The following is a 230,686-nucleotide window of genomic DNA, read 5'->3' on the forward strand; positions in this document are numbered from 1 at the left end:
CTGCTTGACGGTCGATGTCAGTTCTTCCATCGACGATGCCGTCTCTTCCAGCGAGCTCGCCTGGGACTCGGTACGCGACGAGAGGTCGGCATTGCCGGCGGCGATTTCCCGAGAAGCGACGCCGATGTTTTCCGTACCGTTGCGCACATTACCGACAATCTCGGCGAGGCTGTGGTTCATCTCACGCAATGCCCCAAACAGCTGGCCGATCTCGTCGCGGTTACTTTCGTCGATGCGCGATGTGAGGTCGCCGGTCGCAACACGACTCGCGACCTCAACAGCGTCATTCAAGGGGCGCGTAATGCTGCGGGTAATCACAAAGGCGAGCAGGCTGCCAGCCGCCACCGCGACCGTACCGAGCGCGAACAGCAGAACAAGCAGCTTATTATCGTCCGCGACCGAACCCGAGAGGACTTCGTTGGCAGCCTTCTGCTGCAATGCAACGAGTTTATCCATTTCAACCACGGCTTGCTGGTTGAGCGGGTCAATGCGTCCCGAGATGATTTTGGATGCGCCCTCGGAGTTGAATGCCAATGCCTGGCCAATCGCTTCCTTGAACGGTGCGGCGATCTCCTGGTCGAGACGCGTAATCTCACCGACGATCTTCTTTTCCTCATCGGTCAGGCCCAGTGCGCTCAGTTTGTCACGCGCTTCCGCATAATGTTTGTTTTGCGCCTTGACGCGTGTTTCTTCTTTTTGCATTGCGCTCACATCGGACTGCAGGCCGATATTGCGCATGGCGACGCCGCCTTCCAGCAGCGCGCTTTTCATGGCTGCCGCCAACTGTCCTTTATTGTTGGCCCGCTCGAGCCCTTCGATCAGTGTTTTCTTGTTGTTTGTCGTGAGTACATTGCCGACCGCGATACTCAGGACGAGAATGGCCAGAATGACGCCAAATCCCACTCCCAAACGCGCGCCAATACGCAAGCTACGCAGATTCATGATTCATCCCCTGACAGAAGGTGTTGTATTCGCTAGGCAGCAAAAACAGATCAAAACCGAACGTTATGACCTCGCGAATATATTACCTTGAAGAAATGGTCCGATCCATCACAAACGCCAAAAAAGCCTGTTTTGTACAAATATTGGACACACCTCGCCACAAACCTGCGACTGAACGAACGTACTATTTCTACGAACCTGCAAGGCCCGTACTGATTCAATAACAAAATCAGTCAAAGCGCATACTGATTCGGAATGTAAAAGACGACCGGGAGAATGCCTTCGATGCGTGCTGCTTCCTAGAGCGGATTTCATCGTGGTGTACGGAGAATTGGGTCGACCTGGCGTGCAGGACAAGGCGCGCGAAGTGCCGGAAGTGCCGTGTGGCGGGCCACACAAGCGACAAGCAACGCCGTCCTGCGCGTCAAGGCGGACCGAGGCGACAGTACACACGATGAAATCCGCTCTAGCCAGCGAAGCATGCACTGCGGATCGCTCGGATGCCGAGGCCACCTATGTCCGACGTCAGCTGAAACGCACGCGGCCTGCAGATTCATGAACAAATCTGCAGGCCGCGTTTGTCATCCGGGAATGGAACGACTTGTTGCGCTATTCAGCGCTTCGGTGAGTCAGAACTCTTCCCAGTCCTCGCCGCTGCCGGCCGGGGCTTGTGGCCTGGCGCGCACAATCGGTTGTTGCGAAGTACGAGCTTGCAATGCCTTGCCAGATGCGGTGCGCGTAGCCGGGACCGCAAGCGGCTTTGCTGGCTTTGCTGGCATTGAAGGCGCCGCCACTGTGGAGGGAACTGGAACTGCTACTGCGGGCAGATACGCCGACTGCTCGCTGGCATTCAGCTTGAAGACCGCCACTGCCTGCGCAAGTGTCGATGCCTGCGTCTGCATGCTATCGGCGGCAGCTGCCGCCTGTTCGACCAGAGCGGCGTTCTGCTGCGTCATTTCATCCATCTGCGTGATGGCCTGGTTGACCTGCTCTATGCCTGCGCTTTGTTCGTCGCTGGCTGCAGTGATCTCGTTCATGATGTCGGCAACGTGCTTGACCGACGTGACGATTTCATCCATCGTCTTGCCGGCCTGACCTGCGCTTTGTTCGTCGCTGGCTGCAGTGATCTCGTTCATGATGTCGGCAACGTGCTTGACCGACGTGACGATTTCATCCATCGTCTTGCCGGCCTGATCRACCAGCTTGCTGCCCACATCGACCTTCTCSACCGAGTCGCTGATCAATGCCTTGATTTCCTTGGCCGCACCCGCMGARCGCTGTGCAAGATTRCGYACTTCCGCAGCCACCACCGCGAAGCCCCTGCCCTGCTCGCCGGCACGCGCTGCTTCGACTGCCGCATTCAATGCCAGAATGTTGGTCTGGAATGCAATCCCGTCGATCACACCAATGATGTCGACGATCTTGCGCGAGCTTTCCTTGATCGAGCCCATGGTCTCGACCACTTGTCCGACGACCGAACCGCCGCGCATGGCGACGTCGGATGCCGAGACGACCAGCTGGTTRGCCTGACGTGCATTCTCTGCATTCTGCTTGACGGTCGATGTCAGTTCTTCCATCGACGATGCCGTCTCTTCCAGCGAGCTCGCCTGGGACTCGGTACGCGACGAGAGGTCGGCATTGCCGGGGATGCCGAGACGACCAGCTGGTTGGCCTGACGTGCATTCTCTGCATTCTGCTTGACGGTCGATGTCAGTTCTTCCATCGACGATGCCGTCTCTTCCAGCGAGCTCGCCTGGGACTCGGTACGCGACGAGAGGTCGGCATTGCCGGAAGCAATTTCCCGAGAAGCGACACCGATGGTATCCGTGCCGATACGTACCTGGCCAACGGTATGTGAAAGGCTATCGATCATCAGCTTGAGGGCCGCCAGCAACTGGCCCGTTTCGTCATTGGATTTGATATCGATGTTCTGCGAAAGATCGCCGGCAGAGACGCTGCGTGCAATGCGAACTGCTTCATTGAGCGGATTGGAGATCGCCCGAATCAACCACAGGCCGATCAAGGCAGCCAGCCCGACACCGAACAGCATGGCGGCGATGGAGACGTTGCGCACCATAATATAGAGCGCCTGGGTTTTTTCGAACTCGCTCTTTGCGACGTTTTCCTGCATCTTGATCAAGCCGTCGATGTGCTCCTGGAACACCGCATAGTGCTGGCTCATTGGCCCTTGCATCAACTCCATCGCCTGCTGCACGTTGGCGGCCCGCAGCGCGTCGACCGTCGGCTTCAGGCCTTCCGCCGTATATTTTTTGCGACTCTCCAGCGACTTGGCAGCGAGCACCTTTTCGCCGTCGCTCATATTGGACGCCATGAAAACGGTCCATAGCTTTTCGACCTCGGCCGTTTTCCGATCGACTTCATCCATGCGCTTGACGACCACCGCCGGGTCGCCGTTCATCGATTCAGCGACCGCCATCCGATTTTCGGATGCCATTCGTACGATATGGTTCAACTGGCCAATCGGCACCATCCTGTCGTCATAGATCGTCTTCAGTGAATTGTTCGCCGAATTCAGGCTCGTTATGCCGACGAATCCGCTGCCCACCAGCAGCAACGAAAGAAAGCTGATCACGAATACGAGTCGTGACTTGATTGTGAGGTTACTAAGCATTGTCTCTACCTTATTGTTTGTCTGGGCGCAGCGGTACGTTGCCGTTGCGCCTGCATAGTCTCGCTGGATGAATATTTCCGGCCGTCTTCGCGGCCTTCTATTTTTTATTGCTGAGCGTGTATCTTAGGCGGCGATCTTGTCGATCAGGCCCATTTCTGCGCTGGACATCAGTTTGTCGATATCCACCAGGATCAGCATGCGCTGGTCAATTGTGCCCAGACCGATCAGATAATCGGTATTGAGTGCGGTACCCATTTCCGGTGCCGGCTTGATCTGCTCCGGCGACAGGGTGATGACGTCCGATACACTGTCGACCACCATACCGACGACGCGTCCGCCGATATTCAGGATGATGACAACGGTGAACTGGTCATACGTCGGTTCGCCCAGATGGAACTTGATACGCATGTCGACGATCGGCACGATAATGCCGCGCAGGTTCACCACGCCTTTGATGAAGTCGGGTGCGTTAGCGATACGGGTAACGGTTTCATAACCGCGGATTTCCTGAACCTTGAGAATATCGATGCCGTACTCTTCCTTGCCCAGGGTAAAGGCGAGGTATTCCTGGCCGGCGATATCGTGGTCGGATTTTTCTCCGAGGTTCGGCGTATTCATTTGAACTGCTTGTGTCATGGCTGTGTCCTTCTCAGGAAAAAATAGATTCGTCAGTGAGCTGACGGCTTGATCGAAGCAAGGCTGCGACGTCGATAATCAATGAGACGCCGCCATCACCCAGGATGGTGGCGCCCGAGATGCCGGCAACCTTGCGATAGTTGGATTCGAGATTCTTTACGACTACCTGCTGCTGACCGACCAGTTCGTCAATAAACAGCGCCGCCTTCTTTCCTTCGGATTCAAGGATGACGACGATGCCTTGCGATGGGTCGGTAAAGCGCGGCTCAATGCCAAACATCTGGTAAAGCGGAATCAGCGGCAAATAATCCCCACGCACCTTGACGACGCGTCCCTGACCGCTGATCTCCTTCACATCGACCGGTGCGGGCTGCAGGGACTCGACGACATAACCGAGCGGAAGGATGTAAATTTCTTCGCCCACCCGGATCGACATGCCGTCCAGAATGGCAAGCGTGAGCGGCAAGGAAATTGAAATGGTAGTGCCGAATCCTTTTGCCGAACGGATATCCACTACCCCACCCATGGCAGTGATGTTGCGCTTGACGACATCCATGCCGACGCCACGCCCCGACACATCGGTTACTGCCTCAGCCGTGGAAAAACCGGGCGCAAAGATAAGTTGCCAGACATCCGAGTCGGACATGTTGTCTGACATTGGCAATCCCTGCGAGACTGCCTTGGCAAGGATTTTTTCGCGGTTGAGGCCACCGCCGTCGTCGGTCACCTCGATGACGATATTGCCCCCTTGGTGGCCCGCCGAAAGCGACAATCTTCCGGTCTCGCTCTTGCCGGCCCCCCTGCGGATGTCCGGCATCTCGATCCCATGATCGATACTATTACGCACCAGGTGGGTCAGCGGATCGACAATGCGCTCGATCAAACCCTTGTCCAGCTCGGTGGCGGCACCGTGCGTGACGAAGTCAATGCGCTTGCCCAGCTTGCTGGCGAGGTCGCGCACCATGCGCGGGAAACGGGAAAATACGTAATCCATCGGCATCATGCGGATGGACATCACGGCTTCCTGCAAGTCGCGGGTATTGCGCGTGAGCTGACTGACGCTGTTGAGCAGGCGCTCATGCTGCATGGGGTCGAGCGAACCGGTGCGCTGCTCGATCATTGCTTGCGTGATCACGAGTTCGCCGACGAGATTGATGAGCTGGTCAACCTTTTCGATGCCGACACGGATAGAGGATGTTTCAGCGTTGTGCGCTGCCTTGTCCGCTTCGCGCCTGGATGCGGTTTTCTTATCAGCCGTTGCCTGATTATCCTGATGCGTCGTCGTTACGGTGACGGAAGGTGTCGCAACGGTCTGCTTCAACGCCTCTGCGGCTTCCCTGGCGGCAGGCGGCTCGAAGGGCTCGAAAAAACCATAACCCTGCTTTGCTTCCTGCGCAGCCTTGGCAGCGGCGGCCTGTGCGGAAAAATTTTCGATCGGCTCAAAGAAACCGTAACCCTGCGCATCCTCCTGCGCTGCCTGAGCGGCCCTGGCTTCGGCCTCGGTCATTGCGCGCGGTACCGCCTCCTCGGAAATCTTCAGGTCGTCCGGATCGAGGATAAACGAACAGATTGCAATGATATCGTCGGCGGAACCATTGCCGACCAGCGTAAATACGGTGCGGTTGCCGTCGAGATTCTCGCGGCTGATGTGGCCTAGCAAGCCAAGTTCTGCGAAAAGCGCTTCAACGTCGCGCGTCGCGATTTCGGGTAGCTCGATGCGGAAACGGCGGGCCGAGTCATCAGCCGGCATCGGTATGTCGATGGGTCTCGCCGCGACATCGAGCGATGCGCTCGGTAACGCTTCAGGCATATCACTTTCCGACAGAGATTCGAGCAGCATGCGCGCGTCCGCCACAGCCTCCTGGTCGACCGGCGTATGCAGGCGATGGCCGTCGAGTTGCATCTTGAGCACATCCTTGGCGATCAGAAAAGCATCGACATGTTCGGCTGACAAGGCCATTTCCCCCTTGCGGATCTTGTCGAGCAGGGATTCGAGAACATGCGTCACATCCGTCAGGTCGGTCAGGCCGAACGTACCCGCGCCGCCCTTGATCGAATGGGCGGCACGAAAGATGGCGTTCAGATCTTCTTCGTCCGGAGAGGAGACATCGATCGCCAGGAGCAGCTTTTCCATCTCTGCGAGAAGCTCTTCGGTCTCGTCAAAGAACACCTGGAAGAACTGGCTCATATCAATGGTCATTTTGGAACTCCATCATCTACGCTTTTCTCGATTGCTTATACTGCCTGCCACGACGGCGATGCCTATAGCAGGGCTGCTCGCGCTTAGCCGACCACCCGCTCACCCAATCACTTTTTTCACGACTTCGGTCAGGCGTTGCGGATCGAAAGGTTTGACCAGCCAGCCATTGGCACCCGCTGCACGACCCTTGGATTTCATTTCGTCGCTGGACTCGGTTGTCAGCATGAGGATGGGTACCTTCTGATACGTCGGCAAGCCCCGCAGCGAACGGATCAGGCTGAGGCCGTCCATGCGCGGCATGTTCTGGTCGGTCAGCACGAGGTCGAACACCTGTCCTTTCGCCTTGTCCAGACCATCCTGTCCGTCAATCGCCTCGGTGACCTGATAGCCGGCGGCACGCAGGCTGAAAACAACCATCTGTCGCAAAGAGCCTGAATCATCCACTGCCAAAATCGTTTTTGCCATCTTTGTAACTCCTGCAATTTTCATGTCCGGGAGTACCCGGGGTTCTTCACTTGGTATCGCTTCATTGCTGACGGCGAAGGCACATGCTCTCAAGGCCGATGCGTATCGCGCAGTGTCAAATTATCTTCAAAACAGTTCGATGTCGCCGCTTTCCATGTGCGTCTGGCAGACCGCCTTCCACAGCGCACTTTCGAGCTTCAGGCTCTGTTCCTCCAGGACCTGATTGATGGTGTTCAGGGTCTGGATGATTTCTTCGGCATTGCTCTGGGAAATGGTGGCACTACTCGGTCCGAGTCCGCCGAGTACCTCACGCAATCCGGTGACGCGCTGCACGGTACGACCGAGCAGTTGTCCGGTCATATCCTGGAATTGCAAACCGGTCACGGCAGCGTTGACATGACTGCCGATCTCGGCGTGCCGCGCCTTCAGGTTTTCCGCGATTTCGTGTGTCAGTGTCGAGCCGGAGAGCAACAGGTCGATGGTCTGCTGTTGCGAGGTGATGGCTTCATGGATGGCCATGAAACTCGCACCGAGCTTTTCGATGGCTTCGCCGAGAAGAATGCTGGTTTGCACCAGGTCGGTCTCGACCTCTGTCAGATGCTGCGTGCCGTGATCCGATAAATTGGATAACAGATGCTGTACCTGAGAGCCCAACAATTTTTCTTTAGTCATGAAAACGTCCCGTCCCCAACAGCATTCTTCTGCTTACTCGCGCCGAACATTCTTACTTGACCGGTTCTGGCTTGGTTGCCGCGTTCGTTAAATCCTGCTTGACCGCCACGTCCTGCTTCACCGGAACGTCCTGCTTCACCGGAACGTCCTGCCTGATTTCCGCTGCACCGGTCACTTCGACCGTGCCGCCATCCTTCGACGCATTCTCTTCCGCCTTCTTATTCATCACGATAATGCTGATACGCCTGTTGATAGGGTTGAATGCGTCATCCTTGTCAAACAATACCGCAGAGGACAAGCCCACCACGCGCAAGACCTTGGTCTCGTCCATGCCACCGGCAATCAGCGCGCGACGCGATGCATTGGCCCGGTCTGCGGATAACTCCCAGTTGCTGTAACCCTTTTCGCCGCTGGCATAAGGCGTCGCGTCAGTATGCCCGGAAAGGCTTATTCTGTTGGGCATATCATTCAATGCCCGACCAATTTCATACAGAATGTCTTTTGTATAAGGCTGCAGCTCAGCCTTCGCCAGGGCGAACATCGGCCGGTTCTTTTCGTCGACGATCTGGATACGCAGGCCTTCGGTGGTGATGTCGATGAGCAGCTGGCTCTTGAACTGCTTGAGGCTGGGACGTGCCTCGATCGCGTCTTCAATGCGTGCCTTCAGAGCACGCAGCCTTGCCAGTTCGGCACGCTCGAGTTGTGCTTCCGCTTCTTTCAGATGTGCGGCCTGGAGATTGTAGGTCTTGCGCATCTCCGGGTCGTCGCCTTTCTTGACCTGGCCGTCCTTGCGCGTGAGGTCTTTACCACCGCCCTGCACGATGCTGGAGCTGTCGCCGGAGCCTGATCCGCCCGACATGGCAACCTTGAGCGGCGTCTTAAAGTATTCGGCGATACCCTGCAGGTCGCCCTTTGCGGTCGAACCGAGCAGCCACATCAGCAGGAAGAAAGCCATCATGGCCGTGACGAAGTCGGCGTACGCAATTTTCCATGCGCCGCCATGGTGGCCGCCGCCACCTTTTTTCACCCGCTTTACGATAATCGGGCGTAAGCCTTCGTCGGCCATTTCCTGTTCTGCCTATTCTGTTGTTACTTCGACTTGGACGACTTAATGTGTTCTTCCAGCTCGCTGAAGGAAGGACGCTCGGTCGAGAAGAGCACCTTGCGGCCGAACTCCACTGCCAGGGCCGGCGCATAACCATTCAGGCTCGCCAGCAGCGTGACTTTCACGCACTGGAACATCTTTGACGATTCGTGCAGCTTCTGCTCGAGCAGCGCCGACAACGGGCCGACGAAACCGTAGGCGAGCAGAATGCCGAGGAAGGTACCGACCAGCGCGTGTGCGATCAGCATACCGAGTTCGGATGGTGGAAGACCGACCGATTCCATGGTATGCACGACGCCCATCACCGCGGCGACGATACCGAATGCGGGCAGGCCGTCGCCGAGTTTTGCCACGCAATGGACCGGCACTTCTCCTTCCGCATGATGGGTCTCGATTTCGTTGTCCATCAGGTTTTCGATCTGGAACGCATCCATATTCCCGGATACCATCAGTCGAAGGTAATCCGTCATGAATTCGACGATGTGATGATCGGCCAGGATGCCGGGATACTTGCTGAAAATCGGGCTCTGCTCAGGATTCTCGATGTCACCTTCGATCGACATCAGACCTTCCTTGCGCACCTTGCTGAGGATTTCGAAGAGCAAGGTCATCAGTTCCATGTACAGCGCCTTGGTGTACCTGGAACCCTTGAGCACCGTCGGCAGCGCCTTGAGCGTCGCCTTGATCGCCTTGCCGTTGTTACCCACAAAGAATGCACCCACGGCCGCGCCGCCGATCATCAGGAGTTCAAGCGGCTGGAACAGGGCCGCAAGGTGACCGCCCGCCATGGCGAAGCCGCCGAACACGGATGCGCAAACGATGAGATAACCAACGATAACTAACAAAGGCGGGCTCCGGGTCCTGGGCGACCTGACGACCGGAGCGACATCTTCCCGTGACGGCAATGTCGGATCTGGCTCAGACGCTCCTGATTAAATGTATTTCTCTATGCCAACCATTTTGCCAATTCGACGAGCGCTTCACAACCAGTATGTGTAAAGGTGTGGTCAAACTGGTGCTTGATGACGGCGTTCATAGGGTTTTACGACCTAAAAGCCGCAAACTTGAATCCATAAGCCTGAATCGCAGCGGCGAGCGGAGCGCTTAGCGCAAGTTCGAGCAGATTCGCGCAGATCAGCGGTACCAGCCATATAAGGCGGGCCCGCTGCCGCCCGGATGCAGAATGAGGTCTGGCTTGACGCCCACGACCGGGAATTCCAGACTGAGCAGCAGTGTGCCCTGCCGCATTTCGGCACGCGCCTTTTGCCAGAGCGAGGGCATGGCCGCCGGCGACAGGTAGGCGAAAACGACATCGTAGTCACTTAACGCGAGTCGACCGTAATCTTTACGGATGAAGCAAGCACTGCTGCCGCGAAGGCGTGCACGCAAGACGCTGGCCAGCCATGGAAGAGGCGCCAGCTCAACGCCTTCGATGATTCCATCTGGACGATGTTGGGCAAGATGCATCACGAGTCCGCCAAAACCGCTGCCGATATCGACAACCCGAACACCCGGCTTATGGGGAATGAGGCTTTCCACGGCACGCCAGGTATCAAGGCCCGAGGGGTAATACGGCACTTGTGTGCGGAAAGTGGTCCAGTACAAGGGCAGGAGCAGGAGAAAAGCGCTCAGGAAAATCCAGGACGGAAGGTGAAACGCGAGCAGAACCACCAGCGCAACGGGAAACAGGAACTGGATGGCCAGCCACCATGACGCCATCCGCCGCCAGCGCGACAAGGCGGTCGCCAGGACACCCTGCATGATTGCCGCACTGATGACATTGACTTGTATAGCGGTCATCCGGCCAATCGCCACTGAGCCGGCGACCACGACGACGAAGGAAAGAATCTGGAGCAGCAGCGCCTGGACGGCAGGTGTGTGCAGGAGGGATTTGTGCGGCGAGGCACCGTGGGGCGGGTGCCCGTTTGGCATGATACGAAAAGACGACTGACGCGATTAAGGATTTACCACCGCATCAGGCCTGGAATGCCGCGGAGTCAGCGGCACCGGCCACACCTGCCACATTTGCCGCACCGGCCACATTTGCCGCACCGGCCGCAGCCTCTTCCTTCAGTTTCTTGGTTTTGCCGGCGCGCGACGGCATATGGCACAGGCCGCAGGTGTAATGACTGTTGAGATCGAGCCGGTGTACGACGAAATCACCACCGCATTTGCTGCAGGTCGCGGTTTCCAGCATCTTGCTTTCGAAGAAACGCACCAGTGTCCACGCGCGCGTGAGCGACAGCACCGGGTCACCGGATGCATCCGGTTCGACTTGTTCGAGATAGAGCTTGTACGCCTTCATTACGGCTTCGATGCCGGAAATCTGCGCATGCTCGACCAGGTATTTGTGGATGTTGATGAACAGCGAAGAATGGATATTCGGCTGCCAGGTGATGAACCAGTCGGTCGAAAAAGGCAGCATGCCTTTCGGCGGCGATACCCCCTTGAGCTCTTTGTACAGCTTGAGCAGGCGCTCGCGGGACAGTGTCGTTTCCGACTCCAGCAATTGCAGTCGGGCGCCAAGGTTGATGAGCTCGATAGCGAGCTGAATCTCTTGCGCTTCCGTCACCACGCTTTTCTTTGCCATGTTCGTCCTTGTACCTGCGCCTTTGAACTTGCTACTTTACTTGCTTCTGCCTGAGCCGCGACCGCCGGTCAGGACATTTCTTCGATCTTCTGCCCCGCCATCAGGATGGCCGCATGCGAATGCGCCAGCCCACGATCCTTATGGTAGTTGGTCAGCATGCCAAGAATGGCCCCGTCGTCAAACCGGAAGCGCGCCAACATCATGTTGTTGCTTGCCAGCTTCAGGATCTGTGCGTTGTTCAGGCCTTCCAGAAGGTCGGCGATTTCGCCGCTGATTCCGAGCCGGAAAACTGCGGCGGCTTTGTCGGAACGGATCATTTGCTGCGCCAGCATCAAATAGCTCAGGTTGGCATCGCGAATCTCGGCCAGCATGTCGTTTATGTTCATCATGATCCCCTATCCTTGGAAACTGTTGCCTTGTGGCATGTCAGTGAGATGGATTCTGAACCTGGTGGTTCATGGGGAAAATCGGAGTACGCCCATATTTCATGTCAGACGCAAGGCGACATGATGTGTAGGCGTTTGTCCTACAACGCCCACCAATGGGGAATGCCGCGCTTCTCAAGAAGCCCGGGAGATGGCGTGGCTGCTGGGTTTGCGGCAAAAATAACAACGCTGCGACCTGAGCCTTCACCAAGGGAATTTTTAAAAAACCTAGTGTTACTACGCGTAACCGATATTGTGTTTGAACAAATTCTTTGGCTTTTCTTGAACAAAACCGTCCTGCTCTGTTGTTTAACGGCAGCAAAATCGCGAACTTTAGGGTCTGCACAAAAAAAGTTGGTTTTTCTTCCGGTTATTTTTGTTATCGGCATCACGCGCACTGAATTTAGGGCGTCGCCAGTTTTTTAACCCTCTGCTATGCCCGCACGTAATGAAGTGCCATTGCAAATCATGCAATATGGAAAATATTTCGTGTCTCCTCGGGCACTTTCAAATTTTCCGTAAGTCTGCAGCATGACGTGTGGTGCACCTAGGCATATGCACATGACTGAAGCCCACCACAGGCAGTGATTTTTTTGACAACGCATGCAAGCGGCCCTGAGCGAGTACGGCCTGAACAGTCCGCTGCACCTTCCGGAGGAGACAAGCATGAGCGCAGTTCTTCAACCACATTACGATCAATTCGATCCCGCCGACATCCTGCGCGGCTTGTACGGCGACGGCATTATCGGCCTCAAGGGCGCATTCACCCGACGCTGGGTGCAAGATCTGCGCGAAGACATTGACATGCTGTTCGAAGAGGCCAAAAAGCGGCCAGGCGGCGCTCTGGGACGTGGTCCGAATCGCTTCTATGTGGAAGTTCACCCCGAGCGCATCCGCGGCTTCCGTGACCTTATTTCGCACCCTTGGGTGGTCGCCGTGTGTGAATCAGTCCTCGGCCCGGACTATCGCATCGTCGAAGCCGGCTTCGACGTGCCTGGGCCTGGTGCTGCCAACCAGCCATGGCATCGCGACTTCACGATGCCGGAAGCAACACGCACGGGACGCCGCCTTAACTCACTGGCATTCAACATCACCACGGTCGATGTGGAAGAAGATATGGGACCGTTTGAAATCGCTCCCGGAACACAGTGGGACGAGTTCAGCGGATGTGAAAAAGGCATGTTCCCTCCCCCCTCGCTCTACCACCGCTACGAAGCGCGGGCACAACGCAAATATCCGAAGATGGGCGACATGTCGGCAAGGTCGGCATTGACCATACATCGCGGCACCGCCAACCGCTCCAACAAGTCGCGTCCGGTATTTGTGCTCGGTGTCGATGCGCCGGATGCAACCAATTCACAGCATCATGATTTTCAGGTAACGCGCCAATATTATGAATCGCTCGCTGTGGACCTGCGTTCACATCTGACATGCCGCGTGGTGGATCAGCTTGAGAACATCACGCAGGCACATACTATTGAGGGACTGATCAAGGGCATTGAATAACACCTGCCCTGGTCGTATTTTGGCGGCGGGCGATTGCCGCCGTAAAGGAATGCCGCTGGAATGTGCGGTGCTGAAAGTAAAAAAGCCCCTATCCGGGGCTTTTTTACTTTCAGCATCACAATATCCCCGCAGTATCCGTCAGCAGATCAACGTCAGGAATATTGGCCGTCACCATGCGTGAAACTTGTGTCTGGAAGCAAGTTATTCCAACGATCCGCACAAAAGGAAAAAGCCCTTCAAAAGGGCTTTTTCATATTCTGGCGGAGACGGAGGGATTCGAACCCTCGATACAGGTTTAAGCCCATATGCTTCCTTAGCAGGGAAGTGCCTTCGACCACTCGGCCACGTCTCCACACATCAAGCGGTGTTGCCACACGCTTTAGTGAAGTCCCGCATGATAGCTGCTCACGGGGACTTGGTCAATGGAACAATGCAATCAATGGAGATTGATCAAGCTTTTTCCAGGTCAAATGCCTTGTGCAGGGCACGCACCGCGAGCTCCATGTATTTCTCGTCGATCAGCACGGAAATCTTGATTTCGGAGGTGGAGATCATCTGGATATTGATGCCCTCTTCCGACAGCGTGCGGAACATCTGGGATGCGATACCAACGTGGCTGCGCATGCCGACGCCGACCACCGATACCTTGGACACTTTGGTGTCGCCATTGATGCTGGCAGCAGCGATGTGCTCCTTCACGCTCTTGTTGAGCACGTCCATCGCTTTGGCGTATTCGCCGCGCGGCACTGTGAACGTGAAGTCAGTTTTGCCTTCGACCGACTGATTCTGGATAATCATGTCGACTTCGATATTGGCATCGGCAATCGGACCGAGGATCTGGTAAGCGATGCCCGGCTTGTCGGGTACGCCCAATACGGTGATCTTCGCTTCATCGCGATTGAACGCGATACCGGAAATGACGGCTTGTTCCATGTGTGTATCTTCCTCAAACGAAATCAGGGTGCCGGAGTTGGCTTCTTCTTCCAGCGACATGAGCGGATCGGTCAGCGACGACAGCACGCGCGTCGGGACCCTGTAATTGCCGGCGAATTCCACCGAGCGGATCTGCAGAACCTTGGAGCCCAGCGATGCCAGTTCGAGCATTTCTTCAAATGTCACGGTCTTCAGGCGACGGGCCTCGGAAACCACGCGCGGGTCGGTGGTGTACACGCCATCGACGTCGGTGTAGATCAGGCATTCCTGCGCCTTCAGTGCTGCTGCCACGGCCACGGCCGAGGTATCGGAGCCGCCACGGCCGAGCGTCGTGATGTTGCCGGCATCGTCCATACCCTGGAAGCCGGTGATGATGACCACCTTCCCTGCGTCGAGATCCTTGCGCACGCGCACGTCGTCGATCGACTGGATACGTGCCTTGGTGAATGCAGAGTCGGTCTTGATCGGCACTTGCCAGCCGGCGTACGAGACTGCCTGCTTGCCGATGGACTGCAGTGCCATGGACAACAGAGCAACCGAGACCTGTTCGCCGGTAGATGCAAGCATGTCAAGCTCGCGCGGATCAGGCTGCGGCATGATTTCCTTGGCAAGACCGATCAGGCGGTTGGTTTCGCCGGACATGGCCGATGGCACGACGACGATTTGATGACCAGCGTCATGCCATTTGGCGACGCGCTTGGCGACATTCTTGATGCGCTCGGTCGAGCCCATGGAAGTGCCGCCATATTTGTGGACGATTAAAGCCATAAGGTGGGAAAGGTACGCTGAGAAAAGGAGAAATTTTGATAAAAATCAACCCTTTACTTTACCCGCTAAGAGCTTCAAAGGCAAGAGTACACCGCTGGAATTTCGACGATCCATCGGCATAACAATGCAAATTCCGGTGAAAATTCAGGTGTGGTCGTGTTCCCAGCGCAAGCGTATTGCCTGACCGGCATGAGAAGAATTTGCTTCGACCGATACGTCGCTAATCCAGTGCATGCCAATGCCTGCCGCAAAGACAAGATGCGTGTCCGTTGTCACTACTGGCAGACGCAGCCTTTGCCAATGCGGGATATCCAGTGCCTGGTAGTGATACTTCAGGCTGCGTGTTGAGCGATTGGCCGCAGGCTTGAGCCGTTCGCCACCGCTACGCAGGCGCAATTCCAACGCCTGGGCACGGAGCCATTCGGCATCGACGCCTTCTTCCGCATACTCGAAATGGAGCGTGCCGCGAAACTGCGGAAACCGGATTGCCGCTTCGTTATTCCAACGAAATGGCGCAGGCGGAACATCAAGATCGGTGTCGTCCTGTCGCGGCGTGAGGAATACGCGATCCCTGTGACGCCGGATTTCACAATCGGCATGCGTGACGCGGATCCTGGCGTCTTCCTTGGCGCCGAACAGTTGCTCCCGCATCTCGCTCAGCCACGCTGTCGCCGGCATGCGCACACCGCGCAACGCAAACCAGTACCGCAGCACATTGTCGATACGATCATCGGTCAGTTGGCCCAATTGACTTAGACGAATATTTGCCCCTTCAGCGCAGGCAGCGAGATCCTGCGCCGCGAGTTCATTGAGCAGACGCTGCGCCGATTGCGCGTGCTGCGCCGACCGCGCAAATCGCTGCTGGAAACCGGGAAAATGCGCCTCCAGCACCGGCATTACCTTGTGTCGCAAGGCGTTGCGCGCATACCGTGGATCGCTGTTGGATTCATCGTCGACATGGGCGATGCCGTAATGGGCTGCATAGCCTTCCAGGGCTTGACGCGATATGTCCAGCAGCGGCCTGCCGATCAGCAGCGCATCATCACCCACAAGGCTGGGGGCGGTATTCACCATTTCCATGCCGGACAACCCAGCCACACCGGATCCGCGCAGGAGCTGCAGCAGCACGGTCTCAGCTTGATCATCACGATGATGAGCCGTGAGCAAAACGGGAATCGCCTGCTCTCTACACAACTCACCCAGCGCGGCGTACCTGCTGATACGGGCGGCCTGCTCGGTACCCTGCTTGTGGCGATCGGTAAGTTCAACCCGGCGGACGCTGAAATGTACGCCCGCGCTGGCACACTGTTTTTCGCAGTGAGCGCTCCAGGCGTCGGCATTCGGGCTCAATCCGTGATGGATATGGAAGGCATACAGCACGAGCCCATGGGATTGGGCGTAACCGTGCGCGAGCTGAAGCAGGACGGCGGAATCGAGGCCGCCGCTATAGGCGACTGCGATCGTCCTGCGGTTTGTCAGCGCCGTGTCTTGTTGCGCGCCGTCCGTTGAAACGACAACGCGCGCCAGGATGGCTCCCAGCGCGCGCTCAAACACGTCCTGCAGGCCCGGAGCCCCGGAGGCTGTCCCGGTGTCTGCATTCATTGTCTTATTCCGGCGAATTGATTTCCTTGAATTTGCCGTAACTCAGCAGCTTCTCATGGCGAGCGGCGATCAGATCCTTGGTCTTGACACCCTGGAACTGGCGCAGCGAATCGGCAAGTGCGCGCTTGAGCAGCACGGCCATCTGCTTGGGATCGCGATGCGCGCCGCCCAGCGGTTCGCTGACGATCTTGTCGATCAGGTTCATGGCCTTCAGGCGGTGTGCAGTCAGGCCCAGCGCGTCGGCTGCATCGGAGGCGCGCTCGGACGTCTTCCACAGAATCGAGGCGCAGCCTTCCGGCGAAATCACGGAATACGTTGCGTACTGCAGCATCAGCACGGCGTCGCCTACCGCGATGGCCAGCGCGCCGCCCGAACCACCTTCACCGATGATGGTAGCGATCAACGGCACCTTGAGTTCAGCCATCACATAGAGGTTATGACCGATGGCTTCAGACTGCCCGCGTTCTTCCGCATCGATGCCAGGGAAGGCGCCAGGCGTATCGACAAAAGTAAAGATCGGCAGGCCGAATTTTTCAGCGACTTTCATAAGGCGCATTGCCTTGCGATAGCCTTCCGGCTTGGGCATACCGAAGTTGCGCAAGGCGCGCTCCTTCGTGTCACGGCCCTTCTGGTGACCGATGACCATGCATGATTGCCCGTTGAAGCGCGCCAGGCCACCGACGATCGACAGATCGTCCGCATAGCTGCGGTCGCCATGAAGCTCGTGGAAATCGGTGAAGATTTCATTCACGTAGTCCATTGTGTATGGGCGCTGGGGATGACGTGCAATCTGCGACACCTGCCATGGTGTCAGTTTGGCGTAGATATCCTTGGTGAGCTGCTGGCTCTTCTTGGACAAGCGGTCAATCTCTTCCGAGATGTCGACAGCCGAATCATCCTGCACGAAACGCAGTTCTTCGATTTTTCCTTCAAGTTCGGCAATCGGTTGCTCAAATCCGAGAAAAGTTGTTTTGCTCATCGTGCTTCCTTCTATCAATCAACACGAGGTGGTTGGGTTGTCCGCTTCGCTGTCTTATGCTTATTACGTCACCAGGTCACTAGTGCTTAGATCGCTGGGTTACTTAATTGCTGCCTATTTACCAAGCACCATTTATTCAAATCAGTACACCACCGGCGCAGCATCAAGGCTGCGCCATAAATACCAGGTTGCCACTGTACGCCATGGTTCCCAATTTGCGGCAACTTCCCGCGCGTCGCTGCGCGATACCGGCTCGTTAGAAAAATAGTTGACGCTGATACCTTTCAGCAAGCCAACATCGTCCAACGGCAACACATTTGGCCGAAGCAGATTAAATATCAAAAACATCTCGGCTGTCCAGCGTCCGATTCCACGGATCTGGATCAGTTCCGAGATGACTTCTTCGTCTTCCATCTCTGTCCATTTGTCGGCGTGGACCCGCTTGGCCTTGAAATGGTCGGCGAGATCGATGACGTATTCAGCTTTCCTTTTCGACAAGCCGCAGGATGCGAGCTTTTCCGGGCCGGCTTTCAACACCTGGGCCGGCGTACATTTCGGACAGGATTCGAGGAAGCGCTGCCAGACGGCGTCGGCCGCCTTGACCGAAATCTGCTGGCCGACGATGGAACGCGCGAGCGTCGTGAAGGGTTCTCCACGGCCGATCAGATGCATGTCGCCAAATTGGGGAATGAGCTTGCGCATGATGCGGTCGCGCTTCATCAGCTCTTCCTTTGCATCCTGCCAGTACGCGGGCACACCAATGCCCCCGATGGGCTGTCGGGTTTCGGTCATGCTGCTCAGGCCCTTCGCCACTCGGTCACGCCACCGGGTTTGTCTTCAAGGATGATGCCTGCCGCAAGCAGCTCTGCACGAATACGGTCCGCGTCGGCGAAATTCCTGGCTTTCTTTGCTTCGGCACGTGCCGCAATCTGCGCCGCAATCTGGTCTTCACTCAGGCTGTCGCCCGCCGCATCGGCGGGGCCAGCCTGCAGAAATTCCTGCGGTGTGCGTTGCAGTAGCCCGATAACACCGGCGAGCGCTTTCAGTTGGCGCGCCAGTTCAGGTGACTTGGTCTTGTTGACTTCATTGGCGAGATCGAACAGGACCGAGATAGCAATCGGCGTATTGAAATCATCATTCATCGCCTCGGTGAATCGCACCGCATGAGGCTCGCTCAGGTCGAGCGCATGGCCGTCCGGCTGCACGTCCTTCAATGCGGTGTAGAGGCGCGTCAGTGCGTGGCGCGCATCATCCAGATGCGCATCGGAATAATTGAGCGGACTACGGTAATGCGCGCGCAGGATGAAGAAGCGAACGACCTCCGCGTCATACTTCTTGAGCACATCGCGGATCGTGAAGAAGTTGCCCAGTGACTTGGACATCTTTTCATTGTCGACGCGGATAAAGCCGTTGTGCATCCAGTAATTGACGAAGGTGTGCTGATGCGCACCTTCAGACTGGGCGATCTCGTTTTCGTGATGCGGGAATTGCAGGTCTTCGCCGCCGCCGTGAATATCGAATTGTTCGCCGAGCAGTTCATTGCTCATGGCCGAGCATTCGATATGCCAGCCAGGGCGGCCCTTGCCCCACTTTGAATCCCATTTCACTTCATCGGGCTCGGATTCCTTCGACGCCTTCCAGAGGACGAAATCGAGCGGATCACGCTTGCCGGTATTGAGTTCGACGCGTTCGCCGGCGCGCAAGTCATCGAGCGACTTGCCGGACAGTTTTCCGTAAGTGGGAAAATCGCGCACCGAGTAATTGACGTCGCCATCGCTCGCCTTGTAAGCAAGGCCATGCTGCTCGAGTTTTTCGATCAGGCCGAGCATTTGCGGCACATATTGTGTTGCGCGCGGTTCGTGGTCGGGTTTCTGCACGCCGAGAGCGCCGGCGTCTTCGTCCATCGCCTCGATAAAGCGTTGCGTCAACTGAGAGATGGATTCCTTGTTTTCGACCGCACGCTTGATGATCTTGTCGTCAATATCCGTGATGTTACGGACATAGGTCACATCCAGACCGGACGCGCGCAACCAGCGCTGGACCATGTCGAAGACCACCATGACGCGGGCATGGCCGAGGTGACAATAATCGTATACGGTCATGCCGCATACATACATGCGTACCTTACCGGCTTGCATCGGCACGAAAGCCTGCTTGTCACGCGCCAGCGTGTTATAGATCTTGAGAGCAGTCATGGGCGGTTTTCTGTTTCGGCTATGGACTTGTCACGACTTGTCACGCGATTGGCCTGCTCCTGCACAGCGACATCCGAGGTGTCGGATGACGGAATGCAACAGCGGCGCCGAAACCCTTTTGTCATGCTTATTTTGATAAAATGCACGGTTTCGCCGCAGTATAACATCGAAGCCCCTGCTCGCGATGCGGGTACTGCACTACGGCAAGGGCCATGGAAGATACACAATCGGAAATTCCCTGTAAAGAGAAAAGGAAGCACGCATGTCATCTTCACGTCGACATTTCATCCGGCTGATTGCCGCTCTGTCAATGACGGCCGCCGTCCATGGCGTCCAGGCAGCCGACAATCCGCAGGTTGCACTCAAGACTAACATGGGCAATATCGTTCTTGAGCTGTATCCGGAGAAGGCGCCGAAATCGGTCGCCAACTTCCTGGATTATGTCAGGAAAGGCCACTACAGCGGCACCGTGTTCCATCGCGTCATCAACGGCTTCATGATCCAGGGCGGCGGCTTTGACAAGGACATGAAGCAAAAGCCGACTAACGATCCCGTAGAGAACGAAGCGAAGAACGGTTTGAAGAACGAGCCTTACACCGTTGCCATGGCGCGCACTTCGGACCCGCATTCGGCATCCGCACAGTTCTTCATCAATGTAAAAAGCAACAGCTTCCTCGACTACCCTGGCCAGGACGGCTGGGGCTATGCAGTGTTCGGCAAGGTCGTCAAAGGCACCGACGTCGTCGACAAGATCAAGGCGGTGGAAACAAGCAACAGCGGCATGTTCCAGAATGTTCCGGTCAAACCCGTGATCATCGAATCCGCCAACATCGTCAAGTAAAACCAACTTTCATAAGGGACCATCATCATGGCTGTCATCCTCACCACCAATCACGGCAACATCAAGATCGAACTCGACGCGGAAAAGGCGCCGAAGACCGTAGAAAACTTTCTCGCCTATGTACGCGCCGGTCACTATGACGGCACCATTTTCCATCGCGTGATCGACGGCTTCATGATCCAGGGTGGCGGCTTTGAACCCGGCATGAAGCAGAAGCCGACTAACGAGCCCGTAGAGAACGAAGCAAAGAACGGTTTGAAGAACGAGCCTTACACCTTGGCCATGGCACGCACCTCGGATCCGCATTCGGCATCGGCGCAGTTCTTCATCAACGTAAAGAACAACAGCTTTCTGGACTATCCGGGGCAGGATGGCTGGGGCTATTGCGTGTTCGGCAAGGTTGTCGAAGGCACCGACGTCGTCGACAAGATCAAGTCGGTCAAGACAACCCGCACCGGCATGTTCTCCGACGTACCGGTAGAGAACGTCGTGATCGAAAAAGCGGAAGTGGTCTAAAACTGTTGTCCTTTACTGATCCCGCAATTCGATGACCAAACCATCGCACAAAGCGCAACCTTATCCGGTTGCGCTTTTTGTTTCGGACGTGCATTTGCAGCCGTCACTGCCACGCACGGCCGAGGCTTTCCTGAATTTTCTGCGCCAGCATGCAGTTCACGCCGAGCAACTTTATCTGCTTGGCGACCTTTTTGAATACTGGGCGGGCGATGATGATCTCGACGTGCCCTTTCACCGGCAAATCGTCGACGCTCTGCGAAGCGTGCGTAACGCTGGCGCATCGATCTGCTGGATAGGCGGTAACCGTGACTTCCTGCTGGGATCCGGCTTCGCCGAGGCCGCAGGTCTGACTCTGCTGGATGAGCCATTTACCGCCGAGATCGCCGGACTGCGGCTAGTCTTGCTGCATGGCGATGCGGAATGCACCGATGACCTGCCCTACATGGAATTTCGTCGTATGGTGCGGCAAGCCGAATGGCAGCAGCAGTTTCTTGCGATGCCGCTTGCCCAGCGCAAGGCGATCATCGATGGCATGCGATCCGGCAGCCGCAATGCGCAGAAAAACAAGTCGTACGACATCATGGACGTCAACACTGCCGCGATCGATGCGGTATTTGAGCAGACCCAGGCAACGCATATGATCCACGGACACACGCACCGTCCCGCGGCGCACAAACATGTGGTCAGCGGCCTTCCCAGATGGCGCTACGTGTTACCGGATTGGGATTGTGATGACGAGCCGATGCGCGGAGGCTGGATCGGCATTTATCGGGATGCTTCGGTCAAGCGATTTGGGATCGACGGGAGTGTCGTCGATGAGCGGGCTGATTAAAAAATCTGCGGATACATGTCAGAAGATGCACCAGGCGAGTATAGGCGGCACTTGAAATACCTTGCACTTCACCTTGCTTGCGGGATTTCTGCATCCTAACCCGCGTCCTTGCTCTGCGCCTGATTCAGTTTATTCGAATTGCTTCCGAAATTCTTCAAACTGCGCCTTCAACACATCTATCTCGCCACGCATTTTCAGCACTTCCGCTTCGAGTTGCGCGATCCGGTCCTGTCGCGGTGTTTCAACGCCGGTTGAAAAACTTGCCGCCACTTCCTGACGTTCCAGCACTTCAACACCGGACAACAAATGCGCATAGCGCGTCTCTTTGGTACCTGGTGCCCGTGCAAGCCTGGCAACCACCGGCGGATATTTATCGATCAGGAACTGCAGCGCGGTTTCCACTTCGCCAACCGTCGAAAAATCATGAACCCGTCCGCTGCGTGAGCGAATTTCACCGGCGGTCTGTATCCCTCGAAGCATCAGGATTACCAGCACGGCAAGCTTGTCCTGCTCAAGCGACCACTTCATCCGCATACGGTGTTCATACTTGGCGACACGCGCACCGGCTTGCCGCACCTCGGAGACCAGTTTCTTCTGCACCAGGCGCTCAAGGACATCCTGCACCGTATCCTCGGAAATAGACATCACCGGATCGCGACTGGATAACTGGTTGCAGCCGTTAGTCAGCGCATTGAGAGACAAGGGATAGTTATCAGGTGTCAGCGCTTCTTTCTCGGCCAGGACGGCGAGTACGCGCACTTCAAAGGGATCGAGCACTTCAAGCCCGTCACGACGGGGCTCTGCGGTTTCAGCTGTATCAGTCGTTTCACTCACGACGGTTCTTTCATTCAACGAGCTTGTTGAGTTGGTCGGGGTTGAGACGCGGTGCATCCGGCATCGCTTCGCACCCGACTCCGGCATTCTTTAACGCGGCAAGAATTTTCTGCATTTGCTCATCCTGCGCAGCGGCATGGTCGATGAGTTTATGGAGAGCGGTCGACAGCGGATCTTCGCCACTGCTGAGGGTAACACCGTAAGCGGCAAACACGCGCGCGGTTGCTTCCTCACGTTGCTTGCCCACATCCTTTTGCATGATGTGCGCGGGGTTGCCCACCGCTGTCGCGCCGGGCGGAACTTCCTTGACGACCACGGCGTTGGATCCGACCTTGGCACCCTCGCCTACCGTGAAGCCGCCAAGGACCTTGGCACCTGCGCCGATGATTACCCCGCGTGCAAGGGTAGGATGTCGTTTGGAACCCTTGCTGAGCGAAGTGCCCCCAAGCGTGACCCCCTGATAAATCGTGCAGTCGTCGCCTACTTCCGCCGTCTCGCCAATGACCACCCCAAAACCATGATCGATGAATACCCTGCGTCCGATGGTTGCACCCGGGTGGATTTCAACTGCCGTCAGCCAGCGCGCAATCTGCGATATAAACCGTCCGAGCCACTTGAACCCATGCAGCCAGCACCAGTGCGCCCAGCGATGCATGATGATCGCGTGCAGGCCGGGATAGCAGGTCAACACCTCCCAGCCGGTGCGCGCGGCGGGATCGCGTTCAATAATGCTGGCAATGTCTTCGCGGATGCGGCTGAACATGTGAGCTCGAAATCAAATTGAAATCGTCCTGGCAAGGCGCACGGACCAAAGCGCCCGGCATACCTGCCCTGTCAGGGCGCTGCAAGTCAGGACGCTGCAATACGCTGGCGCCGTGCCTCGTACAGGCAAACGCCTGACGCTACCGAGACATTCAGACTTTCCACCGCCCCATGCATGGGAATACTGACAAGGATATCGCAGTTTTCGCGGGTCAGGCGACGCATGCCCTCGCCTTCGGAGCCCATTACCAAAGCAACCGGACCGGAGAAGTCCCCTTCATACAAATCCTTTTCCGCATCATCGGTCGTGCCGATCAGCCAGATATCGCGCTCCTTGAGCTCTCTCATCGTACGGGCAAGGTTGGTCACCGTGATATACGGTACCGTGTCGGCTGCACCGCTGGCCACCTTGGCGGCAGTCGCGTTCAGGCCCACAGCGCGATCCTTGGGAGCGATTACGGCATGCGCGCCGGCACCATCGGCAACCCGCAGGCAGGCACCGAGATTGTGCGGATCGGTAACGCCGTCCAGAATCAGCAACAGCGGCGGTCCTTCAATGCCATCGAGCAGTTCATCAAGATTGCGTGCCAGGGACAGTTCGCCGGCTTTTGCTACAACGCCCTGATGGCGACGTGTACCCACCATGCCGTCGAGACGCTGATCGTCAGCATGGATGATCCTGACCTTGGCGCCTTCGGCAGCTTTCAGCAGTTCCTGCATGCGCCGGTCGTGACGACTCGCATCAACATAGATTTCTTCAACCGAAGATGCATCATGGCGCAGTCGTGCGGTTACGGCATGGAAACCGAAAATCATTTTACTTTTCATTGCTATCTTTTCTTCTTTCCGGTTTTTGCGCTGGTCTTGGATGTGCGCGAAGACTTGCTTGCCGTGCCGCCCGAACGTGCGCCCTTGGCTTTAGCCGGTGCTGCGGCTTTGCTTTTCTTTGCAGCGGGTTTGGCCTTGGCCTGGTTTTTCTTTTCGCGCGATTGCTGCTCCGCGTCGGCGCGACGCGCCTCGTTCTTGAGTGTCGTACGAATATCCGTTTGGGTAACGAGCCGCAGATCGATCTTGCGCGCGTCGAGGTCAACCCGGCTTACCTGCACTGTGACGCGGTCGGTCAGCTGATAACGGATACCAGTGCGCTCGCCACGTAATTCGTGACGCACTTCGTCGTACTGGAAATAGTCTGCACCGAGTTCGGTCACATGCACCAAGCCTTCGATAAACAGCGCGTCGAGCTGAACGAAGATCCCAAAGGGCGCCACACCCGAAATTGTGCCTGTGAATTCCTCACCCAGCTTGTCGCGTACAAAGTAGCACTTCAGCCAGGCTTCGACGTCACGTGAAGCTTCGTCGGCGCGACGTTCATTGGCGGAACAATGGATACCGAGCGATTCCCAAACGGCAAGATCGCCCTCTTTTTTGGCCTTGCCATTGGCTCTGTCCTCTGCCGCCATGCGGCGCGCCGCGGGCGACAGCATGGTGTTCAGTTCGCTGGTCTCGACACCCTTGGGCTCATACCGTTTGCCTTGCAGGATAGCCTTGATGGCACGATGCGTCAGCAGGTCCGGATAACGGCGGATCGGACTGGTGAAATGTGCATAGGCCTCATAGGCCAGACCGAAGTGCCCCAGGTTGTCGGGGCTGTAAACCGCTTGCTGCATTGAGCGCAGCAGCATTGTCTGCAGCAATACTGCATCGGGACGCAGTTTGATCTTCGGGATCAGTTCTGCATAGTCAGAGGCGGCCGGCGTATCGCCGCCGCCAAGATGCAGGCCCATCTGCTTGAGAAAGGTACGTACCTGAGTGAGCTTTTCCTTGGTTGGCCCCGCATGCACCCGGTACAGGCCGGGATGCTTGTGACGTGCCAGCAGGTCGGCCGCGCAAACGTTTGCAGCCAGCATGCATTCTTCGATCAGGCGGTGCGCATCGTTGCGCGTGCGCGGCAGAATCTTTTCAATTTTGCCGGCAGCATTACAGACGATGTAGGTCTCGGTCGTCTCGAAATCGATTGCGCCGCGCGCTTGCCGTGCTTGCAGCAGAGCATGAAAGACTTCATTGAGGTGCAGCAAATGCGGCACCAGAATCTGGCGCTTTGCTGCTTCCGGCCCTTTGGTATTGGTCAGTATCGCAGCGACCTCGGTATAGGTCAGACGCGCGGCTGAGTGGATGACGGCTGGATAGAACTGATACGCCTTGATATCGCCCTTGGCAGTAATAACCGCGTCACAGACAAGCGTGAGACGGTCAACTGCCGGATTCAGGGAGCACAAGCCATTCGACAGTTTTTCCGGCAGCATCGGAATTACGCGACGGGGAAAATACACCGACGTACTGCGTTCCAGCGCATCCTTGTCAAGCGCGTCATTCGGCTTTACATAGTGGCTGACGTCAGCGATTGCCACGATCAGTCGATAGCCACTGCTGCGGCCGATTTTAACAGGCTCGCAATAGACGGCGTCGTCAAAATCGCGGGCATCCTCACCGTCGATGGTCACGAGTGGCACATCGCGCAAGTCCACGCGATCGGCAAGATCCGCATCGCGCACTTCGCCCGGCAGCTTGGCCGCCATCTTCTTCGCGGCGTCGGAAAATTCATGCGGCACACCATATTTGCGTACGGCGATTTCGATTTCCATGCCGGGGTCGTCGATATCACCCAGCACTTCGACGATCTTGCCGACAGGCTGCGTGTACCGTGAGGGCTGCTCCATCAGTTCTACGCTGACCACCTGTCCGGCCTTCGCTTGTCCTGGTGCGCCGTGCAGCAGGATATCCTGACCAATGCGTTTGTCTTCGGGCGCCACCACCCAGACACCGTTCTCATTGAGCAGGCGTCCTATGACGTAGCGGTTTGCGCGCTCGATGACTTCAACAATGGTGCCTTCCGGACGCCCGCGGCGATCAGTGCCCACGATACGAATTTGTACGCGGTCACCATGCAGCACTTTCTGCATCTCCTTCTCGGGAAGGAAGATGTCCGCGCTGCCGTCTTCCGGTGCGAGAAAGCCGTAACCTTCGCGATGGCCGATGACGCGACCCTCGATAAAATTCGGTTGATGAGCAAGCTGATAATGGCCGTTGCGCCCGGGTTTGATCTGACCGTCGCGTTCCATGGCATTGAGGCGCCGCGTCAGGCCGTCCATTTCATCGGGTTTGACGTTCAGTGCCGTAGCGAGGGATTGCACATCCTGCGGACCAGCCGCGGTGCGCAATATGCCGAGGATTTCCTCCCGGCTGGGAATTGTGTAAGTAAATTGGCTCAACTGGGTGTTTCAGTTCATTGTTAATTTATTTAGGGGTTAGTGTAACGGACTACCGTTGTATTTACCTAACGCCGCGCTTGTGTTCCTGCTTTTCTGTCTTTTCACATGGAATTGACACGATCTGTTTTTCCGCTATAATGTTGGTCTTTCGCAGCCCAGATGGCGGAATTGGTAGACGCACTAGGTTCAGGTCCTAGCGGTGGCAACACTGTGGAGGTTCGAGTCCTCTTCTGGGCACCAGGTTGTTAGAAAAGGTCCGCTTCGGCGGACCTTTTCTTTTGCCCAAACGCTTTTTATCTACCGACCGCTTTATGGCGCGGTCTTCACCGACTCCCATCATTACTCCATTTCCGTAGCAAGTCATTGCTCTACCCACCGTTGGCAAGACATGTTCGTTCAGGCATTACAAATCATCAGCGCCGTTCGCAGCCAAATCGGGCCGCACGTCTGCCTCGTGCGGCGTAGTGGGACGGCCCTAAGGCGAATACTTACAATGCAAAAAGCCCGTTGACGAATCCAACGGGCTTTTTGCATTCCATGCCATTCTGATTCACCGGACTGTTATTCAACAGTTTTTTGAGTATGAAACAGTTGGCAAGTTCAGGCCATGATCCACTTCAGGAAGGCTCGCCTTTTTTGAGCCATGCTGAAAGCTGATGCGGCCTTAGGCTGTCATACTCCTCAAAAGGCTGATGAATCCAGGGATTGTTCGACAAGTACTGCAAATAATAATCCGGACGTACCGCGGAACAAGCCTTGCACCAGATGACGGCTGACTTCACTTCGGTGATTCCAGGGAAGTTTTCCTTCAAATGCGTTTGCACCTTTTCCAGCGTGACGCCCGAATCGACGAGATCATCGATGAGCAACACTTTGCCGGAAAGGCTGCCACGTGTCATGGTGATGTGCTTTGCAATATCAAGTGAGCCTTGCACCGTCCCGACTTCTTCCCGGTAAGAACTGGTCGACAGAATCGCTAGGGGCACATCGAAGATACGCGAAAACACATCGCCAGGGCGCAGACCGCCACGAGCGAGACATAACACCTGATCGAACTGCCAGTTGGACTCGTGAACCATGCGCGCAAGGTCCACGATCGCGTGGTTGTATTCGTCCCAGGAAACCCAAAGATCCTTATCGTTCGACATGACGATTTCGCTTTCTGTAGTTTTTATTTAGTTCATGCAATCATGCAAACGGATGGCGCAAAACGATAGTTTCTTCACGATCCGGTCCGGTCGACACCATGTCGATCGGAACGCCAACCAACTCCTCGATGCGCTTGACATAAGCACGTGCATTTGCCGGCAGCGCCGCCAGAGATTTGGCGCCAACGGTGGACTCGCTCCAGCCCGGCATTTCTTCGTAGATCGGTTCGCACCGTGACGCATCTTCGGCACCAACTGGAAAGATATCAACTTCCCTGCCGTCAAGCTTGTAGCCCGTACACAGCTTGAGCGACTCAAGGCCGTCGAGTACATCCAGTTTGGTCAGGCACATACCGGAAACACCATTGATCTGCACCGAGCGGCGCAGCAAGGCGGCATCAAACCAGCCGCAACGGCGGGCACGGCCAGTGACGGTACCGAACTCGTGGCCAACGCTGGCGAGGTGCTTGCCGATTCCCTGGTCGGTCGGCAATTCCGACGGAAATGGCCCGGAGCCGACACGCGTGGTGTACGCTTTGGTGATGCCAAGGATGTAATGCAGCATGTTGGGGCCAACGCCGGAACCCGCTGCCGCATTGCCTGCGACGCAGTTGCTCGATGTAACGAATGGATAAGTGCCATGGTCGACGTCGAGCAGGCTGCCCTGAGCGCCTTCGAATAGCAGGTGACCACCCGCCTTATACGCCGCATACAACGCGCTGGAGACATCGGTCACCATTGGCGCGAGGCGTGGCACGGTCGCCAGCGCGTCGTCAAGCGTCTTCTGGAAATCGACGGGTTCCGCCTTCAGATACTGCGTAAGAACGAAGTTATGATAATCAAGGTTTTCCTTGAGCTTCTCGGCGAAACGCCCTTCGTTAAGCAGATCGGCAACGCGGATTGCGCGACGGGCGACCTTGTCTTCGTAGGCCGGCCCAATACCCTTACCGGTAGTACCAATCTTTGCCGCGCCGCGCGCCATTTCACGTGCCGCATCGAGAGCGGTGTGATACGGCAGAATGATGGGGCAAGCTTCCGACACTTTGAGGCGCGAGACGACTTCAACACCGCTTGCCTGCAACTTGTCGATTTCACGAAGCAGATCAGGTACCGACAGGACAACACCATTGCCGATATAGCAGGCGACGCCCGGGCGCATGATGCCGGAGGGAATCAGCTGCAGTGCGGTTTTCTGACCACCAATCACCAGGGTATGCCCGGCGTTATGTCCGCCTTGAAAGCGCACAACACCTTGTGCGTGATCGGTCAGCCAGTCAACGATCTTCCCTTTACCTTCATCGCCCCATTGGGTGCCGATGACAACGACATTCTTTGCCATGCTTTTAACCTAGTGTTTTAAGAATCCAGTTTCCGTTTTCAAAAACGACCGCACGGTTGCAGTCGAATTCGTCCTGCTCGTTTTCGTGGCCAGGCAAGGTCTGGATGACGACCTCGCCGGCCTGACGCAATTCTTCAATTTTTTGGCGCAACGCCGGCTCCGTACCCCAGGGCGCACGAATCGCCTGCTTGCGTTCCGCTCCAGGCATCAGGCGTGCAAGTTCACGCAAGTCCATGGAAAAACCCGTGGCCGGGCGTGCCCGCCCGAATGCTTCCCCTACGTGATCATAGCGGCCACCTCGCGCCACTGCGTTCGGCAAACCAGGCACATAGGCCGCAAACATGGCTCCGCTATGGTAGTGGTAGCCACGCAGGTCTGCCAGGTCCACCGTCACGCTAGCATCGCCTGCCTGTTTGACCAGGAGTGCGAGCTCGTCCAGGGCACGTGTAATACCCGCCAGTTTAGGTAGCACTTCGCGAGCGCGCTCAATCACGGTAGCGTCGCCGTACAATCCTGGCAATGCAAGCAATGCTTCGCGGGTCTGGACACTGAAGTCACGCGACAAGGTCATCAGCCCCGGAACATCCTTGGATTCCAGCAGCGCAAATAGTGCCGCGTCCTGATTTCTCGCACTGTCGTCGTCCGCAATAATTGCACGCAGGACACCAACGTGGCAGAGATCGAGGCGAACTTGCGATATACCCGCCAGCGCCAGTGACGCCAGGACGAGCTCCTGGATTTCCGCATCGGCTTCAAGGCCGGCGTGTCCATAGATTTCCGCACCGATCTGTAATGGTTCACGTGTCGCATGCAGGCCGGAGGGGCGCGTATGAAGTACGCTTCCGGCATAACAGAGGCGCGTCACCGAACGTCGGTTCAGCAAATGCGCATCGATACGGGCGACCTGCGTTGTCATGTCAGCCCGCACCCCCATCGTGCGACCGGAAAGCTGGTCGACGAGCTTGAAAATACGCAGATCCATATCCTGACCAGTACCGGTCAACAGGGATTCGAGGTATTCCAGCATCGGCGGCATCACCAGCTCATAACCGTAGGAACGGAAATTATCAAGGAGCTTACGGCGCAAGTCTTCGATCTTGCGTGCTTCAGACGGTAGTACGTCAGCAATATTTTCTGGAAGTAGCCAGTTCGGCATGACAGGAAAGGAACAGCGGTAAGGTAAATTCGGATTGCTTCAGCACTGCAAGCATGTACTCATAAAAAACATGCCTGTCCAATTGACAGGCGAAGCTGCATTCGACGGTTTGGACTCTGTCCAGTAATGATCAAGGGAATGACACCTTTCTTCGAGGCATCATTCCCGTTGGGAGAAACAAAGTGTAGCGCGGATCAGCTTTTATTTCTTGGCTGGCGCCGCTGTCGCTCCTGGACCTGTGTTTTTGAAGTACTTGAAAAATTCGGAATTCGGATCAAGCACCATGATGTCGCTGCGATTTTTAAAGCTCGACCGATAGGCCTCAAGACTGCGATAAAACTTAAAAAACTCAGGATTCTGGCCAAACGCCTGTCCATAGATTTGCGTTGCCTTGGCGTCACCATCGCCTCTGATCCCTTCAGCCTCACGGTAGGCTTCGGCAAGAATCACTGTGCGCTGGCGGTCTGCATCAGCCCGGATTTTTTCAGACTCGGCTGCACCAGTCGAACGTAATTCATTGGCGACGCGGACACGTTCAGCTTTCATTCGGTCGTATACCGAGTTGTTGATCTGCTCAACGTAATCGACGCGCTTGAGCCGCACGTCGACAATCGCGACCCCGATCTGCTTGGCTTCTGCAGCGACCTTTTCCTGAATCGCAGCCATTACCTTGCCACGTTCGCCGGAAATGACTTCACGCACGGTGCGTTTGGTGATTTCCTCGTTCAGTGCAGCCTTGACGATTTGTGACATGCGATCCTGAGCACGGCGCTCATCGCCGGTAAAACTGACGAAGTAAAGACGCGGCTCGATAATGCGCCATTTTATGTAGGCATCGACCAAAATGTTTTTCTTTTCAGCCGTGATAAAACGATCGGCCTCGGGCGTATCCAGAGTCAAAATACGCTTATCAAGGAACAGGACATTCTGGAATGGCGGTGGCAGTTTGAAGTGCAGGCCAGGCTCGTTGATCACTTTTTTGACTTCGCCAAGAGCGAAAACGATTGCATACTGGCGCTGGTCGACCACGAACAAAGTCGACATTAATACCGACAGCAGGATCAGCGCGGCAATTGTATAAGAGACGATGCGATTCATTATCGGGTCTCCCGTTCACGCGAATCACGCCCGTCACGGCTACGTGATTCTCTCTGCCTTTGTGTTTCCATTGATTGCAACGGCTCGGTTGCCGCCGAAGTTCCAGAAGACTGTTGTCCGACTGCCGGAGCGCCGGGCTTGGGGAGTCCGGCATCAGTCGCCGATTGCGAGATCAGCTTGTCCAGTGGCAGGTAAAGGAGATTGTTTCCAGTGCGGCTATCAACCATCACTTTGGTGGTGTTGGTAAAGATTTGCTGCATGGTCTCGATATAGAGGCGATCCCGGGTGACGGCTGGCGCCTTCTGGTATTCACCGAGCACCTGCCTGAAGCGTTCTGAATCACCTTGGGCATTTGCAACGACACGGGAGCGATATGCTTCCGCTTCCTGCAGCAGACGCGATGCCGCACCGCGTGCGCGCGGAATAACATCGTTCGCGTATGCCTGGCCTTCATTCTTTTGGCGCTCACGGTCCTGACCGGCCTTGACCGCGTCGTCAAATGCGGCCTGTACCTGCTCGGGAGGCTGCACGCCCTGCATGGTGACATTGGTGATCTGGACACCGGCATTATAGCGGTCGGTGATTTGCTGCATTACCTGGCTGACATCAAAGGCGACTTTTTCACGTCCTTCATAGAGGACGAAGTCCATCTTGCTGCGGCCCACGATTTCGCGAATCGCCGTCTCGGCAACGTGGCGCACCATCTCTTCCTGGTCGCGATTGTTGAATACCCAGTCCGCAGCACTCTTGAGTTTGTACTGAACCGCGAACTGAATATCAATAATGTTTTCATCATCCGTCAGCATCAGCGATTCTTTTGCCTGCTTGTTACGGACGCTGGAACGATATCCCACCTCAACCGTGCGCACCTGCGAGACGTTGACGATTTCATGACTTTGAATCGGCGTTGGCCAACGCCAGTTAAAGCCGGCAGGAGTCATGTGGCTATACTTGCCAAAGGTCATGACCACGGCGGTTTGACCTTCCTGAACGATGAAGAACCCGCTTACCAGCCAGAGAAACGCCACGATCGCCGCAATGAGACCAAAGCCTATGCCGGCGCCCTTCATATCAGGATTAAATCCACCATCACCGCGACCTCCTCCCCGATTACCAAAAAGACGATTGAGACGCTGGTTAAATTCCCGCCACAATTGGTCGAGGTCGGGCGGGCCGTCATTTGGCCGCTTGCCGTCCTGGTTTTGATTATTGTTTTGACCATTGTCCTGGGAACCACGTCCCCAGCGCGGGTCATTTAAAGAAAACTTGAGGCCGATTTTTTTAATTAGAGGAACAGGCATTCTCTCGCTATCCGGCTTATGTTAATAATTTGCAATGATCGAGGTGAAATTCAGTTTGCACGATTATCGCTTGCTTTACGCGATCTTACGCAAGGCGTAACTTCCCATTTCCGCCTTTTCGCTGTATGGACGTGCGCTTACCGTCTACCTGTCATGCGGTCCAGATACGTGAGAGCCACTTACATAGGAAAGTGGCCCCGCTTCGTCGCGCTGGTCCGGTACGGGAAGACGGTCAACTTGCGATACAGCGTTTTCTTTCGCAAACTCGGTTATTGCCTCTCGCAGAAGATCAAGGCCGGCCCCAGTCTGGGCGCTGATGAAAACACGGCGGATTTTATCATATTCATCACGCTCCAAAGCAGGTTCAAGTCCGGCAGCGTCAATCTTGTTCCAGACAAGTATCTGCGGAATATGATCGGCGCCAATTTCAGTGAGAACGTTGTTGACCTCTTCGATCTGCTCCATCCGTACTGGGCTAGCGGCATCAACCACATGCAGAAGCAAATCTGCATGAACAGTTTCCTCAAGCGTCGCGCGAAATGATGCAACCAGTTGGTGAGGCAGTTCGCGGATAAAACCAACTGTATCGGAGATGACCACGTTACCCGCTTCACCCAGATAAATACGGCGTGATGTGGTGTCGAGAGTCGCGAACAACTGGTTCGCTGCATAGGCCTGGGCCTTCGTCAGCGAGTTGAACAGCGTCGACTTGCCGGCATTGGTATATCCCACGAGTGATACTGAGAAAGTATTGTTGCGGCCGCGGGCACGTCGCTGGGTTTCACGTTGGCGGTGCAGTTTATCAAGACGGACGCGCAAGGCTTTCACACGGTCGCCCAGCAAGCGGCGGTCGGTTTCGAGCTGCGTTTCACCAGGCCCCCGCAAGCCAATACCACCCTTCTGTCGTTCAAGGTGAGTCCACCCACGAATCAGGCGCGTGGCCAAATGTTGCAACTGAGCGAGCTCGACCTGCACCTTGCCTTCATGACTTTGTGCACGCTGAGCAAAGATATCGAGAATGAGGCTGGTACGGTCGATAACGCGCACCTTGAGATGACGCTCCAGATTACGCTGCTGTGCCGGCGAGAGCGCGTGATTGAAAATCACAAGGTCCAGCTTTTCACGTGCAGCTGCATCGCTGATTTCATCAGCCTTGCCTGATCCGACGAATAGTGCGGCGTCAGGACTGGAGCGTTTTCCGGTGATTGTAACAACGGGTTCGGCTCCTGCTGATTTTGACAACAGCGAGAGCTCTTCCAGGCTTGCGGCAAAGTCACCCTTGCCGAAATCGACGCCGACTAATGCGGCGCGAATGAGGTGTGTGGACGAAGTAGCGATCTCTTATTCCGCGTCAGATTCAACGTTGATATTCACTGCACGCGCCGGTACCACAGTGGAAATGGCGTGTTTGTACACCATTTGCGTCACGGTATTGCGGAGCAGTACGACGTACTGGTCAAACGATTCGATATGACCTTGAAGCTTGATGCCATTTACGAGGTAGATAGAGACGGGGACGTGCTCTTTGCGTAAGGCGTTGAGGAAGGGGTCTTGTAACAGTTGCCCTTTATTGCTCATGACAGCTCCGTTGTGTTGTTGTGATATGGAGTTGGAGACAACCTGACGATTTTCAAGTGCCTCTCTGATAATGTTTCTACGACTGTAATCGATTTAGGCGCAGTTTGCCAAGTATGATCCAAGCGCAAATCTTACTTTTCATCCCTGGCAAAAGGATTTTTGCTTGAACGTAGCTCGATACGTAATGGAGTGCCTACCAATGAAAAAGTTTCGCGGAAGTGTTTCTCCAGATAACGCTTGTAACTGTCGTCAATCGCGTCCAGCGCATTACCGTGGATAACAACAATCGGCGGGTTCTGTCCACCCTGGTGCGCATAGCGAAGCTTCGGCCGAATCGATCCTTTGCGACGTGGTTGCTGGTGCTCGACCGCTTCGATCAACGCACGTGTGAGTCGTGGTGTAGACAGCTTGGCCATGGCGGCTGCGTAGGCTGAATCGATGGACTTCATGAGCGGGCCAATACCGCTGCCCTTCAATGCGGAAATGAAGTGGAATTTGGCGAAGAACAGAAAGCTGAGCTTGCGTTCCATGTCCATCTTGATTTCATCGCGTTTGTCGGAAGTCAGCCCATCCCATTTATTGACACCGACAACCAGTGCCCTGCCCGACTCGAGCACAAATCCGGCAATGTGGGCGTCCTGCTCGGAGATATCTTGCTGCGCGTCAAGTAAAAGCAGCACGACATTGGCTTCTGAGATGGACTGCAGGGTTTTGACAACGGAGAATTTCTCGATTGCCTCGAAAACCTTGCCGCGCCGCCGGATACCCGCAGTGTCGATCAGGGTGTACTGCTTCCCTTCGCGCTCGAACGGAATTTCGATGGAGTCGCGGGTGGTACCCGGCATATCGAAAGCAATGACGCGGTCTTCCCCGAGCAGGGTATTGACGAGCGTCGACTTGCCAACATTTGGCCGGCCCACGATCGCGATCTTGATGCCTCGCGCCGTCGGTGATTCCGCTTCCGATTCCGGTGGACGCTGTGCGAAAGCGATATCCAGTGATTCATTGACAAGGTCCACCACGCCGTCGCCGTGCGCAGCGGAAATGACATAGGGATCGCCAAGGCCAAGCTCATAGAAGTCAGCCGCGACCGAGGTGTATTTCATTCCCTCTGACTTGTTCACGACCAGCATGACGGACCTGCCGGACTTGCGCAGGAAGTCGGTGATGGTCTTGTCGTGCGGAGTCAAGCCCTGACGGCCATCCACGATGAAGACCACGACGTCGGCTTCGGCAACCGCCTGCTTCGTCTGTTTGGCCATTTCGTGCATGATGCCTTCCTTGGCCACCGGCTCGAAACCACCGGTGTCAATGACAAGGAATGGACGTTCGCCGACCCGACCTTCGCCGTAATGGCGATCGCGTGTCAATCCAGGGAGGTCCGCGACCAAGGCATCGCGCGACCGGGTCAGCCGGTTGAACAATGTGGATTTGCCGACGTTGGGTCGGCCTACTAATGCAATTACCGGCTTCATTGATTCTTACTCGGCTGCCAGGGCAACCACTGTTCCTGCTTTGGTTTGAAAAATCGCACGCGTCGAGGTCACAGGCACTGCAGCCGTGACCTGACTGCCGTCGGTGCTTATGCGTGCAAGCATTGCACCGTCTTCGCGCGACAGAAAATGGATGTAGCCTTGATTATCGCCCACGGCAACTGCGCGTCCCAGGACGACCGGGGCGGACAGTCCGCGGTTGGCCAGCTTGGCGGTACGCCATGCGCCCGATCCGGAATCGCGAGAGAAAGCCGTGACGGTACCGCGTTCGTCCGCGGCAAAGACATAACGCTCATCCAGCCCGAGACCGACATCGCTCGACAATTCCTTGCCCCAGCGCGGAGCCCCAGTGACTGCATTGAAGCAGGCAACACGCCCCTGATAAGCGACGGCACAGACATCCTGGCCAGCAACGACCGGGGATCCCGATAAATCGGCGATACGTTCAAGTTCAGTCGTGCCACGTGGGTCGCCGACGGCGGCTTCCCAGCGCGGACCGCCATTGGTCAGCGCCAGCGCCAGCAAACGACCACCCGGCATGGCAACATAGGCATTTGATCCGTCGATGGTGATGCCGGGTGCCGTGCGTAATGTCAGAGGTGGCGTGGGGCGTTGCGCAATCCAGCGGCGGCTTCCGCTCTCCGCGTCGAAGGCTGCAATGCGGTTGTCAACACTGCGAACGATAACAAGGTTCTGACCCACCGCTGGCGCCGACAGAATCTCGCTTGAAACCTGCGCTTTCCAGCGCAACTTGCCATCGGCGTTGAACGCCAACAGCACGCCCTTTTCGGCGCCGACTGCGATGGTGGTCCCGTCGCTGCCTACACCGGCGGTAAGCGGTGCGCCGGCATTGATGCGCCAGTCGGTACGTCCGCTGGCCGCATCAATCCGGGCGAGCGTGCCATCTGCTGCAGCGACAAAGGCGCTACCGGAAACGACGGCGGGCGTAAACACGAAATTGGCAGCGCTGCCTACCGATGTCGACCACGCCGTCTGCACGGCCATGGTTTGCTGAAACTGCTCGAGAGCTGCGGGCGGATTGCGCGGTGCCGGCTTGCTGGCGAACGGATTCAGCGACGAACAGCCAGCCAGGACGGCGAGCATTCCCACGGAGGTAAGCTTTACGGCAATACGCATTGTTTCCCCTTGTTCTTGATTTTTGATTTTAGGCTGCCGCTTTGGCTGCGCCGCCGATCGCGTCCAGTTTCAGCTGGATCAACTGGCGTGCCGGGTTTTGCTCATTTGTCTTGTCGAGAGCTGTCTTGTAGGCGGCCCTTGCCTCGTCGATCTTGGATTGTGCGACGAGAATATCTCCCTTGCGGTCGGCGACCGCACCGGCGAACTGCTCAGGGAAGTCTCCGGACAGCAGTTTAAGTCCGTCATCGTAGGCCTTTTCGTCGAGCAGCACGCCGGCGAGGCGGATTTTTGCGATGGCTTTGTACTCGTCGCTGCCGTTATCGATGACCCATTGCAGGTGTGTTTTGGCCGCTTTCAGATCACCTGCTTCGAAGGCGCTTTTGGCGGCAGCAAATGCGCCCATTTGCGCATAGGCGGTTTTGCCGAAGCGAGAAGTGATGTCACCGGCTGCGCGTTGCACTTTTTGATTGTCCTTTGCGGTGACACCCTTTTGCAGTTCTTCGTAAAGTTGCGCGGCTTGCGTAGCCTGATTGCGCTGGTAGGTATTCCAGCCGGTCCATGCGGCATAAGCGGCAAGTGCGATGATGAGCAGCCAGGTGACGAGATTACCGTACTGACTCCACCACGACTTCAGTGACGCCAGCTGTTCTTGTTCTTCGAGATCGTATGCCATGATATTTCTGCTCAGTGATGATGGTGGTGAGTCGGATCGTCGCATCCGTCACCGCAGACGATCTGGTCGAGCACGTGGGCGGCGACCGATTCGAGCGGGACGGTGACTTGATTGTTGTCGGCTTCTTCGGCGCGCAGATTCTTGACCGCGGCAACTCCCTGGGCGACTTCGTCGTCGCCGATGATGACCGCATAGCCAGCGCCGCTGGCGTCGGCACGTTTCATCTGGGATTTGAAGCTGCTTCCGCCGGAGGACGAGGCGCAGTTGAGAATCACATCAAGGCCGGCATCGCGCAAACGCTCCGCTACCACGAAGGCCTGAAGCTGTGCAGCTTCGCCCTGATGCACAACGTAGACGTCGCACTGGTTGGGTACGTATTGCTCGCCATTGGCTTTCAGCAGTTCAAGCAGACGTTCGACACCAATCGCGAAGCCACACGCCGGCGTGGGCTTGCCACCAAACATTTCGATCAGCGGGTCATAGCGTCCGCCGCCGCAAACTGTTCCCTGCGATCCAAGCTGGTCGGTAACCCACTCGAACACGGTACGGTTGTAGTAGTCCATGCCGCGTACAAGGCGCGGATTGATGGTGAACGGAATGTTGTTGTGGCGCAGGATTTTTTGCACACCTTCAAAGTGGGCGCGCGATTCCTCGCCGAGATAATCGAGCAGCTTTGGCGCCGCATTGACCATTTGCTGCATCGTCGGATTCTTGGTATCGAGGATGCGCAGCGGATTGGATTGCAGGCGACGCTGGGCATCGGTATCCAGCAGTTCCTTGTGCTGTTCGAAGTAGGCGACGAGGTCGGCGCGATGACGGCTGCGTTCGTCGGCATTGCCGATGGAATTCAGCTCGAGCCGGATATCTTGCAGGCCGAGATCATCCCACAGGCGCTGACACAGCATGATCAATTCGGCATCGACGTCAGGACCGGTAAATCCGAGCGCTTCGGCTCCTACCTGATGGAACTGGCGATAGCGGCCACGCTGCGGTTTTTCGTGGCGGAACATCGGCCCCATGTACCATAGACGTTTTGGTCCGTCATAGGTCAGGTTGTGTTCGAGCGCGGCACGCACCACGCCGGCGGTACTTTCCGGGCGCAGGGTCAGGTGATCACCATTCATGGAATCGACGAAAGAGTACATCTCTTTCTCAACGATGTCCGTGACGGCGCCCAGGCCGCGTGCGAACAAGGCGGTCGGTTCGACGATAGGCGTACGGATCTGCTGGAAGCCATAGCTCTTGAGGACCGATTGCACGGTATTCTCGAACAGTTCCCACAGCGCTGCATCGCTCGGCAGGATATCGTTCATCCCTTTTACGCCGACGATTTTTTCTGCTTTTTTATTTTCTGACATTCTGTTTCAGTGAACGCTCTCTACGCGGCGCCTCAGGCGGCAGCCGCTTCTTTACCATAACGTGTCTTCACATAGTCCAGGACGATAGCCTGGAATTCTTCGGCGATATGATCGCCGCGCAGTGTGACTTTCTTTTCGCCGTCGACGAATACGGGGGCCGCGGGCGATTCACCGGTACCGGGCAAGCTGATACCAATGTTGGCATGCTTGGATTCGCCTGGACCGTTGACGATGCAACCCATCACGGCGACATTCATGTTCTCGACACCGGGATATTCTTTTTTCCACAGCGGCATCTGATCCCTGAGGTAAGTCTGGATCCGGTCGGCCAACTCCTGGAACACCGTGGAGGTCGTACGTCCGCAGCCAGGGCAGGCAATGACCATGGGTGTAAATTTACGCAGCCCCATGGTCTGGAGGATTTCCTGGCCGACCACGACTTCCCTGGTGCGGTCGCCACCCGGTTCGGGCGTCAGCGAGATGCGGATCGTATCGCCTATGCCCTCCTGCAGGAGGACGGACAAAGCGGCTGTCGAGGCGACGATACCCTTGCTGCCCATGCCGGCTTCGGTCAATCCGAGATGTAGCGGGTAATCGCAGCGGCGTGCGAGTTCGCGATATACGGCAATCAGATCCTGCACGCCGGATACCTTGCACGAAAGGATGATCTTGTCGCCTGCGAGGCCGATCTCTTCGGCGCGCTGCGCATTTTCAATGGCCGAAGTAACCAGCGCTTCGTACATGACAGCTTGTGCCGACCACGGCTCAGCACGCTGAGCATTTTCATCCATGATACGCGCCAGCAGCGACTGGTCAAGGCTGCCCCAGTTGACGCCGATGCGAACTGGCTTGTCGTATTTGCATGCCACTTCGATCATTTGCGCAAACTGCGTATCGCGCTTTGCGCCCTGCCCTACATTACCCGGATTGATGCGGTACTTGGACAATGCCTGTGCACACTCGGGAAAATCGGTAAGCAGCTTATGGCCGTTGTAATGGAAGTCGCCAACCAGAGGCACGTCGATGCCCATCTTGTCGAGCTGCTCGCGAATGGCAATAACCGCGGCGGCGGCTTCGGGATTATTGACCGTGATCCTTACCAGTTCCGAGCCGGCGCGTGCCAGGTCCTTGACCTGAATGGCCGTGCCGATCGCGTCGGCGGTATCGGTATTGGTCATGGATTGCACGACCACCGGTGCATTGCCGCCGACCAGCACTTCCCGAGCGCCATAGCGAATTGCGACGCCACGCCTGACACGCCGCGCAAGCGGACCGGAGGTAATAGGAGAATTGACTATCGACATACGGTTCTTATTTCAGCTTTAGACGGGCGACGTTGCCACTGCCCGGAGCCTTAAGCTCGATTGCAGAGCCACGCAGGGTTGCATCGACCCCCGCGGCATTGCCGATCACAACGGAAACGGGTCCTGTAACTTCGAATGTCTCCGATTCGCCGGCTTTCAGGAGACGCGACACCGCAGGCTTGGCAGCGCCCTCGGGCTTGATTTCAAGCCAGGAATCCTGTCTGGCCTTGATTAACAGTACGTCTTTGCCAGGAGACGCCACGGTTGCACCTGCGGCAGGCATTGATGACTGCACGGCGCCCGACTGACCAGCCTGGCCGGTTGGTGTTGTAGCGGAAGAGCCAGTGATCGCGGGCTGACTTGGTGTAATGGCGTTGCGGTCGGATTGCGCTGTCGCGGGAGCCGCCGCATCGGTCTGCGCATTCTCTGGCGCTACATCGCGTGCCGGTTCTGCAACCGGGTTGCCTGCATCGACCGACGCAGCAGGGGCGGCAGGTTCACTCGTCACTGGCGCCGAAGCTGTGCCCGTGGACTGATGGGCCCCGCCCTGCGACGTCATCTGTGCTATGCCACTCTTGACTTGTGACGTTGCAGCGTCAGACATGTCTGCAAGGTTTTGGTCCTTGAGCAGCGCCCATGCGGCCGCACCGGCCACGACCAGCAGCAAGGCGCCAAGCAGCCAGCGCGACGACGCGCCGTGGCGCTCTGTCATCGACGGCAATCTCGCCTCCGAGAACGGTGTCGACAATGACTGACGAGGCCGGATCGATTCATGCGCCAATACGGTTTCGCCGCCCAGAGATGCCAGCAGCGGTGTAGCGTCAACCTGCAGCAGCTTGGCGTACTGGCGGACGAAACCGCGCACAATGGCCATGCCGGGAAGGGCTGGGTAGTCATCCGCCTCGATTGCCGCCACCTGACGTGGCGCCAGGTTCAGCTGGCTGGCAACCTGTTCGATGGTCCACCCGCGCTCCTGCCGGTAAGCGGCAAGCTGCGCGCCGGGTGAAACAGGGGCAGTATGATCAGTGGGCATATGTTCAGGCATCGCCGGATCATTGACTCCTGGCTCACTCATTGAATGCTCCACGTTGATAAGCCGCGTATTCGGCGGATCCGGCGTGACGACGACGCAATTGGGTAGCCAGGCTTGCTTCCGCTGCGCGGTCGCCGAGTCTGTGTTCGATCTTGATCGCCAGCCACAGTACGTCCGGAGACATGACATCTGCCTTCATCACCCGTCCGATATAGAAGCGGGCGCGCTCATAGTCCTGACGCTCATAATACAGCTGGGCAAGATTGACGTTGGTCGACGGATTGCCCGGGTCGTATTGAAAGGCTTGGGAAAAATAGCGCTCGGCTGCAACCTTGTCTTTCAGCTTCATGCTGCACATACCGGCATTGTTCAATGCCTTGTTCGGCGATTGGTACGACCGATTCTTCAGTGCTGTGTCGAAAAAGCTGATGGATTGCTGCTCACGCCCGGTCTGACAAAGGAACCAGCCGTAATTGTTATTGAAGTCCGGCGAGTTCGGAGCAAGGCGGAGCGCGTGCCGAAAGTTATCTTCTGCCAGCTTGTTCTCGCTCATGTCCATGTAAATCAAACCGCGCATGCTATAGGCATCGGCAAAATCCGGATCGGCCGCAAGAGCTTGCTTGAGCTCGTCCAATGCAACCGCAGGCTGGCGCTGCTCATAATAGCCAACCGCAAGTTGCAGGCGGATACGCGCCCGTTTCTGGTTATCCGTCTGGTCTGAACTTGTAAGCAACTCACCCTGCCCGCTTCCAGCACCGGGCGTGGCGGCACAGCCGCTCAACAGGACCAGGGCGGCGGCTGTCGCTGCATACCACCTTCGCATCGGGATGCGCCTCACCGCGGCACCTCGACGATACGTCCAAAATCCTTACCAAATTTTTTCTGGTACTCAGCCATTTTTTGCATACGCTCCTGCACGCGGGTACGATCCTGCACTTCGCCGGCAAGCTGGCCGCAGGCCGCGTCGATGTCATCGCCGCGTGTCTTGCGAATCGTGGTGACGATGCCGGCATCCATCAGGATTTGCGCAAACGCCTTGATTCGCGGATTGTTCGATCGCTTCAGGCCCGATTCGGGGAAGGGATTGAAAGGAATCAGATTGAACTTGCACGGCACCGGCTCTGCACCATCCTGGACCAGCGCGACGAGTTCACGCGCATGCTGGTCGGTGTCGTTGACGCCGTCGAGCATGCAATATTCAAAGGTAACAAAATCGCGCGGCGCAAATTCCAGGTAGCGGCGGCAAGCCGCCATCAGGTCGGACAGCGGATATTTCTTGTTCAGCGGCACTAGTCCATCGCGCAGCGCATCATTGGACGCGTGCAGCGAGACAGCCAGTGCGACCGGGCATTCCTGTGAGAGCTTGTCCATCATCGGGACCACGCCGCTGGTGGACACGGTCACGCGACGGCGCGACAAGCCATAAGCGTTATCGTCAAGCATCAGCTTGAGCGCTGTCACGGTCGGCTCGAAATTGAGCAGAGGCTCACCCATGCCCATCATCACCACATTGGTGATCTGGCGTTCGCCTTTGGGCCCGGGCTCGATACCCTTGGTGCGACGCAATTCAAATTCGGCCATCCACAACTGGCCGATAATTTCCCCGACTGTCAGATTGCGGTTAAAGCCTTGCTTGCCGGTTGAACAGAAGCGGCAATTGACGGCACAGCCCGCTTGCGTCGAGATGCACAGCGTGCCGCGGTTTTCTTCGGGAATGAATACGGTTTCGACCGCGTTGCCCTGCCCCACATCAAGCAGCCACTTGCGGGTGCCGTCAGCAGAGGTATGATCACTGATAATTGCGGGGGCAGAAATCGTCGCGCGTGTTTTGAGCTTGTCGCGCAAGGACTTCGCGAGGTCGGTCATTGCATCGAAATCGCTGGCGCCGAACTGGTGAATCCAGCGCTGCAATTGCTTGGCGCGAAACGGTTTCTCACCCAACTCGCCGCAGTAGGCAACGAGTTGCGCGGGATCGAGATCCAGCAGGTTGGTGAGGTCCGTCATGGCAAGTCTTCATCATGTTGTTTGCCCCGATCATGAAAGGCGGTCAGGGCAAACGGGGGTTTCAATTAGCGGGAATAAACGTTCAGTGCCGGGAAGAAATACGAGATTTCGACTTTGGCGGTTTCGTCAGCATCGGAGCCGTGCACGGCGTTGGCATCGATGGAGTCGGCGAAGTCAGCTCGGATCGTGCCTTTGTCTGCTTTCTTCGGGTCGGTTGCGCCCATCAGTTCGCGGTTCTTGGCAATCGCGTTTTCGCCTTCGAGTACCTGAATCATGACCGGGCCGGAAACCATGAAGTCGACCAGATCCTTGAAGAAGGGGCGCTCGCGGTGCACTGCATAGAAGCCTTCCGCTTCAGCACGGGACAGTTGCGCCATGCGTGCGGCGATGACCTTCAGGCCAGCGTTCTCAAAACGGGTGTAAATCTGACCGATCACGTTTTTTGCGACTGCGTCCGGTTTGATGATCGACAGGGTGCGCTCGATTGCCATCTGTAAAAACTCCAATAAAATGAAAGGGTTAAGGTTAATAATTGAGAAATCAACTAACCTTCTATTTTAGCACGAAAGCCCTTTCACAAGGGGTTTCCTCAAAGCCAGAGCGGTTTGAGGGGCCGAACTTCGCTTGGTTCCACGTATCCTAGAATTTTGTATTTACCCGCATGCTATGCTGTCAATACTGTTAATATTTTCAGTACTCGTGAATACTCATCAGGACTGTGATTGTTCGGTAACGTAGCAAGTAACTTCACCGGAGGCAATATGGAACGAAACATTCAACACAGCCAACACAGCTATGGCGCAACGACCGACGTACTGGCCGTACGCAACCGTGTGCTGCGCAATACCTACTGGCTGCTTGCCATTTCCATGATCCCCACCGTGATCGGGGCGTGGGTGGGCGTGCAGTTCAGTTTTTCGCTCTTCTCCGGAAGCCCGATGATCGGCTTCGTTGCCTTTCTGGCAATTGCCTTCGGCTTCTTCTATGCAATCGAAAAAACCAAGGATTCAGGGCTGGGGGTTGCCATTCTGCTTGGGTTTACCTTCTTCATGGGGTTGATGCTTTCGCGCCTCATCAGCTATACCCTGGGCTTTTCGAATGGGTCGCAACTGATCATGACTGCGTTCGGCGGCACGGCGGCAATCTTTGCCGGCATGGCGACGATCGCCACTGTCTCCAAGCGCGACTTTTCGGGGCTTGGCAAATGGCTGTTTGCCGGCGTATTGGTGATCCTGGTTGCGGCACTGGCTAATATTTTCCTGCAAATGCCGGCCCTGTACCTGGCAATTTCGGTACTCGCCATTGCCATCTTCTCGGCCTACATCCTTTACGATGTGCAGCAGGTCATTAATGGCGGCGAAACCAATTACATCACTGCGACCCTGGCGATTTATCTCGACGTCTATAACATCTTCACCAACCTGCTGGCTTTGCTGGGCATTGCGGGCGGTAGTCGCGACTAACATTCCCGCTGTCCACAAATAAAAAAGCCGATCATCTGATCGGCTTTTTTATTGCTTCCTGTCCGGTCCAGCCGGTCCGGTCAGACAGACTCTTCCGGCAAATCGAATACGGCAATCGACTCCACGTGGGCCGTGTGCGGGAACATGTTGACGACTCCAGCCTGTGTTAATCGATATCCTCCCTGATGCACCAGGTAGCCAGCGTCCCGTGCGAGTGTCGAAGGACTGCATGACACATAGACAATGCGCTTTGGGCGCATGTCGGCGTGTGACTCGGCCAATCCGACAATTGCCTGACATACATCCATCGCACCTTCGCGCGGCGGATCGATCAGCATACGGTCGAATTTGCCAAGAGCAATAAAGTCTTCAGTCTTTGCTTCAAATAAGTTTCGGCAATGGAAACTGGTTTTCTTGTCGAGACTATTGGTTCTTGCATTGCCGAGCGCACGCTCGGTCAACGCCGTACTGCCTTCAATACCAACCACCTCGCGGGCCTGCGTTGCCAATGGCAAGGTGAAGTTGCCAAGACCGCAAAACAGGTCGGCAACACGGTCTTCAGGCTGTACATCGAGCAGGCGCAATGCGCGAGCCACCAGTACACGGTTGATGTGATGATTGACCTGGGTGAAATCGGTTGGCTTGAACGGCATCTTTACACCGAATTCCGGCAACACGTAGTTCAACTCGATGTCGGTCGGATAGAACGGATAGGCTGTATCCGGCCCCTTTGGCTGCAGCCACCACTGTATCTTGTACTCATCGGCAAAAGAACGCAGCAATGCTTCGTCCTGCACCGTCAGCGGTGCCATGATGCGCAATACCAGAGCGGTGACGCTTTCGCCGACAGCCAATTCAATCTGCGGCATCTGGTCAAAGATCGATAGCGACTGCACCAAATGACGTAATGGCACGAGCATGGCCGATACATGCGGCGGCAGGATTTCACAGGTCTTCATGTCTGCAATAAATGATGACTTGCGCTCATGAAAGCCGACCAGCACGCCACCTTTTTTCTGTACATTGCGAACCGAAAGGCGTGCGCGATAGCGGTATCCCCAGGTCGGCCCATAAATGGGGCGCAACATCCGTTCCGCACGGACCTTGCCAATATGCCAAAGATTATCTTCCAGGACACGCTGCTTCATCGCCACCTGTGCGGAGGGCTCCAGATGCTGCATGGCGCAGCCGCCGCAGGTGCCGAAATACACGCACTTCGGCGTGACCCTCAGCGAGGATTCATTGTGCAACTCGGTCAGTGTGGCAGCTTCCCATTTCGGCTTCTTGCGAAATGACTGAAAGCTCACACGCTCCCCGGGCAATGCTCCTTCGACAAAAATAACCTTGCCAGGCGTGCCATCCTCGTTCTGCAAATGACCGACTCCGCGGCCTTCCATATCGAGGGATTCAATAACAATCGTGCTGTGCTGCATAGAAAAATTTGAAATGCCGGACGGATGCGCCCGACATAAAAGAGAAGATTGAGAAATGTGCGCAGGCGCACAGGTTACCACGCGGCCAGGTATTCCTTCCAGTGAGGCCCATCCAAGTTGGCCAACGAATCGCGCACCAGCGCCATTTCTTCTTCGTAGCTTTCCTTGGTCATGGCACCGCGCATCAGCAGGAAACGGCAATATACCAGGTAGGTATTGACCACGTCGGTTTCGCAATAGTCGCGGATTTCCTTCAGGCGGCCTTCGGCAAACAGTGCCCAGACTTGGGAACCATCCACACCAAGCTTGCCGGGAAAACCGCATAGTTTGGCCAAGTCATCAAGCGGCGCATTCGCGCGGCCGGTGTACAGGGCGAGCAGGTCCATCAGGTCGAGATGACGGGTATGGTAACGGCTCAGGTAGTTGTTCCACTTGAAGTCGCGGTCTTCCTCACCCATTTCCCAATAGCGCGAAGCAGTCACGCCACTGATCATGGCCCGATAGTGCAGGACCGGCATATCAAAACCTGAGCCGTTCCAGGAAATCAGCTGCGGCGTGTACTTGTCGATGATGCGAAAAAAGTCATTCACCAGCTTGGGTTCGGTGTCTTCCAGCGTCCCGAGCGATCGGACGCGAAAACCGTCGTCATCGCGAAAGACGCAGGAGATGGCGGCGACACGATGCAGGTGATGCGGCAGAAAATCGGATTTGGTCTTTTCGCGGCGCGCGGCGAAGGCGGCTTCGGCGACTTCCTCATCCGTCATGGATGACGCATGCCCATGCAAGGTGCGCAAGCCCTCCACATCGGGAATCGTCTCGATGTCAAACACCAAAACCGGAATCACAACAAGGCGTCCTTGCCGACACCGCGGGCGGTCAGCGCGCGCTTGAGTTTGACCAGCGCTTCCTGCTGGATTTGCCGCACACGTTCGCGGGTAACGCTCATTTCGGACGCAAGTTCTTCCAGCGTTGCCGGATCGTCGTTATCGAGGCCAAAGCGACGCACGATGACGATGCGTTGCTTGTCCGGGAGTTTCTTGAGCCAGTCACGCACCAGGACCATCATCTCATGATGCTCCGCACGAGAATCCGGCCCGTCGTCTGCATCGCCTGGCAACATATCCATCAGGCTGGCCTGCGGATCGTTATCGAGCGGCGCATCGAGGGATGTGGCGTGTTCGGACAGTGCCAGGATGTCCTGCACATCTTCGACCGGACGGTCGACCAAATGGGCAATATCCTCGGCAGTGGCATCCTTGCCGTCATGATGCTGCGCTTCAAGGTGATACTTGGCGCGCAGGATCTGGTTGAGTTCGCGCACCATATGCACCGGCAAACGCACGGTACGTGCCTGATTCATGATTGCACGCTCGATGCTCTGGCGGATCCACCACGTCGCATAGGTGGAAAAGCGAAAGCCGCGTTCGGGCTCGAACTTGTCGATGGCGCGCATCAGGCCGAGATTACCCTCTTCAATGAGGTCTAGCAGCACGACGCCGCGATTGATGTAATGCTTTGCAATCGAGACAACCAGGCGCAGGTTGTGTTCGATCATTTTTTGCCGGGCCTCGAAATTACCCTGCTTGGCCAGCGTAGCGTAATGCACTTCCTCTTCCACCTTGAGCAGCGGACGTGCGCCGATCTGGTTCAGATAGTGCTGTGTCGTGTCGGTGGAGAGCTCGGCGGCGAGGACTGTCTTGAGCTCATCGACCGGGTCCGCCACCGGGACGACCACCCCTTCCCCCTGCTCCGCATCCACGTCGTCGATCAGCGGCCCATCACCGTCGCTGCCTCCATGCAGAGACATGCCTTCGGACATGTCATCCGGCGATGCATCATCATCCAGCGGATCGTGAGGGTTGCGGTTCATTTAGCGGCTTGGCAAAAATTTTGAGGGATCTACCGGTTTACCTTGCTGACGTATTTCAAAATGCAGTTTCACCTCATCGGTGTCGGAATTACCCATTTCTGCAATTTTCTGACCTTTGCTGACATTTTGATCTTCTTTAACGAAGATGGTTTTGTTGTGGGCATACGCGGACAAGAGATTGTTGGAGTGTTTCACAATCACCAGATTTCCGTAGCCGCGAATTCCACTGCCAGCATACAGCACTTTACCCGCGCCCGCCGCTACAACAGGCTGCCCCATCTTGCCGGCAATATCAATACCGCGCCTGCCCTCGCTGAAGCCGGAAATGACCCGCCCTTCCGCCGGCCAGATCCATGCAATGTTGTCTTCTTCAGTCCCCTGTGCATGCGGTACTTCCGGCGTTTTCTCCGTCGTTTTTGGCACCTCGGGTTTCGGGATGGCGGCCGTTGCCGGTGCACTTGGGGTGGTGGCGGATTCCGGCTTTTGCATCTCCGCGAGCGCGGCATCGGAATACGGCCGCTTTTCCCCGCGAGGACCCGTCTTGTGGACCGCTGATCCGGCCGTTGCGCCGGGCAGCGGACGCACCTCGGTGCCCGGGCTCACAGTGGCATTGGCCGGCGGTTGAGAACCATCCGGCGGCAGGACGCGCAATTGCTGGTCAACCTTGATGTCGTTCGGATTGGCAAGATTGTTCCAGGTGACCAGATCGCGATAATTCTGACCGAAATCAAGCGCAATCTGCAGCAGCGTATCCCCTTTGCGTACCGTGTAGTAGCCCCGGTTTTCAGTTCTTTGCCCTGTCGCAGCGGCGGGCGGGACGACTGCCGGAGCAGGCGGTTTCGGCGCCTCGGCACCCCGTGGGGCCACCGGCCGGTCATAGACGGGCGCAGGTCCGCGCGCCGTCGTACAGGCGGCTAACAACACGGGCAAGGCAGCGATAAACAGCAAACGTATTTTTCTCATTCTCATACTATTAACATTTTGCGACAGCAGTCGCACTCCAACTGGCGCCAGGTTCACATGACACCCGGGCGCAAGGGGACGAAATGGCAGTCTTCGAGTGTCGTATTGATCCACTCGAATTTGCTGACGCGTTCGATGAGTTGCAGGACCTGATGGCGTGCGCCGACCGGTGCAACCAGCCTGCCGCCGATACTCATCTGGTCCAGTAAAGCCTGTGGCACCTCCATCCCTGCGGCGGCCAGGATGATGCCGTCGAAAGGTGCCGCTTGCGGAAGCCCAAGCATACCATCTCCATACTGCAACCGGATATTAGCAATCCTCAACGGCCGCAGGTTGGATTTGGCAAGTTCATGCAAGGGTTTGATGCGCTCAATGGAATAAACTTCCTTCGCCACCAGGGACAGGACCGCGGCCTGATAGCCGCAGCCGGTGCCGATTTCCAGCACCTTGCCCAGTACGCCGCCATTGCCGTTGGCACGCATGACTTCAATCATGCGTGCGACGATATACGGTTGTGAAATGGTCTGATGATGACCGATGGGCAAGGATGCATCAATGTAAGCCTGACTCCACAGCCCGGGCTCGACGAACATGTGGCGCGGCACGGCGTCCAGCGCGGCGAGTACCTTGCTATCCTTGACACCCTGCCTGGCAACACGCGTCACCATGGCGGTGCGCACGGCGTCGGACACCAGTGCGTTTGCCCTGTTCGACGGGATTGCCTGCGGCGCAGCACGTGGCGGCGCGGCAGGCGGCAGCGCGGAGGACACCGGTGCGCGCTGCATATTGCGGGCGGCATTCTGGGTTGCCGTTTGCGGTGTCGCGACCTTGGCTGATGCGGGGGTCGCTTGCGCGGCCTTGCGGGATTTTTCCACTACGGATGACAGCGGCAAGGGAAAGCGCTTGTCCTTGTCAGTCATGACAATCCTCGCCTGAGCAATTCCAGTTGGGCGCCATGCGTCAGGTCGATCTGGAGCGGCGTTACCGAGACAAATCCGTTGGCGACCGCATGAAAGTCGGTGCCCTCGCCCGCATCCTTTGCCTTGCCGGCAGGCCCGATCCAGAATATTTCGCGGCCGTGCGGATCCTGTGTCTTGATCACAGGTTCGGATTCATGTCGCTTGCCAAGACGCGTGGCCGCAAGTCCCTTGATCTCTTCATAAGGCAGGTTCGGAATGTTCACGTTCAACAGATACGGACCGGCCAGCACACCCGAACGCTGCTCCACGAACTCCCGTGCAATGCGCGCCGCCGAATCCAGATGCGCCCACCCTGGGTTGGCCTGTGAAAATGCTATCGCCGGAATGCCGAACAGGAAGCCTTCGGTGGCAGCAGCGACCGTTCCTGAGTACAGCGTATCATCGCCCATGTTCTGCCCCTGATTGATGCCTGAGACGATCAGGTCCGGCTTGAAGGCAAGCCCGCCTGTGAGCGCAACGTGCACGCAGTCGGAAGGCGTACCATTGACAAAATAGAAGCCATTCTCCGCGCGCTGCACGGAAAGCGGCCGATTCAGCGTCAATGAATTGGAACTGCCTGAACGGTTGCTGTCGGGTGCGACAACGACAATTTCCGCGATCCGGCTCAGTGCTTCGACCAGGGCCACGATACCTGGCGCAAGATATCCGTCGTCGTTACTAACAAGAATTTTCATACGGGAATTTTACCTGATGGATCGCTGCGCTCCGCATCGTAAACAGCCGTGATGTTGACATTTTGCGGCATAAGCCTAGAATAAAACGATCGTTCTTTTTTGAACCATTGACAATGACTGACAATAAGGAGACACAATGAAAGCGATCCTCTGCAAAACATGGGGACTTCCCGATACTTTGGTTGTAGAGGAACTGCCCGATGTGGTTCCCGGCCCGGGGCAGGTGGCCATCGACGTGCAGGCAGCGGGCGTTAATTTTCCTGACGTACTGATCATCCAGAACAAGTACCAATTCAAGCCGGAACTGCCTTTCACCCCGGGAAGCGAACTGGCCGGCGTCATTCGCGCCGTCGGTGACGGCGTCACGAACGTGAAGGTTGGCGACAAGGTGCTGGCCTTTGTCAGCCAGGGCGCATTTGCGCAGCAGATCGCCGTCCCCGCGCAACTCGTCATGCCCATGCCGCCCGGATTGGATTTTGATACCGCCGCTGCGGTCACACTGACTTATGGCACTTCGCATCACGCCGTCGTGGACCGCGCGCAGTTGAAAGCGGGCGAAACCATGCTGGTTCTGGGTGCTGCAGGCGGTGTCGGACTTGCGGCAATCGAAATCGGCAAGGCACTCGGCGCACGCGTCATTGCAGCGGCTTCCACCGATGAGAAACTGGCGGTGTGCAAAGACCACGGTGCGGATGCGACAATCAATTACTCCACACAGGATTTGCGCGAAGCCATCAAGGCGGCGACAGACGGCAAAGGTCCGGACGTGATCTATGATCCGGTCGGCGGCATCTATGCGGAGCCGGCATTCCGTTCGATCGGATGGCGCGGCCGCTACCTCGTGGTCGGATTTGCCAATGGTGAAATTCCGAAGTTGCCACTGAACCTGTCCCTGCTCAAAGGCGCATCGATTGTTGGCGTATTCTGGGGCGAATTTGCGCGCCGCGAGCCGAAGGCGAATCTTGCCGCGATGCGTGAACTGATGACCTGGATGGCGGAAGGAAAAATCCGGCCGCATATCTCCGGCCGATATGCATTGGCGGACACCGCGCAAGCACTCAACGATATGGCGGCACGCAAGGTGACTGGCAAGGTTGTGATTCAGCCGCAGAGGTAAGGCAGTCCGGTTCGGGACAGATGGCGTCCTGGACCGGTGCCCAGAGCCGCTCCGGCCACCCGTGCCGGAGACTTTCCTTTCAATCCCCTTCCGCGAGGGTCTGATGAACAAAGGCCGACAGAATCAGTCGGTCGTGGATGGACACATCCACAAATTCAAAGCCGTGCTTGAAACCTTCACCGTTTTCCGACGGCGCCACTGAACGCAAGACCATCTTGAGGTTCAGGAATTCATCCTGCCCAGCGGCGCGCACCTTGAATTTAATCTGGCCCTCATCGCCTTTCGACCCGATCATTTGCTTGATCGTTGCGGAAGCGCCTCCCATGCTGAGGTCCGTGATGATGGCTGCGCAGGATCGCTCCGGAGACCCAAGTGATACGGCCGCGATAATGTCGACTTCCGCCCTGACGCCCTTGCGAACCACGGTGCAGCGTACTTCCTTCGGATAAGCGAGATGCAGGTACGGATGCGGAGAATGCACCGACTTCACTGCCGCCGTGACAAAGGCATACGCTTTTTTGCCGGAAAAAGCCCTCACGACGAAGGTCTGTCCATCCCGTACAAATTCAAATTTTCCGTCCGTGACCGGCGCCGTAACAAACACAGTCTTGTTCTTCACGAAGCCGATCATGCGCACCGTGTATCGCACGGCCGAATTGTCGATCAGCTGAAGATAGAGGGTCTCGCCGACATACCAGCGCACATCGTCCATGGCGACAACGACTTCCTTGCCGGCGTTGTTTTCTTCTTTCGGCGGCTCGGCCACGACGGGTTTCTTCGACTGTGCCATTGGCATTGATGGGCGCGGTGCCGTCGGGATCACATCCCAGGCTGAATCCTTGATGAATCCGTTATCGATCAGCTCGTCGACCTGCGCCTGATTTTCGAGCACGTATCCCGCAGCAAGCAACATATTGCCATGCCAGTCATAGATGGTTTCACGCAACGGCTTGCCGACAACCAGATCAGCGGAACGCACCGGCATCAGGGAAACGACGGGATCGGACATGAACTCTCTTCAGGCAGACTAACTAACGGGACGTGTGACGTTGTCAGTATAGCGAGGTTTGGTGCCGGTTTACGTATGTTTGCGCATGTTTGCAACCGACTGTATGGCTCACTTCAGGATCCACACGCTTGTCACTCCTGCAGCGCCGGCTCGGCGTCCACCGCCTGCTTGTCGAAGAAAGCCTTTGCCACCTCGGGATCGCGTGTGCGCGTGAACGGCGGCAGGCTTTGCCAGATGCGGCGACCATAAGGCTTGGAGATCAGGCGCGGATCGCAGATCATCAGCACGCCACGATCGCGTTCATCCCGTATCAGGCGACCGGCGCCCTGCTTCAGGTTGATGATCGCCTCGGGCAACTGGTGGTGGACGAATCCGTTCAGGCCCTTCTTTTCCATGGCGTCGATGCGCGCCGCCAGCACCGGGTCATCCGGCGGCGAGAATGGCAGTTTGTCGATAATGACGAGCGACAGCGCCTCACCGCGCACGTCGACACCCTCCCAGAAACTCTGGCTTCCTATCAGGACGGCATTACCGGCGGCGCGGAATCGATCGAGCAATTCAGTACGTCCCGATTCTCCTTGCACCATGAGCGGGAAAGGCAGCTTGCGTTTGTCAAACTCTTCGCGCAGGCGTTCCGCCGCGCGATTGACCGCGCGTATCGTCGTGCACAGCAGGAAGGTCCGCCCACCGGCCGCTTCAATCATTGGCAAGGCGGCGTCAATAACCGCATCGGTGTACTCGTAGGAATTGGGCTGTGGAAGGTTGTCCGGCACATACAGCAAGCCCTGGTTGCCATAGTCGAAAGGACTTGGCCACGACTGCGCAGGTTCGTTCCAGAGGCCCATCTGGGACGTGTAATGATGGAAGTCATTCTTGACCGCCAGGGTCGCGGACGTAAATATCCAGGCTCGCGGCGATCCTTCGCGTTGCTTGTTGAAGATGGGGGCGATCGATAACGGCGTCTGGTGCAACTGCAGGGACGAAGAAAAAGCTTCGACCCAGAGTACCTTGTCGTGCGGATGATCACCGCCGGCTGCAGCGCTTTGCGCGCTATTCCATGCGGCCAGCTTGTTGCCGATCTCGATGGCGCGCGAACGGCACTGTTCTATCGTCTCCGCACGCTCTGCCTGCGTCTCGAGCACATCGGTCATGCCCTGCAATTCCTCGCGCAGCTTGTCCAACGCAGGGAAGAAGGCGCTCGACGGCGCAATCTGGTTAACCGCAAACCTGACGATATCCTGTGGAAAGGCCAACCGCAGATCGCGTGCGGCGCGCTCGACCGTCGCAACTACCTTGGCCCAATCCGCACCATCGCGCGCATGCGCCAAGCCTTCTGCCAGCACATCGCGGCAGAGCTCCAGCACCTGCGAAGTCGAGACTGTCTCGCCAAAGAACAGCGTGGCGGTTTCCGGCAACTGGTGGGCTTCGTCAAAGATGATCGTATTTGCCGACGGCAGCAATTCAGCGACGCCATTGTCCTTCAGCGCGACATCGGCAAAGAACAGATGATGATTGACGACCACCACATCAGCCTGCTGCGCTTCCTTGCGCGCCTTCATGACAAAGCAGTCCTGATAATACTGGCACTCCGCACCCATGCATGTGTCGCGCGTCGAGGTAACAAGGTTCCAGACCGGTGCGGTTTCGGGCACGCGTGACAGCTCAGCCTTATCTCCGGAACTGGTGGTCTTCATGAAGCGCGATATCTCACGCAGGTACCCAACATCGTCGCGCGACGTCAGCCGGCCGTTTTGCAGCGTGCGCTCGAGATGAAAATGGCAAACGTAGTTGGCGCGCCCCTTCAGCAGGGCGACCGACACCGGCGCATTCAAGGCCTTGCGCACAGTCGGAATGTCGCGCAGGTAAAGTTGGTCCTGCAGATTTTTGGTGCCGGTCGACAATATGACCTTGCCGCCCCAGAGAAGGGCCGGCACGAGATAGGCGAAAGTCTTTCCAGTCCCTGTTCCAGCCTCTGCGATCAGCGTCTGGCGACCGGCGATGGCGGCGGCAATTGCCTTGGCCATTTCGGTCTGCGACTGGCGCGGACGAAAACCACCGACAGTCTGGCTGAGCGGGCCAGTAGCGTCGAACAGCCGGGCAATATCAGCGTCGTGGTTTTCCGAGGGCGGATGGGAAGCAGGCGAAGCGGACTGGGAGATCTGGTCGGTCAAAGCGGTCAATCTGGAGAAATTTCTGAGCGTATTTATGCAGGCACGTCAGGAATTAGTTGCATTTTCAACAATGTTATATGATCCTTCAGCTGAAGCTTGCGCTTTTTCAGGCGGCGCACCTGAAGTTCGTCGTGCAGCACGTCACGCGTGAGCAAATCGATCACTGCATCGAGGTCGCGATGCTCAACTTCTAACTCGATTATGCGACGCTGTATGTCTTCAGTTGGAATCATGGCCGATTGGTGGAATGCGATAACCCGTTATTTTAAGAGGGAAAAGGCACAAAGCCTAGCAGTGAAAAGATATGCCCGACAATAAATGAAACGAAGATGCAGTAATGAAACAATCCTGATTGACCACCTGTCTATTCGCTTCCATCGTGACAAGGAGTTGCTATTTGCATAAACAGATGTAACAAAACCCTACAAAGCCATGGACAGCTTTTTATGCATGCAATAATTTTTCCTAAGAAAGTCTAATCTACGTTTCCGTATGAGCCAATACAAGATTGAAGCAGGAACTGCGCAACATATCGGTGACCGCCACGAGCAGCAGGACCGTATCGGCCTGTTTACTGCGCCCAAGGCGCCCGGATACCTGATGGCCGTCGTGGCGGATGGTATGGGCGGTCTCAGTGGCGGAGCTCTCGCCGCAGAACAGGTTCTCCGTACCGCGAAACAGACTTTTGACCTGTTTTCTCCGCAAACGGATGATGTCCCCGGCATGCTTGCCACGATTGCACGGGACGCTCACACGATTATCAAGCTGTCAGCCATTTCCTCCGAAAAGAAACCGCACAGCACTCTGGTAGTTCTTGTCATCACACCGGAGCGCAGTGCGGTATGGGCGCATGTCGGCGATTCGCGGCTCTACCGCTTCGACGGTCCGAACTGCGCCGAACGCACTACCGATCACTCCTATGTCGAAAGCCTGGTCAGGGAGGGCAAGATTTCGAAGGCGGAGGCACGCGATCATCATTTGTCAAATGTACTGCTCAGCGCGCTCGGCTCGCATGACAGTGAGCCGGAAGTGACCGTGCGCCGCTACGACGGCCTGAAACCCGGTGACTCTTTCCTGCTTTGCACGGATGGCCTCTGGCACTATTTCAGCGATGCCGAACTCGGGGCTGCTGTCGCAGTGAATACACCAAGGCAGGCATCGGAACTGCTGATCAACAAGGCACGTGAACGTGCGGCGGGGCAATCCGCCGACAACTGCACACTCGCGATCGTGAAATTTGGAGAGCCGCAGAAAGAGGAGCGCAGTTATACCGTCAGCAAAATGCGCCGGGCGGTTTGAGCAGGTTGCAGCCATGGATGCCGCTGCAATTGCCTGCTTACTGTGCGCTTACTGTGCTTTTCCTGGGGCAGGGGTTGGTGTCGTCGCTGGCGTTGCTGGCGCGGCCGGCGCATTCGGGGCAGTCGGCGATGACGTTGCGGACGGCGATCCAGGCGGCTGAATGGCACCATCCTTCAACTTGCGCTTTTCTTCGATCTTTTGATACTTCTCCGCCTTGCGCCGCGCGATTTCCTGTTGGCGGGCTTCGGCTGCCTTTACCTTCTTTTCATAGTCGACGACATTCTTCGCACGCATGGCCTCTTCCGCACGTTCTTCTTCCGGCGTTCGTGTAACACGTTCTTCATGACGGGCAGCCCGATCGACACCTGCCTTCTTCGGCGGCTTGCGGCCCGCTCGGGCATCGGCGTCAGTCGGCGGCACTGCTTCTGCGCCGAAGGGTGCCGGCGTTGACGACGCGTCACGGTCGATGCCTGCGTCCGCATCCTTCTGCCGACGCTTCTCCAGCGCTTCATCGCGTGACTTGACCCGGGCCGTGCGTTTGAAGGTGTTGGCTTCAATTTCAACGGGGCGAAGCTTGAGCAAGGCATGACGCCGGCGTTCTTTCGCCTCATCGACACAGGAACTTGCAAAAAATTTGGGCATGCATGCCTGCTTTTCCTGCGTGAAACGCGCTTCAATGGCCGAACGTTCTTTCTCGGCGTCGGCCAATGCTATGTCTGCGCTCTCGACAGACTGAATCGAGCCCGGCGGAAAGCGACCGATGACACTATTGGTATCGCCGGCGGTGGTTGCCTCGCTTGCCCGGACTGCGCCCGCTTCGCCCGTAGCCTGTTGCGCCATCGCGACGTGCCCCGCGCACGCAATCAGGCTGGCTACGAGATAAGTGAAAGTAAATCGAATCGCGTTCATTTTGGATACAGCCCTTGGAAAATCAGGTCATGCAATGGAACCGGCCACATCGCGGCGATCGCTTTGCATGTATTCCGACGATTGCATTTCGATAATCCGCGAAACAGTGCGATGGAATTCATTGGCAAGCATGCCCTCAGTGTATAACTGATCTGGCTCCACTTCCGCCGACATCAGCAACTTGACTTTGTGATCGTACAGGACGTCGATCAGCCAGGTAAAGCGCCGCGCTTCCGACGACATGGCAGCCGACATCTGCGGGACGCTCGACAAGATGACAGTATGAAAGCGGCTGGCGATTTCCAGATAATCATTCTGGGAACGCGGCCCGCCGCACAAAGTGGCAAAATCAAACCAGACGACGCTGCCGGCGCGCCTGAGAGCCTTGATCTCACGCGCTTCGATATGAATGCGCGGATCATCGTCGATGGTCTCGGCAATCTCGGCAAAAGCCTTGCGCAGCGCTTCGTCGGCTGCTGCGCCTAGGGGTGTATGATAGGCCTCGACCTGCTCCAGCGCGCGTTTGCGATAATCATTTCCGGCATCCACGTTGAGCACATCCAATCTTTCCTTCAGCAATGCAATGGCGGGCAGGATGCGGTCACGGTGCAAGCCATCCGGATACAAGGCGTCAGGCACGTAGTTAGAAGTCATGATGAAGGAAACACCATGATCAAACAGTGCCTTCAACAAGTTATAGAGAATCATCGCATCGGCGATGTCGGAAACATGAAATTCGTCGAAGCAAATAAGACGATATTTCTTGGCAATACGGCGCGCGACCTCATCGAGAGGATCTGCGACGCCTTTCAGATCGTCCAACTGATGATGCACGCCGCGCATGAATTCATGGAAATGCAAGCGGGTCTTGCGCACCACGGGCACGACTGAATAAAAGCTATCCATCAGGAAGGATTTGCCGCGCCCTACTCCACCCCACATATACACGCCACGCGGCACTTCCGGCCGGTTGATCAGCCGGCGAAAAGTGCTCGAGCGATGGTTCTTGTACGCGACCCACTCATCGTAGGCCTGCTGCAAGCGGTTCACCGCACGCAGTTGGGCCTCATCCGACTTGTAGCCACGCTCCGCCAGCGCGTGCTCGTAAAACTCCCTGACATTCATATCGTTCTTCACTCTTGAACATATTGCGCGCAACACGCACGCTATGCCGCTTACTTTGTACACATCATGAAAATGGGCGAGTCTTGCTCGCCCACTTCACATGCTTTCCGATGATCAGCCCACATAGGACCTGCAGCCGTTTGCAATCTTCGCTGCCTTCGGGTGACCGGCACTGCGCAGATAATGCATAGGCATTGCCCGCCAACGTCCGTCCCCGAATCTACGGCTCACCACTATTGCGGGTTCATGTCGACCGTAACGTGGGATGGATAACTTCCACCGCCGAGGCGAATGGGGAAGCTGAGGCCAACGCCGACACCGACATTTCCGCCGCCGCCACCTGCACCAAGGCCCACGCTGGAGCCCAGGGGATTGGAAGGCTTATAGATGATTTCGGAGGTACGGTAGCCAGGCCTGTTGCAGACCACGCGCAGGTCGCCACTGGGACTGCCTACGCTTAGCGTTGCCGGCGTGACGACATTCCAGCTGCCGGCATTGGTGCTCACCATGCAGTTCGCCCCAGGCAGGCTCTGACCGCCGGCGGCGGTAGCGATCGCGATGCCGCCGCTTCCGCCCGATCCCGTTGAGGCGCATGCAGCAAGTGCAATCGGCAGCAACAAGATCAGGTGGCGCATGTCGGTCGGGTCCTAGAAATTAAGCGAACGTTTGTCGACCGCGAGAGCGGCTTCCTTGGTTGCCTCGGACAAGGACGGATGCGCATGGCAGATACGGGCAATGTCTTCCGACGATGCACGGAATTCCATCGCCACGACAGCTTCGGAAATCAGTTCGGAAGCCATCGGGCCGACGATGTGCACGCCCAGGATTTCATCGCTCTTGGCATCGGCCAGGAATTTCACCATGCCCGAGGTATCTCCCAGTGCGCGGGCGCGACCATTGGCCATGAAGGGGAAAGTGCCCGCCTTGTAAGCGACGCCTTCGGCCTTCAACTGCTGCTCGGTCTTGCCAACCCATGCAATTTCCGGGGATGTATATATGACCCAGGGAATTGTATTGAAGTTCACATGACCATGCTGTCCGGCAATACGCTCGGCGACAGCGACACCCTCTTCTTCCGCTTTGTGAGCAAGCATCGGGCCGCGCACTACGTCACCAACCGCCCAGACATTCGGCAGGTTGGTCTTGCAGTCGGCATCGACGGCAACGAAGCCGCGCTCATCGAGTTGCAGGCCAACGCCTTCGGCATTCAGACCGATGGTGTTCGGTACACGGCCAATCGACACGATCAGCTTGTCGAATACCGCCTTTTGCGGTGCGCCCTTGTCGTCGGTGTACTCGACCGTGACGTCTTTCTTGCCTGACGTAATCGAACCGATCTTCACTCCCAGGCTGATGGATAAGCCTTGCTTGACGAACAGCTTGTGCGCTTCCTTGGCGATCTGTTCATCGACCGCACCGAGGAAAGTTGGCAAGGCTTCGAGCACGCTGACTTCCGCGCCGAGGCGGCGCCAGACGCTACCCATTTCGAGACCGATCACGCCGGCACCGATGACGCCCAGCTTCTTCGGCACGGCATCAATGGACAACGCACCGGAGTTGGAGAGAATGAGTTTTTCATCAAAAGGCGCGTTGCCCAGTGCGCGCGGGTTGGAACCGGTGGCGACGACGATGTGCTTGCCGGTAATGCTTTCTTCCGTAGCGCCTGCCACCTTGATTTCGTAACCGTCCGCACCAGCCTTCACGAAGGAGCCGCGACCGTGGAAGAAGGTAACCTTGTTCTTCTTGAACAGGTAGAGAATGCCGTCGTTGTTCTGCTTGACGACAGTGTCCTTGCGCCCAAGCATACGCTCGAGGTTAAGGCCAAGACCTTTGACTTCAATACCGTGGTCTGCAAATGCATGACCGGCGTGTTCGAAGTGCTCGGACGATTGCAGCAGTGCCTTGGAGGGAATGCAGCCGACGTTGGTGCAAGTGCCGCCGGGCGCAGGGCCGTTCTTGGCATTTTTCCATTCGTCGATACAGGCTGTGCTGAAGCCGAGTTGTGCAGCACGAATTGCAGCGATATAGCCGCCAGGACCGCCGCCGATGACGATCACATCAAAATTTTTTGACATATACCTAACCTATTTTTCCGCAGGATGGACATGCGCGCATGGTGCCGGCAACACTGCCGCGCCATGCGCGCATCGCACTCGTTCTTACAGGTCCAGCAGCAGGCGTGCCGGATCTTCCAGCGCTTCCTTCATCGCGACCAGGCCGAGTACCGCTTCGCGCCCGTCGATGATGCGGTGGTCGTAAGACATGGCGAGGAAGTTGATCGGACGGATCACGATCTGGCCATTCTCGACAACCGGACGTTCCTTGGTTGCATGAACGCCAAGGATTGCGGACTGCGGCGGATTGATGATCGGTGTCGACAGCATCGAACCGAACACGCCGCCATTGGAGATGGAGAACGTACCGCCGGTGAGGTCGTCGAGAGTCAGCTTGCCGTCCTTGGCCTTGGTACCGAACTCGGCGATCTTCTTTTCGATGTCGGCGATGGTCATCTGATCTGCGTTACGCAGGATAGGCACGACCAGGCCGCGCGGCGAACCGACGGCGATACCGATGTCGAAATAGCCGTGGTACACGATGTCATTACCGTCAACCGACGCGTTGATGACCGGGTACTTCTTCAGTGCGGCGACTGCAGCCTTGACGAAGAAGGACATGAAGCCCAGCTTGACGCCGTGCTCTTTTTCAAACTTGTCCTTGTACTTGTTGCGCAGGTCCATGACCGGCTGCATGTTCACCTCATTGAACGTGGTCAGGATCGCATTGGTCGCTTGCGATTGCAGCAGACGCTCGGCGATACGCGCACGCAGACGGCTCATCGGCACGCGCTCTTCCGGACGGTTGCCGAGGTTCGGCGCGACCGGCGGCGCGACTTGCTGCAGGGCCGGCTTGGCCGCTGCGGGCGCTGCTGGTGCAGTCGCAGCAGGCTTCTTGTCGAGCGCGTTAATCACGTCGCCCTTGGTGACGCGGCCATCACGGCCGGTACCGGCAACCTGTGCCGTGTTCGTGTTGTTATCAGCCAGCATCTTGGCGGCTGCAGGCATGGCAACGCCGGCAGCTGCATTCGATGCGAGTGCGGAAATAGCGGCGGTAACAGGATCGCCGGCCGGAGCAGGCGCCGGTGCTGCAGCAGGAGCAGGGGCAGCAGCGGGCGCAGCAACTGCGCCAGCCTTGGCTTCGGTATCCAGGCGCGCGATGACTTCACCGGCCACGACTGTACTGCCGTCAGCCTTCAGGACTTCAACGATCACGCCGCCATCCGGCGCTGGCAATTCAAGCACCACCTTGTCGGTTTCGATATCGATGAGGTTTTCATCGCGGGCGACGGCTTCGCCGACTTTTTTGTGCCAGGCCAGCAGAGTCGCTTCCGCGACGGATTCCGACAGTTGCGGAACTTTGACTTCAATAATTGCCATGTAACTCTCCGTTTCGGTGTGTTCATTCGACGCGCCAGTTTCTAGCGCGTCGACGGGTCTTTATTTTGTAAGGACGAAGCCCTTCAGCTTCGAGAAGGCGGTGTCGATCAATGCCTTCTGCTGCGCATAGTGCTTGTCGTAATAACCGACAGCAGGCGATGCGCTGGCCGGGCGACCGGCATAGGCCAGCTTCTGGCCATCTTCCAGGTTCTCGAAGATGTTGTGCTGGATCTGGAACCACGGTCCCTGGTTCTGCGGCTCATCCTGCGCCCAGACCAGCTCGTTGAAGTTCGGGAACTTCTTGAGCTCGGCTGAGAAGGCCTTGTGCGGGAATGGATAAAGCTGCTCGACACGGACGATGGCCACGTCAGATACGCCACGCTCCTTGCGTGCGTTGACAAGGTCGTAATACACCTTGCCCGAGCAGGCGATGACGCGCTTGACCTTCTTCGGATCGATTTTCTCGTCGACTTCGCCGATGACGGTCTGGAACGTACCCTTGGCCAGGTCGGACAACGGCGAGCCGGCGTCCTTGTTACGCAGCAGCGATTTCGGCGTAGCGATGATCAGGGGCTTGCGGAACAGGCGAATCATCTGACGACGCAGCAGATGGAAAATCTGTGCGGACGTGGTCGGCTGCACAACCTGCATGTTGTTGTCTGCGCACAGCTGCAGATAACGTTCGATACGTGCGGACGAGTGCTCAGGACCCTGCCCTTCGTAACCGTGCGGCAGCATCATGACGAGGCCGGAGGCACGACCCCATTTCACTTCGCCGGAGCTGATGAACTGGTCGATGACAACCTGGGCGCCATTGGCAAAGTCACCGAACTGCGCTTCCCAGATGGTCAGCGTATTGGGTTCCGCAGTCGAGTAACCGTATTCAAAACCGAGAACAGCTTCTTCCGACAGCACGGAGTCGATAACGGTAAACGGAGCCTGCGTCTCGGCGACGTTCTGCAGCGGAATGTAAGTCCCTGCATCCCAACGCTCGCGCTTCTGGTCGTGCAAGACCGCATGACGGTGTACGAAGGTACCACGGCCGGCATCCTGACCGGTCAGGCGCACTGCGTAACCCGAAGCAACCAGGGAAGCGTATGCGAGGTGTTCGCCCATACCCCAGTCGAGGTTGAGTTCACCGTGCCCCATGGATGCGCGATCGGCAAGGACCTTCTCGACCAGCGGGTGCACCTTGAAGTCTTCAGGAACCTTGGTGATACGCTCTGCCAGACGCTTCAGTTCAGCCAGCGGTACTGCGGTATCCGCTGCGTCGGTCCACTTGCGGTTGAGGAAAGGCATCCAGTCAACTGCATACTTGCTCTTGAAGTTGGAGATGACCGGGTCAACCGTATGCTTGCCGGCATCCATCGCATCGCGATAAGCCTTGACCATGGCGTCACCCGCATCGGCGGGGATGGTGCCCTGGGTAATCAGTTTGTCGGCGTATACTTTGCGCGTGCCCGGATGCTGGCCAATCTTCTTGTACATCAGCGGCTGGGTCAGTGCCGGAGTGTCCTGCTCGTTGTGGCCGAGTTTGCGGAAGCAGATGATATCGACAACGATGTCCTTCTTGAACTCAAGGCGGTAATCGAGAGCGATCTGGGTCGCAAATACGACTGCTTCGGGATCATCACCGTTCACGTGCAGCACTGGTGCTTCGATCATCTTCACGACGTCGGAGCAGTACAAGGTCGAGCGCGAGTCGCGCGGGTCGGACGTGGTGAAGCCAATCTGGTTGTTGATGACGATATGGACGGTACCGCCTGTACCATAGCCGCGCGTCTGCGCGAGGTTCAGGGTTTCCATCACAACGCCCTGGCCTGCAAACGCGGCGTCGCCGTGCACCAGGATAGGCATGACCTGCGAGCCGTCCTTGTCGCCACGGCGCTCCATACGTGCCTTGACCGAACCTTCGACGACGGGGTTCACGATTTCCAGGTGGGACGGATTGAAGGCCAGAGACAGGTGGACCGGGCCGCCAGGTGTAGAGATATCGGACGAGAAGCCCTGGTGATACTTGACGTCGCCTGCCGGCAAGTCGTCGGCATGTTTGCCTTCGAATTCTGCGAACAGGTCTTGTGGCATCTTGCCCAACGTGTTGACGAGCACGTTCAGACGACCGCGGTGAGCCATGCCGATCACGATTTCCTGCACGCCCTTTTCGCCCGCGCGCTGGATGGTCTCATCCAGTGAGGCGATGAAGCTTTCGCCGCCTTCGAGCGAGAAGCGCTTCTGACCGACGTAACGGGTATGCAGATAACGCTCGAGGCCTTCCGCTGCGGTCAGGCGGTCGAGGATGTGTTTCTTTTTCTCTGCCGAGAAATTCGGGGTCGAACGGACGGATTCAAGGCGCTCCTGCAGCCAGCGCTTCTGCGCGGGATCGCTGATGTACATGAATTCGGCGCCGATCGAACGGCAATACGTGTCACGCAATGCCTGGAGCAAGTCGCGCAGCGAAGCGGTTTCCGGACCAAAGTAGGTATTGCTGATATTGAACACGATGTCCATATCCGCATCGGTGAAACCGTAGAAACTTGGATCCAGCTCCGGAATGCCAGGGCGTTCCTGACGCTGCAGGGGATCGAGGTTCGCCCAGCGGTTGCCGAGGAAGCGGTAAGCGGCGATCAGTTGCGTCGCGGCGACACGCTTGCGGCCCATTTCGACGTCTTGCGACGCAACCACGGTGCGAATCGGACCCTGCTTGGCACGTTCGGCGAATGAGGCGATGACCGGGGCATGTGCCACGTCGGGCTTGGTCGAGCCATCGACTGCGGGGACATGCTGCATCGCATCAAAATAAGCGCGCCAGTTGTCGGGCACGGAGCCGGGATTGTTGAGGTACGCTTCGTACAATTCTTCGACGTACGGTGCGTTGCCTCCAAACAGGTAGGAGTTGGAGAAGTACTGCTGCATCATCTTGCTCACCTTTCTTCGCGTTTCGCGAGATTAGCGGGTTTATATAACCTTCCGCGACACGGCCTGACCGGTTAGCGGATCGCACATCAAGTTGTGGGGAAGGGCTACGTGACGACCTGAGGTGGTACCAGTATTTTTGGAAACGCTAGCATAGCATAGAACTCTTTCCCCCAAATCGACGAAATGCTCTGCCTCCAAAAGGTGCGGCATTTTGTTCCCACCTGCCCGCTCTGTGCCCTGCCCTGTCTGGTCTGATTGTCATCCATAGCGCTGCGAAAGCGCAGTCCGCTGAACCGCAAAACATTGCGTATTATTCTTTTCCATAAAAAAAAGCGAGTCCGAAGACTCGCTTTTTTTATGTTATCGACTTGCTACCAGGGCCAAACGGCCCATGACAGGATAGGCGATTAACCGCGCTGTGCCATGGTGGGCACGTCGCGACGTGGCGCACCAATGTACAACTGACGCGGACGACCGATCTTTTGCTCGGGATCGGAAATCATTTCGTTCCATTGGGCGATCCAGCCGACGGTACGTGCCATCGCGAAGATACCGGTGAACAGCGAAACCGGGATGCCGAGCGCGGACTGAACGATGCCGGAGTAGAAGTCGACGTTCGGATAGAGTTTGCGGCTGACGAAGTATTCGTCTTCCAGCGCGACCTTCTCCAGAGCCATCGCCAGCTTGAACAGCGGGTCGTCCTGCAGGCCGAGTTCGTTCAGCACTTCGTGGCAGGTTTCGCGCATCAGCTTGGCACGCGGATCGTAGTTCTTGTAGACACGGTGACCAAAGCCCATCAGCTTGACGCCGGAATTCTTATCCTTGACCTGCTTGACGAACTCGCCGATCTTGTCGACCGAACCGATCTCGCGCAGCATGGTCAGCGCAGCTTCATTTGCGCCGCCGTGAGCCGGGCCCCACAGGCATGCGATACCGGCAGCGATACAGGCAAACGGGTTTGCACCCGACGAGCCGGCCAGGCGAACGGTCGATGTCGATGCATTCTGCTCGTGATCCGCGTGCAGAATGAGGATGCGGTCCAGCGCGCGCACCAGCACGTCATTGACCTTATATTCTTCGCATGGGTTCGAGAACATCATGCGCATGAAATTGGCGGAGTACGACAGGTCATTGCGGGGGTACACGAAAGGCTGGCCAACCGAGTACTTGTAAGCCATCGCCACCAGGGTCGGCAGCTTGGCGATCAGACGGATCGCCGACACTTCGCGATGATGCGGGTCATTGATGTCGAGCGAATCGTGATAGAACGAAGACAACGCGCCGACGGTACCGACGAGGACCGACATGGGGTGCGCATCACGGCGGAAACCGCGGAAGAAGAATTGCATCTGCTCGTGGACCATCGTGTGATTGGTCACGGTGGTAACGAATTTTTCTTTTTCAGCTGCGGTTGGCAACTCACCATTCATCAGCAGGTAGCAAGTTTCGAGGAAGTCGCAATTGACTGCGAGCTGCTCAATCGGATAGCCACGATACAGCAGCTCACCCTTGTCACCGTCGATGTACGTAATCGACGAATTACAGGCCGCGGTGGACATGAATCCCGGGTCGTACGTAAACTTGCCGGTAGCGCCATACAGCTTGCGGATGTCGACGACATCCGGACCGATCGTGCCTTTATAGATCGGCAGGTCCAGCGACGAGGAGCCGTCCGAGAACGACAGGGTTGCTTTGGTATCAGAGTTTGTCATGTCTCTTCCTTCTAGTGAGGAGGGGTGAGTCGATTGTAAAAAAAACCGGATAACGGCACCTGTTTTCAGCCTGTGGCCGACTGTTCTCAGGCAGCGCGCAGTCTCGCCAGTAACGCATGGACATGCGGAAGATCCACTTCGCCCATGGGTTCCTTGCGCGCTAAAAGCAAGTCCATCAAATCGTTGTCCGACAACTCCATCAGGCGCGAGAACGCATCGACCTCTTCATCGGTCAAGTTCGCCTCGTGCGCATCAAGAAACCGCGTCACGATCAGGTCGTTTTCAAGCAATCCACGGCGGGCACGCCAGCGCAGGCGGGCACGTTTGATGGGATCGGCTTGATGGTTGCTGGACATAATTTCTCGTTCACTCTATTTCATGAGCTCACTGTCGTAATTGCGCATTTGCGCATACTGGAACAATGAAACATTGCACGCAAACATTGACTCATACTAATTAACGCGCACAGACAGCTCATGAAATAAGGCGGAAGCCTTGTAGCCTCCGCCTTCGACATGCAGTTTATACGGCGCGACGAACCAGCAGATCCTTGATCTTGCCGATGGCGCGCGCAGGGTTCAGACCCTTCGGGCACACGTCGACGCAGTTCATGATCGTATGGCAGCGGAACAGGCGATACGGATCTTCGAGATTGTCGAGACGATCGTTGGTGGCTTCATCGCGGCTGTCGGCAATGAAACGGTAAGCCTGCAGCAGGCCTGCCGGACCAACGAACTTGTCCGGATTCCACCAGAACGACGGGCAGGAGGTCGAGCAGCAGGCGCACAGGATGCACTCGTACAGGCCATCGAGCTCTTCACGCTCTTCCGGCGTCTGCAGACGCTCCTTCTCAGGGGGAATCGTGTCGTTGATCAGGTAAGGCTTGATCGAATTGTACTGCTTGAAGAACTGGGTCATGTCGACGATCAGGTCGCGAATGACCGGCAGGCCGGGCAGCGGACGCAGCACGATCGGCTCGGTCAGTTCGTTCAGGTTGGTCGTGCATGCCAGGCCATTCTTGCCGTTGATGTTCATCGCGTCCGAACCGCAGACACCTTCGCGGCAGGAGCGGCGCAGCGCCAGCGAGTCATCCACGTCGGCCTTGATGCGCTGCAATGCATCGAGCAGCATTTTGTCAGTGTCCTGCAGCGTGACTGTCAGGTCCTGCATGTAAGGCTTCGCATCCTTATCCGGATCGTAGCGATAGATTTGAAATTTCAGGGTACGTGCCATGTTCTTACCTTAAAAAGTACGTGCTTTTGGCTTGAAGGTTTCAACGGTCAGCGGCTTGGTGTTCACCGGCTTGTAATCAAGACGGTTGCCTTCCGAGAAGAACAGGGTGTGCTTCATCCAGTTCTCGTCGTCACGCTTCTCGTAATCGCGATGCGCATGGGCGCCACGTGATTCCTTGCGGGCTGCTGCCGAAGTGATGGTGGCCTTCGCCGTTTCAATGAGGTTATCCAGCTCGAGCGCTTCCACGCGGGCGGTATTGAAGACCTTGGACTTGTCCTTGAACGACACATGCTTGCGGCGCTCGTCGAGTTCCATGATCTCCTTGAGTCCGGTCTGCAGCAGTTCATCGGTACGGAACACACCGCAGTATTGTTGCATGGTGGAGCGGATCGCGTTGGCGACGTCCTGCACGCGCTCGGAACCAGTGCTGGTTTCCAGGCGGGCCAGACGCGACAGCGCGAGATCAGCCGCGCCCGCAGGCAACGGCTTGTGATTTTTGGCCTTGAGGTTGCTGGCGACGATGTGATTACCAGCGGCGCGGCCGAAGACCACGAGGTCAAGCAGCGAATTGGTGCCAAGACGGTTCGCGCCATGCACGGAAACGCAGGCACATTCGCCAATCGCGTACAGACCGTTGACGACGTCGTTCGGAATACCGTTCTTTGGAACGACAACCTGACCATGGATATTGGTCGGAATACCGCCCATCTGGTAGTGGATCGTCGGAACAACAGGAATCGGTTCCTTGGTCGCGTCGACGTTGGCAAACTTGTGACCGATTTCCAGGATCGATGGCAGACGCTTCTTGATGGTGTCGGCGCCGATGTGACGCAGATCCAGCAACACGTGATCCTTGTTCGGACCGCAGCCGCGGCCTTCCTTGATTTCCTGGTCCATCGAGCGGGACACGAAGTCGCGCGGCGCGAGGTCCTTCAGGGTCGGCGCATAACGCTCCATGAAGCGCTCGCCATTGGAGTTGATCAGGATACCGCCTTCGCCACGCACACCTTCGGTGATCAGTACGCCCGCGCCGGATACGCCGGTCGGGTGGAATTGCCAGAACTCCATGTCCTGCAGCGGCAGGCCGGCGCGTGCCGCCATGCCCATGCCGTCGCCGGTGTTGATGAACGCATTGGTCGATGCGGCGAAGATACGCCCTGCTCCACCGGTTGCGAACATCGTGGTCTTGGCTTCCAGAATCATCACTTCGCCAGTTTCCATCTCGAGGGCGACGACGCCGAGCACGTCACCGTCCTCGTCACGGACCAGGTCGATTGCCATCCACTCGACGAAAAAGTGTGTCTTGGCGCGCACGTTACGCTGATACAGCGTGTGCAGCAGCGCATGACCGGTACGGTCGGCCGCTGCGCATGCACGCTGGACCGGCTTTTCACCGAAATTGGCGGTGTGGCCACCGAACGGGCGCTGATAAATCGTGCCGTCGGGGTTGCGGTCGAAAGGCATGCCGAAGTGTTCAAGTTCGTACACGACCTTCGGTGCTTCGCGGCACATGAATTCGATGGCGTCCTGGTCACCCAGGTAGTCCGAGCCCTTGACGGTGTCGAACATGTGCCAGTACCAGTTATCCTCGGACATGTTGCCGAGCGATGCACCGATACCACCCTGCGCAGCAACAGTGTGCGAACGGGTCGGGAATACTTTGGACAATACTGCAACGTTCAGGCCGGCCTCGGCCAGTTGCAGGGAGGCTCGCATGCCGGAACCGCCGGCGCCGACGATCACCGCGTCAAAGCGGCGGGTAGGAATGGATTGTTTGATTGCTGCCACGATTAAGCTCTCCAGATGATCTGCGCCGCCCAGCCGGCACAACCGATCAGCCACACAATTGTGGCCATTTGAAACACGAGTCGCAACGCGACGGATCCTGTGACATAGTCCATCCAGACATCGCGCATGCCGACCCAGGCGTGGTAGAACAGAGAGACAAAAGTGACAAACGTAGCAATCTTGAACCACTGATGGGAAAACAGGCCAGCCCATCCTTCATAGCTGAAGTTGTTGCCAGTGAGGAAAACAACCAGCAGGATGACAGTGTAAATCGCCATGATGATCGCTGTCAGGCGTTGCGCCATCCAGTCACGCAAACCGTAATGCGCGCCGACGACCAGGCGCTTGGAACCGATATTGTTATTTGCCATTTCAGAATGCTCCGAACAGTTTCAGCGCAACAAGTGCAGTCAGTGCAAGGCTGACCACGAGGACCGCGATCGACGTCTTGCGTCCGCTTTCCTTGGTAAGACCATAGTGAAAATCGAGGAACAAGTGACGCACTCCGGCGAAGAAATGGTGCAGATAAGCCCAGACCAGCGCGAGAATAACGAGCTTGACGAACCAGCCGGATGTAAAGCCCTTGAAGTATTCGAAAGAAATTTCCGATAACAGGCTTTGATCAAGCAAGTACAAGATAAAAGGAAGCAGAAAGAAAATCAGCGCGCCGCTGATACGATGCAGGATCGAAACTATCGCCGAGGGCGGTAGTCGGTAATGGACGGTCTGAGCAAAGCTCATCACGCCATATGGTTTCCTCTTCTTCATGGCTTCAGCCATATAAAACACCTCCCTGAGCTTAATAATCCCGTAATTTTCGCCGATTTTTGTGCGGCACACCAATAGGTATCTTCACCTAAGACAATTTTCCGTTCTGCAAGCGACCAAATCTGACCACATCACAAGCTAATTCCATGAGCGTCAACTCACTCTTAACTCAGGTCGTTCTGATAATGGTGACTATCGGTTCGGTATAGTCCGCGCCGAACCTCCACCGGTTTGTCCCCATAGGTATATGAGACCCGCTCGACGCTTAACAAAGGCGTATTGTGCGCGACATTAAGCAATCCTGCAGTGGACTCATCCGCCGCAACGGCACGGATACGCTCGGAAGCGCGAATCATGCGCGTGCCAAACTCGGTTTCGAACAAGCCGTACATAGGGCCTTTGTACTCAACCAGGCGTTCCGCCGTCAGGCCCTTGAAGATCGCACCGGGCAACCACAACTCTTCGACAATGGTGGGCGCGCCGTCGAACGACTGCACGCGCTTGATGAAAATTACGGAATCGCCCGACTTGATATCCAGTTGGCGCGCCACTTCAGCGGGCGCGCGCAGTCTCTTGACTTCAAGGATATTGTTATCGGCGGAGTGCGGCTCGCCGGCATCCGGCATCAACCGCAAGAATCGGAATTGCGCACGCGCTTCATGATGCGTTGCAACGAAGGTGCCCTTGCCCTGTCGGCGCATAACCAGGTTTTCGGCGGATAACTCGTCGATAGCCTTGCGCACCGTACCCTGGCTGACCTTGAAGCGGTTGGCCAGTTCGACCTCGCTGGGGATGAGTTCACCCGGCTTCCACTCACCTGACTGCAGGCTCTGCAGGATGAGGGACTTGATCTGCTGGTAAAGCGGGCTGAAGGTCGGAGATGTTCCGGGAGCAGCGACTCCCGCACCTGTTGCAGGCGCGCCGGGATTGATCGTATTGGACGTGGCGGAACTCATAGCAGGATTTCACCATAAAACCTGCCTTGCAGTCTAGCAAAACATGCTGAGACATATGTCTTATATAAGATATATGATGCTCATTGACAGACCGCAAACAGAAGCCTACACTCGCGGGCAATATTTGCAGGACGCAAGCCGCACAGGAAGCCTGATTGCAGCCTACGCGAATCCGGTGGAGAACCGACGGTCGGCTGTGGTCGATAGCGTTGAAATGCTTTCTTTCGACGGTATTGTATTATTACAGGCTTGCAGAAATTTTTCGGAAATTTTCGCCCGTTTTCATTCCCACTTTGGAGATTCATCATGGCTAAAGCCCCAATGCGCGTTGCCGTTACCGGCGCCGCCGGTCAAATCGGCTACTCCCTGCTTTTCCGCATCGCCAACGGCGACATGCTGGGCAAAGACCAGCCAGTTATTCTGCAGTTGCTCGAGATTCCGGATGAGAAGGCCCAGAAGGCGCTCAAAGGCGTGATGATGGAAATCGACGACTGCGCATTCCCGCTGCTGGCCGGCATGACTGCACACAGCGATCCGATGACCGCATTCAAGGATATCGATGTCGCCCTGCTGGTCGGCGCACGTCCCCGCGGCCCGGGCATGGAGCGCAAGGACCTGCTCGAAGCCAATGCAAAAATCTTCACCGTCCAAGGCAAGGCACTCGACGCTGTTGCATCGCGCAATGTCAAAGTGCTGGTCGTCGGCAACCCTGCCAACACCAACGCCTACATCGCCATGAAGTCGGCACCGAACCTGCCTTCCAAGAACTTCACCGCGATGCTGCGCCTGGACCACAACCGCGCACTCTCGCAACTGGCCGCCAAGGTTGGCAAGCCGATCACATCGATCGAAAAGCTGTGCGTATGGGGCAACCACTCCCCGACCATGTACGCTGACTTCACCCACGCAACCGTCGACGGTCAACCGGCGAAGGCACTGGTGAATGACGAAGCCTGGACCAAGGACGTCTACCTGCCGACAGTCGGCAAGCGCGGCGCAGCGATCATCGAAGCACGCGGCCTGTCCTCGGCAGCGTCCGCAGCCAACGCGGCAATCGACCACGTACGTGACTGGGTCCTCGGCACCAACGGCAAATGGACTACCATGGGTATTCCTTCCGACGGTTCCTACGGCATTCCGGAAGGCACAATGTTCGGCTATCCTGTCACTACCGAAAACGGCGAGTACAAGATCGTCCAGGGTCTGGAAATCGACGCGTTCTCGCAAGAGCGCATCAATCTGACCCTGAAGGAACTGCTCGAAGAGCGCGAGGGCGTCAAGCACCTGGTCGGCTAAGCCCTCCGGCGACGGGACAAGTGATGCGCGCAGGCGCATCCGGCAGCGTCACTTGTCCCTCCGCCCCTTTGACCGTTTGCCGATTTGCCGATTTGCCCTTCGTTCATCGCACAACAACCGACGTCAGCCACGCTGCACATGCACCCTTCCGAGGTCTTATTCCAGGGCACACACCTGCCGGTCTCCATTCCGGTCTGCGATCACTATGCCGGCTCCGAAAAGCTGATGCTCAAGTCGATTGCCCTGCAACAAGAACTTGGACCTGTTTTTGATATCACCTTCGACTGCGAAGACGGCGCCAGCGCCGGCAATGAGGAAGCGCACGCGCGCCTCGTCGCCTCCCTGATCGCCAGCGACGCCAATCGCTTCAACCGCATCGGCGCCCGCGTCCACGACACTACCCATCCCTGCTTCGAACAAGACGTCGAGATCATTTGCCAGGGTGCGGCACCGCGCCTGGCATATCTGGTTCTGCCCAAGGTCAACAGCGCTGCCGAAGTCAAACGCGCCATCACCGTGATCAGGCGTCATGCCAAAAAGGCGGGGCGCGACAAGCTGCCGGTCCATGTTCTGATCGAGACACATGGCGCACTTGCCGAGGCGCATGCCATTGCCGCCCTGCCCGAAGTCGAATGCCTGTCCTTCGGCATCATGGACTTTGTGTCCTCGCATTACGGCGCGATCCCCGGCAGCGCAATGCGCTCGCCCGGCCAGTTTACGCATCCGCTGGTGGTGCGTGCCAAGCTGGAAATGGCGGCGGCCTGCCATGCGCACGGCAAGGTGCCGTCCCACAACGTGACGACAGAGATCAAGGACACGGCCATCGTGGCCAATGATGCAACCCGCGCCGCCGGAGAATTCGGCTATATGCGCATGTGGAGCATCCATCCGGACCAGATTAAGCCCATACTGAAAGCCTTGTCGCCGCGAAGCTCCGAAATCAGCGAAGCAGTCAATATCCTGACCGACGCGCAGGCAGCACAATGGGGCCCTATACAATACAACGGCAAGCTGCACGACCGCGCAAGCTATCGTTACTACTGGACGATATTGCAACGTGCGAAAGCGGGTGGCATGCCGATGCCCGAAGCAGCGGGAAATCTGTTATAGCAAAAAGCACATGCGATGCTTCATAACCACTCGATCAACCTTGGCGCGCTCTAAAGGAAACACCGTCATGAAAACCGTATCAGCAATCGCCCTGCTCATCAGCAGCTTAGGCGTCGCCCTGCCCTCCATGGCAGAAGAAGCCAAGACCAAACCAAACACCAAGACAGTCAAGAAGACCCCGGCAAAGAAGTCCGCCAAGGAAGCGGCTGCCGCAGCCGACGACGAGAAGGAACCGGACGTCGCGGGCCTGACCGGCACGCCCTACGACTGTGAGCTAGGGAACAAGCTGACCATTTACCAACTCTCCGATAAGGACGAGATCGCACTGCACTGGAACAAACGCCTGCACCACATGGCGCGCGTGTCGACCACGACCGGCGCCAATCGCTTTGAGAATTTGAAGAAGGGCCTGGTCTGGATCGGCATCCCTGCCAAGGGCATGCTGCTCGATTCCAAGAAAGGTCAGCAGCTCGCCAACGAGTGCAAGTCCCTGGAGCAGTCGGCACCGAAGGCAGCCAGCAACGGGTGATGCCGGGAAGAATGCAGCAAGCGCAACAGGGCCGGCGATCCGGTCCTGTTGCGTGAATACGGTTTACAGTTCAACTTAATAAGAGCTCCTATCAAAATGACGATGGCAAGGCGCGCCGACGAAGACCGTACAGGCCAGTACAGGCGTACGGCCAGGAGACCTCGGCGGCCCGGGCAACGCGGCAAGCGGCATTTTGATAGGTGCTCTAAATAAACAGTTCAGTACTAACAACTAAGGAGAGGTTATGTCCCGCAATACTCTGAACACGCTGAAGGAATTCAAGATCTCGGATTCCAAGAAAGGCAAGTTCTACTCGCTACCCGCGCTGGAGAAGAAGCTTGGCGTGAACATTTCGCGCCTGCCGGTTTCGATCCGCATCGTGCTCGAATCCGTATTGCGCAACTGCGACGGCAAGAAAGTGACCGAAGAGCACGTTCGCGAACTGGCGAACTGGGCTCCCGCGGCTCCTCGTGTCGACGAAATTCCGTTCGTTGTCGCGCGCGTCGTATTGCAGGACTTCACCGGCGTTCCGCTGCTGGCCGACCTGGCCGCGATGCGTAACGTCGCCTCCAAGCTGGGCAAGAAGCCGAAGAACATCGAGCCGCTGGTGCCGGTTGACCTGGTTGTTGACCACTCCGTGCAGATCGACCACTTCCGCGAAAAGAAAGCGCTCGACCTCAACATGAAACTGGAATTCCAGCGCAACAACGAGCGCTATCAGTTCATGAAGTGGGGCATGCAGGCATTTGACACGTTCGGCGTCGTGCCGCCGGGCTTCGGCATCGTGCACCAGGTTAACCTCGAATACCTGGCTCGCGGTGTTCACAAGAAACAAGACGTTTACTATCCGGACACACTGGTCGGTACCGATTCCCACACCACCATGATCAACGGCATCGGCGTGGTCGGCTGGGGCGTGGGCGGTATCGAAGCCGAAGCCGGCATGCTTGGCCAGCCGGTCTACTTCCTGACTCCAGACGTAGTCGGTGTCAACCTGACTGGCGCGCTGCGGGAAGGCGTCACAGCGACTGACCTGGTCCTGACCATCACCGAATTGCTGCGCAAGCACAAGGTCGTCGGCAAGTTCGTGGAATTTTTCGGCGAAGGCACAGAGTCGCTGACACTGACAGACCGCGCCACCATCGGCAACATGGCACCGGAATACGGCGCCACCATGGGCTTCTTCCCGGTTGACGATGCCACCATTGATTACTTCCGCGGTACCGGCCGCACCAAGGCCGAAATCGACGCCTTCGAAGCCTACTTCAAGGCCCAGAACCTGTTCGGTATTCCGAAAGTCGGCGAAATCGACTACTCCACCGTGGTCGAACTCGACCTCGGCACTGTCGCTCCATCGCTGGCTGGTCCGAAGCGTCCGCAAGACCGTATCGAAATCGGCAACGTCAAGGCGACTTTTGCCGACCTGTTCTCCAAGCCAGTGTCCGAAAACGGCTTCAACAAGAAGCCGGAAGACCTCGAAGCGCAGTACGAGACCACCAACGGCGTCAAGGTCAAGAACGGCGACGTGCTGATTGCTGCGATCACGTCCTGTACCAACACCTCCAACCCGAGCGTGCTGCTGGCCGCCGGCCTGCTGTCCAAGAAAGCTGTTGAAGCCGGCCTGAAGGTCGCTCCGCACATCAAGACTTCGCTCGCGCCCGGATCGCGCGTCGTCACCAAGTACCTGGAAGATGCCGGCCTGCTCCCTTACATGGAAAAACTGGGCTTCGGCGTCACCGCCTACGGCTGCACCACCTGTATCGGTAACGCTGGCGACCTGACCCCTGAACTCAACGAAGCGATCATCAAGAACGACATCGTGGCGTCCGCCGTGCTGTCGGGCAACCGTAACTTCGAAGCACGTATCCACCCGAACATCCGTTCCAACTTCCTGGCTTCGCCGCCACTGGTTGTTGCTTACGCGATTGCCGGCAATGTCACCCGCGACCTGATGACCGAGCCGGTCGGCAAGGGCAAAGGCGGCAAGGACATCTATCTGGGCGACATCTGGCCGACTTCGGAAGAGATCAACAAGCTGCTGAAATACGCGCTCAACGGCAAGACCTTCAAGGAAAACTACGCCGACGTCAAAGGCGCACCCGGCAAGCTGTGGGAGCAGATCAAGGGCGTCGCCAAGGGCGAAGTCTACAACTGGCCGGCGTCGACCTATATTGCCGAACCACCGTTCTTCAACGACTTTGAAATGCAGCCGAAAGCCGCTGCAACCGGCATTTCCGGCGCACGTGCACTGGGCGTCTTCGGCGACTCGATCACCACCGACCACATCTCCCCGGCAGGCTCGATCAAGGAAACCAGCCCGGCCGGCAAGTGGCTGCTCGAAAACGGCGTTCTGAAGGCTGACTTCAATTCCTACGGCTCGCGCCGTGGCAACCATGAAGTCATGATGCGCGGCACCTTCGCCAACGTGCGCATCAAGAACCTGATGATCCCGCCGAAGGAAGACGGCTCCCGCGTTGAAGGCGGCCTGACCGTGCACCAGCCGAGCGGCGAACAAATGTCGATCTATGACGCAGCGATGAAATACGTCGCCGACGGCGTACCGACCATGGTGTTTGCAGGCGAAGAATACGGTACAGGTTCGTCACGCGACTGGGCTGCCAAGGGCACGCAGTTGCTGGGCGTCAAGGCTGTGATTGCACGTTCCTTCGAGCGTATCCACCGTTCCAACCTGGTCGGCATGGGTGTCCTGCCGCTGCAATTCCTGGGCGACGATAGCGTGCAGTCGCTGAACATCACCGGCGAAGAGTCCTACGACCTGAAAGGCATCGAAAACGACATCAAGCCACAGCAGACTGTGACCCTGGTGATCAACCGCGCCGACGGCAGCCAGCAGGAAGTCCCTGTCCTGCTGCGTATCGATACGCCGATCGAAGTCGACTACTACAAGCATGGCGGCATTCTGCCATTCGTGTTGCGTCAGTTGCTGGCTGCGTAAAGAAGCGTAACGCAGCGTAAGGAAGTGGTATGGCGGGCCAGGCTGTCACCGGCGTGGCTCCGTCCGTCTCGCTACTCTTTATGTTAAGACGCGGCGGACGACGGCCGCCCGGCTTGCAAGCCACGTGTAAGAATGCACTGCTATTCTTTAGCCAAAGAAAAACGCCGGAGTTTTCCGGCGTTTTGTTTGTAAAGCTTACGTTTCACCTTTATTACTTTTAAGAACTGTTCTGGAGACTGATCATGTGGAAAATCTTCGTTGCCTTTATCGCCTTCGCCCTGCTTGCCTTATTCGTGATCATGAAAGGCGGCGACAAGATCGATATGCAAGGCGAAGCCGCAGGACATAATCCGACCGAAGTGCCATCTTCGTCCACGCATAGTTCTACTCCTGCGACACCAGCTGCTCCGGCCGCTCCTGCTACCCCTGCTGCTCCGGCAGCATCCGGAACTGAAGCATCCAAGTAAGCACTCCGCTTATCGCCCTAGCCGACACATAAAGCGGCAAAGGCCGCACGTACAACGTAATACGCAAAACGCCGCATATACCTCATGCGGCGTTTTGTTTTCTTGATCGTCGTCCTCCCGCCCGCCGTCTTTTGGTGGCATCCTGTTGAATCAACTACAATACGTTTCCTCTTCGCCTATCCTATCCACCATGCGTCGTCTATCCAAAAGTTCTGCAAATAAGTTGTCAGCGGACAGCCAGCGTCTGGTTTCTCTCGCGCAAGGCGTGGCGCAGTCAGCCAGCCGTCTGGAAGAGCGGAATTGGGAGCATTCACTGGATGCCCTGCTGCACAAAATCCTGAAGGCCAACCATCAGGAACACGTCGATGCAGCCCTCGAACACCTGTTCAAGGCCGACCTGCCCGCGTACGACACCCTGATGGAAGCCGTCGAAGCAGGCAGCGAGTCCTGCTTCATCGAACACGAAGGCGTGCACTACGAGGCCCTGCTGATCGCCATTCCGGTCCTCGCCTGGACGCGCTTCTCGATTGCGTCCGGCCCGGTACCGGACGAGGTCCGCAACGCACTGTGCGCGCATCTGCACGGTCATCTGCTCGCGCCGGATGCCCACGTTGCCATGGCGCCAACCCTGTTTTCCATCGATCAGTTGCCCCGCACCCATGCGGAGACTTTTGCGCTGACACAGCGCATGGCACAGGCAGCTGTCAAGGCGGCAAGCTTGAAGGCGCAAGCCAATGCGCCTGAGACAGCGCCATTCCTTGCCGATACCCGCTATCTGCTCGCCGCCGTGGCGGTCCGCATGGGTTCGCCCATGTTTGCCTGGCAGGCCAGCGCGCACCCCGCCGACCGTGAGAAAGCCCTGGAGCAATGGCGACGCCAGGCCACACCAAACATCGCCCCCCTGCTCCCCGGTTGCGGCATTGAACTCCTGATGCCCGAAGCCTATTACGTCGCATGCCGCGAAGCCGACCGCCAGATCCGTCCCGCGTCGATACGCGCCGCCGTACATTTTCTGACCCATACCCTGGGCGTAGAAACCACCGCCTTGCGCGCCATCATCGGCAGCTTCAGCGAAGAACCCGGCAGCGGACGCGTCGATGAGTACCGTGTCGCCTTCACCCTGCGACAAAGCCCGGAAGTGGTGTACGGGGTGGTCTGGCCGCTCTACGGCGCCGAAGACGAGGACGAATCCGCCGTGACGACATTCGAATCAATCACATCACCGGAAATCCTCGATACCGAAGTGCGTACCCCCGTCGAGCAAATCATCGCTCTGCTACGCGCCTGTGGCGTCACGCATATCAAGCGGCATTCTGAGGAGTTCCCGATGGACTTCTGCGATGACTGTGGCGCACCGCTTTATCCGGATGCGGAAGCGGAGTTGGTACACGCGGAGCTGCCGGACGACGCACCGGCAAGCAACGGCCATCTGCATTGAGGCTGGCAGCGTACGGCGCAAGCAGCTGATCAGTCCGGAAGCAAGCAAGACACAACACCACCAAGCCGCACGCTACAGCGCAGCAGGAAAATCCCTCCGCAACCCACAACCCCTGCTAGCCACACCCTCCGTAAAACCCCTTCCCCCTCGTAGGGGGAAGGTTGGGATGGGGGTGCGGCGGTCGCCCAACGACAATATTTATTAAGCGCTCCACCAAAGCTCAAGCAAACCGCAGCACTCCCAATGTCCTCACCAACTCGAATACGGCCGCCGAATCAAATTCGAATTGAAATACCGTGCATCATCCGTAACCTCATCCCCCACCCACTCCGGCTTCACAAACACCTGATCCTCCGTCAAGAGCTCAATCTCCGCCACTACCAACCCCGCGTTATCCCCCATAAACTCATCTACCTCCCAGGTCATCCCCTCAAACTCAATCCGATAACGCGTCTTCTCAATAATCGGCCGCTCGCATAGCCCGTCCAGAATCTCCTGTGCATCCGCCACCGGAATCGCATACTCCCACTCCCCACGCGTCGCCCCCACCGAACGCCCCTTGATCGTCAGCACCGCCCCATCGCCCTCGATGCGTACCCGGACAACCCGCTCCGGATTCGACGACAAATACCCCTGACGCAGCAATACCCCCTGCCCCAACGCCTTCCAGGCATCGCCCCGCACGAGAAACTTGCGCTCAATCTCGACACTCATGCCTTCATCCTCTCGATGGCATCCAGCATTGGCTGCAACGCCGCCGCACCAAGCCGCGCACTGCGTGCACCATTCCACCCTACCTGCGGATCAGGCAGATCGGCATTGTCCTTGAACGGCATCTCCAGCGTCAGTGAAATGCATTTGAACGAATGCCCGACATACTTGGATGCCAGCTGCAGCATCTCTTCGCGATACTTGCTCGCCTCATAGCCAACCTTGGTCTGGAAATCCGGACTCGCCTTCACGAAGCTATCAATGAACCCTTGCTGCTCCTGCTGCTGACGCTCGGTAAAGCCATCCAGCATTTCGCAACCGGCCACAAAGTTGTACGGCAGGGTCTCGTCCCCATGCACATCCAGAAACAGATCACAGCCAGTCTCATGCATCTTGTTTTTCACAAGATAGACTTCGGGACTGCGCTCCATCGACGGGTTCACCCATTCGCGATTCAAATTGGCTCCCGCCGCATTGGTGCGCAGATTCCCGCGCACCGAGCCATCCGGATTCATGTTCGGCACCACGTAAAAAACCGCCTGCTGCAACAAACGGCGCGCCAGCGGATTCGATCGATCGGCCAACGCATCGAGCATCCCTTCAACAAACCATTCAGACATGGTCTCGCCCGGATGCTGCCGCGCGATCACCCAGATCTTTTTGTCGGCATCCGGATTGCCGAGCACCGCCACATTAAAGTCCCGTCCGTCGAGCGTCGACCCCAGGTCCAGCACACGACCGCCCTCGATGTTTTCAACCTGCGCCAGCAAGCGCAAATGCCGCTCCCAGGAATACGGCTCGAAATACGCGTAGTACACGCTATCTCGCTCAGGGGTATGCGAGATCGTCAGTACCTTGCCGTCATACGAAGTCGGCACGCGAAACCACGTCTCGCGGTCATAGCTGGCAACAGCCTGGTAATTGACCCAGCCGCCCGGAAATGCCGCCTGCGACGCGTTCAGCAGACGCATCGTGCAAGCCTGCCCGCGCGCGCCCTGAACACGAAAATAAAACCACTGAAGGACATCCGCATGCGAATCCTTGCGGAGGTGAAGATCGATAGCGTCCGGAGAGTCCGCACGGACCACCTCGATGGCGCCTGCGTCAAAGTGTTGGCTGATTTTGATTGTCATGCATGAAAGAGAGATAAGTAGTCGACGAATGCCTGCAACGTTTGCAATTCCTGCGCATCCTGATACCTGATAGCCAGCGGTGCAACGATTCCTGCCTCAGCGCTAAGCACGAGACATGGCCGCATCGGGGCTGATACCATTCAGCGGTTTCATTCTATGCCACAAACACGACAATGATCTTTTGCAAGATTCTGGCGCTCCTGGGACTGGCCGCCGCCGCGCTGTCCGCCCATGCCGACAACTGGCCTTCACGCCCCATCCGCTTTGTCGTCGCCGCACCCGGCGGCTCATCGCTGGACATCATTGCCCGCACGCTCGGCGACAAGCTCAAGGACCGTCTCGGCCAACCCATCGTCATCGACAACGTCCCCGGCGCATCAGGCACCATCGCCACCGGCAATGTCGCCCGCGCCGCACCGGACGGCCACACCTGGCTGATTTCTTACAACGGCCCACTCGCCTATACCCAGTTCCTCACGCGCCTGCCCTACGACCCGCAAAAGGACCTGGTGCCCATCATCCAGACGAGCTCCCAGCCCAATGTCCTCGCCGTCAGCGCCGACCTGCCCGTGAAGAATGTCCGCGAGCTGATCGCCTACGCACGCGCCCGTCCCGGCAAGCTGAACTACGCCTCGGTAGGCAATGGCTCGTCGTCGCATTTGACCATGGAATTATTCAAGTCCATGACCGGCAGCTACGTCGTGCACATTCCGTACAACGGCGCACCGCCTGCGGCATTGTCACTGGTATCAGGAGAAACACAGATGCTGTTTTCCGTACCATCGGTAGTGATGCCCCAGGTCAAGAGCGGTAAGGTAAAAGCCCTTGCCGTCAGCAGCGCCAGCCGCTTCCCTCTGTTGTCTGATCTACCCACAGTCGCCGAATCCGGTCTGCCGGATTTTGAGTCGATCACATGGAACGGTGTCCTGGTCCCGAAAGGCACGCCGGTAGAAATCACCCAGCGCCTGAACCGCGAAATGGATTCCATCCTGAAAATGGCGGATGTCCGGCAGCGACTGAATAATGCTGGCCTGGAGCCGATTGGCGGTACTGCGGAGGCCTTTCAGTCATTAATCGCCGCAGAAGCGGCAAAATGGGAACCGATCGTCCGCAAGACCGGTGCCAAGCTTGACTAAGCTCGAATGCCCTGCAGATGCGTGGCGGAAATCATAACGGCTCTGCTATAATGCGTGCTTCGTCGGGGCGTAGCGCAGCCTGGTAGCGTACTTGCATGGGGTGCAAGGGGTCGGAGGTTCGAATCCTCTCGCCCCGACCAATAGATTCAAAGACTTACGAAAAGCCGCCTTGTGCGGCTTTTTTGTTGCCTGGAATTTAGCAAGAAATTTTACAGAGGAGCGTGCTCTTCAGCTGCGTTCGTTATGTTCCACTAGGCACTTGCTGTGAATTAATAAAATACATTGTGCTGCTCCGGCAATCTGTACATTCACGGTAGAACTGCAGCCCATCTTTCCGCAACCGCTCTTTGTGCCCTTCTTTACCGCAATTAAGCTTGATTGGTGTATTCCCGTTGCAGGTGCCACATTTGAAGTAGTATCCAAATTTACCGTACTGGATTGAAATATCTGTGCCGTGGCATTTGCGGCAGTAATGTTCTTGTAGGGGTTGCGTTGACTTTACATGCGCCGCGTCTGGCGTCGAAGAAGCTGAGCGGCCAAATTGTATTGGCATATCGGCGGTTTTGGCAGATGGTGGTACGGGAGTAATTGGTAAAGATGTTACCGGATTCGCAGGTTGGCCGAATTGCGTAGCTCCGGGCGAGCTCGCGTGCGTATGCGAAAGGTCGACCATACCAAATTTAGCAGCATAATCAACGGTAATTGGCCGATGCAGTTGGATAAGCTTATTCGCAAGGTTGCTAATCGAATCAGAAAACGTCGTTTTTGCAAAACCGCCTAGCAGGCCAAGAAAACTAGCATTGTCTAAGTTCTTTTGCATCGCAGTCAAAAATTGATCGGCTTTGACAACCATGTCACTGTTAAACCGCTTCGAGCGATCAATCCTCGCCTGCGGGGAAACCAAAATCATAGACGCGATCTTCGTTTCTCCCATGCCGAGTTTGCTCAGTAGGATGCGCAGCACTGCGGCGTGACGCTCGTTCTGTTCGATCGGCGAAGCCATTCCTTCATAAGTCTTCTTCCAGTCGTTCCAACGTAGGAATTCGCCCTCGTCCGTAATCTTGACACCATGAGAAAAGTGTTTGGTTTCCAGAATATAGAACCGAAGGGTCCGATGGATCAATAAATGGTCAATTTGTGCGACACGACCATCTTCAAGTTGGAGGCGCAGGTCATGGATAACGGCAGTGTTTTGGCTGTCTTTGAGTTGAAAATCAATAAGATAAGCGGCCTCCTGCTCTCCTTTTATACCGGCACGCAACATCCGCAGTTCGCGTTCAACCAATGATTTCTTGTCCGCGGAAGCCTTCACGTGTAGGCGCTCCAATATTGCAATGGCCTCAGCCTTGCTGTCCGCATCTTTGCAAATCACCCTATTACCCTCCAATATCAACCTGCACGTCTTTAACCACAATGTTTCCTTATTGTAACAATGAATACTATGGATAAGATATGATTTGGAGCAGTGCATTAAGCCTAGAGCATAGGGCTTAATGCGCGATTCCTCACGCAAGCACGAATAGAATCAAACAGGTGGCCAAAATTTAGACTGACCATTTTGTCTGCATCTCCAGCATTCTTGAAGATCACCTGTCCAAATCACGACAACGACATTGATACCAACAATCTTAAAGCTATTCGCTTAAATGCTCAGCTAACCAGTTTGAATCATTAAACCGGCGGCACAAGCAGTCAGAATTTTCTGCAGCACAATATTTCCATGTCGCAATAAATACTTAAATTCCTGGCAAAATGATTAGCCTTAATACGCAACCATTAGCTAACGATGGATCGGTCTTATTACAGTGCTTTAGCAAGCGACTTTGCGAATGCTGACGGCAACGCAATACTGGGCATACTTACTTCGAGAACGCCGAAGCTTGAAGAAAATCAACGTGGGGCCTGGGTATTCCAGATTAAGCACCTACGCGACCTTGCGCTGCAAATTCCGAAGGCACATATTTTTTTAGAGTTCACGATTCCTCGAATGGGTCGTCGTGCAGACACAGTTATTGTTTACTGCGGGCTCGTCTTCGTTTTGGAATATAAAGTCGGCAAGCATCAGTACATCCACGAAGATATCAATCAAACTTTAGGATACGCGTTAGATTTAAAAAACTTTCACGAAACTAGCCATCACCGACGCATTATTCCTATTCTTATTGCGACCGAGGCAGTTGACGTTCCAATTTGCGCTGTGTTTTCGCATGACGGTGTATCCGCACCGATATTAGCCAACGCAGCCGGCTTACATAATGTGATTGACGTCTTTGTTAAACGTTATGGCAGCGACAACATCGACGCGATGCATTGGGAAAAAGGGCGCTATAAACCGACGCCTACAATAGTTGAAGCAGCCCAAGCGCTTTATCGTGGCCACAATGTAGAGGAAATATCGCGTAGCGAATCTGGTGCAAAAAACCTTACGACAACAAGTGCATACATTAACAGCGTAATTGAGCTCTCGAAAAGTCAAAATCAAAAAACGATCTGCTTTATCACTGGTGTACCAGGATCAGGAAAAACGCTGGCCGGCTTAAATATTGCCCAATCACGAATGAAAGCACACGCGGACGAGCATGCGGTCTTCTTATCGGGGAACGGCCCTCTTGTCGATGTACTGCGCGATGCTCTTACTATTGATAGGCTGGATCAACTACGATGCGCCGGAGAGCATCGACCATCTCGGAGGGAAGAATATACAAAAGCATGCGCCTTCATACAAAATATTCACCACTTTCGAGACGAAAATTTGCAGTCGGCATTCCCGCCTGTTGAGAAGGTTGTGGTTTTTGATGAGGCCCAGCGCGCGTGGGACGTTGAGCAAACAAGCCGATTCATGCGAGAAAAACGTGAACTCGTTGGCTTCTCAATGTCGGAGCCCGAGTTTCTCCTTTCTGTAATGGACCGTCATCCAGATTGGTGTACCGTGGTTTGCCTTATTGGTGGAGGACAGGAGATCAATACCGGCGAGGCCGGAATTACAGAGTGGCTTCAAGCCCTAAAAAAGAAATTTCCGCATTGGAGAGTTCATATTTCAGACCAGCTAAACGGCCCGAATTATCTACCCATTCAAGAAATGACAGAGTTTTTTTCGGGTGATGCCATATCAATAGCTCCGGCCTTACATCTCGCCGTATCATTGCGTTCCTTCAGGGCTGAACGACTTTCTGAGTTTATCGGTGCTTTAATTGACGGGGACATCTCCCGGGCGAGAGAACTATTTGCGACGCTAAGTGACTATCCAATCCGCGTCACTAGAAATCTTAGTAATGCACGGAGCTGGCTGCGATTAAATCGCCGCGGAATGGAACGAGCGGGATTGGTAGCCTCGTCGAACGCGCTACGGCTCAAACCCGAGGGAATTTTCATGAAGGCCAAGATTGAACCGTCTATGTGGTTCCTTGCCCCTCACTTAGATATTCGGTCCTCGGACGCTTTGGAAGACGCTGGTTCGGAATTCGATGTTCAAGGTCTTGAACTTGATTGGATATGCGTTTGCTGGGATGCCAACTTACGTTGGAAAGAAACCGCATGGAGCATGCATAGATTTCAAGGTACGAAATGGCAAAAGTTAAACGATGTAGCGAAGAGCCGGTACCTACTAAATTCGTATCGCGTGCTGTTGACGCGCGCCCGGCAAGGAATGGTAATTTTTGTCCCTGAAGGGAACAGTGAAGACTCCACTCGTCTGCCGGAATATTACGATCCAATTTATAAGTTCTTAAAATCGATCGGAATTGAAACTGTGTAAAACACACTGTCATTGTCCAACTCGTTTCCGTGATCACCTGTAGTAAGTATCGCGGTCGACATACCTATTGTTTTGAGAAGTGACTTTGACAGGACAATCATGCCAATACGTACAGTAAACAGCTCCGCATCGACACCAACCTAAAAGGTCCTTAAAAGAACCGCGCCTCACTTCCAGACACCCCAACATAAACATGGGATGCTAAGCATTCCTCTTACATGATAAATTGCATTTTTTATAATTCCCTAAGAAGTGCCAATGCCAGATCGATATATTCGAGAGTGGTTTACGCCGCGTGTTCCAAGCTGCGCAAGATCGACCCTAACTCTACGCTTTGATGGACAAGCGCTTCGTGCGCATGGCTCTAGCCAGCTCCATGCCTTCCCCGCCGTTTTGGGACGTCAAAATGGTGGAACGTTCGTTTACTCTGTAGGCCAACAACAGATTCCGGACCAGGGACCTATCCCTGCTGGCGATTATTGGATTCAGCCGTCTGAACTCCAAGAAAACTCCTGGTACAGATTACGCAATCCGCGACCAGCTTGGGGGGATTACTGGATTACGATTCATCCTTATCCAAACACAGTGACATATAAGCGTGGCGGTTTCTTCATACACGGCGGTAGGACACTGGGGAGTGCTGGATGTATTGACCTGTCTGTTTATATGAATCAGTTTGTCGATTCGCTCAAACGTGAACTCAAGGGCCACGTTGATTGCTTCATCCCGCTGACAGTGCGATATGCATCATGAAAAAACATCTTCCGTATGTCAGTCTCTTCCTTTGCGCACTGCTTATCTTGTTTGTGGCGTACGTTAATCTTGATGCGATTACAGGTGCCTTTGGTGAGGGGTCACCGTACTTCGGTCGAACCACAAATATGGACAAATGGGAGAACCCTGTACCAATGCTTGTCGTTGTGGATGTCTTTACGATCGTGCTCAGCGTGGTAGTCGGACGGTGGGCTGTCAAGCAATTCAGGCAGAGCCAATAACTCTTCCCTAAAACCAATGGGTAATGAATTGTGGCATTACGGTTAGGAAATCCCTGATACTTTTATAGTTGTCTCGTAGTCCTCCTCATGACAAATTGAACATTGCCGATATACCCATATCAAACCCGATTTGGAGGACGATATGACAGGACCAACACCAGCAAATAAATCACCGGCAGATAACGCGGGACCGAAACCGGTTCGCACGACTGAAGATGTGATTGCTACGGAAGATATTGGCTTGCCGAGTGGCATTCAGCCTGATGAAGTTTCGAAACTTGATGAAGTGAAACCGGACGAGGGGAAGGTTGAGAAGAAGCATTGAGGTTGATGCTTTTCTTATGCTTGCTTCGGATTGAAGTTAATGAGTGGTGGCTATTTCGAGCGATTGCGTTGGCTTGACCGCACTACCCCCATCCCAACCTTCCCCCTGCAAGGGGGAAGGAGCCGGACCGCTCTTCGTGTTTGAGCCGGGCTGCTCTTCGCGTTTGACATTGGTGCGTTGCTTACGCTATTGGCCGGTGATCCGCAAAACCCCTCCCAAACGCCCTCCCCTAAAAAATGCTACTGTCATTGCTTCGGACAAAAACACCCGTCGGCACCGCAGCTACCAACCACGAGACAACGCGCTGACGTCGACCATAACGACAACACCCGGTAGATTTCAATGCAGGCCAGCAAACCGCGTCACAACGAGACCGTTGATTCACCTTCTATCGTAGTTCCCATCCTGACCGGCATGTTGGTTACTCTCGTCACCGTGGCGCTCGCCCGGCTGGCGTTCGGGTTGATCTTGCCGTTCATGCGTGCCGACCTTGGCATGACGTATCAGCAGGCGGGCAACCTCGGCACGGTTGCTGCGCTGGGCTATCTGTTTCTGGTGATGGTTGCCGGGATGTTTGCGTCAAAGCATGGTGGACGCGCGGCGGTCGTTCTGGGACTGAGCCTGACGACAGTGGGCTTTATCGTGCTGAGCATCAGCTCGCAGCAGAGCATGCTGCTGTTTTCCATGCTGCTGCTCGGCTGCGGCACGGCGTTCGCATACACACCGGTGATTTCCCTTCTTGCAGGCTGCTTTCCCGGTCGTCGCGGGGCGGTGATTGGCATGACCAATAGCGGAATTGGGGTCGGCGTGTTGGGGGCGAGCTTTATGGTGCCCTACCTGAACGAGACCTTGGGTCGTTCGGCATGGCGTTGGTCCTGGGTCGTCTTTGCGGTGTCGAGCGCGTTGGCACTGGTGGCGAGCATTGCGTATCTGCCGCGTACGAAGCAGGTCGCAGGTTCAATGAAATCGGCACCGGCCGTGCCGATGTACCGTAACAGCCGGATCAACATCGTCGCCCTGTTGTATGGCGTGGTTGGCACGACTTACATTGCGCAGACGACTTTCATGTATAGCTTCGCGCTGGATTCCGGCATGTCTCCTGTGATTGCGGGACGCATGTCGGCGCTGCTGGGAATTCTTTCCGTTTTCGCTGCGCCGACCTGGGGGTATATCTCGGATCGGTTCGGGCGGTCGCCGACGCTGATGATTGCCGTTGCACTGAATGCGGTTGGCACAGTGATTCCTGTGGTGTGGCCGACGACCGCCGGTTTTACCATGCATTACATCATGCTTGGTTGCACGGTCTCGGGGATGTTCACGTCGATTCTGACGATTGCCGCAGAATCCGTTGAACCGGCCTTTGCACCACGCGCAACCAGTTACGTGACGCTGTTTTATGCAACCGGGCAGTTTATCGGACCCGCGCTTGCAGGTCTGTTGATCGAGTATGCGGGCGGGTTCAAAACAGCGTTTACGGCGAGCACGATCGTGCTTGTGCTTGGCTTTTTCCTGAGCTGCCGGCTTGCGGTGGTGTCGCGTCGGCATGTAGAGGTTGCTGCAGACGCTTGACCGCATTGATGCTTTTGCCGGCTGTGTCGCGAGACGTGGCCGGGTTTGCGCAGAATCGGCTCGTGTACAATCTCCCCGCCTGTTTGCAGCGTGCAATATCGCTCAGGCATACCTTCCCCAGCGATCGGCAGATTAACCATGAATAGCACCGGCAATGCGCGCCTGAACAATTTTGATTTCCTGCGAATCGGCGCCGCCCTGCTGGTATTGATCAGCCATCAATATGCGTTGAACGGCCTGCCGGAACCAGACTTCCTCAATAGCATGAGCCTCGGTACGCTCGGGGTGTTGATCTTTTTTTCGATCAGCGGATTCCTTGTTTCCCAAAGCTGGCGGCAAGATCCGCATATCGTGCGATTCCTTGCCAAGAGATTTTTGCGTATCTGGCCAGGCCTTGCAGCAGTGACATTGATCGCAGCCTTTGTGCTTGGCCCGCTGGTATCTACCCTGCCGTGGAAAGCCTATTTCGCCCATCCGGAGCTGCCGGATTTTCTGCGCAACCTGAAGGTAGTGACGATCCGGTATTTTCTGCCTGGCGTGTTCGAGCAGAATATCTACCCGCGTGCGGTCAACGGTTCGTTGTGGACGATTCCTCTCGAGGTGCGGTGTTACTTCGGTTTGCTTGTTGGCGGTGTGCTGGGACTCTTGAAGCTGCCCGTACTGGCATTGGCGGGCACGATTGCATTTGCCGGATATTACTTCATCGTCGCGCCTGATCCGAATAACTATCAGTATTACTTTGGACTGTTCTTCTTCGCAGGCGTATGCCTCGACCTGTTCCGCGATCGATGGGCGACACGGCCGGAGTACCTGCTGGGTGGGCTAGGATTGCTGGCAGTTGGCTGTTACTTTGCGGGCATGGGACGAGCGGGGTTTCTTCTGCTGATTCCTGCGGTGACGATTTATATTGGTCGCTTGTCAACGTCGGTTATCCGGCGTGCCGGTCGATTCGGGGACATTTCCTACGGCATTTATATCTATGCGTTTCCGGTGCAGCAAACCGTGTTGTGGGCATGGGGGAAAAATTTGCCGTTCCTGCCGGGCTTGTTGGTGACGGTTGCTATCACTGCGTTATGTGCGTTAGTGTCGTGGCACCTGGTGGAACGACCAGCCCTGTCGCTCAAGAACAGGCTGGGTCGTCGAAAGACGGGAATCATTCAGGTTGCAACAAACCAAGGTTAAGCTACATGCGCTGATGCATCCAGGAACATCCCGGTCCGGAGTTCCTGCCTCTGGAGGAGGAAGTCGTGGGTCACTGTAGCCGATACCTTACCCCGGACAACGTGGAATGGACGCGCTCAGCCTGAACCACCGACCGATCATGCGCGCCCTTCCCTTCGCTCCTTCATTCCTTCACTGGCTACACAAGCTACACGATGCGATCGTTGCTTTCATGAATTCAACTGCGGCCGATCCGGCTCTGATGGATTGGAGATTTCCCCCAGTGTCCGGTCGACCTGCGCCGAATGCTTGGTTGCCATATCGCCCAGGGACACGATACCAATAAGTGCGTCGGAATCGTGATCCAGCACCGGGATGCGACGGATCTGACTATCGGCCATTTGTTCCATCACATCATCGACCGTCTGGTCCTCGTAGCACCAGCGCACCTGGGCTGACATGACGTCTTGGACGTGCGTGCTATCGGGGGACTGTCCGGCTGCCGTTGCACGGACGGTAATGTCACGATCGGTCACCATACCGATCAGCTTGGTGCCATCGCATACTGGCAAGGATCCGACGTTCATTTCATCCATTAACTGGGCGGCACGCCTGATGCTTTCTTGCGGCGATACGCTGCGGACATCGCGGGTCATGATATCGGCGATTGTTTGCATGGCTATTCCTTTCATTGAAGGCAGGCGAGTCAGGTATAAGCAAAGTGAACGACCTGCCGACCTGCCGATTGGCGCTAACGAAATCCAGTGTAGTCCAAACGATTTCAGATTGATGGGTGATATCTGGCAGATGCGCGGATGTTTGGCCGGTATCCAAAAATGGTGCGGAGAGCATGCTTGTTACGGAACTATCGCACTCGTACGAGGCCGAATTGCTTGTTACTGCAGGGGTGTACCATGTCTGATCGTTCAATCATTGAAGCGCTTCAGCGCGAAGCGATTCCCTTGGAGCGGACTGACAGCATTGATCGCATCGTTGCTGACATTGGCGATGCTTCCATCGTGCTGCTCGGGGAAGCCACACACGGCACGCAAGAGTTCTATCGTATCCGGGCGGAAATCACCAAAAAGCTGATCACCGAGAAACGTTTCGATGCGATTGCCGTCGAAGCCGACTGGCCGGACGCCTTGCGCGTCAGCCGTTACCTACGCGACTCAGGAGCGTCACCGTCCGTCGCTGCCGTTCAGAACAAACAGGCGAGCACGACCGCGCAGCAAGCCTTGCAGGGCTTTGAACGATTTCCGCAATGGATGTGGCGCAATACCGAGATCGTTGAGCTGATCAACTGGTTGCGTCAGGAAAATCGGCATCGCAGCGAGCGCGATGGCCGCGTTGGTTTCTATGGCATGGATCTGTACAGTTTGCGCAGCTCGATGCAAGCGGTGGTGCACTACCTGTCGCAGGTCGATCCCGAAGCGGCAAAGCAGGCGCGTGCGCGCTACGGCTGCTTCGACCATCTTGCGGAGAACCCGCAACGCTATGGGTATGCGGCGACCTTCGGCATGAAAAAAGACTGCGAAGAAGAAGTCGTGCGGCAGCTGGTGGCGATGACGACCGAGGCTAGTCATCTGGTTGCCGGCAATAGCCCGGCGGATGTCGACGAACTTTTTTACGCGCAGCAAAACGCAAGGGTGGCACGGAATGCCGAAGCATATTACCGGACCATGTTTCTTGGGCATGATGAATCCTGGAACCTGCGCGACACGCATATGGCCGACACTTTGGATGCCTTGCGTGAACACCTGCAAAACAGCAACAAGCGCGAAGCGAAGGTCGTAGTCTGGGCGCATAATTCCCACCTCGGCGATGCAAGCGCAACGGAAATGGGTGAGCATGGCCAGCATAATCTCGGTCAGCTGATGCGGCAGCGTCTCGGGCGCGACAAGATATTCCTGCTTGGCTTTACGACGCACGACGGTACTGTCACGGCGGCGTCCGAATGGGATGGTCCGGCCGAGAAAAAATCGGTGCGCCCTTCGCATGCGGAAAGTTATGAACGGATCTTGCACGACACGGGCATTGGGAATTTCTACCTTCCTCTGCGCGGTCGTCGTTATGTCTCCGAGCTATTGGAAGTGCGTCGCCTTGAACGTGCCATCGGCGTGCTTTACCTGCCAGCCAGCGAAAGAATGAGTCATTATTTTTATGCTTGTCTGCCGAAGCAGTTTGATGCGGTGATCCATGTGGACACGACTACGGCCTTGCGTCCACTTGAAGCGGTGGTCGAAACGCATCATGATGAAGCACCGGAAACTTATCCGACCGGGATATGACATCGGTAATCCGTTGAAGGTTATTCACATGGCAAAGAAAAAAAGGGTCACGCATGCGTGACCCTTAAAACTGCTGGGGACAAAACAACTACAACCACTACTAAAATCTTCGCTTAAATTGCACAATACCGCGTACCGATCGGCTCAACGCAGCAAGCGTCCATCCTTGCCGATCACCGTAATCTCGACAAACCTTGACCCGATACGGTTGTTCGGCGAGAAACGCACCGTAAAACCGCCGGTGTCAAACGGGTTCAAGGTCTCCAGTGCGCGAATCACTTTCTCGCGACTGGCGCCGGGGCCGGCTCGTTTCAAACCTTCCACCAGTACCTTGGCGCCGACAAATTCTTCAAAGCTGGTGTACGACAGCTCAGTACCGGCGGGCGCATATTTCTTCATGGCCTGCTGGTACTCCTTGACGATGCCGACCGTTGCCGAATACGGGTAAGGCATCACCTGCGCCACACCGATACCACGCGCGCTTTCAGGGCCGATCAGGCGGCTGATTTCCTTCGGATTGACCACAGAAATGTTCACCAGCTGCGCCACGGTAGACGCCGCGCGAATCTGTTTGCTGAACGCTGCCGTGCTCTTGTTCACAGAAATCATGACGACCGCCTGCGGATTCGCTTTTGCGATCTCCTGAACGGCATGGGTCACGTTGTCCGTATTCTTTTCGTAGGGACCCGTGCCGACAATCTCAAGACCGCGCTTTTTAAGTGCGGCCTCGACACCGACCAGTCCCGCTTTGCCGAAGGGATCATCCTGGTACATCACGCCGATGCGCTTCATATTCAGCATGATGAGCTGGTCGACGATGCCTTCCGCTTCATCGGCATAACCGGCCCGAATATGGAAGATGTAGGGATTGAACGGCGTCCGCAGCACCTCGCCGCCGGTGTACGGCGCCACCAGTGCAATATTGGCTTCTTCCAGAACCTTTTGCTTGAGCAGTTCGCCGACGTTTCCGGTACCGGCAAAACCGATCAGCGCCAGTGCGCCGTCCTTGCTGATGACTTCACGCGTGAGCCTGACGGTTTCATCCACCTTGTAGCCGTCATCCTTGACCACGTGCCGGATGCGCTTGCCGTGGACCCCGCCCTGCTCGTTGATATAGTCGAAATAGACCTTTGCTCCCAACACCATGTCTTTCCCGGTGTCGGCCAATACGCCGCTCAATGGAGCCACCTGCCCGATGACGATGTCATCCGCGCCCGAAGCGCTGATTGCAAACATTGCTGCACTAGCTGCTGCTGCCAACCGTACCCAGCGAAGTGGCCCCATGACGTCATCCCTCCATTGTGTTAACCACTGTTGTATGCAGGCGAGCCTGCGATGGTTTGCGTTTCTTCGCAAACTCGACGAGTTCGCCAACGATGCCACGACGGAAAGCCAGCACGCAGACGATGAAGATGAAGCCGGTGACGATGGTTACCGATTCGCCGATCGACCGGAACCATTCGATACCCGACACGCCAGCCAGGAAATTGCCAAGGTCGCCGAGTTTGTTCTCGAGTGCAATGATGACAATGGCGCCGACGATGGGACCGGTCAGCGTGCCGAGGCCGCCGACGAGGGTCATCAGCACGACCAGGCCGGACATCGACCAGTGCACGTCAGTCAGTGTTTCAAAGCCCAGCACGACGGTTTTGGTTGCGCCGGCAAGACCCGCCAACGCACCGGACAGAACAAAGGCCAGCAGCTTGTATTTGTCGACGTCATAGCCGAGTGAAATGGCGCGCGGCTCGTTCTCCTTGATGGCTTTGAGCACCTGGCCGAACGGCGAATGCACGGTACGCACGATCAGCGCATAGCCAGCAATCGCAATGGCCAGTACAACAAAATACATGGTCATGTCGCTGGACAGATCGATAATACCGAGGAGGTGGCCACGTGGCACGCCCTGTAATCCATCTTCGCCACCCGTGAACGGTGCCTGCAGGCAGACGAAGTACAGCATCTGCGCCAGTGCCAGCGTGATCATTGTGAAATAGATGCCCTGGCGGCGAATCGCCAGGCCACCCATGAGCAAACCGATCAGTGCGGCGACAACCACGCCGGCGATCAGGCCGAGTTCGAAGGGCAAACCCATGACCTTCAGCGCATGGCCCGCCACATAGCCTGCCATGCCGAAGAAGGCGGCGTGACCAAAGGACAGCAGGCCGGTAAAACCGATCAGGAGGTTGAAGGCGCAGGCAAACAGCGCAAAGCACAGGACCTTCATCAGGAATACCGGGTAGACGACGAAGGGAGCTGCTACCGCCACCGCCAGCGCAATCGCATATCCGAGTTTCTTGTTCATAGTTACGACCTTTTCAAACCTGTCATTCCGAACAGCACACTATTGCTACGCTTTATTCGCATCGAGGCCGGTTGCCTGTGCGCGCTGCGTTCGGGAAGACAGCGCGTGGCAACCGGATGCGAGAGCTTTACTTTTCCTTGCCGAACAGGCCGGCCGGACGAATCATCAGGACGATCGCCATGATGATGAAGACGACGGTCGCCGACAGTTCGGGATAGAACACGCGGGTCAGGCCTTCGATAATGCCGAGGCCAAGGCCGGTAAGGATGGAGCCCATGATGGAACCCATGCCGCCGATCACGACCACCGCGAACACGACGATGATCAGGTTCGAACCCATCAGCGGCGATACCTGGATCACCGGTGCGGCCAGCACGCCGGCAAATGCGGCGAGTGCAACGCCGAAGCCATAGGTGGCTGTCACCATCAGCGGGACGTTGATACCAAAGGCTTCGACCAGCTTGGGGTTTTCAGTGCCTGCACGCAGATACGCGCCGAGCTTGGTTTTTTCGATCACGAACCAGGTTGCAAAACACACGATGATGGAAGCCGCCACGACCCATGCACGGTAATTCGGCAGGATCATGAAGCCGAGATTGGTCGCACCCATCAGGACGTCCGGTACCGAATACGGCTGGCCGGATACGCCATAGAACGAGCGGAAAATACCTTCCAGCATCAGCGTGATGCCGAAGGTCAGCAGCAGGCCATATAAATGGTCCAGCTTATAAAGCCAGCGCAGCATGGTCTTTTCAATGACGATGCCGAACAGGCCGACCAGGATTGGGGCGGCGATCAGCATCACCCAGTAGTTAAGGCCGAGATAGGTCAAGCCCATCCAGGCAAGGAATGCGCCCATCATGTACAGCGCGCCGTGTGCAAAATTGATCACATTGAGCAAGCCGAAAATGACGGCGAGGCCAAGCGACAACATCGCGTAAAACGAACCGTTGACCAGGCCGAGCAAAAGCTGACTCAACATTGCTTGCAGGGGGATGCCGAAGATTTCCATAGTCGATAAGAAAATTAGCCGAGGCAGAAGATGTCGGGTTTCCTCCTGGTGCAGGGGACGGCTGGTATGGCGAACAAGGCGTCCATACAATCGGCTCAGGAAGGTTCGGCTACCCCGCCCGGCACACCAGCCTCCCCCGCGAGAGGAAACGGACCAACACGACTACATCGAGCGTGATACAGGACCCGGACTTCGCCAGGGTTCGCTAAAAACTGACTAAGCGATCCGCAGGCGATGACCGGGCAACAACGTCAGGGTCTTACTTCCAGAGCGAGCACTTGGATTCCGCCTTGGTGGCGTAGGCCTGGTCGCCAGGAATCGTTTGTACGACCTTGTAGTAATCCCATGGATACTTGGACTCGGACTGCTTCTTGACTTCCATCAGGTACATGTCGTGGACCATGCGGCCGTCCGGACGGATTACGCCGTTCTTGGCGAACACGTCGTTGATCTTGGTGCTCTTCAGCTTTGCCATGACCTTGTCGCTGTCGTCAGTACCAGTGGCCTTGACTGCAGCCAGGTATTGGGAAGTGACCGAGTAGTCGGCGGCGTGCAGCATGGTCGGCATGCGCTTGATCTTGTCGAAGAACTTCTTGGACCATGCGCGGGTGTCGGCATTCTGGTCCCAGTACCAGCCGTCTGTCAGGTACATGCCCTGAGTCAGGTTGAGGCCGAGCGAATGGACGTCGGTGATGAACATCAGCAGGCCAGCCAGCTTGGTGTTCTTGGTCACGCCAAATTCGTTGGCAGCCTTGATGGCGTTGATGGTATCGCCACCGGCATTGGCCAGGCCCAGGATCTGTGCCTTGGATGCTTGCGCCTGCAGCAGGAAGGACGAGAAGTCCGATGCTGACAACGGGTGCTTGACGGCTCCGAGTACCTTGCCGCCCGACGACTTGACGACGTCAGCGGTATCTTTTTCCAGCGAAGCGCCGAAAGCGTAGTCGGCTGTCAGGAAGTACCAGTCCTTGCCGCCCTGCTTGACGAGCGCGCTGCCAGTGCCGCGTGCCAGTGCAATGGTGTCGTACGCGTAATGCACGGTGTAAGGTGTACAGTCTTCATTGGTCAGACGGGCTGTGCCTGCGCCGACGGAGAAGAATACCTTTTTCTTTTCTGCTGCGATCTTGGCCATGGCCAGGTTGGCGCCGGAGTTGGTACCGCCGATCAGCATGTCAACGCCTTGCTGGTCGAACCATTCGCGTGCCTTCGATGCAGCGATGTCAGCCTTGTTTTGGTGGTCGGCAACGACGAACTCAATCTTCTTGCCGTTGATGTTGCCGCCAGCGTCGGCGATGGCCATCTTGACGGCTTCCGCACCTGCCGGGCCGTCGACGTCGGCGTAGACGCCAGACATGTCGGTCAGCAGGCCGATCTTGATGACGTCGCCAGATACCTGCGCGGAAGCGGCGCCGCCGAAGCCGGCGGTGAATGCGGTTGCGACTGCGAGAGTCATCACTTTTGCTTTGAGTTTCATTACTTCTCCTGTGTTGTAGGTAGTGTTGCTACAGCGTTGTTGAGTCTGTGATCAGACGCCCAGCAGCTCATTGAGCACGGACGTCTTCGACTCCAGTTCGGATGCGGCAAAGGACTCGACGATGTGTCCATGCTCCATCACGTAAAACCGGTCCGCCAGCGGCGCAGCGAAGCGGAAATTCTGTTCCACCATCACGATGGTGTAGCCCTTGGCCTTGAGCATGGTGATCATGCGTGCCAGCGCCTGCACGATGACAGGGGCGAGACCTTCGGATATTTCATCGAGCAGCAAGAGCTTGGCGCCGGTACGCAGGATGCGCGCAACGGCCAGCATCTGTTGTTCACCGCCCGACAGGCGTGTGCCCTGGCTAGAACGGCGCTCTTCCAGGTTGGGGAAAATCTCGTAGATTTCCTTGACCGACATGCCCTTCGATGACTTGGTCACCATCGGCGGCAGCAGGAGGTTTTCCTCGGCGGACAGCGACGAAAAAATGCCGCGCTCTTCCGGGCAATAACCAACGCCGAGGTGCGCCACCTTGTGCGTCGCCAGTCCGATCGATTCTTCGCCGTTGATCTTGATCGAACCCTTGCGCGTGCCGGTCAGTCCCATGATCGCGCGCAGCGTCGTGGTGCGGCCTGCGCCGTTACGGCCAAGCAGCGTGACAACCTCGCCCGGTTTCACCTCCAGGTTGACGTCGTGCAGGATGTGCGACTCGCCGTACCATGCTTTCAGGTTGCGGATTTCCAGTGCTGCGGTCGCCATTAGTGCGCTCCTTCCAGTTCGCCCGACGTGGTGCCCATGTAGGCTTCCATCACTTGCGGATTGCTCGATACTTCCTGATATGTGCCTTCCGCCAGCAAGGAACCGCGCTGCAAGACGGAGATCTTGTCGCAGATGCCTGATACCACGCTCATGTTGTGTTCCACCATGAGGATGGTGCGGCCTGCGGATACCTTTTTGATCAGCTCGGTGACACGATGCACGTCTTCATGGCCCATGCCCTGTGTCGGTTCGTCGAGCAGCATCAGTTCCGGCTCCATGGCAAGCGTGGTCGCAATCTCGAGTGCGCGCTTGCGGCCGTATGGCAGGTCGACTGTCATGGTGCTGGCAAATCCTTCCAGGTCGACTTCGGCGAGCAATTGCATCGCACGGTCATTGAGGCGACTCAGCGTCTGCTCGCTCTTCCAGAAATGGAAGGAAGTACCGAGTGCGCGCTGCAGGCCGATACGCACGTTTTCCAGCACGGTCAGGTGTGGGAAAACCGCAGAGATCTGGAATGAGCGGATCACACCGCGATGCGCGATCTGCTCCGGCGCCAGCGACGTGATGTCGTCGCCGTTATACAGGATGGACCCTGCGGTCGGCGTCAGAAATTTTGTCAACAGGTTGAAGAAGGTGGTCTTCCCTGCACCGTTTGGTCCGATCAATGCGTGGATAGAGCCGCGCTTGACCTTGAAATTGACGTCGTTCACCGCGATAAATCCCTTGAACCCCTTGGTCAGGTTTCGCGTTTCGAGTATGACTTCGCTTGCCATCCATTTTCTCCACTGTTGCTGCCGAATTCGTTGTCCCTTAGTCCGCGTTTCGCGGTCCGATGCGGGATCTGCATCAGGATGGCCCCGGCGTGATGCCGGGGCGGTATTGCTGGTATTGCTGGTGCTGCTGATACCGCTGCTTCGATCTATTGAGAGTTCAATAGATACTTGACACACTCAACCCCCATCCCAACCTTCCCCCTGCCAGGGGGAAGGAGCCGGCCCCTGCTCCGGGCAGGGACATCCGGCGTGGATGCGTTCCACTTAGTCCGGCTTATTCCGGAATGGTCGTGGTGTTGTTGGCGAAGGTGATCTGGTTCGCAGCAATCGGCGCAGCCTGGATAGGCGGCACGTTGGCCGCGGTGATCGCCGGCGCCGCACCTGCTGTACCTCCGCGTGGCACGGTACGCACAACCTGGCTAGGCGGCAGTGCAGCACCGGCCTTCAGATGGGCGTACATCATGTTCATCGCCTGGATGTGATATCGGTGGATCGGGATCAAACGTGTGTCGTAACCCGGGAAGCCGAGGAAGGCGTCGAAGTGGTTCGCATTGGTGATCTCGATGTACGACAACTTGCTGGCCGCGCCTTCAGCCGCCTTGTTGGCGGTGAAGTAAGCACGCGAGTTGTGATTCACCGGGATCAGCGCATCGTTGCGGCCATGAACGATAATGGCTGGCTTGCCACGCAGGTTGCCATTGCGCAGAACTTCGGCCATGCCGGCACGAACACGCTGCGAGTTGATCAGCGCCTGACCGGTCAATGGCTGGCCGGTAGTGACATCGGTACCGGTTGCCAGGTTGCGCAGGCAGATTGCGCCATCGATGTTGTAGTCGGCGACATTGGTTGACGGCGACACCGAGAACGAATCAGCGATCGGACCACCGACCGAGTTATTGTTGACCAGGCCAAGCCCACCGCTCGGCGTACCGTTGGCTGTCGCAAACAACTGGGCTTCCTGTGTCGCGGTCAGCGTGGTCAGGGCACCGGTTGCGGTTACAGGCGCAAAGCTGTAGCCGCAGAGGTTGTCCTTGACGCTGAACTTGCCGTACATGTTGGCGTAGAACGGCGCCAGGATCTGGTATGTGCCAAAGTGGCTGGCGTGCAGCAGATCGGCCTCGCTTTCAAAACCGGCTTCACGCAGCTTCTGCAGCGATTCATCGGCCTGTGCCGCGAGTGTCGTGGAAGTCAGCAGGTTCTTGGCCTTGAGCGCTGCGCAGCGGTTGGCAGCCAGGGTCGGGCTGACAGCAGCCAGCAGCGGCGAGGCAGTCAGCGAGGACGACAGCGCCGCGCACGGCTGATACAGGTTGCCGATGGTGATGGTGTCATACAGTCCCAGGCCTGCACGGCTGACTGTGGTGTTGCCACGCTTGATTGTCAACGCTGGGCTCAGTGCCACTTCAGTGACCGGTTCGGATACCGCAACGCCATCGATCAGGCCTTTGGTGTCCTGCTCCGCCGCGAGGATTGCCGCGCCGCCGCCATTCGATGCGCTCGATGCAATGACGAGTGTCTTGGCTGGCGTGATGGTATTGAGCCGGCTCGTGCCGTTGCGTGCAACGTCGCCGAATTTGTCGTTCAGTGCATAGAATGCAAACTCGACCGCCTGCAATGTGTACTTACCCCAATCCTTTTCCGAATTCTGCTGCGAGTGCGCCTGTTTGATCGCAAAGCGGTTCGGCGTTGCGGCGTTGAATGCAGTGAGTTCCGCTGCGGTCAGGTTGGCGGTGAAGCTGGAATTCTTGCCGGCGGCGACAGCATTCGCGCGCTCGCCGTTCAGCATGTTGACGGTGTTGGACTGCAGGTTATGGAAACCCATGCCGCTGCCCTTGTCGCTGTAGGCAACTGCGCAATTCTGCTTGAGACCCCAGTCGCCTGCCGTGCCGATCGCACCATACACGCCGCGCGAACCTGAGGAGGTCGCGGTGACAATACACGGATTGGCCTTGTCGAAGCCGGCCGGGATCTGGACCATTAGCGTGACATTCACCTGTCCTGTGCCGTCATCGGCATAGGCGATGTATTCATCGCCGGCGATCTTGCCTTCGCCGAGCGTGGCGTTGCCGGCATTGTCGATGTTGGGACCGTACAGCGTGCCAAAGCCGCCGTTGGTGCTCGGGTCGATCAGCGCGCGATAGTTCGAATGGATAGCATTGCGACGCAACTCGGCAATCGTCGGATTGGCCGGATCGGCAAACGCCGGCGCTGCGGCCTGCAGACCGGTCCTGCCCAAGCCCGCGGTAAGCAAGTCGTTGCTGACGCCGTCGTAGGTGGCTTTCTGAATAGTGCCGAGATAGCTCGGCTTGAGATTAAGATCCTCGGGAGGATCATCCGAACCGCCGCATCCGGCAAGAAGGCCGGCCGCAATGACTGAGGTTAAACCGAGTGTAGTGCGTGTTGCCATGTGTCTCGCTCCTGGTAGTTATCCGTCCATCTTTGGATGGAAATCATTGTTTTTAGCTGGAACAATCTGCTGCACATCCGCTACTGCTGTTACTGCCATTACTGTTATTACTACTGCTGCTACAAAAATGTTCGGCATTGCTGCCGGTCCTGTTGTGTGTCTTGCGTTTAGTTTTGCCGTCCCGCCTTTTATAAAGTCATGCCGCCGCAGACTTCAATGACCGCGCCATTGATGTAACTGGCTTCATCGGATGCGAGAAAGGCGAAGGTGTTGGCGATCTCTTCCGGCTTGCCGAGACGACCCAGCGGAACGCGTTCTTCCAATGCGCGAATCACCTTCTCCGGCATGGCTTTGAGAATCGTCGTTTCGATAAAGCCGGGGCATACGGCATTGACACGAATGTTGTGCTTGCCCAGTTCGCGGGCCCATGTCTTGGCCATGCCGATCACACCGAACTTGCTTGCCGCATAGTTGGTCTGGCCGAAGTTGCCGTAAATACCGACGATGGACGAGGCATTCAGGACCACGCCGCCCTTACGCTCGATCATCGCGTCGACCACGGCCTTGGTGCAGTTGTAAGTGCCCTTCAGATTGACGTCGATGACCTTGTCGAACTGATCGTCGGTCATCTTCTTGAGTTGAGCGTCGGCGACGATACCGGCATTGTTGACCAGTACATCAATCTGCCCGTAGGTCGTCAGCGCGCCGCTGACCATTGCTTCGATGCTTTCGGCCTTGGTGACGTCGACAGTGAATCCGATTGCCGAGCCGCCCTGCAAACGGATCTGGGCGACGGTTTCAGCGACAGCATCGTCCAGGTCGCAAACCACGACCTTTGCGCCCTCTTTTGCAAACTTCAGGGCAGTCGCTTTGCCGATGCCCCTGCTTGCGCCTGTAATCAGGGCTACCTTATTTATGAGTCGCACTGTGCCTCCATAGCAGCGTCAAAAACAGTGAAGCGATGCTTGTTTTTATTGGCCGCTTCACCGGCGTACAAAGGCATATGGCAATTGTCATGCCATGCGTACTAAGTCATTGATTGTTAATGATATTGTTGAAACCTGGCTTACTCTGGAGGGCGGGATGGCGTTTGCCGGAAGGGAAATGTGTATGAATAACATGCACATTTTTGTTATATCTTGTTATGTCATTGAATTATAAAGGTTTTAAAATGTGTCCACTTCCTGGACAGGTGTCTATTAATCAGACAGCAATTGATAATCCTCAATCTTTTGATACAGCGTGGCGCGTGAAATGCCTAGCATCCGTGCGGCCAAGGCCTTGTTTCCATTGGTATTGGCAAGGGCTGCCTTAATCAGGCTGCGCTCCACCTCTGCCACGGTTTCGGCGAGCGGCCGGATTTCGACTGGAGCTGGAGTTGAAGTTGGAGCCGGCGTCGCTTCTTTTTCAGCTTGCATCGGATGCGTGTCGTCGATCGTCAGAATGGTCGAGAAATCTTCTGCCGACAAGGTGATGCTATCGGTAAGCATGCCGGCTTGCTCAAGAGCGTTACGTAGCTCGCGCACGTTCCCTGGCCAGCGGTAGGACGCGAGGAAAGCGCGCGCATCTGGCGTCAGTTCGCGCTGTGGCATGCCGGTACGGCTGGCAATCTGCTCCAGCAGGTGTTCACACAAGGCGTCGAGATCGGCGACCCGCTCACGTAGCGGGGGCAACACGATGGGTAACACATTGAGACGATAGAACAGGTCGGACCGGAACTTGCCGTCGGCGACCAGTTGTTTCAGGTCGTGACTGGTGGCGGCGATCACGCGCACGTCGACCTTGGTAATGGTGTTGGAGCCGAGCGGTTCGATTTCCTGCTCCTGCAGAACCCTCAGCAGCTTCGCTTGCACCTGCAGCGGCATGTCGCCGACTTCATCGAGGAACAGCGTGCCCCCGTCAGCAATCTTGAATTTGCCTTCGCGTCCTTTCCGGTCAGCGCCCGTGTAGGCTCCCGGCGCCACGCCAAAGAATTCGGCTTCCAGCAGCGATTCGGGGACTGCGGCGATATTGATGCCGACAAAGGGCTTTCCCGCCCTGCCTGAAGCGGCATGGATACCGTGCGCCAGTAACTCCTTGCCGGTGCCGGTCTCTCCCAGCAGCAGAACGGTGGTATCGAGTTGCGCAGCGCGGCGTGCGCGATGCTTGAGCTCCAGCGATACCGGACTGACACCGACAAAGCTGGATATCGAATACTTGGTATGGCGCAGTTGCGCGAGTTCTTTCTGGGTATTGGCCAGTGCCCACTGCAATTCGGCGAACTTGGATACAAGCGGCTTGAGTCGCTGCAGGCGGTCATAGAGCGCAAAGCCAAGCGCGCCGACAATCTTGCCCGAATCGTCCTTCAGGGGAATACGCATCACGACCAGGGGCTGGTCGCGAATCATCATGATGTCGAGCAGGATGGGCTTGCCGGTCGTGACGACCTCGCGCATCCGACTGTTGGGAATCACTTCTTCGACCGGTTTGCCGAGGGCGGATTCGGGAGTTTTCAGGCCGAGGAAGGCAGCGTACTTGTCGTTAATCCACGCGATACGTCCGTGGTCGTCGACTGCCATCGTACCTTCGCAGGAATCATCGAACAAGTCGAGCAGCGACTCCATGCCCACACGCAGGATACTGTCAACGTCCCAGGAAGCGGCAACAGACGTTTTCATTTAATCTCCATCCATGATCCATGAGGTCAACGGCTTGCCAATCCGGGTTTCGGATACGTGACATACCGTCGATTGTCGTGCACTACGCTGGTACACGTACGTACCTGATTATAGAGACATCATGGCTTATTGAGAGTACGCAGTTTTACTAGGTAGAGGTAGATTTGTAACGCGTCGTGCACGCTTTTAATGGCAATAAAAATTTGATTGATGGTGCGGTTTTAAACGTCGTCAAACGAGTTATGCCGCGATTGCCGCTTGAGTACTCCGGCTTAAATTAAACAGACTGTTTAGTTCATCGCTGGCAGGATGTTTAAGCGTTTGGGAAGCCTGACGTGCACCGACGTGAAGTGGAAGTGACAAAAAAGGAGCCGCAATTGCGGCTCCTTAATCAATTCTGACTTGGCTTGGCTTAACTTGAATCGGCAATAGCCAAAACCTAGCGTTTCAACAAAGCAAGAATTTCCGATAATTCGTGGCGTAAACTCACGGTATTCATTTCAAGCGGCGGCAAGCCGGTAGTCAAATCTTCCTCGCCCGCTCCGTTACCACCAACGCTGGCATTCGCCATACGCGTATCGAGCTTGTTACGCGCGCCGCTGATAGTAAAACCCTGCTCATACAACAGCTCACGAATACGCCGGATCAGCAGCACTTCATGATGCTGATAATAACGGCGATTTCCGCGCCGCTTGACCGGCTTGAGCTGCGTAAATTCCTGCTCCCAGTAACGCAGCACATGCGGCTTCACGCCGCATAGGTCGCTGACCTCGCCGATGGTGAAGTAACGCTTTGCCGGAATCGGCGGCAGTACTATGGCATCGGACTTATTCGCACGCTCGTTCATGGGTCAGGAAGCTTGTGTCAGGCTACGCGTGCGAGTGGCTTATGGCTGGCGTCATCCACCATACCTTTAAGCTTCTGACTCGCGTGGAAGGTGACGACCCGTCGTGCCGTGATAGGAATCTCTTCACCGGTCTTCGGGTTGCGCCCCGGGCGTTGCGGTTTGTCCCGCAACTGGAAATTGCCGAAGCCCGACAGCTTGACGGCTTCGCCACGTTCCAGCGCATTGCGAATTTCATCGAAAAAGGTTTCGACCATGTCCTTCGCTTCGCGCTTGTTCAAGCCGACTTGTTCAAACAGCAGTTCGGCAAGCTCGGCCTTGGTCAGCGTCGGCAACTCTTTTTCAGCCTGGGTACGCGCCTTCGCCTCTTGCATAGCGCGATTGAGGTCGGCGGCCAAGACGGATTGAAATTCGGCTGAGTTCACGTCATTCATAATGGTTGTCGTCCCTGCCCTGCTAAGTTCGAACCCGTTCATGTGCGCAATCGTGCGCCATGCATCTTTTCCACAGCGGTGATGAAAGCAGTCATCGCGGCGTCAACTTTGTCGTCCTGCAGGGTAGTTTGAGTATCTTGCAAGGTGAACCGGAAAGCAAGACTTTTTTCGTCATTTTCCAGACCCTTTCCTCGATATTCATCAAATAAAACAATGGCTTGCATGATAGCACATGCAGGGTTGGATTTCTGCTCGGCAATGAAAGTGTCGAGCAGCGCCTGTGCTGGAACCGACTGTTTTACAACGACGGCGATGTCTCGCGTCACCGCCGGGAACCTGGAAATTTCCTCGTATGCCGGGATATCGCGGGTCTGCAATGCAGACGCGTCCACTTCAAAAACGACCGGAGCCAGCGGCAAGTCGTACTTTTGTTGCCAGCGTGGATGCAGTTCACCGATGAAACCAATCACCACACCTTCAAGCAGCACTTGCGCGGAGCGCCCCGGATGCAACGCTGGATGTTCGACTTTCGCAAAGGTCAGCTTTTTGGGCGCAAACAGGGTTTCAAGATCACCCTTGATATCGAAGTAATCGACATTGCGGCCTGGCAGGCCCCACTGCTCTTCAGCCACCTGCCCATAGGCCATCGCAGCGACCCGCTTGGGCTGATCGTAGCCGGCAACAGTCAAGGAGCCGTCCTGTGTGGCGGCGTTGCGCAGGTAGACCGCACCGATCTCGAATACACGAACACGGTTGAGCTTGCGGTTCAGGTTATAGCGGACATTGGCGACCAGGCTGCCTACCAGCGAGGAGCGCATGACGCTCATCTGGCTTGCGATGGGGTTCAGCAGCTTGATTGGATTGGTATTCGCCGCAAAGTCCGCTTCCCAGCTTTCCTCGACAAAGCTGAAGTTGACGACTTCCTGATAGTCCGCATCGGCGAGCTGACGGCGGATCGCAAACAGCGAACGGCGATTTTCCGGCGTGATGCGCATGGTGTTGGCCGCAACCGGCGCCAGTGCAGGAATGTTTTCAAAGCCGTAGACACGTGCGATTTCTTCAATCAGGTCCTCTTCGATTTCGATATCGAAGCGGTATGACGGCGGCGTCACGGTGAACGCACCTGATTCCTGCGTAAACTGCAAATTGAGGCGCGTGAAAATATCGGCGATCTGCTCGTCATTCAGCGGCACGCCGATCACTTTTACCGCACGTGCGGTACGTACGGTTACCGGCTTGCGCTGCGGCAGATTGACGACGTGGTCATCAACCGGGCCGACAACGGTATCCTTGCCACCGCAGATTTCCACGATCAGCGCGGTAATCCGTTCGATGTCTTCCACCGTGGTGGCATAGTCGACGCCGCGTTCGAATCGATGTGCGGCATCGGTGGAAAAGTTGTAGCGGCGTGCACGGCCCTGTATCGCCTGGGGCCACCAGAATGCGGCTTCAAGATAGATATTCCGGGTGTCGAGCGAAACAGCAGTCGAATCGCCGCCCATGATGCCGGCCAGCGATTCGATTTCCTTATCATCGGCAATCACACCGACCCAGCTGTCGACTTCAACGGTATTGCCGTTCAACAGCTTGAGCGATTCACCAGGCTTGCCCCAGCGAACATCGAGGCCACCATGGATCTTGTCGAGGTCGAACACGTGGCTGGGTCGTCCCAGTTCCAGCATGACGTAATTGGAAATGTCGACCAGTGCGGAAATGGGCCGCTGTCCGCTACGTTCCAGGCGGCGCTTCATCCAGTCCGGTGTCTGCGCGCGTGCATTCAGGCCGCGGATGATGCGTCCGCTGAAACGACCACACAGGTCCGGTGCGGAAATCTTGACGGGAAGCTTCTCGTCCGTGTTCGGTTCAACCGCCTTGTAGGTCGGCGCGCGCAGCGGTGCGCCGGTCAGGGCTGACACTTCGCGTGCGACACCGAGCACAGACAGGCAGTCCGCCTTGTTAGGCGTGAGCTTGATGGTGAACTTCAGATCATTGAGCTGATAGTAGTCACGGAAATTCTGGCCTACCGGCGCGTCGTCCGGCAGTTCGAGCAAGCCGGCATTTTCTTCCGAAAGCTTGAGTTCACGCGCCGAGCACAGCATGCCCTGCGACTCGACACCACGCAGCTGTCCAACCTTGATTTCGAAGGACTTGCCATCATCGCCAGGCGGCAGTTTGGCACCCGCCATCGCACAGGCAACCTTCAGCCCGGCGCGCACATTCGGTGCGCCGCAGACAATGTTGAGTAGCGTGCCGGTGCCGGCATCTACCTGACAGACGTTGAGACGGTCGGCATTCGGGTGTTTGGCTACTTCCACGACACGAGCGACAACGACATTGGAAAACGGTGGTGCTACGGGCTCGACCTCTTCCACTTCGAGGCCGGACATGGTCAGCATGTGTGACAACGCGTCCGATGTCATCTGTGGATCAACCAGGGTACGGAGCCAGCTTTCGGAGAATTGCATAGTAAGCCTTCAGGTATTCTGAATTACGGTGTTCGTGTTCCCTTCCATCGTAGGAAGGATCGGGCACTGCACTTGTCGATACGCGACTGATATTGGTGTGCAGCGCCTGAACTCTCCCGCCAGGCGGGAGAGGAAGCTGCATTCTTGTTTTTGATGTGTGCGGCGTTTTTAATTGAACTGCTTCAGGAAACGCAGATCGCCCTCGTAGAACAGGCGCAAATCATTGATTCCGTAACGTAGCATGGTCAGGCGCTCAAGGCCGGAGCCGAACGCAAAACCAATGTACTTGTCCGGGTCAAGACCCATGTTGCGTACCACGGTTGGATGCACTTGTCCCGCGCCCGAGACTTCGAGCCAGCGGCCTTTCAATGGTCCGCTACCGAAGGCAATATCGATTTCGGCGGACGGCTCGGTAAACGGAAAATACGACGGGCGAAAACGCACTTGCAAATCGTCGGTTTCAAAGAAGGCTTTGACGAAGTTGAGATACACGCCCTTGAGATCCGCGAAGCTGATGTCTTCAGCAATCCACAAGCCTTCAACCTGGTGAAACATCGGCGAGTGTGTCGCATCACTGTCGACGCGATAGGTGCGTCCGGGTGCGATGACTTTGATCGGCGGCTTGTTCATGCGCGCGTAGCGAACCTGCATCGGACTGGTATGGGTACGCAGCAGCAGCGGCTTGCCCTGAGTGTCCTTGCCATCGATGTAGAAAGTGTCCTGCATGGAACGCGCCGGATGATTTTCCGGGCTGTTCAGCGCGGTGAAGTTGGTCCAGTCGGTCTCGATCTCCGGGCCATCGGCCACGTCGAATCCGATCGATCCGAAAATCTCTTCAATCCGTTCCCAGGTCCGCATGACCGGATGGATACCGCCCTTGCCGCGACCACGACCGGGCAGTGTGACATCGATGGCCTCGGCGTTCAGGCGCGCTTCCATCTGTGCATTCGCGAGTGCATCGCGGCGTGCAGTCAATGCGGCTTCAATTTTTTCCTTGGCGGCGTTGATCACTGCGCCCTGGATCTTGCGCTCGTCCGGCGCCAGCTTGCCAAGGCCTTTCATCTGCTCCGTGATCTGTCCTGTTTTGCCAAGGTACTTGGCTTTTGCATTCTCCAGCGCGGCTGCGTCTTCCGCAACGGTGAAGTCCGTCTGCGCCTGGGCGACAATTTGTTCTAGGGAATTCATGCGGCTATTTGCCCGTGTCAATAAATCGGATTACGGCTACTGATGCGTCCAGACGACTCTGCAGGATGCGATCTTGCACTGTGCTGCACTGTAATTGCCAATGCCAGACCAGCGCCTCTGCCGATGCTTCTGCAATTGCCAATGATGTGCAGGAGGCAGCCCGCCATTATCATCCAACAACCTGTCTCTGGATTCTGGATGAGTTTCGCTATCAGGCAAACCATTCAATACAACTATAGAAACACGATCGAGGTTTGATGTAAAAATGATAGCGTGGACTCAAAAAAAACGGGGCACAGGTGATGACCTTTGCCCCGCTTTTATGCAGCACCGCCCGCAAAGGCGATACCTGCGATCACAACGTTCAAGCAGCGATGTTGGCCTTCACCTGGTTGACAATCGCGGCAAATGCCGGCTTGTCCATCACAGCCATATCGGCCAGGACCTTACGGTCGAGTTCGATGTTGGCTTTCTTGAGACCGTTCATGAATACGCTGTAAGTCACGCCATGCTCACGCGAAGCAGCGTTGATACGGGTGATCCACAGTGCGCGGAATACGCGCTTCTTGTTGCGGCGATCGCGGTAGGCATACTGGCCTGCACGCATGACCGCCTGCTTGGCGATACGATATACGGTACTGCGACGGCCGCGGTAACCCTTGGCTTGGTCGAGGACTTTCTTATGACGGGCCCGTGCGGTAACCCCACGTTTTACTCGAGGCATGGTAGCTCCTTCTTATGTGAGGTTAAGCGAACGGCATCATTGCGCGAACGGATGTCATGTTTGTATCATGAACGTCCACAGCACCGCGCAACTGGCGTTTGTTCTTGGTGGTTTTCTTGGTCAGGATGTGACGCTTGAAGGCTTGACCGCGCTTGACGGTGCCGCCCGGACGTACGCGGAAGCGCTTTTTAGCGCTGCTCTTCGTCTTCATTTTTGGCATAGCGATATCTGTCCTTCCGGACAGCTCCATTTTTAACATGATTGCAGGTGGCAATACTTCATTGCACTTGGATGCCTGCTTTCACTTGTGTGGCAACGGAATCGAGTCCGCTGCTATTTGCGACGACCATCCCGAAAAGGATAGTCGCTGCGAATTCTCTAGCACTGCCTGAAATGCATTCACCAGCTTGACTGCACCTGGCATGAAGACTGGCACTGCTTGTTGCCCAGCCTTACATTCCGAAGTGCTCGTCCGCCGTTTACTTCTTCTTTTTCGGCCCCAGAACCATCACCATCTGGCGGCCTTCCATCTTGGGAAACTGCTCTACCTGGCCATACGGCTCCAGGTCTGACTTCAAGCGTTCAAGCATACGCATGCCAATATCCTGGTGGGCCATTTCACGACCGCGAAAACGCAGGGTGATCTTGGTCTTATCGCCCTCTTCCAGAAACTTGGTCAGGTTACGCAGCTTGATGTTGTAATCGCCATCGTCGGTACCCGGACGGAATTTGACTTCCTTGACCTGGATAACCTTCTGCTTGAGCTTCGCTTCGTGGGCCTTTTTCTGTTCCTGATACTTGAACTTGCCATAATCCATCAGGCGGGCCACCGGCGGCTGCGCTGTAGGCGCGATTTCCACCAGATCCACGTTGGCTTCTTCCGCAAGGCGGAATGCTTCAGCGAGAGAAACGATGCCAAGCGGCTCGTTGTTAACACCGGATAGACGCAGTTCCGGCACTGTAATTTCGCCGTTAATGCGATGCGACTTGTCAGTAGCTATTGCAGTTTCCTTTTAAAATCAAATGACTAAGCCGTGCTCTAGCGCTCAGGGATATCCCTTAGGCTTTGGTGTCGACCTCATGCTTGAGTCGATCCACCAGTGCATCGACCGGCATTACACCCAAGTCGACGTTGCCCCGCGCACGCACGGCCACTGTGTTTGCATCCCGCTCCTTGTCGCCAATAACGACGATATACGGGAGCTTTTGAACTGAATGCTCGCGTATTTTATAGGTTATTTTCTCATTACGCAAATCGAGGTGCACCCTAAACCCTTGTTTTTTCAGGTTTTGTGCGACGCTTTGAGCGTAATCAGATTGTGCTTCCGAAATGTTAAGAATCGCTATTTGCACCGGCGCAAGCCACAATGGCAGCGCGCCAGCATGATTCTCAATCAGGATGCCGACGAAGCGCTCCATGGAGCCGACGATTGCCCGGTGCAGCATGACGGGCACTTTGCGACTGTTGTCATCCGCGACATATTCAGCACCGAGGCGGCCTGGCATCGAGAAGTCAACCTGCATGGTACCGACCTGCCAGGGGCGGCCAAGCGAATCCTTCAGATGGTATTCGATCTTCGGACCGTAGAACGCCCCCTCACCCGGCAACTCGTCCCAGGTCACGCCGCAGGCACGCAACGCGGACCGCAGCGTCTCTTCGGCACGATCCCAGGTCTCGTCCGAGCCGATACGGCTTTCAGGACGCAGCGCGAGCTTGATCGAAATCTCGGCAAAACCGAAATCTTTATAAACGCTCATGGCCTGCTGGTGGAAGGACGTTACTTCGCCCTCGATCTGTTCTTCGGTACAGAAAATGTGACCGTCATCCTGCGTAAAGCCGCGCACGCGCATGATGCCGTGCAGCGCGCCGGAAGATTCATTACGGTGGCATTGACCGAACTCACCGTAACGCAGTGGCAGGTCGCGGTAGCTTCGCAGATCGGAGTTATAAATCTGTACATGGCCGGGGCAGTTCATCGGCTTGAGCGCATAGTTGCGATTCTCCGATTCCGTCACGAACATATTTTCGCGGTAGTTTTGCCAGTGGCCAGTCTTCTCCCAAAGACTGCGATCAAGGATTTGCGGCGCCTTGACTTCCTGATAACCACTCTCGCGATAAACGTGGCGCATGTATTGCTCGACTTGCTGCCAGACGGTCCATCCCTTCGGATGCCAGAACACCAGGCCCGGCGCCTCTTCCTGAAAGTGGAACAGGTCAAGCGCCTTGCCGATCTTGCGATGGTCACGCTTCTCCGCTTCTTCCAGCATGTGCAGGTAGGCCTCCTGGTCTTCCTTCTTGGCCCACGCAGTGCCGTACACCCGCTGCAGCATTTCATTCTTGGAGTCACCGCGCCAGTAGGCACCGGCCAGCTTCATCAGTTTGAAAACCTTTACCTTGCCTGTTGACGGCACGTGAGGACCACGGCACAGATCGGTGAAGCTGCCTTGAGAATACAAGGAGACATCTTCGCCCGGCGGAATTGACTCAATGATTTCAGCCTTGTAGGCCTCGCCGATGGATTTAAAATACGCAACGGCTTCGTCGCGCGGCAAGACCTTACGGGTAACCGGCTCGTCTTTCTTGGCGAGCTCGGCCATTTTCTTTTCAATGGCCTGCAAGTCTTCGGGCGTAAAAGGACGCTTGTACGAAAAATCGTAATAAAAGCCGTTGTCAATGACCGGACCAATGGTCACCTGCACATCGGGAAACAACTCCTTGACGGCATGGGCGAGCAAGTGGGCCGTAGAGTGACGAATGATGTCGAGGCCGTCCGCGTCCTTGTCAGTGACAATGGCCAGATCGGCATCTTTCTCGATCACATGGGAAGTGTCGACCAGCTTGCCGTCGACCTTGCCGGCCAGTGCGGCCTTGGCCAGGCCAGTGCCGATACTTGCAGCAACCTGGGCGACAGTGACAGGGGCGTCGAATTGACGTTGCGAACCATCTGGAAGTCGGACTGATACCATTTTGCTCTCCATCTCAGCGAAGCCATCTCAGCGAAGAATTGCTACTGACGCTAGACTTAGTGTTAAAAACTGCAGACGAAAAAAAACGCGGACTAGCCGCGCTTTTTCAAACTTGCAAAGACGAAAAAGATCCCGACTAGCGTCGCACTAAAACCTTTGCGGTTGTAGTTCGCGGTGTCATAACCGGGACTGCCTTTCTCACTCTTACAAATGTACTGCTATTCGTTGGTAGGCTCGATTGGACTCGAACCAACGACCCCTACCATGTCAAGGTAGTGCTCTAACCAGCTGAGCTACGAGCCTAAAGAAGCGAAATTATAGCGACTATTTTTTATTTTCGCTAGTGCCTTTATTTAACAATGCATATGGCCAAGATTTAAGGTATTGGCACTGTCACTGTAATTTTGCCTCCATGATTCACTTCTCTTGCGTGCACCCAAGTATTCCCTGCTAGCGAGTCAGACGTTTGATCACGTATCATCAAAGGCATGCAAGATAAACCACACTCTCACTCACCTTCTTCTACGGATCTGCAAGCACATCGTGCCGGTGATGCCTTGCATCATCATGTTTCTGTCAATCGGGACCCCCGCGTACTAGGTTGGTCAGTCGTGTTGACCCTTCTGTTTGCGGCGGTTGAGGCAGCCGCAGGATTCTGGTCCAATTCGCTGGCTCTGATATCGGACGCCGGACATATGCTCACTGATAGTACGGCGCTCGGGCTTGCCTTGCTTGCTCAACACATTGCGCGCCGCCCGCCCTCGGTAAAGCATTCGTTCGGCTTCGGCCGTGCGGAGGCGCTGGCTGCATTTATCAATGCATTGGCAATGCTTGTGCTGGTAGGCTGGATCGCCTTTGAGGCGATCCAGCGTTTCAACGATCCCATGCCAGTGAAAGGCGTGGCAGTGTTTGTTGTCGCAGTGATCGGACTCGCCGTTAACCTTGTTGTAGCCTGGCTGCTTTCGCATGACAAGGAAAGCGTCAATACAAGGGCGGCGCTGGTCCACGTGCTCGGCGACTTGTTGGGGTCGGTTGCGGCCATCATTGCTGGCGCCGTCATATATTTGACTGGCTGGCTGCCAATTGACCCGCTGCTATCGCTGGTAGTTTCGTTACTGATTCTGAAATCGACAGTCTCCGTGCTGCGCGAGTCGTATCACTTCCTGATGGAAGGTGTGCCGCACCATATCGACTACCTGCAGGTCGGCTCCGATCTTTCCGCAATTGCAGGCGTATTGTCAGTGCATGACCTGCACGTATGGGAAATGACGCCAGGCGAACCGGCGCTGATCGGCCATGTGGAAATCCGTGAACTACGCGAATGGCCGCAGGTATTGCAGTCGATCCGGAACATGCTGCGTGAGCGTCATGGAATCGATCATGTCACACTGCAACCGGAACTTTCACGCATGGCCGAAGGCTGCTAAGCCATCACAACGCTGCGCTTCGGAGCTGCTTACCGCTTACCGGTTATTGCCTTTGTACGTCAAGCACGCCGCTCACGTCACGAATAATGCCAAGCGCCTTCTGCAGTTGCGCGGTAGAAGAAATTTCCGCCGTGAACGACATCCGCGCCTGACCTTTTGCGCTCTGTGTGCTGACGCCAATGACGTTGATTTTCTCGCGTGAAAAGATTTCGGAGATGTCCCTCAGCAAACCCTGCCGGTCGCTGGCCAGGATAAAAATATCCACTGGATAAACGGTCTCCCTGCCCGGCTCTCCCCACGTAGTCTGGATCACACGCTCCAGCGCATTCTTGCGTATCTGCGCCAAGTTCTTGCAGTTGGCACGATGAATCGAGATACCTTTGCCACGCGTGACAAAGCCGACGATCTCGTCCGGCGGCGCTGGCTTGCAGCAGCGTGCAAGCTGGGTCAACAGTCCATCCGTACCTACCACCAGGACGCCGGAACGTGCGCCCTTTGCGACACTGGAGGCGCGACTTTTATTGGTGATGACGGCTTCAGGATCAGGGCTACTTTTTAGCGGATGCTTGTGCGGATCATCTGCATGCAAAAGGAGCTCAATGTTGCGCAGACTGAACTCTTCCTTTCCTACAGCAAGGAAAAGCTCATCGACCTTGGCAAACCCAAGCTTGTGTGCGAGCTCTTCATGATTGACCGCCGTGCGCCCCTCTCGCTGCAGCGTCTTTTCAACGAGCACCCTGCCATGCGCCAGGGTTTCCGCCTGTTCAATCGCGTTGAACCATGCACGCACCTTGGCGCGTGTACGTGGGCTGACAACGTAGCCCGGACTCAGCCAGTCGCGCGACGGTCCTGTCGCGGTACTGCCGCGCGCGGTAATAATTTCCACGGTCTGACCATTCTTGAGCGGCGTATTGAGCGGCACCATGGCGCCATCGACGCGCGCACCCCGGCAACGATGTCCGACATCGGTATGCAAGTGGTAGGCAAAGTCGATCGGCGTTGCGCCGCTCGGCAACTCGATGACCCGCGCCTGCGGTGTCAGCACGTAAATGCGGTCATCAAGCGAAGCCGATTTCAGCTTTTCGACCCATTCGCGCTGGATATCCTCCTGCTCGACGACGGCATCCGTGACCTCGCTTTTCCAGGCAAGCAACTGGCGCAGCCACGCGATCTTTTCATCGTACTTTTGTGCCGAAAACCCCGAGCCGCCACTTTCCTTATAGCGCCAGTGGGCGGCAACGCCGTATTCCGCAAAGTGATGCATTTCATGGGTGCGGATCTGCACCTCGATCGCCTTGCCGTCCTCGGCTTCGACAACGGTATGCAGCGACTGGTAACCGTTCGATTTCGGACGTGAGATATAGTCGTCAAACTCTGCCGGGATCGGCGCCCAGATGTTGTGAACGAGTCCGAGCACTGCGTAACAAGTCTTGACGTCATCAACGATAACGCGAAAAGCACGCACATCGTACAACTCTGAAAAATCGAGCGACTTGCCGCGCATCTTGTTCCAGATGCTATAAATGTGTTTCGGTCGACCGAATACTTCCGCCTTGATGCCGGCTGCAGCCAGCTCTGACGACAGACGAGCGATTGCAGCCGCGACAAAACTTTCACGTTCAAGGCGTTTCTCTTCGAGCATCTTGGCGATACGCTTATAGGCGGCCGGCTCAAGGAAGCGGAATGCCAGGTCTTCGAGTTCCCATTTCAGCTGCCACACGCCTAGACGGTTTGCGAGAGGCGCGTAGAGATCCATCGTCTCACGCGCATAATCATGCGTCTTTTCATCTTCAAGACGGATATCCGCAAAATAACGCAATGTCGTGACACGCGACGCCAGGCGTACGAGAACGACACGCATGTCGGAGGCCATCGCCAGCAGCATCTTGCGCAAGGTTTCCAACTGCTCGGCCGCATGCTGAGACGCATTCTTGCCGCGTGCATTCTCCTTGAGGCCGAAGGTTTGTCCATGCAGCTTCATCAGCTGCCGGATACCGATCACAAAATCCGCAATCTCGGTGCCGAATCTTTCGTCGATGGTCGATGCCGCGGAAGGGTCCAGTTCGGTCAATGCGAACAGCAAGGCGGCGATACGCGAGTCGGTATCCGTGTTCAACAAGGCTAATGTTGTCGCGACACCCTTGGCGAATGCGTAGGCATCCTGACCGGTGACCACCGTTTTACCGCGATAGAGTGGCTCGACAAACGCCAGCGCGTCGAGCACGCGAGCGCTATCCTCGGCGTTGAGGCCGACACACAGTTGTACATGTGTTTCGCTGGGAGACGCGACGATAGAGACCATGGGTGCTACCTGAAATCTATGTCAGCGCGGCAGTCACCACCATCTCGACCAGCCATTCGGGTTTGGCAAGCTTCGCCTGCACGGTCGCACGCGGCGGCGAATTGCCGTCGGCGACCCAGGCATTCCATGCCGAATTCATGCCTTCGAAATCCTTGATATCCGCGATATAGATCTGGCACATCAGGATGCGCGACTTGTCGCTGCCCGCCTCGGCGAGCAGACGGTCGATGTGGCCGAGCACTTCGCGGGTCTGGCCTTCGATGTTCTGGGTCAGGTCTTCCGCGATCTGGCCAGCAAGATAAACGGTGCCGTTATGAATCGCGACTTCCGAAAGGGTCTTTCCTACATGCAGACGTTTGATATCCATGTTGTACTTGCTTACGTATCTATACAAACTTCAAATTATTCAGACGGACAAAAATTCCCGGATGACAGCAATCTGGTCATCATGCATCAGCGTCGGCGCATGGCCGACTCCGGAAAATTCGACCAGCCCAGCTTTGGGACCGCGCCGCGTCATTTCAATGGCGACTTCCTTCGAAACCAAATCCGAGTCGGCACCACGCAACAGCAAAGTCGGACAGGTGATCGCATCATAGCTCATCCACATCAGCGCCTCGCCCTGCTTCGCACTTTCCGGCGTCACGCTCTTGAAAGGTACCGAAATATTCATGTCGTAATGACGTATCCACTGGCCGTCTTCGTCTTGCTTCAGCACATCCGATGCCAGCTTGCGCCACTCCTCTTCACTATGAGGACCAAATGGCAGCGAAATATCCCGGATATAGCGCGCTGCGTCATCAAATGTCGAAAAACGAACATCCTGGCCGATATAGTCGCCGATGCGCGCAATCGCTGCCGGGTTCAGCGTGGGACCAATGTCATTGAGTACCAGCTTTTTCACAGGATTACCCTTCAGCGCCGACAGCCCCATGCCGATCAGTCCCCCCATCGAGGTGCCGACCCAGTGCACAGTGTCCGCGTTCAGACGGGCCAGCAAGGTCACCATGTCACTGACATATTGCGGAAGCTGGTAATGCTGCGGATTACTCAGCCAATCCGAGCGCCCGCGTCCGGCCACGTCCGGACATACCACGCGATAGTCGTTGCACAATGCCTGTGCAAGCCGGTCGAAGTCATCTGCCACACGCGTAACGCCGTGCACGCACACAAGGACTTTCGGATTGGAAGCATCGCCCCACTCCTTGTAGGCCATTCTGTGGAGGCCGGCTGGCGACAGGCATTGCACCGTTTTGATCTGTGCTTGAGTCATTTTTTTGTGGGTAATCAGCGAATCCGATTGCCATTCTCACATTTTAACGAGCGTTCCGCTTAAAATTCTATTTAACTTTCGGCTCAGATCCAAAATACATTCGCAGGAGAAATCATGCAGGGCACCATGCTTAAAGGGAAAACCGCGCTGGTCACCGGATCGACGTCCGGGATTGGTCTGGGTATTGCAAGGACATTTGCGGCTCAAGGCGCAAACATCGTCTTGAACGGCTTCGGCGATGCGCACGAAATCGAAACGCTGCAGGCCAACCTGCGCAGTGAATTCGGCATAGACGTTGTCTACCACGGCGCCGACATGTCCAAACCTGCCGACATCGAAGCAATGATGAAGTTCGCAGCCGAGAAGTTTGGCGCTGTCGACGTGCTGGTCAATAATGCCGGCATTCAGCACGTTGCCAACATTGAAGATTTTCCGGTGGAAAAATGGGATTCGATCATTGCGATCAATCTGAGCTCCGCCTTTCATACGACACGCCTGGCACTGCCATCGATGAAAGCCCGCAACTGGGGCCGTATCATCAATATCGCGTCAGTACATGGACTGGTGGGTTCAGCGCAAAAGTCGGCCTATGTCGCCGCCAAGCATGGCATCGTCGGTTTTACCAAGGTTACCGCACTGGAGACAGCGCATTCCGGCGTAACCTGCAATGCCATTTGCCCGGGCTGGGTACTGACCCCCCTGGTACAGAAGCAGGTCGATGCCCGCGCTTCCGAAAAAGGCTTGTCCAATGACGAGGCCAAGAAAAGCCTGCTGTCGGAGAAGCAGCCTTCCGGCGACTTTGTAACGCCAGAGCAGCTCGGCGAGCTCGCGGTTTTCCTGTCAAGCGATGCGGCCAGCCAGGTTCGCGGCGTCGCATGGAATATGGACGGTGGCTGGGTCGCGCAGTAAATCGGTCCGGATCCGGTGAGCCTTGCGCCAATGCGGTGCGAGGCAAGCGTGATAAGCGACTGCGTTTGACTGTAGTTATCAATAAAAACGGCGCCCGAAAGCGCCGTTTTTATTGGCTTGCAAATGTACACCAAACATTCTTACCGAAGCGTCTGACCGACGTTTCGGACAGACTCTACCAACTGTTTAGCGTACTGCCGAGGTATCGAGCTCAGCACCGGTTTTTTCAACAATCTCTTCCACCGTGACGCCAGGTGCCAGTTCAACCAGTTTGAGTCCCTTATCGGTCACATCTATCACACCCAGGTCTGTGATGATGCGGTCGACAACACCGACGCCTGTCAGTGGAAGATCGCATTTTTTGAGAAGCTTGTGCGAAGTCGTTCCATCCTTGGCCTTGGCGACATGCTCCATCAGGACAACTACGCGACCTACACCGGCGACCAGGTCCATCGCGCCGCCCATCCCTTTGACCATCTTGCCAGGAATCATCCAGTTGGCGAGGTCGCCCGTTTCGCTTACCTGCATCGCTCCCAGAATGGCGATGTTGATTTTGCCGCCGCGGATCATCGCAAACGAATCCGCCGAACTGAAGAACGATGAGCCGCGCAGCGATGTGACCGTCTGCTTGCCGGCGTTGATCAGGTCCGCATCCACCGCGTCGTCAGTCGGAAACGGGCCGATGCCGAGCAGGCCGTTTTCCGACTGCAGCCAGACTTCCATATCGTTAGGCACATAGTTCGCCACCAGTGTCGGCAAGCCGATACCGAGGTTCACATAAAAGCCGTCCTGCAGTTCCTTCGCCGCGCGCGCGGCCATTTCATCACGTGTCCATGCCATGTTCGTTCTCCGAATTACTTTGCACGCACGGTGCGTTGTTCGATACGCTTTTCCGGCGTCGCATTGACAACGATGCGGTGCACGAAAATACCCGGTGTATGGATCTGGTCGGGATCGAGTTCGCCGGTTTCGACCAGCTTTTCGACTTCGACCACGGTGATCTTGCCGGCCATGGCGACATTCGGATTGAAGTTGCGCGCTGTCTTGCGGAACACCAGGTTGCCGACCTTATCAGCCATGTAAGCTTTGACCAGCGATACGTCAGCGACCAGCGAGCGCTCCATCACGTATTGTTCGCCATCGAACTCGCGCACTTCCTTGCCATCGGCAACGATCGTTCCCACACCGGTCTTGGTAAAGAAGGCCGGGATACCCGAACCGCCTGCACGCAGCTTTTCAGCGAGCGTACCCTGCGGGGTGAATTCCAGTTCGAGTTCGCCTGCCAGATACTGACGCTCGAACTCCTTGTTTTCACCAACGTAGGACGCGATCATTTTCTTGATCTGGCGTGTGGTCAGCAACTGGCCGAGGCCAAAGCCGTCGACACCGGCGTTGTTCGAAATCGCGGTCAGGTTCTGCACGCCCGAATCACGCAGCGCTGCAATCAGCGCTTCGGGGATACCGCACAGGCCGAAGCCACCTACCGCGATCGTCTGCCCGTCCTTGACGATACCCGCCAGCGCGCTGGCGGCATCAGGATAAACTTTATTCATTCCGACCCTCTTCTTGTGTTGTGTAAAGTACCCGTAGGCTGCCCGTCAGCATAAGATGGTGGACTTGCCCGTGCAATACCGTAAAAATACCAATTTTCAGCACACTATAAGCGCCCCACTCCTCATGAGCGCATTACCGACAATAGATTACGAGACTATATTCCAGAACGCTCCGGTGGGCATGTGCGTTTCCCACCATCGGGTGATCCAGGCCTGCAATGAAGCGCTGGCAAGGATGTTCGGCTACCAGGCGCGAGAACTCATCGGCGAATCCTTTCTCGTGCTGTACCCGACGCTGGACGAATTCGAACGCACTGGCGCCCGCATCGTACCCATCATGAGCGCCAAAGGACACTATTCCGACGAGCGCATCATGAAGCGTGCCAACCAGGAGCTATTCTGGTGCCATGTGAGCGGGCGCTCTTTGACGCATGACGACCCGCATGCGGCAGGCATCTGGACTTTTGAAGACCTGAGCGCCAAGCGCCCGGTAACGGCGGAACTGACACCACGCGAACGTGAAATCGCGGCACTGCTGGTGGAAGGAAAAACCAGCAAGCTGATTGCCCGTCAGGTCGGACTCAGCCCGCGCACGGTGGAAATGCACCGTGCCAAGCTGATGCGCAAGTTTTCGGCATCAACGTCCAGCGAACTGGTTCACCGGCTGGTCGGTGTCACCAGCTGACAGAATCTTGTGACTGTAAAACTGGGCTACCCTTGATGTCGGCGGTGGCGCAGTCGGTTCATTCCGGATCGGCGAGCAGTGCACGGATACGATCCGGAAGTGGCATTGATTTTTCCTGGGGGAAATTTACCCATACCACTTTGGCACCGCCCTCTGCCGACAAGACTTCCGGTTGATCGACACGGCGAATTTCATGGTAGGTCTCAAAACTCGAACGCCCCGGTCCACCGACAAAGGTCGCTACCTCAATATCGCCGGGATACTTCAGTTGCTTGATGAAGGTGCAGCGCGCATTGACGATGACTGGTCCGCCGCCGGTCAGGTCCGGTTCGCAGCCGATTTCCGTGAACCATTGAATCCGCGCCGATTCGAGATAGCGGAAATAAACCGTATTGTTCACATGCCCCATCGCATCCATATCGCCCCAGCGAATCGGCATGCGCATGGTATGTACGAGCTTTTTCTGAGTCATTGTCTTCGTAAGGAAAAGTGTATTTCAGGAGAAGTGCCCCACCATGGCGACCTTGTCGTCCGCCACGATTGAGGCGTCAGAGAGGATATTTACTGGGCAGCCATGCCGTCGTCGGCAGCAACGATTGCGCCGTTCATGAAGCGCGCTTCCTCGCCCGCCAGCAACAGCAACAAGCCATCGAGGTCTTCCGGTCGGCCAAGACGTTTGCGGGGCAGCATGTTGATCAGGTTCTGGCCCTGTTCAGTCGCAAAGTAATCCTCATTGATTTCCGTGCTGATGTATCCGGGGCAAATCGCGTTGACATTGATGCCGTACCGCCCCCACTCGACCGCCATGGATTTGGTCATGTGGACCACTGCGGCCTTGCTCATGCAGTAGATGCCGATTTGCGGCAGGACACGCAGGCCCGCTACGGACGCGATATTGATGATGCGGTGCTGTTTCTTGGGATCGCCCTTGGCACGTGCAATCATGCGCTTGGCGGTCTCTTGCGCGACAAAGAAGGCCCCGCGCTGATTGGTATCCATCACGAAGGCATAGTCTTCCGGGGTAACATCCACCAGGCGCTGCGTCGTGGAAACGCCGGAGTTGTTAACGAGGATATCGATTGGCCCAGCTTCCGTTTCGGCATGGGCAATTGCCGACTTGATGCTGGCGTAATCGGTCACATCCAAAGCAACAACATGTGCTGCCCCGCCACTGGCTTCAATTTCGGCGCGCAGTTCCTTCAGGCGCTCAACGCGGCGCGATGCCAGGACGACCTGTGCGCCTGCCTGGGCAAGGACTTTGGCGAACCGCGCACCAAGACCACTCGATGCTCCAGTGATCAGCGCAATTTTTCCTTCAAAATTTACTTCGATCCCCACAACTTTCTCCTGTTTTTGTCGGTCGATTGACTATGTAGCAAGGCACAAGACGCTATCATTACATGAAAGAGCGGCAATTAGAGTGTGGCGTCTAGCGTTCTCACGCAAAATCCACGACAATTAGCACGTTCGTTCGATAATTTTAAACTACCTTGGTGAGACCCATGACGCAGACCCAGAACCTGATAGAACAATACGGCCCGCGCGAAGCGATGGAATACGATGTGGTCATCGTCGGCGGCGGCCCGGCTGGCCTGTCGGCTGCGATCCGCCTCAAGCAGCTGGCAGCGGAAAAAGGCAATGAGGTTTCCGTCTGCGTGCTGGAAAAAGGCAGCGAAGTCGGCGCGCATATCCTGTCCGGCGCGGTGATGGATCCCATCGCCATGAATGAACTGTTCCCGAACTGGAAAGAACTGGGCGCGCCGCTCAACACCCCGGTCACCGAAGACCAGTTCCTGTTCCTGACGGAAAAGAAAGCCACCAGGACACCCGGCTGGATGCTGCCGGCCTGCTTCCAGAACCATGGCAACTATGTGATTTCGCTGGCCAATGTGGTGCGCTGGCTGGGTCAGCAGGCCGAAGCGCTGGGCGTGGAAATCTTCCCCGGCTTCCCTGCGGCCGAAGTGCTGTACAACGAAGACGGCTCGGTGAAGGGTGTCGCTACCGGCAACATGGGCGTCGACCGCCATGGCAATCCGACCGATGCCTTCCAGCTCGGCATGGAGCTGCATGCGAAGTACACCTTCTTTGCAGAAGGCGCACGTGGCCATCTGGGCAGGCAGCTGATGTCCAAGTACCACCTGAACAAGGATGCCGATCCGCAGACCTACGCGATCGGTATCAAGGAATTGTGGGAAATCGATCCGAAGATGCACAAGCCGGGCCTGGTGATCCATACCGCTGGCTGGCCGCTCGATGCCGACACCTATGGCGGCTCCTTCCTGTACCACCTGGAAAATAACCAGGTCGCGGTGGGCTACGTGGTGGGTCTGGCCTACCAGAACCCCTACCTGTCGCCGTACGAGGAATTCCAGCGTTACAAGACCCATCCGGAAATCCGCAAGTACTTCGAAGGCGGCAAGCGCATTTCCTATGGCGCGCGGGCGCTGGTGGCCGGCGGCCTGCAATCCCTGCCCAAGCTGACCTTCCCCGGCGGCGTATTGATCGGCTGTGACGCGGGCTTCCTGAACGCTTCTCGCATCAAGGGCAGCCATTCAGCGATGAAGACCGGCATGATGGCTGCCGAAGCGGCGTTCGAGGCCTTAGGCAATGGCCGTGCGCAGGATGAGCTGACCGCCTTCCCCGAAGCATTTAACAAGTCCTGGCTCTACGAAGAGTTGTACAAGGGGCGAAACTTCAAGCCGTTCATGTCCCAGGGACTGTACAAGGGAACGCTGATGGTCGGCATCGACCAGGTCCTGTTCCGTGGCAAGGCGCCGTGGACGCTCAAGCATAAGCATGCGGATCACGAATGCCTGCGCCCTGCTTCGGACTTCAAGCCGATCGACTATCCGAAGCCAGATGGCAAGCTGACGTTCGACCGCCTGTCATCGGTGTTCATCTCCAACACCAACCATGCGGAAGAGCAGCCGGTGCACCTGACACTGAAGGATCCGAGCGTGCCGGTCAACATCAACCTGGCGAGATACGCGGGACCGGAGCAGCGTTACTGCCCTGCCGGCGTGTATGAATTCGTGAAGAATGACGCGGGCGATGAAAGACTGCAGATCAATGCGCAGAACTGCGTGCACTGCAAGACGTGCGACATCAAGGATCCGACGCAGAACATTGTCTGGGTCACGCCGGAAGGCGGCGGCGGACCGAACTATCCGAATATGTAAGATCGGGATAGCGTAAAAAAGAGCCGCATTTGCGGCTCTTTCTTTTTACAGGGTTCGACTACACAAAAACCTGACGATCCTTTTCACAACGCGATGACATACATGTTTTACGCGTTGCGGAGCGCGCGCCGTATGGACGCCAATCAGAGCTTCCACTGGCCGTTCAAAATCCTTTCGAGCCAGAACGTCCCGATTACTGTCTTTACGTCGGTAATTTTGCCTTCCTTTACCCACGCCAGCATTTCCGGGACTGTCGCGGTAAAGGTATCAAGGAACTCTCCGTCATCCAGCTTTGCTTGCCCAGCCGTCAATCCACGCGCCAGGAAGATATCAAGATGCTCATCGGAATACGCGATTGCGTTGTGAATGGTGCAGACGAAATGCCATTCGCTGGCGGTATAGCCTGTCTCCTCCTGCAGTTCACGCTTGGCGCAATCTAGCGGGTCTTCATTGGGATCGATTTTCCCGGCGGGGAATTCGATAAACACATTGTGCAAGGGATAGCGAAACTGACGCTCCAGCAGGATGCTGCCGTCATCAAGTACAGGCAGGATAACTACCGCGCCCGGATGCTTGATGTACTCGCGCTTGGAGCGTTTGCCGTCGGGCAGTTCGATCGTGTCGCGCTGGACCTTGAGGAAATGCCCCTCATAAGCCACTTCGCTGTCGATCTGGGTTTCCTTCAAATGCAAGTCCACGTAAAACTCCGTACAGGCAATAAAAGCGCCTATTGTACTGCCCGTTGCCACGCAGGCATTACAGGAGATCAACCGTGACGCTTGCGAAGGTAACGAAAGACGAAACCGGGAAAGGCGAGAACAAGGAAGAAGCAGCCGGTGATTGCATAGAATTCCCAGTTCTGCCGAAAGACGTTGCCGATACGTGACTCAAGGAGGTAAGCAAGGCCGCCAACGACGAAATAAAGGACGATCAGCTCAAGCAAACGCAGCCACAAGGATTTCACCGGCCGCCCGAAAGGCAGCGCGGCGAACAGACGCTCATTGATGAAAGGCAGGTTGGCGGCAACCACCGCCAACAGGATCACAAACCAGCTGGAAAGCGAAACATCCACTTTTATCAGCCGTTTCTCAGGACGTCAACGTCTTGACGATGGCGGTTGCACAGATTGCCATCAACGGACCCGGCAGGATACCGAGAAGAAGTACTGCCAGGCCATTGGCACTGAGGGTGACCCGCATATCGTTTGGCACGAGAATCTTTGCCGTGTCGACCGGGTCCTCAAAATACATGGCCTTGACGATGCGCAGGTAGTAGAAGGCGCCAATCAGCGACAGCAGCACCGACACAACAGCCAACCATACCTGGCCCGTCGCCAGCACGGCCTGGAGCACGGCGAGCTTGGCGTAGAAGCCTACTGTCGGCGGAATACCGGTCAGTGAAAACATCAGAATCAGCATGACAAATGCAAACCATGGGCTGCGCTGATTCAGGCCCTTGAAATCGTCAATGCTTTCTGCTTCAAAACCGGAGCGCGCCAGCAGCATGACCAGGCCGAAGGTGCCAAGAGTTGTCAATACATAGGCAACCGAATAAAACATTGCGGAGCTGTACGCGTTGGCAGCGGACGACACGTTCCCGTCCACCACGCCAGCCAGCAGGCCCAGCAGCATGAAGCCCATTTGTGCGATTGTGGAATATGCGAGCATCCGCTTGATGTTGGTCTGCACAATCGCCGTGATGTTACCAACGGCCATCGACAGCACTGCAAGGACAGTCAGCATCTGCTGCCAGTCAATCGCCAACGGGAAAAGGCCTTCCACCAAAAGGCGGATGCAGATTGCAAACGCGGCAAGCTTTGGTGCGCCACCCAGCAGTAGCGTCACGGAAGTCGGCGCGCCCTGGTAGACGTCAGGCACCCACATGTGGAACGGCACCACACCAAGCTTGAATGCCAGGCCAGAGACGAGAAAGACCAGGCCAAACACCAGAACGGTCTTGTTCGCGGTACCGGACGCGGTCGCTTTCGCCACTTCGGTCAGGTCAAGCGAACCGGTGGCACCGTACAACATGGACATGCCGTACAACAGGAAGCCGGATGACAATGCACCCAGGATGAAATATTTCATCGCTGCTTCAGTGGACACAGCATTGCCGCGGCGCAGAGCAACCATGGCGTAAGTCGCCAGGGACATCAGTTCAACACCGAGATAGATGATCAGGAAGTTGTTACCCGAGATCATAACCATCTGGCCGAGCAGCGAGAACAATGCCAGTGCATACAGTTCACCACCGACGTTGGTCCCAAGCATGCCACGCTCGGTCGTATATTGGCGCGAGTAGATCAGCGTCACGCCGACTGCGATATACGAAAAGATCTTCAGCAGGTTCGACATCGCGTCGGACACGAACATGTTGTTGAAGGTGTAGACGGTCGGGTTAGCGTAATCGGCCGCGTTCATGGCAATGCACACCGCCAATGTGACAAGCGTCAGCGCATAGGTGACATTGCGCCTGGCATCCGCCATGAACATATCGATCAGCAGGATTGCCGACGTCGCGATCAGCAGGAAAATTTCCGGGTAAGCCGGTACGAGATTTACGGTATTCATCTTGTCGTCGCTATTATGCGTTCACGTAGTCATTCGCCAACAAAGCTTAAGGCAGCTTGGAAACGGCGACATGCTTGAGCAGGTCGTCGACGGAAATTTGCATGACGTCGGTGAACGGCGCCGGATACAGGCCCATCGCCAATACGGCAATCGCCAGTACGCCAAGCATCAGGAATTCACGGCCGTTCAGGTCTTTTAGTGCGGCCACATGCTCATTGCCGACTTCACCAAACACCACCCGCTTCACCATCCACAACGAATAGGCGGCACCAAAGATCAGTGCAGTGGCTGCGAGCAAACCGATCCAGAAATTGAACTGGACCGCGCCAAGGATCACCATGAACTCGCCGACAAAGCCGGATGTCGCTGGCAAACCGCTGTTGGCTAGCGAGAACAGGACAAAGAAGGCGGCAAAGCGCGGCATGGTATTGATCACGCCGCCGTAGTCGGCGATCTGGCGGGAATGCATACGGTCGTACAACACACCAATGCAAAGGAACATCGCGCCGGAAACGAAACCGTGAGAAATCATTTGCACGATGCCGCCCTGCACCGCCATCGGGTTGAACATGAAGAAACCGAGAGTGACGAAGCCCATGTGCGCAATCGATGAGTAGGCAACCAGCTTTTTCATGTCGGTCTGCACCAGCGCAACCAGGCCGATATAGATAACGGCGATCAGCGACAGCGTGATGATAAAGCCGGACAGGTAGTGGCTGGCGTCCGGTGCGATAGGCAGCGAAAACCGCAGGAAGCCGTACGCACCAAGTTTCAGCATGATTGCAGCCAGTACGACAGAGCCGCCGGTCGGTGCTTCCACGTGGGCGTCAGGCAGCCAGGTATGCACCGGCCACATCGGCACCTTGACTGCAAAGGCCATCAGGAAAGCCAGGAAGATCAGGACCTGAACGTTCATTGGCAACGCCAGCTTGTGCCAGGTCAGAATTTCAAAGCTGCCGCCGGAAGTAAAGTACAGGTACAGGATGGCAACCAGCGTCAGCAGTGAGCCGAGCAGCGTGTACAGGAAGAACTTGATCGCCGCATACACGCGATTTGCGCCGCCCCACACGCCGATGATGATGAACATCGGGATCAGGGTCGCTTCGAAGAACACATAGAACAGCAAACCGTCGAGGGCGCAGAAGACGCCGATCATGAGGCCCGACAGAATCAGAAACGCGCCCATGTACTGGGCGACCCGCTTTTCAATGACTTCCCAGCCTGCGATGACCACGATCACCGTGATGAATGCGGTGAGCAGGACAAACCAGACGGAAATGCCGTCGACGCCGAGCAGGTATTGAACGTTGAAGCGTTCGATCCAGCTTGCCTTTTCGACGAACTGCATGCCGTGAGCGGCCTTGTCGAACTGGTTATACAAGGGCAAGGTGACGAGGAAGCTGACAATCGAACCGATCAGCGACACACCGCGCACCAGGCCGGGGTTTTCGTCCCGGCCGAATGCCAGTACGAACAGACCAAACGCGATCGGACACCAGATCGCGAGGCTCAGAAGAGGAAAAGTTGACTGCATCATGGTTTTTATTTGCTTTACTTCGCCAACTTATTTGGCAAACGACGGGAACGGCATGAAATAAATCAGGAAACCCAGCACACCGAGAATCATCACAAAAGCGTAGTGATAGATATAACCGGACTGCAGGTGGCGGATCATCCCGGAGAACCAGCCCACTGCCTTCGCGCTTCCATTCACGAACAGTCCATCAATGATCGCGCGATCACCCACCTTCCACAGCCCGCCTCCCAGCAGGCGTGCGCCGGAGGCAAACACGACTTCGTTGATCTTGTCCATGTAGTACTTGTTATCCAGGATCGTAAAGATGCCATGGAAATGCTTGTAGAACCAGGCAGGCACCTTGCGATTTACCATGTAGCAGTAATAGGCGGACACTACGCCAGCCAATGCCAGCCAGAATGGCGCTGTACTCAATCCATGGATGCCCATTGCGACAGCGCCATGGAATCCTTCAGTCAATGCACGCATCGCATGATGAGATTCACCAACGAAGATGACATTCTTGAAGAAATCACCATGCAGCATCGGACCAATGGCGATCGCGCCGATCACAACTGAAGGAATGGCCAGCAGAATCAGGGGCAAGGTCACTACAGCGGGCGCCTCATGCGGCTTCTCGCCCGGAGCGAGGCCATGGTGGTGATGCGCATCGTGAGCATTATCATGCTCTTCGTGGGCGTCATGATGATGGTTGTGCGCCTTGCCGAAACGCTCTTCCCCGTGGAACACCAGGAAGTACATCCGGAACGAATAGAAAGCCGTGACGAATACGCCGGCCAGGACAGCGAAGTTGGCGAAGCCCGAACCAAAGATGTGGGTGTCGTGCACCGCTTCGATGATGCTGTCCTTCGAATAGAAGCCAGAGAAGAACGGGGTACCGATCAGTGCGAGCGAACCCAGCAGCGAAGTAATCCAGGTGATCGGCATATATTTGCGCAGACCGCCCATGTTGCGGATGTCCTGATCGTGGTGCATGCCGATGATCACCGCGCCGGCGCCCAGGAACAGCAGTGCCTTGAAGAAAGCGTGGGTCATCAGGTGGAACACCGCAACCGAGTAGGCCGATGCGCCGAGCGCCACGGTCATGTAGCCGAGCTGGGACAGCGTTGAATACGCCACCACGCGCTTGATATCGTTCTGGATAATGCCCAGGAAACCCATGAACAGCGCGGTGATCGAACCGATAATGAGGATGAAGGACAACGCGGTATCGGACAGTTCGAACAGCGGAGACATGCGCGCCACCATGAAGATGCCGGCGGTCACCATCGTCGCCGCGTGAATCAGCGCGGAAATCGGCGTCGGGCCTTCCATCGAATCCGGCAGCCAGACGTGCAACGGGAACTGCGCCGACTTACCCATCGCGCCGATGAACAGGCAGATACAGGCAACCGTGATCAGCATCCAGTCGGTGCCTGGCAACAGCAATTTGGCAAGTTCTTCGCGCTTGGCAAACACTTCCGTGTAGTTCATGGAGCCGGCATAGGCGAGCAGCAAGCCGATGCCGAGGATGAAGCCGAAGTCACCGACGCGGTTGACCAGAAAGGCTTTCATGTTCGCGTAGATCGCCGTCGGACGGGTGTACCAGAAGCCGATCAGCAGGTAGGACACCAGACCCACGGCTTCCCAGCCGAAGAACAGTTGCAGGAAGTTGTTGCTCATGACGAGCATCAGCATCGAGAACGTGAACAGGGAAATGTAGGAGAAGAAGCGGTTATAACCTTCGTCGTCCGCCATGTAGCCGATTGTGTAGATATGCACCATCAGTGACACGAAGGTCACCACGCACATCATCATCGCGGTCAGGCTGTCGACCATGAAGCCGATCTCCAGCTTGAGGCCGTTGACTGTCATCCAGTTATAGATGGTGCCGTTGAACGTCGCACCTTCCATGACCGCCATCAGCGTCTGGATGGAAATGATGAGCGCGACCAGCACGCCCAGGATCGTCACTGAGTGTGACGCTGTGCGGCCGATCTTGTTGCCGAAAAACTTGGTTCCGAACAGGCCTGCAATTACAGAACCTGCGAGGGGTGCCAGCGGCACAGCCAAGAGTACGTGTGGGTTAAGTTGCCCCGCCATGATGGACCTTATCCGTTATTTTTGTGATTAACCTTTGAGGCTGTCGAGATCTTCCACATTGATGGTGTCCAGGTTACGGAACAGCACCACCAGAATGGCAAGACCAATCGCGGATTCCGCGGCAGCCACAGTCAGGATGAAGAAAACGAAAATCTGCCCGGCCGCATCGCCCAGGTAATACGAGAAGGCGATGAAGTTCATGTTCACCGCCAGCAGCATCAGTTCGATTGCCATCAGCAACACGATGATGTTCTTGCGGTTCAGAAAAATACCCACGATCGAGATCGCAAAGAGGATCGCGCCGAGAATCAGATAATGAGCGAGCGATATTGCCACGGTGGTTTCCCCTTATTGTTTTTCTGCGGCCGGTGCAGCCGGCTGCACACCGCCGATACTGCCGCCGCCGTTGGCACGCTCGGACTCAGCCTTCATGCTGACGATACGGATACGGTCGTTACGCTTGACCTTGACCGCATCTGCCGGATTGAAATACTTGCTGTCCTTGCGACGGCGCAGAGTCAACGCAACGGCTGCGACGATAGCGACCAGCAACACCACGGCAGCGATTTCAAACGCGTAGATGTACTGCGTATAGATGAGCTTGCCGAGTTCCTTGGTATCACCAAGGTGGGCCGATACCGCCGGCACCTGTGTTTCGGGAGCCCAGAAGCCATGCAGCAGGACGGCTGCCATCTGCAGCACGATCAGGACACCAACAAGAGCGGCGAGCGGGAGATATCCCCAGAAGCCTTCCCGCATTTTACCGATATCGATATCCAGCATCATCACCACAAAGAGGAATAGCACCATCACCGCGCCCACATAGACGAGGACGAGAACAATGGCAAGGAATTCCGCTTTCAACAGCAGCCAGACCGCGGCGGCAGAGAAGAACGACAGGACCAGGAAGAGTGCGGCATGTACCGGGTTCCGGGCGGTGATGACGCGGATCGCGGCGAAAATCAGAATCGCCGAGAACGCGTAGAACAAAGCAGTTTTAAATTCCATAATCGACCAAGTGAGTCAGCTTTACGCAGGCCAGGACAGCCTAAATCAACGGTATGCAGCATCGGCTGCGCGGGCAGCTGCGATATCCTTTTCATAACGATCGCCAACCGCGAGCAACATCTCCTTGGTGAAGTAGAGGTCGCCACGCTTTTCGCCGTGGTATTCGAGGATATCGGTTTCGACAATCGAGTCGACCGGGCAGGATTCTTCGCAGAAGCCGCAGAAAATGCACTTGGTCAGATCGATGTCGTAACGCGTGGTACGGCGTGTACCGTCGTCGCGCTCCGTCGATTCGATCGTAATGGCCATTGCCGGGCAGACTGCCTCACACAGTTTGCACGCGATGCAGCGCTCTTCGCCGTTAGGATAACGACGCAGTGCATGCAAGCCACGAAAACGTGGCGACAAGGGGGTCTTCTCTTCCGGGAACTGCACGGTAATCTTACGGGCGAACATATAACGCCCGGTCAGAGCCAGTCCTTTGAGCAGTTCTCGCAGCATCAAGCTGCCGAAAAAATCTTTGATGGCTTCCATAGCGATCAGCCTCTTTCTTTACTTCCAAATGTTCCAGGGTGACTGTATCCAGGCCGCCACGATCACCAGATAAGCCAGCGTCAGCGGAATAAACACTTTCCAGCCGAGACGCATGATTTGATCGTAGCGGTAACGTGGGAACGAAGCACGTGCCCAGATGAACAGCGATACAACGAAGAATGTCTTGATGCCGAGCCATATCCAGCCCGGGATGAAATCAAGGAAGGACACCGGCGCAGCCCAGCCGCCGAGGAACATCAGCGATGCGAGCATGGAAATCAGGATCATGTTCGCGTATTCGGCGAGGAAAAACATCGCGAACGACATGCCCGAATATTCCACCATGTGTCCGGCGACGATCTCTGATTCGCCTTCGACGACGTCAAACGGATGGCGGTTGGTTTCCGCGATGCCCGAGATCACGTAGATCACGAAAATCGGCAGCAACGGCAGCCAGTTCCAGGACAGGAAGGTCAGACCCTTGTCAGCGAAAAAGCCCCTGCTCTGTACCATGACGATCTCGGTCATGTTCAGGCTGCCGGAAACCATCAGGACGATAACCAGGGCAAAACCCATCGCGATTTCATAGGACACCATCTGTGCCGATGCGCGCATGGCGCCAAGGAAAGCGTACTTCGAGTTGGATGCCCAGCCGGCGATGATCACGCCGTAGACTTCCATCGAAGTAATTGCCATCACAAACAGCAGACCGGCATTGACGTTGGCCAGTACGGTCTCGGGTCCGAATGGAATCACTGCCCATGCCGCCAGTGCAGGCATGATGGTCATGATCGGGGCGATCACGAACAATGCCTTGTTGGCGCGCGCAGGAACGACGATTTCCTTGAGCAGCAGCTTCAGTGCGTCCGCGATAGGCTGCAGCAAGCCGGCCGGACCGACACGGTTCGGGCCAAGGCGGATGTGCATCCATCCGATCATCTTGCGTTCCCACAGCGTCAGGTAGGCAACACAACCCATCAGCGGCAAGACAATCACGACGATCTTGACCATGGTCCAGATCAGCGGCCACACCATCCCGAAGAGGTTCTGGCCGGTGCTGTTAATGTTCAGGAACAGCTGATCCATTACGCTTTCTCCACACTGATGGGGCCGAACATGCCACCGAGACCGATGGTGCTCGGGTGTGCGGCTGAGACACGGACCACGTTGGCGGGCAAGGTGACATCGATAGCGACCGGCAATACGGCGCTGCCCTGCCCTTGCATGATCTTGAGTTGCGCGCCTTCTGCAAGGCCAAGCTGCTCCGCGAGAATTACTGAAACCGACGCTTTCGGTGCCTTGGCATCGGTCGTCAATTGCAGCGACTCGGCGCGACGCACGATGGCGTCTGTAAAGTAGATCGGCACATCGGCAATACGCTCAAGTTCCGTAGCCTCGCTCGGCTTTGCCGCCTGCAGCGTTGTGTTGACCACATTGTTTAACTTGCTGCCGAGATCGGCTTCCTCTGCCATCTTGGTACCGAGCACCTCGACGCGGATCTGTTCGGAAGTATCGTAGTTGAAGCCCCCGATATCGAGCAGGTTGCCGAGGACACGCAGGACCTTCCATGCCGGGCGTGTTTCGCCGAGTGGCTTGGTGGTGCCGTTGAAGCCCTGGGCACGGCCTTCACAGTTAACGAAGGTGCCGGCAGTTTCAGCGAACGGCGCAATCGGAAGCAGTACGTCGGCATACTCGGCGCCGTGCTTGTACGGCGACATGACGACAACCATTTCAGCCTGATTCAGTGCGGCGCGTGCCGCCTGCGGATCGTAGCAATCGTACTCCGGCTCGGCGTGCATCACGACATAGGCCTTACGCGGCTGTGCAAACATTTGCAGTGCGTTGGCACCTTTGCCGGGAATTGCGTTGGCGATATAACCGCCGACCGTATTGGCTGCTTCGGTCAGGTAACCGAATTTGGCATCCGTGTTCTGCGCAATCCATTGGGCTGCAGCGTGTAGCTGCGACGCTTGCGGATGCTGGGCAGCGGCATTGCCGAGAACGACTACTTTTCGTTCGCCGGACAACAGGCTGGCCGCGATGCCCTTGGCGACTTCACCCGGTTCGATACCGGCAAAGCCGGCCGGTGCCGCGATTCCCTTGGCGGCAGCGATGGCGACCACAACTTCACTCAATCCGGACAGCCATTCGGACGGTGCCTTGATCATGCGATTGGCGATCGGCAACAGCAGCTCGTCGTCGGTTGCGTTCAGAATGCTGACCTTGGCACCACGCTTGGCGGCATGGCGCAGACGAGCGGCCAGCAAGGGATGATCTTTGCGCAGGAAGGAGCCGATCACGAACGCGCGTTGTGCCTGGCCGAATTCGTCGATCGACATACCAAGCCAGGGAGTGACTTTGCCGTCAAGGCTGAAGTCGGACTGGCGCAGTCGGAAGTCCACGTTGTCGGAGCCGAGGCCACGTACCAGCTTCTGCAGCAGGGTCAGTTCTTCCAGTGTCGAATAGGGTGCGGCCAGTGCAGCAATCGCATCGGCGCCATGCTCGTGGCGAATGTTACGCAAACCATGGGCAACATACTCAAGCGCAGTCTGCCAGTCGGTTTCCAGCCACTTGCCGTCCTGCTTGATCATTGGAACGGTCAGACGGTCGGCGCTGTACAGGCCTTCATAGGAAAAGCGATCCTTGTCCGACAACCAGCATTCGTTGACTGCTTCATTCTCGAGCGGCAGAACGCGCATGACTTTACCACCCTTGACCTGCACCATGAGGTTCGAGCCCAAGCCGTCGTGCGGACTGACCGAACGGCGACGGGACAACTCCCAGGTACGGGCGCTGTAGCGGAATGGCTTGGACGTCAACGCGCCGACCGGGCACAGGTCAATCATGTTGCCCGACAATTCGGAGTCGACACTATTGCCGACGAAAGTCGTGATTTCGGAATGTTCGCCGCGGTTCAGCATGCCGAACTCCATGACGCCGGCGACTTCCTGGCCAAAACGAACGCAGCGTGTGCAATGAATGCAGCGCGCCATTTCACGCATGGAAATCAGAGGACCGGCATCCTTGGGGACGACGACGCGCTTCTCTTCCTCGTAGCGGGACGCGGACGGACCGTAACCAACAGCCAGATCCTGCAACTGGCACTCGCCACCCTGATCGCAGATCGGGCAATCCAGCGGGTGATTGATCAGCAGGAACTCCATGACGCTCTTCTGCGCCTTGACCGCCTTTTCGCTGTTGGAGCGAACGATCATGCCGTTGGTGACCGGTGTCGCGCACGCGGGCAAGGGTTTGGGTGCCTTCTCGACTTCGACAAGGCACATGCGGCAGTTAGCCGCAATCGACAGTTTTTTGTGATAGCAAAAGTGCGGAATATAGGTGCCGAGCTTGTTGGCAGCGTCCATCACCATGCTGCCCTCTTGCACCTCTACTTTTTTGCCGTCAATTTCAATTTCAACCATGGCTATTTGCCTAAGTATTTGTAGGGTACGTTATACGTACCGCTTGTAATCGAATTCGGGAACGCAACGCGCTGCGTACCGGGTATTGCGTACTTCCGTCAGACGTAAGCCGGAACGATGCAGCGCTTGTGCTCGATGTGGTACTCAAACTCGTCGCGGAAAACCTTGACCATCGCACGAACCGGCATCGCCGCCGCATCGCCGAGTGCACAAATCGTGCGCCCCTGAATGTTGTCGGCAATGGAGTTCAGCATGTCAAGGTCGTCCGCACGGCCCTGGCCGTGTTCGATACGATGCACCATGCGGTAAAGCCAGCCGGTACCTTCACGGCATGGCGTGCACTGACCACAGGATTCTTCGTAATAGAAGTACGACAGGCGCAACAGCGACTTGACCATGCAGCGCGTCTCGTCCATGACGATCACCGCGCCGGAGCCGAGCATCGACCCTGCTTTGGCGATCGAGTCGTAATCCATGTCGGTCGCCATCATCACATCACCAGCCAGCACAGGCATCGACGAGCCGCCTGGAATCACGGCCTTGATCTTCTTGCCGTCTCGCATGCCACCGGCCAGTTCCAGCAACTTGGCAAACGGCGTGCCGAGCGGAACCTCGTAATTGCCAGGACGGGCCACGTCGCCGGACATCGAGAAAATCTTGGTGCCACCGTTATTGGGCTTGCCCAGTGCCGCGTAGGCTTCGCCGCCCATGCGCAGGACGAACGGCACCGCCGCGAAGGTTTCGGTGTTGTTGATCGTGGTCGGTTTGCCATACAGGCCAAAACTTGCCGGGAAAGGCGGCTTGAAACGTGGCTGGCCCTTCTTGCCTTCCAGTGATTCGAGCAGCGCGGTTTCTTCGCCGCAGATATAAGCGCCATACCCATGGAAAGCATGCAACTGGAAGTTGAAATCGCTGCCCATGATCTTGTCACCGAGGTAGCCCGCGGCGCGTGCTTCCTCAATGGCTTCCTCAAAGCGTGCGTATTCGGCCCAGACTTCACCGTGGATATAGTTGTAGCCAACCGTGATGCCCATTGCATACGCGCCGATGGCCATGCCTTCGATGAGGGCATGCGGATTGTAGCGAATGATGTCGCGATCCTTGAACGTGCCCGGTTCGCCTTCGTCGGTGTTGCAGACCAGGTATTTCTGGCCCGGGAACTGGCGCGGCATGAAGCTCCACTTCAGGCCCGTCGGAAAGCCGGCACCACCGCGGCCACGCAAAGATGACGCCTTGAGTTCGGCGATGACCTGTTCCGGCGCGATCTTTTCGTTCAGGATGCGCTTGAGCGCTTCATAGCCACCGCGCTTGACGTAATCAGCGAGGTGCCAGTTATTGCCATCGAGGTCGGCCAGGATCAGCGGATTGATATGGCGGTTATGCAGGCTGGTCATTTCTTCAATTCCTCTACCAGCGCATCAATTTTGTCATTCGACATGAAGCTGCACATGCGCTTGTTGTTCACCAGCATGACGGGTGCGTCGCCGCAAGCGCCCATGCATTCGCCTTCGACCAGTGTGAACTGGCCGTCAGCGGTGGTTTCCCTGTAGTCGATTCCGAGACGCTCTTTGAGGTGGTGAGCAGCTTTTTCACCGCCCGAGAGCTGGCACGGCAGGTTGGTACAGACCGAGATCTTGTACTTGCCTACCGGCTTGGTGTTGTACATGTTGTAAAACGTGGCGACTTCCTGCACCGCGATCGGCGCCATGCCGATGTATTTGGCAACGTCGAGCAGCACTTCCGGCGGGAGCCAGCCTTTTTCATCCTGCGCGATCGCCAGCGCCGCCATGACGGCGGACTGCCTTTGATCAGCAGGGAATTTCGCGAGTTCGCGATCGATTTTTTTGTACGCTTCTTGACTTAACAGCATATCGTCAGCCATCCGTGCGCAATGTATGCGCGGTTATCGGTCAATCTCACCGAACACGATGTCTTGCGTGCCGATGATCGTTACTGCGTCTGCAATCATGTGGCCCTTGGCCATCTCGTCCAGTGCTTGCAGGTGTGGGAAACCCGGAGCACGGATCTTCATGCGGTAGGGTTTGTTCGCGCCGTCCGAAATCAAGTAGATGCCGAACTCGCCTTTCGGATGTTCCACCGCGGCATACGCTTCGCCTTCCGGAACATGAAAGCCTTCCGTGAACAATTTGAAGTGATGGATCAACTCTTCCATGTTCGACTTCATGTTCACGCGGGACGGCGGTGCGACCTTGTGGTTGTCGATCATGACCGGGCCCGGGTTATTGCGCAGCCACTCAATGCATTGCTTGATGATACGGTTGGACTGGCGCATTTCTTCAACACGCACCAGGTAACGGTCATAGCAGTCGCCATTCACGCCAACCGGAATATCGAAGTCGAGCAAGTCATACACTTCGTACGGCTGCTTCTTGCGCAAATCCCATGCAATTCCGGAACCACGCAACATCGGCCCGGTAAAACCCATGGCCTTCGCACGCTCGGGCGTTACAACGCCGATACCGACGAGGCGCTGTTTCCAGATGCGGTTATCGGTCAGCAATGTCTCGTATTCATCGACGTAACCCGGGAAGCGATTGGTAAAGTCTTCGATGAAATCCAGCAGCGAACCCTGGCGGTTTTCGTTGAGCTGGCGAATGGCCTTTTCATTACGGACTACCGACGCCTTGTACTGCGGCATGGTATCAGGCAGATCGCGATAAACGCCGCCCGGACGGTAATACGCCGCATGCATGCGTGCACCTGACACGGCTTCGTAGCAATCCATCAAGTCTTCGCGCTCACGGAACGCGTAGAGAAAGACCGCCATGGCACCAACGTCGAGACCGTGCGCGCCGATCCACAGCAAGTGGTTCAGGATGCGCGTGATCTCATCGAACATGACGCGGATGTACTGCGCGCGCAGCGGGACTTCGATACCCAGCAGCTTTTCGATGGCGAGCACATAGCCGTGCTCATTGCACATCATCGACACGTAGTCCAGGCGGTCCATGTAGGGCACGGACTGCAGGAAGGTCTTCTGCTCGGCCAGCTTCTCCGTCGCGCGATGCAGCAAGCCGATATGCGGGTCGGCTCGCTGAATCACTTCACCGTCCAGTTCCAGCACGAGACGCAGCACGCCGTGCGCTGCCGGGTGCTGCGGACCAAAGTTCAGGGTGTAATTCTTAATCTCAGCCATTATTTCATCCCGTACTTCTCTTCACGAATCACACGCGGAACGATTTCACGCGGCTCAATCGTTACGGGTTGGTAAATTACGCGCTTCTGTTCGGGGTCGTAGCGCATTTCGACGTAACCCGATACCGGGAAGTCCTTGCGGAACGGATGACCGATGAAGCCGTAGTCGGTGAGGATGCGGCGCAAGTCGTTGTGGCCTTCGAACAGGATGCCGAAGAAGTCGAACGCTTCACGCTCATACCAGTTTGCGGCGGACCAGATATCGACCAACGAGGCCACCACAGGCATTTCGTCATCTGGTGCAAATACGCGTACGCGCAGACGCCAGTTGTGAGTGACCGACAGCAGGTGGCTGACGGCGGCAAAACGCGGACCGTCCCAGGCGCCATCGCCATAGGTCGAGTAGTCCACGCCGCACAGGTCGATCAACTCTTCAAAGCGCAGATCGGCATGATCACGCAGTACACGCATCGCGGACAGATAATCGGAAGCACCGACAACCACCGTCACTTCGCCCAGTGCCACCTTCAGGTCCTGGATCTGGCTACCAAGCGCGTTACGCAAGGCAGCTTCGAGGGTTTCAATTTTCGTCGTCATATCACTTTTCTAAGCGGCCCTCTTATCGCGCGATGGTGTTGGTACGCTTAATCTTGTTTTGCAACTGGAGAATGCCGTACAGGAGCGCCTCGGCGGTCGGCGGGCATCCGGGCACATACACGTCAACTGGAACAATGCGATCGCAGCCACGCACAACAGAGTACGAGTAGTGGTAATAGCCGCCGCCGTTTGCACAGGTGCCCATGGAGATCACCCAACGGGGCTCGGCCATCTGGTCGTACACCTTGCGTAGCGCCGGCGCCATCTTGTTGCACAGTGTGCCGGCAACAATCATCACATCGGACTGACGCGGCGACGGACGGAATACGATCCCGAAACGGTCGAGGTCATAACGCGAAGCGCCCGCATGCATCATCTCAACAGCACAGCAGGCCAGACCAAAAGTCATCGGCCACAGCGAGCCGGTGCGAGTCCAGTTAATCAGCTTGTCAGCAGTGGTGGTGACAAAGCCTTCGTTCAATACGCCTTCAATAGACATGTCTTACTCCCAATCCAGGGCACCTTTCTTCCAGATGTACCAGAAGCCCACAATGAATTCGACGATAAACACCATCATCGTGATGAAGCCCTGCCATCCGAGGTCTCGCATTGCGACGCCCCATGGGAAGAAAAACGCGGTTTCCAGATCGAACAAAATGAACAGGATGGCAACGAGGTAGTAGCGCACGTCAAACTTCATGCGTGCATCTTCAAATGCCTCAAAGCCGCATTCGTACGGCGACAGTTTCTGCGCGTCAGGCTTATGCGGAGCCAGTACGCGACCTAGCACCTGCGGTACGACACCAACGCCGATTCCGACAAGAATGAAAAGAAGTATGGGGAAGTAGTTTTCGAGGTTCACGATGGGAGCGGATGTTGGTTAGTTGAATGATTGGCAAATCAAACCAAGATTCCTCGTTAAAAAGCCAGCTTGGGCAAATCCCTTGCTGGCTTCAAATTATTGGTGCCGACGGCGAGACTCGAACTCGCACAGCTTTCGCCACTACCCCCTCAAGATAGCGTGTCTACCAATTTCACCACGTCGGCTCAAAGACTGCTATTTTAACCTGTTTTGGAGCGTTTGTTCAATGCACAATTGCTCACTACCAAGCTGTACCGAGATTTATTTTGGAATCTGGTTTGCCTGACCTGCATTGCCAGCTGGTGCAGCAGGAACCGGTGCCGGTGCCGCATTACCTTGGGCCGCCGGTGCATTGGCAGGCGCGGGAGTCGTTGCCGGCGCGTTCGGCACGGCAGGTGCGACAGGCAGGTTTTCCATCACACCACCACTAACAGGTGCGCGGTTATTTCCAATAAAGGCAAGGGCCAGCGTGGCACCAAAGAAGACTGCAGCTGCAACTCCGGTCGACTTGGACAGGAAGTTGGATGACCCGGTCGCGCCAAACAGGCTGCCGGAAGCTCCGGAGCCGAATGCGGCGCCCATGTCGGCACCCTTGCCATGCTGTAGTAAGACCAGGCCGATAATCGTCAAAGCGGAAATGACCTGTACTACGACGATGACTGTGAACAAAGCGTTCATTTGTTACTTTCCAATAAGGTAAAAATTCTGCCGTGCTGTTTATGCAGCGCGGATAATGGCAAGGAAATCGGCAGCCTTCAATGATGCACCACCAATCAATCCACCATCGATGTCGGCCATCGCCAGCAACTCGCCGGCGTTGTCCGGCTTCATGCTGCCGCCGTACAGAATCTGCACGTTTTCAGCAGCCGCGGAATTCCTGGCCGCTATACGGGAGCGCAACATTGCATGCACGTCCTGCGCCATTTGCGGCGTTGCCGTCCTGCCCGTACCAATGGCCCACACAGGCTCATAGGCAATGACGATTTTCGCCAGATCCGCTGGCCCAAGCAACGCCAGTACCGCATCGATCTGCTCGCCGACCACAGCGTCGGTGCGACCTGCTTCGCGATCTTCAAGCGACTCCCCTACGCACACGATAGGCGTCAGGCCCGACTTGATCGCACGTTCGGTCTTCTTTGCCACGACTTCACTGGTTTCACCGTGATAGGAACGGCGCTCCGAATGGCCTACGATGGCATAAGTGCACGCAAAATCGGCAAGCATGGCACCGGAAATTTCACCGGTGTAGGCACCCGACTCATGCACGGAAACATCCTGCGCTCCCCAGGCGATCGCAGTGCCCGCCAATGCAGCCTGGCACTGCGCGAGATAAGGAGCGGGAACGCAGACCGCGACGGAACTCTTCGTTTCGCGAATTTCGTCCTTAAGTCCATTGAGCAGAACGGCATTGGCAGCAAGACTGCCATTCATTTTCCAGTTTCCGGCAATTAGTTTGCGACGCATAAGGGCCTAAAAATTCAATAACCCTTGATTTTAGCGCGGCGCAACAGGGATGGTCAAACGCAAGCAACTGACTATGACCGCATTCAGGCCTTTGATGTTCCGCAAACAGCGACCGGAGACCAGAAAATTTACTGCAGTTGAAGCACGATCTTACCTACATGCGTACTGCTTTCCATTAATGTGTGGGCAGCGACCGCTTCTTCCAGAGGAAAAACCCGGTAAATCACAGGCTTGATCTGTCCCGCTTCGATGAGCGGCCATACGCGGGTCTGCAGATTACGTGCAATGGCTTCCTTGAATTCGACTGAGCGCGGACGCAGCGTCGAACCGGTAATGCTGAGGCGCCGTCGCAATACCTGCCCGAAGTCAATATTGCCTTTTGCGCCACCCAAAATAGCGATCACGACGATACGGCCGTCGTCTGCGAGGCAATTGATTTCCCGCCCCACATAGTCACCAGCCACCATATCGAGAATGACGTTGACACCTTTGCCTTGCGTTTCCGTCTTGATTACTTCGACAAAATCTTCGTCACGGTAATTGATGCCGCGTACCGCACCGAGTTCTTCACAGGCGCGTCGCTTGTCTTCGCTTCCGGCGGTGGCGAACACCTTATGGCCCAGTGCAGTGGCAACCTGAATCGCAGTGACACCGATTCCGGACGTGCCGCCCTGTACCAGCAGTGTCTCATTGGCGGAAAGATTTGCGCGATCGAAAACATTACTCCACACCGTAAAGAAGGTTTCAGGCAGTGATGCCGCTTCGGCCGCACTCAATCCCTTGGGAATGGGTAGGCACTGCCTGAGAGGAGCCGCGCAATACTCTGCATAGCCACCGCCCTGAACAAGCGCACATACGAGGTCGCCTTTTTTGAATGGCCCGACGCTGAGATCACCATCCACGATTTCTCCCGCGACCTCCAGCCCTGGCAAATCCGACGCACCGGGCGGCACCGGGTAGTGACCGAGCCGCTGAATGACATCCGGGCGGTTGATTCCTGCGGCGTGTACCTTGATCAGCACTTCGCCTTCTTTTAGCGAAGGGATAGGACGCTCGCAAAGTTGCAAAACGTCCGGAGGGCCGGGACGTGTGATTTCGATAGCTCTCATGGTCGGAATAAAAGTTGAATGGTCAGAAATGCATTCTACGTCAGACGCGAAATTCAGTTTTATCGCCCATAGACCGATGTTTGCGCCAAGGCGCAATTTCGCCTGCATTTAGTTGACTACACGCAACAATGCAGAAGATCAGAGCCCGGACAATCTTAATTGCTCCATGCCAATTCGCATGCCAAACACTAAAGATAAAGTTGTAACGAAAATGCCTGAAACAGTTACAAAAACATTGGGAACTATTCAACCGGATTTTATTTCCAAATGGCAATACAGTTTCGTGCAGGCAAACCTTATGCAGTGCCTTTCCCCTTCAGTGTCGGTCACTAGCAATACGCTGCGTGCAGGCTCCCCCCTCCTGCTTGATGAAAGTATCAGCCTCGCGCTTGCCGCTGCCAGCCAGATCGCATTTGATTGGCAAATAGCTGATGATCGCTTGTATTTGAACGGCCGCGTCACTGAAGAACTCAAGTCGCTCATCCCGGGAAATGGCACAGTGTGGCGCACCGCTACGCTGGCAACGTTGATCCATGATTCTGACAAGCCGACGTTTTACAGAAAACTCCATGAAGCATTGCGCGGCGGAGTGGACAATGACGGAGCGATGCACCGCATCAGGCTACGCCTGCAAGACAGTCAATTGGGGTGGCGCCATATCGAGATCAGCGGCAAGGTCATCGAACGCGGCGAATGCGGACGCGCCCTGCGTATGGCCGGCATTTTTGCCGACCTGGAGCACGTCGCTTCCCGTGAATCGAAAGACAACGTCAACGCACAAGAGAAAATCAATGGCGCCATTCTCACTGCCGCCTTGGATTGCATCGTATCGATCAACCATCTTGGTGAAATCATTAGCTTCAACCAGTCTGCGGAACAGACGTTTGGCTACGCCAGCACCGATGTCATCGGCAAAAAGCTGGCAGATGTCATCATTCCAGCCGAGTGGCGGGAGCATCACCAACAAGGCCTGAAACGTTATCTTGCTACCGGCGAAAGTACCCTTCTTAATCGCCGGATCGAAGTGACGGCTCAGCACGCAGACGGCTCGCTTTTTCCAGTCGAGATGGCGGTGGTGCCGGTGACTGTGGACAACAAGCCTGTGTTCACAGCGTTTATCCGCGACATCTCCGAACTCAAGCAGACACAGGCGATGTTGAAGGACAGCGCGCGACGTTACCGCCAGCTAGTGGACTTGTCGCCGGAAGCCATCCTGGTGGTCCAGCATGATGCTCTGGCGCTGCTGAATCGTGCTGCACTTCGGTTGTTCGGCGTAAGCAAATCCGACGAACTGCTTGGCAGGAACATCTTCAATTTTATTGATGCCGACTTCCATGCCCTGTTTCGGGAATGCGCGTACCACGGTCGATCCGATGTGCCGCCGCCCTCTTTTGTCGAGCAGCGCTGGACCCGTCCGGACGGTGCGACGCTGAATGTCGAAATCGGTATCAGTAAAGTGATTTTTGACGATGCGCCTGCTCTTCAGGTTGTCGTGCGGGACATCACGGAACGCAAACGGGCTGAAGCCATACAACTTGGACAAAACCGCATCCTCAACATGGTAGCGACCGGCGTCGCGCTACCGGAAATCCTGACGGAAATCGCACGCTTCGTAGAGGGTCAGTCGGAGCGCGGGCTGTGCGCCATTATGCAGTTGGATGCGGAGCGCAACGTGCTTGGCGCACCCATCGCGCCAAGCTTGCCGCCAAGCTATCTCAGTGGCATAGGCGAACTCCCGGCGACCCCCGGCAAAGGGTCTTGCGGGACGGCCGCATATCGTGGCGAACCCGTGATCGTAAAGAATATCGAGACCGATCCGTTGTGGGCAGAACACCGTACAGTGGCCCTGACGCACGGCCTGAAGGCATGCGCCTCATGGCCAATCTTTGGTCGTAACCGGAAAGTGCTGGGCACCTTCGCCTTGTACATGCGTGAAGCTACGTCACCGACCCTGGAAGATCTCCAACTGTTTAGCATCTGCACTGACCTCGCCGGCATCGCCATCGAAAGCCGTGCCTCGGAAGAACGGATTCGCTATCTTGCACATTACGACGGCCTGACCGGCCTGCCCAACCGCTTTCTGTTCAAGGAATATCTGGATCTCGCGCTGCGCAATGCGCAGCGCCATGGCAACAGGTTTGCGGTACTGTTTCTGGATCTCGACAAATTCAAGGAAATCAACGATACCTTGGGCCATGATGCGGGTGACCATGTGTTGCGCGAAATTGCCAAACGTATGCGCAACTGCCTTCGAGAGACGGACAAGATCGCGCGCATGGGTGGCGATGAATTCTATGTACTGATCGAAGAGCTGGGGCATGGCCGTTATGCCGCCGAAGTCGCACAGAAGCTGCTGCATGAAGCGGCACGACCGATCATGATCAACGGAACGGAATGCCGCTTAAGCGTCAGCATCGGTATCGGCATTTATCCTGAAGACGGCACCACGTCAACCGCTCTGCTGAAGAATGCTGACAACGCGATGTATGGCGCGAAGGAACGCGGCAAGAATGCCTTTCAATTCTTTTCAACCCCGGCGGCGAACGACTATGATGCAGCGACATCGTTCCAATGTACGTCGGCACCCCACTGGCTCGATGGCAAACGGATTGGCGTGAGCTGACGTGCTTTGCACGCGGGGCGCACGCGTCGCCGTTCAAATGTACCGTCAATAAAAAACCGCCCGGGATTGCTCCGTGGGCGGTTTTTATCAAGCGCGGTTTGCCTGGTAGACGGCAAACCCTTTTGCTTGTCGTATTACTGCTGTTGCTGTTGCTGCTGTGCTGCACCGGCTTCTTCAGCGGCGACAGCTTTCATCGACAGCTTCAGGCGCCCGCGGTCATCGGTTTCGAGGACCTTGACGCGAACCTGCTGACCTTCCTTCAGGTAATCAGCAACGGCGTTCACACGTTCATTGGCGATCTGGCTGATGTGCAACAGACCGTCCTTGCCCGGCATGACCTGAACGATCGCACCGAAGTCGAGGAGTTTGAGCACGACACCGTCGTAGCTCTTGCCCACTTCGACTGACGCGGTCAGTTCTTCAATGCGGCGCTTGGCTTCCTGCCCCGCAGCGGCGTCAACGGAAGCGATGGTGACCACGCCTTCATCGCTGATGTCGATCTGGGTACCGGTTTCTTCAGTCAGTGCACGGATTACCGCTCCACCCTTGCCGATCACGTCACGGATTTTTTCCGGATTGATCTTGATGGTGATGAGACGCGGCGCAAAATCGGAAAGCTCTACTTTGCCGTTCGGCATGGCTTCCTGCATCTTTGCGAGGATATGCATACGGCCTTCTTTCGCCTGTGCGAGAGCGACTTGCATGATTTCCTTGGTGATCCCCTGGATCTTGATGTCCATCTGCAGTGCGGTAATGCCATTGGCAGTACCGGCAACCTTGAAGTCCATGTCGCCGAGGTGATCTTCGTCGCCCAGAATGTCGGTCAGAACCGCAAACTTGCTGCCATCCTTGATCAGGCCCATTGCGATGCCGGCGACATGCGCCTTCATCGGCACGCCGGCATCCATCAGCGCGAGACAGCCACCGCACACCGAGGCCATCGATGACGAACCATTCGACTCGGTGATTTCGGACACCAGGCGAACCGAATAGCTGAACTCTTCTGGCGACGGCAGCGCTGCTTGCAGGGCGCGCTTGGCCAAACGACCGTGGCCGATTTCGCGGCGCTTCGGTGTACCTACGCGGCCGGTTTCGCCGGTGGCGAACGGAGGCATGTTGTAGTGAAGCATGAAGCGGTCGGAGTATTCACCCATCAGGGCGTCGATCTTTTGTTCGTCACGTGCAGTACCGAGGGTGGCGACGACCAGTGCCTGGGTTTCGCCACGGGTGAACAGTGCGGAGCCGTGTGTACGCGGCAACACGCTGTTACGGATCGAAATCGGGCGCACGGTGCGCGTATCACGACCGTCGATACGTGGTTCGCCTTCAAGAATCTGCGAACGAACGATCCTGGCTTCCAGATCGAACATCACGCTGCCGACTTCGGCGGCATCCGGCGGGTTCATGCCAGCTTCGGCAGCCTGGGCTGCCAGCGCGGCGTTGACTTCCGCTGAAACAGTATTCAGCTTGGCAGTACGCGCCTGCTTGTCCTTGATCTGGTATGCCTCGCGCAGCTTGCCTTCGGCCAACTCGGTGACGCGGGAAATCAGCGCTTCATTCTTTGCAGCCGGAGCCCACTGGACTTCCGGCTTGCCGCCGTCGCGCACCAGTTCATGGATGGCGTCGATGACCGCCTTCATTTGCTCATGGCCGAATACGACTGCGCCGAGCATGATTTCTTCAGACAACTGGTTGGCTTCGGATTCCACCATCAACACTGCCTGCTCGGTACCGGCAACCACCAGATCCATTTGCGACTGCGGCAATTGCGTTGCGGTCGGATTGAGAACGTACTGGCCATCGATATAGCCGACGCGAGCAGCACCCAGCGGACCACTGAAAGGAATACCGGCAACGCTGATCGCAGCGGAAGCACCGATCATTGCGGGAATGTCTGGATCGATTTCCGGGTTGACGGACAGGACGTGGATGATGACCTGAACTTCATTCAGGTAGCCTTCGGGGAACAGCGGACGAATCGGACGATCGATCAGGCGGGATGTCAGCGTCTCCTTTTCGGATGGACGGCCTTCGCGCTTGAAGAAGCCACCGGGAATACGGCCCGCGGCATAGCTCTTCTCGACGTAGTCAACGGTCAGGGGAAAGAAGTCCTGGCCTGGCTTGGCATCCTTGCGGGCAACGACGGTTGCGAGCACGACGGTATCTTCGATCGATACCACGACGGCGCCGGACGCCTGACGGGCGATTTCACCTGTTTCTAGCGTAACGGTATGCTGCCCGTACTGGAAGGTCTTGGTAACTTTGTTGAACACGGTGTTTCCTTTCTATTTTTGCCGACAGATTTTCAGGCGCTGTCGTTCGCCTCACCACAGATAGCCTGCCACGCATGGCCAGCCATCTTTCATTTTCGTACGCTTTGATTCAAACGCTGACTGAAACTGAATTCAACGACACACACGACAAACTCTACAAATCGCCAAATGACAAAATGCCCGCATCAGGAAACTGACGCAGGCATTTCTTCTATAAATCTGGCGAGTGCCGCAACAGATTACTTACGCAGACCGAGCTTCTCGATGAGGGCGCGATAACGGGTTGCATCTTTGCCCTTCAGGTAGGAGAGCAGGCTCTTGCGGCGGTTAACCATCATGATCAGGCCACGGCGGGAGTGGTGATCCTTTGCGTGTGCCTTGAAGTGGCCGTTGAGCTCGTTGATACGGGCGGTCAGGAGTGCAACCTGCACTTCCGGTGAGCCGGTATCATTGGTACCGCGAGCGTTGTCCGCAATGATTGCGGCCTTGTTGATATTTTCTACTGACATGACTTACCTTTCACATGCGGTGTACGGAGTCGCAACCCACAACACACCGTGAACAATTAACAAAAAAATTTGGTCAAACGACCAAGACGCGCAGTATATAGGAATTGGCCCGTTTATTCAAATACTTAGGCATTTCGGGGCACAGCGAATACTCCGCTCCCGGCGAAGGAATAAAAATGAAAAAATCCGGATATCTCTCTGTTCTTGCCATTTTGTTCATGCTTGGCGGCTGTGCAGCCATCATGCCGGCCCCGGTCAATGTCGGTGACAGCGCTGCTGACGTGATAGCCAAACGCGGGGAACCAACGCATCGCATCAAGGACATCGGGGGCGGCGAAATTTTTGAATATGGCGCTGGTGCGTGGGGGCAAAAGGCGTATCTGGCGCGAATCGATACTGCCGGGCGCGTTATGTCCTTTGAACAGGTCCTGACCAATGAAAAATTCGCCTCGATCAAGGTGGACGAAGCAACCAAGGATTCCGTGCTGCGGACCATCGGCTATCCGATTGAAACCAGTTACCTGCCCCTTCGCGACCTTGAAGTCTGGACCTACCCTTACAAGGAAAGCAACGTCTGGAACTCCATGATGCACGTGCATTTCGACCACTCCGGCGTGGTCAGGCAAATGATGAATGGTCCTGATCCACGATTTGATCCCGACCTGCGTTTTCCATTCGCACGCGGCCTGCGCTAAAAGAAAAAAGCGCCTCGCTGAGGCGCTTGTTTGTTGAGCTATCTATCGGTTGAGAAAACGGTGCAAACTGTTCACAACTGCGGATTGACGCGCTCCGCCTTGGATTGCAGCTTGTTCAATGCCGACAGGTAAGCTTTTGCCGAGGCCACAACGATGTCCGGATCGGCGCCGACGCCGTTGACGATACGCCCTGACTTCGACAGACGCATTGTCACTTCGCCTTGCGACTCGGTACCGGTGGTAATGGCATTCACCGAGAACAGCAGCAACTCGGCACCGCTCCTGGCCTCCGATTCGATCGCATGCACAGTCGCATCGACCGGACCATTTCCCTGGCCGGCGCAGGTCAGTTCCTTACCGTCCATGGTAAATACCACTTTGGCTGTCGGCCGCTCGCCGGTTTCAGAATGCTGTGCCAGCGAGACAAAGCGGTAGAATTCTTTATCATGTGAGTGCTGCTCATCGGCCACAACGGCAATGATGTCCTCATCAAAGATTTCGGCCTTGCGATCAGCAAGTTCCTTGAAGCGTGCGAAGGCCGCATTCACCTCGGTTTCTGACTCCAGTTCGATCCCGAGCTCCTCAAGGCGTTGCTTGAAAGCATTGCGGCCGGAGAGCTTGCCGAGGACGATTTTATTGGCGGTCCAGCCCACGTCTTCCGCACGCATGATTTCATAGGTGTCGCGTGCCTTGAGCACACCGTCCTGGTGAATACCAGACGCATGGGCAAAGGCATTTGCGCCCACCACCGCCTTATTCGGCTGAACGGCGAATCCGGTGATCTGCGACACCAGCTTGGATGCCGGGACGATTTGCGCGGCGTCGATCGACAGGTCGAGATTAAAATGGTCCTTGCGGGTACGCACCGCCATGACGATTTCTTCGAGTGCGGTATTGCCAGCACGTTCGCCCAAGCCGTTGATGGTGCACTCGACCTGACGCGCGCCGCCGATCATTACGCCGGCCAGCGAATTTGCCACGGCCATGCCCAGATCGTTATGGCAATGGACCGACCAGATTGCCTTGTCCGAATTGGGGATGCGTTCGCGCAGGGTCTTGATCATATTGCCGTACAGCTCGGGGACACCGTAACCGACAGTATCCGCAAAGTTGATGGTACTGGCACCTTCGGCGATAACGGCTTCAATCACGCGGCACAGGAAATCCATATCCGAACGGCTGCCGTCTTCCGGGCTGAACTCCACATCGTCGGTGAACTGGCGCGCAAAGCGAACCGCCTGTTTAGCCTGCTCAAACACCTGGTCGGGCGTCATCCGCAGCTTCTTTTCCATATGCAGCGGCGAGGTCGCAATGAAGGTATGGATGCGCTTGCGCTCGGCACCGGCAAGGGCTTCCGCCGCGCGGGAAATATCGCGGTCGTTCGCACGGGAGAGCGAGCAGACTGTGGATTCCTTGATAATGCCGGCGATGGCCTTGATCGATTCGAAATCGCCAGGTGACGCCGCTGCGAATCCGGCTTCAATGACGTCGACACGCAGTCGTTCCAGCTGCTTCGCAATCCGGATTTTTTCATCCTTGGTCATCGAGGCGCCAGGCGACTGTTCGCCGTCTCGCAAGGTGGTATCGAAAATAATCAGTTTGTCGGCCATGCTGCACTCCTGTCAGGAAAATTCGGAAATCGGATCGTCGTCAATGGGTTTTCGCCTGCCCTTGCCGTGAATGGCAGGAGCCAGAAACTACGCGAATTGTGGGGGTATGGGATTTAGCGCGCGTTAACGCACTAGTAGCAGCAGGCCTAGCAGGAGGCCGCCGAAAAAAGCGGATGCGGAAATGTGGATTTCGCGGAACATGCGAAAAACTATAAGCGGATTCATGGAAAAGTGCAATGCTTTGATGTATCCATGGCCCAAGGGTATTTCGTGGCATCGTTGAAAACGAAGGCGCCGGCATGGCCGGCGCCTTGCATCTTGACTATCTATCCATCAATCCTTGTGGTCCATTACGTCATGCTCACTGGTATCCACAATGCTGACCGGCTTCCCCTTGAACAGCCGCCAGAAATAAATCACATAGCCGGAAAGCCCGTACAGTACGAACATGCCGAACAGGACCTTCGGCGGATCACTGGATATCAGTACAAATATCAGGACGATGACAAAGATGGCAATAAACGGTACCGACTTGCGAAAATTGATTTCTTTGAAACTATAGAACGGGACGTTAGTCACCATCGTCAGTCCGGCATACAAGGTAATCGTCCAGGCGAACCAGGTCAGGTCAGTGCCGACGAAGCGCAGGTCATCCATCAGCCAGATAAACCCAGTCACCAACGCTGCGGCGGCCGGGCTAGGCAAACCCTGGAAATACCGTTTATCAACAACAGTAATATTGGTATTGAAGCGTGCAAGACGCAGTGCCGCCCCCGCACAATACACAAATGCAGCCAGCCAGCCGAGTTTACCCATGCCGCGCAGCGACCATTCATACACGATCAGCGCCGGTGCCGCGCCGAACGACAACATATCCGACAGACTGTCATATTGCGCGCCGAATTCGCTCTGGGTGTTCGTAAGCCGGGCTACGCGTCCGTCCACGCTATCAAGAAGCATGGCAGCAAAGATGGCGACCGAAGCCTGATCGAACTTCAGGTTCATGGCCATGACAATGGCAAAGAAGCCGCAGAACAGATTGGCTGTCGTGAATGCATTGGGTAACAGGTAGATACCGCGACGACGCGGCGCCTGTGTGACGGCAAGATTGTCATCGTCGACGCCGTCACGCTGCGCAGCATGAATGGAAGCCCGCCTGCCAAAACGCGACGCCTTGGGGAATAACCCGGCGCTGCTTTTCGCCTTGCGACGATTGAAGGTTGCCATGCTGATTCCGTCTAAATAAAAGTAGAAATAATTAAGCTAATTGTTGACCGGCACCGCCTTGCGATGAGGTTTCCATTTCGCCATGAACCGCCGCGCGTTTTTGATGCATTCTGTCAATGAAAATTCAAAGCGTGGCTATTCTAGACGACTGGGCATTAAATGTAACCTGCAAAATAAGTGTGCATCCTCATCGTGAAGCTAATCGTATAGGCGTATGAGGGATATCACTATCCTCGACATGGAAATCGATGTTTATCGAAAACGCACTTTGCCAACCACGCGCATGTTGAGTGTCGTTTCACCCGGCTCAAAGCTCGGCTCTTCCACTGGGGCAGCCTCCATGGCGGAAGCACGCATATTTTTCGCCATCATCGCATCCTGCGGGGCATAAGCACCCGATGCCTCAAAATCTACCGTCTCCATCATTGCATCGGCGACGTTGCGCCCCATGGCCTTGGCAACCGCAGCAACCCGCTCAGTCAGGTTCTGATATGCGGCGGCGATACGTTGCTCTTCAAGCTTCCGATTGCTTCCCGGTGACAGACCAAAGGAAAGGCCATTCAACGCAAGCAACTTTTGTGCAGCCGCGACCGTCTTCGGCAATCCCGCCAGATTCATTGTCGTCACATCAAGGTATTGGCCGACACGCCAGCCGACTGGCTGCCGTGCCTTGCTGGTCGTTCGCGGCTGTGCCTCGTCGGCATACACCGGGTAAGTGTAATAACCACGTGTTTTCAACTGTGCCTGAGGGTCTTCCTTGCGCACGATTTCCGTACCCTGCTTCATTTTTTGGTTGACGCGGGAAGCAGCGGCCGACTTGTCCTTGTCTTGCTCCTCGATCATGAATGTCGCACGCGCCTCATCGTTTGGATAACGCACTTCGCCATAGGCGGGAATAATGACCAACGTCCCTGTCATCTGTGCAGGGGCTTGGGGAGATACCGGGGTGGATGGCGTAGCATGCTGCGCATAGGCACTATTCAGGCTGGCTGAAAGCAGGCAAATCAGAAAACCAATCTGGGCACGTCGCATAAACACCTCCAAAAAAATGGGGCCGCACATTGCGGCCCCATGCATTTTACGCAATCACAGCGAACTGAATGTTTGCTGGATGGTAATGATTATCTGACGCTGTTACAAGAACGTGAGCGTCGACCTGGCTTTCTTAGTTCTTGGACTGGTCGACCAGTTTGTTCTTTTTGATCCAGGGCATCATTGCGCGCAGCTTTTCACCAACCTGCTCGATCTGGTGCTCGGAATTCAGACGGCGGCGGGAAATCAGCGTCGGTGCGCCAGCCTTGTTTTCAAGGATGAAGCTCTTTGCGTATTCGCCGGTCTGGATGTCCTTCAGGCACTGACGCATGGCGTTCTTGGTGTCCTCGGTGACGACACGCGGACCGGTCACATACTCGCCGTACTCCGCGTTGTTGGAGATCGAGTAATTCATGTTGGCGATACCGCCTTCATAGATCAGGTCGACGATCAGCTTGAGTTCGTGCAGGCACTCGAAGTAAGCCATTTCCGGCGCATAGCCGGCTTCAACGAGGGTCTCGAAACCAGCCTTGATCAGTTCAACGGCACCGCCGCACAGCACAGCCTGCTCGCCGAAGAGGTCGGTCTCGGTCTCTTCACGGAAGTTGGTTTCGATGATGCCGGCACGGCCGCCGCCATTGGCCATTGCGTACGACAGAGCGACGTCACGGGCGCTGCCGGACTGGTCCTGGTATACGGCGATCAGGTGCGGCACGCCGCCGCCCTGGGTGTAGGTGCCACGAACAGTGTGACCCGGGGCTTTCGGTGCAATCATGATGACGTCGAGGTCGGCACGCGGCACAACCTGGCCGTAATGCACGTTGAAGCCGTGAGCGAATGCGAGCACAGCGCCCTGCTTTGCGTTCGGTGCGACGTTTTCGTTATAAACCTGGGCAATGTTCTCATCCGGCAGCAGGATCATGATGACGTCGGCAACCTTGACCGCCTCGTTGACTTCCATCACGTTCAAGCCGGCGTTCTTTGCTTTTTCCCACGAAGCACCACCCTTGCGCAGTGCAACGGTGACCTTGCAGCCGGAATCGTTCAGGTTCTGCGCGTGTGCGTGACCCTGGGAGCCGTAACCGATGATCGTAACGTTCTTGCCTTTGATGAGGGACAGGTCGCAGTCTTTATCGTAGAAAACTTTCATGTATCTTCCTAACAGGTAATGATGGTGTTATTGGTTGCAGTATCAGACTTTGAGAATGCGCTCGCCGCGGCCGATGCCCGAGCCGCCGGTACGGACGGTTTCGAGGATGGCGGTACGGTCGATCGATTCAATGAAGGCATCGAGCTTTGATTTGTTACCCGTCAGTTCGATGGTGTAAGTCTTCTCGGTGACATCGATGATGCGGCCGCGGAAGATATCCGCAGTACGCTTCATTTCTTCGCGCTCCTTGCCGACGGCACGGACCTTGATGAGCATGAGTTCACGCTCGATATGTGCGCCTTCCGTCAGGTCGACCACCTTGATCACTTCAATCAGGCGGTTCAGGTGCTTGGTGATCTGTTCGATCACGTCGTCCGAACCGCTGGTGACAATGGTCATGCGCGACAAGGTCGCATCTTCGGTCGGTGCAACGGTCAGGGTTTCGATGTTGTATCCGCGGGCCGAAAACAGGCCCACCACGCGCGACAGGGCGCCCGCTTCATTCTCGAGCAGTACAGAAATGATGTGACGCATTACAGATCCTCCGAACCCAGAAGCATTTCAGTCAAGCCCTTGCCGGCTTTCACCATCGGCCAGACGTTTTCTGTTTGATCCGTAATGAAGTTCATGAACACCAACCGGTCTTTCATGCCGAATGCCTCTTTCAGCGCACCTTCGACATCGCCCGGGTTTTCGATTTTCATGCCGACGTGGCCGAAAGATTCCGCAAGCTTGTTGAAGTCCGGCAGGGAATCCATGTACGACTCGGAATAACGCGAGCCGTAATCGATCTGCTGCCACTGGCGCACCATGCCGAGGAAGCGGTTGTTCAACAGGATGATCTTTGGCGTCAGGTGATACTGCTTGCAGGTCGCCAGTTCCTGGATGCACATCTGGATCGATGCTTCACCAGTGACACAGGCCACTGTCGAATCCGGGTTGGCCATCTGCACGCCCATTGCGTATGGCAGGCCGACACCCATGGTGCCCAGGCCGCCGGAATTGATCCAGCGACGCGGCTTGTCGAAGTTGTAGTACTGCGCTGCCCACATCTGGTGCTGACCAACGTCAGAAGTAATAAAGGCATCGCCCTTGGTCACTTCCCACAGCTTCTGCACCACGGCCTGCGGCTTGATCACGGTATCGGAAGTCTCAAACTTCAGGCACTCGCGGCCGCGCCATTCATTGATCTGGCGCCACCAGGCAGAGAGTGCATTCGCATTCGGCCTGGTTTCGGCAGCATCAAGTTGCGACAGCAATTCGACCAGCACGTCCTTGACGTTGCCGACGATGGGGATATCTACCTTGACGCGCTTGGAAATCGACGACGGGTCGATGTCGATGTGAATGATCTTGCGCGGATGCGATGCGAAATGTTTCGGGTTGCCGATCACACGGTCATCGAAGCGCGCGCCGATGGCGATCAGCACGTCGCAGTGCTGCATGGCCATGTTGGCTTCATAAGTGCCGTGCATACCCGGCATGCCGACGAACTTGTCGCTCGACGCCCTGTAGCCGCCCAGACCCATCAAGGTGTTGGTGCAGGGATAGCCAAGCTTGTCGACCAGCTTGTTGAGTTCGCCGGAAGCGTGCGCAAGAATCACGCCGCCGCCGGTGTAGATCATCGGGCGCTCGGCGTTCAGCAGCAGCTGCACAGCCTTGCGGATCTGGCCCGCGTGTCCCTTGTCGACCGGCTTGTAAGAACGCATTTCGAGTTCCTTCGGATACTCGAATGCAGCCTTATGCATGCTGATGTCTTTGGGAATATCGACCAGCACCGGGCCGGGACGGCCGGTAGTGGCGATATAGAATGCTTTCTTCATCGTCGAGGCGAGGTCCTTGACATCCTTGACGAGAAAGTTGTGCTTGACGCACGGACGGGTAATGCCGACCGTGTCGCATTCCTGGAATGCATCCTGGCCGATGGCGCTGGACGGCACCTGACCGGAAATGATCACCATCGGGATCGAATCCATGTAGGCCGTGGCCAGACCGGTCACCGCATTGGTGACACCCGGGCCGGACGTAACGATGGCGACGCCGACCTTTTGCGAACTGCGCGAATAGGCGTCAGCCGCGTGGATCGCCGCCTGCTCGTGGCGTACCAGGATATGCTGGAATTTGTCTTGATTGAAGATTGCGTCGTAGATGTAGAGGACTGCGCCGCCCGGATAACCGAATACGTGCTCAACACCCTCTTCTGCGAGGCAGCGGACGACGATCTCCGCGCCGGTGATTTCATTGCTACTCATTGCCTGGTTCCTTTCAAGGTCCATTGGAGATTGATCGGATGCTCTTTCCTTGCGAAGTCGCATGGGATGACAGGGCCGGGGCTTCCCTTCTTTGTGCGGTCACGCCACCTCGTTGCGCATCCGTAGATGCGATTCAAAATGACGCTTAACGCGACTCGTTCAGCCGGGGTATCTGAAATACCGTTACGAATTTCTCACGCTTGTGGCGTGGGTTAGAGCAAACAGCTTTTTAGGTAAAGCGCGTCTTGCCGTAAAGCGGCATCATGCGCCGCGGGACAAGACAATTCCTTCAAGGTGAGAAGGGAGTGATACGTTAATAGCTCACACCCTTTTGGTCAAGCTAAATTCCGGCAAACCCGTTAGAAATCAAGCGGTTTCCGCAAAAACTATGCACAATACGGGTCTTTTTTGCTAGCATGCGCACTGTTTTACGGGTAGCCCGCCTGTAAAGCAACCCACCTATTTCAACGCGCCCTCCGCGGCCGCACAGCTTCCAGACATATGGAGTCCGCCACATCGAATGGCAACCGACAAAGAACTCTCCGACTTCCTCGAAAACGTGGAACGCCGGGCCTTCAAACAAGCCGTGTACGCGGTCAGGAAGGATGAGTCGGCGCTGGATATTGTCCAAGATGCAATGATCAAGCTGGCCGAGAAGTATGGCGACAAGCCGGTAGCCGAATTACCGCTGCTTTTCCAGCGCATCCTCCAGAACACTATCCACGACTACTTCCGGCGCGAGAAGGTACGCAGCACCTGGGTCAGCCTGTTTTCCTCGCTAGGGAGCGATAGCGAGGATGCCGACAACTATGACGTTCTGGAAACCTATGAGGCCGAAGAAGGTTCGCAAGCCGCCGAATCCAGCGCCGACAAGGTCGAGCGAGATCAGGTGCTGGCAATTATCGAACAAGAAATACAGAAGCTGCCGGGGCGTCAACGGGAAGCTTTCCTGATGCGTTATTGGCAGGATATGGATGTAGCCGAGACCGCCGCCGCAATGGGGTGCTCGGAAGGCAGCGTCAAAACGCACTGTTCTCGTGCGACGCATACGCTGGCCCAGGCGTTGCGAGCCAAAGGAATCACCTTATGAATACCAGAGAAATCAATTTCGCGTACAAGGTACGCCACGCACTGAACGAGAACCTTGACAATCTGCCATCGTCGACGACCGACCGGCTTGCCAGTGCGCGCAAGTTGGCACTGTCCCGCAAGAAGAATGCCGTCGCCCCGTTGCGCGCCTTCATCCCCCAAGCGATCCTGTCCGGCCAGGCGGGAGCGGGCTTCCCAGGCAGCCGGCTTTCCTGGCTGGCACGAATGGGCGTCGCCGTGCCGCTGGTAGTGCTGGTTGTTGGCCTGACCGGCATGTATCAATATGAGCAAAAGCGCCGCATTGCCGATACAGCGGAAATCGACGCTGAAGTGCTGTCGGATGAACTTCCCTTATCAGCCTATCTCGATCATGGATTCAATGCGTTCCTCGCGAAGCGAGGCGATTGAGATGACCGGTAAGACATCGTCTCACGCTGCCCGCACCTTGCGGGCAGCGGTCATTTCAGTGGCTGCAGTTGCGGCAACGGCGCTCGGCGCAATCGCAGCGCCCACCGACACGCTGAAGGAAGCCGCTGCCCCTGGTCCTGTGCAAGCGACGACTGCGCACGGAGTGGACGGCGCGCAGATATCCCCACCCACAAAATCTCAGGTTGCCATCAAGCCGCTGTGGGCAGAGCTCAACCCTGCGCAACAACAGGCTCTCGCGCCCCTGGCTGGTGAATGGGACAAGATGGACGGCTTTCGCAAGAAAAAGTGGCTTGCCATCGGCAATAAATACGCTTCCATGAAGCCGGATGAACAGCAGCGCGTACAGGAACGCATGCGCGACTGGGTCAAGTTGACCCCCGAGCAGCGACGCATCGCGCGTGAAAGCTATGCTCGTGCCAAGAAACTTGGACCGGACAAGAAGAGCGAGGAGTGGGAGCGTTATCAGCAGTTGCCGGATGAGCAGAAAAAGAAGCTTGCTGAAGCTGCTGCTTCAAGGAAGAAAGTGACTACCCTGCCCTCACCCAGCGCCCAGAGTGCAACAAGTAAAACCATTCCTCCGATCAAATCGGCGCACAAGCCCGTGCTGGAACAATCCGTGACGCCTCAGGCGACCACGCAATCCGCGATTCCGGCCGCTACTCAACCCTCCAAATAAGTACAAAGTTGAACACTACCGCAATACCGTCACTGAGGCGCCGGCTCGCCAGCATGTTGTATGAATCCATGCTGCTGTTCGGTGTCGTCTTCGTTTCCGAATGGCTCTTTTCCACCATGCTTGAGCAACGGCACGCACTCTATCTGCGCAACATATCGCAGGTTTGGCTGTTCCTGGTGATCGGCGTGTATTTCGTCTGGTTCTGGACGCACGGCGGCCAGACGCTGGCCATGAAAACCTGGCGTATTAAACTGGTCACGGCCGACGGCAATGCAATCGGCTTCAAGCGTGCTGTGGGACGCCACCTTCTGGCATGGATGTGGATATTGCCGGGATTTGCTGCAGCATGGGCTACCGGCGCCAAAGGCTGGATGCTGATTCTGATCCCGGCTGCCAATGTTCTCTTGTGGACCCTAACGGTCTTGCTTGATCCGAACCGCCAGTTTTTGCATGACCGCATCGCAGGTACACGCGTAATCGGCGTGTCCGATCAAGCGGTGAAATCCAAGGCTGCAGCTTAGGTCGGACTCGACCTTGTACCGCAAGAAAACTCCTTTGGGGGCATGAAGCTTCAATCTAGAGTCTGGCCTCTAGATTGTCTAAAAAACTCGTGCTTTCATTGGAGTACACTCGATCAAACCCATTTCCGATCGAGACATGGCAGGCACTTTTCCTCATCCATCCCGTCGCAGCTTCCTCAAGACCGGCCTGATCGGCACACTGGCGCTCGCGACCGCCGGCGGCATTTACCGCGCATTGCAGCCATCTGCCCCACCGGCGCGTTTCACTCTGGATGAAAAAGCGCGATCCGCGCTGACGGCTATTGCACCGGTCATGGTCGGCAACATCGACGCTGCCCCTGCGGAAAGAGATCGTGCCGTTTCCCTGGTGGGAGATGCCATTGCCGGCTTGCCACTCACCACGCAAAAAGAAATTCAGGATTTGTTTGCATTGCTGACCCTCGGCCCCACGCGCCGCTTTCTCGCCGGCGTGCCGGATGAATGGGAGAAAGCACGTCCCGAAGACGTGACAGCCTTTCTGCAAAGCTGGCGTCACAGCCGCATCGGCTTACTGCAGACCGCTTACCACGCATTACACGACCTGATCATCGGGCCCTGGTATGCCGACGCGTCCAACTGGGCATCGATCGGTTATCCAGGCCCATTGAAAGAGTTGCGCTGAATTGTTTGAATCGCGTCCGGGGCCTGCATGACATCAAATGTTTCCTCACCTGTTATTCCCGATCCGATCCAGGCAGGACTTGCCGCCGGCTGGAACGTGATCGATGCCTCGACACTGACAGCTGATCGCACGTTCGACGCGGATGTTGCGATCGTCGGCACGGGTGCAGGCGGCGGCGTGACGGCTGAAATTCTCACGCTTGCCGGGCTCAAGGTGGTGCTGATTGAAGAAGGTCCGCTCAAATCGTCGCGCGACTTCAAAATGCGTGAAGCCGATGCGTATCCAACGCTGTACCAGGAATCCGCCGCACGCAAGACAAAAGACAAAGCGATCAATATCCTGCAGGGACGCAGCGTGGGCGGTTCGACGACGGTTAACTGGACGTCGAGTTTTCGAACACCGCCGGCCACGCTCGCCTATTGGCAAAAAACATTCGGCTTGCACGCGTATTCCGCGGAGGCACTGGCGCCTTGGTTTGCAATGATGGAACGCCGCCTTCACATTGGTACGTGGACGGCGCCGCCAAATGAAAACAATGATTTGCTCCGCCGAGGCGCGGTGCAACTCGGCATTCCTGTCGGCGCTATCCTGCGCAACGTCAAAGGCTGCTGGAACCTCGGTTACTGTGGCATGGGCTGTCCGACCAATGCCAAGCAGTCGATGCTGGTCACGACGATTCCCTCCGCACTGTCACACGGTGCAACCTTGTTGGCCCGTACGCGTGCGGATAGACTTCAGTTCAGCGGCGATAAGGTCAGCGGCTTGTCCTGCGTGGCAATGGACGCGAGCGGTCTGGCGGCCACCGGGCGAACCATTCAGGTCCGCGCCAAACACTATGTGGTTGCCGGGGGTGCCATCAATTCGCCGGCACTGCTGATGCGCTCAAAAGCGCCTGACCCGAACGGATTGCTGGGTAAGCGCACGTTCCTGCATCCCACGCTTATCTCAGCCGCATTGCACGATCACCAGGTCGACGGCTTTGCCGGCGCACCGCAGACCATTTACTCTGACCACTTTCTGGAGACGCAGCCGATCGATGGACCGATAGGCTACAAGCTTGAAGCACCACCGCTCCACCCGTTATTGTTTGCGTCCACAATGAGCGGGTTTGGGAAACAACATGCTGCCATGATGAAAGAGTTTGCCCGCACGCATGCCTTGCTGGCCCTGTTGCGCGATGGCTTCCATACGGATTCCCCTGGAGGCTCCATCGCATTGCGTAACGACGGTTCGCCTGTACTGGATTATCCGATCTCGGATTTTGTCTGGGATGGCGTCCGGCGAGCCATGCTGAGCATGGCAGAGATACAGTTTGCGGCCGGGGCCAGAACCGTCTACCCGGTCCACGAGCAAGCGGAAGGCTATTCGAGCTGGAGCAGCGCTCGCAAGGCGATTCAAGACCTGGCCTATACGCCGCTGAAAACGCGTGTCGCATCGGCGCACGTCATGGGTGGCTGCATCATGTCCGACGACCGCAAGCTGGGGATTGTCTCCTCAGAGGGTCGCTATCACAATGTCGCCAACCTGTCGGTTCACGACGGATCCTTGTTCCCCACATCGATTGGCGCAAATCCCCAGTTGTCGATCTACGGAATCACCGCTAAGCTGGCAAGCGGACTGGCTACCGAACTGACAGGAAAGCCGGCATCGCCGTTGCCTACACTCTGACGCATGGTTTCACGGATTACACGATTCTTATTGGCATTGCAGTTGCTGGCAGCCATTGCTCTCTATTTTCTGTTCCGCCACGTTTGGTCAGGCGCAGGGATAACGAGCGCAGTGGTTTCAAGTGCACTGTCGGTCGTCCTGGTACGCATGGCAATCTCGATCAACAACTTTGTGATGGCCTCGCGTACACGCAGTCAATTGCCTGCGCAATATCGGATTGGCTTATGGGACACAGTCCACCTGTTCATGGGCGAGTTCAGCGCGTCCATGATCACCTCATCCTGGACCATGCCCTTCCGTAGCTTCTCGACGCGCGTACCAGACCACCCGCAAGGGCTACCGGTTTTACTGGTGCATGGATACGGTTGCAACAGCGGCTACTGGCATTCCATGAGCAAAGCCTTATCAAATGCGCATGTCATTCATCATGCAATCGATATGGAACCGGTGATTGGCAGTATCGACGACTATGCCGTACAGATTCATGAAGCGGTGGAGGTCTTATGCCAAAAGACCGGCCAGCAACAACTGGTCATCGTGGCGCACAGCATGGGCGGCCTGGCGACGCGTGCTTATCTGCGCGATTATGGCAGCGCACATATTGCAAAGGTCATTACCCTCGGCACCCCGCACCATGGCACAGCGCTGGCCCACTTTGGCGTCGGCATCAATACACAGCAGATGCGCTGGACGGCCACCGAAGAGGAAGGCCTTGCCAGCGACTGGTTGCGTCAGTTGACCAATGACGAAGATGCGCAGGTATATCGCCTTTTCGTATCGCTCTATTCGCATCACGACAATATCATTTCACCGCAAACTTCATCCCATCTTGATGGGGCGAAGAACATCGAATTCCATGCGATCGGTCACGTCGCCTTGGGAATGCATCCGGTGATCCAGGCTGCGGTCATACGGGAGATTCGCGACGCATCGCGTCATCTGCTTGGAGCACCCGGTTGCCACGCATCCGCGTAGGCCAGGTGTTGGATTGACATTGCCTTGATATCTGCTGGTCGATCCGCTATAACCATCCTGCCTTGCGGAAACGATAGTACAGATAAGCGCATAGCAGCGTGATGAAGCCGACTGCTGCGGGATAACCGTATTTCCAGTGCAGTTCCGGCATGACCTCGAAGTTCATCCCCCATATGCCGACGAAAGCGGTCGCGACGGCAAAGATTGCAGCCCATGCTGCGAGCCGCTTATTGATTTCGCTGTCGTTGATTGCCACCATGGAAAGATTGACCTGAATTGCGGTGCCTATCGTATCGCGGATGGTATCGATCGATGCATTGATGCGATACAGATGGTCATACACATCGCGGAAGTATTCCTGCGTATTGACGCAGATGTGCGGGACACGTCCGCCATACAGCTTGCCGACCGCTTCCATCAGCGGCGTGACCGCGTGCTTGAGTGTCGTCACCTTGCTTTTGAGCTGATAGAGCCGCTCTATATTGGCGCGTTCGGTACCGCTGGCGAAGATATTTTCTTCGATCAATTCCAGCTCGGATTCAATGGCATCAAGGACGGGAAAATAGCGATCGACTACGGCATCCATCAGCGCATAGAACACAAATGCGGATCCCTGCTTCAGCAGTTGCGGCTCGCGCTCGCAACGTGCCCGCACACCCAGAAATCCCTGGGTGCTGTGATTGCGTACCGACACGACATAGTTTTCCTCGACAAACACGTCCAGTTCGCCAACAACGAGTTCGCCGCCGACCATTTCCACCGTGTGCATGACACCGAACAACGATTCGCCATACTCTTCAATCTTGGGTCGCTGGTTGCCATGCAACGCATCCTCCACAGCCAGCTCATGCAATGAAAACTGATCCTGCATGTACTTGAGTTCATCGGGCTCCGCATCCTTCAAGGCGACCCAGACAAAGCAATCTGGGCGGTGAAGATAAGTGCTGATTTCGCCCATGGCAACATCGGCCAGACGCGTTCCGTGCTGATATGCAACGCAGTTGATAAGCATGGATGAACTCCGAAAATGTTTGTTAAACCGCGATACCTGAGCGCATGCCGGTCAGCAGATACGGATTAATCTACTTACCCTATCGAAGAAAATCCAAGTTTCTGAAGGGTACGTACACTGCTTCTTCGGCGTGTTTACCGAAGCTTACCTTTAAACAAACTAAATTTTCCGAGAGAAATCAAATCCTGAGAGTTCATGATTACGTGTAACGCATGGTCGCATTGCATGCATTTCTGAAAATCCAATGTATCAACATCTTTGTATGACCAAAATGGAACTTTATCGGACAAATGCAAACTGACTTGCATGACGCGATACGCCGCCAGAGTTGCGGCTCCATCGATGCCGCGCATAGCCCTTTTATTTCTTCACTACAAGGAGCCAACATGAAGCGAATTATCGCTGCGATCGCATCGACCGTTGCCTTGTCGCTTGCCAGCTCTGCCAGCTGGGCGGCCGACCTGATCGAAACTGCTTCCACGGCAGCCACGTTCAAGACTTTTATCTCTGCAGCCCAGGAATCTGGCGTAGCCGACAAACTCAAGAACTCGGGACCCTACACGGTGTTTGCCCCAACCGATTCCGCGTTCAAGAAACTTCCCCCTGGCACCATGGACGACCTGATGAAAGATAAGGAAAAACTGGCCGAAGTCGTGACCCATCACGTGGTGCCTGGAAAGATCGCCGTAGCGGATGTCAAACCCGGCAAGGTGAAAACCATACAGGGAGATGAAGTCACTCTCACGTCGGACAACGGCAAAGTTACTGTCGAAAACGCAAATGTCATCCAGAGCGACGTCATGGCGGATAACGGCGTCATTCATGAAATCGACACCGTCATCCTGCCGCAAAAGTAAGCTCCTGCCCTAAGGAACAATGCCTGCGTCAGAAGCGCAGGCATTCCCCCTTCTGACCACGCCCGCAGCGAGTAGTGACCATAGCTTGCGGTCCACGCGGCTCCTTGCCTCTTTACCGTCGTACTGGAAAACTACAACGGTGTACCTCCGGTACGCCATTCAGTCCGACTTCAGTCCAACTCAAGACATCATGCCGTATTTTCGGACGCGTGAAGCTTCCCGCACCGGACATCATTTCCAGCGCTCCCCGCCGAGCTTTTTTATTTCCATTAACTATCATTGCCAGCTGTATTGCCACCATGCACAATAGGCGGGATTAGAACGACGATTCGATTTGCCATCACGGAGAACCTCATCAGCGGCAAAGAAAGCCGTAAAAAAGGCATCACGTGTTGCGACTCAATCCAGGCCTGCTACAAAGCCCGCTGCAAGGAAGTCAGCAAAACAAAAGGCCGGATAATCTCATGATGGCGAAATGAGCAGTCGCCACTTCTCAAGCCCGATACAAATGGCTACCATCCAAAGCCCGCGACTGCATCTTGTCCGATTTATCAATGATATCCTTGCCGGAGAACGAGAATAGAAATGGGAGGCAGCCAGCATGCAACATAAAGCCCCTCGGCGTACACGGGAGCGTATCCTCGAACTGTCGCTCCGACTGTTCAACGAGTTTGGCGAGCCCAATATCACGACCACGGTCATTGCTGAAGAGATGAACATCTCCCCCGGCAACCTGTACTATCACTTCCGCAACAAGGACGATATCGTCAACTCGCTGTTTGCCCAGTTCGAGGCGGAGATCGGCCGCATGCTCGCCGTACCTGCCGATCGCCGGCCAAACATCGAGGACGTCTGGCTTTACCTGCACCTGATGTTTGAACTGGTATGGCGTTACCGCTTCTTTTACCGCGACCTGAGCGACCTGCTCTCCCGTAACCGCAAGCTGGAACTGCACTTCAAGCAGATCCTTGCGCACAAGATCAAGGTGGCGCAGCAACTGTGCCTCGGTTTGCGTGCCGACCAGGCGCTGGAAGCCAATGACCTCGAGATCGATGCGCTGGCGACTAACATGGTGGTCGTGGCAACCTACTGGCTGTCGTATGAGTATGTGCGCAATCCGCGAAAATACAGCGAGCAGGAAGCGATGGCCGAAGCGCTGGCGCGCGGTTGTTACCAGGTGCTTTCCCAGATCGGGCCTTATTTGCGGGGCGAGACACGACTCCTGTTTGAGAAGCTGGCGGAAGAGTATCTGAAGAAGCTTAAATAACCGCTGGTTCCTCTTTCGTCAATCCGCATTCCTTACATTGGTCATGATCGTTATAAGCTTGTTCCTGCGCCCATTCCGCTGCTCGCGATGACGCTTATCGCTATACTTCAGAACACGACGCCGTACGGTACGGCGCATCTTTTTCAAAGCTAAAATGAAATCTCTCTGTGTTTATTGCGGGTCTTCCGCCGGCGCCTCTCCGGTCTATGCGGAGGCGGCGCGCCGACTGGCCAAAGTCATGGTCGATGACAATATTGCGCTGGTCTACGGCGGTGGAAACGTTGGCCTGATGGGTGTGATCGCCGATGAAGTGCTTCGCCTTGGCGGCGACGCAACCGGGATCATTCCGAAAGCATTGATGGACAAGGAAGTGGGCCACCGCGGCCTCACCCGCCTGCATATCGTCAAGGATATGCATGAGCGGAAAGCCATGATGGCGGAGCTGTCGGAAGGATTTGTTGCCATGCCGGGCGGGATCGGCACGCTGGAAGAACTGTTTGAGGTATTCACCTGGTCACAGCTCGGTTTTCATGAGAAGCCGATCGGACTGTTGAACGTCAATGGGTTTTACGATGGCTTGATCCGCTTCCTCGATCACGTCATTCAGGAGCGTTTCCTGCGTGCCGAGCAGGCGAGCTTGCTGGTGCATGCGCCGGAGCCCGATGCGCTGGTCGAGCTACTGAAGAATTATCGTCCGCGGCGATATGAGAAAACATTCGATCGAGTAACGGCAGGTAAGATTATCTAATACCAATCCCAAGCTATAACGTGACAAATGAGATCGATGGATTTTTTTGACTGGCAAGGCGCAGGAGGAGTCAATAGCGGGCTATTGACGACGAGTGGAAAAAAGACGCGATCTCATGTTGCGTTATGGGTTGGGATTGGTATAAGGCGAACCGCCGGAAGCGCGGCCTGCGATGCGATCGCAGGCTAGTTCAGCGCTGCTGAAGTTGCGCCAATCTCGCATCGACAAAAGAGAGTAATTCGGGGGATAGTCCGTTACTGGATTTCGCCCGGCGGAAAGCCTCCTGCGCATCGGCATTACGCTGTTCTGCCTGCAGCGAAATACCCAGGCCCATCCACCAGACGCCATTCTGTGGCGACTTCTGGAGCGCCACTAGATATTGATCGGCAGCCCTCTTGTGCTGGCCATCCCGTTGCAGTAAAGCTGCCAGGAAGGCCAAATAGTCGGCCCGTTCCCTGGCATGCGCAAGTCCGCGATCCAGGGTTTCGATGGCCGAGCGCAATTCACCTTTTTCCAGCTGAAGACGGGCAAGGATCATTGCCAGGCCGGGCTGAGCGGGGTCGAGGGCGATGCCCTCACGGGCAATGTGCAAGGCGTCCTCAGTGCGCCTGTTATCGATCAGCACACCGAGCAGTGTCTGCCGGGCCGCCGCATGCCTGGGGTCCAGTTGCAAAGCATTATCCAGACCTGCGACCGCTTCTGTCGTCCTCCCCTGCTGGAGTAAATCAACCGACTTCCGGTATTCGTTTTCGGCACGTTGCTGCGCGGTGAACTCCTTGATCTGCTTGCCGGCGTTCGGCTGTGAGGGCGCCTCAGCTGACATAGCGGGGGTATTGACAGCAGGTCGTCCGGCGGAGACAGGTTTTACCCGTTCTGGCTCAGGTATTTCTACCCGTTTCTCTCGCCTATCGCGTACAGCTTCCGGGGGCTGCGCTTCCGCCGCCTTCGAAACCACAACATTGGAAGGACTTGTCACTGGCTTTGAATCAGGGCCTTGATTGCCCCTGGAATTTTCGGTGACTTCAGCAGCGGCTGACGCCGAAGGCTTCGAAGGAACGGTCACCCCTTGCGGAACCGCTTGTGCCCGCACCACCGCAGGATCAGGTGCCAACGCCTGAGTCGCTGAGCTGTCAATCGCCGGAGGTGCCGACGCGCTTTTCGCCTCGTCAGCCGACAGGGCTACAGGAGCAGTTGCGTTCGTTGTCGCATCCAGCTTGAGGGACAATTTTGCCTCCGACACGGGACCAGCAAGAGGCGGACGCGACAGTACCCACACCAGAAGGCCGGACGATACTACTGCCAGTGATCCCGCCACCCACCAGGCCGGATGCACGCCTTTGCGGTCTGGCACGGCACGGATTTGCTGGCCGTACGAATCGGATCCTGTCACTTCCGAGCGCCGCGCGTCCAGATCTTTGAGCATTTGATTGATCAGGCTCATTGGAAATACACCCATCCCATTCCTGTGCCAGCCACGACCAGCGCAGCGGCGCCAAGCCATATCCATGACGACAACCGCTTTCGAGCCGATCCTGTATCGTTTGCAGCAGCCTTGACATGGCGAGCATTCACCTGCTGCTTGCCCTCCCCGTATGTCAGCATCAAGGCCTTGTGCGAGAGAATATTGACAAGGCGCGGTATGCCTCCGCTCGCGACAAACATTCTCTTGACAGCACCGCGGTCGAACAGGCGACTGCCGGCATATCCGGCGACACTTAGCCGATGCGACACATAAAATTCCGTGTCTTCCTGTGACAGTGGGCCGAGGTGGTAATGAAACGTAATGCGCTGATTCAACTGGCGTATCGCTTCCTGGTTCAGTTTCTTGTCAAGCTCAGGCTGACCGAACATGACAATCTGAAGCAGCTTGCGCTTTTCCGTCTCCAGATTGGTCAGCAGACGTAGCGCCTCGAAGGTTTCCAGCGGCATCGCCTGTGCCTCGTCCAGGCACAGCACGGTACGCTTGCCCTCGCGCGCCAGTATCAGCAAACGATGATTGAGTGACTTGAGCAGCTGATGCTGATCCACATCCTTTTCCTGCGGGATTTCGAGCTCTTCGGCCAGTGCCAGCATCAAGGTACGCGGCTCAAGATAGGGATTAGGGATGTAGGCCGTCACGAAGCTCTGGTCAAGCGTCGCCATGAACTTACGGCAAAGCAGCGTCTTGCCAACGCCGACCTCGCCTGTAATCTTGATGAAGCCTTCACCATTCTTGATAGCGACCAGCAGCGTGTTAAGTGCTGCCTGGTAATTGGTACAGGCGAAGAAAAAACTCGTGTCCGGCGTAATGCCGAACGGTAGTTCGCGGAGGCCGAAATGGGACGTGTACATACTGATTACTGCGAGGCCTGATTTTTTGGAGCCATTCCCTGCACTCGTTGTTGGGTCTCCATCACGTCCTGCGCCCACGTTGCGCTTCCCTGGACAATGGTGGGTTTGAGGAGAATGACAAGTTCCCGTTTCTGTGTCGCCTGGCTGGTATTGCGAAACAGTGCACCGACGCCAGGCGCGTTTCCCGCACCGGGCAACTGAGATCGGTCGGATGAAGTGGCCTGTCGCATCAAGCCGCCAATGGCGACGATCTGTCCATCCTGGCCACGAACGACGCTATCGGTTTCAGAAATCGTGCTGGAGGCGAGCGGCAAACTGAAGGAACCGGCAGCGCCCAGGTTCAACGGTTTATCAACGGTTGTCACATTGCTGACGGAAGGATGAATATGCAACGTGATATTTCCACTGTCGTCAATCTGTGGCGTTACGTCGAGCGCGACGCCCGAGAAGAATGGTTGAACGGTGACCGTGGGACTGGTCGTACTGCTGGTGCCTACCGCCGTTGTCGTCGTACTTACGTTGGTCACGAAGAATTCGTCGCGACCGACCTTGAGCACCGCCTTCTGGTTGTTGAGCGTCGCGATGCGCGGACTGGACAACACATGCACGTTCCCCTGGGTCTCAAGGAAGGATATCAACGCAGCAAAATTAGCCGTCTGAAAGGCAAGCCCGAACAAAGAGCCGGCAGCTGCTGCGGGTGCAGCAAGGGTAAATCCGGGAATGCCATTGACTGAATTAGCGTTGCCACCAGTGAGCGCAGGCGAAGTGCTGCCGTCGCGCGGACGCGGCGACAGGGTGGCGCCCGGAGAAACCATGCCCAGCGAAGACCGGCTGTTGCTCGACGCGTTGATGGATGCAAAGGAGGCCCAGTTGATACCGGACTGGAATCCGTCGTTCAACTCGACTTCCAGAATTTTGGCATCGATAATGACCTGGCGGTCGACCGCGAGCTGGGTCGCTTTCAGATAAGCTGACACATTGCGCAACTCGTCCCACATTCCCCTGACCAGCACGATGCCGGACTGCGGGCTGACGACGACGCTGCGTCCTTCCTTGTTGCCAATGATCGCCTCAAGCGACTGACGAAGCTCGCCCCAGAAGTCGTTGGTCGACGTAGTGCTGATCTTGCTCGAATTAAGCGTCGTGGACGTCACGCCGGCCGGCTGTCCCCCTATGGGTGAAGTTCCGGTGTTGTTGCTTGCGTTAGTGCCAGTGCCTGTGCCGGCGGACGAAATATCGCTGACTGAGCCGGAGGTAACGCGAATATCGGACGTACCCCTGCGGCTCCCCGTCAGGTAATTGACCTGGAAGACCTTGGTTTGCAGCGTCAGAGGCTTGACATAAATCCGGTTGCCTTCGACCTTGTAGTCATAGCCATACAGTTCCCGAATCGCATCGAGCGCTTCGAGAACCGTCACATCCTTCAGGTTGACCGAGATATTGCCCGTCACATCCGGATGGACCAGCATGCTGTACTGCGTACCAGAGACGATCCCCATGAAAAACTGGGCAGCCGGCACATTGTTGAACGTGACGCCGAAACGCTCTTCCAGCGGCTGCCGGGTTCTGGGCACTTCAATCTGGATAGGAGGAAGCAAGGCCGCGGCGACCGCATCAGGCTGGGCAACCTGCGCCGAAGGCTGGGTGGACGCCCTGGACAATTCGGCATTGATCAGATCGAAGGTTTCGTGTTTTGGAGGTGCGGATGTACATCCGGCCAATCCCAGAATCACTATGGCTGACGTAATTTTTTGCACGCTGTACCTTACCATCATTGAGGCCCGCTGCCTGTTCTTGAGCTGTTGCGGTCCTGCCCGGACCGTCTTTGGACCTGAGGCAAGAGCTTCAAAGTCCTTGATTCCTTTCCATTGCGCAGAACGACCTCGTTTTCCGTTATTTTCACAACTTGTGCCTCACCGACCTTGTCCCCCACATGAACAATCTGACCATTGATTGTAGCGACGCGTCGCTTGGGCGAAATCAGCACGGATTGCAATTCTGGCGCGGCCGGCACGTTTTCCGTTTCCCGCTCATCCTTCTGCAAAGCCGCGGGCGGTCGCGTCGGATCCGGCAATGCCTGCGCTCCAGCATTCATCGCTTGAGTTGCCATCAAATAAATTGCGGCCATTGTGACTGTTTTAATTTTTTTACTCAAATGTTGAGCCATTTTTTATCCAGACTCAGCGTAAAGAGAGTCAGCGTCAGACTCGAATCGGGATAGGCGTCGACATTCAACCTGGCTTTTGCCCAAAAAAGCTGCCATGGCATGCGCTCAAGCTGCTCAAGGTAATGTGTGATATCCGCATAGCTGCCTACAACGACAATCTCGACGCCATGCTTGTAGACGGCGCCCTTGGGCTCCGCCTGATCGGCCTTGTCCGTCTTTTCCTTTTGCGCTGGCCTGCTTGCCGGGGCGCTGCCCTGAGCAGGAACAGCCTCCAGGGGCTCGTTCAGCAGTGAGACCGACAGTGTCTTCAACGATTTGAGGCGGAGGCGTCCATCGCGCCTGAGCAAATCCTCCAGCAGCATGGGCATCTTGTCGGGAGAAACGAGGCCATTTTGCATGCCTGCCAGCTCATCTTTCATTTTCGCCGACTGCTGCAGCAATTGCTGCAGCCGCAGCCGGGTTGATGCATCCGGGTCTACGTCATGCGACATCACACGCTGCCGGATTTCGGCCTGCATTGCGGCAATCTGCTGCTGGTCTTCGTTGACCTTCTGGGCCAGTTTCTTTTGTTGCGAAAACTGCGGATCAACCAGAAAGCTGTTGACCAACGATACCAGCACCAGCGCCGCAATACCGAACGCCATTGCGCGCTCGCGCAAGCTCAGTGCATCTATCCTGGACGCGAGTTTTTCCCAGTATTCCTTCATTGCGCTACCGCTCCCGAATCGACCTGCTTGTTGGCATCCGAGGTCGCCCCCGAAGACTTCAGTACGAACTCGACATAGCGCGCTGGCACCGGCTTGGCCGCAGCGGCTTCCGGTGCGTTCGCAGCGGCGCCGGGCGGTGCGTCCACCTCCGGGTTCACCATCATCAGTTGCGAAAATGATTTGCCCTGCATGACCGTCTCTTTCTTGAGACGGCTGATATACGCGGGCACAAGCTCAGGCTGAAGAGCGCGTCCGCGTAACTCGAATTCGTTGGCGACGCCGTCGATTCCGAAACTGGTCAGCCACAGTCCATCGACAATCTGGCGCGAAAACGCGCGCAGGTACGCGGAATAGCCATTCGTATTCCCTACGCCACCGCCGCGTACGAAATCGTATGCCTGGGTTTGTGACCGCAATTCCGCCTCCACATGGTGCAATTGCGCTTCAATCTCCTTGCTTTTCTGCCGGGGAGGATAATCTGCGCTGACCTTTGCCAGCTGGGCCTTGGTAGCGCCAAGCTGATTTGCCGTGGCGGCGGCCTGTTCCTGCATCGCGCCCAGTTGCATCTGCGCATAACCGGCGACGACAAATGAGCCAAGCAGGATTGCGCCCAGACCCTGGGCCATCGTAATCGCTGAGAAGTGCTTTTTCTGTTTAAGAAAGATCGGATTGAAGAGATTGATCTGCTGACTCACAGCGTCTTCTCCTTGTGCCGCAAGGCCGCGCCCAGTGTCATGAAATAACGCTGCTGCGACTGTACTGATCCCAGGTCGGGGATTTTTGTGATATCGACTATCGATCCCAGATCGACGTTTTCTACGGGAATATACAGGTTCGACGAAAGGTAATTCCGCAAGGACTCGCCCCCCTCGCCAAGCGGCGCGAGAAAAAGCCTTGATACCGTGACAAACTGGTATTGCCGTTCAAAGTGATCCAGCGAGCGCTGCAGTTCGAGCGTGATTCTCTCGTGGCAGGCAACGCGGTCATCGCCATAGGTCTGCTGCAACTGGGATAACGGCACATCAATCCGCCGCGTCAGATAGAGTTCCCCCGCATACGTGACCGTCAACAAGCCTCCTTCTGCATCAAAGGAAAGGAATGCCACACCGCGTCCTTCCGGCTCCAGCAAAGCCGAGATATTGCGTTGTGCCATGTCGGGAATATCGATGACCGACAAGGGGATCTTGACGCTTCCCAGCAATTCCTGCCGCGTCTGGATCACGTTATTACGTGCAGCCACTGCATACATGGTGTGCGTGCGGCTTGACGAATTTTTATCCGCGGGAACGTCAAGCACATCAATGGTGGCATCATCGATGTGAAAGTCCAGCATATCCTTGATACGCCAGCGGATCGCCGCTTTGAGTTCTTCGGGCGGTACGGAGGGTGCCTCGACTGACAGCATCTGATATTCGCGCGGACCCAGCAGCGTGGAACAGTGGTAACGCGACAGGTTGAGCCCTTTGCCAAGCTTGTCCAATGCATCACCGACAGGGAGATTTTCCAGTGGCTGGAAGACCGCAGACTCGACGCTGGGCCTGGCATTCGGCGGTCGAACAACATGGACTGCGCAAATGCCGTCTGCGTGCAAACTAACGGCCATCCATCCCGGATTTTTTTTAGTTTTTGCAAAGGAAAACATGCTGTCGAAGTAAGGATGAGAAACCACCTGAACTTATGGGAATAAACCCTTGCTGTCAATCAATTTCCCTATGCCAATCAGCAAACCAACAGACTTGTTTTAATCTATTTCCATATAGAAACTAAAGTGGATGATAGTGGAATTCCCTTATGGGCAATCACCTGGATTTGTGCCTCTCGGACAAAAGGCAATTACCTGTCGCGCACGCTCAACGTAGCTCGCTGTGGTGGCGGCATTGTTATCCGGACAGACTGAGGAATTGCATGCTATCGCCTCAACCCGATAACCGCGTACTGATTGTGGCGTACCCGCCGCCGTTTCACCCTCAACAAAATTATTCGTTGCCGTGCAGCGCACGGTAACGCGGAAGCCATTTGCCGCAGTCAGGTCTAAAGTTTGTACCGCCGCATTGCAGTTGCCCGCAGTGCGCCAGATACCCGCTGGCTGGAAGATTTGAAAAAGCCCCCAATCCGTCCCGGCCTTCGCCGCCTGCCAGGCGCGGGCCGATTCAATGTCCTGGGCCGAACCAAGCTGCTGCGCCGTCCCGAATTTGACGATTGCCCCCGCAAGCGCGGCGAGAATAACAAGCACGACGATTGCTGCGATGGCACCGAAGCCTTTTTGCGCTTGCTGTCTTCTCATGGCACATTATCTACATGAGCCCCAAACGACAACGATACGGTTTCGTTGCTGTCGCTCAGGTCGAGTTGCATCCAGACGAATCCGCGTTGCTGCGTAGTGCCGATAGCGGGGCTATAAACAAAATTGCAGCTTCTGACATTCCTGGTCACCACGGCAGCATCCGCTGTCGTCGGACAGACTGTCGGATAAGCCGGCGTAAAGCCACGATGCAGCCGATACAGCGTGCCCTTTCCGTTGCCTTGCGCATCGACGGTGCCGTCCGCTCCGTCACAGACATAAAAGACTGCGGGCGCATTGCCATTATTGGCAACGATGCTGAATCGTCCGCCTGCATAACCGAGCGGGAACTGATGGGTGTTGAACGAGAGCCGCTGCTGCCCGAACGTCGCCTGCGGCGAACTGGCAATCGCTGTAATTGCGGCCCTGGTTGTACCCGCGTAGACGTCATTCGGATTCTGATTGCCGACCACAACCCAGTCGCCGACCGCAGGCAAGGTCGACATTGGCGACAACACGTCGAAACCGGTCGATGGCTGCGATGTGTCGAGCGGCATGCTGCAGGTGGCAGTCGTACAGGTGGCGGCGTCGTTGGTGACATCCGGCGCCAGGCGATAGCGCCCTCCGGTGGTCGTTGGCAGCAACTCAAAGCAATGGTCGCTAGGGCTGCGGATCGAATTCGGCACGGCCATCCGGATATCGCGCGCCATGCGCCGCAGTGCGGTATCGGCATTATCGGTCAGGCCCGCCCTGCGCCGCGCATCGAAATAGCTGTTTGTTGCCGGAATGAAGAAGACCATCAGCCCCGCCGCAATAACACCGGTAAGGGCAATAACGATCACCAGTTCGACCAGAGTGAAGCCGCGAACGCACATGCGGAAGCTTGCCCTCCTGTGCTCATGTACTTCTACTCTCGTATGCATGGCAGGATTCTTCATGGTTCGCCAGGCGGCAGTCCCGCTGCATAATTGGTACGCCAGCCGGCCAGTGCCAAGGATTCAGTACCGTGCGTCACCGTCACCGTAATCTGATACACGTTGCTGCCTGCAAGATTGCCATTGCCCGAGACCGTATTCAGAATGCCTGCCTGATCTACCACTACAGCGACGTTATAACCGGACAGCGCCGGAATCAGCGTGCCAGTCGTATCACAAAAACCGCCTGTGGTTTGCAGACCGTTATAGTCGAGAATGTCATTGAACGCCATCCTCGCCGGACAAGGTCCCGGCGCGTTGGCCTGCGCAGGCGCGGCGGCTGCAAAGGGCTGCAAGGTAATTTCTTCCATCATTCCTTCGGCAATCGCCAGCATCTGCTTGCGGATCATCGGATCGGCGCTGCTCCTGACCACGGTCGTAAAAGCGCTCATCACTCCCGCGATGCCCACACCAAGGATAACGATCGCCATCACCAGCTCGATCATCGTCATGCCGGTTTGCCGTCTAATTGACATAACCGGTTGCCCCCACCACGGTGATTGATGTGAGGCCAGTGATGCCGATCGAGTAATCGGTAATGACCCCCTCGCTTGACGTGACCACGCCGGAAGGCTGGAAGTAGATTGGTCCCCTGCCGGACGAAATCCGGTCGCCTGAAGTTTTTGCATAGACACTTTGCCCGTCTGGCGCATTCAGGGTCTTATCCGTACAGCTTGTGGCAGGGTTGGCGGATGCAATATGCAAGGTAATGCTGTCGGCGGCGACATCCGCGCACACCAGCCTGCGGTGGCTGACCGCGGATTTTTGCGCGTAGCGCAGCGCGGCGACCGCTTCATCACGAAACGCCGTCGCCCTGAAGTCATCGGTATTTGACATGCGCGGCAAGGCGACCACCGCGAGAATGCCGATCAGCACCATGATCATCACCAGTTCGACAAGAGTGAACCCGGTCTGGCGATGGGCTGACCAGCTGCAGGCCGGCCACCGGCGCATTTGAATCTGATGCTGGCTGCGTCGGCCATGCGGAATAATGCAGCCCATCAGAACAGCTCCCGGATGTGGACTGCTCTTCTTGTCTCGGGCGTATAGATGCCAAAGGTAGCGCTTGCCGCCGGATCGTTTTGAAAAGTGGCTCCCGGCGCCCATTTTCCCTTAAGATAATCGTGGTTCCCGGCGGTTGCCGCGCATGCGACACCGTCGCTCGGATCCGCGCCTAGGTCAGCGCAGATATCGACGGTGCCGGTGTAGCCCGTACCGGGTTTGGTCAATGTGATCGCTCCCAGGCCATTGGTAATCTGAACATCGCCTCCCAGCGTCACCGGCCATGCCGACATCGTGTTGCTCTTGGCATCCCGGTAGTTCGCCGCGCGCAACGCGCCGGCAGCAATGCGCGTGCAACTGTCGGCGTTGTTGAGTATCCACGACTTTCCACTCCAGTACTGTGCTTGCACGGGCAGCGTGACGTTTGTCTGCCCCTGTGCGGACGCGCTGAACAGTGCGAGACGGCCAAAGCGAAGATTGTTGTTGGCCAGCGCAACCCGATTGGCATTCAGGTTCAGATCGCTTGCTTTGACCGTAATGCCATCGGTGTCGCGGGGTACGATACCCAGCGCCAGGGTTGCGAACGGACCGTCCTGCACCGCAACTCTCTCGAATCTCACATCCCCGCTGATCGTGGTGGCGCCATTGACCCAGCCACCGGCAGCCGCTGAAACAGCCCTCATGCGGGTCGAATAATCCGTTGAATTCTGGACAGCGGCGAGACCAAAGGAACCATCGGTTCCAGCCGACGTAGACGCCCACTGCGTAGCGAATCTGGCATTCCGGTCTGCTACCGACATGGAAGACCACTTTGCATCGTTGGGATCAAACAGATTGAGGAAAGCGTAGCTGTTGCGGTAATTTTGTGTCACGTCGCCGCTTGTGTTGCGTGCCGTCAGCGTAAAACCTAGACGGAAGGTTTCATCCATGTAAGTGAAGGTTGAATCGGGCAAATCAGGCAAACATATCGGCCGCCGGATAATGCTTGGTGCCGCCACCGTGAAATGGTCGGGCGTGATCCGGCCGACCACGTCGCTGAGAATCGGTACATTGAGCTCTGCTGCGCCCAGATAATTCGTCACCGCATAGGCGCTGCCACCACTACCCCCGATCTTGAAGTTGCCGACTTCGCTATAACTGATCGCATTTGTTAGTGCCGCCGCGCCGGACGCCAGCGTTACCGTAGTGGGCGACAGCGTACCAAGAGTGTAGGTAGTCGTATCCGTGGGAGCGTTCGCAGGAGGTGCCAGCACAGGCGCCAGGCTGACCACTCCTGCGTTATTGGTCGTGCCATTGAAACGCGCGGTCAGTCCGGGATTGGCCGTGGCGATGGTTGCGGTAGTAATACCTGTATCCGGTATCCCGTCGCCGCGTTGCGCACTCGTACCATCGGTATTTTGGGTATCAGCACTTGCCACCCAGCGCCATGCGCTTAAGGTCCCGCTGAATGGCGCTCCGGCTTTGGCGAAGGCACTCGCTCCAGCAGAGTTAGTGATTGAGCCGGAAGCGAATCCCGTTGCGGTAATGACAAAAGGACGCACTGTGAAATTGGAAGAAATTCCCGTCACCGTACTGGTTCCGCTAGGCATACCGTTCAAGCTCAGACGCAGCGCATATTGTCCGACATCGGTTGAGCACAGATAGAACGTCGCCTGACCTGCCGAGAAATTAAGCGTGATCGGCGTGCCGCCGGTCGTCAATGGCGGAACTACGGAACCGGGGCAGGACGCCGAACTGGTATTGATTGTCGGGCCTGTGGCCCCGGCGGGATGGTTCAATCCGGGAACGTAATAGATGGTTCCGCTGTACTGGCCCGTCGTCGTCGCAGTGCTCCCACAAGTCGAGACGGTGGCTCTTACGGTATGCGGCCTGCCAGCGACCGCGCCATACGCCGGCGTCAGCATATCGACGTCGGTGAGCGTCACTCCAGTCGAATTGTCTGTGAACGTGATATTGCCTGACGACCCCTGCATCACATTAGGTGATGCATACACGGCGTCGACCGCCGAGACCGTGAAGGTTTCCTCAACGGTGTCGCCGAGGTACAAAGTCACCGAGCCATTCGTCAATGTCACCGTATTGCCGGACAAGCGGACGCCGGCTGTGTTATACCACCGTGGATTAGGCGTTGACGCAGTCAGGGTAACGGTGCCGTTGTAGCTGGTCAAAGGCGTACCGGTGCCGTTGGCGGCACTCATTGCAGTGATCGTTACCTTGGGTCCGAGTAGCGCCGGCGTACAGGTCGTGGATGTCGCCGGACTGACGCTGATGGCAAAACTGGGCGTATTCGGAGACCCGATGGTGACGTTGGCAAAATCCGTCTGGTTATTAGTAAGTCCCGCCGTCGTCTGGGCCGTATTGACATAGGTGTGCCCTACCGTCGCATCGGCCGGAACCTGCATCTTGATATTCAGCTTGGAGACGGTTCCGGCAGTGACCGTGGCAGGAGACCAGGTAATTGTAGTCGCTGTGCTGGAAGCCCCGGTATTGGGATCTGTCGCTGTATAGGTGCCCGTGGTGATCGGAGGATCAAGCGCATTGGACGGCGTGGATGAAATATAGGTCAATACCGGCGGCAGGAAGTCGGTGATCTTGACGCCTGACATTGTGGAGTCGCCCGTATTGGCAAAATTAAGTGTAAATGTGACCGTACTGCCCGGCGTAGGTGTGGCATTGTCGACGGTTTTGGTGAAGTTGGCGTTGTTGCTCACGCACTGCGTATATGTCGTCCCAGAGCCGGTGTTACTCGTCAGGTCCCATTTGGATCCGCCATCGGGGTCGCGCGCCATATCCTTATTGCCGTAGTTATTCAGCACCAGCATGTTGAACTGCTTGGGCGTGGAGGCGGAGGCTCCTGCCTGGGACGTCAGCGATGTCGCGAGCGCGGGACAGCCTGTCGTGCTATTGGCAAGGCCTGGAAACCAGCTGCTCGCCGCCGACCCCGGCCATGGTTCGGGCGGCGATGAATTATCGAACACAAAGGCATCGACATAAGCGCCGTCTTCATCCTTGAGCAGCACGAGCGCATTTTGCTGGCGCAAGCCACCAGGCACGTTCGATGTAAGCCAGGTCTTGTTGCTGACGGTGCAGGCGGTTGCCGTCGATGTATTGAGCGGATACGTGGTCTTGGTATTGATACCGGTATAGACGTCAATACTCCAGTTTTGCCAGCTCGCCGGGAAGGCGTTACTGGTGGAATAGACTTCAAGGAAGTTGGGTGGCGCGCTTCCGCCGGAGCCGAAGAAGTATTCGTTGAACCAGGCTTTTTGGGGGGAACGCCAGCTGGAGCAGGCGGCGTGGGCGGAGCTGCTAATAAAAACAAGAGATATGAGAAATGCCCATAGAAACTGTCCGCATAAAAACTTGTAGCGGAATCGGCCAACAAAAAATGTCGACTTGAAACTCATCAGCCTAGATGTCATATGCCAAAAGTTCTTGTTTATATATGCAAAGCCCGCCGAAGCGGGCTTTGGAGACATCATGCCATTACGTCGCATGGTCTACTATGCGACGTTCTTGTTATCGCTATTAAGATCCTGAACCGCCGGCTGGAGGAGTTGCAGCACCTGCCACATAGTGGCCGGTAAACGTAGCAGTCGCACTATCAGCCGTAGTCACGGTACATGTACCGCTACCAGTAGTAGAATCAATTGTCCCGCTAATCGAAAACCCAGCAGGCAAACCTCCTTCGAGCAAAGGACCAAGGTCGGCACATGCAGCAACAGGAGTTTTTGCATTTGAACCTGCTTTGCTCGCCGCTAAATTCATAGCAGACGCCGATGCTAGGGCACCAGCAAAGCCTTTAGCGGATGCAGTTGCCGCATCCGATTTAAGATCGATAAATTTTGGCAATGCCGTCGCTGCCAAAATCCCCAAAATAACGATAACCATCACCAGTTCAATCAGGGTAAATCCCGACTGGGCATTTTGCTTAATTTTCATTTTATTTCCTTTAATCAAGTAAAGGCCGCAGCCTTGTGAAGTTGGAGCCGCAGCTCCATCCGGGGAATTTCCCAGTGAAAAGATGTTTGCAGCTTTTTTTCCTAGTGTCAATTAAGTGTAATGCGAACAATGCAGATTTCGACGATTCAGAGCTTCCAATCGCCTTTCAGCAACACTATTCCTAAACGGACAGACACATATAGGCCACAGCCTATAAGAACAAACGCCGAAAACTTTCTTCGTTGAAAGATATATGCATCTATACAAAAGTACAGACCGTTGCATCTCTCAAATAAATTCTTTGAAGAAATAGATTTATTCAATGCAACTTCCAGGTCGCGCAAGATACTCGGCTTGAAAGCGATGACGGCACCAAAGAAGGCACTTAGAACCCCGGCAATCACAAAAAACACCCACACCGCGTCAACAAGACCAAACGGATCCATGCTGGCCAGACGCTCGATCTTCAATCTTCCCGTCCGCAGCAGGAAAGCATTCAACACATACAGTGAACCGAACAGGATCAAACCGCCGACAATCCGATGATGCCGGTAGACCCATCGTTCAAGCTGCTGCGGTTTGCCGATCGTCCTCGTCATTCGGCTGACATCAACCCAACGGCTCCAATACCGGTTGATTTTTTCTGTTTGTGCCGGCGCGATCAGCAGTCCTATCCCAAGCAGTACCGCAATCACGCTGCCGCCCCATAACAGGAGCAAAAACGAGCGCCAGACAATATCGTTGAACAGGTCCATATCCAAAGTGGGCAGCATCGCTTTACCTGATCTCCCATGTATAGGGCTGGACTACACGGAACGTGACACCGCCGACATCCTTCGATCTGTCGCCCTGCTCTCCCGGCAAAGGGCTGTTGTAGACCAGCTCCGTTTTAAAACGGATCGCTTTGCCGCCACCAGAAGAGGAAAAATGATCGCTGCGCTGGACCAGATACACAACCTGCCGCGCCTTCAGGTCGTAGTACCAGCTTCCAGTCGATATGCTGTCCGCCTGCACGTCGTAATGTTCACCGGCATAGTTCTTCTGCTGCTCGTTCAGCAAGGTGAACGGATTGATTTCAAGCAGTTTGCCAGCGTCCTCGCTGCGTCCCCTTGCCACGAGCGCCGCGATCCGGATATTGAGCGCGCTGCGGATCGAACCGACGGTTTGTTCCATGGCGGCCTTTTCTGCCTGTTCCTGATAATCCACGAAACGCTCGGCCAGCTTCCCTGCAAACAGGGACACGACCATCAGGGAAAGAATCAATTCGAAAAGGGTAAAGCCCAGAGCGCGCGCTCTGGAACGGACTGCCGTCGTTGCCTTCCCTTTTTCAGTTTGCATAAGGTTTATTTGTTCAACGCTGCCTTGCCAAGATCCCAGATCGGCAGGAAGATGCCAAGCGCCAGAATCAGCATCAGTATGCCTAGGCCAATCAGCAGGATAGGTTCGATCTTTGCGCTCAGGGCTTTAACTTCGTAGTCCACTTCACGTTCGTACATGGCGGCGATTTCCTCCATCAGTTCGTCGATCTCGCCGGTTTCTTCGCCGACTGCAATCATCTGAAGAACAATGGGCGTAAAGACACCGGTCGTGGTTGCGGTTCGAAGTACGCTTTCGCCGCGTTCGACGCCGTCACGCATCTGCTCGATGCGTCCGGCGATGTAGGCATTATCGACGACCTGCGACACAACACTCAAGCTCTGTACGATAGGAACGCCGCTACGCGAAGCCAGCGCAAAACTGCGTGCAAAGCGCGCCAGCGTGCCTTTATGAATAATGACGCCAGCGAGAGGAATCCGCAGCTTCAACCGGTCCCACTTGTATCTTCCTGCTGGCGTACCGATGTACATTTTGAAGCCGATGGCGGCAGCCGTTATCAAGGCAAGCAGAAGCGGCCACTGATTGACCATGAAGTTGGAACTGCCGATCAGGATCTTGGTCATGATCGGCAGCTCTGCCTTGAAGCCTGCATACACGCGTGAAAACGCCGGTATGACGAAAATATTGACGACGACGATCGCAATGCCAAGCGCGATGACGACAAACGATGGATACCGCGTCGCCGATCGGATTCGCTCGCGCATGTCGCGCTCAAATTCCATATGGTTGAACAAGCGTAGGAAGATTTCGTCGAGCCGCCCCGTCATCTCCCCGACTCTTACCATGCTGACGTAATAAGAGCTGAAGATATTGGTATGTCTTCGCATCGCAGCCGACAACTCACGGCCCGCATCAAGGCTTTCTCGCAGGTCTTTGAGCACCTTGGCAAAGCTTTTGTTGATCGCCGATTCCTGCAGCCCGGCCAGCCCGCGAAAGATGGGCACACCGGATTTGAGCAGTGTGTACATCTGCCGGCTAAACAGTTGCACATCGATGGGACGAATCTTTGGCTCGAAAAGCTTTGCAAGCGCATTGCTTTCGGACGCCGAAGCGGGCTTTCTGGTGACGACAATCTCAACCGGCGTCACACCGGTATTGAGCAGCTGTTCTGCAACGGCATTGCTGTCGATGCTTTCGAGTACGCCCTTGAGTAGCTCTCCCCTGGAATTGCGCGCTTTATATGAGAAATACGGCACGTCACTCCTCGAACTGGTTACTGACGCGCATTGCTTCCGAAACCGTGGTGCGACCGGCAATGACGAGTGCGACCGCGTGCCTGCGAAGGGTCTCGCCGCCCATTGCGGCTTGCGCCACCTTCATGAAACGCGCGGGGTCTTCCTGACCTGCGGCGTCGGCGACTGCTTCGGTCATTTCGAGCATTTCATAGACGCCGGTACGTCCGCGATAACCGGTGCCATTGCAGTGCGAACACCCGCGACCATGGACATATTTTCGTGCAGCGACCGTATCGCCCAGCTCAAATTTTAGCCACTCGGCTTCGTTCGGCTTGAGTTCATAAGGCGTCGCGCAGCTTTCACACACGACACGCACCAGGCGTTGTGCCAGTACCGCCTGCAAGGAGGTCGACACCATATACCGTGGCACGCCCATGTCCATCAAGCGCACAGGTGTACTGACAGCGTCATTGGTGTGCAATGTCGACAGCACCAGGTGGCCGGTCAATGCGGCACGCATGCCGATCTGCGCGGTTTCCTGGTCGCGCATCTCGCCGACGAGAATGACGTCGGGGTCTTGCCGCAATGCCGAGCGAAGCACGCGTGCGAAAGTAAGCTCGATCTTTTCGTTGACCTGCACCTGGTTGATGCCGGGAAGACGGTATTCGACCGGATCTTCAACGGTGATCAGTTTTCTTTCAGGCGAGTTCAGTTCGGCAAGAGCACCGTAGAGCGTTGTGGTTTTGCCGCTACCTGTGGGCCCTGTTACAAGCACCAGACCGTTGGGCCGCTCCAGGATGGTGCGCAGCCTCTTGACCATTTTCGGCGGCATGCCGATCGAATCGAGCTTGAGTGTCCCGCTTCCCTGATTGAGCAGACGCATGACGATGGATTCGCCGAACTGCGTGGGCATGGTCGAGATACGTACATCGATCGGCTGCTGCTTTACTTTTACCGCGAAGCGGCCGTCCTGCGGCAGACGCTTTTCCGAGATGTCGAGGTCGGACATCAGCTTCAGGCGCAAGGCCAGTGATGGAGCGATCTTGATATCGGCTTCGGTCTGCAGGTGCATGACACCGTCGATACGAAACCGGATCTGCAGTCGTTCCGCCTGCGGCTCGATATGGATATCGGAAGCGCGTACCTGGGTAGCATCATCAAACACCGACTGCAGCAGCTTGACGACCGGCGCCTCCTCCGCACCGGTTGTTGCACCGGCGAGTGCGCCGAAATCCACGTAGCTGTCGCCGAGTTCCTGTTCCAGCTCGCGTGCCAGATCGGTAATTTCTTCCGTACGGCGATAGATGCGGTCGACGACCTGCAGCAGTTCGCCTTCATTGACCACGGCAAGCTCAATGTTGCGCCTGACCGAACGTGCGATTTCATCGTACGCAAAGAGATCCGTCGGATCGGCCATGCCGATTACAAGAGAACTGCCCCGGTCCTCCAGCGCGATCGCCCGGAATCGGCGTGCCTGAGTCTCAGGCAACAGCCGCACGACCTCGGAACGAACGTTAAAAAACTTGAGATTGATGTAGGGGATGTTGAGCTGCTTGGCGAGCGCGCCCGAGATCTGCTCTTCGGTGACGAAGCCATTTTCGATGAAAACACGTCCGAGTTTGCGTCCGGTCCGCTTTTGCTCACCCAGCGAAAACTGTAGCTGCTCTTCTGAGAGCAGCTTTTGTTGCACCAGAATTTCACCGAGGCGGACCTTTTCCGGCCGTGCCATACGCGCTCCTTACCATGGACTTTACACGCGTATTTTAGCCAGATTCCCTTTGCCTTAGTGAATTGTTTTTATTGGGAAAATCCGCAATTGTGCCTTTGTAATGCCATCCCGATATGGTCCACGGTCATATGACCTGCATGGGCCATATGACTCGCATGACCCGATCGGGTCATCAGCCGCTGAGAGCGTCGCGGAAGTCTGCTAACAGATCGTCCGTATCCTCGATGCCAACAGAAACCCGGATCAACGATTCGGCGATCCCCATTTCAGCACGGCGCTCTGGACCCATCTCATAGAAGATCGTATGTGCGACCGGGATAACCAGTGTCCTGGTGTCGCCGAGATTACTGGCCGGGATAGCAAGCTTCAGACGGTTAAGGTAATCGAAACAATCGATATCTTTTCTTAACTCGAAGCTAAACAAACTGCCGTAGCGTGAAAACAACTCGCTGGCAATGGCATGCTGGGGATGTGACTCGAGACCGGGGTAATACACGGCGGCGACACGGTCGTCAGCTTCGAGCATACGCGCGAGGGCAAGCGCGTTGGCGCACTCGCGGTCGAGACGCAAGGCCATGGTTTCGGAGCCGACCGAGATATGGTGGGCCGCTTCCGGCCCGAGGGTACCGCCGAAGTCACGCAAGCTTTTGGCGCGGATCTGGGCCATGCCCCATTGGGCCGGCGCATACTTTTTGTACGAATCGAAAATATTCGGAAACTTAGTCCAGTCATACAGGCCGGTGTCGGTCAGGCTGCCGCCCAGGGCGTTGCCGTGTCCGCCAATGGATTTGGTTAGTGCATTGACAACCAGGCCTGCCCCGACCATCTTCGGACGGAAGAGATACGGTGAGGTCATCGTGTTGTCGACCACATACAGAATGCCGCGGTCGCGGCATAACTGGCCTATACGTTTGAGGTCGGCGATCTGTGTACGCGGATTGGCGATCGTCTCGACAAAGACGATGCGCGTCGCCGGGGTGATGGCGGCCTCGACGTTCTTGACGTCGGTGGCGTCAACCATTGACACCTTGGCGCCCTGCCCGTTGACTGTTTGCCAGAGGCTATTGGTATTGCCAAAAAGGAAAGCGGAAGAGACGACGTGATCACCTTCACGGAGCAGCGCCTGCGCCACGGCACCGATCGCAGCCATGCCAGTTGAAAAACAGATGGTCGCCAGCCCCTGTTCCATCTTGGTGATCTTGTCTTCTAACGCGGACACTGTCGGATTACCTTGACGGCCATAACGGTAACCAGGCTGTTTACCCTGAAAGACTTCGGCGAGCTGGCGTGCATCGCGATACCCGAAGGCCACCGAGGTATGAATCGGCTTGTGCAAGGATCCATGCTCGATCGGCTTCTGGCGATCGCTATGCAGGATGGTGGTGGTGAATCCGTATTTTTTTATCTCGGTCATGGCAATAAAAAACCCGTTTGGCCTGCGCTAAACGGGTCGTAGGAAATTTAGGGCCGTTTTAGCAGAATTTGTTATGGGACTTTACCCTGGCGCCCGCAATCAGTTACAAATCGGCGCGAGCCTCCATCGTATCGTAAAAATGAATGAACGCAAACTGTCAAGTTTTCAGCACTTTGGGGGACCAAGTATGCACTTCGTGGTCCTGCGAAGACGTAAATATTTTGCACTAAATCCTGAGCTAGTGATCCTAATCAAATAACAGCACCCCTTTTATGTGCATCTGGCAATCAGGCGAAATTTGCATCGAAGACATGGGATACAGCAACGGGATTTGTAACATTCATGCCAATCGATTTTAACCAGCTCGTTCTTCAGGAAACGCCGGACGCGATTATCGTAATGGCGCCAGACGGGAAGGTTGTACATTGGACAAGGGGCGCGGAGTTCGTGTTTGGATATACCGCAGCGGAGGCGGCAGGCCGCTCCCTGATGGAATTGCTGGTGCCCGCGGATCGCCTCGGTGAGGAACGCCGTTATATGGAACTAGCGCGTACCGCGGGACTGTGCAGCTATGAATCGATCCGCCGCAGGAAAGACGGCTCATTGGTACATGTCGCTATCTCGATCAAGCTCATCCACGATCCGCAGCACGAAACGACTTACTTTCTGACGACGCAAAAAGACGTCACTTCACTCAAGGTGCTCCGTGATGCGAAGCTGCTGGAGGCAAAGTTCCGTGATCTGCTTGAATCGACACCGGATGGCATCGTGATGTCGAACTCGACCGGCCACATTGTGCTGGCCAATAGCCAGGCCGAGCGGCTGTTCGCCTATGAGTCTGGTGAAATGCGGGGACGTCCCGTTGAGAGCCTCCTGCCTGCGCGCTTGCGCGCCGGGGATGTCGGCCAGCGATCAAGTTATTTCGCGCAATCGCGTCCGCGCGCGATGGAAGACGGCCTGGAGCTTTACGGCTTGCGCAAGGATGGCACCGAGTTCCCCGTCGAGATCAGTCTAAGTCCGCTCGAAACGGAAGAAGGCGTATTGATATCGATCGCAATCCGGGACATCACGGAGCGCAAGCGCTTTGAGCGGGCCTTGTACGAAAAAAATCTTGAACTGGAAAAAGCGAACCAGGCGAAGGACCGGTTCCTTGCCAGCATATCGCACGAATTGCGCACGCCGCTCAACGCCATTATTGGCTTCACCGGCACCCTGCTCATGCGCTTGCCCGGCCCCCTCACCAAGGACCAGGAGAAGCAACTAAGGACTGTGCAGCTCAGCGCCAAGCATCTTCTTTCGCTGATCAATGATTTGCTGGATCTGGCGAAGATTGAATCCGGAAAGGTGGAACTGCTGGAGGAACCTGTGTCTTGCACCATGCTTCTACACAGTCTGGCTGACACCCTGATGCCGCTCGCACAGCAGAAAGGACTGCAGTTCCGCCTGGAGATGCCGGACAAGGAGATTCAGCTCAACAGTGACCGGCGAGCGATCAACCAAATCCTCATTAACCTTGTCAATAATGCCATTAAGTTTACCGAGACGGGAGAAGTCAGTGTTCATCTTGATGAAGTGACACATGAAGAATCCTCACTTGTCACCATCCGCGTCTGCGACAGCGGAATGGGAATACCCGAGTCGGACCAGGAGAAACTCTTCGAGGCTTTTTCACAGATTGACTCGAGTTCGACCCGGCGATTCGAAGGAACCGGACTCGGGTTATACCTGAGTCAAAAGCTTGCAACCCTACTTCGAGGAAAATTGACTTTTAGCAGCGAGTTCGGCAAGGGCAGCATCTTTACGTTGACCATACCCAGAGACATGCAATGAAGGCATATCCATCCACATTAACTGTCTCGATCAACTCAATCGGGGTCCGGCGCTGCGCTTCGGGAGGTGTGCGTTGACAGCAAGGATTTTGCTCATTGAAGACCATCCCGCCAATTTGGAGCTGATGGCGTATTTACTTCATGCTTTTGGCCATACCTGTTTATGTGCGCCGAATGGCACGGCCGGATTGGAACTGGCATTGAAAGAGTCGCCGGATCTGGTCATCTGCGACGTGCATTTACCCGTGCTTGACGGGTACGGTGTGATCCGGAAGATCCGCAGCGATCCACACCTGCAGCATCTCCCGGTGGTAGCGGTGACCGCGCTGGCCATGGTTGGTGACCGCGAAAAGTTGCTTGCCGCGGGCTTCGATGGTTATATCAGCAAGCCTATCGAACCAGAGACTTTTGTCGGGACGATTGAAGAATTCTTACCGATTCCCTTGCCTGCTCCTGCCTCATGGAACGGTCCACACGACGAAGGCCTTGCCAAGGCGCAAACCGAGGAGCAGCGCGCAACGCAAGCTGCGGAAAAAAACAGGAGTCCAGATGGCGACCATATTGATCGTTGACGATCACGTCCTCAATCGACAATTCCTCATGGCCCTGCTTGGGTATAGCGGCCACGATCTTATCGAGGCGGCAAACGGCGCGGATGGCCTCATGATGGCGAGCGCACGCCGACCGGACCTGATCATTGCCGACATCCTGATGCCGAATATGGATGGCTACGAATTTGTTACCCGCTTGCGCGCCCTGCCCACGATCGCCAATACGCCCGTGATTTTTTACACGGCGACCTATCATGAGCGAGAGGCAAGCATCATGGCAATGGCTTGCGGCGTGCGCTGGATACTTCCCAAGCCATCCGACCCCGAACTCATTCTAAAAACCGTACATGAAGCGCTCGGCCAGCCGAATCCCGTCGTCGCACCGCTGGACACGCAACCGGCATTATCGGATGCGGGACCTCGCACCGGACTCGACAACCAGCTCAATGAGTACCTGGTCGAACTCGAAACCAGCAGCAATCTCGTCTCTGAATTTGCGGAGAAGCAGGGAGGTGCCGCCGGTGATGTGCAAGGGTTGCAACATGTGGTGCAACGTTTGTCGAATGCCTTGTCGAGCCTGCAGGCTGTCAGCCTTCGACTGACGGCACTGATCGAGTTGGGTATCGAGCTGACCGCCGAACGTGAACCCAAGCGGCTGCTGGCTAGCTGCTGCCGCGTGGTCCAGGATATCTGTGTGGCGCGTTACTCGGCGATCGGCATCCTCAGCGAAGACGGAACGCGCGTCGATCAATACGTCACGCGTGGAATGGACGATGCTACTGTGGCACAACTGCTGCCGCCCGCACCGGATGCAGGTATCTTTCGTGACGTGCTTTCCGGGCGAGTACCGTGCCGGCTGACCGTGCTCGATGGCAGTCCGGAACGCGTCGGATTGCCGCGCAAGCATCCGGCGGTGCATTCCATCCTCGTGGTACCCATTACGTCGCAGGACAAAGTGTTCGGCTGGCTTTATCTGGCCGACAAGCTGGAAGCGGGAGAATTCAGCGAAGTCGACGAACGCGCCGCGTCCACTGTCGCGGCTCAGCTTGCGGTGGTCTATGAAAACCTGCTGCTGTACGGTGAAATCCAGCGCCAGCACAAGCAGCTCACGACGGAAGTCAATGACCGCAAGCAGGTACAGGATGCCTTGCGTCGAACACTGCGTGCCCGTACGGTAATGGCGGAATGCAATCACGTGATGGTGCATGCAACCAGTGAAAAAGGTCTGCTGGACGACATGTGCCGCACCGTCGTGGAATCCGGCGGTTATCAGATGGCCTGGATCGGCTATACCAACCCGGATGGCAGCCTGACCTCCATGGCGCGCTGTGGTTCCTTGCCAGGCCGGGATCATCAGATGGCGCAGAAGATACCCGGCGCGTCGATCGTGGCGCGTGAGCATGTAAGCAGTCCGGACATGTCCCGCTCGTGGGTGGTGATTGACGTCCCTCCCGACAGTTATGCACGTGATTCCGCTTCATTGGCTTCATTGGCTTCCTCGGCTTCATCAACGTCTTCACCGACGACTGCTTCTGCGAGTGAACGAACGGACGAAACCGAGTTCGCGGTATCCCTCCCGCTGAAGTACGATGGTGAAGTCTTCGGTGTCCTGACCATTCACGAAGCCGACTCTGGCGCGTTCGATGCCGAGCAGATCGCCATGCTGGAAGAGCTGGCCGATGATATTTCATACGGCGTCAATAGCCTGCGTACGCGCGCCGCACGCGAAAAGGCGGAACGCGATTTGCGAGCGACGGAAGAGAAGTTGTCGAGCATTCTCGATTCGATTGACAATGTGGTCTGGTCAGCCAGTGACAAGGGCTTCATCTACCTCAACTCGATTGCGGAGAAATTGTACGGCCGGCCACTGGAACAATTCTTTGACAATCGCAATACATGGTTCGAGGTGATTCATCCGGAAGACCGCGAACGCATTCGCGACGCCCATCACCGGCTTGCCGTGACCGCAACCTTTACCGGGGAATACCGGATCGTGCGGCCAGACGATTCCGTGCGCTGGGTTGAGGAGCGCGCCAGGGCGATTCGCAGCAGCGACGGCAAACTCCTGCGCTATGACGGCATCGTGATCGATATCAGCAAGCGCAAGGAATACGAGGCGCGTATTGAATACCTTGCCGATCACGATGCATTGACGTCGCTCGCCAATCGTAATCTCCTCGCTGACCGTATCATGCAGGCGATGGCCCATGCGCGGCGCAGCGGCGACATGCTGGCCCTGTTGTTTCTTGACCTCGACCGCTTCAAGAGCGTCAACGACAGCTTTGGCCATAGCCTGGGTGACAGTCTCCTGCTCGAAGTCGCGGGGCGTCTCAAACATGTCGTGCGCGAAGGCGATACCGTCGCACGGCAAGGCGGCGATGAATTCATCATCTTGCTGACCGACGTGCAAAGGCCGCAAGACGTGACCGCGGTAGCGCAGAAAATATTCGAGGCGTTTTCGACACCCTTCCATGTACAGGGTCATGAGCTGTTTATCTCGACGAGCATCGGCGCCACCATGTTCCCGGATGATGGCGACGACATTCAAGCCCTGCTGCGCAACGCCGATACCGCGATGTACCGGGCGAAGGACGAGCATGGCAACGCTTTCCAGTTCTATTCCCGCGAAATGAGCGAGCGCGCGTTGGAGCGTGCGGAACTGGAAAGCGCTTTGCGCCGTGCGCTTGACCGCAATGAATTTGAGCTGTTCTATCAGCCCAAGGTTGATGGCATGTCGGGTCGCATCATTGGCGCGGAGGCGCTGATACGCTGGCATCATCCGGTGCTCGGCATGGTGTCGCCTACCCGCTTCATCCCCATGGCCGAGGAGATCGGGCTGATTGTCCCCATCGGGGATTGGGTCATCCATACTGCCTGCGCGCAAAACAAGGCCTGGCAGGATGCCGGACTGCGGCCGATCAGCGTGTCGGTCAACCTGTCGGCGCGCCAGTTCAATCAGGAAGGGCTGGTCGACTCGATAGCGGAGGCACTCTGTTCCATGGGGCTGGATGCCAAACACCTGCAGCTGGAGCTCACGGAAAGCATGGTAATGAACAGCGCGGAACTATTCATTACCAAATTGCAGGAACTTAAAGACCTGGGCGTCCAATTGTCGATCGATGACTTTGGGACCGGCTATTCCAGCCTGAGCTACCTGAAGCGCTTTCCGCTGCACCAACTGAAAATTGACCAATCCTTTGTGCGGGATATTGCGACCGATGCTGACGACGCAGCGATTACCAGCACCGTGATATCGCTCGGGCACAGCCTGAATTTGAAGGTGATTGCGGAAGGTGTCGAGACCGAGGAACAGGTAGCGTTCTTACGCGAACATCAGTGCGACGAAATGCAGGGGTACTTTTTTAGCAAGCCGTTGCCGGCTCATGATTTTGCGTCGCTGTTGCGGACGCATTGATGGTGTAAGTGTTACTGCGCATTCAGAATGAATGAATGGCACGCGGCTCCTTCCCCCTGGCAGGGGGAAGGTTGGGATGGGGGTTGAGTGTCTCAAGTAATTACCGAGCTCTCAACTGCCGACGAAAGTTAATCCACCCTTGCCAGATTCAGATTCAGCTGCGAACGAACTGCATCTTCCACTTCAGGCTTCGGGTTGTTGCGCACCACTTCGATACGATCGAGGTAATCGCGCGAAATGTCGCCGGTGACATAGACGCCATCGAAGCACGATGCCTCGAAGTTCTTCAGCAGCGGGTTCACGTCGGCGATCGAACGCTTCAGCGATTCCACGTCCTGGTACACCAGCGCATCTGCCGTGATTTCGCGGCAGACCTCTTCTTCGGTACGACCATAGGCGATCAGCTCGTTGCGTGTCGGCATATCGATGCCATACACGTTGGGGAACATGACCGGCGGCGCTGCGGAGGCAAAGATCACGCGCTTGGCGCCGGAGTCACGCGCCATCTGCACGATTTCACGACTGGTCGTGCCGCGAACGATGGAGTCATCGACCAGCAGAACGCTCTTGCCCTTGAATTCGCTGCCAATCGCATTGAGCTTCTGTCTCACGGATTTCCTGCGCAGACCCTGGCCCGGCATGATGAAGGTGCGGCCAATGTAACGGTTCTTGATGAAACCTTCGCGGTAGTTCAGGTTCAGCTTGAGCGCGAGTTCCATTGCGGCGGGGCGCGATGAATCGGGAATCGGCATCACCACATCGATATCGCCGGAAGAAAACTGGCGGCGGATCTTCTCGGCCAGATATTCGCCCATCTTCAGGCGGGACGCGTAGACCGATGCGCCATCAATGATGGAATCAGGGCGGGCAAGGTAGACGAACTCGAACGCGCAAGGATTGAGTTCGGGATTTTCAGCGCACTGCTGGTTGTACAGTCGGCCATCCATATCGATGAAGATTGCCTCACCAGGGAGCACGTCGCGCAGGAAACGGAAACCCAAACCTTCGAGCGCAACCGATTCGCTGGCGACGATGTATTCCGGTCCCTTTTCGGTGTCGTTGAAACCAATGCACAGAGGGCGGATACCGAAAGGATCGCGGAAGGCCAGCAAACCATAGCCGGCAATCTGCGACACGACTGCATAGGAACCGCGCACACGCTTGTGCAAAGCGGAAACGGCCTTGAACAATGCGGACGGATCGAGCGAATAGCCGGTTGTTGCCTGCTGGATTTCATGTGCCAGGACGTTCAGCAGGACTTCCGAGTCGGAATCCGTGTTGACGTGCCGACGGTCGTTCTTGAACATCTCGATCTTGAGTTGTTCCCAGTTGGTCAGATTACCGTTGTGGGCAAGAATGATGCCGAAGGGCGCATTCACATAGAACGGCTGGGCTTCTTCTTCACTGGAAGAGCCGGCTGTGGGATAGCGGACCTGGCCGATACCGGCATTGCCGGGCAGAGAGCGCATGTTGCGGGTGCGAAACACGTCACGTACCAGGCCGTTGGCCTTGTACATGGAAAACGTATTGCCGTGATTGGTTGCGATACCCGCCGCATCCTGACCGCGATGCTGGAGCAAGAGCAGCGCATCGTAGATCAGCTGGTTTACCGGGCCGTGAGATACAACGCCAACAATGCCACACATGGTGGACTCCTCAACTAAGACAATTCAAAAGCTTACGTGCCGGGACATATCGCCCGGGAGAAATGGCTTGACGGTGCGCGCGGCGGTTTCCGCCAGCGGGCTGAATAACGCTTCTTTCCAGAACGGCTGTTGCGGGATCGCTGTCATGCCGCACACCAACACGACGGCAAGCACAATGACCAATCCGCGTGCCAAACCGAACAAGCCGCCCAGACCACGATCCGCCACGCTCAGGCCACTGGCCTTGATGACAGCGTCCATTGCCATGGTGAGCAGCATCATCAGCAACCTTACCCCTAAAAACAGGGCAATGAAGGCCACGATCAGCCGTGTTGTGCCGCCTGGAATCATCTCCGGCAACAGCACCGCAAGATCTTGACCGTAGGCATTGGCAACGACGAGAGCGATGATCCAGCTCAGCAACGATAATATTTCCTTGACTAGTCCACGCAGGGTGCTGATGACAATCGAGCACACCAGCACAAAGATCACCAAATAATCAAATGCGGTCACAGGCGGCAATAATCAAGCCGGCACAAGTGTGCCATTGAGACCCAATTTAACGATTTTTGCGCGGATTCTTTCTGCCTCATCCTTGTTGGCAAAAGGTCCGACTCGGATTCGCGTGCGATCGCCAGCTTCCGTGGCAACTTTTTGCGTGTATGAATGGATACCTGCGTCCTTCAATCTGGTCTGCAGCTCATTAACCTTTTCCTTGGTCGCAAGGGCCGCGACCTGGATTACAAATTTACTGGATTTTTTTTCGGCGGCAGTCGGATCCGGCTTCCCTTCCAGCAGCGCCTTCGCGCGCGCGGCTTCGGCGGCCTTGTCCGCATTCTTATCCGCGGGTTTGTCAGTGAGTTTCTCGACCGGCTTGGGTTGTTGTTTTGGCTCCGGCTTGATGTCAGCCTTAGTATCTAATTTAGTATCCGCTTTCGCCAGCGCTGGCGCATGCGGCTTGTCTTGCGCCGGCTTGTTGCTGTCCGCAACGGGTTTTTCGTCGGCGGTTTTTTTCGCCGGCGTTGACGGCGTGGCAAGTGCCACGCGTGGCGATTCGGCTTTCGGCGATGCCGGTTTGGCATTGGCGCCGGAGTCGGTCGACTCTATCACTTCTTCCTTCGGATCGAGAGAAGATGTGGCACTTACCGTGGAATCGGTACCGGAACCCGCTGGGGGGCTGGCTGGCGCAGCAACCGGCTTGTCCTTCGATGGAATCTGAATCGTGATGTCATCGGCGACCGTTTTAGGCTCCGAATCCAGGATCATCGGCAACCCAATAATGGCGGCAAGAACCAGTGCAATTGCACCGATCAGGCGACGGCGCGCGCGTTTTTTCTCGGGCAAAACCGGATCGACCGGCGCATCGCCTTTGGCACCCTGCGCGGTCGCGCGGCGCTTGCGGCTGCGGACGGCCTTGGATTCCTCCTCGGCGCGCGAATAGAACGCGCTGTCATCCGAAGCGGATTCCTGCTTGTTTTTACGAAGGAACGATAACAAGCTCATGCGATAAAAATGACTCGGTCGGTAAAATTCAACGGCAGCCCTAAAAGAATAGTTAAAAGATTATCTTTTTACGACTGTCCTTCGGTTTTCCTGGCCTCGATGACGCCTGCAACAGTGAGGAAGGATCCGAAAACCGCAATTCTATCATTCTCCCCTGCTCTCTTTCGCGCATTCGCGAAAGCTGAGGCAGGACTGTCGAATAGTTCGATGGAACGCTCGCTGCCGGCGTCGCCGCGCGGCGTCACACCGGCGTCAATCAGCTTCTGCCGAAGATATTCTGCACTTGCCGCTCTTGGCAGAGGCAGGCTGGTCAGGCACCAATGGTCAATCGTGTCCTTGAGCTGCGCGATAACGCCATCGATATCCTTGTCCTGCATCGCGCCGAACACCGCATAGGTGTAAGGATGAAAACCCATATTGCCAAGATTTTGGGCCAGCGTGGCGGCGGCGTGCGGATTGTGGGCGACGTCGAGCACAATCGTCGGGCGCCCCGGCAGCACCTGAAAGCGGCCTGGCAGATCGACCAGGGCGAGGCCGGTACGCACTTCCTGGGCACCGACCGGCAGGCGATCACGCAGCGCTTCCAGCGCGGCCAGTGCGGCAGACGCATTGAGCAACTGGTTTGCACCGCGCAGCGCGGGGTAGCCGAGCGAGCTGCGGCGCTGGCTGCGGCCGCCATAGTTCCACTGCTGCTTATCGCCGGAGTAATTGAAATCGCGTCCGAACAGCCATAAATCGGCACCGATGGCTTGCGCATGATCGATCAGCGATTGTGGCGGCACCGGGTCGCCGCAAATCGCTGCACGTCCCGCCCGGAAAATGCCCGCCTTTTCAAAGCCGATTTTTTCGCGGGTATCGCCGAGATATTCGGTATGGTCGATATCGACGCTGGTGACGATGGCAACGTCGGCATCGATCACGTTGACGGCGTCGAGCCGGCCACCCAGCCCAACTTCGAGGATGACGGCATCCAGACCGGCTTCGGCGAACAGCTTCAGGATGGCCAGTGTCGTAAATTCAAAATAGGTCAGCGAGACATCGCCACGCTGCGCCTCCACCGCCGCAAACTGACTGACCAGCGCTTCATCGGAAACCTGTTCGCCATGGAGACGCGCACGCTCGTTAAAGTCGATCAGGTGCGGCGAGGTATAAACACCGACGCGGTAACCGGCCTGCATCAGGATGGCTTCCAGCATCGCACAGGTCGAACCCTTGCCATTGGTGCCGCCAACGATGATGACCGGACAATCGAAACGGATGCCCAGCCTGTCCTTGACCTGAGAAACGCGTTCCAATCCCATGTCGATGGCTTTGGGATGCATGGTTTCAAGCAGGGCCAGCCAGTCTGGCAATGTAGTGGGAAGGCTTTGCATGAGTTGAGAAGTATTGAAAAGTAAAAAGCCCGGACCATGCTGCGGTCCGGGCTGTCTGGTTTGGTGCGCGCTCAGGCCAGCACTTCGGCCGGCTGGTTCTGTAACAAGGCCAACAGGCGAGCAATTTCTTCGCGCATCTTGCGACGGTCAATAATCATGTCGACAGCGCCCTTCTGCAACAGGAATTCGGCGCGCTGGAAACCTTCGGGCAGTTTTTCGCGTACCGTATTTTCGATCACGCGCGGACCGGCAAAGCCGATCAGCGCCTTGGGTTCCGCAATCACCACATCGCCCATGAACGCGAACGATGCAGACACGCCGCCCATGGTCGGATCGGTGAGCACAGAGATAAACGGCAGCTTTTTCTCGGCCAACTTGGTCAGCATCGAAGTCGTCTTTGCCATCTGCATCAACGACAGCAAGCCTTCCTGCATACGTGCGCCGCCCGTGGCGGTAATGCAGATGAACGGCACCTTTTGTTCGAGCGCGACTTGCGCGCCACGGACGAAACGCTCGCCGACAACCGAACCCATGGAGCCGCCCATGAATTCGAATTCGAAGCAGGCGACCACGACCGGCAGTGTCATGATCGCACCGCCCATGACGATCATTGCGTCGGTTTCGCCAGTCGCTTCCATCGCGTCTTTCAGGCGGTCCGGGTATTTTTTGCTGTCCTTGAATTTCAGGGAATCGACCGGCAGTGCTTCCTGGCCGATTTCATAACGGCCACCCGCATCGAGCAGCGCGTCCAGGCGTTCACGGGCACGAATGCGCATGTGGTGATTGCACTTCGGGCAGACATGGATATTCGATTCCAGGTCGGTGCGATACAACACGGCTTCACAGGACGGGCACTTGACCCACAGTCCTTCCGGAACCGACTTGCGCGTCGCGGAATCGGAACGCTGGATACGCGGGGGTAGCAGTTTTTCAAGCCAGCTCATCGTGACCTCATCATAATTTTTGGTTGCCGCATTGTACCGCTCGGCTTGCCTTCCGCCAATATCGGCATGGGCAAGGTCGAGTTCCAGCGTGCATCTTTCAAAATGGCAAAAATATCAGCGTATTTCGTCGAGAGCGCTACGGATACCGGTAATAAATGTCTGCACCGCCTGCACGGCATTCTCGCGCGGCGTATTTTCCAGTTCCTGAATGATACGACTACCGATGACTACGGCATCCGATACGGAGCCAATCGCTTTTGCGGTAGCGCCATCGCGTATGCCAAAACCAACACCGACTGGCACTTTTACATGTTTCTTGATAGCGGGAATCTTTTCGGCGACAGCATCAAGATCGAGATGCCCCGAACCGGTAACACCCTTCAACGACACATAATACACGTAGCCGCTTGCAACTTTGCCAACCTGCTCGATACGTTCATCGGTGGAAGTCGGCGCCAGCAGGAAAATCGGGTCGAGTCCGTTTTCCTTCATCAGCATCGCGAAATCCTCGCATTCCTCGGGCGGATAATCCACAACGAGGACGCCATCAACGCCGGCCTGCTTCGCAGCTTCAACAAAGACACCGGCACCCATGCGCTCGATCGGATTGGCATAACCCATCAATACAACGGGCGTGGACTGGTTAGTACGACGAAACTCCGTGACGAACTGCAGCACATCGCGCATGCCGACGCCTTGTGCCAGCGCGCGCTCCGATGCGCGCTGAATGACCGGACCATCTGCCATTGGATCGGAAAACGGCACGCCAAGTTCGATAATGTCGGCGCCGCCGGCAACCAGCGCGTGCATTAATGGCACGGTCAGATCCGGGGCCGGGTCACCGGCGGTGATGAAAGGAATCAGGCCTTTCTTTTTCTGTTCTGCAAGTGTGTTCAGGACGACTTTTATTCTGGACATGGTATTGACTCTTTGGCTCTTGGCTCATCAGGTGCCGGAGCGCCGCCTTGTCGGGCGATGTTCCGGCAGGACATCGTTCGGATCACTGAAAATGCGGCGCGGATGTTGCTGCTGAAATCAGAAGTGCTTTTTCATCCGCTCTGCAACCGTATGCATGTCCTTGTCACCTCGTCCCGACAGGTTGGCCAGCACGATCTTGTCTTTGGGCAGCGTTGCGGCAAACTTGGCCGCGTAGGCGAGAGCATGGCTGGATTCGAGTGCGGGGATGATGCCTTCGATGCGGCAGCAGCTGTGGAATGCCGCAACGGCTTCTTCGTCGGTAACCGATACATACTGGGCACGCCCTGCATCCTTGAGCCATGCGTGCTCGGGGCCGACACCGGGATAGTCAAGTCCGGCGGAGACTGAATGGGTTTCGATAATCTGGCCGTTTTCATCCTGCAGCAGATAGGTCCGATTACCATGCAGGACGCCCGGCGAACCAGCGATCAGGGATGCCGAATGCCTGCCCGTTTCAAGCCCCTCACCCGCTGCTTCAACGCCAATGAGCTGCACGTCCTTGTGGTCGATATATGGATAGAAGATGCCCATGGCATTGGAGCCGCCACCGATGCACGCAACCACATAATCGGGTTGGCGACCGGTCATTTCAGGCATCTGTACCAGGCATTCCTTGCCAATCACGGACTGGAAATCACGCACCATCATCGGATACGGGTGAGGACCCGCCACGGTACCGATGATGTAGAAAGTGTTTTCGACGTTGGTCACCCAGTCGCGCATCGCCTCGTTCAGCGCGTCCTTGAGTGTCTTCGAGCCCGATTCCACCGGAACGACTTTGGCGCCGAGCAGTTCCATCCGATAGACGTTTTGCACCTGGCGCTTGACGTCTTCGCTTCCCATGTAGATCACGCACTCGAGGCCAAAACGCGCGCAGATCGTCGCAGTCGCCACGCCATGCTGCCCTGCGCCGGTTTCCGCAATGACGCGCGGCTTACCCATGCGCTTGGCCAGCAATGCCTGTCCGATCACGTTGTTGATCTTATGCGCGCCGGTGTGGTTCAAGTCTTCGCGCTTGAAGTAAATCTGTGCGCCACCCATCATTTCCGACCAGCGGCGTGCATGGTAAATGGGGCTGGGGCGCCCGACGAAATGCTTGAGTTCACGCTCAAACTCTTCGAGAAATCCGGGGTCGTTCTGGTAATGCGCATAGCCTTGCTTCAGCTCGGTCAAGGCATGGGTCAGCGTCTCGGAAACAAACGTGCCGCCGTAGGGACCGAAATGGCCGCGCGAGTCCGGGAGGTTGTACTGTGCCGTCTGGTGAATTGCGGTGGTCGATGTTGCCTGGCGCTCGGCATAGTTTTCAAGCGCGTTCAGTTCTTTCATGGTGTTCTCTTTCATTCGCTAAGGAAGACACATCGCGAAGACGTCATCTTCCATTCGACACCCTTACCGCGCAGGTAAGGGACTGGCATATCGCAGGATCTGGTCAGCGCAGAAGTGTTCGGCAATCGCTGGACTGGAATCGTTAGATGCCAGCACGAAGTGCATTTTTACCCGCACAATTTCTGCAGTCGCTTATCTGGTCGACTGTGAACCTTGACTATCGACCTTCAGATGGCGCGATCGGCACGGCGTACCGCATCAATGAATTCACGAATTTTGGCGGGATCCTTGATGCCTTTCGCCTGCTCGACGCCACTGCTGACATCGACGGCATGCGGCCTGACCTGAAGCACTGCTTCAGTGGCGTTTTGTACGCTCAAGCCACCACTTAAAACGACCCGAGGCGCGAGCTCTTTTGGAATGAGAGACCAATCGAAAACCTTTCCACCGCCGCCATAGCCTTCGACAAAGGCGTCGAGCAAGATACCCGCAAAGAGTTTGCTGGCAGCACGGTAACTATGTTCATATTCTAGCAAATCGGCGCCCGTCATATCGGGTTTCATACGGACGGCACGCAGGAATGGACGATTGACGATTTCAGCGGCCGCACAGCACTGCTCCATCGATTCATCGCCATGAAATTGCAATAAGGAAACGGGAGCTGTCCGAACCGTTGCGGCGACTTCTTCCGGGCTGGCATTCACGAACAATCCCACCGAGGTAACAAACGGTGGTACAGCCGATAACAGCGATGCGGCGTCTTCGGCCGTCACATGGCGCGGACTTTTGGCATAGAAGACCAGGCCGATGGCGTCGGCACCCGAAGCAATAGCTGCGCGCAGATCTTCCGGCCGGGTGATTCCACAGATTTTTATACGTGTGCGCTGTGTCATGAACTGATGAAAATAGACTAATGAAGAGGCCCGGACGAAGGTCGATATCGCCTCAAAACAGCTATTATGCGCCTGACGATGGCGGGTTGCAGGCGCGTTCTAAAGCCACGGAATCGCTCCCGTCGATTCCTGCGGCAGCTTCCATTTTTCATCGTAGGCAATTTTTGCCAGATACAAACCATCAGGCATGAAGGTCGGTGCGGCACGGCTGCGGTCACGATCCGCAAGGATGCGGCCCAGCCACGGCGGTGCCTGGTTTCCATTGCCGACGACGATCAGGGAGCCGACGATATTGCGCACCATGTGATGCAGGAACGCGCTGGCGGTAAGCGTGAAGACAATCAGGTCGCCACGTCGTTCGATACGGATATCGTGCATGGTTTTGACCGGCGATTTTGCCTGGCATTCCGCGGCGCGGAATGCAGAAAAGTCGTGTTCGCCGATCAAGTAGCGTGCAGCTTCCCGCATGGGTTCAATTTCCAGTGGCCGAAAAACCCAGCCGGCCTTGCCTGCCAGGAGAGGCGAGCGCACCGGATGGTTGTACAGCACGTAATAGTAAGTCCGGGCGGTCGCGCTGAAGCGCGCGTGAAACGCGTCCTGTCCTTCGGCGGACACTTCGGTTGCCCAGCGCACTGCGACAGAAGGCGGCAAAAACGCATTGACGCCCCGCACCCACGAAAAGGTGTCACGTGTGAGGTCGGTATCGAAGTGCACTACCTGCTCCAGCGCATGGACGCCGGTATCGGTGCGTCCGGCACAGGTAGTCTTGATGTCACGCAGCGAGAAGCGCTTGATTGCCGCCTCCAGCGTATCCTGTACGGTGCCGCCGGATGGCTGGGTCTGCCAGCCATGCCAGGGTGCGCCGTCGTATTGGACGCCAAGCACAATCCGTTTTAATTCCACGCCAGATCCTGATTCATTCACAATGAGCCAAAAAACAAAACGGGCGCCAGCAAATGCTGCGCCCGTTTTTCGGTCGCCTTCTTACTCAGGCGAGTTCAAGCAATAACGACTTCGCGCGTTCGCTCTGTTCGGGCGATCCGCCTTTCAGTACCTCGTCCAGCAGTTCGCGGGCACCTTCCTTGTCGCCGATTTCCTGGTAGGCGATGGCGAGATCCAGCTTGGTTGCCATTTCTGCGCTACTGAAACCGGATTCCTCATCAGCGCCGGTCAGCGAATCAAGGCTGCCCAGCGACTCGATCGATGTATCGAAATCAAGGCTGGACTTGCCGCCCTGCTCGGACGGATTGAGTTCAAGACTGATTCCAGACAGATCAAAGTCGAGTGGATCGTTTTCCGTCGTTTCAGCCTTCGCGTCCGCCTTCGCTTCCGGTACGGCCGGCACCTCGTCCAGTTCAGGAATTTCCAGGTCGAAGCTTCCGACGCCGGTATCCGCTGTTGCCGACGGCTTGTCGCTAACTACCGGCTCGGCATTCAGTTCAAGTGCCGGTTCCGCAGTATTGAGTGTGAAGTCGAAGTCCTTGATTGCAGGAATATCGATAACCTCCGGCTGCAACGGCGCCTCGGATGGCAGGTCGATACTGAAATCGCCAATCTGCTCCGCCTTGGCTTCCGCTTCCGCTTTCGGCTCAGCCGGCGTATCGAGGAAGTCAAAATCGATCGATGCGAGTGCTGCCGGCGGCTCGACAGATGCCGGACGCGGGATCGTATTCGGCACGACCATGTCGGGCATGTTCATGCCGTCGAGATCGAAGTCGAGGTCATTGGACGACGGCTTCGCGGCAATCGGCTCCTCCGACTTCTGTTCCTCAGGTTTGATTTCCGGCTCGGACTCCAGCTCAGACATCGGCTCGAAGTCCAGGTCGTTCGATGTCACGGCTGTCTTTTCCGCCGCGATATCCAGCGGTGCCTCGGACGTCAGTGCGCTATTGCTGAAATACGAGGTGTCGGTTTCCAGCGAGCTGATGGTGTCGAGCGACGTGGTGTCCGACTGGGTAGCCGACAGCAAGGTTGCAAGACCTTGCTCCTCCAGGGGCTGTGTTGGTGCGACCAGACCACCGGCTGCGCCTGCGGCCGTATTTTCCTTGCTGGCCTTGTCGTTTTTTGCACCGGCGTACAGCGGATTGTTCGGATCGATGCCCACACCGAGCGCAACGGCCTGCGCCCATTCTTCGCCTTCGCCCTTGGTCAGGCCATACAGCTCCGTCGCCAGCACTTCAAAGGCGCGCAGGTCTTTGCGATTGGAATAGATTTCAAGCAGCTTCACGCGGACAGCATGGCGCTCGGGCTGTGTGCGCAGGGCTTCTTTCAGGATTTCCTCGGCCTGAGCATCGCGGCCATACGCGATGTAGACATCCGCTTCGGCCACCGGATCAACCTCATTGGTATCCAGCTGGCTAGCCGACGGCGAGAAGCTGGAGTTGAACACGCTGTTGTTTGTATCGACGCTCTGACCACCGGTCGAGCCGAACAGCGAATTCGCTTTCAGGCTGGAATCGGTAATGATGCTGTCTTCAAACTGCTTGTTCTGCTTCTGGCGGCGGGCACGGTAGATACCAAGCGCACCAAGTGCAACCAGCAAAGCGCCCACACCGGGCAGGACCATTGGATTTTCAGTGAGCGACTCAAAGAAGCTCGGCTCCGGCGGTGGTGGCGGTACGACCGGCTTCGGTTTCGCGACCGCTGGAGCAGCCGGTTTTTCAGCTTGTGCTTCTGCTGTTTTTTCCGGTACGGATGGAGCAGAGGCTGCTGTTTCGGCAGAAGCGGCTGGTGCAGATACTGCCGGTGACGTTGCTGCAGGATTTGCGGTCTGCGCGGTCGGTGATGGTGCTGGTGCCGTTGTCGCGGTGGCAGGCGCTGGCGTTGGAGCCTGAGCGTCCGCCTTGGACGCGTCAGCCTGCTTCTGCTGTTCGGCCAGGCTTTGGTTCTTTACTTCCAACAGCTTTTGCAGATCAGTGACGTTCTTTTCCAGTTCCCTGACGCGGGTATTGGCTTCGGCAAGCGCCTTTTCCTTTGCAATGCGGTCTTCTGCCGAGGCTGTCCCGGCGGCCTTGTCGGCGTTGGCGCCAGCAGCAGGAAGCGCGTTGGACAACTTGAGTTTATCCCTGGATTCTGAAGCAGGCGTAGATTGTTCTTCCACCTTCGCCGTGATTTTTCCGCCAGCGCTCTGGCGACTTTCAGTGGATTTCTGCGCTGCGGATGCCGCGACCTGGCCGGCAAGTTTGCTGCGATAATTCTGAAAATCGGCGGCCTGGGCAACGACGATGTTGCGCGCTTCCGTATTGCTGATGCCGCGCGCCGTTTCAGCGCTGGGTACGGAAAGGATCTGGCCCGCTTTCAGGCGGTTCATGTTCTGACCGGAGAATGCATCGGGATTCGCCTGGTACAGTGCTACCAGCATCTGGTCCAGAGATACGCCACCCTGTTTGACCTGTCCCGCAATCTGGGCAAGCGTATCGCCGTTGCGCACTTTGTAATCGGTTGCGGCTTCCCGCGTGGTCTCAACCGGACGCGGTGTTTCCGGACGCGCCGCGCGTGGTGCGGACTCTATTGATGGAGAGCGACGCGGCGCCGCTTCCGATTGTGTAACAGACTGTGACGGCCGCGCGCTTTGTGGTGCGCGCGAGACGGTTGTATCTGGAATGGCAACCGGTGTTGGCGCAACTTGTGCTGCTTGCGTGCTGCGCAGGTCGGCAGGGTCGAGCAGGAAAGTGTACTCGCGAACCAGACGCCCGTTCGGGCCGGACAGCTCGAGCAGCATGTCGACGAACGGTTCATTCAATGGCTGCGCCGACGTCACGCGAATGACTTGACGCTCACCCCGCTGTTCGATCGCGAAACGCAAGGTAGTCAGTGCCGGACTGTAATCAATACTGGCTTGACGGAAGGTGTCGGCGGACGCCAGCTTGGCAGTGAGCGCACCTGCTTCATTGCGCGCGACGGAAGTCAGCTCAATCTCTGCACGTAAGGGTTGCCCGAGTGACGAAAGAACCGTCAGTTTGCCCAGGCCGGCAGCGTGCGCATTTGAAAACAGAAGCGCAGTCGCAACAGCGGCGCTGAGCGTTTTCAAAGTAAACAAGCCCGCTGTCGAGCGTTTATTTGAATGCATGTTTGATGGCATAGGGGGCAATCCGTTTGCGTATCTGGTAGGGGTACTATCACCGCGCCAATTTAACATTGTTCGGGGGAACTTTCACCATATCATCATGGACTTAGGCACGCAAGTGTAACTAAGTTGCTAACTAGGATGGAAATACCATGCTGCTATATACACTCTGGCATGGCGTGCTGTTGTTGAATGGCAACGCAACTGGGGCCTGTCGAATCCGGCTTGCGTCGCCAGCTTCAACAGGCCCCAGCATTTTCAGAGCAGCAGTCGCTTAGTTATCGAGGACGATGCGGAGCATGCGGCGCAGCGGCTCAGCCGCACCCCACAACAGCTGGTCGCCGACCGTGAACGCGGACAGGTACTCACCACCCATCTGCATCTTGCGCAGGCGGCCAACCGGGATGGTCAGGCTGCCGGTCACGGCTGCAGGGGTCAGGTCCTTCATCGAGGCTTCACGGTTGTTCGGAACAACCTTTGCCCACTGATTGCTGTCGGCGAGGATGCCTTCGATTTCATCGAGCGGTACGTCTTTCTTCAGCTTGATGGTCAATGCCTGCGAATGGCAACGCATGGCGCCGATGCGCACGCACAGGCCGTCGACCGGAATCGCTGCCTTGGCAGAAGCGCCGAAGCCCTCGCCGCGCCCGAGGATCTTGTTGGTCTCGGCGCCGCCCTTCCACTCTTCGCGCGATACGCCATTACCGAGATCCTTGTCGATCCAGGGAATCAGGTTGCCGCCGAGGGGAACGCCGAATTGCTTGGTCTCGTCAGCGGACATCGAGTGCTGCTTTGCCAGTACCTTGCGGTCGATTTCGAGGATGGCCGAAGCCGGATCGTCGAGCAGCGATTTGACTTCGGCATTGATGGAGCCGAACTGGGTCAGCAATTCGCGCATGTGCTGCGCGCCGCCACCGGAAGCCGCCTGGTAAGTCATGGATGTCATCCACTCGACCAGATCCTTGTCGAACAGTCCGCCCAGGCCCATCAGCATGCACGAGACGGTGCAGTTGCCGCCGATGTAGTTTTTCACGCCACGCTGGAGCGCATCCTTGATGACGTCGAGGTTGACCGGGTCCAGGATGATGATGGAGTCGTCTTTCATGCGCAGCGTGGATGCCGCGTCGATCCAGTAACCGTTCCATCCGGCGCTACGCAGCTGCGGGAAAATCTCGGTCGTGTAGTCACCGCCCTGGCAGGTAATAATGATGTCGCATTTTTTCAGCTCATCAATATTGTTTGCGTCTTTGAGTGTGGTTTCATTTTTCGCCGTTGCCGGGGCTTTGCCGCCTGCATTGGATGTCGAAAAGAATACCGGCTCGATATGAGCGAAATCGCCCTCTTCCTGCATGCGCTGCATCAGGACCGAGCCCACCATACCACGCCAACCCACCAGGCCTACTAACTTCACAATTTTCTCCCTCAAGTGCCCATCAATAAAAATACCGCATTACTTACTACCCCAGGGCCTTCACCACTGCATCGCCCATCTCGCGGGTACCGACCTTGGTCGTGCCATCCTCGTAGATGTCCGGCGTACGCAAGCCCTGCGCCAATACCTTCTTGACCGCGTTTTCAATGCGGTCCGCCTGCTCAGCCTTGTTCAGCGAGAAGCGCAGCATCATCGCCGCGGACAGGATGGTTGCCAGTGGATTGGCGACGCCCTTGCCGGCGATGTCGGGTGCCGAACCATGCGATGGTTCGTACAGACCCTTGTTGTTGGCATCCAGCGAGGCCGACGGCAGCATGCCGATCGAACCGGTCAGCATGGCTGCTGCATCGGACAGGATATCGCCGAACATGTTGCCGGTGACGATCACGTCAAACTTTTTCGGCGCGCGGACCAGTTGCATTGCCGCATTGTCCACATACATGTGATCCAGCGCGACGTCCTGGTATTCCTTGTGCACATCGGTCACGATGTCTTTCCAGAACTGGAAGGTCTCCAGCACGTTGGCCTTGTCAACGCTGGTCAAGCGCTTATCGCGCTTGCGCGCTGCCTGGAAAGCGACATGGGCGATACGCCGGATTTCGGATTCGGCATAGCGCATGGTGTCAAAACCTTCACGCTCGCCCTTGAACGCACCGTCCGGTGCGGTACGCACGCCGCGCGGCTGACCAAAATAGATGTCGCCTGTCAGTTCGCGAATGATAAGGATGTCGAGCCCGGATACGACCTCGGGTTTGAGTGTCGATGCGCCAGCCAGTTCCGGATAAAGGATCGCCGGACGCAGATTGGCAAACAGGTTCAGGTTCTTGCGCAGGCCAAGGATCGCCTGCTCGGGACGCAATGGGCGATCGAGCGTATCGTATTTCCAGTCGCCGACGGCACCGAACAGCACGGCATCCGCCTGCTGCGCCAGCTTCAGCGTGCCTTCGGGCAGCGGATGGCCGTGCGCTTCGTAACCCGCACCGCCAACCGGCGCGGTTTCCATTTCAAATTTTTCATCGAGCGCGTTCAGGACGCGGACCGCCTGGTCAATGATCTCGGGGCCAATGCCGTCACCCGGCAAAATTGCAATTTTCATTTGTGTTCTTGGTTAATTGCCTGGATTCAGATGGTGTTCGCAAGCCAGGGATTCGCCGCGACGTGACGTTCTTCAAAAGCACGAATCTTGTCCGCCTGGCGCAGCGTGAGGCCGATGTCATCGAGGCCGTTCAGCAGGCAGTACTTGCGGAAGCCGTCCACTTCAAACGGATAGCTTGCACTGCCATTGGCGGTACGTACTACCTGATTCTCCAGATCCACCACCAGGCGGAAGCCGGGGAAAGCTTTGACTTCGTTGAAAAGCTGATCCACCTGGACTTCGCTCAGCACGATCGGCAGCACACCGTTCTTGAAGCAGTTATTGAAGAAAATGTCCGCAAAGCTTGGCGCGATCACTGCACGAAAACCATATTGCTGCAGGGCCCACGGTGCATGCTCGCGCGAGGAACCGCAACCGAAATTCTTGCGCGTCAACAGGATGGAAGCGCCCTGATAGCGTGGCTGATTCAGCACGAAATCCGGGTTGACCGGACGCTTGCTGTTGTCCATGCCTGGCTCGCCATGGTCCAGGTAACGCCATTCGTCAAACAGGTTGGGGCCGAAGCCGCTACGCTTGATCGATTTCAGGAACTGCTTGGGAATGATGGCATCGGTGTCGACATTGGCACGGTCCAGCGGCGCAACCAATCCATCGTGTACGGTAAATTTATCCATGATCTCTGACTCTGATCTGCGGGCTACTGCCAGCATGGCAACGGCCCGACTTTCGTTTGCTCGACGCGCTTATTTCTTCGCTGCGCTTTCCACCACTTCGCCCACTTTCCTGACATCCTTGCCAACGCCCTGAACGGTGTTGCATCCCATCAGGACCAATGTCGACAACACCGCAGCGACAAGTGCGACTTGTTTTTTTGTATTTTTCATAGGGCCTCCCTGTAAGCCTGATCACTCAACAAACTGTACGGCAGACGCGGTGCATGGGTACTTTTAACATCGACCCGATCACAAAACGCAGCTGCCGGATTACTGCTGTGAAGCATTCGGTCTGTCGCTCACTCCCGTTCAGCGCAGCGCGCGTACATCGACAAAATGTCCGGCGATACCCGCCGCTGCTGCCATGGCAGGCGATACCAGGTGAGTACGTCCCCCCTGTCCCTGACGGCCTTCGAAGTTGCGGTTCGAGGTCGATGCACAACGCTCCCCCGGCTCCAGGCGATCAGCATTCATCGCCAGACACATCGAGCAGCCCGGTTCACGCCATTCAAAGCCCGCGTCACGGAAAATCTTGTCGAGACCTTCGCGCTCGGCCTGGTCTTTCACCAGTCCGGATCCTGGGACCACCATCGCCAGCTTGACGTTGGAAGCACGTTGCTTGCCTCGCACGACCGCTGCCGCTGCGCGCAAGTCTTCAATGCGCGAGTTGGTGCAGGATCCGATGAACACCTTGTCGATACGGATATCCGACATCGCGGTATTCGGCTTCAGGTTCATGTAGACCAGCGCCTTTTCCATGGCGTCACGCTTGACGGCATCCTTTTCCTTTTCAGGGTCCGGCACGCGGTCGTCAATCGATACCACCATCTCCGGGGAGGTACCCCAGGTGACTTGCGGCTTGATCTCGGCAGCGTTCAGAGTCACCACCAGGTCGAACTTCGCCCCTGGATCGGAATGCAGATTGCGCCATGCATCCACCGCGCGGTCCCAGTGTGGGCCAACCGGTGAGAAAGGACGTCCCTTGACATAGTTGATCGTCGTATCGTCCACCGCCACCATACCGGCGCGGGCGCCCGCTTCAATCGCCATGTTGCAGATGGTCATGCGGCCTTCCATCGACAGCGAACGGATGGTCGAACCGGCAAATTCGATCGCGTAACCGGTGCCGCCGGCCGTACCGATCTTGCCGATCACCGCCAGCACAATGTCCTTGGCAGTGACGCCGAACGGCAAGGCGCCGTCGACTTGCACGAGCATGGCCTTCGACTTCTTGGCAAGCAGCGTCTGGGTGGCGAGCACGTGTTCGACTTCAGACGTGCCGATGCCATGCGCGAGGCAGCCAAACGCGCCGTGCGTGGAAGTATGCGAATCGCCGCACACCACGGTCATGCCCGGCAAGGTCGCGCCCTGCTCAGGGCCGATGACGTGGACAATACCCTGGCGTTTGTCCTGCATGCCGAAATAAGTCAGCCCATATTCCTTTGCGTTGGCATCCAGGGTTTCGACCTGCAGGCGCGAAATCGGATCGGCAATGCCGTTGGCACGGTCGGTGGTCGGCACATTGTGGTCGGCCACGACCAAGTTGGCCGAGACGCGCCACGGCTGTCGGTTGGCCAGCTTGAGGCCTTCGAAAGCCTGTGGACTGGTGACTTCATGCAGCAGGTGGCGGTCGATGTAAAGGATGGCAGTACCGTCCTCTTCCGTATGGACGACGTGCGATTCCCAGAGTTTGTCGTAGAGCGTTTGGGCCATGTTGAAAAGCGTGCGAAGCAGCGCAAAACGGAGAAAATAGTCTTCGATTATGCCATAGTTGTGCAGTGCAAACCCGCGTCACGCCGCGCTCCGCACAATGAAAAACGCCCGTGGAAGAAGCCGCGGGCGTTCATTGCATCTTTTATTGCCAATTCTGTTAATAATGTGGCAATCCTCCGGTCAGCGCGTCTTTCTTGCCTGTTCGTACAGCGGCATGACCCGCTGTGAGTAAGCGGTGAGGTCGCTGAGGCGATCGGACTGGGAGGGATGGGTTGACAGAAATTTTGGAGGCGAACTGCCACCAACCTGACCCATCTTTTGCCAGAGCGTTATCGCGGCACGCGGGTCGTAGCCGGCACGAGCGGCCAGTTCAATGCCTACACGATCGGCTTCAGTTTCGTGCGCACGGGAGTTGGGCAGGCCAACCAGGCCCATGTAGGCATATTGAGCGCCCTGCTGTCCGATCTCGCCCAGTCCCAGCAATGCGCTTCCAACGGAAATGACGCCGCCGGCAATCATTTGTTCGGATGCGCGCTCCCGCGCGTGCTCGCGCAGGGCATGGGCAATTTCATGCCCCATGACGGCGGCAAGCTCATCGTCGGTAATTTGCAGCTTTTCCATCAGTCCCGTATAGACAGCCATCTTTCCACCAGGCATGCACCATGCGTTCACTTCGGGTGAAGTCAGTACGTTGACTTCCCAAGACCATGCGCGTGCGTCGGGGCGGAAGGCGACGACCTGTGGGATGATCCTGCCGGCAACGGCGCGGACACGGGCCACCTGAGCAGAATTGCGGTTCAAGGTGCCCTTTTGCCCTTCTTGCGCGATCAGCTTGCTGTATTCTTCACGCGCTGCCTGCTCAATAGCTTCAGGCGCCACGGCCATTCTTTGTTGACGGTTGACGCCAACCACACCGCTTTGTGTAGTCTGGACGGTTTCACAGGCGACCAGCGTCAGCATGCTAACGCCAAGCAGGGCACTCTTCACGCCCGTCATCACTGATGGTTTAAAACGAACGACAGATTTCATTGTCTCTCCTCAATGTTTTGCCAGCGGTACGACAACATCGCGGCAACCGCGCCGCCCAGAGAAAATATTGCTGCTACCAAATAGACTGCGTGTGAGCCGAATCTATCCCAGAACCCACTCAGTATCAGTCCACCAAGCGTGCCGCCCAAGCCATAGGAAATACTTGTATAAAAAGCTTGGCCGCTGGCTTGCAAAGGCCCGGCGAACCAGCGCTGCATGGTGACCACCGAAGCTGAATGATGCACGCCGAACGTCGCCGCATTCAGCACTTGCGCGACAAGAAGCAGGATCAGCGATTCCGCACCGAAACCAATCAGCAGAAAGCGCACGACCGCAAGCAAAAGGCTGGCAATCATGAGCTTGCGGACACCAAAGCGGCGAAACAGCGGCGTCTGGTAGAAAAAGAAAACGATTTCCACGACAACACCGAGCGACCACATCAAGCCTATCACTGTATTGCTGTAGCCGATTTGCGCCAGGTACAGGGAATAGAAGACATACAGCGAAGCGTGCGCGGCAATCATCAGGAAAGTCGACGTGAAGAACGCCAGCACCTCCCGCTTGCGCAATAAAGCCAGCACCGAGGACGCCTGCGCACGATGATCGCCGTGCGCGCTTTCCTGCATGCGAAGGCTGGCTCCCAGCACCATGAGCAGCAAGGCCAGCGCGATCCAGGGCAGCAGCCCGATGCCCCACCAGTCCAGAAACGGTCCGGCGATCGTGACGCTCAGGATAAAACCTACCGAACCCCACAACCGCAGCCGGCCATAGTGCGTCAGGTCGCCACGCATCTCGGACAGCATCAGCGCTTCCGACAAGGGACTCTGCGCGCTGGTGAAAAAATTCACGAGGACCATGACGATGAACAACTGCACGAAGGTCTGGCCGAAAAACATGCCAACGAATGCAGTCGCGGAGGCCACGGCGGTGATGCGCAGCACCGTGACGCGCTGCTGGTGGCGATCGGCGACCCATCCCCAGAGATTGGGCCCGAAGATGCGCATGACCTGCATCAGCGACATGAGGATGCCGATCTGCGCGGCGCTCAGGCCTTTTTCAGAAAAGTAGAGACTGGCATAGGGCGAGAACACGCCGATGTAGCCGTAATAGGCAAAAAAGAACAGAGCAAAGCTGATCGACTGCTTTGGCCAGGAAGTAGGCTGCACGTAGGGTTGTTCAGACGGTAGGCAAAGGAAAACGGAAAGCGGAAACAGGGTTCCCGCCGGGCTGTGCCGGGACGATGACCGGCGATTCTTACCCTATCCTTGCCGCAATCGGAGGCGTTCCGACGCGGACATCGCCGCATTGGGCGCGATGCCGCAACGCGTGGTCCATCAGCACCAGGGCAAGCATCGCCTCGGCGATCGGCGTGGCGCGAATACCGACACAGGGATCGTGACGACCGAAAGTTTCCACGTTGATCGGGTTGCCGGCCTTGTCGATCGAATGGCGCGGCGTGCGGATGCTGGACGTTGGCTTGATGGCGATCGATGCGGTGATGTCCTGGCCGGTCGAGATGCCGCCCAGCACGCCGCCCGCGTTATTGGAGGCAAAGCCGCCGGGTGTCAGTTCGTCGCCATGTTCCGTGCCTTTTTGCGAAACTGAGCGGAAGCCGGCGCCGATCTCCACGCCCTTGACCGCGTTGATGCCCATCAGCGCGAAGGCAATGTCGGCGTCCAGCTTGTCATAGATCGGTTCGCCGAGACCTATCGGCACGTTCTGGGCCACGACGTCGATGCGCGCGCCGCAGGAGTCGCCATCCTTGCGCAACTGGTCCATATAGTCTTCCAGCTGCGGAATCACCGTGGCGTTGGCAGCGAAAAACGGATTATCCGGCACGTGGTCCCAGGATTCGAAAGGAATCGCAATATCCCCAAGCTGGCTCATGCAGCCTTTGAACACCGTTCCGTACTGCTGCTTCAGCCACTTGCGCGCAATCGCGGCGGCGCCGACCACTGGTGCGGTCAGTCTTGCCGACGAGCGGCCACCGCCGCGCGGATCGCGGATACCGTACTTGTGCCAGTAGGTGTAGTCGGCATGGCCGGGACGAAAAGTATCGAGAATGTTGCCGTAGTCCTTGCTGCGCTGGTCCTGGTTGCGGATCAGCAGAGCGATCGGCGTACCGGTCGTTTTACCTTCATAGACACCGGACAGGATTTCGACGGTATCGGGTTCCTGGCGCTGCGTCACGTGACGGGAAGTGCCTGGCTTGCGACGATCGAGCTCCGGCTGGATGTCGGCCTCGGAAAGCTCCATGCCGGGCGGGCAGCCATCCACCACGCAGCCGATGGCGGGGCCATGCGACTCGCCAAACGTGGTGACAGTGAAGAGCGTGCCAAAAGTATTGCCGGACATGATAAGTAGCCAAGTAATCTGGAAAGCATAGATTCTAGCTTATCGACGCAAGCGTTCGTTGAAAAACGGCATCGCTCAGCAAAACTTCGCAAGCCGCGTCATATCGCTTTCATTGGCGCTTTGGCATCACCTTGCCATGGCATCGCCGTGAAATTGCGACATTCAGGCCTTTTTCTTCGGCTTGCCCTGTGGCTTGTGGCATCTGCTGATTGCACACGACGGAAATCTGGTGCAACATCCATGAGAAGTTGAATAACAGCAAGTTCATTTTAATCAGAAACGAAAGCAGCGCCGTCGTCGACAAGGCAGACCATCGTGCCGTTTGTCGTGCCTTTTGAACAATCATCTTTGTCCATGGAATTATCGATATATTGTTTCCAGGCAAGAATATCTGGAATCCGGAGAGGACAATGAGCAAAGCGAGCACGTCATCGGACGACGATCTCGTCTTTCTGGATGAAAGTCCAGTAACGCCCTCTGGCATCGGTGCGCGACACACCAAGGATGTATGGCGCGTAATGATCGTTGACGACGATGCCGACGTGCATTCGGCGACAACCTTTGCGCTCAGCAATCTGGACATTCAGCAGCGTCCGCTGGAATTTGTGCATGCCTATTCTGCTGGTGAAGCGCGGGAACTGTTGGCGACGGAAACTGACATTGCCGTCATCCTGCTGGATGTCGTGATGGAGCAGGAAGACGCCGGGCTGCAATTGGTACGTCACATTCGCGAAGTGCTCAAGCTGTGTGAAGTCCGCATTATTTTGCGCACCGGCCAGCCCGGTTATGCACCGGAAATCGATGCAATCCGCGATTTCGACATCAACGACTACAAGACCAAATCCGAACTCACCCGTATCAAGCTGTACACCACCGTGACGGCGGCGATTCGCTCGTACGAACAGATTTGCGCCATCAATGCGAGCCGGCGCGGGCTGGACTGCATCGTTCGGGCCAGCACAGAACTGATGGCGCTCCATGGGCTCGATGACTTCACCTCCGGTGTGCTCGCCCAGGCCGCGAAGCTTCTGAATCAGGAAACCAATGGCGTAGTCTGCGTGCAGGAGCATGGCGCCGATCTGAACCGCGAATTGTTCATCATCGCGGCGGCCGGAACCTATTCCAGCCTGACAAAAGGCGCGACAGGATCGATACGCGATGCGCGGGTTGCCGATGTGCTGAAACGCGCGCTTGGCCAACGTCGCAATATTTACGGCACCGATAGCATTGCGCTGTACCTTGGCAGCAGCGCCAATCGGGATTTCGCCGCGATGCTGGATGTACGATCGCCGCTCAATGAGATCGATCAGCGCCTGCTCGAGGTCTTTTGCCGCAACATCGCGGTTGGGCTGGATAATGTCCTCCTGGTGACGCGACTGGAAAACCAGGCGTTCTATGACCCGCTGACCAAGCTGCCGAACCGCACCCGGCTGCGTGAGTTGATCGATGATGCGCTGAACACGGCATCCCGCCGCGACACGACCCTGGCGCTGGTGGACATCGACCATTTCTCTGAAACCAACGACGCCCTTGGACATCAGTTTGGCGACCTCCTGTTGCTGGGTGTCGCCGCCCGCCTGCAGGCGCAACTTGGCAGCCAGCTGGTGGTCAGCCGTGTCGGTGGCGACACCTTCGGCGTGCTTGGCGAAGCGGCGCTCGTCAATCCCGGTGTCCTGCTCGACCTGTTCGCCAGCCCGTTCAATATCGACAGCCAGGAAATACAGCTGTCGGCCACTGCCGGCCTGGTCCGTTTGTCGGAATATGAAGGCATCGGTGCCGATGCGCTGAAAGATGCCGATATCGCGCTGAAACGCGCCAAACTGATGCAACGCGCAGGCCATCTGTTTTTTACCCGCAGCATGGGCGTCGATATCCGCGAACGTGTTCGCATGATGCATGCGCTGCGGACCGCTTTTGACGACAAGGAATTGTTTGTCGTCTACCAGCCGCAAATCGACCTTGCCACCCGCCGTCCGGTCGGTGCTGAAGCGCTTTTGCGCTGGAAAACCCGGGATGGCAGCTTCGTGCCGCCCGACCGCTTTATCCCGATTGCGGAATTCTCCGGCATGATCATCGAGATCGGTGAGCAGGTTTTGCGCCAGGCTTGCCTGGAACTGGTTCGCCTGCAGAGCCTCGGTTTCAGCGAGTTCACGATGTCGGTCAACGTATCGCAGGTCCAGTTCCGTCATCCGCTATTTCTTAATATGCTGCGACAGGTACTGAAAGAAACCGGCGCGCCGGCCTCGCGCGTCGAGCTGGAAATCACCGAATCCATTGCAATGGAAGAGCCCGATGTATTGATCGAACTGCTGAGCCAGATCAAGCAGACCGGTGTCAGCATCGCCATCGACGATTTCGGCACCGGCTTTTCCTCATTGAGCTATTTGCAGCGGCTGCAAGCCGATCGTCTCAAGATCGATCGCGGTTTCGTCACAGAGATCACAAGCGCATCGCGCGGCAGCAGCATCGCCGAAATGGTCATTCAGCTGGGCCGCAATCTCGGCATGTCGGTAGTCGCCGAAGGTGTCGAAGATGAGCGCCAGGCCAGCATCCTGGAAGCCCTGGGCTGCCCGCTCGCACAAGGTTACCTGTTTGCGCGCCCGATGACGGTGGACCAGTTGACCAGCTGGCTGAAGGACAACGGCGCCCGCTGAATTTCAACCGGAGCAGGCCGGCGCGCAACACGGCAGGGGAGCGCCTGCCCGACAAACCATTTCTTCACTGGATATCGAGAATGATGAGCGGACGCACTTTGACCCTCCGGCGTGCGATCGTGCTGACCGTGGTGCTTGGTCTGCTGGTCCCTGCCCTGCTGATTAGCGGCTATTCCTGGTTCAGGCAATATACTGACGGCATCAGGAAGCAGACCGAATACCTTCTGCAGCAGAACGCCGACATCTTGTCCAATGGTATGCAGGAACCGCTCTGGAACATCAACCAGGAAAGCGGCAAGGCCTTGATGGACGCCATGATGGCGCGTAACGAAGACATCGTTCGCATCGAGGTGCGTGACAATGCCCTGGGTGTGTTCGTCTCCGGCGAGCAAGCGGAGCGCCGGGCCGGTTTCACGACGTTGACGGAAAAGCCGGTCGTCTATCGCGGCAGTACAATCGGTTCGGTCAAGATTGAAGTCGGCAGTACGCGCTTGCGCAGCATCATGGTCCAGGGCCTGCTGGAATCCATGACAGCCGTGCTGGCACAGGCGATATTATCGATCGCACTGATTCTCATCTTGCTTGACCGCCGCCTCGTCCGTCCGCTGCAAAAACTCGGCATCGGTGCGGAACGGCTTGCCAACCGCGAACTCGATGTACCGTTCACCTGGCAACGCCTGGACGAAATCGGCCTGCTGAGCCGGCGTATGGAAGACACCCGGATCAGCCTGCGCAAGCTGTTCGAAGAACTGGATCAAAAAAACCAGGAACTGGAAAGCGATATCGACAAGCGCAAGCGTGTCGAACAGGAACTGCATGAACGGGAGGAGCGTTATCGCGCGCTGGTTGAGCAAAGCCCGATTGCCATCATCGAATGGGACAACCAGTTCAAGATCGTTGAATGGAATGCCGCTGCCGAACGCATCTTCGGCTATCCGCGCCAGTATGCCGTTGGCCGTAATGCGTCCTTCATTATTCCCGACGCGACACGTCAATCAGTCGACTCGCTGTTCAGCCGCATCACCGATGGCCGCGGCAACAGCCGCAATATCAGCCTGAATCGTCGATCGGACGGACAAATCATTACCTGCCAGTGGAACCATGCGCATATCTCGCATGAAGACGGCAAGGCTGACCGCCTGCTGTCTATTGCCGAGGACATTACCGAGAAACGCCGCGCAGAACAGGCGCTGATGCTATCGGAAGCCAAGTTTGCAGGCGCTTTCCAGGGCAACCCCGACTCGGTATCGATCGCCCGCCTGAGCGATGGCATCCTGATCGACGTCAACCAGAGCTTCGCCGAATTGAGCGGCTATACACGCGAGGAATCGGTGGGCAAGACCGCCGGTGACTTGCGTATCTGGGTCCATCCGCATCAGCGCAAGGCGCTGATGGCAGAGATCGGTTCGAGCCGCATGGTGCGCAATTTTGAGTGGGAGATGCGAACCAAGTTCGGTGAACTGCGCCGTGCCGTGACCAATGCCACGGTTTTCAGTACCGGCAACGAGCGCTACGTGCTGGCCGTTATTCGTGACGTCACCGATCAGCGCCTGCTGGAAGAACGCAAGGCCGAAGCAGACCGCGCCCTGCTACGCCTGGCACAAGGAACGCGCGACATCGCCGGAGAATCCTTTTTTGAACTGCTGGTAGCCGATCTGGCGTCGGCCTTGCGCACCGACTGTGCGTTCATCGGCCTGCGCGTACCGAACGAGCAAGGCAGGATCCACACGATGGCGACGCATATCCGTGGATTTGCGGTAGAAAGTTTTGATTATGCCAGCGCCGGCACACCTTGCGAACGCACACTGGAAGGCGAGCTCTACGTCCTGCCGTCCGGTGTACGGAGCGTCTATCCGAATGACGAGGTTCTGGTTCGCGAGCGTTGGGAAAGCTATGCGGGCGCACCGCTGCGCGACGCTGCCGGCAATACCATTGGTGTGCTCGTCGTGATGCATTCCGAAGCCCTCGGCAATCCCGACCTGGTGAAATCCCTACTGCAGGTGTTCAGCGAACGCGCCTCGGCGGAAATGGAACGCAAGCGTGCCGAAGAAGAACTGCGCAATAGCGAGCGGCGCTTCTCCGCGATTTTCCAGTCATCGCCAATTGCCATGTTTGTCACGCAGGTGCGCGGCAACTACCTTGTCAAGGACGTCAATCGTGCGTTCGAAGAACTCTTCCTGCGATCACGCCATCAGGTCCTCGGCCACAATACGGTCGAGTTGAACCTGTATTGCGATCCTGCCGACCGCAGTGGCCTGATTGCCGAACTCAAGGAAAAAGGATCCACCAAAACCCACCGCGAAAGCTGGATGTATCGTGGTGACGGCAGTAAGGTCCTGGTCCAGTTTTCCGGACATACCTTTACGCTTGCCGGCGAACGCTTCGGCATTATTGCATGCGCGGATGTGACCGATAAACGCCGCATCGAAAACGAAATACGCGAACTGAATGCGACGCTTGAGCAGCGTGTCATTGAACGTACGGAGGAACTGCAGCAGGCCAACCAGGAGCTGGCGGATACGCTCGAAACCCTGAACAAGGCACAGGAAGAACTGGTACGCAGCGAAAAGCTTGCCGCCCTGGGTTCTCTGGTAGCCGGCGTTGCGCATGAACTCAATACACCGATCGGCAACAGCCTGATGGTGGCAAGCACACTCGCCGACCAGACCCGTAGCTTGAACGGCAGCTACCGTGAGCACGGTCTCAAGCGCTCCATGCTGGAATCCTATATTGCCGACGCCGGTACGGCGGGCGACATCCTGGTGCGTAACCTGCAACGCGCGGCCGACCTGGTCACCAGCTTCAAACAGGTCGCCGTCGACCAGACCAGTTCACAGCGCCGCCGATTCTCCGTGTCTGAAGTTGTGTCCGAAATCATGCTGACCCTGTGGCCGACGCTGAAGAAATCGGCGTTCACGGTCCAGCAAAGCATTGCCGATTCGCTGCTGATGGACAGCTATCCCGGACCGCTGGGACAAGTGATTACCAATCTCGTCAATAATGCCCTGCTGCACGGTTTTGAAGGCCGCCAAACCGGCAATGTGCGGATTACAGCCCATCTGTCAGGCGAAGGCTGGATGGAGCTGACAGTGCATGATGACGGCGTGGGTATTCCATCAGCCAATCTAGGCCGCATCTTCGATCCGTTCTTCACCACCAAGCTGGGCGCGGGCGGATCCGGGCTCGGCCTCAATATCACCCATAACATCGTGACCGGGGTGTTGGGTGGGCGGATACGCGTGCAAAGCGAAGTCGGCGTCGGCAGTACATTTATTCTTTCATTGCCGCTGGCGGCACCACACCGGCAAAACGTGGAAGACGCAATGCGCCAGCAGGCGACGGTTCCAGCCCTGGATAACACGCAATAAGCGGACGAGAAAGAAACACGAAAACAAACACCGAAACAAAAGCGGGAGCATGCTCCCGCTTACTCGTTCTGTTTAATCCCTTCTTGCCTATCGCCACTCCCCGCGCAGGTTCAGCACCTGCTGGTAAAGCGATTCAGGCGTTGCCACGGCCGGCTCCATCGGCTGACCGACCACCAGTGACAAGCGGGAAAAGGGACCGCGGCGGAAGGAACGTTCAAAGGGATTACCCGGACTGCGCGTCAGCAAACTGCCCCACAAACCACGCAAGGCCATCGGAATGACCGGCACCGGCGTGCGATCGATGATCCTGCGGATGCCACCCTTGAACGCATTCATTTCGCCCGTTGAGGTCAGCTTGCCTTCCGGGAAGATGCAAACCAGTTCGCCCTCGTGCAATGCCTGGGCAATATCGACAAATGCCTTTTCCATCAGCCACGGATCCTCTTTTGCCGATGAGATCGGAATCGCCCTGGCGGTGCGGAAAATCCAGGACAGGATCGGGAACTTGAAGATACGGTGATCCATGACAAAGCGGATCGGGCGCGGGCTCGCCGCCATGATCACGATCGCATCCACATAGCTCACGTGGTTACACACCAGTACGGCGGCGCCTTCTTCCGGAATGCGGTCGGCATCAATGGTATGCACCCGGTGCACTGTATGAATCAGCAGCCACGCCAGGAAGCGCATCAGGAACTCCGGCACCAGCGAGAAGATGTAGATCGCCACAACGGCGTTCAGCAATGCGGTTGCCATAAAAAGCTGCGGAATGCTGAAGCCTGCTTTGAGCAGGACCATGGCAAACAGCGCGGCGACCACCATGAAGAGCGCATTCATGATGTTCATGCCGGCGATGGTGCGCGAGACATGCTTGCGGTCGCAACGGGTCTGGATCAGTGCAAACAGGGGCACGATATAAAAACCGCCGAAGACGCCGATCATGACGCAGTCGAACAGGATGCGCACGCTGCCCTGCTGGCTGACGAAACCGGCAATGTCGACCAGGACCGTATTGGTGTAAGACAGGCTGGCAAGGTAGAGATCGAAGCCGAATATCGACAAACCGATCGATCCGAAAGGGACCAGGCCAATTTCCACCTTATGGCCAGACAGGCGCTCGCACAACAGCGAGCCGGCGCCAATCCCCAGGGAAAACACCGTCAGCAGCAGCACAAAGACGCTATGGTCGCCATGCAGGTAATCCTTCGCGTACACCGGGAATTGCGCCAGGATCACCGCGCCATAGAACCAGAACCAGGAATTGCCCAGCACCGAGAGGAACACCGGGCGGTTTTGCCTGGTGAAAGCGATGTTGCGAACGGTTTCCGTCACCGGGTTCCAGTTGATCGCCAGGTCCGGTTCCGGCGCTGGCGAATGCGGAATACCGCGGCTGAATTGCCAGCCGAGCACAGCGATGGCGATGGTGCCGAAGGCGACCAGTTCGATGCCCCAGGGTTTATACACCACAAGTACCGCGCCCAGGACCTCACCGAGCAGAATGCCGACAAACGTACCCATTTCAATCACGCCGTTGCCGCCGACCAGTTCCTCCGGCTTCAGGTGTTGCGGCAGATAGGCATACTTGACCGGTCCGAACAGCGTCGAATGCAGGCCCATGCCCACTACCGCCGCGACCAACAGCCACAAGCTATGCATCATCCAGCCGAATGCGGCAATCGCCATGATGGCGATCTCCAGAATCTTGACGTAACGTGCCAGCGTGGATTTTTCAAACTTGTCGGCAAGCTGTCCGGCGGTCGCGGAAAACAATACAAACGGCAGGATGAATAGCCCCGGAATCAGGTTGTTGAGCAGGCCGGGGTCCAGCGAAGTCCAATTCAGCGCATCGTAGGTCAGGATCGTCAGCAGCGCGGTCTTGAAGACGTTGTCGTTGAATGCACCTAAAAATTGCGTCCAGAAAAACGGGCCGAAGCGGCGCTGGCGTAGCAGGGAAAACTGGCTGGATTGGCTCATGTCAATGTAATGGCAAGGAGTCTGTAAACAAGGTGTCAGGCAAGATGCCCGAGTGGTGTCAGCGCGGGGATTTCCCGTTCGCTGACGGGATGTTCGCCCGACAGGGTACGGGCGACTACCGGTCACACAAACGTCTGGTACGTGCGTCCCTCATTTCCGGAAACACGCTGAGCGAAGTGTAGACGAGGCGCCATGCCTTGTGCACAGGTTTGCAAAAGTCTTGCCGGATAATACCGTGGGTTCAGCCTATTCTCACTGCCAGCGCATGCCCGCTCAACCACGCGTTTTCCAGCCGGCCGCCCTCATCCAGACCGGCGGCAAACCAGTCGCCACATACGCCGATGCCGGCCTGGCTGTCCCAGAGGCAGTCCGTGTTGAGCGTACTGGTTGCCTGCGCATGCCGCCAGCGGACCACCTTGGCATAAACGGGCCGCACAGCGGAACGGGTCACCTCGTGGAAAGCCCTGAGCATTTTTTCCCTGACGCGTTCCGGTTCATCGCCGAGGTGTTCCGAGCTCCACTCTGCCGATGCATGGCCGATCCAATGCTCGCCCGGCCGTCGCCCCGGTTTGGAACTGTCGCGCGCCAGCCAGCGCAGGCGACCGCCATTACTGACCCAGGCACCGTCGTAGGGCAGTTCCAGGGATCGCGGAAATCCCACCATCAGAGACCAGCACGGTGCGGTATGCGCCTGCCCGGTTTCCTCCGCCAATCCCGGCACCGGTTCCAGTAGCGGGAGTGCCTCTTCCGGCGGCAAGGCGACAACCACGGCGTCGTACGGCCCGGCAGTCGCTTCGATGGCGACGGTCTCGGACTGGATGCCCAGCAGCCATTTTTCGCCATACTTTTCAATGCGGACGACGGTTTGTCCGGTGCGCAGGTCGATTCCCCCGGCCAGTTCACCTGCCAGCGCCGCCATGCCGGGAACCCCGACCATTCGCGGCCGCGTGGTCCCGCCGGAGCGCCCGGCCGGACGTGCATGGCCATCTTCCAGCGTGACCAGGCGGCCCTCCCAGGGAAGCACCCATCCTGCCTCCTGCCACTGCCGTACTTCACGGCGGAACAACCCGCTGTCGGCGGTGAAATACTGCGCACCGTAGTCAAAGCCGCCAAGTTCCGTCTGATGGGTAGCGACACGCCCTCCGGCTTCTTCTTCCCGTTCAAAGACGACGACCCGATGTCCGTGCTGCCGCAACAGGCGGGCACAACTCAGACCGGCCAGGCCGGCACCGATAATTGCGATATGCATGGCGTACTCCCTTTTCAGCGTTGATGTCCTACGCGGACAAACAGGCGAATGACTGCCTTATACCAAAGCAAGCAAAAAAAAACCGTTCAGGAATTTTTCCGTGAACGGCCTTTGCCATTTTGTGTTCCGCACCCTGGCGTTGCCTTACTCGTCGCCTTCCGACGGCCAGTCGCGGATATAGGCCTTGAGCATCTTGTTTTCAAAGCTCTGCGCCTCGAACACCGCCTTGGCAACGTCATAAAAAGAAATCACGCCGAGCAAGGTCCTGGCATTAACGATGGGCACGTAGCGCGCATGCCGCTCCAGCATCAGGCGCCGCACTTCATTGACTTCGGTATCGGGTGTAATGGTAATCGGATGGTCGTCCATATGCTTGCGCACGGTTTCCGAGCCGACCTGTCCCTTGTTGAGATGCAGCGCCTTCATGACCTCACGGAAGGTCAGCATGCCGACCAGTTCGCCAAACTCCATGACGACCAGTGAACCGATGTCGCGTTCGGCCATGGTATCGACCGCTTCGGTCATGGGAGTGTCTGGCGTGACGGTGTAGAGAATATCGCCTTTGACTTTCAGGATTTCGGATACTTTCATGAGGCTATCCTCGGGGTGAATGTTTGTTGTTGCCATTGAAATGTAGCTTAACACGAATGAAAAATCCAGAGAGGCATACCGCGCGCAGGGAATGCATCAAGCGTCAAGTCGTCGGCATGACAGTCCGGCACGCTGAACGATGCTAGGATATCCGCCACGCAGCGATCGCCTGATCCGCCGCAAAGAATATGTTTCGGAGACCATACGCATCATGAGCAATCCACACTACCCGGGGTTCGACACCCTGTCGCTGCACGCCGGCGCTATTCCCGACCCGGCCACGGGCGCACGCGCAACCCCGATTTACCTGACGACGTCCTTTGTTTTCAAGGATTCCGACCACGCGGCTTCGCTGTTCAACATGGAGCGGGCTGGCCATGTCTATTCCCGCATTTCCAACCCCACCAACGCCGTGCTGGAAGAACGCATCGCCGCACTGGAGGGCGGCGTAGCCGGCATCGCGGTCGCCAGCGGCCAGGCCGCAATGCATCTGGGCCTGGCGACAATTGCTGGCGCCGGTTCGCATGTGGTGGCTTCGCGCGCCTTGTACGGCGGTTCGCAGAATCTGCTTGCCTATACCATGAAGCGCTTTGGCATCGATACCACGTTTGTCGATCCCCGCGACCTTGATGCGTGGCGCAATGCGATCCGTCCGAATACCAAGGTGCTGTTTGGTGAAACGCTTGGCAACCCGGGCCTGGATGTCCTCAACATACCCGAAGTCGCCGCGATTGCACATGAGCGTCATTTGCCATTGATGGTCGATGCGACCTTTACGACGCCCTACCTGCTGCGTCCTTTCGACCATGGGGCCGACCTGATCTTTCATTCCGCCACCAAATTCCTCTGCGGTCATGGCACGGCTGTCGGCGGATTGCTGGTGGACGGTGGGACCTTCGACTGGCAACAGGCGTATGAAAAGACCGGCCACTTTGCGGAATTGTGCGAACCGTATGATGGTTTCCATGGCATGGTCTTCAGCGAGGAGTCGACTGTCGCCGCCTTTTCCTTGCGTGCCCGCCGCGAAGGCCTGCGTGATTTCGGCGCGGTGATGAGTCCGCACAATGCGTTTGCAATTCTCCAGGGCATCGAAACGCTCGGCTTGCGGATGGACCGGCATGTCGCCAATACCCGCAAGGTGGTTGAATTTCTTGCTTCGCATCCGGCTGTCGAATCGATTGCCTATCCCGAACTGGAGTCGCATCCCGACCGCGCGCTGGCGACGAAATTGCTGCCCAAAGGTTGCGGCGCGGTATTTTCGTTCAGCATCAAAGGCGACCGGGCCGCGGGCCGGCGTTTCGTCGAAGCACTAAAAATCTTCTCTCATCTTGCCAATGTGGGCGATGCCAAATCACTGGTAATCCATCCAGCCTCCACCACACATTTCCGCGTGCCGACCGAGCAGCTTGCCGCTTCCGGCATTACCGAGGGAACCATGCGGCTGTCGATTGGCCTGGAGGATGTGGATGACCTGATCGAAGATCTTGGCCGCGGGCTCAAGGCCGCGCAGAAAGGGGCTTGAGATGCTGATCAACGTACAGGGGCATGAGGCCTATTGCTATACCGGTGGCCGGCAGTTCAATACGGAGTTACCGACGGTGGTGTTTATCCATGGTGCGCAACACGACCACTCGGTATGGATTCTGCAGACGCGGTATTTCGCCCATCATGGCTTCGGGGTGCTGGCGGTCGATCTTCCGGGGCATGGCCGGAGCAAAGGTGAGCCCTTGGCTAGCGTCGAAGCGATGGCGGAATGGCTGCTTGCCTTGCTGGATGCTGCTGGTGTCCGGAAGGCTGTTCTGATTGGTCACAGCATGGGGTCGCTGATTGCCTTGGAGGCTGCCGGCCGTGCGCCGGAACGCGTGACAAGACTGGCGCTGGTCGGGACTGCTTATCCGATGCGGGTGTCCGATGCCTTGCTGAATGCGGCGAAGAATGACGAACAGTCCGCGATTGATATGGTGAATGTCTGGTCGCATTCGACGTTTTCACAAAAGCCTTCATCGCCAGGGCCGGGATTTTATGTGCTTGGCGGAAATCAGCGCTTGATGCAGAGGATTTCGGCACAGCATGCGGCTCCGGTGTTTTATATGGATTTTGTGGCTTGTAATGCGTATGCGAATGGAGAGACTGCGGCGAAGGCGGTGGCTTGTCCGGTGCTGATGCTGCTTGGGAGGAAGGATATGATGACGCCGCCTAAGGCTACCGGGGCGCTTGCCAAGCTGATTTCGGATTGTAGGGTGACGGTGCTGGAGGATTGTGGGCATGCGTTGATGGCGGAGCAGCCGGATGCGGTGCTGGAGGGGTTGTTTGGGTTTGTTGTGGGGTGAGTTTTGGTGTTTTGTTTTCTTCGGTGATGCTGGTCGTGTAGTTCTTCGATCGAGCTAGCCGGGACTGGCCCCGGCGGGCCACCTACTTTCTTTGCTTCGCCAAAGAAAGTAGGCCAAGAAAGGCGACCCCGGTTCAGCCGCCCTTCGAGTTCCCAAAAGAGCAGTGCCGCAAGCGGGAAGCGCAGAACTCGCCTGCGGCTCAGACAGCTGCGCTTCTTTATCCGCTTGCGGCACTGCTCTTTTGGCGTCTGCACAGGGGGTTTTCAACCCATCCCCACCCTAGCCCTCCCCTTGAAGGGGAGGGAACGTTCTTGATCGTGGGAAGGTGGTGAGGATGGATTACCGCCAGAAGAAAGCACCGTTCGGGCAAAGCCCCGGCAGCGCAGCGGCGATCAGCATTCGGCATTCAGCAAGGCGATGCGCAGCGAGCGAGCCGAGGTTCCCTCCCCTTCAAGGGGAGGGCTAGGGTGGGGATGGGTTGAAAACCCCCTGTGCAGACGCCATGTAGCCCAGGCCGAGTCGATCNCCGTTCGGGCAAAGCCCCGGCAGCGCAGCGGCGATCAGCATTCGGCATTCAGCAAGGCGATGCGCAGCGAGCGAGCCGAGGTTCCCTCCCCTTCAAGGGGAGGGTTAGGGTGGGGATGGGGTTAAAAACCCCCCTGTGCAGACGCCAAAAGAGCACGGGCCAAAACGGATAAAGAAGCGAAACCTGTCTGAGCCGCAGGCGAGTTTGTTTCGCTTCCCGTTTTGGTCCGCGCTCTTTTGGGTACCCGAAGGGCGGCGAACCGGGGTCGCCTTTCTTTGCTTACTTTCTTTGGCGAAGCAAAGAAAGTGAGTGGCCCGCCGGGGCCAGTCCCGGCNGCTCTTTTGGGTACCCGAAGGGCGGCGAACCGGGGTCGCCTTTCTTTGCTTACTTTCTTTGGCGAAGCAAAGAAAGTGAGTGGCCCGCCGGGGCCAGTCCCGGCTAGCTTCCACGAAGAACAAACAGCCCAGAATCACCGAAGAAAAACAACAAAACCTCACCCAGAGGACGCCATACCTGCAATCTGCCCAAGAAACGCCCGAATACGCTCACTCCGCGCATTCCCAAAAAACTCCTCAGGCGGCGCCTCCTCAAGAATCTGCCCCTTTTCAAAAAAAATCACCCGATCCGCCACTTCCCGCGCAAACCCCATCTCATGCGTAACAACGATCATCGTCATCCCGGAACGCGCCAGATCCTTCATCACATCCAGCACCTCCTTGATCATTTCCGGGTCCAGCGCACTGGTGGGCTCATCAAACAACATCACCTTCGGCTGCATCGCCAGCGACCGCGCAATCGCCACCCGCTGCTGCTGCCCACCCGACAACTGATGCGGATACTTATGCGAATGCGCCTCCATCCCCACCTTCGCCAGCAACCCACGCCCTGCCTCCTCAGCCTGCGCACGCGTCACGTTGCGTAGCCGACGCGGCGCCAACGTAACGTTGTCCATCACCGTCAGATGCGGAAATAAATTAAAACTCTGGAACACCATCCCGACTTCACGCCGCACTGCATCGATATGCTTCAGGTCATCGTTGAGTTCAATACCATCGATGACGATGCGCCCGCTATCATGCTTTTCCAGCCGGTTAAGCATGCGCAGAAAGGTCGATTTGCCCGACCCCGAAGCGCCGATGATGACAGTGACTTCACCCTGATAAAAACGCGTCGACACGTCACGAATCACATGGAACTGGCCAAAATGCTTATTGACGTGTTCAGCCAGAATCAAGGGCTCCTGACCGGCCGATATGCCACTTGAAAGATTGAATGATTTCTCGGTATTCATTGATGTCGCTCCACGTCGAGTTGCCGCTCGATGGCGCCGGAAATCTGAGTCAGCACGGTAGTCAGGACCAGATAGATGCACGCCGTCGTCACAAATACGGGGATGGGCTGGAAGGTCGCGGACTGAATGCGGTTGCCGATGTTGGACAGTTCAACCACGCCGATGACATAAGCAAGGCTTGAATCCTTCAGCAAGGACACGAAGTTATTGACCAGCGGCGGCAATGCCACTCTGAAAGCCTGTGGAAACACGACGTCGCGAAAGGTCATGAAAGGGGTGAGGCCCAGTGAACGCGCCGCTTCTGTCTGGCCCTTGTGCACCGCCAGGATGCCGGAACGAATCGCCTCGGCATTGTAGGCGCCGGCGTTGAATGCCAACGCCACCACCGCCGAATTAAAGTCCGACAACTGCAGCCCCGGCACCATGGCCGGCAATGCGAGAAAGACAAACAACACTTGCACCAGCAGCGGCGTACCGCGAATGACCCAGATGTAAAACGCCGACAACAGGCGCAATGGCGCGAACCTCGACAGCTTGGCCAATGCCGCCAACACACCCAGTATGATCCCGATGAAGCCCGACACCACCGTCAGCAGAATCGTGGTCTTGGCGCCTTCGGCAAACTGTTCCGCATTGGAGCCGATCGGTTCCGGCATCCAGGACAGCGGCAACGCCATCAACCATAGAAACAGGAACAGGCCGGCGATGGCAATGGCAATGGATACGGCGCTGCGCTTTTCGCGCGACCACTCCGCCGGCAGGATACTGATAGCTGCTTTAGCTGCTTTCAACGCGCTCTCCTTGGTTTTCTTTTTGCGACGCTTTTGTGAGGTTTATTGCGGGCAGCGGATATCTTCTTTCAGGTATTTCTCGGAAAGCGTCTTGTAAGTGCCGTCTGCCATCACGTCCGCGAGCGCCTTGTCGACCGCAGCGGCAACCGAGGTATTCCCTTTCTTGACGGCGATCGCCATTTTTTCGACGAACAGGTAGCCGCCGGCTTTCAACGGCAGGTTGGGATTCGAGTCAATGGCATTTTTAACGACGAAACGGTCGCTGACCCAGGCATCGACCCGGTTGTTGAGAAGCGCGGCACGGGCATCGCTGTCCTGCGGGAAGTTTTTCACGTCTTTGAGTCCGGGAAGTTTCTTGACGTTTGCCATATACGTCGAACCCGTTTGCACGGCCACCGTCTTACCGGCCAGCATTGCGGGCGTTTTGATGCTGCCGTCGCGCGATACGATAACGCCGCCGCTGCAGTAGTGCGGATTGGTGAAAGTGACCGCCTTGGCACGCTCTTCAGTGATACCGAACGAAGCGACCACCATATCCCAGCGATCCTGGCTCAAGCCGGCCAGCAGTGCGTCGAAGGACAGCGCTTTCCATTCAATCGCCAGCCCCATTTTCTTGACCATGGCTTCGGCGAGTTCGACTTCGAAACCGGTCAGCTTGGAACCCTGGTAGTAGTTGAACGGTGGATAAGCGCCTTCGGTGGCGACGATAATTTTGCCACTCGCCTTGATTTCGTCGAACGTGCGCGCTTGCGCCGTCATGCCGACCACCAGGCCGGCGATGACAATCAACAGGGATTTGATACGGTTCATGGGTATCCTCCAATGGAATAGGTGGTGTTATGTAGAGCTGTTTTTTTTCAAGACGGTTCGACAGAAGCAATTGCACAGACATTAGGATTGGCATACCTAGAGCGGATTTCATCGTGTGTACTGTCGCCTCGTCGCTTGTGTGGCCCGCCACACGGCACTTCGCGCGCCTTGTCCTGCACGCCAGGTCGACCCGATTCTCCGTACACCACGATGAAATCCGCTCTAGCGTCCCAAACCATTGGCGCAAGCATTATCTGAAAATAGTGTCCTGCCAGAAATCGAGAAAACAGCAAGCAGGCGCGCGATATTAGCGAAGCTTGCTGAGAAGAAGATGCGGAATAACGTGAAACTTTTGAAGAAAATTCGGCAAAACTGCAAAATTCTTTATTACGATTTGCCACGCCTCTATTGTGCGGCGATACACAAAATACCTATTGTTCGCAAAAAATCCAATCTTGCGCGACCAAAATCATCTAAATAACGCCAACTTTCTTTAAAACAAACAAAAAGTGCCCATCAAAAAGCCAGGCACACCACCTCCCGGCGGTATCAAAATGCGTACAAATCCGGAAACCCGAGAAGACCGGACAGTTCTTCCAGAGCGGTCTGCACTTCCGCTGCGAACGCCGGGTCGGCCAGATCCGCGGGAGCGAGCCGGTCGCGGTAATGCTTCCCTACCCAGGACACAAGCGCGCCATACAGGTCTTCGGTCATCAGCACACCCTGATGCATCGCCGCCACCTCGGCATCCGTCAGCACCACGCGCAGTCTCAGGCAAGCAGGGCCGCCGCCGTTGCGCATGCTCTGGCGCAAATCGAAACTGATCAGTTCATCAACAGGGCCACCGCTGAGAGTCAATTGCTGCAAATACCGGGAAACGGCCGCATTTTCCTGACATTCCTGTGGAATGACCAAGGCCATGCGTCCGTCCGGCTTGGATAACAACTGGCTGTTGAACAGATAACTGGTCACGGCGTCCGCCACCGACACCTCGGCCGCATTGACCCGAATCGCGCGCAATTCCGTATCGACTCCGGCCAGTGCTTGCCGCAAGGGTTCAAGCGCCGTGCGTTCGTGATGGAAAGCATGCTGGTGGTAGAAGAGCACGTCAGCGTTGCCCACCGCGATCACGTCGTTATGGAAAACACCCTGATCGATCGTGTCCGGATCTTGCTGGATATAGACAGTCCGCCGCTCGGAAAGGCCGTGCAGCCTCGCCACGGCCTGGCTTGCTTCCAGTGTCTGACGCGCGGGAAAGCGTCTTGGCGATGGTCGGTCAGGATCAAATTCCACCCTTCCGTAAACAAACATTTCGACGCCGGGCGCGCCATGGCTGGCGCAGAGCCGCGTATGGTTGGCTGCGCCTTCATCGCCGAAAGCCGGTGTCGCGGGCAAGGCGTCATGCACGGCGAAATGCCGCTCATCAAAGAACACCGCTTTCAGCGTTCTCGCGGTCTGGGTATGTTCATAGGAGCGGTGCAACTTGTTGTTCAGGTTGGCAACCGTGAAGTGCGTGCGCCCGTCGGCGGTGTCCGCTGACGGACTCACGGTGGCGGCATTGGCTGTCCACATCGGCGAGGCGGAGTAAGCGGATGCCAGAATCACCGGCGCTTCCTTGTAGGCGCACGACAGCACTTCGGCATCGGAGCCGGTAAAGCCGATGCTGCGCAACATGCGAAAATTCGGCCGCACTTGCGGCGGCAGCACACCTTGTGCAAAGCCTCGCGACGCGAGCGCGCGCATCTTGGCCAGACCTTGCAGCGCCGCCTCCTTCGGATTGGAGACGCTCTTGACGTTGTTGTAGGAGGCGACGTTACCAAACGACAGCCCTGCATAGTTATGTGAAGGACCGACCAGTCCGTCAAAGTTGAATTCGCGCGCGTTCGCCATGGTGTATCTGGATATTCGTTAGAGCCGGCTCAGAACAGGAGTCCCGGCGACAGTTGTTTGGGCATTTCCAGGCGGCTGCTTTCAATCGATGCCACCGGATAGGCACAATAGTCCGCGGCGTAAAAGGCGCTCGGCCGATGATTGCCCGAGTTGCCAATGCCGCCGAATGGCGCGGTACTCGCCGCGCCCGTTGTTGGCCGGTTCCAGTTCACGATGCCGGCCCGCACATGGGCATTGAACTGCTTCCACAAGGCTTCGTCTTCGCTCAGCAGTCCCGCCGCCAGTCCGTATTCGGTTGCATTGGCAGCGCGAATTGCCTGCGTGAAGTCAGGCACGCGGAGGACCTGCAGCATTGGACCAAACCACTCTTCGTCCGGCACATCCTGCGCGCTGCTGACATCGATGATGCCCGGGGAAAGAAAACCTGTCCCCTCTTTCAGGCTGCGCATCGACAGCAGGCTGCTGCCGCCACGACCCAGCAAATCTTCCTGCGCCTGCAGCAGCTTGTCGGCCACGCTGGCCGACACCACTGGCCCCATGAACGGTGCGGGTGTTGCGTCGAAGCGTCCCACGGTGATCTTTTCCGCAACCTGTACCAGGCGTTCGATCAAGGCCTCGCCGCGTCGGGAATCTTCGACGATCAAGCGGCGCGTACAGGTGCAGCGCTGTCCCGCGCTCACAAAGGCTGAAAAAATAATGTGGTGAATTGCCGCATCCAGATGGTCGGCGTTGTTGGCATTATCGACATCCCATGCGACGAGCGCATTGTTGCCGCCCATTTCCAGCGCCAGCATCTTTCCCGGATGCCCCGCAAATTGCTTATGCAGGAAAGCACCGGTACGGTAGCTGCCGGTAAACAGGATGCCGTCGAGTTCCGCCTGCTGCGCCAGTGCAGCACCAGTATCGCGACCGCCGTTGACGAGATTGAGCACTCCCGCCGGCAAACCGGCCTCAACCCATAATTCGACTGTCATCATCGCTGTCTGCGGTGCGTATTCGCTCGGCTTGAATACAACGGTATTGCCCGCGATCAGGGCCGGTACGATATGCCCGTTCGGCAGATGCCCCGGGAAATTGTAGGGCCCGAATACACCAAACACACCATGCGGCCGGTGGCGCAACACCGCGGTGCCATCGGGTACGCGCGACAACGATTCCCCGGTGCGCGATCCATAAGCCTGGACTGAAATATCGATCTTGTTGGCCATCGTGGTCACTTCAGTCCGGGATTCCCACAGCGGCTTGCCGACTTCCTGTGAAATCAGCAAGGCAAGTTCCTCGCCATGTTGCTTGAGCAAGTCGCGAAACCGGTTGCAAACTGCAACACGCGTTTCGAGCGGAGCTAATGCCCATGGTTCGAACGCAGCCCGTGCCGCCTTGCAGGCAAGGGCCACCTCATCGACGGTGGCCGCCGCCCCCTGCCAGATAACGGTGCCGGTGGATGGGTCGACCACCTCGAATTGCAGACCTTCTCCGGCAAGCCACTGGCCGTTCAGATAATGACTAGGCATGGGATATCTTCCTTGGATTGAGTGCCATCGTTCTCACCGCTTCGCCGTCAGTGACTTCCAGCAGGCGCTTCTGCTCATCTGCCAATACGATACGGCGCGCGCTGGGCCGGCCATCGGTGCTGATGACACGGAAATGTTGCATGGAGGTAGTTGCAACGATCATCGGGACATCCTCTTTGGGTTTTGTCCGTGTTTTTGTTACGGCTTCTGCTTCCATTTTCACTGCAGCGCTGTCAACTGTTGCGAGCTCGCTCTCACGTACCGCGCGTAGTTCGATCACCCTCGCCTGCAACACAGGGCCGGCATCGAAAATGTCGACATAACCTTCATAGTGCATGCCTTCCTGCTCCAGCAAATGGCGTGCAGGCGCAGTCGCGACATGCACGCATCCGATCACTTCCTGGGCTTCCCTGGGCAGATAGGCGACGTACAGCGGATGACGCGGCATCAGTTCGGCGATAAAGGACTTTTGCCCGAGGCTGGTCAGGTCGTCGGCACGGTTGAAATCCATCTTGAAAAAATGCTGTCCAAGGCTATCCCAGAACGGCGACGTGCCATCGCTACGCTGGAAGCCTCGCATCTCCGCAATCAGTTTTTCAGTAAACAGGTGCGGGAACTGCGCAATGAACAGAAAGCGGCATTTCGACAGCAGCTTGCCATTGGTTCCGCTGCGGTAGTCCGGATGCAGGAAGAGCGAACACAGCTCCGCGCATCCTGTCAGGTCATTGGACAGGTAGAGGGTCTGCATGCGCGAGAAAACGTTCAGCTCATTGCTGG

The 230,686-nt window shown here is 56.6% G+C and carries 203 protein-coding genes, 5 tRNA genes and 1 pseudogene (1 of these 209 cut by a window edge); 46 read left to right on the plus strand and 163 right to left on the minus strand.

Going from position 1 to position 230,686, the window contains the following annotated elements:
* The 12 genes and pseudogenes from ASE07_RS14325 to flhD form a co-directional block, all read right to left on the minus strand.
* Positions 1-942: methyl-accepting chemotaxis protein (locus ASE07_RS14325; protein ID WP_156396646.1), on the minus strand; the 942-nt coding region annotated here is incomplete at its 3' end.
* A 629-nt stretch (positions 943-1,571) separates the two neighbouring features.
* Positions 1,572-2,585: pseudogene (locus ASE07_RS14330) on the minus strand (methyl-accepting chemotaxis protein); the annotation flags it as partial.
* On the minus strand, positions 2,507-3,574 hold the full coding sequence (locus ASE07_RS29450; RefSeq protein WP_057291520.1) for a Tar ligand binding domain-containing protein: 1,068 nt from the start codon (positions 3,572-3,574) through the stop codon (positions 2,507-2,509). The pseudogene ASE07_RS14330 and the gene ASE07_RS29450, both read right to left, overlap by 79 nt.
* A gap of 123 nt (positions 3,575-3,697) precedes the next feature.
* The gene (locus tag ASE07_RS14340; protein ID WP_057291521.1) at positions 3,698-4,210 is read right to left on the minus strand and encodes a chemotaxis protein CheW; all 513 of its coding nucleotides are present in this window, start codon (positions 4,208-4,210) and stop codon (positions 3,698-3,700) included.
* A 13-nt stretch (positions 4,211-4,223) separates the two neighbouring features.
* Entirely contained in the window at positions 4,224-6,410 is a 2,187-nt protein-coding gene (cheA, locus tag ASE07_RS14345; RefSeq protein ID WP_057291522.1) for a chemotaxis protein CheA, read from the minus strand.
* A gap of 99 nt (positions 6,411-6,509) precedes the next feature.
* Positions 6,510-6,875 (minus strand): response regulator, encoded by a 366-nt coding sequence (locus ASE07_RS14350; RefSeq protein WP_057291523.1) that lies wholly within the window; start codon positions 6,873-6,875, stop codon positions 6,510-6,512.
* 126 nt (positions 6,876-7,001) lie between these two features.
* On the minus strand, positions 7,002-7,547 hold the full coding sequence (locus tag ASE07_RS14355) for a hypothetical protein (RefSeq protein ID WP_057291524.1): 546 nt from the start codon (positions 7,545-7,547) through the stop codon (positions 7,002-7,004).
* Positions 7,548-7,599: 52 nt separating this feature from the next.
* Positions 7,600-8,613, minus strand: coding sequence for a flagellar motor protein MotB (gene motB, locus ASE07_RS14360; RefSeq protein ID WP_082584154.1), 1,014 nt, complete (start codon positions 8,611-8,613; stop codon positions 7,600-7,602).
* A gap of 23 nt (positions 8,614-8,636) precedes the next feature.
* Complete coding sequence (motA, locus tag ASE07_RS14365; protein WP_057291525.1) at positions 8,637-9,497, minus strand: flagellar motor stator protein MotA; 861 nt, start codon at positions 9,495-9,497, stop codon at positions 8,637-8,639.
* 289 nt (positions 9,498-9,786) lie between these two features.
* Positions 9,787-10,584, minus strand: a complete 798-nt coding sequence (locus ASE07_RS14370; protein ID WP_057291526.1) for a class I SAM-dependent methyltransferase — start codon at positions 10,582-10,584, stop codon at positions 9,787-9,789.
* Positions 10,585-10,627: 43 nt separating this feature from the next.
* Positions 10,628-11,242, minus strand: a complete 615-nt coding sequence (gene flhC, locus ASE07_RS14375; protein ID WP_082584155.1) for a flagellar transcriptional regulator FlhC — start codon at positions 11,240-11,242, stop codon at positions 10,628-10,630.
* Positions 11,243-11,310: 68 nt separating this feature from the next.
* Positions 11,311-11,628 (minus strand): flagellar transcriptional regulator FlhD, encoded by a 318-nt coding sequence (gene flhD, locus ASE07_RS14380; protein WP_057291769.1) that lies wholly within the window; start codon positions 11,626-11,628, stop codon positions 11,311-11,313.
* Between the two features lie 15 nt (positions 11,629-11,643).
* On the opposite strand from flhD, the gene ASE07_RS28855 reads away from it, so the two are divergent.
* Both ASE07_RS28855 and ASE07_RS14385 read left to right on the plus strand, forming a co-directional pair.
* The gene (locus ASE07_RS28855) at positions 11,644-12,093 is read left to right on the plus strand and encodes a hypothetical protein (protein ID WP_156396648.1); all 450 of its coding nucleotides are present in this window, start codon (positions 11,644-11,646) and stop codon (positions 12,091-12,093) included.
* Positions 12,094-12,333: 240 nt separating this feature from the next.
* The gene (locus ASE07_RS14385; protein WP_057291770.1) at positions 12,334-13,173 is read left to right on the plus strand and encodes a phytanoyl-CoA dioxygenase family protein; all 840 of its coding nucleotides are present in this window, start codon (positions 12,334-12,336) and stop codon (positions 13,171-13,173) included.
* A 258-nt stretch (positions 13,174-13,431) separates the two neighbouring features.
* Here ASE07_RS14385 and ASE07_RS14390 read toward each other — a convergent pair.
* From ASE07_RS14390 to cysS, 6 genes are all read right to left on the minus strand, one after another.
* Positions 13,432-13,525, minus strand: a tRNA-Ser gene (locus ASE07_RS14390).
* 98 nt (positions 13,526-13,623) lie between these two features.
* Complete coding sequence (locus ASE07_RS14395) at positions 13,624-14,874, minus strand: aspartate kinase (RefSeq protein ID WP_057291527.1); 1,251 nt, start codon at positions 14,872-14,874, stop codon at positions 13,624-13,626.
* 144 nt (positions 14,875-15,018) lie between these two features.
* Positions 15,019-16,476 (minus strand): tRNA lysidine(34) synthetase TilS, encoded by a 1,458-nt coding sequence (gene tilS, locus ASE07_RS14400; RefSeq protein ID WP_057291528.1) that lies wholly within the window; start codon positions 16,474-16,476, stop codon positions 15,019-15,021.
* Between the two features lie 4 nt (positions 16,477-16,480).
* A complete protein-coding gene (locus ASE07_RS14405; protein ID WP_057291529.1) occupies positions 16,481-17,455 on the minus strand; it encodes an acetyl-CoA carboxylase carboxyltransferase subunit alpha in 975 nt (324 codons plus the stop codon).
* Positions 17,456-17,596: 141 nt separating this feature from the next.
* Entirely contained in the window at positions 17,597-18,247 is a 651-nt protein-coding gene (locus ASE07_RS14410; protein WP_057291771.1) for a DNA-3-methyladenine glycosylase family protein, read from the minus strand.
* 5 nt (positions 18,248-18,252) lie between these two features.
* Positions 18,253-19,650 (minus strand): cysteine--tRNA ligase, encoded by a 1,398-nt coding sequence (gene cysS, locus ASE07_RS14415; protein WP_057291530.1) that lies wholly within the window; start codon positions 19,648-19,650, stop codon positions 18,253-18,255.
* A 262-nt stretch (positions 19,651-19,912) separates the two neighbouring features.
* Here cysS and ASE07_RS14420 point away from each other — a divergent pair, with 262 nt between their 5' ends.
* Genes ASE07_RS14420 through ASE07_RS14430 form a run of 3 tightly spaced genes read left to right on the plus strand, consistent with a single transcriptional unit; the run spans position 19,913 to position 21,839 of the window.
* Positions 19,913-20,491 (plus strand): peptidylprolyl isomerase, encoded by a 579-nt coding sequence (locus tag ASE07_RS14420; protein WP_057291531.1) that lies wholly within the window; start codon positions 19,913-19,915, stop codon positions 20,489-20,491.
* Positions 20,492-20,518: 27 nt separating this feature from the next.
* The gene (locus ASE07_RS14425; RefSeq protein ID WP_057291532.1) at positions 20,519-21,007 is read left to right on the plus strand and encodes a peptidylprolyl isomerase; all 489 of its coding nucleotides are present in this window, start codon (positions 20,519-20,521) and stop codon (positions 21,005-21,007) included.
* A gap of 31 nt (positions 21,008-21,038) precedes the next feature.
* On the plus strand, positions 21,039-21,839 hold the full coding sequence (locus ASE07_RS14430; protein ID WP_057291533.1) for a UDP-2,3-diacylglucosamine diphosphatase: 801 nt from the start codon (positions 21,039-21,041) through the stop codon (positions 21,837-21,839).
* 129 nt (positions 21,840-21,968) lie between these two features.
* Here the strand turns inward: ASE07_RS14430 and ASE07_RS14435 are convergent, their stop codons facing one another.
* The 4 genes from ASE07_RS14435 to rnr all read right to left on the minus strand — a co-directional run bounded on the left by ASE07_RS14435 (position 21,969) and on the right by rnr (position 26,704).
* Positions 21,969-22,673, minus strand: a complete 705-nt coding sequence (locus tag ASE07_RS14435; RefSeq protein WP_057291534.1) for a YceH family protein — start codon at positions 22,671-22,673, stop codon at positions 21,969-21,971.
* Positions 22,674-22,683: 10 nt separating this feature from the next.
* Positions 22,684-23,436, minus strand: coding sequence for a serine O-acetyltransferase (gene cysE / locus ASE07_RS14440; RefSeq protein WP_057291535.1), 753 nt, complete (start codon positions 23,434-23,436; stop codon positions 22,684-22,686).
* 86 nt (positions 23,437-23,522) lie between these two features.
* A complete protein-coding gene (gene rlmB, locus ASE07_RS14445) occupies positions 23,523-24,263 on the minus strand; it encodes a 23S rRNA (guanosine(2251)-2'-O)-methyltransferase RlmB (RefSeq protein WP_057291536.1) in 741 nt (246 codons plus the stop codon).
* A 2-nt stretch (positions 24,264-24,265) separates the two neighbouring features.
* Positions 24,266-26,704, minus strand: a complete 2,439-nt coding sequence (gene rnr, locus ASE07_RS14450; RefSeq protein ID WP_057291537.1) for a ribonuclease R — start codon at positions 26,702-26,704, stop codon at positions 24,266-24,268.
* Positions 26,705-26,857: 153 nt separating this feature from the next.
* Here rnr and ASE07_RS14455 point away from each other — a divergent pair.
* Positions 26,858-26,944 (plus strand) — tRNA-Leu (locus tag ASE07_RS14455).
* Positions 26,945-27,321: 377 nt separating this feature from the next.
* Here the strand turns inward: ASE07_RS14455 and ASE07_RS14460 are convergent.
* The 16 genes from ASE07_RS14460 to ndk form a co-directional block, all read right to left on the minus strand.
* The gene (locus tag ASE07_RS14460; RefSeq protein ID WP_156396650.1) at positions 27,322-27,858 is read right to left on the minus strand and encodes a phosphoribosyltransferase; all 537 of its coding nucleotides are present in this window, start codon (positions 27,856-27,858) and stop codon (positions 27,322-27,324) included.
* A 34-nt stretch (positions 27,859-27,892) separates the two neighbouring features.
* Positions 27,893-29,191, minus strand: coding sequence for an adenylosuccinate synthase (locus tag ASE07_RS14465; protein ID WP_057291539.1), 1,299 nt, complete (start codon positions 29,189-29,191; stop codon positions 27,893-27,895).
* Positions 29,192-29,195: 4 nt separating this feature from the next.
* On the minus strand, positions 29,196-30,347 hold the full coding sequence (locus tag ASE07_RS14470; protein WP_057291540.1) for an ATP phosphoribosyltransferase regulatory subunit: 1,152 nt from the start codon (positions 30,345-30,347) through the stop codon (positions 29,196-29,198).
* Between the two features lie 201 nt (positions 30,348-30,548).
* Entirely contained in the window at positions 30,549-31,445 is an 897-nt protein-coding gene (gene hflC, locus ASE07_RS14475; protein ID WP_057291541.1) for a protease modulator HflC, read from the minus strand.
* Entirely contained in the window at positions 31,445-32,746 is a 1,302-nt protein-coding gene (hflK, locus tag ASE07_RS14480; protein WP_057291542.1) for an FtsH protease activity modulator HflK, read from the minus strand. The genes hflC and hflK overlap by 1 nt, the downstream gene beginning before the upstream one ends.
* Positions 32,747-32,890: 144 nt before the next feature.
* A complete protein-coding gene (hflX, locus tag ASE07_RS14485) occupies positions 32,891-34,060 on the minus strand; it encodes a GTPase HflX (RefSeq protein ID WP_082584157.1) in 1,170 nt (389 codons plus the stop codon).
* A gap of 27 nt (positions 34,061-34,087) precedes the next feature.
* Positions 34,088-34,324, minus strand: a complete 237-nt coding sequence (gene hfq / locus ASE07_RS14490; protein ID WP_057291543.1) for an RNA chaperone Hfq — start codon at positions 34,322-34,324, stop codon at positions 34,088-34,090.
* A 131-nt stretch (positions 34,325-34,455) separates the two neighbouring features.
* On the minus strand, positions 34,456-35,799 hold the full coding sequence (der, locus tag ASE07_RS14495) for a ribosome biogenesis GTPase Der (RefSeq protein WP_057291544.1): 1,344 nt from the start codon (positions 35,797-35,799) through the stop codon (positions 34,456-34,458).
* Positions 35,800-35,805: 6 nt separating this feature from the next.
* Positions 35,806-36,954: an outer membrane protein assembly factor BamB gene (gene bamB / locus ASE07_RS14500; protein ID WP_082584158.1), complete on the minus strand. Its 1,149-nt coding sequence runs from the start codon at positions 36,952-36,954 to the stop codon at positions 35,806-35,808.
* A gap of 28 nt (positions 36,955-36,982) precedes the next feature.
* A complete protein-coding gene (locus ASE07_RS14505; protein WP_057291546.1) occupies positions 36,983-37,627 on the minus strand; it encodes a YfgM family protein in 645 nt (214 codons plus the stop codon).
* Between the two features lie 11 nt (positions 37,628-37,638).
* A complete protein-coding gene (gene hisS, locus ASE07_RS14510; RefSeq protein WP_057291547.1) occupies positions 37,639-38,985 on the minus strand; it encodes a histidine--tRNA ligase in 1,347 nt (448 codons plus the stop codon).
* Between the two features lie 32 nt (positions 38,986-39,017).
* Complete coding sequence (gene ispG / locus ASE07_RS14515; RefSeq protein WP_200960941.1) at positions 39,018-40,289, minus strand: flavodoxin-dependent (E)-4-hydroxy-3-methylbut-2-enyl-diphosphate synthase; 1,272 nt, start codon at positions 40,287-40,289, stop codon at positions 39,018-39,020.
* A gap of 7 nt (positions 40,290-40,296) precedes the next feature.
* Positions 40,297-41,364, minus strand: a complete 1,068-nt coding sequence (locus ASE07_RS14520) for a helix-turn-helix domain-containing protein (protein WP_057291548.1) — start codon at positions 41,362-41,364, stop codon at positions 40,297-40,299.
* A complete protein-coding gene (pilW, locus tag ASE07_RS14525) occupies positions 41,357-42,145 on the minus strand; it encodes a type IV pilus biogenesis/stability protein PilW (RefSeq protein ID WP_057291549.1) in 789 nt (262 codons plus the stop codon). The genes ASE07_RS14520 and pilW overlap by 8 nt, the downstream gene beginning before the upstream one ends.
* Positions 42,146-42,156: 11 nt before the next feature.
* Positions 42,157-43,326 carry a 23S rRNA (adenine(2503)-C(2))-methyltransferase RlmN gene (rlmN, locus tag ASE07_RS14530; RefSeq protein WP_057291550.1) on the minus strand — a complete coding sequence of 390 codons (1,170 nt, stop codon included), beginning with the start codon at positions 43,324-43,326 and terminating at the stop codon, positions 42,157-42,159.
* 65 nt (positions 43,327-43,391) lie between these two features.
* Positions 43,392-43,817, minus strand: coding sequence for a nucleoside-diphosphate kinase (gene ndk, locus ASE07_RS14535; RefSeq protein ID WP_057291551.1), 426 nt, complete (start codon positions 43,815-43,817; stop codon positions 43,392-43,394).
* Between the two features lie 270 nt (positions 43,818-44,087).
* On the opposite strand from ndk, the gene ASE07_RS14540 reads away from it, so the two are divergent.
* Positions 44,088-44,789: a Bax inhibitor-1/YccA family protein gene (locus ASE07_RS14540; protein WP_057291552.1), complete on the plus strand. Its 702-nt coding sequence runs from the start codon at positions 44,088-44,090 to the stop codon at positions 44,787-44,789.
* 80 nt (positions 44,790-44,869) lie between these two features.
* Here the strand turns inward: ASE07_RS14540 and rlmD are convergent, their stop codons facing one another.
* The 6 genes from rlmD to surE form a co-directional block, all read right to left on the minus strand.
* Positions 44,870-46,222, minus strand: coding sequence for a 23S rRNA (uracil(1939)-C(5))-methyltransferase RlmD (gene rlmD / locus ASE07_RS14545; protein ID WP_057291553.1), 1,353 nt, complete (start codon positions 46,220-46,222; stop codon positions 44,870-44,872).
* Between the two features lie 74 nt (positions 46,223-46,296).
* Positions 46,297-47,067: a 3'-5' exonuclease gene (locus ASE07_RS14550; protein WP_057291554.1), complete on the minus strand. Its 771-nt coding sequence runs from the start codon at positions 47,065-47,067 to the stop codon at positions 46,297-46,299.
* Positions 47,064-48,092: an RNA polymerase sigma factor RpoS gene (rpoS, locus tag ASE07_RS14555; RefSeq protein WP_057291555.1), complete on the minus strand. Its 1,029-nt coding sequence runs from the start codon at positions 48,090-48,092 to the stop codon at positions 47,064-47,066. The genes ASE07_RS14550 and rpoS overlap by 4 nt, the downstream gene beginning before the upstream one ends.
* A complete protein-coding gene (locus tag ASE07_RS14560) occupies positions 48,093-49,055 on the minus strand; it encodes a peptidoglycan DD-metalloendopeptidase family protein (protein ID WP_057291556.1) in 963 nt (320 codons plus the stop codon). It lies immediately after the preceding gene.
* Between the two features lie 53 nt (positions 49,056-49,108).
* Positions 49,109-49,975 carry a protein-L-isoaspartate(D-aspartate) O-methyltransferase gene (locus ASE07_RS14565; protein WP_057291557.1) on the minus strand — a complete coding sequence of 289 codons (867 nt, stop codon included), beginning with the start codon at positions 49,973-49,975 and terminating at the stop codon, positions 49,109-49,111.
* The gene (gene surE / locus ASE07_RS14570) at positions 49,972-50,709 is read right to left on the minus strand and encodes a 5'/3'-nucleotidase SurE (RefSeq protein ID WP_057291558.1); all 738 of its coding nucleotides are present in this window, start codon (positions 50,707-50,709) and stop codon (positions 49,972-49,974) included. The genes ASE07_RS14565 and surE overlap by 4 nt, the downstream gene beginning before the upstream one ends.
* Positions 50,710-50,845: 136 nt before the next feature.
* Here surE and ASE07_RS14575 point away from each other — a divergent pair, with 136 nt between their 5' ends.
* Complete coding sequence (locus tag ASE07_RS14575; RefSeq protein ID WP_057291559.1) at positions 50,846-51,826, plus strand: NADPH:quinone oxidoreductase family protein; 981 nt, start codon at positions 50,846-50,848, stop codon at positions 51,824-51,826.
* A gap of 79 nt (positions 51,827-51,905) precedes the next feature.
* On the opposite strand, the gene ASE07_RS14580 is transcribed toward ASE07_RS14575, so the two are convergent.
* The 3 genes from ASE07_RS14580 to ASE07_RS28100 form a co-directional block, all read right to left on the minus strand.
* Complete coding sequence (locus ASE07_RS14580) at positions 51,906-52,835, minus strand: flagellar brake protein (RefSeq protein WP_057291560.1); 930 nt, start codon at positions 52,833-52,835, stop codon at positions 51,906-51,908.
* Between the two features lie 131 nt (positions 52,836-52,966).
* Positions 52,967-55,006: an ATP-dependent DNA helicase gene (locus ASE07_RS14585; protein ID WP_057291773.1), complete on the minus strand. Its 2,040-nt coding sequence runs from the start codon at positions 55,004-55,006 to the stop codon at positions 52,967-52,969.
* Positions 55,007-55,038: 32 nt separating this feature from the next.
* Positions 55,039-55,239 carry a YdcH family protein gene (locus tag ASE07_RS28100; protein WP_082584159.1) on the minus strand — a complete coding sequence of 67 codons (201 nt, stop codon included), beginning with the start codon at positions 55,237-55,239 and terminating at the stop codon, positions 55,039-55,041.
* Positions 55,240-55,498: 259 nt separating this feature from the next.
* On the opposite strand from ASE07_RS28100, the gene ASE07_RS14590 reads away from it, so the two are divergent.
* Positions 55,499-56,305, plus strand: a complete 807-nt coding sequence (locus ASE07_RS14590; protein WP_057291561.1) for a PP2C family protein-serine/threonine phosphatase — start codon at positions 55,499-55,501, stop codon at positions 56,303-56,305.
* 48 nt (positions 56,306-56,353) lie between these two features.
* Here ASE07_RS14590 and ASE07_RS14595 read toward each other — a convergent pair whose 3' ends face one another.
* From ASE07_RS14595 to ASE07_RS14655, 13 genes are all read right to left on the minus strand, one after another.
* Positions 56,354-57,214, minus strand: a complete 861-nt coding sequence (locus tag ASE07_RS14595; protein ID WP_057291562.1) for a hypothetical protein — start codon at positions 57,212-57,214, stop codon at positions 56,354-56,356.
* Positions 57,215-57,241: 27 nt separating this feature from the next.
* Positions 57,242-58,339 (minus strand): cell division protein ZapE, encoded by a 1,098-nt coding sequence (gene zapE / locus ASE07_RS14600; protein WP_057291563.1) that lies wholly within the window; start codon positions 58,337-58,339, stop codon positions 57,242-57,244.
* A gap of 233 nt (positions 58,340-58,572) precedes the next feature.
* Positions 58,573-58,974: a hypothetical protein gene (locus tag ASE07_RS14605; protein WP_057291564.1), complete on the minus strand. Its 402-nt coding sequence runs from the start codon at positions 58,972-58,974 to the stop codon at positions 58,573-58,575.
* A 12-nt stretch (positions 58,975-58,986) separates the two neighbouring features.
* On the minus strand, positions 58,987-60,414 hold the full coding sequence (gene lpdA, locus ASE07_RS14610) for a dihydrolipoyl dehydrogenase (RefSeq protein ID WP_057291565.1): 1,428 nt from the start codon (positions 60,412-60,414) through the stop codon (positions 58,987-58,989).
* Positions 60,415-60,498: 84 nt separating this feature from the next.
* Positions 60,499-61,773, minus strand: a complete 1,275-nt coding sequence (gene odhB, locus ASE07_RS14615; RefSeq protein WP_057291566.1) for a 2-oxoglutarate dehydrogenase complex dihydrolipoyllysine-residue succinyltransferase — start codon at positions 61,771-61,773, stop codon at positions 60,499-60,501.
* Between the two features lie 60 nt (positions 61,774-61,833).
* On the minus strand, positions 61,834-64,689 hold the full coding sequence (locus ASE07_RS14620; protein WP_057291567.1) for a 2-oxoglutarate dehydrogenase E1 component: 2,856 nt from the start codon (positions 64,687-64,689) through the stop codon (positions 61,834-61,836).
* A gap of 407 nt (positions 64,690-65,096) precedes the next feature.
* Entirely contained in the window at positions 65,097-66,401 is a 1,305-nt protein-coding gene (gene gltA / locus ASE07_RS14625) for a citrate synthase (protein WP_057291568.1), read from the minus strand.
* Positions 66,402-66,487: 86 nt separating this feature from the next.
* Entirely contained in the window at positions 66,488-66,757 is a 270-nt protein-coding gene (locus tag ASE07_RS14630) for an FAD assembly factor SdhE (protein ID WP_057291569.1), read from the minus strand.
* A gap of 166 nt (positions 66,758-66,923) precedes the next feature.
* A complete protein-coding gene (locus tag ASE07_RS14635) occupies positions 66,924-67,634 on the minus strand; it encodes a succinate dehydrogenase iron-sulfur subunit (RefSeq protein WP_057291570.1) in 711 nt (236 codons plus the stop codon).
* Positions 67,635-67,643: 9 nt separating this feature from the next.
* Complete coding sequence (gene sdhA, locus ASE07_RS14640; protein WP_057291571.1) at positions 67,644-69,422, minus strand: succinate dehydrogenase flavoprotein subunit; 1,779 nt, start codon at positions 69,420-69,422, stop codon at positions 67,644-67,646.
* Between the two features lie 2 nt (positions 69,423-69,424).
* Positions 69,425-69,793, minus strand: coding sequence for a succinate dehydrogenase, hydrophobic membrane anchor protein (gene sdhD / locus ASE07_RS14645; protein WP_057291572.1), 369 nt, complete (start codon positions 69,791-69,793; stop codon positions 69,425-69,427).
* A gap of 1 nt (position 69,794) precedes the next feature.
* Positions 69,795-70,202, minus strand: coding sequence for a succinate dehydrogenase, cytochrome b556 subunit (gene sdhC / locus ASE07_RS14650; RefSeq protein WP_057291774.1), 408 nt, complete (start codon positions 70,200-70,202; stop codon positions 69,795-69,797).
* A gap of 152 nt (positions 70,203-70,354) precedes the next feature.
* Positions 70,355-71,146 carry a GntR family transcriptional regulator gene (locus ASE07_RS14655; RefSeq protein ID WP_057291573.1) on the minus strand — a complete coding sequence of 264 codons (792 nt, stop codon included), beginning with the start codon at positions 71,144-71,146 and terminating at the stop codon, positions 70,355-70,357.
* A gap of 306 nt (positions 71,147-71,452) precedes the next feature.
* On the opposite strand from ASE07_RS14655, the gene ASE07_RS14660 reads away from it, so the two are divergent.
* The 6 genes from ASE07_RS14660 (at position 71,453) to ASE07_RS14690 (ending at position 78,942) form a co-directional block, all read left to right on the plus strand.
* Complete coding sequence (locus tag ASE07_RS14660) at positions 71,453-72,442, plus strand: malate dehydrogenase (protein WP_057291574.1); 990 nt, start codon at positions 71,453-71,455, stop codon at positions 72,440-72,442.
* Between the two features lie 138 nt (positions 72,443-72,580).
* Complete coding sequence (locus ASE07_RS14665) at positions 72,581-73,552, plus strand: HpcH/HpaI aldolase/citrate lyase family protein (protein WP_057291575.1); 972 nt, start codon at positions 72,581-72,583, stop codon at positions 73,550-73,552.
* Positions 73,553-73,619: 67 nt separating this feature from the next.
* Positions 73,620-74,081, plus strand: a complete 462-nt coding sequence (locus ASE07_RS14670; protein ID WP_082584160.1) for a hypothetical protein — start codon at positions 73,620-73,622, stop codon at positions 74,079-74,081.
* Between the two features lie 244 nt (positions 74,082-74,325).
* On the plus strand, positions 74,326-77,037 hold the full coding sequence (gene acnA, locus ASE07_RS14675) for an aconitate hydratase AcnA (protein WP_057291577.1): 2,712 nt from the start codon (positions 74,326-74,328) through the stop codon (positions 77,035-77,037).
* A gap of 242 nt (positions 77,038-77,279) precedes the next feature.
* Entirely contained in the window at positions 77,280-77,504 is a 225-nt protein-coding gene (locus ASE07_RS14685; protein ID WP_057291579.1) for a hypothetical protein, read from the plus strand.
* Positions 77,505-77,694: 190 nt separating this feature from the next.
* The gene (locus ASE07_RS14690) at positions 77,695-78,942 is read left to right on the plus strand and encodes a DUF2863 family protein (protein ID WP_057291580.1); all 1,248 of its coding nucleotides are present in this window, start codon (positions 77,695-77,697) and stop codon (positions 78,940-78,942) included.
* A gap of 249 nt (positions 78,943-79,191) precedes the next feature.
* Here ASE07_RS14690 and ASE07_RS14695 read toward each other — a convergent pair whose 3' ends face one another.
* Entirely contained in the window at positions 79,192-79,656 is a 465-nt protein-coding gene (locus tag ASE07_RS14695; RefSeq protein ID WP_057291581.1) for a CYTH domain-containing protein, read from the minus strand.
* Positions 79,653-80,786 carry a M14 family metallopeptidase gene (locus tag ASE07_RS14700; RefSeq protein WP_057291582.1) on the minus strand — a complete coding sequence of 378 codons (1,134 nt, stop codon included), beginning with the start codon at positions 80,784-80,786 and terminating at the stop codon, positions 79,653-79,655. The genes ASE07_RS14695 and ASE07_RS14700 overlap by 4 nt, the downstream gene beginning before the upstream one ends.
* 173 nt (positions 80,787-80,959) lie before the next feature.
* On the opposite strand from ASE07_RS14700, the gene ASE07_RS14705 reads away from it, so the two are divergent.
* The gene (locus tag ASE07_RS14705; RefSeq protein WP_057291583.1) at positions 80,960-81,922 is read left to right on the plus strand and encodes a Bug family tripartite tricarboxylate transporter substrate binding protein; all 963 of its coding nucleotides are present in this window, start codon (positions 80,960-80,962) and stop codon (positions 81,920-81,922) included.
* 63 nt (positions 81,923-81,985) lie between these two features.
* Positions 81,986-82,062 (plus strand) — tRNA-Pro (locus ASE07_RS14710).
* Positions 82,063-82,163: 101 nt separating this feature from the next.
* Here the strand turns inward: ASE07_RS14710 and ASE07_RS14715 are convergent.
* Complete coding sequence (locus ASE07_RS14715; RefSeq protein WP_162256885.1) at positions 82,164-83,234, minus strand: nuclease-related domain-containing protein; 1,071 nt, start codon at positions 83,232-83,234, stop codon at positions 82,164-82,166.
* A 474-nt stretch (positions 83,235-83,708) separates the two neighbouring features.
* Between ASE07_RS14715 and ASE07_RS14720 the strand changes: the two genes are divergently transcribed.
* The 5 genes from ASE07_RS14720 (at position 83,709) to ASE07_RS14740 (ending at position 89,747) form a co-directional block, all read left to right on the plus strand.
* A complete protein-coding gene (locus tag ASE07_RS14720) occupies positions 83,709-85,676 on the plus strand; it encodes a DUF2075 domain-containing protein (RefSeq protein WP_057291585.1) in 1,968 nt (655 codons plus the stop codon).
* A gap of 258 nt (positions 85,677-85,934) precedes the next feature.
* Positions 85,935-86,429: a tlde1 domain-containing protein gene (locus ASE07_RS28105; RefSeq protein WP_082584162.1), complete on the plus strand. Its 495-nt coding sequence runs from the start codon at positions 85,935-85,937 to the stop codon at positions 86,427-86,429.
* Between the two features lie 384 nt (positions 86,430-86,813).
* Positions 86,814-86,996, plus strand: coding sequence for a hypothetical protein (locus tag ASE07_RS14730; RefSeq protein WP_057291587.1), 183 nt, complete (start codon positions 86,814-86,816; stop codon positions 86,994-86,996).
* Positions 86,997-87,410: 414 nt separating this feature from the next.
* Complete coding sequence (locus ASE07_RS14735) at positions 87,411-88,565, plus strand: MFS transporter (protein WP_162256886.1); 1,155 nt, start codon at positions 87,411-87,413, stop codon at positions 88,563-88,565.
* A 138-nt stretch (positions 88,566-88,703) separates the two neighbouring features.
* A complete protein-coding gene (locus ASE07_RS14740; protein ID WP_057291589.1) occupies positions 88,704-89,747 on the plus strand; it encodes an acyltransferase family protein in 1,044 nt (347 codons plus the stop codon).
* A gap of 209 nt (positions 89,748-89,956) precedes the next feature.
* On the opposite strand, the gene ASE07_RS14745 is transcribed toward ASE07_RS14740, so the two are convergent.
* A complete protein-coding gene (locus ASE07_RS14745) occupies positions 89,957-90,403 on the minus strand; it encodes a CBS domain-containing protein (RefSeq protein ID WP_057291590.1) in 447 nt (148 codons plus the stop codon).
* 237 nt (positions 90,404-90,640) lie between these two features.
* Between ASE07_RS14745 and ASE07_RS14750 the strand changes: the two genes are divergently transcribed.
* Positions 90,641-92,017 carry an erythromycin esterase family protein gene (locus ASE07_RS14750; RefSeq protein WP_057291591.1) on the plus strand — a complete coding sequence of 459 codons (1,377 nt, stop codon included), beginning with the start codon at positions 90,641-90,643 and terminating at the stop codon, positions 92,015-92,017.
* A gap of 144 nt (positions 92,018-92,161) precedes the next feature.
* Here ASE07_RS14750 and ASE07_RS14755 read toward each other — a convergent pair whose 3' ends face one another.
* The 18 genes from ASE07_RS14755 to ASE07_RS14840 all read right to left on the minus strand — a co-directional run bounded on the left by ASE07_RS14755 (position 92,162) and on the right by ASE07_RS14840 (position 112,323).
* Positions 92,162-93,301 carry an ABC transporter substrate-binding protein gene (locus ASE07_RS14755; RefSeq protein ID WP_057291592.1) on the minus strand — a complete coding sequence of 380 codons (1,140 nt, stop codon included), beginning with the start codon at positions 93,299-93,301 and terminating at the stop codon, positions 92,162-92,164.
* 4 nt (positions 93,302-93,305) lie between these two features.
* Complete coding sequence (locus ASE07_RS14760; RefSeq protein WP_057291593.1) at positions 93,306-94,319, minus strand: branched-chain amino acid ABC transporter permease; 1,014 nt, start codon at positions 94,317-94,319, stop codon at positions 93,306-93,308.
* A 127-nt stretch (positions 94,320-94,446) separates the two neighbouring features.
* Entirely contained in the window at positions 94,447-95,331 is an 885-nt protein-coding gene (locus ASE07_RS14765) for a branched-chain amino acid ABC transporter permease (RefSeq protein WP_057291594.1), read from the minus strand.
* 259 nt (positions 95,332-95,590) lie between these two features.
* On the minus strand, positions 95,591-96,805 hold the full coding sequence (locus tag ASE07_RS14770) for an ABC transporter substrate-binding protein (RefSeq protein ID WP_057291595.1): 1,215 nt from the start codon (positions 96,803-96,805) through the stop codon (positions 95,591-95,593).
* A gap of 51 nt (positions 96,806-96,856) precedes the next feature.
* Positions 96,857-97,567 (minus strand): ABC transporter ATP-binding protein, encoded by a 711-nt coding sequence (locus tag ASE07_RS14775; RefSeq protein ID WP_057291596.1) that lies wholly within the window; start codon positions 97,565-97,567, stop codon positions 96,857-96,859.
* Complete coding sequence (locus tag ASE07_RS14780) at positions 97,567-98,340, minus strand: ABC transporter ATP-binding protein (protein WP_057291597.1); 774 nt, start codon at positions 98,338-98,340, stop codon at positions 97,567-97,569. Before ASE07_RS14780 ends, ASE07_RS14775 begins: the two co-directional genes overlap by 1 nt.
* 274 nt (positions 98,341-98,614) lie before the next feature.
* On the minus strand, positions 98,615-100,744 hold the full coding sequence (locus ASE07_RS14785) for a 3-hydroxybutyrate oligomer hydrolase family protein (protein WP_057291598.1): 2,130 nt from the start codon (positions 100,742-100,744) through the stop codon (positions 98,615-98,617).
* A 188-nt stretch (positions 100,745-100,932) separates the two neighbouring features.
* Entirely contained in the window at positions 100,933-101,670 is a 738-nt protein-coding gene (fabG, locus tag ASE07_RS14790) for a 3-oxoacyl-[acyl-carrier-protein] reductase (RefSeq protein ID WP_057291599.1), read from the minus strand.
* Positions 101,671-101,943: 273 nt separating this feature from the next.
* Positions 101,944-103,401, minus strand: coding sequence for a sigma-54 interaction domain-containing protein (locus tag ASE07_RS14795; RefSeq protein WP_057291600.1), 1,458 nt, complete (start codon positions 103,399-103,401; stop codon positions 101,944-101,946).
* 439 nt (positions 103,402-103,840) lie between these two features.
* The gene (locus tag ASE07_RS14800; RefSeq protein WP_057291601.1) at positions 103,841-104,248 is read right to left on the minus strand and encodes a MerR family transcriptional regulator; all 408 of its coding nucleotides are present in this window, start codon (positions 104,246-104,248) and stop codon (positions 103,841-103,843) included.
* A gap of 17 nt (positions 104,249-104,265) precedes the next feature.
* Entirely contained in the window at positions 104,266-104,679 is a 414-nt protein-coding gene (locus tag ASE07_RS14805; protein ID WP_082584163.1) for an integration host factor subunit alpha, read from the minus strand.
* A gap of 38 nt (positions 104,680-104,717) precedes the next feature.
* Complete coding sequence (pheT, locus tag ASE07_RS14810) at positions 104,718-107,144, minus strand: phenylalanine--tRNA ligase subunit beta (protein WP_057291602.1); 2,427 nt, start codon at positions 107,142-107,144, stop codon at positions 104,718-104,720.
* A 168-nt stretch (positions 107,145-107,312) separates the two neighbouring features.
* Positions 107,313-108,329: a phenylalanine--tRNA ligase subunit alpha gene (pheS, locus tag ASE07_RS14815; protein ID WP_057291603.1), complete on the minus strand. Its 1,017-nt coding sequence runs from the start codon at positions 108,327-108,329 to the stop codon at positions 107,313-107,315.
* A 364-nt stretch (positions 108,330-108,693) separates the two neighbouring features.
* Positions 108,694-109,053 (minus strand): 50S ribosomal protein L20, encoded by a 360-nt coding sequence (gene rplT, locus ASE07_RS14820; RefSeq protein ID WP_057291604.1) that lies wholly within the window; start codon positions 109,051-109,053, stop codon positions 108,694-108,696.
* 22 nt (positions 109,054-109,075) lie between these two features.
* A complete protein-coding gene (rpmI, locus tag ASE07_RS14825) occupies positions 109,076-109,273 on the minus strand; it encodes a 50S ribosomal protein L35 (RefSeq protein ID WP_057291605.1) in 198 nt (65 codons plus the stop codon).
* A gap of 259 nt (positions 109,274-109,532) precedes the next feature.
* The gene (gene infC, locus ASE07_RS14830; protein ID WP_082584164.1) at positions 109,533-110,054 is read right to left on the minus strand and encodes a translation initiation factor IF-3; all 522 of its coding nucleotides are present in this window, start codon (positions 110,052-110,054) and stop codon (positions 109,533-109,535) included.
* Positions 110,055-110,112: 58 nt separating this feature from the next.
* Entirely contained in the window at positions 110,113-112,020 is a 1,908-nt protein-coding gene (gene thrS / locus ASE07_RS14835; RefSeq protein ID WP_057291606.1) for a threonine--tRNA ligase, read from the minus strand.
* Between the two features lie 226 nt (positions 112,021-112,246).
* Positions 112,247-112,323, minus strand: a tRNA-Val gene (locus ASE07_RS14840).
* Between the two features lie 185 nt (positions 112,324-112,508).
* Here ASE07_RS14840 and ASE07_RS14845 point away from each other — a divergent pair.
* Complete coding sequence (locus ASE07_RS14845; protein ID WP_057291607.1) at positions 112,509-113,447, plus strand: cation diffusion facilitator family transporter; 939 nt, start codon at positions 112,509-112,511, stop codon at positions 113,445-113,447.
* 43 nt (positions 113,448-113,490) lie between these two features.
* Here ASE07_RS14845 and ASE07_RS14850 read toward each other — a convergent pair whose 3' ends face one another.
* The 3 genes from ASE07_RS14850 to ASE07_RS14860 are packed head-to-tail and all read right to left on the minus strand — an operon-like array spanning position 113,491 to position 117,022.
* Entirely contained in the window at positions 113,491-115,749 is a 2,259-nt protein-coding gene (locus ASE07_RS14850) for a RelA/SpoT family protein (RefSeq protein WP_057291608.1), read from the minus strand.
* A 16-nt stretch (positions 115,750-115,765) separates the two neighbouring features.
* Positions 115,766-116,116, minus strand: a complete 351-nt coding sequence (locus ASE07_RS14855) for a RidA family protein (protein ID WP_057291609.1) — start codon at positions 116,114-116,116, stop codon at positions 115,766-115,768.
* Positions 116,117-116,155: 39 nt separating this feature from the next.
* The gene (locus ASE07_RS14860) at positions 116,156-117,022 is read right to left on the minus strand and encodes an alpha/beta fold hydrolase (RefSeq protein ID WP_057291610.1); all 867 of its coding nucleotides are present in this window, start codon (positions 117,020-117,022) and stop codon (positions 116,156-116,158) included.
* A gap of 114 nt (positions 117,023-117,136) precedes the next feature.
* Here ASE07_RS14860 and ASE07_RS14865 point away from each other — a divergent pair, with 114 nt between their 5' ends.
* Positions 117,137-117,931 (plus strand): 3-hydroxybutyrate dehydrogenase, encoded by a 795-nt coding sequence (locus ASE07_RS14865; protein ID WP_057291611.1) that lies wholly within the window; start codon positions 117,137-117,139, stop codon positions 117,929-117,931.
* Between the two features lie 186 nt (positions 117,932-118,117).
* Here the strand turns inward: ASE07_RS14865 and ASE07_RS14870 are convergent, their stop codons facing one another.
* The gene (locus ASE07_RS14870; RefSeq protein ID WP_057291612.1) at positions 118,118-118,771 is read right to left on the minus strand and encodes a 3-oxoacid CoA-transferase subunit B; all 654 of its coding nucleotides are present in this window, start codon (positions 118,769-118,771) and stop codon (positions 118,118-118,120) included.
* Positions 118,772-118,785: 14 nt separating this feature from the next.
* Positions 118,786-119,484, minus strand: a complete 699-nt coding sequence (locus tag ASE07_RS14875) for a CoA transferase subunit A (RefSeq protein ID WP_057291613.1) — start codon at positions 119,482-119,484, stop codon at positions 118,786-118,788.
* Between the two features lie 124 nt (positions 119,485-119,608).
* Here ASE07_RS14875 and ASE07_RS14880 point away from each other — a divergent pair, with 124 nt between their 5' ends.
* Complete coding sequence (locus ASE07_RS14880) at positions 119,609-120,169, plus strand: PAS and helix-turn-helix domain-containing protein (protein WP_057291614.1); 561 nt, start codon at positions 119,609-119,611, stop codon at positions 120,167-120,169.
* Positions 120,170-120,227: 58 nt separating this feature from the next.
* Here ASE07_RS14880 and ASE07_RS14885 read toward each other — a convergent pair whose 3' ends face one another.
* Positions 120,228-120,641 carry an acyl-CoA thioesterase gene (locus ASE07_RS14885; protein ID WP_057291615.1) on the minus strand — a complete coding sequence of 138 codons (414 nt, stop codon included), beginning with the start codon at positions 120,639-120,641 and terminating at the stop codon, positions 120,228-120,230.
* A gap of 89 nt (positions 120,642-120,730) precedes the next feature.
* Positions 120,731-121,507: an SDR family oxidoreductase gene (locus ASE07_RS14890; RefSeq protein WP_057291616.1), complete on the minus strand. Its 777-nt coding sequence runs from the start codon at positions 121,505-121,507 to the stop codon at positions 120,731-120,733.
* A gap of 164 nt (positions 121,508-121,671) precedes the next feature.
* On the opposite strand from ASE07_RS14890, the gene ASE07_RS14895 reads away from it, so the two are divergent.
* Positions 121,672-123,348, plus strand: a complete 1,677-nt coding sequence (locus ASE07_RS14895; protein WP_057291617.1) for an electron transfer flavoprotein-ubiquinone oxidoreductase — start codon at positions 121,672-121,674, stop codon at positions 123,346-123,348.
* Between the two features lie 143 nt (positions 123,349-123,491).
* Here the strand turns inward: ASE07_RS14895 and ASE07_RS14900 are convergent, their stop codons facing one another.
* The 20 genes from ASE07_RS14900 to ASE07_RS14995 all read right to left on the minus strand — a co-directional run bounded on the left by ASE07_RS14900 (position 123,492) and on the right by ASE07_RS14995 (position 141,689).
* A complete protein-coding gene (locus ASE07_RS14900; RefSeq protein ID WP_057291618.1) occupies positions 123,492-124,046 on the minus strand; it encodes an NUDIX domain-containing protein in 555 nt (184 codons plus the stop codon).
* Positions 124,047-124,114: 68 nt separating this feature from the next.
* Positions 124,115-124,420 carry a DUF2818 family protein gene (locus ASE07_RS14905; RefSeq protein ID WP_057291619.1) on the minus strand — a complete coding sequence of 102 codons (306 nt, stop codon included), beginning with the start codon at positions 124,418-124,420 and terminating at the stop codon, positions 124,115-124,117.
* Between the two features lie 16 nt (positions 124,421-124,436).
* On the minus strand, positions 124,437-125,918 hold the full coding sequence (nuoN, locus tag ASE07_RS14910) for an NADH-quinone oxidoreductase subunit NuoN (protein ID WP_057291620.1): 1,482 nt from the start codon (positions 125,916-125,918) through the stop codon (positions 124,437-124,439).
* 46 nt (positions 125,919-125,964) lie between these two features.
* On the minus strand, positions 125,965-127,455 hold the full coding sequence (locus tag ASE07_RS14915) for an NADH-quinone oxidoreductase subunit M (RefSeq protein WP_057291621.1): 1,491 nt from the start codon (positions 127,453-127,455) through the stop codon (positions 125,965-125,967).
* A 27-nt stretch (positions 127,456-127,482) separates the two neighbouring features.
* Positions 127,483-129,537 (minus strand): NADH-quinone oxidoreductase subunit L, encoded by a 2,055-nt coding sequence (gene nuoL, locus ASE07_RS14920; protein ID WP_057291622.1) that lies wholly within the window; start codon positions 129,535-129,537, stop codon positions 127,483-127,485.
* A gap of 27 nt (positions 129,538-129,564) precedes the next feature.
* Complete coding sequence (gene nuoK / locus ASE07_RS14925; protein ID WP_057291623.1) at positions 129,565-129,873, minus strand: NADH-quinone oxidoreductase subunit NuoK; 309 nt, start codon at positions 129,871-129,873, stop codon at positions 129,565-129,567.
* A 12-nt stretch (positions 129,874-129,885) separates the two neighbouring features.
* Positions 129,886-130,545, minus strand: a complete 660-nt coding sequence (locus ASE07_RS14930) for an NADH-quinone oxidoreductase subunit J (RefSeq protein WP_057291624.1) — start codon at positions 130,543-130,545, stop codon at positions 129,886-129,888.
* Positions 130,546-130,590: 45 nt separating this feature from the next.
* The gene (gene nuoI / locus ASE07_RS14935; protein ID WP_057291625.1) at positions 130,591-131,079 is read right to left on the minus strand and encodes an NADH-quinone oxidoreductase subunit NuoI; all 489 of its coding nucleotides are present in this window, start codon (positions 131,077-131,079) and stop codon (positions 130,591-130,593) included.
* Between the two features lie 18 nt (positions 131,080-131,097).
* Entirely contained in the window at positions 131,098-132,165 is a 1,068-nt protein-coding gene (nuoH, locus tag ASE07_RS14940) for an NADH-quinone oxidoreductase subunit NuoH (protein WP_057291626.1), read from the minus strand.
* Complete coding sequence (gene nuoG, locus ASE07_RS14945) at positions 132,165-134,501, minus strand: NADH-quinone oxidoreductase subunit NuoG (protein ID WP_057291627.1); 2,337 nt, start codon at positions 134,499-134,501, stop codon at positions 132,165-132,167. Before nuoG ends, nuoH begins: the two co-directional genes overlap by 1 nt.
* 98 nt (positions 134,502-134,599) lie before the next feature.
* Positions 134,600-135,895: an NADH-quinone oxidoreductase subunit NuoF gene (gene nuoF, locus ASE07_RS14950; RefSeq protein ID WP_057291628.1), complete on the minus strand. Its 1,296-nt coding sequence runs from the start codon at positions 135,893-135,895 to the stop codon at positions 134,600-134,602.
* A complete protein-coding gene (nuoE, locus tag ASE07_RS14955; protein ID WP_082584188.1) occupies positions 135,892-136,371 on the minus strand; it encodes an NADH-quinone oxidoreductase subunit NuoE in 480 nt (159 codons plus the stop codon). The genes nuoF and nuoE overlap by 4 nt, the downstream gene beginning before the upstream one ends.
* Before the next feature lie 33 nt (positions 136,372-136,404).
* Positions 136,405-137,658 carry an NADH-quinone oxidoreductase subunit D gene (locus ASE07_RS14960; RefSeq protein WP_057291630.1) on the minus strand — a complete coding sequence of 418 codons (1,254 nt, stop codon included), beginning with the start codon at positions 137,656-137,658 and terminating at the stop codon, positions 136,405-136,407.
* Positions 137,658-138,254, minus strand: coding sequence for an NADH-quinone oxidoreductase subunit C (locus tag ASE07_RS14965; protein WP_057291631.1), 597 nt, complete (start codon positions 138,252-138,254; stop codon positions 137,658-137,660). Before ASE07_RS14965 ends, ASE07_RS14960 begins: the two co-directional genes overlap by 1 nt.
* 22 nt (positions 138,255-138,276) lie before the next feature.
* The gene (locus tag ASE07_RS14970) at positions 138,277-138,753 is read right to left on the minus strand and encodes a NuoB/complex I 20 kDa subunit family protein (protein WP_057291632.1); all 477 of its coding nucleotides are present in this window, start codon (positions 138,751-138,753) and stop codon (positions 138,277-138,279) included.
* A gap of 3 nt (positions 138,754-138,756) precedes the next feature.
* The gene (locus ASE07_RS14975) at positions 138,757-139,116 is read right to left on the minus strand and encodes an NADH-quinone oxidoreductase subunit A (RefSeq protein ID WP_057291633.1); all 360 of its coding nucleotides are present in this window, start codon (positions 139,114-139,116) and stop codon (positions 138,757-138,759) included.
* Between the two features lie 100 nt (positions 139,117-139,216).
* Positions 139,217-139,301: transfer RNA gene (locus tag ASE07_RS14980), tRNA-Leu, on the minus strand.
* 76 nt (positions 139,302-139,377) lie between these two features.
* Entirely contained in the window at positions 139,378-139,794 is a 417-nt protein-coding gene (secG, locus tag ASE07_RS14985; RefSeq protein WP_057291634.1) for a preprotein translocase subunit SecG, read from the minus strand.
* Between the two features lie 39 nt (positions 139,795-139,833).
* A complete protein-coding gene (tpiA, locus tag ASE07_RS14990; RefSeq protein WP_082584165.1) occupies positions 139,834-140,580 on the minus strand; it encodes a triose-phosphate isomerase in 747 nt (248 codons plus the stop codon).
* Between the two features lie 128 nt (positions 140,581-140,708).
* Positions 140,709-141,689 (minus strand): NAD(P)H-quinone oxidoreductase, encoded by a 981-nt coding sequence (locus tag ASE07_RS14995; RefSeq protein WP_057291777.1) that lies wholly within the window; start codon positions 141,687-141,689, stop codon positions 140,709-140,711.
* A 298-nt stretch (positions 141,690-141,987) separates the two neighbouring features.
* On the opposite strand from ASE07_RS14995, the gene ASE07_RS15000 reads away from it, so the two are divergent.
* The gene (locus tag ASE07_RS15000; RefSeq protein WP_057291636.1) at positions 141,988-144,312 is read left to right on the plus strand and encodes a sensor domain-containing protein; all 2,325 of its coding nucleotides are present in this window, start codon (positions 141,988-141,990) and stop codon (positions 144,310-144,312) included.
* Positions 144,313-144,446: 134 nt separating this feature from the next.
* Here the strand turns inward: ASE07_RS15000 and pnp are convergent, their stop codons facing one another.
* A complete protein-coding gene (gene pnp / locus ASE07_RS15005) occupies positions 144,447-146,585 on the minus strand; it encodes a polyribonucleotide nucleotidyltransferase (RefSeq protein WP_057291637.1) in 2,139 nt (712 codons plus the stop codon).
* 239 nt (positions 146,586-146,824) lie between these two features.
* Positions 146,825-147,094, minus strand: a complete 270-nt coding sequence (gene rpsO / locus ASE07_RS15010) for a 30S ribosomal protein S15 (RefSeq protein ID WP_057291638.1) — start codon at positions 147,092-147,094, stop codon at positions 146,825-146,827.
* A 176-nt stretch (positions 147,095-147,270) separates the two neighbouring features.
* Between rpsO and ASE07_RS15015 the strand changes: the two genes are divergently transcribed.
* Positions 147,271-147,789, plus strand: coding sequence for a hypothetical protein (locus ASE07_RS15015; RefSeq protein ID WP_057291639.1), 519 nt, complete (start codon positions 147,271-147,273; stop codon positions 147,787-147,789).
* A gap of 71 nt (positions 147,790-147,860) precedes the next feature.
* Here ASE07_RS15015 and ASE07_RS15020 read toward each other — a convergent pair whose 3' ends face one another.
* The 6 genes from ASE07_RS15020 to ASE07_RS15045 form a co-directional block, all read right to left on the minus strand.
* Positions 147,861-149,399, minus strand: a complete 1,539-nt coding sequence (locus ASE07_RS15020) for a 2-isopropylmalate synthase (RefSeq protein ID WP_057291640.1) — start codon at positions 149,397-149,399, stop codon at positions 147,861-147,863.
* A 333-nt stretch (positions 149,400-149,732) separates the two neighbouring features.
* Positions 149,733-150,626: a CDP-diacylglycerol--serine O-phosphatidyltransferase gene (gene pssA, locus ASE07_RS15025; RefSeq protein WP_057291641.1), complete on the minus strand. Its 894-nt coding sequence runs from the start codon at positions 150,624-150,626 to the stop codon at positions 149,733-149,735.
* 252 nt (positions 150,627-150,878) lie between these two features.
* A complete protein-coding gene (locus tag ASE07_RS15030; protein ID WP_057291642.1) occupies positions 150,879-151,658 on the minus strand; it encodes an SIMPL domain-containing protein in 780 nt (259 codons plus the stop codon).
* Positions 151,659-151,791: 133 nt separating this feature from the next.
* On the minus strand, positions 151,792-152,808 hold the full coding sequence (ilvC, locus tag ASE07_RS15035) for a ketol-acid reductoisomerase (protein WP_057291643.1): 1,017 nt from the start codon (positions 152,806-152,808) through the stop codon (positions 151,792-151,794).
* Positions 152,809-152,850: 42 nt separating this feature from the next.
* Complete coding sequence (gene ilvN / locus ASE07_RS15040) at positions 152,851-153,342, minus strand: acetolactate synthase small subunit (protein ID WP_057291644.1); 492 nt, start codon at positions 153,340-153,342, stop codon at positions 152,851-152,853.
* Positions 153,342-155,060, minus strand: coding sequence for an acetolactate synthase 3 catalytic subunit (locus ASE07_RS15045; RefSeq protein WP_057291778.1), 1,719 nt, complete (start codon positions 155,058-155,060; stop codon positions 153,342-153,344). The genes ilvN and ASE07_RS15045 overlap by 1 nt, the downstream gene beginning before the upstream one ends.
* 520 nt (positions 155,061-155,580) lie before the next feature.
* Between ASE07_RS15045 and ASE07_RS15050 the strand changes: the two genes are divergently transcribed.
* The 7 genes from ASE07_RS15050 to ASE07_RS15080 all read left to right on the plus strand — a co-directional run bounded on the left by ASE07_RS15050 (position 155,581) and on the right by ASE07_RS15080 (position 161,079).
* Positions 155,581-156,150 (plus strand): RNA polymerase sigma factor, encoded by a 570-nt coding sequence (locus tag ASE07_RS15050; RefSeq protein WP_057291645.1) that lies wholly within the window; start codon positions 155,581-155,583, stop codon positions 156,148-156,150.
* On the plus strand, positions 156,147-156,557 hold the full coding sequence (locus tag ASE07_RS15055) for a DUF3619 family protein (RefSeq protein WP_057291646.1): 411 nt from the start codon (positions 156,147-156,149) through the stop codon (positions 156,555-156,557). The genes ASE07_RS15050 and ASE07_RS15055 overlap by 4 nt, the downstream gene beginning before the upstream one ends.
* A 1-nt stretch (position 156,558) precedes the next feature.
* Positions 156,559-157,254 (plus strand): DUF3106 domain-containing protein, encoded by a 696-nt coding sequence (locus tag ASE07_RS15060; protein WP_057291647.1) that lies wholly within the window; start codon positions 156,559-156,561, stop codon positions 157,252-157,254.
* A gap of 8 nt (positions 157,255-157,262) precedes the next feature.
* On the plus strand, positions 157,263-157,775 hold the full coding sequence (locus tag ASE07_RS15065; protein ID WP_442946076.1) for an RDD family protein: 513 nt from the start codon (positions 157,263-157,265) through the stop codon (positions 157,773-157,775).
* Between the two features lie 136 nt (positions 157,776-157,911).
* Positions 157,912-158,436 (plus strand): twin-arginine translocation signal domain-containing protein, encoded by a 525-nt coding sequence (locus tag ASE07_RS15070; protein WP_057291649.1) that lies wholly within the window; start codon positions 157,912-157,914, stop codon positions 158,434-158,436.
* Between the two features lie 27 nt (positions 158,437-158,463).
* Positions 158,464-160,104: a GMC family oxidoreductase gene (locus tag ASE07_RS15075; protein ID WP_057291650.1), complete on the plus strand. Its 1,641-nt coding sequence runs from the start codon at positions 158,464-158,466 to the stop codon at positions 160,102-160,104.
* 30 nt (positions 160,105-160,134) lie between these two features.
* Positions 160,135-161,079, plus strand: a complete 945-nt coding sequence (locus tag ASE07_RS15080) for an esterase/lipase family protein (RefSeq protein ID WP_235548475.1) — start codon at positions 160,135-160,137, stop codon at positions 161,077-161,079.
* A 46-nt stretch (positions 161,080-161,125) separates the two neighbouring features.
* On the opposite strand, the gene corA is transcribed toward ASE07_RS15080, so the two are convergent.
* Positions 161,126-162,091, minus strand: a complete 966-nt coding sequence (corA, locus tag ASE07_RS15085; RefSeq protein ID WP_057291652.1) for a magnesium/cobalt transporter CorA — start codon at positions 162,089-162,091, stop codon at positions 161,126-161,128.
* Between the two features lie 386 nt (positions 162,092-162,477).
* Between corA and ASE07_RS15095 the strand changes: the two genes are divergently transcribed.
* From ASE07_RS15095 to ASE07_RS15105, 3 genes are all read left to right on the plus strand, one after another.
* Entirely contained in the window at positions 162,478-162,948 is a 471-nt protein-coding gene (locus ASE07_RS15095) for a fasciclin domain-containing protein (protein ID WP_057291654.1), read from the plus strand.
* Between the two features lie 601 nt (positions 162,949-163,549).
* Entirely contained in the window at positions 163,550-164,215 is a 666-nt protein-coding gene (locus tag ASE07_RS15100) for a TetR/AcrR family transcriptional regulator (protein ID WP_057291655.1), read from the plus strand.
* 154 nt (positions 164,216-164,369) lie between these two features.
* A complete protein-coding gene (locus tag ASE07_RS15105; RefSeq protein WP_057291656.1) occupies positions 164,370-164,963 on the plus strand; it encodes a TIGR00730 family Rossman fold protein in 594 nt (197 codons plus the stop codon).
* A 190-nt stretch (positions 164,964-165,153) separates the two neighbouring features.
* Here ASE07_RS15105 and ASE07_RS15110 read toward each other — a convergent pair whose 3' ends face one another.
* The 18 genes from ASE07_RS15110 to ASE07_RS15195 form a co-directional block, all read right to left on the minus strand.
* Positions 165,154-166,419 carry a tetratricopeptide repeat protein gene (locus ASE07_RS15110; protein ID WP_162256887.1) on the minus strand — a complete coding sequence of 422 codons (1,266 nt, stop codon included), beginning with the start codon at positions 166,417-166,419 and terminating at the stop codon, positions 165,154-165,156.
* Entirely contained in the window at positions 166,401-167,294 is an 894-nt protein-coding gene (locus ASE07_RS15115; protein WP_057291658.1) for an ExeA family protein, read from the minus strand. The genes ASE07_RS15110 and ASE07_RS15115 overlap by 19 nt, the downstream gene beginning before the upstream one ends.
* Before the next feature lie 5 nt (positions 167,295-167,299).
* Entirely contained in the window at positions 167,300-169,051 is a 1,752-nt protein-coding gene (gene mshL / locus ASE07_RS15120) for a pilus (MSHA type) biogenesis protein MshL (RefSeq protein WP_327196054.1), read from the minus strand.
* A 14-nt stretch (positions 169,052-169,065) separates the two neighbouring features.
* On the minus strand, positions 169,066-169,461 hold the full coding sequence (locus ASE07_RS15125; RefSeq protein ID WP_235548476.1) for a general secretion pathway protein GspB: 396 nt from the start codon (positions 169,459-169,461) through the stop codon (positions 169,066-169,068).
* Positions 169,446-170,168, minus strand: a complete 723-nt coding sequence (gene gspM / locus ASE07_RS15130; protein ID WP_057291659.1) for a type II secretion system protein GspM — start codon at positions 170,166-170,168, stop codon at positions 169,446-169,448. Before gspM ends, ASE07_RS15125 begins: the two co-directional genes overlap by 16 nt.
* Positions 170,165-170,863: a PilN domain-containing protein gene (locus ASE07_RS15135; RefSeq protein ID WP_057291660.1), complete on the minus strand. Its 699-nt coding sequence runs from the start codon at positions 170,861-170,863 to the stop codon at positions 170,165-170,167. The genes gspM and ASE07_RS15135 overlap by 4 nt, the downstream gene beginning before the upstream one ends.
* Complete coding sequence (locus ASE07_RS15140; protein WP_235548477.1) at positions 170,860-171,771, minus strand: agglutinin biogenesis protein MshI; 912 nt, start codon at positions 171,769-171,771, stop codon at positions 170,860-170,862. The genes ASE07_RS15135 and ASE07_RS15140 overlap by 4 nt, the downstream gene beginning before the upstream one ends.
* Before the next feature lie 186 nt (positions 171,772-171,957).
* A complete protein-coding gene (locus ASE07_RS15145) occupies positions 171,958-172,452 on the minus strand; it encodes a hypothetical protein (protein WP_057291661.1) in 495 nt (164 codons plus the stop codon).
* Positions 172,449-173,387, minus strand: a complete 939-nt coding sequence (locus ASE07_RS15150; protein WP_235548478.1) for a PilW family protein — start codon at positions 173,385-173,387, stop codon at positions 172,449-172,451. The genes ASE07_RS15145 and ASE07_RS15150 overlap by 4 nt, the downstream gene beginning before the upstream one ends.
* Positions 173,384-173,899 (minus strand): type IV pilus modification PilV family protein, encoded by a 516-nt coding sequence (locus ASE07_RS15155; protein ID WP_082584169.1) that lies wholly within the window; start codon positions 173,897-173,899, stop codon positions 173,384-173,386. The genes ASE07_RS15150 and ASE07_RS15155 overlap by 4 nt, the downstream gene beginning before the upstream one ends.
* Entirely contained in the window at positions 173,889-174,377 is a 489-nt protein-coding gene (locus ASE07_RS15160; RefSeq protein WP_162256888.1) for a prepilin-type N-terminal cleavage/methylation domain-containing protein, read from the minus strand. Before ASE07_RS15160 ends, ASE07_RS15155 begins: the two co-directional genes overlap by 11 nt.
* A 47-nt stretch (positions 174,378-174,424) precedes the next feature.
* Positions 174,425-177,847, minus strand: coding sequence for a DUF11 domain-containing protein (locus ASE07_RS15165; RefSeq protein ID WP_162256889.1), 3,423 nt, complete (start codon positions 177,845-177,847; stop codon positions 174,425-174,427).
* Between the two features lie 106 nt (positions 177,848-177,953).
* Positions 177,954-178,478, minus strand: coding sequence for a type II secretion system protein (locus ASE07_RS30495; RefSeq protein WP_327196055.1), 525 nt, complete (start codon positions 178,476-178,478; stop codon positions 177,954-177,956).
* Between the two features lie 35 nt (positions 178,479-178,513).
* Entirely contained in the window at positions 178,514-179,140 is a 627-nt protein-coding gene (locus ASE07_RS15175) for a hypothetical protein (RefSeq protein WP_057291667.1), read from the minus strand.
* Positions 179,141-179,144: 4 nt separating this feature from the next.
* Positions 179,145-179,705 (minus strand): type II secretion system protein, encoded by a 561-nt coding sequence (locus ASE07_RS15180; RefSeq protein ID WP_057291668.1) that lies wholly within the window; start codon positions 179,703-179,705, stop codon positions 179,145-179,147.
* A gap of 5 nt (positions 179,706-179,710) precedes the next feature.
* Positions 179,711-180,940, minus strand: a complete 1,230-nt coding sequence (locus ASE07_RS15185; RefSeq protein WP_057291669.1) for a type II secretion system F family protein — start codon at positions 180,938-180,940, stop codon at positions 179,711-179,713.
* Between the two features lies 1 nt (position 180,941).
* Entirely contained in the window at positions 180,942-182,648 is a 1,707-nt protein-coding gene (locus tag ASE07_RS15190; protein ID WP_057291670.1) for a GspE/PulE family protein, read from the minus strand.
* Positions 182,649-182,820: 172 nt separating this feature from the next.
* The gene (locus ASE07_RS15195; protein WP_057291671.1) at positions 182,821-184,062 is read right to left on the minus strand and encodes a cystathionine gamma-synthase family protein; all 1,242 of its coding nucleotides are present in this window, start codon (positions 184,060-184,062) and stop codon (positions 182,821-182,823) included.
* Positions 184,063-184,404: 342 nt separating this feature from the next.
* On the opposite strand from ASE07_RS15195, the gene ASE07_RS15200 reads away from it, so the two are divergent.
* From ASE07_RS15200 to ASE07_RS15210, 3 genes are all read left to right on the plus strand, one after another.
* Positions 184,405-185,892, plus strand: coding sequence for a PAS domain-containing sensor histidine kinase (locus tag ASE07_RS15200; protein WP_057291672.1), 1,488 nt, complete (start codon positions 184,405-184,407; stop codon positions 185,890-185,892).
* A gap of 88 nt (positions 185,893-185,980) precedes the next feature.
* A complete protein-coding gene (locus ASE07_RS15205) occupies positions 185,981-186,463 on the plus strand; it encodes a response regulator (protein WP_268793436.1) in 483 nt (160 codons plus the stop codon).
* Entirely contained in the window at positions 186,441-189,857 is a 3,417-nt protein-coding gene (locus tag ASE07_RS15210; protein ID WP_162256890.1) for an EAL domain-containing protein, read from the plus strand. Before ASE07_RS15205 ends, ASE07_RS15210 begins: the two co-directional genes overlap by 23 nt.
* A 128-nt stretch (positions 189,858-189,985) precedes the next feature.
* Here ASE07_RS15210 and purF read toward each other — a convergent pair whose 3' ends face one another.
* The 18 genes from purF to aroC form a co-directional block, all read right to left on the minus strand.
* Positions 189,986-191,503, minus strand: a complete 1,518-nt coding sequence (gene purF, locus ASE07_RS15215) for an amidophosphoribosyltransferase (protein WP_057291674.1) — start codon at positions 191,501-191,503, stop codon at positions 189,986-189,988.
* A gap of 24 nt (positions 191,504-191,527) precedes the next feature.
* The gene (locus ASE07_RS15220) at positions 191,528-192,016 is read right to left on the minus strand and encodes a CvpA family protein (RefSeq protein ID WP_057291675.1); all 489 of its coding nucleotides are present in this window, start codon (positions 192,014-192,016) and stop codon (positions 191,528-191,530) included.
* 12 nt (positions 192,017-192,028) lie between these two features.
* Positions 192,029-193,006, minus strand: a complete 978-nt coding sequence (locus ASE07_RS15225) for an SPOR domain-containing protein (RefSeq protein WP_057291676.1) — start codon at positions 193,004-193,006, stop codon at positions 192,029-192,031.
* 68 nt (positions 193,007-193,074) lie between these two features.
* The gene (gene folC, locus ASE07_RS15230; protein ID WP_057291677.1) at positions 193,075-194,379 is read right to left on the minus strand and encodes a bifunctional tetrahydrofolate synthase/dihydrofolate synthase; all 1,305 of its coding nucleotides are present in this window, start codon (positions 194,377-194,379) and stop codon (positions 193,075-193,077) included.
* Between the two features lie 71 nt (positions 194,380-194,450).
* On the minus strand, positions 194,451-195,323 hold the full coding sequence (accD, locus tag ASE07_RS15235) for an acetyl-CoA carboxylase, carboxyltransferase subunit beta (protein WP_057291678.1): 873 nt from the start codon (positions 195,321-195,323) through the stop codon (positions 194,451-194,453).
* 114 nt (positions 195,324-195,437) lie between these two features.
* Positions 195,438-196,241 carry a tryptophan synthase subunit alpha gene (gene trpA, locus ASE07_RS15240; RefSeq protein WP_057291679.1) on the minus strand — a complete coding sequence of 268 codons (804 nt, stop codon included), beginning with the start codon at positions 196,239-196,241 and terminating at the stop codon, positions 195,438-195,440.
* 117 nt (positions 196,242-196,358) lie between these two features.
* Complete coding sequence (gene trpB, locus ASE07_RS15245; RefSeq protein ID WP_057291782.1) at positions 196,359-197,627, minus strand: tryptophan synthase subunit beta; 1,269 nt, start codon at positions 197,625-197,627, stop codon at positions 196,359-196,361.
* 227 nt (positions 197,628-197,854) lie between these two features.
* On the minus strand, positions 197,855-198,520 hold the full coding sequence (locus ASE07_RS15250; RefSeq protein ID WP_057291680.1) for a phosphoribosylanthranilate isomerase: 666 nt from the start codon (positions 198,518-198,520) through the stop codon (positions 197,855-197,857).
* Positions 198,521-198,619: 99 nt separating this feature from the next.
* Positions 198,620-199,444 (minus strand): tRNA pseudouridine(38-40) synthase TruA, encoded by an 825-nt coding sequence (gene truA, locus ASE07_RS15255; RefSeq protein WP_082584174.1) that lies wholly within the window; start codon positions 199,442-199,444, stop codon positions 198,620-198,622.
* Positions 199,445-199,508: 64 nt separating this feature from the next.
* Positions 199,509-202,589: a FimV/HubP family polar landmark protein gene (locus ASE07_RS15260; protein WP_200960942.1), complete on the minus strand. Its 3,081-nt coding sequence runs from the start codon at positions 202,587-202,589 to the stop codon at positions 199,509-199,511.
* A gap of 271 nt (positions 202,590-202,860) precedes the next feature.
* A complete protein-coding gene (asd, locus tag ASE07_RS15265) occupies positions 202,861-204,000 on the minus strand; it encodes an aspartate-semialdehyde dehydrogenase (RefSeq protein WP_200960947.1) in 1,140 nt (379 codons plus the stop codon).
* A 43-nt stretch (positions 204,001-204,043) separates the two neighbouring features.
* On the minus strand, positions 204,044-205,114 hold the full coding sequence (gene leuB / locus ASE07_RS15270) for a 3-isopropylmalate dehydrogenase (protein ID WP_057291684.1): 1,071 nt from the start codon (positions 205,112-205,114) through the stop codon (positions 204,044-204,046).
* Positions 205,115-205,140: 26 nt separating this feature from the next.
* Positions 205,141-205,788, minus strand: coding sequence for a 3-isopropylmalate dehydratase small subunit (leuD, locus tag ASE07_RS15275; protein WP_057291685.1), 648 nt, complete (start codon positions 205,786-205,788; stop codon positions 205,141-205,143).
* 69 nt (positions 205,789-205,857) lie between these two features.
* Positions 205,858-205,998 carry an entericidin A/B family lipoprotein gene (locus tag ASE07_RS15280; RefSeq protein ID WP_057291686.1) on the minus strand — a complete coding sequence of 47 codons (141 nt, stop codon included), beginning with the start codon at positions 205,996-205,998 and terminating at the stop codon, positions 205,858-205,860.
* 138 nt (positions 205,999-206,136) lie between these two features.
* A complete protein-coding gene (gene leuC, locus ASE07_RS15285; protein ID WP_057291687.1) occupies positions 206,137-207,540 on the minus strand; it encodes a 3-isopropylmalate dehydratase large subunit in 1,404 nt (467 codons plus the stop codon).
* A 180-nt stretch (positions 207,541-207,720) separates the two neighbouring features.
* The gene (locus ASE07_RS15290; protein WP_442946078.1) at positions 207,721-208,536 is read right to left on the minus strand and encodes a M48 family metallopeptidase; all 816 of its coding nucleotides are present in this window, start codon (positions 208,534-208,536) and stop codon (positions 207,721-207,723) included.
* 29 nt (positions 208,537-208,565) lie between these two features.
* Complete coding sequence (locus tag ASE07_RS15295; protein ID WP_057291689.1) at positions 208,566-209,735, minus strand: MFS transporter; 1,170 nt, start codon at positions 209,733-209,735, stop codon at positions 208,566-208,568.
* An 88-nt stretch (positions 209,736-209,823) separates the two neighbouring features.
* Positions 209,824-210,924: a chorismate synthase gene (gene aroC / locus ASE07_RS15300; protein ID WP_057291690.1), complete on the minus strand. Its 1,101-nt coding sequence runs from the start codon at positions 210,922-210,924 to the stop codon at positions 209,824-209,826.
* 410 nt (positions 210,925-211,334) lie between these two features.
* On the opposite strand from aroC, the gene ASE07_RS15310 reads away from it, so the two are divergent.
* A complete protein-coding gene (locus ASE07_RS15310) occupies positions 211,335-213,578 on the plus strand; it encodes a two-component system response regulator (protein ID WP_057291692.1) in 2,244 nt (747 codons plus the stop codon).
* Between the two features lie 80 nt (positions 213,579-213,658).
* Complete coding sequence (locus tag ASE07_RS15315; protein WP_057291693.1) at positions 213,659-216,946, plus strand: PAS domain S-box protein; 3,288 nt, start codon at positions 213,659-213,661, stop codon at positions 216,944-216,946.
* 87 nt (positions 216,947-217,033) lie between these two features.
* Here the strand turns inward: ASE07_RS15315 and ASE07_RS15320 are convergent, their stop codons facing one another.
* The 3 genes from ASE07_RS15320 to ASE07_RS15330 form a co-directional block, all read right to left on the minus strand.
* A complete protein-coding gene (locus ASE07_RS15320; RefSeq protein WP_057291694.1) occupies positions 217,034-218,920 on the minus strand; it encodes an MFS transporter in 1,887 nt (628 codons plus the stop codon).
* Positions 218,921-219,161: 241 nt separating this feature from the next.
* Positions 219,162-220,169, minus strand: coding sequence for an NAD(P)/FAD-dependent oxidoreductase (locus ASE07_RS15325; protein ID WP_057291695.1), 1,008 nt, complete (start codon positions 220,167-220,169; stop codon positions 219,162-219,164).
* Between the two features lie 144 nt (positions 220,170-220,313).
* Entirely contained in the window at positions 220,314-220,760 is a 447-nt protein-coding gene (locus ASE07_RS15330) for a CBS domain-containing protein (RefSeq protein WP_057291696.1), read from the minus strand.
* A gap of 211 nt (positions 220,761-220,971) precedes the next feature.
* On the opposite strand from ASE07_RS15330, the gene ASE07_RS15335 reads away from it, so the two are divergent.
* Complete coding sequence (locus ASE07_RS15335; RefSeq protein WP_057291783.1) at positions 220,972-222,282, plus strand: O-acetylhomoserine aminocarboxypropyltransferase; 1,311 nt, start codon at positions 220,972-220,974, stop codon at positions 222,280-222,282.
* A gap of 1 nt (position 222,283) precedes the next feature.
* A complete protein-coding gene (locus ASE07_RS15340; protein ID WP_057291697.1) occupies positions 222,284-223,090 on the plus strand; it encodes an alpha/beta fold hydrolase in 807 nt (268 codons plus the stop codon).
* 1,019 nt (positions 223,091-224,109) lie between these two features.
* On the opposite strand, the gene ASE07_RS15345 is transcribed toward ASE07_RS15340, so the two are convergent.
* The 6 genes from ASE07_RS15345 to astA all read right to left on the minus strand — a co-directional run.
* Positions 224,110-224,907: an amino acid ABC transporter ATP-binding protein gene (locus ASE07_RS15345; RefSeq protein WP_057291698.1), complete on the minus strand. Its 798-nt coding sequence runs from the start codon at positions 224,905-224,907 to the stop codon at positions 224,110-224,112.
* Positions 224,904-225,698: an amino acid ABC transporter permease gene (locus ASE07_RS15350; RefSeq protein WP_235548480.1), complete on the minus strand. Its 795-nt coding sequence runs from the start codon at positions 225,696-225,698 to the stop codon at positions 224,904-224,906. Before ASE07_RS15350 ends, ASE07_RS15345 begins: the two co-directional genes overlap by 4 nt.
* 42 nt (positions 225,699-225,740) lie before the next feature.
* Positions 225,741-226,508: an ABC transporter substrate-binding protein gene (locus ASE07_RS15355; protein WP_057291699.1), complete on the minus strand. Its 768-nt coding sequence runs from the start codon at positions 226,506-226,508 to the stop codon at positions 225,741-225,743.
* Positions 226,509-227,057: 549 nt separating this feature from the next.
* A complete protein-coding gene (astB, locus tag ASE07_RS15360; protein WP_057291700.1) occupies positions 227,058-228,398 on the minus strand; it encodes an N-succinylarginine dihydrolase in 1,341 nt (446 codons plus the stop codon).
* Positions 228,399-228,427: 29 nt separating this feature from the next.
* A complete protein-coding gene (gene astD / locus ASE07_RS15365) occupies positions 228,428-229,909 on the minus strand; it encodes a succinylglutamate-semialdehyde dehydrogenase (RefSeq protein ID WP_057291701.1) in 1,482 nt (493 codons plus the stop codon).
* Positions 229,902-230,686 carry the 3' portion of an arginine N-succinyltransferase gene (gene astA, locus ASE07_RS15370; RefSeq protein ID WP_057291785.1) on the minus strand. Its footprint extends 289 nt past the window's final position, so only the last 785 of its 1,074 coding nucleotides appear in the window; its start codon lies off the right edge, out of view — the gene reads right to left on this strand; its stop codon occupies positions 229,902-229,904. Before astA ends, astD begins: the two co-directional genes overlap by 8 nt.

Origin of the sequence: Noviherbaspirillum sp. Root189, from assembly GCF_001428545.1 — a bacterium.
In the GTDB taxonomy this organism is placed as follows: Bacteria; Pseudomonadota; Gammaproteobacteria; order Burkholderiales; family Burkholderiaceae_D; genus Noviherbaspirillum.

Excerpts from the sequence above, each read along its gene's own strand:
- ASE07_RS29450 (WP_057291520.1), bottom strand. The coding sequence starts at position 3,574 with ATGCTTAGTAACCTCACAATCAAGTCACGACTCGTATTCGTGATCAGC.
- ASE07_RS14340 (WP_057291521.1), bottom strand. The coding sequence starts at position 4,210 with ATGACACAAGCAGTTCAAATGAATACGCCGAACCTCGGAGAAAAATCC.
- cheA (WP_057291522.1), bottom strand. The coding sequence starts at position 6,410 with ATGACCATTGATATGAGCCAGTTCTTCCAGGTGTTCTTTGACGAGACC.
- ASE07_RS14350 (WP_057291523.1), bottom strand. The coding sequence starts at position 6,875 with ATGGCAAAAACGATTTTGGCAGTGGATGATTCAGGCTCTTTGCGACAG.
- ASE07_RS14355 (WP_057291524.1), bottom strand. The coding sequence starts at position 7,547 with ATGACTAAAGAAAAATTGTTGGGCTCTCAGGTACAGCATCTGTTATCC.
- motB (WP_082584154.1), bottom strand. The coding sequence starts at position 8,613 with ATGGCCGACGAAGGCTTACGCCCGATTATCGTAAAGCGGGTGAAAAAA.
- ASE07_RS14370 (WP_057291526.1), bottom strand. The coding sequence starts at position 10,584 with ATGCCAAACGGGCACCCGCCCCACGGTGCCTCGCCGCACAAATCCCTC.
- flhC (WP_082584155.1), bottom strand. The coding sequence starts at position 11,242 with ATGGCAAAGAAAAGCGTGGTGACGGAAGCGCAAGAGATTCAGCTCGCT.
- flhD (WP_057291769.1), bottom strand. The coding sequence starts at position 11,628 with ATGAACATAAACGACATGCTGGCCGAGATTCGCGATGCCAACCTGAGC.
- ASE07_RS14385 (WP_057291770.1), top strand. The coding sequence starts at position 12,334 with ATGAGCGCAGTTCTTCAACCACATTACGATCAATTCGATCCCGCCGAC.
- ASE07_RS14395 (WP_057291527.1), bottom strand. The coding sequence starts at position 14,874 with ATGGCTTTAATCGTCCACAAATATGGCGGCACTTCCATGGGCTCGACC.
- tilS (WP_057291528.1), bottom strand. The coding sequence starts at position 16,476 with ATGAATGCAGACACCGGGACAGCCTCCGGGGCTCCGGGCCTGCAGGAC.
- ASE07_RS14405 (WP_057291529.1), bottom strand. The coding sequence starts at position 17,455 with ATGAGCAAAACAACTTTTCTCGGATTTGAGCAACCGATTGCCGAACTT.
- ASE07_RS14410 (WP_057291771.1), bottom strand. The coding sequence starts at position 18,247 with ATGACCGAAACCCGACAGCCCATCGGGGGCATTGGTGTGCCCGCGTAC.
- cysS (WP_057291530.1), bottom strand. The coding sequence starts at position 19,650 with ATGACTGCTCTCAAGATCTATAACACGCTGGCGCGTGACAAGCAGGCT.
- ASE07_RS14420 (WP_057291531.1), top strand. The coding sequence starts at position 19,913 with ATGTCATCTTCACGTCGACATTTCATCCGGCTGATTGCCGCTCTGTCA.
- ASE07_RS14425 (WP_057291532.1), top strand. The coding sequence starts at position 20,519 with ATGGCTGTCATCCTCACCACCAATCACGGCAACATCAAGATCGAACTC.
- ASE07_RS14430 (WP_057291533.1), top strand. The coding sequence starts at position 21,039 with ATGACCAAACCATCGCACAAAGCGCAACCTTATCCGGTTGCGCTTTTT.
- cysE (WP_057291535.1), bottom strand. The coding sequence starts at position 23,436 with ATGTTCAGCCGCATCCGCGAAGACATTGCCAGCATTATTGAACGCGAT.
- rlmB (WP_057291536.1), bottom strand. The coding sequence starts at position 24,263 with ATGAAAAGTAAAATGATTTTCGGTTTCCATGCCGTAACCGCACGACTG.
- ASE07_RS14465 (WP_057291539.1), bottom strand. The coding sequence starts at position 29,191 with ATGGCAAAGAATGTCGTTGTCATCGGCACCCAATGGGGCGATGAAGGT.
- ASE07_RS14470 (WP_057291540.1), bottom strand. The coding sequence starts at position 30,347 with ATGCCGAACTGGCTACTTCCAGAAAATATTGCTGACGTACTACCGTCT.
- hflC (WP_057291541.1), bottom strand. The coding sequence starts at position 31,445 with ATGAATCGCATCGTCTCTTATACAATTGCCGCGCTGATCCTGCTGTCG.
- hflK (WP_057291542.1), bottom strand. The coding sequence starts at position 32,746 with ATGCCTGTTCCTCTAATTAAAAAAATCGGCCTCAAGTTTTCTTTAAAT.
- hfq (WP_057291543.1), bottom strand. The coding sequence starts at position 34,324 with ATGAGCAATAAAGGGCAACTGTTACAAGACCCCTTCCTCAACGCCTTA.
- der (WP_057291544.1), bottom strand. The coding sequence starts at position 35,799 with ATGAAGCCGGTAATTGCATTAGTAGGCCGACCCAACGTCGGCAAATCC.
- bamB (WP_082584158.1), bottom strand. The coding sequence starts at position 36,954 with ATGCGTATTGCCGTAAAGCTTACCTCCGTGGGAATGCTCGCCGTCCTG.
- ASE07_RS14505 (WP_057291546.1), bottom strand. The coding sequence starts at position 37,627 with ATGGCATACGATCTCGAAGAACAAGAACAGCTGGCGTCACTGAAGTCG.
- hisS (WP_057291547.1), bottom strand. The coding sequence starts at position 38,985 with ATGTCAGAAAATAAAAAAGCAGAAAAAATCGTCGGCGTAAAAGGGATG.
- ispG (WP_200960941.1), bottom strand. The coding sequence starts at position 40,289 with ATGTCGATAGTCAATTCTCCTATTACCTCCGGTCCGCTTGCGCGGCGT.
- ASE07_RS14520 (WP_057291548.1), bottom strand. The coding sequence starts at position 41,364 with ATGAGTGAGCCAGGAGTCAATGATCCGGCGATGCCTGAACATATGCCC.
- pilW (WP_057291549.1), bottom strand. The coding sequence starts at position 42,145 with ATGCGAAGGTGGTATGCAGCGACAGCCGCCGCCCTGGTCCTGTTGAGC.
- rlmN (WP_057291550.1), bottom strand. The coding sequence starts at position 43,326 with ATGACGGACCTCACCAACCTGCTGGATCTCGATCCCGCGCAACTCGTT.
- ndk (WP_057291551.1), bottom strand. The coding sequence starts at position 43,817 with ATGGCAATCGAGCGCACCCTGTCGATCATCAAACCGGACGCAGTCGCA.
- ASE07_RS14540 (WP_057291552.1), top strand. The coding sequence starts at position 44,088 with ATGGAACGAAACATTCAACACAGCCAACACAGCTATGGCGCAACGACC.
- rlmD (WP_057291553.1), bottom strand. The coding sequence starts at position 46,222 with ATGCAGCACAGCACGATTGTTATTGAATCCCTCGATATGGAAGGCCGC.
- rpoS (WP_057291555.1), bottom strand. The coding sequence starts at position 48,092 with ATGAACCGCAACCCTCACGATCCGCTGGATGATGATGCATCGCCGGAT.
- ASE07_RS14560 (WP_057291556.1), bottom strand. The coding sequence starts at position 49,055 with ATGAGAAAAATACGTTTGCTGTTTATCGCTGCCTTGCCCGTGTTGTTA.
- ASE07_RS14565 (WP_057291557.1), bottom strand. The coding sequence starts at position 49,975 with ATGACTGACAAGGACAAGCGCTTTCCCTTGCCGCTGTCATCCGTAGTG.
- surE (WP_057291558.1), bottom strand. The coding sequence starts at position 50,709 with ATGAAAATTCTTGTTAGTAACGACGACGGATATCTTGCGCCAGGTATC.
- ASE07_RS14575 (WP_057291559.1), top strand. The coding sequence starts at position 50,846 with ATGAAAGCGATCCTCTGCAAAACATGGGGACTTCCCGATACTTTGGTT.
- ASE07_RS14580 (WP_057291560.1), bottom strand. The coding sequence starts at position 52,835 with ATGTCCGATCCCGTCGTTTCCCTGATGCCGGTGCGTTCCGCTGATCTG.
- ASE07_RS28100 (WP_082584159.1), bottom strand. The coding sequence starts at position 55,239 with ATGATTCCAACTGAAGACATACAGCGTCGCATAATCGAGTTAGAAGTT.
- ASE07_RS14590 (WP_057291561.1), top strand. The coding sequence starts at position 55,499 with ATGAGCCAATACAAGATTGAAGCAGGAACTGCGCAACATATCGGTGAC.
- ASE07_RS14595 (WP_057291562.1), bottom strand. The coding sequence starts at position 57,214 with ATGAACGCGATTCGATTTACTTTCACTTATCTCGTAGCCAGCCTGATT.
- zapE (WP_057291563.1), bottom strand. The coding sequence starts at position 58,339 with ATGAATGTCAGGGAGTTTTACGAGCACGCGCTGGCGGAGCGTGGCTAC.
- ASE07_RS14605 (WP_057291564.1), bottom strand. The coding sequence starts at position 58,974 with ATGCGCCACCTGATCTTGTTGCTGCCGATTGCACTTGCTGCATGCGCC.
- lpdA (WP_057291565.1), bottom strand. The coding sequence starts at position 60,414 with ATGTCAAAAAATTTTGATGTGATCGTCATCGGCGGCGGTCCTGGCGGC.
- odhB (WP_057291566.1), bottom strand. The coding sequence starts at position 61,773 with ATGGCAATTATTGAAGTCAAAGTTCCGCAACTGTCGGAATCCGTCGCG.
- ASE07_RS14620 (WP_057291567.1), bottom strand. The coding sequence starts at position 64,689 with ATGATGCAGCAGTACTTCTCCAACTCCTACCTGTTTGGAGGCAACGCA.
- gltA (WP_057291568.1), bottom strand. The coding sequence starts at position 66,401 with ATGACAAACTCTGATACCAAAGCAACCCTGTCGTTCTCGGACGGCTCC.
- ASE07_RS14630 (WP_057291569.1), bottom strand. The coding sequence starts at position 66,757 with ATGTCCAGCAACCATCAAGCCGATCCCATCAAACGTGCCCGCCTGCGC.
- ASE07_RS14635 (WP_057291570.1), bottom strand. The coding sequence starts at position 67,634 with ATGGCACGTACCCTGAAATTTCAAATCTATCGCTACGATCCGGATAAG.
- sdhD (WP_057291572.1), bottom strand. The coding sequence starts at position 69,793 with ATGGCAAATAACAATATCGGTTCCAAGCGCCTGGTCGTCGGCGCGCAT.
- sdhC (WP_057291774.1), bottom strand. The coding sequence starts at position 70,202 with ATGGCTGAAGCCATGAAGAAGAGGAAACCATATGGCGTGATGAGCTTT.
- ASE07_RS14655 (WP_057291573.1), bottom strand. The coding sequence starts at position 71,146 with ATGAGTTCCGCCACGTCCAATACGATCAATCCCGGCGCGCCTGCAACA.
- ASE07_RS14660 (WP_057291574.1), top strand. The coding sequence starts at position 71,453 with ATGGCTAAAGCCCCAATGCGCGTTGCCGTTACCGGCGCCGCCGGTCAA.
- ASE07_RS14665 (WP_057291575.1), top strand. The coding sequence starts at position 72,581 with ATGCACCCTTCCGAGGTCTTATTCCAGGGCACACACCTGCCGGTCTCC.
- ASE07_RS14670 (WP_082584160.1), top strand. The coding sequence starts at position 73,620 with ATGAAAACCGTATCAGCAATCGCCCTGCTCATCAGCAGCTTAGGCGTC.
- acnA (WP_057291577.1), top strand. The coding sequence starts at position 74,326 with ATGTCCCGCAATACTCTGAACACGCTGAAGGAATTCAAGATCTCGGAT.
- ASE07_RS14685 (WP_057291579.1), top strand. The coding sequence starts at position 77,280 with ATGTGGAAAATCTTCGTTGCCTTTATCGCCTTCGCCCTGCTTGCCTTA.
- ASE07_RS14690 (WP_057291580.1), top strand. The coding sequence starts at position 77,695 with ATGCGTCGTCTATCCAAAAGTTCTGCAAATAAGTTGTCAGCGGACAGC.
- ASE07_RS14695 (WP_057291581.1), bottom strand. The coding sequence starts at position 79,656 with ATGAGTGTCGAGATTGAGCGCAAGTTTCTCGTGCGGGGCGATGCCTGG.
- ASE07_RS14700 (WP_057291582.1), bottom strand. The coding sequence starts at position 80,786 with ATGACAATCAAAATCAGCCAACACTTTGACGCAGGCGCCATCGAGGTG.
- ASE07_RS14705 (WP_057291583.1), top strand. The coding sequence starts at position 80,960 with ATGATCTTTTGCAAGATTCTGGCGCTCCTGGGACTGGCCGCCGCCGCG.
- ASE07_RS14720 (WP_057291585.1), top strand. The coding sequence starts at position 83,709 with ATGGATCGGTCTTATTACAGTGCTTTAGCAAGCGACTTTGCGAATGCT.
- ASE07_RS28105 (WP_082584162.1), top strand. The coding sequence starts at position 85,935 with ATGCCAGATCGATATATTCGAGAGTGGTTTACGCCGCGTGTTCCAAGC.
- ASE07_RS14730 (WP_057291587.1), top strand. The coding sequence starts at position 86,814 with ATGACAGGACCAACACCAGCAAATAAATCACCGGCAGATAACGCGGGA.
- ASE07_RS14735 (WP_162256886.1), top strand. The coding sequence starts at position 87,411 with ATGTTGGTTACTCTCGTCACCGTGGCGCTCGCCCGGCTGGCGTTCGGG.
- ASE07_RS14740 (WP_057291589.1), top strand. The coding sequence starts at position 88,704 with ATGAATAGCACCGGCAATGCGCGCCTGAACAATTTTGATTTCCTGCGA.
- ASE07_RS14745 (WP_057291590.1), bottom strand. The coding sequence starts at position 90,403 with ATGCAAACAATCGCCGATATCATGACCCGCGATGTCCGCAGCGTATCG.
- ASE07_RS14750 (WP_057291591.1), top strand. The coding sequence starts at position 90,641 with ATGTCTGATCGTTCAATCATTGAAGCGCTTCAGCGCGAAGCGATTCCC.
- ASE07_RS14755 (WP_057291592.1), bottom strand. The coding sequence starts at position 93,301 with ATGGGGCCACTTCGCTGGGTACGGTTGGCAGCAGCAGCTAGTGCAGCA.
- ASE07_RS14760 (WP_057291593.1), bottom strand. The coding sequence starts at position 94,319 with ATGAACAAGAAACTCGGATATGCGATTGCGCTGGCGGTGGCGGTAGCA.
- ASE07_RS14765 (WP_057291594.1), bottom strand. The coding sequence starts at position 95,331 with ATGGAAATCTTCGGCATCCCCCTGCAAGCAATGTTGAGTCAGCTTTTG.
- ASE07_RS14770 (WP_057291595.1), bottom strand. The coding sequence starts at position 96,805 with ATGAAACTCAAAGCAAAAGTGATGACTCTCGCAGTCGCAACCGCATTC.
- ASE07_RS14775 (WP_057291596.1), bottom strand. The coding sequence starts at position 97,567 with ATGGCGACCGCAGCACTGGAAATCCGCAACCTGAAAGCATGGTACGGC.
- ASE07_RS14780 (WP_057291597.1), bottom strand. The coding sequence starts at position 98,340 with ATGGCAAGCGAAGTCATACTCGAAACGCGAAACCTGACCAAGGGGTTC.
- ASE07_RS14785 (WP_057291598.1), bottom strand. The coding sequence starts at position 100,744 with ATGGCAACACGCACTACACTCGGTTTAACCTCAGTCATTGCGGCCGGC.
- ASE07_RS14795 (WP_057291600.1), bottom strand. The coding sequence starts at position 103,401 with ATGAAAACGTCTGTTGCCGCTTCCTGGGACGTTGACAGTATCCTGCGT.
- ASE07_RS14800 (WP_057291601.1), bottom strand. The coding sequence starts at position 104,248 with ATGAACGAGCGTGCGAATAAGTCCGATGCCATAGTACTGCCGCCGATT.
- ASE07_RS14805 (WP_082584163.1), bottom strand. The coding sequence starts at position 104,679 with ATGAATGACGTGAACTCAGCCGAATTTCAATCCGTCTTGGCCGCCGAC.
- pheT (WP_057291602.1), bottom strand. The coding sequence starts at position 107,144 with ATGCAATTCTCCGAAAGCTGGCTCCGTACCCTGGTTGATCCACAGATG.
- pheS (WP_057291603.1), bottom strand. The coding sequence starts at position 108,329 with ATGAATTCCCTAGAACAAATTGTCGCCCAGGCGCAGACGGACTTCACC.
- rplT (WP_057291604.1), bottom strand. The coding sequence starts at position 109,053 with ATGCCTCGAGTAAAACGTGGGGTTACCGCACGGGCCCGTCATAAGAAA.
- rpmI (WP_057291605.1), bottom strand. The coding sequence starts at position 109,273 with ATGCCAAAAATGAAGACGAAGAGCAGCGCTAAAAAGCGCTTCCGCGTA.
- thrS (WP_057291606.1), bottom strand. The coding sequence starts at position 112,020 with ATGGTATCAGTCCGACTTCCAGATGGTTCGCAACGTCAATTCGACGCC.
- ASE07_RS14845 (WP_057291607.1), top strand. The coding sequence starts at position 112,509 with ATGCAAGATAAACCACACTCTCACTCACCTTCTTCTACGGATCTGCAA.
- ASE07_RS14850 (WP_057291608.1), bottom strand. The coding sequence starts at position 115,749 with ATGGTCTCTATCGTCGCGTCTCCCAGCGAAACACATGTACAACTGTGT.
- ASE07_RS14855 (WP_057291609.1), bottom strand. The coding sequence starts at position 116,116 with ATGGATATCAAACGTCTGCATGTAGGAAAGACCCTTTCGGAAGTCGCG.
- ASE07_RS14860 (WP_057291610.1), bottom strand. The coding sequence starts at position 117,022 with ATGACTCAAGCACAGATCAAAACGGTGCAATGCCTGTCGCCAGCCGGC.
- ASE07_RS14865 (WP_057291611.1), top strand. The coding sequence starts at position 117,137 with ATGCAGGGCACCATGCTTAAAGGGAAAACCGCGCTGGTCACCGGATCG.
- ASE07_RS14870 (WP_057291612.1), bottom strand. The coding sequence starts at position 118,771 with ATGGCATGGACACGTGATGAAATGGCCGCGCGCGCGGCGAAGGAACTG.
- ASE07_RS14875 (WP_057291613.1), bottom strand. The coding sequence starts at position 119,484 with ATGAATAAAGTTTATCCTGATGCCGCCAGCGCGCTGGCGGGTATCGTC.
- ASE07_RS14880 (WP_057291614.1), top strand. The coding sequence starts at position 119,609 with ATGAGCGCATTACCGACAATAGATTACGAGACTATATTCCAGAACGCT.
- ASE07_RS14885 (WP_057291615.1), bottom strand. The coding sequence starts at position 120,641 with ATGACTCAGAAAAAGCTCGTACATACCATGCGCATGCCGATTCGCTGG.
- ASE07_RS14895 (WP_057291617.1), top strand. The coding sequence starts at position 121,672 with ATGACGCAGACCCAGAACCTGATAGAACAATACGGCCCGCGCGAAGCG.
- nuoN (WP_057291620.1), bottom strand. The coding sequence starts at position 125,918 with ATGAATACCGTAAATCTCGTACCGGCTTACCCGGAAATTTTCCTGCTG.
- ASE07_RS14915 (WP_057291621.1), bottom strand. The coding sequence starts at position 127,455 with ATGATGCAGTCAACTTTTCCTCTTCTGAGCCTCGCGATCTGGTGTCCG.
- nuoL (WP_057291622.1), bottom strand. The coding sequence starts at position 129,537 with ATGGCGGGGCAACTTAACCCACACGTACTCTTGGCTGTGCCGCTGGCA.
- ASE07_RS14930 (WP_057291624.1), bottom strand. The coding sequence starts at position 130,545 with ATGGAATTTAAAACTGCTTTGTTCTACGCGTTCTCGGCGATTCTGATT.
- nuoI (WP_057291625.1), bottom strand. The coding sequence starts at position 131,079 with ATGGAAGCCATCAAAGATTTTTTCGGCAGCTTGATGCTGCGAGAACTG.
- nuoH (WP_057291626.1), bottom strand. The coding sequence starts at position 132,165 with ATGGATCAGCTGTTCCTGAACATTAACAGCACCGGCCAGAACCTCTTC.
- nuoG (WP_057291627.1), bottom strand. The coding sequence starts at position 134,501 with ATGGTTGAAATTGAAATTGACGGCAAAAAAGTAGAGGTGCAAGAGGGC.
- nuoF (WP_057291628.1), bottom strand. The coding sequence starts at position 135,895 with ATGACCAGCCTGCATAACCGCCATATCAATCCGCTGATCCTGGCCGAC.
- nuoE (WP_082584188.1), bottom strand. The coding sequence starts at position 136,371 with ATGCTGTTAAGTCAAGAAGCGTACAAAAAAATCGATCGCGAACTCGCG.
- ASE07_RS14960 (WP_057291630.1), bottom strand. The coding sequence starts at position 137,658 with ATGGCTGAGATTAAGAATTACACCCTGAACTTTGGTCCGCAGCACCCG.
- ASE07_RS14965 (WP_057291631.1), bottom strand. The coding sequence starts at position 138,254 with ATGACGACGAAAATTGAAACCCTCGAAGCTGCCTTGCGTAACGCGCTT.
- ASE07_RS14970 (WP_057291632.1), bottom strand. The coding sequence starts at position 138,753 with ATGTCTATTGAAGGCGTATTGAACGAAGGCTTTGTCACCACCACTGCT.
- secG (WP_057291634.1), bottom strand. The coding sequence starts at position 139,794 with ATGAACGCTTTGTTCACAGTCATCGTCGTAGTACAGGTCATTTCCGCT.
- tpiA (WP_082584165.1), bottom strand. The coding sequence starts at position 140,580 with ATGCGTCGCAAACTAATTGCCGGAAACTGGAAAATGAATGGCAGTCTT.
- ASE07_RS14995 (WP_057291777.1), bottom strand. The coding sequence starts at position 141,689 with ATGAGAGCTATCGAAATCACACGTCCCGGCCCTCCGGACGTTTTGCAA.
- ASE07_RS15000 (WP_057291636.1), top strand. The coding sequence starts at position 141,988 with ATGCAGTGCCTTTCCCCTTCAGTGTCGGTCACTAGCAATACGCTGCGT.
- rpsO (WP_057291638.1), bottom strand. The coding sequence starts at position 147,094 with ATGTCAGTAGAAAATATCAACAAGGCCGCAATCATTGCGGACAACGCT.
- ASE07_RS15015 (WP_057291639.1), top strand. The coding sequence starts at position 147,271 with ATGAAAAAATCCGGATATCTCTCTGTTCTTGCCATTTTGTTCATGCTT.
- ASE07_RS15020 (WP_057291640.1), bottom strand. The coding sequence starts at position 149,399 with ATGGCCGACAAACTGATTATTTTCGATACCACCTTGCGAGACGGCGAA.
- pssA (WP_057291641.1), bottom strand. The coding sequence starts at position 150,626 with ATGGCAACCTTCAATCGTCGCAAGGCGAAAAGCAGCGCCGGGTTATTC.
- ASE07_RS15030 (WP_057291642.1), bottom strand. The coding sequence starts at position 151,658 with ATGCGACGTGCCCAGATTGGTTTTCTGATTTGCCTGCTTTCAGCCAGC.
- ilvC (WP_057291643.1), bottom strand. The coding sequence starts at position 152,808 with ATGAAAGTTTTCTACGATAAAGACTGCGACCTGTCCCTCATCAAAGGC.
- ilvN (WP_057291644.1), bottom strand. The coding sequence starts at position 153,342 with ATGCGTCACATCATTTCTGTACTGCTCGAGAATGAAGCGGGCGCCCTG.
- ASE07_RS15045 (WP_057291778.1), bottom strand. The coding sequence starts at position 155,060 with ATGAGTAGCAATGAAATCACCGGCGCGGAGATCGTCGTCCGCTGCCTC.
- ASE07_RS15050 (WP_057291645.1), top strand. The coding sequence starts at position 155,581 with ATGGCAACCGACAAAGAACTCTCCGACTTCCTCGAAAACGTGGAACGC.
- ASE07_RS15055 (WP_057291646.1), top strand. The coding sequence starts at position 156,147 with ATGAATACCAGAGAAATCAATTTCGCGTACAAGGTACGCCACGCACTG.
- ASE07_RS15060 (WP_057291647.1), top strand. The coding sequence starts at position 156,559 with ATGACCGGTAAGACATCGTCTCACGCTGCCCGCACCTTGCGGGCAGCG.
- ASE07_RS15070 (WP_057291649.1), top strand. The coding sequence starts at position 157,912 with ATGGCAGGCACTTTTCCTCATCCATCCCGTCGCAGCTTCCTCAAGACC.
- ASE07_RS15075 (WP_057291650.1), top strand. The coding sequence starts at position 158,464 with ATGACATCAAATGTTTCCTCACCTGTTATTCCCGATCCGATCCAGGCA.
- corA (WP_057291652.1), bottom strand. The coding sequence starts at position 162,091 with ATGCTTATCAACTGCGTTGCATATCAGCACGGAACGCGTCTGGCCGAT.
- ASE07_RS15095 (WP_057291654.1), top strand. The coding sequence starts at position 162,478 with ATGAAGCGAATTATCGCTGCGATCGCATCGACCGTTGCCTTGTCGCTT.
- ASE07_RS15100 (WP_057291655.1), top strand. The coding sequence starts at position 163,550 with ATGCAACATAAAGCCCCTCGGCGTACACGGGAGCGTATCCTCGAACTG.
- ASE07_RS15105 (WP_057291656.1), top strand. The coding sequence starts at position 164,370 with ATGAAATCTCTCTGTGTTTATTGCGGGTCTTCCGCCGGCGCCTCTCCG.
- ASE07_RS15110 (WP_162256887.1), bottom strand. The coding sequence starts at position 166,419 with ATGGGTGTATTTCCAATGAGCCTGATCAATCAAATGCTCAAAGATCTG.
- ASE07_RS15115 (WP_057291658.1), bottom strand. The coding sequence starts at position 167,294 with ATGTACACGTCCCATTTCGGCCTCCGCGAACTACCGTTCGGCATTACG.
- ASE07_RS15125 (WP_235548476.1), bottom strand. The coding sequence starts at position 169,461 with ATGGCTCAACATTTGAGTAAAAAAATTAAAACAGTCACAATGGCCGCA.
- gspM (WP_057291659.1), bottom strand. The coding sequence starts at position 170,168 with ATGAAGGAATACTGGGAAAAACTCGCGTCCAGGATAGATGCACTGAGC.
- ASE07_RS15140 (WP_235548477.1), bottom strand. The coding sequence starts at position 171,771 with ATGGCCGTTAGTTTGCACGCAGACGGCATTTGCGCAGTCCATGTTGTT.
- ASE07_RS15145 (WP_057291661.1), bottom strand. The coding sequence starts at position 172,452 with ATGAGAAGACAGCAAGCGCAAAAAGGCTTCGGTGCCATCGCAGCAATC.
- ASE07_RS15150 (WP_235548478.1), bottom strand. The coding sequence starts at position 173,387 with ATGAAGAATCCTGCCATGCATACGAGAGTAGAAGTACATGAGCACAGG.
- ASE07_RS15155 (WP_082584169.1), bottom strand. The coding sequence starts at position 173,899 with ATGTCAATTAGACGGCAAACCGGCATGACGATGATCGAGCTGGTGATG.
- ASE07_RS15160 (WP_162256888.1), bottom strand. The coding sequence starts at position 174,377 with ATGCGCCGGTGGCCGGCCTGCAGCTGGTCAGCCCATCGCCAGACCGGG.
- ASE07_RS15165 (WP_162256889.1), bottom strand. The coding sequence starts at position 177,847 with ATGACATCTAGGCTGATGAGTTTCAAGTCGACATTTTTTGTTGGCCGA.
- ASE07_RS15175 (WP_057291667.1), bottom strand. The coding sequence starts at position 179,140 with ATGCTGCCCACTTTGGATATGGACCTGTTCAACGATATTGTCTGGCGC.
- ASE07_RS15180 (WP_057291668.1), bottom strand. The coding sequence starts at position 179,705 with ATGCAAACTGAAAAAGGGAAGGCAACGACGGCAGTCCGTTCCAGAGCG.
- ASE07_RS15190 (WP_057291670.1), bottom strand. The coding sequence starts at position 182,648 with ATGGCACGGCCGGAAAAGGTCCGCCTCGGTGAAATTCTGGTGCAACAA.
- ASE07_RS15195 (WP_057291671.1), bottom strand. The coding sequence starts at position 184,062 with ATGACCGAGATAAAAAAATACGGATTCACCACCACCATCCTGCATAGC.
- ASE07_RS15200 (WP_057291672.1), top strand. The coding sequence starts at position 184,405 with ATGCCAATCGATTTTAACCAGCTCGTTCTTCAGGAAACGCCGGACGCG.
- ASE07_RS15210 (WP_162256890.1), top strand. The coding sequence starts at position 186,441 with ATGGCGACCATATTGATCGTTGACGATCACGTCCTCAATCGACAATTC.
- purF (WP_057291674.1), bottom strand. The coding sequence starts at position 191,503 with ATGTGTGGCATTGTTGGCGTTGTATCTCACGGCCCGGTAAACCAGCTG.
- ASE07_RS15225 (WP_057291676.1), bottom strand. The coding sequence starts at position 193,006 with ATGAGCTTGTTATCGTTCCTTCGTAAAAACAAGCAGGAATCCGCTTCG.
- folC (WP_057291677.1), bottom strand. The coding sequence starts at position 194,379 with ATGCAAAGCCTTCCCACTACATTGCCAGACTGGCTGGCCCTGCTTGAA.
- accD (WP_057291678.1), bottom strand. The coding sequence starts at position 195,323 with ATGAGCTGGCTTGAAAAACTGCTACCCCCGCGTATCCAGCGTTCCGAT.
- trpA (WP_057291679.1), bottom strand. The coding sequence starts at position 196,241 with ATGTCCAGAATAAAAGTCGTCCTGAACACACTTGCAGAACAGAAAAAG.
- trpB (WP_057291782.1), bottom strand. The coding sequence starts at position 197,627 with ATGAAAGAACTGAACGCGCTTGAAAACTATGCCGAGCGCCAGGCAACA.
- ASE07_RS15250 (WP_057291680.1), bottom strand. The coding sequence starts at position 198,520 with ATGACACAGCGCACACGTATAAAAATCTGTGGAATCACCCGGCCGGAA.
- ASE07_RS15260 (WP_200960942.1), bottom strand. The coding sequence starts at position 202,589 with ATGCATTCAAATAAACGCTCGACAGCGGGCTTGTTTACTTTGAAAACG.
- leuB (WP_057291684.1), bottom strand. The coding sequence starts at position 205,114 with ATGAAAATTGCAATTTTGCCGGGTGACGGCATTGGCCCCGAGATCATT.
- leuD (WP_057291685.1), bottom strand. The coding sequence starts at position 205,788 with ATGGATAAATTTACCGTACACGATGGATTGGTTGCGCCGCTGGACCGT.
- ASE07_RS15280 (WP_057291686.1), bottom strand. The coding sequence starts at position 205,998 with ATGAAAAATACAAAAAAACAAGTCGCACTTGTCGCTGCGGTGTTGTCG.
- leuC (WP_057291687.1), bottom strand. The coding sequence starts at position 207,540 with ATGGCCCAAACGCTCTACGACAAACTCTGGGAATCGCACGTCGTCCAT.
- ASE07_RS15290 (WP_442946078.1), bottom strand. The coding sequence starts at position 208,536 with ATGACGGGCGTGAAGAGTGCCCTGCTTGGCGTTAGCATGCTGACGCTG.
- aroC (WP_057291690.1), bottom strand. The coding sequence starts at position 210,924 with ATGTCCGGCAATACTTTTGGCACGCTCTTCACTGTCACCACGTTTGGC.
- ASE07_RS15310 (WP_057291692.1), top strand. The coding sequence starts at position 211,335 with ATGAGCAAAGCGAGCACGTCATCGGACGACGATCTCGTCTTTCTGGAT.
- ASE07_RS15315 (WP_057291693.1), top strand. The coding sequence starts at position 213,659 with ATGATGAGCGGACGCACTTTGACCCTCCGGCGTGCGATCGTGCTGACC.
- ASE07_RS15320 (WP_057291694.1), bottom strand. The coding sequence starts at position 218,920 with ATGAGCCAATCCAGCCAGTTTTCCCTGCTACGCCAGCGCCGCTTCGGC.
- ASE07_RS15325 (WP_057291695.1), bottom strand. The coding sequence starts at position 220,169 with ATGCATATCGCAATTATCGGTGCCGGCCTGGCCGGTCTGAGTTGTGCC.
- ASE07_RS15330 (WP_057291696.1), bottom strand. The coding sequence starts at position 220,760 with ATGAAAGTATCCGAAATCCTGAAAGTCAAAGGCGATATTCTCTACACC.
- ASE07_RS15335 (WP_057291783.1), top strand. The coding sequence starts at position 220,972 with ATGAGCAATCCACACTACCCGGGGTTCGACACCCTGTCGCTGCACGCC.
- ASE07_RS15340 (WP_057291697.1), top strand. The coding sequence starts at position 222,284 with ATGCTGATCAACGTACAGGGGCATGAGGCCTATTGCTATACCGGTGGC.
- ASE07_RS15345 (WP_057291698.1), bottom strand. The coding sequence starts at position 224,907 with ATGAATACCGAGAAATCATTCAATCTTTCAAGTGGCATATCGGCCGGT.
- ASE07_RS15355 (WP_057291699.1), bottom strand. The coding sequence starts at position 226,508 with ATGAACCGTATCAAATCCCTGTTGATTGTCATCGCCGGCCTGGTGGTC.
- astB (WP_057291700.1), bottom strand. The coding sequence starts at position 228,398 with ATGGCGAACGCGCGCGAATTCAACTTTGACGGACTGGTCGGTCCTTCA.
- astD (WP_057291701.1), bottom strand. The coding sequence starts at position 229,909 with ATGCCTAGTCATTATCTGAACGGCCAGTGGCTTGCCGGAGAAGGTCTG.